General features: G+C 38.4%; 220 protein-coding genes, 2 tRNA genes and 2 pseudogenes (2 of these 224 only partly in view). 17 read left to right on the top strand and 207 right to left on the bottom strand.

Annotated elements, in window-relative coordinates; genetic code table 11:
* From F0Q01_RS04045 to F0Q01_RS03630, 84 genes are all read right to left on the bottom strand, one after another.
* Nucleotides 1–672: the 5' portion of a bifunctional riboflavin kinase/FAD synthetase gene (locus F0Q01_RS04045; RefSeq protein WP_090486507.1), read on the bottom strand. Its footprint begins 249 nt before the window's first position; 672 of the gene's 921 nt are visible here — the first part of the coding sequence; it begins with the start codon at nucleotides 670–672; the stop codon falls past the left edge of the window.
* 2 nt (nucleotides 673–674) lie between these two features.
* Nucleotides 675–1,580, bottom strand: a complete 906-nt coding sequence (gene truB, locus F0Q01_RS04040; RefSeq protein ID WP_090486504.1) for a tRNA pseudouridine(55) synthase TruB — start codon at nucleotides 1,578–1,580, stop codon at nucleotides 675–677.
* Entirely contained in the window at nucleotides 1,580–2,557 is a 978-nt protein-coding gene (locus tag F0Q01_RS04035) for a DHH family phosphoesterase (RefSeq protein ID WP_090486501.1), read from the bottom strand. Before F0Q01_RS04035 ends, truB begins: the two co-directional genes overlap by 1 nt.
* A gap of 47 nt (nucleotides 2,558–2,604) precedes the next feature.
* Nucleotides 2,605–2,976 (bottom strand): 30S ribosome-binding factor RbfA, encoded by a 372-nt coding sequence (rbfA, locus tag F0Q01_RS04030; protein WP_090150899.1) that lies wholly within the window; start codon nucleotides 2,974–2,976, stop codon nucleotides 2,605–2,607.
* Nucleotides 2,976–5,645 carry a translation initiation factor IF-2 gene (infB, locus tag F0Q01_RS04025; RefSeq protein WP_090486498.1) on the bottom strand — a complete coding sequence of 890 codons (2,670 nt, stop codon included), beginning with the start codon at nucleotides 5,643–5,645 and terminating at the stop codon, nucleotides 2,976–2,978. The genes rbfA and infB overlap by 1 nt, the downstream gene beginning before the upstream one ends.
* A gap of 20 nt (nucleotides 5,646–5,665) precedes the next feature.
* Nucleotides 5,666–5,968, bottom strand: coding sequence for a L7Ae/L30e/S12e/Gadd45 family ribosomal protein (locus tag F0Q01_RS04020; RefSeq protein WP_242869208.1), 303 nt, complete (start codon nucleotides 5,966–5,968; stop codon nucleotides 5,666–5,668).
* Nucleotides 5,958–6,224 (bottom strand): RNase P modulator RnpM, encoded by a 267-nt coding sequence (gene rnpM / locus F0Q01_RS04015; protein ID WP_090486494.1) that lies wholly within the window; start codon nucleotides 6,222–6,224, stop codon nucleotides 5,958–5,960. The genes F0Q01_RS04020 and rnpM overlap by 11 nt, the downstream gene beginning before the upstream one ends.
* Complete coding sequence (nusA, locus tag F0Q01_RS04010; protein WP_090150893.1) at nucleotides 6,224–7,423, bottom strand: transcription termination factor NusA; 1,200 nt, start codon at nucleotides 7,421–7,423, stop codon at nucleotides 6,224–6,226. Before nusA ends, rnpM begins: the two co-directional genes overlap by 1 nt.
* Nucleotides 7,424–7,449: 26 nt before the next feature.
* Nucleotides 7,450–7,920: a ribosome maturation factor RimP gene (rimP, locus tag F0Q01_RS04005; protein ID WP_090150891.1), complete on the bottom strand. Its 471-nt coding sequence runs from the start codon at nucleotides 7,918–7,920 to the stop codon at nucleotides 7,450–7,452.
* A 202-nt stretch (nucleotides 7,921–8,122) separates the two neighbouring features.
* A tRNA-Glu gene (locus F0Q01_RS04000) sits at nucleotides 8,123–8,194 on the bottom strand.
* 123 nt (nucleotides 8,195–8,317) lie between these two features.
* Nucleotides 8,318–9,334 (bottom strand): UDP-glucose 4-epimerase GalE, encoded by a 1,017-nt coding sequence (gene galE, locus F0Q01_RS03995; protein WP_090150888.1) that lies wholly within the window; start codon nucleotides 9,332–9,334, stop codon nucleotides 8,318–8,320.
* Nucleotides 9,335–9,405: 71 nt separating this feature from the next.
* Nucleotides 9,406–10,383 (bottom strand): glycosyltransferase family 2 protein, encoded by a 978-nt coding sequence (locus F0Q01_RS03990; protein WP_090486491.1) that lies wholly within the window; start codon nucleotides 10,381–10,383, stop codon nucleotides 9,406–9,408.
* An 11-nt stretch (nucleotides 10,384–10,394) separates the two neighbouring features.
* Complete coding sequence (locus F0Q01_RS03985; RefSeq protein WP_099413466.1) at nucleotides 10,395–11,408, bottom strand: glycosyltransferase family 2 protein; 1,014 nt, start codon at nucleotides 11,406–11,408, stop codon at nucleotides 10,395–10,397.
* 22 nt (nucleotides 11,409–11,430) lie between these two features.
* Nucleotides 11,431–12,735: a hypothetical protein gene (locus F0Q01_RS03980; protein ID WP_090486485.1), complete on the bottom strand. Its 1,305-nt coding sequence runs from the start codon at nucleotides 12,733–12,735 to the stop codon at nucleotides 11,431–11,433.
* Nucleotides 12,736–12,773: 38 nt separating this feature from the next.
* A complete protein-coding gene (locus tag F0Q01_RS03975; protein WP_090486482.1) occupies nucleotides 12,774–14,531 on the bottom strand; it encodes an ABC transporter ATP-binding protein in 1,758 nt (585 codons plus the stop codon).
* A gap of 2 nt (nucleotides 14,532–14,533) precedes the next feature.
* Nucleotides 14,534–16,228 (bottom strand): ABC transporter ATP-binding protein, encoded by a 1,695-nt coding sequence (locus F0Q01_RS03970; RefSeq protein ID WP_163927138.1) that lies wholly within the window; start codon nucleotides 16,226–16,228, stop codon nucleotides 14,534–14,536.
* Between the two features lie 47 nt (nucleotides 16,229–16,275).
* Complete coding sequence (locus F0Q01_RS03965; RefSeq protein WP_090486476.1) at nucleotides 16,276–17,466, bottom strand: acyltransferase family protein; 1,191 nt, start codon at nucleotides 17,464–17,466, stop codon at nucleotides 16,276–16,278.
* A 20-nt stretch (nucleotides 17,467–17,486) separates the two neighbouring features.
* The gene (locus tag F0Q01_RS03960; RefSeq protein ID WP_090486471.1) at nucleotides 17,487–19,628 is read right to left on the bottom strand and encodes a GH3 family domain-containing protein; all 2,142 of its coding nucleotides are present in this window, start codon (nucleotides 19,626–19,628) and stop codon (nucleotides 17,487–17,489) included.
* Nucleotides 19,629–19,706: 78 nt separating this feature from the next.
* A complete protein-coding gene (locus F0Q01_RS03955; RefSeq protein WP_090486468.1) occupies nucleotides 19,707–19,946 on the bottom strand; it encodes a hypothetical protein in 240 nt (79 codons plus the stop codon).
* 255 nt (nucleotides 19,947–20,201) lie between these two features.
* Nucleotides 20,202–20,561: a 50S ribosomal protein L20 gene (gene rplT / locus F0Q01_RS03950; RefSeq protein WP_090150863.1), complete on the bottom strand. Its 360-nt coding sequence runs from the start codon at nucleotides 20,559–20,561 to the stop codon at nucleotides 20,202–20,204.
* Nucleotides 20,562–20,602: 41 nt separating this feature from the next.
* A complete protein-coding gene (gene rpmI, locus F0Q01_RS03945; RefSeq protein ID WP_028236330.1) occupies nucleotides 20,603–20,800 on the bottom strand; it encodes a 50S ribosomal protein L35 in 198 nt (65 codons plus the stop codon).
* 18 nt (nucleotides 20,801–20,818) lie between these two features.
* A complete protein-coding gene (gene infC, locus F0Q01_RS03940) occupies nucleotides 20,819–21,316 on the bottom strand; it encodes a translation initiation factor IF-3 (RefSeq protein WP_028236329.1) in 498 nt (165 codons plus the stop codon).
* 212 nt (nucleotides 21,317–21,528) lie between these two features.
* Nucleotides 21,529–22,350 (bottom strand): Cof-type HAD-IIB family hydrolase, encoded by an 822-nt coding sequence (locus F0Q01_RS03935; RefSeq protein ID WP_163927136.1) that lies wholly within the window; start codon nucleotides 22,348–22,350, stop codon nucleotides 21,529–21,531.
* Nucleotides 22,343–24,508 (bottom strand): RNA degradosome polyphosphate kinase, encoded by a 2,166-nt coding sequence (locus F0Q01_RS03930; RefSeq protein ID WP_090486462.1) that lies wholly within the window; start codon nucleotides 24,506–24,508, stop codon nucleotides 22,343–22,345. The genes F0Q01_RS03935 and F0Q01_RS03930 overlap by 8 nt, the downstream gene beginning before the upstream one ends.
* Before the next feature lie 12 nt (nucleotides 24,509–24,520).
* A complete protein-coding gene (locus F0Q01_RS03925; RefSeq protein WP_090486459.1) occupies nucleotides 24,521–26,038 on the bottom strand; it encodes a hypothetical protein in 1,518 nt (505 codons plus the stop codon).
* A gap of 20 nt (nucleotides 26,039–26,058) precedes the next feature.
* Nucleotides 26,059–27,195, bottom strand: a complete 1,137-nt coding sequence (gene pheA / locus F0Q01_RS03920) for a prephenate dehydratase (RefSeq protein ID WP_090486457.1) — start codon at nucleotides 27,193–27,195, stop codon at nucleotides 26,059–26,061.
* Nucleotides 27,196–27,202: 7 nt separating this feature from the next.
* Nucleotides 27,203–28,216, bottom strand: coding sequence for a DUF5050 domain-containing protein (locus tag F0Q01_RS03915; RefSeq protein ID WP_090486454.1), 1,014 nt, complete (start codon nucleotides 28,214–28,216; stop codon nucleotides 27,203–27,205).
* Nucleotides 28,217–28,240: 24 nt separating this feature from the next.
* A complete protein-coding gene (locus F0Q01_RS03910) occupies nucleotides 28,241–32,683 on the bottom strand; it encodes a PolC-type DNA polymerase III (protein ID WP_090486451.1) in 4,443 nt (1,480 codons plus the stop codon).
* A gap of 193 nt (nucleotides 32,684–32,876) precedes the next feature.
* Nucleotides 32,877–33,926 carry a flavodoxin-dependent (E)-4-hydroxy-3-methylbut-2-enyl-diphosphate synthase gene (ispG, locus tag F0Q01_RS03905; protein ID WP_090486448.1) on the bottom strand — a complete coding sequence of 350 codons (1,050 nt, stop codon included), beginning with the start codon at nucleotides 33,924–33,926 and terminating at the stop codon, nucleotides 32,877–32,879.
* A gap of 9 nt (nucleotides 33,927–33,935) precedes the next feature.
* A complete protein-coding gene (locus F0Q01_RS03900) occupies nucleotides 33,936–34,973 on the bottom strand; it encodes a M50 family metallopeptidase (RefSeq protein ID WP_090486445.1) in 1,038 nt (345 codons plus the stop codon).
* A 2-nt stretch (nucleotides 34,974–34,975) separates the two neighbouring features.
* Nucleotides 34,976–36,124, bottom strand: a complete 1,149-nt coding sequence (locus tag F0Q01_RS03895) for a 1-deoxy-D-xylulose-5-phosphate reductoisomerase (protein ID WP_090486442.1) — start codon at nucleotides 36,122–36,124, stop codon at nucleotides 34,976–34,978.
* 67 nt (nucleotides 36,125–36,191) lie between these two features.
* A complete protein-coding gene (locus F0Q01_RS03890) occupies nucleotides 36,192–36,995 on the bottom strand; it encodes a phosphatidate cytidylyltransferase (RefSeq protein WP_090486439.1) in 804 nt (267 codons plus the stop codon).
* 5 nt (nucleotides 36,996–37,000) lie between these two features.
* On the bottom strand, nucleotides 37,001–37,699 hold the full coding sequence (locus F0Q01_RS03885) for an isoprenyl transferase (protein WP_090486436.1): 699 nt from the start codon (nucleotides 37,697–37,699) through the stop codon (nucleotides 37,001–37,003).
* A 71-nt stretch (nucleotides 37,700–37,770) separates the two neighbouring features.
* A complete protein-coding gene (gene frr / locus F0Q01_RS03880) occupies nucleotides 37,771–38,325 on the bottom strand; it encodes a ribosome recycling factor (protein ID WP_090486433.1) in 555 nt (184 codons plus the stop codon).
* Nucleotides 38,326–38,334: 9 nt separating this feature from the next.
* The gene (gene pyrH, locus F0Q01_RS03875) at nucleotides 38,335–39,030 is read right to left on the bottom strand and encodes a UMP kinase (protein ID WP_090150821.1); all 696 of its coding nucleotides are present in this window, start codon (nucleotides 39,028–39,030) and stop codon (nucleotides 38,335–38,337) included.
* A 29-nt stretch (nucleotides 39,031–39,059) separates the two neighbouring features.
* A complete protein-coding gene (locus F0Q01_RS03870) occupies nucleotides 39,060–39,827 on the bottom strand; it encodes a polymer-forming cytoskeletal protein (RefSeq protein WP_090150816.1) in 768 nt (255 codons plus the stop codon).
* A gap of 19 nt (nucleotides 39,828–39,846) precedes the next feature.
* On the bottom strand, nucleotides 39,847–40,749 hold the full coding sequence (locus tag F0Q01_RS03865; RefSeq protein WP_242941826.1) for a polysaccharide deacetylase family protein: 903 nt from the start codon (nucleotides 40,747–40,749) through the stop codon (nucleotides 39,847–39,849).
* Nucleotides 40,750–40,961: 212 nt separating this feature from the next.
* Complete coding sequence (gene tsf / locus F0Q01_RS03860; protein ID WP_090150814.1) at nucleotides 40,962–41,891, bottom strand: translation elongation factor Ts; 930 nt, start codon at nucleotides 41,889–41,891, stop codon at nucleotides 40,962–40,964.
* A 2-nt stretch (nucleotides 41,892–41,893) separates the two neighbouring features.
* Complete coding sequence (gene rpsB / locus F0Q01_RS03855) at nucleotides 41,894–42,631, bottom strand: 30S ribosomal protein S2 (RefSeq protein ID WP_090150808.1); 738 nt, start codon at nucleotides 42,629–42,631, stop codon at nucleotides 41,894–41,896.
* Nucleotides 42,632–42,776: 145 nt separating this feature from the next.
* The gene (locus F0Q01_RS03850; protein WP_090486430.1) at nucleotides 42,777–43,352 is read right to left on the bottom strand and encodes an endolytic transglycosylase MltG; all 576 of its coding nucleotides are present in this window, start codon (nucleotides 43,350–43,352) and stop codon (nucleotides 42,777–42,779) included.
* On the bottom strand, nucleotides 43,352–44,017 hold the full coding sequence (locus F0Q01_RS03845) for a DUF6115 domain-containing protein (protein ID WP_143096633.1): 666 nt from the start codon (nucleotides 44,015–44,017) through the stop codon (nucleotides 43,352–43,354). The genes F0Q01_RS03850 and F0Q01_RS03845 overlap by 1 nt, the downstream gene beginning before the upstream one ends.
* Before the next feature lie 76 nt (nucleotides 44,018–44,093).
* Complete coding sequence (locus tag F0Q01_RS03840) at nucleotides 44,094–44,429, bottom strand: hypothetical protein (protein WP_090150799.1); 336 nt, start codon at nucleotides 44,427–44,429, stop codon at nucleotides 44,094–44,096.
* 47 nt (nucleotides 44,430–44,476) lie between these two features.
* A complete protein-coding gene (locus F0Q01_RS03835) occupies nucleotides 44,477–45,241 on the bottom strand; it encodes a FliA/WhiG family RNA polymerase sigma factor (protein ID WP_090150795.1) in 765 nt (254 codons plus the stop codon).
* A gap of 37 nt (nucleotides 45,242–45,278) precedes the next feature.
* Nucleotides 45,279–45,584 (bottom strand): hypothetical protein, encoded by a 306-nt coding sequence (locus tag F0Q01_RS03830; RefSeq protein WP_090486425.1) that lies wholly within the window; start codon nucleotides 45,582–45,584, stop codon nucleotides 45,279–45,281.
* Between the two features lie 24 nt (nucleotides 45,585–45,608).
* Entirely contained in the window at nucleotides 45,609–46,097 is a 489-nt protein-coding gene (locus F0Q01_RS03825; RefSeq protein ID WP_090486422.1) for a chemotaxis protein CheD, read from the bottom strand.
* 13 nt (nucleotides 46,098–46,110) lie between these two features.
* Nucleotides 46,111–46,725: a chemotaxis protein CheC gene (locus F0Q01_RS03820; protein WP_090150784.1), complete on the bottom strand. Its 615-nt coding sequence runs from the start codon at nucleotides 46,723–46,725 to the stop codon at nucleotides 46,111–46,113.
* Nucleotides 46,726–46,737: 12 nt separating this feature from the next.
* Complete coding sequence (locus F0Q01_RS03815; RefSeq protein WP_090150781.1) at nucleotides 46,738–47,205, bottom strand: chemotaxis protein CheW; 468 nt, start codon at nucleotides 47,203–47,205, stop codon at nucleotides 46,738–46,740.
* A 14-nt stretch (nucleotides 47,206–47,219) separates the two neighbouring features.
* Nucleotides 47,220–49,331, bottom strand: coding sequence for a chemotaxis protein CheA (locus F0Q01_RS03810; protein ID WP_090486418.1), 2,112 nt, complete (start codon nucleotides 49,329–49,331; stop codon nucleotides 47,220–47,222).
* Between the two features lie 3 nt (nucleotides 49,332–49,334).
* On the bottom strand, nucleotides 49,335–50,597 hold the full coding sequence (cheB, locus tag F0Q01_RS03805) for a chemotaxis-specific protein-glutamate methyltransferase CheB (RefSeq protein ID WP_090486415.1): 1,263 nt from the start codon (nucleotides 50,595–50,597) through the stop codon (nucleotides 49,335–49,337).
* 3 nt (nucleotides 50,598–50,600) lie between these two features.
* Complete coding sequence (locus F0Q01_RS03800) at nucleotides 50,601–51,344, bottom strand: flagellar brake protein (RefSeq protein WP_163927134.1); 744 nt, start codon at nucleotides 51,342–51,344, stop codon at nucleotides 50,601–50,603.
* Between the two features lie 2 nt (nucleotides 51,345–51,346).
* Entirely contained in the window at nucleotides 51,347–52,222 is an 876-nt protein-coding gene (locus tag F0Q01_RS03795; protein WP_090150768.1) for a MinD/ParA family protein, read from the bottom strand.
* Entirely contained in the window at nucleotides 52,223–53,596 is a 1,374-nt protein-coding gene (gene flhF, locus F0Q01_RS03790; protein ID WP_090486411.1) for a flagellar biosynthesis protein FlhF, read from the bottom strand.
* Nucleotides 53,597–53,602: 6 nt separating this feature from the next.
* Nucleotides 53,603–55,654: a flagellar biosynthesis protein FlhA gene (gene flhA / locus F0Q01_RS03785; RefSeq protein WP_090486408.1), complete on the bottom strand. Its 2,052-nt coding sequence runs from the start codon at nucleotides 55,652–55,654 to the stop codon at nucleotides 53,603–53,605.
* Nucleotides 55,655–55,680: 26 nt separating this feature from the next.
* On the bottom strand, nucleotides 55,681–56,808 hold the full coding sequence (flhB, locus tag F0Q01_RS03780) for a flagellar biosynthesis protein FlhB (protein WP_090487610.1): 1,128 nt from the start codon (nucleotides 56,806–56,808) through the stop codon (nucleotides 55,681–55,683).
* A gap of 4 nt (nucleotides 56,809–56,812) precedes the next feature.
* Nucleotides 56,813–57,592 (bottom strand): flagellar biosynthetic protein FliR, encoded by a 780-nt coding sequence (locus tag F0Q01_RS03775; protein ID WP_090486405.1) that lies wholly within the window; start codon nucleotides 57,590–57,592, stop codon nucleotides 56,813–56,815.
* A 5-nt stretch (nucleotides 57,593–57,597) separates the two neighbouring features.
* Complete coding sequence (gene fliQ / locus F0Q01_RS03770; RefSeq protein WP_090486402.1) at nucleotides 57,598–57,867, bottom strand: flagellar biosynthesis protein FliQ; 270 nt, start codon at nucleotides 57,865–57,867, stop codon at nucleotides 57,598–57,600.
* A 32-nt stretch (nucleotides 57,868–57,899) separates the two neighbouring features.
* Nucleotides 57,900–58,766, bottom strand: coding sequence for a flagellar type III secretion system pore protein FliP (fliP, locus tag F0Q01_RS03765; protein ID WP_090487608.1), 867 nt, complete (start codon nucleotides 58,764–58,766; stop codon nucleotides 57,900–57,902).
* Nucleotides 58,767–58,786: 20 nt separating this feature from the next.
* On the bottom strand, nucleotides 58,787–59,152 hold the full coding sequence (locus F0Q01_RS03760; protein ID WP_090486399.1) for a flagellar biosynthetic protein FliO: 366 nt from the start codon (nucleotides 59,150–59,152) through the stop codon (nucleotides 58,787–58,789).
* Nucleotides 59,153–59,154: 2 nt separating this feature from the next.
* Nucleotides 59,155–59,517, bottom strand: a complete 363-nt coding sequence (locus tag F0Q01_RS03755) for a response regulator (protein ID WP_090150750.1) — start codon at nucleotides 59,515–59,517, stop codon at nucleotides 59,155–59,157.
* A gap of 23 nt (nucleotides 59,518–59,540) precedes the next feature.
* Nucleotides 59,541–60,725: a flagellar motor switch phosphatase FliY gene (gene fliY, locus F0Q01_RS03750; RefSeq protein WP_090486396.1), complete on the bottom strand. Its 1,185-nt coding sequence runs from the start codon at nucleotides 60,723–60,725 to the stop codon at nucleotides 59,541–59,543.
* A gap of 1 nt (nucleotide 60,726) precedes the next feature.
* Nucleotides 60,727–61,707 (bottom strand): flagellar motor switch protein FliM, encoded by a 981-nt coding sequence (fliM, locus tag F0Q01_RS03745; RefSeq protein ID WP_090150744.1) that lies wholly within the window; start codon nucleotides 61,705–61,707, stop codon nucleotides 60,727–60,729.
* A gap of 35 nt (nucleotides 61,708–61,742) precedes the next feature.
* Nucleotides 61,743–62,270 carry a flagellar basal body-associated FliL family protein gene (locus F0Q01_RS03740; RefSeq protein ID WP_090150741.1) on the bottom strand — a complete coding sequence of 176 codons (528 nt, stop codon included), beginning with the start codon at nucleotides 62,268–62,270 and terminating at the stop codon, nucleotides 61,743–61,745.
* A gap of 18 nt (nucleotides 62,271–62,288) precedes the next feature.
* Nucleotides 62,289–63,191: an OmpA/MotB family protein gene (locus F0Q01_RS03735; protein WP_090150739.1), complete on the bottom strand. Its 903-nt coding sequence runs from the start codon at nucleotides 63,189–63,191 to the stop codon at nucleotides 62,289–62,291.
* Entirely contained in the window at nucleotides 63,191–63,994 is an 804-nt protein-coding gene (locus F0Q01_RS03730) for a motility protein A (RefSeq protein ID WP_090150736.1), read from the bottom strand. The genes F0Q01_RS03735 and F0Q01_RS03730 overlap by 1 nt, the downstream gene beginning before the upstream one ends.
* Before the next feature lie 376 nt (nucleotides 63,995–64,370).
* Complete coding sequence (locus F0Q01_RS03725) at nucleotides 64,371–66,041, bottom strand: flagellar hook protein FlgE (RefSeq protein ID WP_090150732.1); 1,671 nt, start codon at nucleotides 66,039–66,041, stop codon at nucleotides 64,371–64,373.
* A gap of 86 nt (nucleotides 66,042–66,127) precedes the next feature.
* Nucleotides 66,128–66,529 (bottom strand): TIGR02530 family flagellar biosynthesis protein, encoded by a 402-nt coding sequence (locus F0Q01_RS03720; protein ID WP_090150729.1) that lies wholly within the window; start codon nucleotides 66,527–66,529, stop codon nucleotides 66,128–66,130.
* A 9-nt stretch (nucleotides 66,530–66,538) separates the two neighbouring features.
* Nucleotides 66,539–67,384 (bottom strand): flagellar hook assembly protein FlgD, encoded by an 846-nt coding sequence (locus tag F0Q01_RS03715; protein ID WP_090486393.1) that lies wholly within the window; start codon nucleotides 67,382–67,384, stop codon nucleotides 66,539–66,541.
* 19 nt (nucleotides 67,385–67,403) lie between these two features.
* Entirely contained in the window at nucleotides 67,404–68,855 is a 1,452-nt protein-coding gene (locus F0Q01_RS03710) for a flagellar hook-length control protein FliK (RefSeq protein ID WP_090486390.1), read from the bottom strand.
* Between the two features lie 53 nt (nucleotides 68,856–68,908).
* Nucleotides 68,909–69,772: a MotE family protein gene (locus F0Q01_RS03705; RefSeq protein ID WP_242941825.1), complete on the bottom strand. Its 864-nt coding sequence runs from the start codon at nucleotides 69,770–69,772 to the stop codon at nucleotides 68,909–68,911.
* Between the two features lie 2 nt (nucleotides 69,773–69,774).
* Nucleotides 69,775–70,230 carry a flagellar export protein FliJ gene (gene fliJ / locus F0Q01_RS03700; RefSeq protein WP_090150719.1) on the bottom strand — a complete coding sequence of 152 codons (456 nt, stop codon included), beginning with the start codon at nucleotides 70,228–70,230 and terminating at the stop codon, nucleotides 69,775–69,777.
* Between the two features lie 10 nt (nucleotides 70,231–70,240).
* Nucleotides 70,241–71,551, bottom strand: a complete 1,311-nt coding sequence (fliI, locus tag F0Q01_RS03695) for a flagellar protein export ATPase FliI (RefSeq protein ID WP_090150717.1) — start codon at nucleotides 71,549–71,551, stop codon at nucleotides 70,241–70,243.
* 13 nt (nucleotides 71,552–71,564) lie between these two features.
* A complete protein-coding gene (locus tag F0Q01_RS03690; protein ID WP_090486387.1) occupies nucleotides 71,565–72,470 on the bottom strand; it encodes a FliH/SctL family protein in 906 nt (301 codons plus the stop codon).
* A complete protein-coding gene (gene fliG / locus F0Q01_RS03685; protein ID WP_090486383.1) occupies nucleotides 72,454–73,461 on the bottom strand; it encodes a flagellar motor switch protein FliG in 1,008 nt (335 codons plus the stop codon). The genes F0Q01_RS03690 and fliG overlap by 17 nt, the downstream gene beginning before the upstream one ends.
* Nucleotides 73,462–73,464: 3 nt before the next feature.
* Entirely contained in the window at nucleotides 73,465–75,075 is a 1,611-nt protein-coding gene (locus F0Q01_RS03680; RefSeq protein ID WP_090486379.1) for a flagellar M-ring protein FliF C-terminal domain-containing protein, read from the bottom strand.
* 38 nt (nucleotides 75,076–75,113) lie between these two features.
* The gene (fliE, locus tag F0Q01_RS03675) at nucleotides 75,114–75,416 is read right to left on the bottom strand and encodes a flagellar hook-basal body complex protein FliE (protein WP_090150705.1); all 303 of its coding nucleotides are present in this window, start codon (nucleotides 75,414–75,416) and stop codon (nucleotides 75,114–75,116) included.
* Between the two features lie 21 nt (nucleotides 75,417–75,437).
* Complete coding sequence (gene flgC / locus F0Q01_RS03670) at nucleotides 75,438–75,893, bottom strand: flagellar basal body rod protein FlgC (protein WP_090150702.1); 456 nt, start codon at nucleotides 75,891–75,893, stop codon at nucleotides 75,438–75,440.
* Between the two features lie 27 nt (nucleotides 75,894–75,920).
* Nucleotides 75,921–76,316 carry a flagellar basal body rod protein FlgB gene (gene flgB, locus F0Q01_RS03665; protein ID WP_090150699.1) on the bottom strand — a complete coding sequence of 132 codons (396 nt, stop codon included), beginning with the start codon at nucleotides 76,314–76,316 and terminating at the stop codon, nucleotides 75,921–75,923.
* 259 nt (nucleotides 76,317–76,575) lie between these two features.
* A complete protein-coding gene (codY, locus tag F0Q01_RS03660; RefSeq protein ID WP_090150696.1) occupies nucleotides 76,576–77,352 on the bottom strand; it encodes a GTP-sensing pleiotropic transcriptional regulator CodY in 777 nt (258 codons plus the stop codon).
* Between the two features lie 174 nt (nucleotides 77,353–77,526).
* Nucleotides 77,527–79,602 (bottom strand): type I DNA topoisomerase, encoded by a 2,076-nt coding sequence (gene topA / locus F0Q01_RS03655; protein WP_090486377.1) that lies wholly within the window; start codon nucleotides 79,600–79,602, stop codon nucleotides 77,527–77,529.
* A gap of 141 nt (nucleotides 79,603–79,743) precedes the next feature.
* The gene (gene dprA, locus F0Q01_RS03650; RefSeq protein ID WP_090486374.1) at nucleotides 79,744–80,838 is read right to left on the bottom strand and encodes a DNA-processing protein DprA; all 1,095 of its coding nucleotides are present in this window, start codon (nucleotides 80,836–80,838) and stop codon (nucleotides 79,744–79,746) included.
* Nucleotides 80,835–82,367 carry a YifB family Mg chelatase-like AAA ATPase gene (locus tag F0Q01_RS03645; protein ID WP_090486370.1) on the bottom strand — a complete coding sequence of 511 codons (1,533 nt, stop codon included), beginning with the start codon at nucleotides 82,365–82,367 and terminating at the stop codon, nucleotides 80,835–80,837. The genes dprA and F0Q01_RS03645 overlap by 4 nt, the downstream gene beginning before the upstream one ends.
* An 86-nt stretch (nucleotides 82,368–82,453) precedes the next feature.
* Nucleotides 82,454–83,461 (bottom strand): tryptophan--tRNA ligase, encoded by a 1,008-nt coding sequence (gene trpS, locus F0Q01_RS03640; RefSeq protein ID WP_090486367.1) that lies wholly within the window; start codon nucleotides 83,459–83,461, stop codon nucleotides 82,454–82,456.
* Between the two features lie 20 nt (nucleotides 83,462–83,481).
* Complete coding sequence (locus F0Q01_RS03635; protein ID WP_090486364.1) at nucleotides 83,482–84,018, bottom strand: DUF5662 family protein; 537 nt, start codon at nucleotides 84,016–84,018, stop codon at nucleotides 83,482–83,484.
* Nucleotides 84,019–84,036: 18 nt separating this feature from the next.
* Nucleotides 84,037–85,890 (bottom strand): alpha-amylase family glycosyl hydrolase, encoded by a 1,854-nt coding sequence (locus tag F0Q01_RS03630; protein WP_090486361.1) that lies wholly within the window; start codon nucleotides 85,888–85,890, stop codon nucleotides 84,037–84,039.
* A gap of 131 nt (nucleotides 85,891–86,021) precedes the next feature.
* Here F0Q01_RS03630 and F0Q01_RS13840 point away from each other — a divergent pair, with 131 nt between their 5' ends.
* On the top strand, nucleotides 86,022–86,330 hold the full coding sequence (locus F0Q01_RS13840; protein WP_090486358.1) for a DUF1292 domain-containing protein: 309 nt from the start codon (nucleotides 86,022–86,024) through the stop codon (nucleotides 86,328–86,330).
* A 59-nt stretch (nucleotides 86,331–86,389) separates the two neighbouring features.
* On the opposite strand, the pseudogene F0Q01_RS03620 reads toward F0Q01_RS13840, so the two are convergent.
* The 5 genes and pseudogenes from F0Q01_RS03620 to F0Q01_RS03600 all read right to left on the bottom strand — a co-directional run.
* Nucleotides 86,390–88,132 (bottom strand): annotated as a pseudogene (locus F0Q01_RS03620) (ATP-dependent helicase); the annotation flags it as partial.
* A gap of 52 nt (nucleotides 88,133–88,184) precedes the next feature.
* Nucleotides 88,185–89,633, bottom strand: a complete 1,449-nt coding sequence (gene gltX / locus F0Q01_RS03615) for a glutamate--tRNA ligase (RefSeq protein WP_090486354.1) — start codon at nucleotides 89,631–89,633, stop codon at nucleotides 88,185–88,187.
* 107 nt (nucleotides 89,634–89,740) lie between these two features.
* A complete protein-coding gene (locus F0Q01_RS03610) occupies nucleotides 89,741–91,195 on the bottom strand; it encodes a carbohydrate-binding domain-containing protein (protein ID WP_090486351.1) in 1,455 nt (484 codons plus the stop codon).
* A 2-nt stretch (nucleotides 91,196–91,197) separates the two neighbouring features.
* Nucleotides 91,198–91,884 (bottom strand): DUF4956 domain-containing protein, encoded by a 687-nt coding sequence (locus tag F0Q01_RS03605; RefSeq protein WP_090486348.1) that lies wholly within the window; start codon nucleotides 91,882–91,884, stop codon nucleotides 91,198–91,200.
* A 22-nt stretch (nucleotides 91,885–91,906) separates the two neighbouring features.
* Nucleotides 91,907–92,602: a polyphosphate polymerase domain-containing protein gene (locus F0Q01_RS03600; protein WP_090486346.1), complete on the bottom strand. Its 696-nt coding sequence runs from the start codon at nucleotides 92,600–92,602 to the stop codon at nucleotides 91,907–91,909.
* A gap of 110 nt (nucleotides 92,603–92,712) precedes the next feature.
* Here F0Q01_RS03600 and F0Q01_RS03595 point away from each other — a divergent pair, with 110 nt between their 5' ends.
* On the top strand, nucleotides 92,713–93,855 hold the full coding sequence (locus tag F0Q01_RS03595) for a GGDEF domain-containing protein (protein WP_090486343.1): 1,143 nt from the start codon (nucleotides 92,713–92,715) through the stop codon (nucleotides 93,853–93,855).
* Here F0Q01_RS03595 and galT read toward each other — a convergent pair.
* From galT to hrcA, 7 genes are all read right to left on the bottom strand, one after another.
* Nucleotides 93,845–95,341 carry a UDP-glucose--hexose-1-phosphate uridylyltransferase gene (gene galT / locus F0Q01_RS03590; protein WP_090486340.1) on the bottom strand — a complete coding sequence of 499 codons (1,497 nt, stop codon included), beginning with the start codon at nucleotides 95,339–95,341 and terminating at the stop codon, nucleotides 93,845–93,847. The genes F0Q01_RS03595 and galT overlap by 11 nt on opposite strands.
* A 124-nt stretch (nucleotides 95,342–95,465) precedes the next feature.
* Nucleotides 95,466–97,019, bottom strand: coding sequence for a glycoside hydrolase family 43 protein (locus F0Q01_RS03585; protein WP_090486337.1), 1,554 nt, complete (start codon nucleotides 97,017–97,019; stop codon nucleotides 95,466–95,468).
* Between the two features lie 14 nt (nucleotides 97,020–97,033).
* Complete coding sequence (locus F0Q01_RS03580; protein WP_090486333.1) at nucleotides 97,034–99,181, bottom strand: glycoside hydrolase family 3 C-terminal domain-containing protein; 2,148 nt, start codon at nucleotides 99,179–99,181, stop codon at nucleotides 97,034–97,036.
* Nucleotides 99,182–99,363: 182 nt separating this feature from the next.
* Nucleotides 99,364–100,533 carry a molecular chaperone DnaJ gene (dnaJ, locus tag F0Q01_RS03575; RefSeq protein WP_090486330.1) on the bottom strand — a complete coding sequence of 390 codons (1,170 nt, stop codon included), beginning with the start codon at nucleotides 100,531–100,533 and terminating at the stop codon, nucleotides 99,364–99,366.
* Between the two features lie 150 nt (nucleotides 100,534–100,683).
* On the bottom strand, nucleotides 100,684–102,573 hold the full coding sequence (gene dnaK / locus F0Q01_RS03570; RefSeq protein ID WP_090150645.1) for a molecular chaperone DnaK: 1,890 nt from the start codon (nucleotides 102,571–102,573) through the stop codon (nucleotides 100,684–100,686).
* Nucleotides 102,574–102,657: 84 nt separating this feature from the next.
* Entirely contained in the window at nucleotides 102,658–103,245 is a 588-nt protein-coding gene (gene grpE / locus F0Q01_RS03565) for a nucleotide exchange factor GrpE (protein ID WP_090487603.1), read from the bottom strand.
* A gap of 42 nt (nucleotides 103,246–103,287) precedes the next feature.
* The gene (gene hrcA, locus F0Q01_RS03560) at nucleotides 103,288–104,334 is read right to left on the bottom strand and encodes a heat-inducible transcriptional repressor HrcA (protein ID WP_090150643.1); all 1,047 of its coding nucleotides are present in this window, start codon (nucleotides 104,332–104,334) and stop codon (nucleotides 103,288–103,290) included.
* A 276-nt stretch (nucleotides 104,335–104,610) separates the two neighbouring features.
* Here hrcA and F0Q01_RS03555 point away from each other — a divergent pair, with 276 nt between their 5' ends.
* Complete coding sequence (locus F0Q01_RS03555) at nucleotides 104,611–106,062, top strand: GGDEF domain-containing protein (RefSeq protein WP_090486327.1); 1,452 nt, start codon at nucleotides 104,611–104,613, stop codon at nucleotides 106,060–106,062.
* Nucleotides 106,063–106,122: 60 nt separating this feature from the next.
* Here F0Q01_RS03555 and F0Q01_RS03550 read toward each other — a convergent pair whose 3' ends face one another.
* The gene (locus F0Q01_RS03550) at nucleotides 106,123–106,947 is read right to left on the bottom strand and encodes a cellulose binding domain-containing protein (RefSeq protein ID WP_090486324.1); all 825 of its coding nucleotides are present in this window, start codon (nucleotides 106,945–106,947) and stop codon (nucleotides 106,123–106,125) included.
* 205 nt (nucleotides 106,948–107,152) lie between these two features.
* Between F0Q01_RS03550 and lepA the strand changes: the two genes are divergently transcribed.
* Nucleotides 107,153–108,958 (top strand): translation elongation factor 4, encoded by a 1,806-nt coding sequence (gene lepA, locus F0Q01_RS03545; protein ID WP_090150635.1) that lies wholly within the window; start codon nucleotides 107,153–107,155, stop codon nucleotides 108,956–108,958.
* 1 nt (nucleotide 108,959) lies between these two features.
* Entirely contained in the window at nucleotides 108,960–110,162 is a 1,203-nt protein-coding gene (hemW, locus tag F0Q01_RS03540) for a radical SAM family heme chaperone HemW (protein ID WP_090486321.1), read from the top strand.
* 119 nt (nucleotides 110,163–110,281) lie between these two features.
* Here hemW and F0Q01_RS03535 read toward each other — a convergent pair whose 3' ends face one another.
* Nucleotides 110,282–111,067: a helix-turn-helix domain-containing protein gene (locus F0Q01_RS03535; protein ID WP_163927132.1), complete on the bottom strand. Its 786-nt coding sequence runs from the start codon at nucleotides 111,065–111,067 to the stop codon at nucleotides 110,282–110,284.
* A 284-nt stretch (nucleotides 111,068–111,351) separates the two neighbouring features.
* On the opposite strand from F0Q01_RS03535, the gene rpsT reads away from it, so the two are divergent.
* Both rpsT and F0Q01_RS03525 read left to right on the top strand, forming a co-directional pair.
* Nucleotides 111,352–111,615 (top strand): 30S ribosomal protein S20, encoded by a 264-nt coding sequence (gene rpsT / locus F0Q01_RS03530; RefSeq protein ID WP_090486315.1) that lies wholly within the window; start codon nucleotides 111,352–111,354, stop codon nucleotides 111,613–111,615.
* A 91-nt stretch (nucleotides 111,616–111,706) separates the two neighbouring features.
* On the top strand, nucleotides 111,707–112,672 hold the full coding sequence (locus F0Q01_RS03525; protein ID WP_090486312.1) for a tRNA dihydrouridine synthase: 966 nt from the start codon (nucleotides 111,707–111,709) through the stop codon (nucleotides 112,670–112,672).
* On the opposite strand, the gene F0Q01_RS03520 is transcribed toward F0Q01_RS03525, so the two are convergent.
* From F0Q01_RS03520 to argC, 18 genes are all read right to left on the bottom strand, one after another.
* Nucleotides 112,669–113,451, bottom strand: coding sequence for a prolipoprotein diacylglyceryl transferase (locus F0Q01_RS03520; protein WP_090486309.1), 783 nt, complete (start codon nucleotides 113,449–113,451; stop codon nucleotides 112,669–112,671). The genes F0Q01_RS03525 and F0Q01_RS03520 overlap by 4 nt on opposite strands.
* 9 nt (nucleotides 113,452–113,460) lie before the next feature.
* The gene (locus F0Q01_RS03515) at nucleotides 113,461–113,712 is read right to left on the bottom strand and encodes a hypothetical protein (protein ID WP_090486307.1); all 252 of its coding nucleotides are present in this window, start codon (nucleotides 113,710–113,712) and stop codon (nucleotides 113,461–113,463) included.
* Between the two features lie 139 nt (nucleotides 113,713–113,851).
* On the bottom strand, nucleotides 113,852–114,646 hold the full coding sequence (locus tag F0Q01_RS03510; RefSeq protein ID WP_090486305.1) for a PilZ domain-containing protein: 795 nt from the start codon (nucleotides 114,644–114,646) through the stop codon (nucleotides 113,852–113,854).
* An 81-nt stretch (nucleotides 114,647–114,727) separates the two neighbouring features.
* A complete protein-coding gene (locus F0Q01_RS03505; RefSeq protein ID WP_090486302.1) occupies nucleotides 114,728–115,939 on the bottom strand; it encodes a class I SAM-dependent rRNA methyltransferase in 1,212 nt (403 codons plus the stop codon).
* Nucleotides 115,940–115,950: 11 nt separating this feature from the next.
* Nucleotides 115,951–117,717, bottom strand: a complete 1,767-nt coding sequence (gene thrS, locus F0Q01_RS03500; protein WP_090150602.1) for a threonine--tRNA ligase — start codon at nucleotides 117,715–117,717, stop codon at nucleotides 115,951–115,953.
* A 362-nt stretch (nucleotides 117,718–118,079) separates the two neighbouring features.
* Entirely contained in the window at nucleotides 118,080–119,159 is a 1,080-nt protein-coding gene (locus F0Q01_RS03495) for a lysozyme inhibitor LprI family protein (RefSeq protein ID WP_090486300.1), read from the bottom strand.
* A 21-nt stretch (nucleotides 119,160–119,180) separates the two neighbouring features.
* A complete protein-coding gene (ybaK, locus tag F0Q01_RS03490) occupies nucleotides 119,181–119,654 on the bottom strand; it encodes a Cys-tRNA(Pro) deacylase (protein ID WP_090486297.1) in 474 nt (157 codons plus the stop codon).
* A 137-nt stretch (nucleotides 119,655–119,791) separates the two neighbouring features.
* On the bottom strand, nucleotides 119,792–120,589 hold the full coding sequence (locus F0Q01_RS03485) for a hypothetical protein (protein WP_090486294.1): 798 nt from the start codon (nucleotides 120,587–120,589) through the stop codon (nucleotides 119,792–119,794).
* A gap of 443 nt (nucleotides 120,590–121,032) precedes the next feature.
* Nucleotides 121,033–123,273 (bottom strand): DNA internalization-related competence protein ComEC/Rec2, encoded by a 2,241-nt coding sequence (locus tag F0Q01_RS03480; protein ID WP_163927130.1) that lies wholly within the window; start codon nucleotides 123,271–123,273, stop codon nucleotides 121,033–121,035.
* A gap of 68 nt (nucleotides 123,274–123,341) precedes the next feature.
* The gene (locus tag F0Q01_RS03475) at nucleotides 123,342–124,403 is read right to left on the bottom strand and encodes a GerMN domain-containing protein (protein WP_090486287.1); all 1,062 of its coding nucleotides are present in this window, start codon (nucleotides 124,401–124,403) and stop codon (nucleotides 123,342–123,344) included.
* A complete protein-coding gene (locus F0Q01_RS03470; RefSeq protein WP_090486285.1) occupies nucleotides 124,403–125,842 on the bottom strand; it encodes a sensor histidine kinase in 1,440 nt (479 codons plus the stop codon). Before F0Q01_RS03470 ends, F0Q01_RS03475 begins: the two co-directional genes overlap by 1 nt.
* Nucleotides 125,843–125,868: 26 nt before the next feature.
* A complete protein-coding gene (locus F0Q01_RS03465; RefSeq protein WP_090486282.1) occupies nucleotides 125,869–126,567 on the bottom strand; it encodes a response regulator transcription factor in 699 nt (232 codons plus the stop codon).
* 20 nt (nucleotides 126,568–126,587) lie between these two features.
* Nucleotides 126,588–127,157 (bottom strand): ComEA family DNA-binding protein, encoded by a 570-nt coding sequence (locus F0Q01_RS03460; protein WP_090486279.1) that lies wholly within the window; start codon nucleotides 127,155–127,157, stop codon nucleotides 126,588–126,590.
* 105 nt (nucleotides 127,158–127,262) lie between these two features.
* Complete coding sequence (locus F0Q01_RS03455) at nucleotides 127,263–128,462, bottom strand: aspartate aminotransferase family protein (RefSeq protein ID WP_090486276.1); 1,200 nt, start codon at nucleotides 128,460–128,462, stop codon at nucleotides 127,263–127,265.
* Entirely contained in the window at nucleotides 128,455–129,351 is an 897-nt protein-coding gene (gene argB / locus F0Q01_RS03450) for an acetylglutamate kinase (RefSeq protein ID WP_090150573.1), read from the bottom strand. The genes F0Q01_RS03455 and argB overlap by 8 nt, the downstream gene beginning before the upstream one ends.
* Nucleotides 129,352–129,465: 114 nt before the next feature.
* On the bottom strand, nucleotides 129,466–130,689 hold the full coding sequence (gene argJ / locus F0Q01_RS03445; RefSeq protein ID WP_090486273.1) for a bifunctional glutamate N-acetyltransferase/amino-acid acetyltransferase ArgJ: 1,224 nt from the start codon (nucleotides 130,687–130,689) through the stop codon (nucleotides 129,466–129,468).
* Nucleotides 130,690–130,698: 9 nt separating this feature from the next.
* Entirely contained in the window at nucleotides 130,699–131,196 is a 498-nt protein-coding gene (locus F0Q01_RS03440) for a GNAT family N-acetyltransferase (protein WP_242869204.1), read from the bottom strand.
* A gap of 12 nt (nucleotides 131,197–131,208) precedes the next feature.
* Nucleotides 131,209–132,261, bottom strand: a complete 1,053-nt coding sequence (gene argC / locus F0Q01_RS03435) for an N-acetyl-gamma-glutamyl-phosphate reductase (RefSeq protein ID WP_090486271.1) — start codon at nucleotides 132,259–132,261, stop codon at nucleotides 131,209–131,211.
* Between the two features lie 261 nt (nucleotides 132,262–132,522).
* Here argC and F0Q01_RS03430 point away from each other — a divergent pair, with 261 nt between their 5' ends.
* A complete protein-coding gene (locus F0Q01_RS03430) occupies nucleotides 132,523–133,746 on the top strand; it encodes an argininosuccinate synthase (RefSeq protein WP_090486268.1) in 1,224 nt (407 codons plus the stop codon).
* A 73-nt stretch (nucleotides 133,747–133,819) separates the two neighbouring features.
* On the opposite strand, the gene F0Q01_RS03425 is transcribed toward F0Q01_RS03430, so the two are convergent.
* From F0Q01_RS03425 to F0Q01_RS03345, 17 genes are all read right to left on the bottom strand, one after another.
* The gene (locus F0Q01_RS03425; RefSeq protein WP_090486265.1) at nucleotides 133,820–134,200 is read right to left on the bottom strand and encodes a hypothetical protein; all 381 of its coding nucleotides are present in this window, start codon (nucleotides 134,198–134,200) and stop codon (nucleotides 133,820–133,822) included.
* A gap of 54 nt (nucleotides 134,201–134,254) precedes the next feature.
* Nucleotides 134,255–135,196: a hypothetical protein gene (locus F0Q01_RS03420; RefSeq protein ID WP_090486262.1), complete on the bottom strand. Its 942-nt coding sequence runs from the start codon at nucleotides 135,194–135,196 to the stop codon at nucleotides 134,255–134,257.
* The gene (locus tag F0Q01_RS03415) at nucleotides 135,189–136,568 is read right to left on the bottom strand and encodes a radical SAM protein (RefSeq protein WP_090486259.1); all 1,380 of its coding nucleotides are present in this window, start codon (nucleotides 136,566–136,568) and stop codon (nucleotides 135,189–135,191) included. The genes F0Q01_RS03420 and F0Q01_RS03415 overlap by 8 nt, the downstream gene beginning before the upstream one ends.
* Before the next feature lie 40 nt (nucleotides 136,569–136,608).
* On the bottom strand, nucleotides 136,609–137,547 hold the full coding sequence (locus F0Q01_RS03410) for a hypothetical protein (RefSeq protein ID WP_090486257.1): 939 nt from the start codon (nucleotides 137,545–137,547) through the stop codon (nucleotides 136,609–136,611).
* Entirely contained in the window at nucleotides 137,548–138,042 is a 495-nt protein-coding gene (locus F0Q01_RS03405; RefSeq protein WP_090486253.1) for a hypothetical protein, read from the bottom strand.
* Between the two features lie 27 nt (nucleotides 138,043–138,069).
* A complete protein-coding gene (locus F0Q01_RS03400) occupies nucleotides 138,070–138,621 on the bottom strand; it encodes an NAD(P)H-dependent oxidoreductase (protein WP_090486250.1) in 552 nt (183 codons plus the stop codon).
* Nucleotides 138,622–138,734: 113 nt separating this feature from the next.
* On the bottom strand, nucleotides 138,735–139,109 hold the full coding sequence (locus F0Q01_RS03395) for a C-GCAxxG-C-C family protein (protein ID WP_090486247.1): 375 nt from the start codon (nucleotides 139,107–139,109) through the stop codon (nucleotides 138,735–138,737).
* Nucleotides 139,110–139,209: 100 nt separating this feature from the next.
* Nucleotides 139,210–139,854, bottom strand: coding sequence for an L-2-amino-thiazoline-4-carboxylic acid hydrolase (locus F0Q01_RS03390; protein ID WP_242941824.1), 645 nt, complete (start codon nucleotides 139,852–139,854; stop codon nucleotides 139,210–139,212).
* Nucleotides 139,855–139,857: 3 nt separating this feature from the next.
* Nucleotides 139,858–140,502: a class I SAM-dependent methyltransferase gene (locus tag F0Q01_RS03385; protein WP_090486244.1), complete on the bottom strand. Its 645-nt coding sequence runs from the start codon at nucleotides 140,500–140,502 to the stop codon at nucleotides 139,858–139,860.
* 71 nt (nucleotides 140,503–140,573) lie between these two features.
* Nucleotides 140,574–140,720 (bottom strand): DUF6796 family protein, encoded by a 147-nt coding sequence (locus tag F0Q01_RS03380; RefSeq protein ID WP_163927128.1) that lies wholly within the window; start codon nucleotides 140,718–140,720, stop codon nucleotides 140,574–140,576.
* Nucleotides 140,721–140,873: 153 nt separating this feature from the next.
* Complete coding sequence (locus F0Q01_RS03375) at nucleotides 140,874–141,179, bottom strand: hypothetical protein (RefSeq protein ID WP_090486241.1); 306 nt, start codon at nucleotides 141,177–141,179, stop codon at nucleotides 140,874–140,876.
* Nucleotides 141,180–141,217: 38 nt separating this feature from the next.
* The gene (locus F0Q01_RS03370) at nucleotides 141,218–141,538 is read right to left on the bottom strand and encodes a hypothetical protein (protein ID WP_090486239.1); all 321 of its coding nucleotides are present in this window, start codon (nucleotides 141,536–141,538) and stop codon (nucleotides 141,218–141,220) included.
* A gap of 40 nt (nucleotides 141,539–141,578) precedes the next feature.
* Nucleotides 141,579–142,496: a J domain-containing protein gene (locus F0Q01_RS03365; protein ID WP_090486237.1), complete on the bottom strand. Its 918-nt coding sequence runs from the start codon at nucleotides 142,494–142,496 to the stop codon at nucleotides 141,579–141,581.
* A 44-nt stretch (nucleotides 142,497–142,540) separates the two neighbouring features.
* Nucleotides 142,541–143,215 (bottom strand): N-acetylmuramoyl-L-alanine amidase family protein, encoded by a 675-nt coding sequence (locus F0Q01_RS03360; RefSeq protein ID WP_090486233.1) that lies wholly within the window; start codon nucleotides 143,213–143,215, stop codon nucleotides 142,541–142,543.
* A gap of 182 nt (nucleotides 143,216–143,397) precedes the next feature.
* Nucleotides 143,398–145,089: an FAD-dependent oxidoreductase gene (locus F0Q01_RS03355; RefSeq protein ID WP_090486230.1), complete on the bottom strand. Its 1,692-nt coding sequence runs from the start codon at nucleotides 145,087–145,089 to the stop codon at nucleotides 143,398–143,400.
* Between the two features lie 10 nt (nucleotides 145,090–145,099).
* A complete protein-coding gene (locus F0Q01_RS03350) occupies nucleotides 145,100–145,687 on the bottom strand; it encodes a 4Fe-4S binding protein (RefSeq protein WP_090486225.1) in 588 nt (195 codons plus the stop codon).
* On the bottom strand, nucleotides 145,677–145,892 hold the full coding sequence (locus tag F0Q01_RS03345; protein ID WP_090486222.1) for a 4Fe-4S binding protein: 216 nt from the start codon (nucleotides 145,890–145,892) through the stop codon (nucleotides 145,677–145,679). The genes F0Q01_RS03350 and F0Q01_RS03345 overlap by 11 nt, the downstream gene beginning before the upstream one ends.
* Nucleotides 145,893–146,042: 150 nt before the next feature.
* Here F0Q01_RS03345 and F0Q01_RS03340 point away from each other — a divergent pair, with 150 nt between their 5' ends.
* Nucleotides 146,043–146,378: a winged helix-turn-helix transcriptional regulator gene (locus F0Q01_RS03340; RefSeq protein WP_090486219.1), complete on the top strand. Its 336-nt coding sequence runs from the start codon at nucleotides 146,043–146,045 to the stop codon at nucleotides 146,376–146,378.
* A 1-nt stretch (nucleotide 146,379) separates the two neighbouring features.
* On the opposite strand, the gene F0Q01_RS03335 is transcribed toward F0Q01_RS03340, so the two are convergent.
* A complete protein-coding gene (locus tag F0Q01_RS03335) occupies nucleotides 146,380–147,141 on the bottom strand; it encodes a hypothetical protein (protein WP_090486216.1) in 762 nt (253 codons plus the stop codon).
* Between the two features lie 79 nt (nucleotides 147,142–147,220).
* The gene (locus F0Q01_RS03330) at nucleotides 147,221–148,165 is read right to left on the bottom strand and encodes a GTP-binding protein (protein ID WP_163927126.1); all 945 of its coding nucleotides are present in this window, start codon (nucleotides 148,163–148,165) and stop codon (nucleotides 147,221–147,223) included.
* 232 nt (nucleotides 148,166–148,397) lie between these two features.
* On the opposite strand from F0Q01_RS03330, the gene F0Q01_RS03325 reads away from it, so the two are divergent.
* Nucleotides 148,398–148,910 (top strand): SprT-like domain-containing protein, encoded by a 513-nt coding sequence (locus F0Q01_RS03325; protein ID WP_090486210.1) that lies wholly within the window; start codon nucleotides 148,398–148,400, stop codon nucleotides 148,908–148,910.
* Here the strand turns inward: F0Q01_RS03325 and recN are convergent.
* The 23 genes from recN to F0Q01_RS03210 form a co-directional block, all read right to left on the bottom strand.
* Nucleotides 148,907–150,628, bottom strand: a complete 1,722-nt coding sequence (recN, locus tag F0Q01_RS03320; RefSeq protein ID WP_330584273.1) for a DNA repair protein RecN — start codon at nucleotides 150,626–150,628, stop codon at nucleotides 148,907–148,909. The genes F0Q01_RS03325 and recN overlap by 4 nt on opposite strands.
* Nucleotides 150,629–150,658: 30 nt before the next feature.
* Nucleotides 150,659–151,117 (bottom strand): arginine repressor, encoded by a 459-nt coding sequence (argR, locus tag F0Q01_RS03315; RefSeq protein ID WP_090150511.1) that lies wholly within the window; start codon nucleotides 151,115–151,117, stop codon nucleotides 150,659–150,661.
* Nucleotides 151,118–151,963 (bottom strand): NAD(+)/NADH kinase, encoded by an 846-nt coding sequence (locus F0Q01_RS03310; protein ID WP_090150508.1) that lies wholly within the window; start codon nucleotides 151,961–151,963, stop codon nucleotides 151,118–151,120.
* Nucleotides 151,963–152,760: a TlyA family RNA methyltransferase gene (locus F0Q01_RS03305; protein WP_090150505.1), complete on the bottom strand. Its 798-nt coding sequence runs from the start codon at nucleotides 152,758–152,760 to the stop codon at nucleotides 151,963–151,965. The genes F0Q01_RS03310 and F0Q01_RS03305 overlap by 1 nt, the downstream gene beginning before the upstream one ends.
* A gap of 18 nt (nucleotides 152,761–152,778) precedes the next feature.
* Nucleotides 152,779–154,647, bottom strand: a complete 1,869-nt coding sequence (gene dxs, locus F0Q01_RS03300) for a 1-deoxy-D-xylulose-5-phosphate synthase (RefSeq protein WP_090486205.1) — start codon at nucleotides 154,645–154,647, stop codon at nucleotides 152,779–152,781.
* 8 nt (nucleotides 154,648–154,655) lie between these two features.
* Nucleotides 154,656–155,552 carry a polyprenyl synthetase family protein gene (locus tag F0Q01_RS03295; RefSeq protein ID WP_090150958.1) on the bottom strand — a complete coding sequence of 299 codons (897 nt, stop codon included), beginning with the start codon at nucleotides 155,550–155,552 and terminating at the stop codon, nucleotides 154,656–154,658.
* Nucleotide 155,553: 1 nt separating this feature from the next.
* The gene (xseB, locus tag F0Q01_RS03290) at nucleotides 155,554–155,778 is read right to left on the bottom strand and encodes an exodeoxyribonuclease VII small subunit (protein ID WP_090150499.1); all 225 of its coding nucleotides are present in this window, start codon (nucleotides 155,776–155,778) and stop codon (nucleotides 155,554–155,556) included.
* Between the two features lie 23 nt (nucleotides 155,779–155,801).
* Entirely contained in the window at nucleotides 155,802–157,007 is a 1,206-nt protein-coding gene (gene xseA / locus F0Q01_RS03285; RefSeq protein WP_090486202.1) for an exodeoxyribonuclease VII large subunit, read from the bottom strand.
* Nucleotides 157,007–157,429 carry a transcription antitermination factor NusB gene (gene nusB / locus F0Q01_RS03280; RefSeq protein ID WP_090150493.1) on the bottom strand — a complete coding sequence of 141 codons (423 nt, stop codon included), beginning with the start codon at nucleotides 157,427–157,429 and terminating at the stop codon, nucleotides 157,007–157,009. Before nusB ends, xseA begins: the two co-directional genes overlap by 1 nt.
* A 110-nt stretch (nucleotides 157,430–157,539) precedes the next feature.
* A complete protein-coding gene (locus tag F0Q01_RS03275; RefSeq protein ID WP_090150490.1) occupies nucleotides 157,540–157,917 on the bottom strand; it encodes an Asp23/Gls24 family envelope stress response protein in 378 nt (125 codons plus the stop codon).
* 38 nt (nucleotides 157,918–157,955) lie between these two features.
* Nucleotides 157,956–158,672 carry a 5'/3'-nucleotidase SurE gene (surE, locus tag F0Q01_RS03270; RefSeq protein ID WP_090486199.1) on the bottom strand — a complete coding sequence of 239 codons (717 nt, stop codon included), beginning with the start codon at nucleotides 158,670–158,672 and terminating at the stop codon, nucleotides 157,956–157,958.
* Nucleotides 158,673–158,705: 33 nt separating this feature from the next.
* Entirely contained in the window at nucleotides 158,706–159,473 is a 768-nt protein-coding gene (locus F0Q01_RS03265; RefSeq protein ID WP_090486196.1) for an SDR family NAD(P)-dependent oxidoreductase, read from the bottom strand.
* A 148-nt stretch (nucleotides 159,474–159,621) separates the two neighbouring features.
* Nucleotides 159,622–160,086 carry an RbsD/FucU family protein gene (locus tag F0Q01_RS03260; protein WP_090150480.1) on the bottom strand — a complete coding sequence of 155 codons (465 nt, stop codon included), beginning with the start codon at nucleotides 160,084–160,086 and terminating at the stop codon, nucleotides 159,622–159,624.
* Nucleotides 160,087–160,104: 18 nt separating this feature from the next.
* On the bottom strand, nucleotides 160,105–161,232 hold the full coding sequence (locus tag F0Q01_RS03255) for a substrate-binding domain-containing protein (RefSeq protein ID WP_090486193.1): 1,128 nt from the start codon (nucleotides 161,230–161,232) through the stop codon (nucleotides 160,105–160,107).
* A 76-nt stretch (nucleotides 161,233–161,308) separates the two neighbouring features.
* On the bottom strand, nucleotides 161,309–162,298 hold the full coding sequence (locus F0Q01_RS03250; protein WP_090150475.1) for an ABC transporter permease: 990 nt from the start codon (nucleotides 162,296–162,298) through the stop codon (nucleotides 161,309–161,311).
* Between the two features lie 14 nt (nucleotides 162,299–162,312).
* Entirely contained in the window at nucleotides 162,313–163,809 is a 1,497-nt protein-coding gene (locus F0Q01_RS03245; RefSeq protein ID WP_090486190.1) for a sugar ABC transporter ATP-binding protein, read from the bottom strand.
* A gap of 16 nt (nucleotides 163,810–163,825) precedes the next feature.
* Nucleotides 163,826–164,797, bottom strand: coding sequence for an ABC transporter permease (locus F0Q01_RS03240; RefSeq protein ID WP_090150468.1), 972 nt, complete (start codon nucleotides 164,795–164,797; stop codon nucleotides 163,826–163,828).
* Between the two features lie 25 nt (nucleotides 164,798–164,822).
* Nucleotides 164,823–165,671 (bottom strand): class II fructose-1,6-bisphosphate aldolase, encoded by an 849-nt coding sequence (gene fba, locus F0Q01_RS03235; RefSeq protein ID WP_090486186.1) that lies wholly within the window; start codon nucleotides 165,669–165,671, stop codon nucleotides 164,823–164,825.
* Nucleotides 165,672–165,810: 139 nt separating this feature from the next.
* On the bottom strand, nucleotides 165,811–166,815 hold the full coding sequence (locus F0Q01_RS03230; protein WP_090486182.1) for an aldo/keto reductase: 1,005 nt from the start codon (nucleotides 166,813–166,815) through the stop codon (nucleotides 165,811–165,813).
* Between the two features lie 21 nt (nucleotides 166,816–166,836).
* The gene (locus F0Q01_RS03225; protein WP_090486179.1) at nucleotides 166,837–167,886 is read right to left on the bottom strand and encodes a galactitol-1-phosphate 5-dehydrogenase; all 1,050 of its coding nucleotides are present in this window, start codon (nucleotides 167,884–167,886) and stop codon (nucleotides 166,837–166,839) included.
* Between the two features lie 11 nt (nucleotides 167,887–167,897).
* Nucleotides 167,898–169,379 carry a xylulokinase gene (gene xylB / locus F0Q01_RS03220; RefSeq protein WP_090486175.1) on the bottom strand — a complete coding sequence of 494 codons (1,482 nt, stop codon included), beginning with the start codon at nucleotides 169,377–169,379 and terminating at the stop codon, nucleotides 167,898–167,900.
* A gap of 15 nt (nucleotides 169,380–169,394) precedes the next feature.
* The gene (locus F0Q01_RS03215; protein WP_090150452.1) at nucleotides 169,395–170,396 is read right to left on the bottom strand and encodes a LacI family DNA-binding transcriptional regulator; all 1,002 of its coding nucleotides are present in this window, start codon (nucleotides 170,394–170,396) and stop codon (nucleotides 169,395–169,397) included.
* A 107-nt stretch (nucleotides 170,397–170,503) separates the two neighbouring features.
* Nucleotides 170,504–172,312 (bottom strand): L-fucose isomerase, encoded by a 1,809-nt coding sequence (locus F0Q01_RS03210; RefSeq protein ID WP_090486172.1) that lies wholly within the window; start codon nucleotides 172,310–172,312, stop codon nucleotides 170,504–170,506.
* 145 nt (nucleotides 172,313–172,457) lie between these two features.
* Between F0Q01_RS03210 and F0Q01_RS03205 the strand changes: the two genes are divergently transcribed.
* Nucleotides 172,458–173,315, top strand: a complete 858-nt coding sequence (locus tag F0Q01_RS03205) for an AraC family transcriptional regulator (RefSeq protein ID WP_090150446.1) — start codon at nucleotides 172,458–172,460, stop codon at nucleotides 173,313–173,315.
* A gap of 120 nt (nucleotides 173,316–173,435) precedes the next feature.
* Nucleotides 173,436–173,996 (top strand): PepSY domain-containing protein, encoded by a 561-nt coding sequence (locus F0Q01_RS03200; protein WP_090486169.1) that lies wholly within the window; start codon nucleotides 173,436–173,438, stop codon nucleotides 173,994–173,996.
* 59 nt (nucleotides 173,997–174,055) lie between these two features.
* On the opposite strand, the gene metE is transcribed toward F0Q01_RS03200, so the two are convergent.
* Complete coding sequence (metE, locus tag F0Q01_RS03195) at nucleotides 174,056–176,329, bottom strand: 5-methyltetrahydropteroyltriglutamate--homocysteine S-methyltransferase (protein ID WP_090486167.1); 2,274 nt, start codon at nucleotides 176,327–176,329, stop codon at nucleotides 174,056–174,058.
* Between the two features lie 241 nt (nucleotides 176,330–176,570).
* Between metE and F0Q01_RS03190 the strand changes: the two genes are divergently transcribed.
* On the top strand, nucleotides 176,571–177,089 hold the full coding sequence (locus F0Q01_RS03190; protein WP_090486164.1) for a hypothetical protein: 519 nt from the start codon (nucleotides 176,571–176,573) through the stop codon (nucleotides 177,087–177,089).
* Between the two features lie 4 nt (nucleotides 177,090–177,093).
* On the opposite strand, the gene pfkB is transcribed toward F0Q01_RS03190, so the two are convergent.
* From pfkB to F0Q01_RS03125, 14 genes are all read right to left on the bottom strand, one after another.
* Nucleotides 177,094–178,041, bottom strand: a complete 948-nt coding sequence (gene pfkB / locus F0Q01_RS03185; RefSeq protein ID WP_090486160.1) for a 1-phosphofructokinase — start codon at nucleotides 178,039–178,041, stop codon at nucleotides 177,094–177,096.
* 154 nt (nucleotides 178,042–178,195) lie between these two features.
* Nucleotides 178,196–178,366 carry a hypothetical protein gene (locus F0Q01_RS13770; protein ID WP_176753657.1) on the bottom strand — a complete coding sequence of 57 codons (171 nt, stop codon included), beginning with the start codon at nucleotides 178,364–178,366 and terminating at the stop codon, nucleotides 178,196–178,198.
* Between the two features lie 84 nt (nucleotides 178,367–178,450).
* Nucleotides 178,451–179,206: an exodeoxyribonuclease III gene (locus tag F0Q01_RS03180; protein WP_090150430.1), complete on the bottom strand. Its 756-nt coding sequence runs from the start codon at nucleotides 179,204–179,206 to the stop codon at nucleotides 178,451–178,453.
* Nucleotides 179,207–179,214: 8 nt separating this feature from the next.
* Nucleotides 179,215–180,468, bottom strand: a complete 1,254-nt coding sequence (locus F0Q01_RS03175; protein WP_090150426.1) for an ABC transporter permease — start codon at nucleotides 180,466–180,468, stop codon at nucleotides 179,215–179,217.
* 10 nt (nucleotides 180,469–180,478) lie between these two features.
* On the bottom strand, nucleotides 180,479–182,011 hold the full coding sequence (locus F0Q01_RS03170) for an efflux RND transporter periplasmic adaptor subunit (RefSeq protein ID WP_090486157.1): 1,533 nt from the start codon (nucleotides 182,009–182,011) through the stop codon (nucleotides 180,479–180,481).
* Nucleotides 181,995–182,702 (bottom strand): ABC transporter ATP-binding protein, encoded by a 708-nt coding sequence (locus F0Q01_RS03165; RefSeq protein WP_090486154.1) that lies wholly within the window; start codon nucleotides 182,700–182,702, stop codon nucleotides 181,995–181,997. Before F0Q01_RS03165 ends, F0Q01_RS03170 begins: the two co-directional genes overlap by 17 nt.
* Complete coding sequence (locus F0Q01_RS03160; RefSeq protein ID WP_090486149.1) at nucleotides 182,699–183,901, bottom strand: efflux RND transporter periplasmic adaptor subunit; 1,203 nt, start codon at nucleotides 183,899–183,901, stop codon at nucleotides 182,699–182,701. The genes F0Q01_RS03165 and F0Q01_RS03160 overlap by 4 nt, the downstream gene beginning before the upstream one ends.
* A gap of 133 nt (nucleotides 183,902–184,034) precedes the next feature.
* On the bottom strand, nucleotides 184,035–184,493 hold the full coding sequence (locus F0Q01_RS03155) for an HD domain-containing protein (protein ID WP_090150413.1): 459 nt from the start codon (nucleotides 184,491–184,493) through the stop codon (nucleotides 184,035–184,037).
* An 89-nt stretch (nucleotides 184,494–184,582) separates the two neighbouring features.
* Nucleotides 184,583–185,524: a hypothetical protein gene (locus F0Q01_RS03150; RefSeq protein WP_090486146.1), complete on the bottom strand. Its 942-nt coding sequence runs from the start codon at nucleotides 185,522–185,524 to the stop codon at nucleotides 184,583–184,585.
* The gene (locus F0Q01_RS03145; RefSeq protein WP_090486144.1) at nucleotides 185,524–186,198 is read right to left on the bottom strand and encodes a PilZ domain-containing protein; all 675 of its coding nucleotides are present in this window, start codon (nucleotides 186,196–186,198) and stop codon (nucleotides 185,524–185,526) included. Before F0Q01_RS03145 ends, F0Q01_RS03150 begins: the two co-directional genes overlap by 1 nt.
* Before the next feature lie 77 nt (nucleotides 186,199–186,275).
* A complete protein-coding gene (locus F0Q01_RS03140; RefSeq protein WP_090486141.1) occupies nucleotides 186,276–187,124 on the bottom strand; it encodes a bifunctional 5,10-methylenetetrahydrofolate dehydrogenase/5,10-methenyltetrahydrofolate cyclohydrolase in 849 nt (282 codons plus the stop codon).
* A gap of 15 nt (nucleotides 187,125–187,139) precedes the next feature.
* On the bottom strand, nucleotides 187,140–187,754 hold the full coding sequence (locus F0Q01_RS03135) for a cyclodeaminase/cyclohydrolase family protein (protein ID WP_090486139.1): 615 nt from the start codon (nucleotides 187,752–187,754) through the stop codon (nucleotides 187,140–187,142).
* 63 nt (nucleotides 187,755–187,817) lie between these two features.
* Complete coding sequence (locus F0Q01_RS03130) at nucleotides 187,818–187,991, bottom strand: hypothetical protein (protein WP_163927124.1); 174 nt, start codon at nucleotides 187,989–187,991, stop codon at nucleotides 187,818–187,820.
* A gap of 94 nt (nucleotides 187,992–188,085) precedes the next feature.
* The gene (locus F0Q01_RS03125; RefSeq protein WP_090150399.1) at nucleotides 188,086–189,009 is read right to left on the bottom strand and encodes a carbohydrate kinase family protein; all 924 of its coding nucleotides are present in this window, start codon (nucleotides 189,007–189,009) and stop codon (nucleotides 188,086–188,088) included.
* A 137-nt stretch (nucleotides 189,010–189,146) separates the two neighbouring features.
* Between F0Q01_RS03125 and F0Q01_RS03120 the strand changes: the two genes are divergently transcribed.
* Complete coding sequence (locus F0Q01_RS03120; RefSeq protein ID WP_090486136.1) at nucleotides 189,147–190,076, top strand: GTP-binding protein; 930 nt, start codon at nucleotides 189,147–189,149, stop codon at nucleotides 190,074–190,076.
* Nucleotides 190,077–190,081: 5 nt separating this feature from the next.
* On the opposite strand, the gene F0Q01_RS03115 is transcribed toward F0Q01_RS03120, so the two are convergent.
* From F0Q01_RS03115 to F0Q01_RS03090, 7 genes and pseudogenes are all read right to left on the bottom strand, one after another.
* Nucleotides 190,082–190,154 (bottom strand) — tRNA-Pro (locus F0Q01_RS03115).
* 42 nt (nucleotides 190,155–190,196) lie between these two features.
* A complete protein-coding gene (locus F0Q01_RS03110; protein ID WP_090486133.1) occupies nucleotides 190,197–192,545 on the bottom strand; it encodes an alpha-galactosidase in 2,349 nt (782 codons plus the stop codon).
* A 27-nt stretch (nucleotides 192,546–192,572) separates the two neighbouring features.
* Nucleotides 192,573–193,907, bottom strand: a complete 1,335-nt coding sequence (locus F0Q01_RS14005; protein ID WP_090487596.1) for an MFS transporter — start codon at nucleotides 193,905–193,907, stop codon at nucleotides 192,573–192,575.
* Nucleotides 193,887–194,414: pseudogene (locus tag F0Q01_RS14000) on the bottom strand (MFS transporter); the annotation flags it as partial. The pseudogene F0Q01_RS14000 and the gene F0Q01_RS14005, both read right to left, overlap by 21 nt.
* A gap of 14 nt (nucleotides 194,415–194,428) precedes the next feature.
* Nucleotides 194,429–195,889: a DUF6937 domain-containing protein gene (locus F0Q01_RS03100; RefSeq protein ID WP_090486130.1), complete on the bottom strand. Its 1,461-nt coding sequence runs from the start codon at nucleotides 195,887–195,889 to the stop codon at nucleotides 194,429–194,431.
* 20 nt (nucleotides 195,890–195,909) lie between these two features.
* Nucleotides 195,910–198,366, bottom strand: coding sequence for a glycoside hydrolase family 2 protein (locus F0Q01_RS03095; protein WP_090486127.1), 2,457 nt, complete (start codon nucleotides 198,364–198,366; stop codon nucleotides 195,910–195,912).
* Nucleotides 198,367–198,377: 11 nt separating this feature from the next.
* On the bottom strand, nucleotides 198,378–198,929 hold the full coding sequence (locus F0Q01_RS03090; RefSeq protein WP_090150384.1) for a TetR/AcrR family transcriptional regulator: 552 nt from the start codon (nucleotides 198,927–198,929) through the stop codon (nucleotides 198,378–198,380).
* A gap of 195 nt (nucleotides 198,930–199,124) precedes the next feature.
* Here F0Q01_RS03090 and F0Q01_RS13915 point away from each other — a divergent pair, with 195 nt between their 5' ends.
* On the top strand, nucleotides 199,125–199,250 hold the full coding sequence (locus tag F0Q01_RS13915; RefSeq protein WP_278335185.1) for a hypothetical protein: 126 nt from the start codon (nucleotides 199,125–199,127) through the stop codon (nucleotides 199,248–199,250).
* 412 nt (nucleotides 199,251–199,662) lie between these two features.
* Here F0Q01_RS13915 and F0Q01_RS03085 read toward each other — a convergent pair whose 3' ends face one another.
* The 7 genes from F0Q01_RS03085 to F0Q01_RS03055 form a co-directional block, all read right to left on the bottom strand.
* Nucleotides 199,663–200,367 carry a hypothetical protein gene (locus F0Q01_RS03085; protein ID WP_090486125.1) on the bottom strand — a complete coding sequence of 235 codons (705 nt, stop codon included), beginning with the start codon at nucleotides 200,365–200,367 and terminating at the stop codon, nucleotides 199,663–199,665.
* A 577-nt stretch (nucleotides 200,368–200,944) separates the two neighbouring features.
* A complete protein-coding gene (gene gltA, locus F0Q01_RS03080; protein ID WP_090486122.1) occupies nucleotides 200,945–202,333 on the bottom strand; it encodes an NADPH-dependent glutamate synthase in 1,389 nt (462 codons plus the stop codon).
* Nucleotides 202,333–203,223: a sulfide/dihydroorotate dehydrogenase-like FAD/NAD-binding protein gene (locus tag F0Q01_RS03075; RefSeq protein ID WP_090150374.1), complete on the bottom strand. Its 891-nt coding sequence runs from the start codon at nucleotides 203,221–203,223 to the stop codon at nucleotides 202,333–202,335. Before F0Q01_RS03075 ends, gltA begins: the two co-directional genes overlap by 1 nt.
* Nucleotides 203,224–203,367: 144 nt before the next feature.
* On the bottom strand, nucleotides 203,368–204,324 hold the full coding sequence (locus F0Q01_RS03070; protein WP_090486118.1) for a GTP-binding protein: 957 nt from the start codon (nucleotides 204,322–204,324) through the stop codon (nucleotides 203,368–203,370).
* Between the two features lie 53 nt (nucleotides 204,325–204,377).
* Entirely contained in the window at nucleotides 204,378–205,532 is a 1,155-nt protein-coding gene (locus F0Q01_RS03065; RefSeq protein WP_090486115.1) for a CobW family GTP-binding protein, read from the bottom strand.
* Between the two features lie 124 nt (nucleotides 205,533–205,656).
* The gene (locus tag F0Q01_RS03060; RefSeq protein ID WP_090486112.1) at nucleotides 205,657–206,490 is read right to left on the bottom strand and encodes a PRD domain-containing protein; all 834 of its coding nucleotides are present in this window, start codon (nucleotides 206,488–206,490) and stop codon (nucleotides 205,657–205,659) included.
* 20 nt (nucleotides 206,491–206,510) lie between these two features.
* Complete coding sequence (locus F0Q01_RS03055) at nucleotides 206,511–208,634, bottom strand: PTS transporter subunit IIABC (RefSeq protein ID WP_090486109.1); 2,124 nt, start codon at nucleotides 208,632–208,634, stop codon at nucleotides 206,511–206,513.
* Nucleotides 208,635–209,035: 401 nt separating this feature from the next.
* Between F0Q01_RS03055 and F0Q01_RS03050 the strand changes: the two genes are divergently transcribed.
* On the top strand, nucleotides 209,036–209,833 hold the full coding sequence (locus F0Q01_RS03050; protein ID WP_090486104.1) for a Cof-type HAD-IIB family hydrolase: 798 nt from the start codon (nucleotides 209,036–209,038) through the stop codon (nucleotides 209,831–209,833).
* Nucleotides 209,834–209,848: 15 nt separating this feature from the next.
* On the opposite strand, the gene F0Q01_RS03045 is transcribed toward F0Q01_RS03050, so the two are convergent.
* Nucleotides 209,849–210,745 carry a DMT family transporter gene (locus tag F0Q01_RS03045; RefSeq protein ID WP_090486101.1) on the bottom strand — a complete coding sequence of 299 codons (897 nt, stop codon included), beginning with the start codon at nucleotides 210,743–210,745 and terminating at the stop codon, nucleotides 209,849–209,851.
* 105 nt (nucleotides 210,746–210,850) lie between these two features.
* On the opposite strand from F0Q01_RS03045, the gene F0Q01_RS03040 reads away from it, so the two are divergent.
* Nucleotides 210,851–212,284, top strand: a complete 1,434-nt coding sequence (locus F0Q01_RS03040) for a PLP-dependent aminotransferase family protein (protein WP_090486098.1) — start codon at nucleotides 210,851–210,853, stop codon at nucleotides 212,282–212,284.
* 40 nt (nucleotides 212,285–212,324) lie between these two features.
* Here the strand turns inward: F0Q01_RS03040 and F0Q01_RS03035 are convergent, their stop codons facing one another.
* From F0Q01_RS03035 to F0Q01_RS02945, 19 genes are all read right to left on the bottom strand, one after another.
* Nucleotides 212,325–212,747, bottom strand: coding sequence for a hypothetical protein (locus F0Q01_RS03035; RefSeq protein ID WP_090486094.1), 423 nt, complete (start codon nucleotides 212,745–212,747; stop codon nucleotides 212,325–212,327).
* A gap of 101 nt (nucleotides 212,748–212,848) precedes the next feature.
* The gene (locus tag F0Q01_RS03030; RefSeq protein ID WP_090486090.1) at nucleotides 212,849–214,093 is read right to left on the bottom strand and encodes a DNA polymerase Y family protein; all 1,245 of its coding nucleotides are present in this window, start codon (nucleotides 214,091–214,093) and stop codon (nucleotides 212,849–212,851) included.
* Nucleotides 214,083–215,126 carry a pyridoxal phosphate-dependent aminotransferase gene (locus F0Q01_RS03025; protein ID WP_090486087.1) on the bottom strand — a complete coding sequence of 348 codons (1,044 nt, stop codon included), beginning with the start codon at nucleotides 215,124–215,126 and terminating at the stop codon, nucleotides 214,083–214,085. Before F0Q01_RS03025 ends, F0Q01_RS03030 begins: the two co-directional genes overlap by 11 nt.
* A gap of 13 nt (nucleotides 215,127–215,139) precedes the next feature.
* The gene (gene cbiB, locus F0Q01_RS03020; RefSeq protein ID WP_090486084.1) at nucleotides 215,140–216,126 is read right to left on the bottom strand and encodes an adenosylcobinamide-phosphate synthase CbiB; all 987 of its coding nucleotides are present in this window, start codon (nucleotides 216,124–216,126) and stop codon (nucleotides 215,140–215,142) included.
* Nucleotides 216,068–216,646: a histidine phosphatase family protein gene (locus F0Q01_RS03015; protein ID WP_090486081.1), complete on the bottom strand. Its 579-nt coding sequence runs from the start codon at nucleotides 216,644–216,646 to the stop codon at nucleotides 216,068–216,070. The genes cbiB and F0Q01_RS03015 overlap by 59 nt, the downstream gene beginning before the upstream one ends.
* Nucleotides 216,643–216,975: a bifunctional adenosylcobinamide kinase/adenosylcobinamide-phosphate guanylyltransferase gene (locus F0Q01_RS03010; RefSeq protein WP_090150329.1), complete on the bottom strand. Its 333-nt coding sequence runs from the start codon at nucleotides 216,973–216,975 to the stop codon at nucleotides 216,643–216,645. The genes F0Q01_RS03015 and F0Q01_RS03010 overlap by 4 nt, the downstream gene beginning before the upstream one ends.
* 3 nt (nucleotides 216,976–216,978) lie before the next feature.
* Nucleotides 216,979–217,740 carry an adenosylcobinamide-GDP ribazoletransferase gene (locus tag F0Q01_RS03005; RefSeq protein WP_090486077.1) on the bottom strand — a complete coding sequence of 254 codons (762 nt, stop codon included), beginning with the start codon at nucleotides 217,738–217,740 and terminating at the stop codon, nucleotides 216,979–216,981.
* Entirely contained in the window at nucleotides 217,737–218,321 is a 585-nt protein-coding gene (locus F0Q01_RS03000; RefSeq protein ID WP_090486074.1) for a bifunctional adenosylcobinamide kinase/adenosylcobinamide-phosphate guanylyltransferase, read from the bottom strand. The genes F0Q01_RS03005 and F0Q01_RS03000 overlap by 4 nt, the downstream gene beginning before the upstream one ends.
* A 2-nt stretch (nucleotides 218,322–218,323) precedes the next feature.
* Entirely contained in the window at nucleotides 218,324–219,400 is a 1,077-nt protein-coding gene (locus F0Q01_RS02995) for a nicotinate-nucleotide--dimethylbenzimidazole phosphoribosyltransferase (protein WP_090486071.1), read from the bottom strand.
* Nucleotides 219,387–220,733 carry a cobyrinate a,c-diamide synthase gene (locus F0Q01_RS02990; protein WP_090486067.1) on the bottom strand — a complete coding sequence of 449 codons (1,347 nt, stop codon included), beginning with the start codon at nucleotides 220,731–220,733 and terminating at the stop codon, nucleotides 219,387–219,389. Before F0Q01_RS02990 ends, F0Q01_RS02995 begins: the two co-directional genes overlap by 14 nt.
* Nucleotides 220,734–222,809: a precorrin-6A reductase gene (gene cobK, locus F0Q01_RS02985; RefSeq protein WP_090486065.1), complete on the bottom strand. Its 2,076-nt coding sequence runs from the start codon at nucleotides 222,807–222,809 to the stop codon at nucleotides 220,734–220,736. It lies immediately after the preceding gene.
* Complete coding sequence (gene cobJ / locus F0Q01_RS02980) at nucleotides 222,806–223,561, bottom strand: precorrin-3B C(17)-methyltransferase (RefSeq protein ID WP_090487593.1); 756 nt, start codon at nucleotides 223,559–223,561, stop codon at nucleotides 222,806–222,808. Before cobJ ends, cobK begins: the two co-directional genes overlap by 4 nt.
* A 5-nt stretch (nucleotides 223,562–223,566) precedes the next feature.
* The gene (locus F0Q01_RS02975) at nucleotides 223,567–224,496 is read right to left on the bottom strand and encodes a cobalt-precorrin 5A hydrolase (RefSeq protein ID WP_163927123.1); all 930 of its coding nucleotides are present in this window, start codon (nucleotides 224,494–224,496) and stop codon (nucleotides 223,567–223,569) included.
* Nucleotides 224,486–225,247 (bottom strand): precorrin-4 C(11)-methyltransferase, encoded by a 762-nt coding sequence (gene cobM, locus F0Q01_RS02970; protein WP_090486060.1) that lies wholly within the window; start codon nucleotides 225,245–225,247, stop codon nucleotides 224,486–224,488. Before cobM ends, F0Q01_RS02975 begins: the two co-directional genes overlap by 11 nt.
* Nucleotides 225,244–227,079, bottom strand: a complete 1,836-nt coding sequence (locus F0Q01_RS02965) for a metallophosphoesterase family protein (RefSeq protein ID WP_090486057.1) — start codon at nucleotides 227,077–227,079, stop codon at nucleotides 225,244–225,246. Before F0Q01_RS02965 ends, cobM begins: the two co-directional genes overlap by 4 nt.
* Nucleotides 227,080–227,105: 26 nt before the next feature.
* Nucleotides 227,106–228,224 (bottom strand): cobalt-precorrin-5B (C(1))-methyltransferase CbiD, encoded by a 1,119-nt coding sequence (gene cbiD, locus F0Q01_RS02960; RefSeq protein ID WP_090486054.1) that lies wholly within the window; start codon nucleotides 228,222–228,224, stop codon nucleotides 227,106–227,108.
* A gap of 9 nt (nucleotides 228,225–228,233) precedes the next feature.
* Nucleotides 228,234–228,866, bottom strand: coding sequence for a precorrin-8X methylmutase (locus F0Q01_RS02955; RefSeq protein ID WP_090150298.1), 633 nt, complete (start codon nucleotides 228,864–228,866; stop codon nucleotides 228,234–228,236).
* 21 nt (nucleotides 228,867–228,887) lie between these two features.
* On the bottom strand, nucleotides 228,888–230,414 hold the full coding sequence (locus F0Q01_RS02950) for a cobyric acid synthase (RefSeq protein ID WP_090486051.1): 1,527 nt from the start codon (nucleotides 230,412–230,414) through the stop codon (nucleotides 228,888–228,890).
* On the bottom strand, nucleotides 230,402–230,686 hold the end of the coding sequence (locus F0Q01_RS02945) for an ABC transporter ATP-binding protein (protein ID WP_090486048.1). The gene runs 513 nt beyond the window's last position; the window shows 285 of its 798 coding nt (coding positions 514–798); its start codon lies off the right edge, out of view — the gene reads right to left on this strand; the stop codon is at nucleotides 230,402–230,404. The genes F0Q01_RS02950 and F0Q01_RS02945 overlap by 13 nt, the downstream gene beginning before the upstream one ends.

Below are 230,686 nucleotides of genomic sequence, written 5' to 3'. Positions count from 1 at the left end.
AGTAGTAACATAAACTCCAAATTTCGGAACAAGTTTTGATGCCTCAGGCATAATATTGATAGTTGGAATACCAATAGTATGACCAAGATGAGCACCATGAACCACTTCTCCCCAAACAAAATATTCATAGCCAAGCATCTCGTTAACTATATCAATATGTCCTTTAGTGAGTTCTTCTCTAATATAAGTACTGCTTATATCCCTGTCATTAAGCTTGATTTTATCTATTATCTTAAGATCAAATCCCAGTTCATCTGCTAATTCCTTAAGCAATTTAACATTGCCTGCTCCCTTATATCCAAAGGTAAAATCAGAGCCTGCAACCATGTATTTCATATTAAGATTATTAACAAGATATTCAATAAAGCTCCTAGCATCAGTCTCCATAAGCTGCTTGTCAAATGGACACTCAATCAAATAATCAAGCCCATTATTATCAAGCATAAAAACACGCTCTTTATTAGTGATAAGTGTAGGTGACTTATCATCAGTCAAAGCTATTCTGGGAGAATTAGTGAAAGTAATCATGCATGACTTTAGTCCAAGAGACTCTTTAGCAATAATATCAGAGGTCAAAAGATGGTGTCCCTTATGGATACCATCAAACTTACCTACTGTGATTGCTGTAGGTTCTTTAATTGTAGTATTAAATAAAGAATGTATATATTCCATAATTATTCTAAAAACATTTTCTCCAAAATAAATTGAGATTCTTGATATTTATACACACCAATAAATCTATTATCCGGAAGGAATATTCTGTAATTATCCCCCTCTTCAAATGAACTTATTGATTCAGCAAAAACATTTGCCTCCGGTATAGGTGCACCATTAACAGCATGCAGTATCGCCTCTTCAGTAGGGATAACAAATACTGTGCCCATACCTTCAAAAACCTGTGCAACTGGCATCATTATACCATCTATATTGCCATTTTTGACTATTCGTTCTATTTCATCAAGTGTTTTTGCATCTGAAATATCAAACTGGCTAACGCGAGTTCTAACTAATGATTTCATAGCGCAACCACATCCTAATTTCTCGCCAATATCATGGCAAAGAGACCTGATATACGTTCCCTTGCTGCAATGAATCCTGATAGAAACCTCAGGCAAATTCATTTCTAAAATATCAATGCTAAATATTGTAACTGGTCGAGGCTTCCTCTCCACCTCTTTCCCCTCTCTTGCAAGCTCATAAAGCTTTTTGCCATTAACTTTGAGGGCGGAATACATTGGAGGGACCTGCATAATATCGCCTACAAAACTGTTAATAGCATCAGTAACTTCGGAATCTGATGCCGTAACAGATTTGCGAGATAAAATATGACCACTCATATCATATGTGTCAGTCTCGGTACCAAGCAACATGACACACTCGTATACCTTGTCCTTGTCAGTAAGCATATCGCAAAGCTTAGTAGCCTTACCGACACATACAGGAAGCACACCGGTAGCATCAGGATCTAAAGTACCAGTGTGCCCAATTTTCTTTATCTTTAAAATTCCACGTAGCTTAGCTACCACATCAAATGAAGTGAAGCCAGCTTCCTTGTAGACATTAATAATGCCGCTATTCATTAATTGATTCCTAACTGTTTAAACTGTTCTTCAATCATGTCTACTATCTCAACAATAATAGACCATGGTTCTTTGGTATTTACAGAAAAACCAGCCGCCTTTTTGTGACCACCGCCGCCATATACGCCAGTGATAGCTGTAAGGTCCACATCACCAGTAGCTCTTGTGCTGCCCTTGAAATCGCCATCTTCTAATTCATAAAGGAAAACTGCAACTTCTACACCAGTAGTGTCTCTAAGCTGCTGTACAATTCCCTCTAAATGCTTGCTCTGGGCTCCATATTGAGCCATATCCTCTGCTGTAATAACTGCAGCAATAATCTTGCCATCATCATAGGTCTTACAGTTTAAAAGCGCTGTGCCAAGCATTTTATTTTGAATCATTGTCTTAGCATAATATGTGTCAGTACAAATCTTAGGATAATCGATTCCCTTACTCATCAAAAATCCTGCAGCTGCCATTGTAGCTTCTGTTGTACATGAATACTGAAAAACACCTGTATCATGGATAATACCAAGATAAAGGCACTCTGCAATATCCTTAGTAATTTTATCTTTTCCAAATTGATTGTAGATAAGTTCGCAAGTAGAGCTATCATCCGGAATAATATAGCTATATTCCGCGAATCCACCATTAGTCAAATGATGGTCAATACATACTGTGTGAGTCGCCTTTTCAAAAAATGCACATGCATCACCCAGTCTAGAACCCTCACTACAATCTAGTGCAATATATAAATCAAAGACTGTATCCTCAGCAAGTGTGTGAATGTCCTCGATTTTATCTGTGTTCTTAAGAAATTTGAATATGTTAGGGATAGGATCAAGATAGACATGAACCTCTACCTCTGGAAAATATGTAACAATGTAATTGTAAACAGCCATACAAGAGCCTACACAATCACCATCTGGGCGTATATGACCAGAAATTGCCACTGTCTTTGAATTAGAGATAAGTTCATTAAAATTGTCTATCATTGTCTTCTCCTTATTTCACCATATATTAAATAGATAAAAGCTATAAATTAGTCTTCATCCTTATGAAGTGGTGCATTGACCTCATCAATAAGCTTGCTCATCTTAGCAGCATAAGCAATTGACTGGTCGCTTACGAATGTAATCTCAGGTGTATTTCTAAGATTAATTCGTCTAGCAAGCTCTCTTCTGATGAAGCCTGCAGAACTCTTAAGTCCCTCAAGAGTCTTCTTAACAGCCTCATCATCACCGAGAACAGAAATATAAGCTTTGCAAGTCTTAAGGTCTGGGGCAACCTCCACAGATACCACCGATGTAACCGGTGATATACGTGGATCCTTTACCTCTAGACGAATAATATTGGAAAGCTCACGCATAACTTCTTCGTTTATGCGAATATTCTTAACTGAATTCTTTCTCATTATCTAGGTACCTCAACCATAATGTAAGCCTCGATAATATCCATCTCCTGAACATCGTTGAAATCTTCAATTACGAGACCACACTCGAAGTTAGACTTAACTTCCTTGACATCATCCTTGAATCTCTTAAGAGAACCAAGCTTGCCTTCGTGAATAAGCTCGCCTTCACGAGTAACACGAACCATACAATCTCTCTGGAAGTAACCATCAGTAACGTAAGAACCTGCGATGTTTCCAACACCTGAAGCCTTGAATATCTGACGAACTTCTGCATGACCAATAACCTTCTCCTCGAAGATTGGATCAAGCATACCCTTCATAGCAGACTCAACATCATTGATTGCATCGTAGATTACCTTGTAAAGACGAAGGTCAACACCCTCTCTATCTGCTGTCATCTTAGCCTGAGGATCAACACGAACGTTGAAACCGATGATGATAGCATTTGAAGCTGAAGCAAGAACTACATCAGACTCATTGATTGTACCAACACCACCGTGGATAGTCTTAACAACAACCTCTTCGTTAGAAAGCTTCTCAAGTGACTGCTTAACAGCCTCAACAGAACCCTGAACGTCAGCCTTAACGATGATATCAAGCTCTTTAAGATTTCCTGATTCAATCTCACTGAAGAGTGCATCAAGAGACATCTTAGACTTAGTCTGCTCAACAAGCTTGTTCTTGTGCTCTGCAACGAATGTATCTGCAAATGCATGTGCTTCCTTTTCGGAATCAAATGACATTAATACTTCACCAGCGTTTGGAACCTCTGAAAGACCAAGGATCTCAACTGGAACTGAAGGACCTGCACTCTTAACACGTGCACCTGTATCATCAAGCATAGCTCTAACCTTACCGTAGCAGCTACCGCAGGCAACAGGATCACCAACGTGAAGTGTACCCTTCTGAACAAGTACTGTAGCAACAGCACCACGTCCCTTATCAAGCTGTGCCTCGATAACAAGACCACGAGCCTTACGGTTAGGGTTGGCCTTAAGCTCAAGCACCTCAGCTGTAAGAAGAATCATCTCAAGAAGATTATCGATACCCTCTTTAGTGTGAGCTGATACTGGACAGAATACTGTGCTTCCGCCCCAATCCTCAGGGATGAGCTGATACTCTGAAAGCTCCTGCTTAACTCTATCAATATTAGCGTTTGGCTTATCAATCTTGTTGATTGCAACAATGATTTCAATACCAGCAGCCTTAGCATGGTTAATAGCCTCTACTGTCTGTGGCATAACACCATCATCAGCAGCTACTACAAGAATAGCTATATCTGTAGAGTTAGCACCACGCATACGCATAGCTGTAAATGCCTCATGACCAGGAGTATCAAGGAATGTAATATCCTGACCATTAATAGATACTGTATAAGCACCGATGTGCTGTGTAATACCACCAGCCTCACGGTCTGTAACCTTTGTATCACGAATAGCATCAAGGAGTGATGTCTTACCGTGATCAACGTGACCCATTACGCAGACAACAGGTGGACGTGATGGGAAGCTTGATGTATCCTCATCCTCTTCCTTAAGAAGCTCTGCGATAACATCAACTTTTTCCTCTTCTTCACAGATACAGTTGAACTCAAGAGCAATCTCAGAAGCCTCATCAAAATCAACTTCCTGGTTAACAGTAACCATCTTACCCTTTAAGAAAAGAGTCTTAACAACTGCAGAAGACTGAACCTTCATCTTGTCTGCAAGGTCCTTAATAGTGATTCTATCAGGAATTGTGATAGTGAGAACTTCATTCATATCACGCTCTGGCGCCTTAGGAGCGTTATTCTTTTTCTTCTTTCCACCATTCTTCTCAAGATTGATGAAACGCTCTTGCTTCTTGCCGCCTAAGTTGTTCTCTCTATCGTTATTATTTTTCTTTTTCTTGTCATCACGACGACCGCCTTTGCCACTTGAAGCTGGTGACATATCTGCAGCTGGTGCCTGAGATGGACGATTATTATTTCTATCGTTTCTCTTGTCTGGTCTAGAAGCACCATTTCTATCGTCTCTAGAAGGTCTCTCAGGACGCTGACCTCTATTGTCGCCTCTGTTTTCTCCTCTATTTGGACGCTCTGAACGTTCTGGGCGCTCGCTTCTCTCTGGACGCTCTGAACGCTCTGGACGCTCAGGTCTCTTAGCCTGGCGTGGAGCCTCTGCATCAACAGGCTTCTTCTTTGAAACAAACTCTGTATCATTAGACTGAGCAGATGCTCTCTGGGATGGACGAACACCGTCAGCAAATGAACGAGGTCTGATTGGTCCACGTGGCTGCTGTGGCTGAGAGCTATTATTTCTCTTATCTCTGCTGCCATCTCTATTCTCAGAACGTGAAGAATCTGAACCACGTCTTCTTCTGTCATCTCTATCACGAGTTACAACGAAGACATTTTTCTTTTTCTTGATTGGATTGCCATCCTTATCAACTGGGCGTGCCTTTTTAGCAGCATCCTTGTCAGCAGGTGCCTCTTTTTTCTCAGGTGCTGCCTCCTTAGCTGCTGGCTTCTCAGAAGCGCCTCCGAAATTAGCTCTAACCTTTGCCGCCATATCTTCTTCGACGCCGCTCTGCGCCTTTGCTTCTATACCATTTGAGCTTAAGAAAGCGATAACGTCCTTGCTCTCTTTACCAAGCTCTTTGGCTAATTCATGTACTTTAATTTTTGCCATCTAATATCCTCCTCAACTACTTAACTGCGTATCTTATTTAGAATACTTAAGGATAAATTTTCATCGCACACTACGATAGATGCCCGATATTCTTTGCCAATTGCATGACCTAAAGATTCCTTAGTGCCATATTCTACATAATCAACTCCGTAGAACTCACAGGAATTCGAAAATGATTTCTTAGTGTTAGCAGATGCATCAGTAGCTACAATACAAAGGAAACCAGTGCCTCCCTTAATTGCCTCTTCGCATGCAAACTCTCCGCTAGCTAAAGCGCCAGCCTTCATAGCTAAGCTAATCATATTAAGTGCTTTATCTATCATTTTTAAACTCCGCATATAAGCTATCAATTACCTCTTGAGAAACAGGACATCTAAGAGACCTGTTAAATGACTTTTTCTTATCAGCAAGCTGAATACATTCCATTTTGCGACAAACATAAGCCCCACGGCCCTGAGCCTTATAAGTCAAATCAAGCTGAATGCCATCTTCTGTTCTTACAACTCTGTATAGTTCATCCTTGGGAACCATCTGCCCACAAGCAACACATTTTCTAAGAGGTATTGTCTTATTTATCATTACTCTTCCTCTGAAGACTCTTCTGAATCAGCCTCAGCCTCATCATACTCGCCATCCTCATCGTAGTACTCTTCTTCATCATAGTACTCATCGTCATCATAATCCTCTTCGTAATCGAGGAAATCGCCAGCCTCTCTAGCCTGAGTCTCGCTCTTGATATCAATCTTGAAGCCTGTAAGACGTGCAGCAAGACGAGCATTTTGGCCCTCCTTACCGATTGCAAGTGAAAGCTGATAATCAGGAACTACTACACGAGCGCTCTTCTCATCTGCATCAGCAACAACTGCAACAACCTTTGCAGGAGAAAGTGCATTCTCGATAAGGTAAGCTGGGTTCTCATCCCACTCAACAATATCGATCTTCTCGCCGCGAAGCTCATTAACGATAGCGTTAACACGTGCACCATTCTGACCTACGCAAGCGCCAACTGGATCTACATCCTCATCATTTGACCATACAGCAATCTTTGTACGGCTACCTGCCTCACGTGAGATTGACTTAATCTCTACGATACCATCTCTAACTTCTGAGACCTCTTCCTCGAAAAGCTTCTTAACAAGCTCAGGATGTGTACGAGAAACAACAATACGAGGTCCCTTGCTAGACATCTTAACTTCTACGATATATACCTTGATTCTATCCTGAATCTTGTAGAACTCACCCTTAACCTGCTCAGACTCTGAAAGGAAGCCCTCAAGCTTACCAAGATTAACGTGGATATTGTTGCCTGAGAAACGAGTAACAACACCAGTAACAACCTTGTGCTGAAGCTCATAGTACTCTTTGTAAAGTACGTTTCTCTCTTCCTCACGAATCTTCTGAGTGATAGTGTTCTTAGCAGCTGTAGCTGCGATTCTACCAAACTCCTTAGACTTAACTTCGATTTTAACAACATCGCCTACCTGAAGCTTGCCATCGATGTTGTGAGCATCTGTAAGAGAAATCTCCTCTACAGAATCCTGTACATCCTCAACTACTGTCTTGATAAGATATACATGATACTCACCTGAGTTTCTATCAATCTCTACAGAAGCGTTAACTTCCTTGCCTTTACCATTAGGGTCCTTACCCTTTCCATAGTTGTTCTTGCAAGCGATGAGAAGTGAATTCTCAATTGTCTCAATTAACACATCCATGCTAATATTTTTCTCTTTTGCAAGATCTGTAAGAGCATCCCAAAAATCATTTGTATTTGCCATAATTCCTCCTTATTTACAAGAATAATTTAAAAATCTATTGATAATTTAACCTGTGCAACATCTGATCTAGAAAATACCTCTGTTCCATCTTCGAACTCGATGGTAAGTGTATCCTTATCAAATGCCTTGAGCATACCAGTAAATTCTTTTGCTCCATTAACTGGCTTATAAGTCTTGATGTCTACATCCTGACCTATAGCTTTTTCAAAATGCTTATCTTTTTTAAGTACTCTACCAAGTCCTGGTGAGCTAACTTCGAAGATGTATCCCTCGTCGCCGCCAATCTGAGGCTCTGCATCGAGAAGATCATTCATTCTTCTGCTGACTTCCACACAATCGTCAATTGTGATACCTCCATCCTTGTCAATGTAGGCTCTAAGGTAATAGTCTGCGCCTTCCTTGACGTATTCTACATCATAAAGCTCAAAGCCTAACTCATCAAGAATAGGAGTAATCAATTCTTCCGTACGTTTTTCGTAATCGGTGTGTTTTGACATTATCGTCCTCCTTATTCAGTTGTAGGAATCAAATGAAAAATCCATCTGATTCAGTTTAAAATTGAAAGAGCATAAATAAAGAGAGAGCAATTAGCTCTCTCCTCAGTCGTTCTCTTCATCAACAATAGCTATTATAACAGAAAACCTAAAAAATTCAAGTTTTTAGGCAAAATAATAGCGTCATCTGACGATGACGCTTTCGCAGTTCCTAGCGGAATCGAACCGCTGTTTTCGCCGTGAGAGGGCGACGTCTTAACCGCTTGACCAAGGAACCATATTGTCTGTCGCTAATTTCCTCAGCGACAAGACATATATTACTATGTGGATTGTCTTTCGTCAACCCCTTTTCTTAAAAATTTTATTTTCAGAATAATTCAAACATTCAGATATTTGTTCATTATTTGCTATATCCATTTGGATTATTCTTCTGCCATCTCCAAGAATCAGCACACATTTCCTTAATGCCGTACTCTGCTGTCCAGCCAAGCTCTTCCTTAGCCTTTGTAGCGTCTGAGTAACATGTAGCAATATCTCCTGCACGACGTGGCTTGATTGTGTATGGAATCTTAATGTCGTTTGCCTCCTCAAAGTTCTTAACAATATCAAGAACTGAGTAACCAACACCTGTACCAAGATTATAAATCTTAAGACCAGCCTTCTCTTCTATTTTCTTAAGAGCCTTAACATGACCCTTAGCAAGATCCACTACATGAATATAATCACGTACACCTGTACCATCTGGAGTATCGTAATCGTTGCCAAATACACCAAGCTCTGGAAGCTTACCAACAGCAACCTGAGTAATATAAGGCATCAAGTTGTTTGGAATACCGTTTGGATTCTCTCCCATTGTTCCTGATGGATGAGCACCGATAGGATTGAAATAACGAAGAAGAACTACATTCCATTCATTATCTGCCTTCTGGATATCTGTAAGAATCTGCTCAAGCATTGACTTAGTCCATCCATAAGGATTAGTACACTGACCCTTTGGACAATTCTCTGTAATAGGTATCTCAGCTGGATCTCCATATACAGTAGCTGATGAAGAGAAAATGATATTCTTGCAATTATGCTGTCTCATTACATCAACAAGTGTAAGTGTACCTGCTATATTGTTCTCGTAGTATTCCCAAGGCTTTTGAACAGACTCACCTACAGCCTTAAGACCTGCAAAATGAATACATGAATCTATATCTTCCTTTTCAAATACCTCATTCAATCTATCTCTATCTAAGATATCACCCTTGTAAAACTTAACAGCCTTACCTGTAAGAGCCTCCACTCTCTTAAGTGATTCTTCAGAAGAATTGCAAAGATTATCGTAGACAACAACGTCATAACCCGCCTGCTGAAGCTCTACACAAGTATGACTTCCAATGAAGCCTGCTCCACCTGTAACTAAAATTGCCATAATAAAGAACCTCCTAAATTTAAGCTATGAATAGATTAGCAAATATCAATGTAATAATAAAGTCAAAAAAATCATTTTTCTGGCAAAAGCGTGAACAGCTCTTCTAATTCAATGTCAGAAAACCTTTCGTCATTTCTCTTTAAATCGAACTTAACCTTGTAAGGAATCAGCTCCTTACATCCAAATTCGTACACCAAATTTTCTCCTTTTTCTCTAAAAAAATTAAGATAAGAAGAAACATCTAAGCAATCCTTTGCATACAAAATATTTTGGCAAAGAATATATCTATACATATGACGAATAGACTTTTGAGCTAACTCTAAGTATTCAGGCTTATATTTTTTTATAAATCGAAGAATATTCTGGCCTGAGGCATGAGCGCTCTCATAATCTTTTTTTAGCTTTGACATTGTACTCACCTGGCTAGTCTGTGACATACCAGATAAAGCATCGTAATGATAAAGGACCTTATTTAACGAAGTAACAACATCTGCGTTTCCGAAAAAAACAGTTGAGAAGAAGCTGTCTTCGCCCATATTGCAGTAAAATGTGCTGCATTTTTCTAAGGTAGCATTTATAACAGATGCATCATAAGCATTTTTCCAAATAGCAGGAGGAATCTCTCCTTTCATAAAACTACTTAAGAAATCATCAGTCTCAGGAGGCATCACAGTCACACCCATTGGCTCCATCACAACTCCGAAACGTATAATATCGGAGCCAGTTAAATCGAATTCTTTTTTTAAATCTTCCAAAGCAGTCTGTTCGATAAAATCATCACTGTCCAAAAAGAAAACGTAGCTTCCCGTTGCATGTTCCATTCCTGTAAAACGTGCCGCTGTCAATGATTTATTAGACTCATGATGATAAACTGAAAAATTATCATGTTTATCGCATAATTCATCTAAAAATTCCGCTGAGCCATCTGTAGAACCATCATCTACAAAAATAACCTCAAAATCCTCTAACGTTTGATTCTTTAATGAATCTATGCATTTATCCATTTTTCCCATTTGATTATAAACAGGAACAAGTACACTAAAATACATTATCTCGCCCCCTATTTCAATGAAAACTTATCATACTTAACACCTAGTTCATCTAGCATCTCATCTGTAATATTGTATTCAAATCTAAATTTGAAAGCCAAAGCCTTGTTACAACCGTAGTCGTATACTGTTTCAAGGCCAGATTTATCAAATACCTTTAGATAATCAACAATCTTTCTATAGTCCTTTTCATCTTTCATAAACATAATCAAGACAAAACAATACATAGACACAGCTTTTTCATCAACCTTATCTAGATATTTTGGATTATATTTTGTAAAAAATTCTCTCATGTGGTCTACACAAGCTTTAATATTGTTCACATGATTTTGCAGCTTTTCAACTGTTTGATTTTTTGCCTGAGTAGACATACCTGTGCCTATTATGTAATGGTACAAGCATTTATCGAGAACGCCATTACTTTTGGCGCATGTAAAGAAAACACAACTCCAGAAAACGTCTTCTCCCATGTTGCAATAAAAAGGCTCAACTCTATTTACAGCCTCTTTAATTACTTCTCTGCTATAACAATTTTTCCAAACATTTGGAACTAACTCATCAGTCATTATTGCAGAAAGTGGCTCATTTGTATGAAGTGGAGGAACCTCCTCATTTTCAAGCACAAGTCCGAATCCGCCCTCCATATTATCTGAGAACTCTTTTATATATCCAAATCTAAGAATATCTACAGGATTATTTTCTAAACTATCATGAAGCAACTGAAGGGCATTTTCTTCTAAATAATCATCGCTATCTACAAAAAGAATATATTGTCCTTGGCACTCTTTCATGCCCGTGTATCTTGCCGCAACTAAGGAACCATTTTTTTCGTGCTTTAATACTCTGAATCTATCATCCCCCTGACAAAATCCAAGACACATATTATAGGAATCATCTGTAGAACCATCATCCACGAGGATTACCTCAAAATCCTTGTATGATTGATTCTTAATAGTTTCAATACAATGATCCATTAATCCCACTTGATTAAACACTGGAATTAATATACTAAAAAAAGGGCTCATTACTTTATTCTCCTCTCTCATCTCAATCAATTAAATCAAAATCAAAAACATCTGCATAGTAATGCTCATCGCTATAAATTTCTGCATCTACTCCTCTTTCGCTAAGTTCACTAACAATGCTTTCAATTATTTTAGAACTATCATTTTGATTACCTACAATCAGATGCATATAATCTCCGAAAGAGCAGAAAATTGCATAATTAGCTCTAGCAGCATCGTAAATCAAGAAATCTTCAAACAAATCATCAACTGCATTACCCATAGTTATATCAGCCATATTTGTAATTACCATGGTCATAGGATTGAAGTTATCTGCAGATGGAATATTGGCTAGCTTATCAGCAATAGCTACCACACCACTTGGATCTGCTTCAAAGCTTTCTACAAGCTCTGCCCTATCACCTGCAAGTTTTATATGATAATCTGCTTCAAGCTGTTCTTTCATACTCTTTTTTATTTGAAGACAACGAGTCTTTTCATCTTCCTTCAACAAATCATTTGTTATAGGAAGAAAAATACTATCTGAACAATTGACAAATGTATCAGCTTTTAACATAGGTCTTTGATCAACACCAGACATTAAAATAATAGGTGCGCTACCTTTATCAAAGTGCTTATGAATCGCCATAGATACAATATCTGATTCAAATGGCAACAATGATGCATCTGTCTTTTTTCTTAATTCGTTAAATTCCTTAAGAGAGATTCTAGCCTTACATATATGAGTATACTTACAGCTATTATCGTAAGGAATTTCAGGTATTGAGAAAGCATTTAAATTGCTACTCTTAAAAACCGGATTAACTGAAGAATCTCCATATTTTTCATAAGGCATATAGAAATTATCATTATCTAACACGCTTGCTTTTGGCTTAATTGTTCTAATATTTTTTGTATAGTAATCCAAGTCTTCAACACTAATATCCATTCCGATTTTTTGCATATATAGATAAAGAACCGTCTTAATATACGAAACCGTACCAGCCCCATCAGAGACACCATGGAAGCCACTATATTTTAAAAACTTATCCTTATAGGAAAAATAAAACAAAAGTCCGTTAGTCTCATCAGATCCAAAGTGTACAATCCTCTTGGAATCATAGGGCAAAAATGCCACATCACCTGAACCTTCGTATGCTTCAAGCTTTCCATTATTAACATTTATTCTCTTATTAAACTCTGGAATGTATTCAAGTGCCTCATCAGCACATTGTTTTAATATAGGTAAATCAAACTCTTCCTTAAAATACATATCGCAAATAATATCTATTGTGGATCTGCCAGATAAAACGTAATAAAAAAATTTATCAGACGCCCCTAATTTCATTACTTCATCCTCCTTTATAAACAACTTTAAAAGTTAATCTAAATATACTGAGAATCAAACATTTTCCTATACAATCCACCCATATTCATCAGCTGTTTATGGGTACCATGTTCCTTAACATCACCATCCTGCAGATATAATATTTTATCTGCATCAAAAATAGTGGTAAGTCGATGTGCAATAATAAAAGTTGTCTTGCCTTCCATAAGCTTAGCCATTGCCTTTTGAAGTCTTCCTTCTGTCTGAGTGTCAACACAGGATGTAGCTTCATCCAAAATAAGAATTGAACGGTTGGCTATAAAAGCTCTTGCAATGGCAAGTAACTGTCTTTGGCCAGCGGATATATTGACTCCATTTTCTGCCAATACAAAATTGATACCACCTGGAAGTAAATCCACAAAATAATCCGCTCCAACTTCCTCTAAAGAGATCATTATCTCTTCATCTGTAGCCTCAGCTCTTCCAAGTCTAAGATTTTCAGCGATAGTACCCTCAAAAAACCATACATCCTGTGGAACAATTCCAATCATTTCATGTAAATCTGTCCTTTTTATATCTTTGATGGGAATATTGCCAAGAGTTATCTGGCCATCTATCACATCATAAAACCTCATCAACAGCTTAATAAGGGTTGTTTTACCTGCACCAGTAGGACCAACTATAGCAATATGTTCTCCCTCCCTTACATCAAAGGAAAAATTATTTATAATAACCTTGTCCTTTGAATATCCAAAGGAAATATCTTGAAAAGAAACACCAAGGTTTTCAGCAATTACATTTTCGCTGGCCAAATCCTCCTCTTCCTTCTCATCAATAAAATCAAATACTCTACTAGCCGCTGATATAAAACTTTGATAAACGCTTCCCAGTCTAGCAATTTGTTTCATCGGTTCCGATATGCTGTTTACAAAATTAAGAAAGGTTTGGATGTCACCAATTTGAATCCTACCAAGAAAAGTAAGAAAAGCGCCCAGCATTAGCACAATTATATGTGCTACATTTCCTACCAAAGTAACTATTGGCGTCAATAAGTAGGAATGAAACAAAGCCTTTTCACTTGCGTAGGATAGTTTCCTATTTGTATTTCTAAATAAAGCTTTATCTTCCTCTTCATGTCCGAAGAGCTTAACTACATCAAAACCAGTATAGTTTTCCTCAACAATTCCGTTGAGCTCACCAAGAATATTTTGCTGTGCATCAAAATATTGCTGCGATTTAGAAAGAACAACTTTTGAAGCCATAGCACTTACAGGAACGCTTAAAATAACAACAACTGCAAGTATTGGACTCCTATAAAACATCACAACTATCATCAACAGCAGATAAATCGGTGCATCAGCTATCTGAATTAAAAAAGTTCGAAAATTCAATGAAAGAACATTTACATCATTAGTAAGGGTCGATAAAATATCGCCGTACAGGTGACCTTCATAGTAGCTAAGAGGAAGTTTGGACATCTTTTCAGCAATCTCAAGTCTAAGACGGTATACCATTTTTTGTGTGACATCTATTAATACATAATTCTGTAAAAGTAAAAACAACCAATTCAAAACAAAAGACGCCCCACAGAGTACCAATGAAAAAATCAATTGATTATAGGGAAACTCCCCTTCATCTCTTAATACTCTTGTCATCCCATTTGCAAACACTGTAATTGATTGACCCAAAAATACAGGCCCAGCCACTTGAGTAACCGAATAAAAGACAGCAAATATAAAAGAAAGAGCGACCTTTAGCTTATCTCTGCCAAGCAAGCTTATAAGTCTAATAATAGGTTTTGTTTTATTATTTTTCATAGTTAAGCCCCCATTTGAGATTGCAATATTTCTCTAAAGGTATCGCTATGCTCTGATAATTCCTCATATGTTCCTTGTTCACAAATCTCCCCATCTTTCATTAAAACAACCTTGTCAGCATTTTTAATAATAGATAAGCGCTGAGTTATAAATATTATTGAAATATCTCCTACTATGCTCAAAAGCGCGTCTCTTAGTTTAACCCCTGTCTCTAAATCAAGAGCCGAGGCACTATCGTCTAAAATCAACACTTTGGGAGAGCCAGATAAAGCTCTGGCAATAGTTAGGCGCTGCTTTTGTCCACCTGAGAAGTTACTGCCCCCTTGTGATATCCATTCTTCAAATCGTTTTTCTTTTTCATCAATAAATGATAAGGACTGAGATAACTCTGCTGATTCTAAAATTGTTTCATCATTGTAGTCTTTATCTCTATAAGAAATATTAAATCTAACATCACCAGTATGAAGAAATACCCTCTGTGGAACATAACCAATAAATGATCTAAGATCATTTAATTTCATTTTTTTTACATCCACACCGCCTATTGTAATAGTGCCTTTTGTGGCATCATAAAGCCTAGGTATAAGTTGCATCAAAGTAGTCTTGCCACAACCAGTATTTCCGGTGATAACCGTAAGCTCACCCTGTTTAGCAGTAAATGATATATCCCTTACAACAAATCCAGCGTCGTCAGAATATCGAAAACTTACATTATCAAAGCAAACATCGTAATTAGATAAATTAGAAACATCTTCTTCCTTCCCATCTTTAATAGACAGTTCTTTTTCAAGTACTTCACTAATTCGGCTCATGCAAATAAAAGAACTTGGTAACTGAATTCCAACCATTGCGCCAACAATAATTCCAGATAACGTCATGAAGAGATAATTAATAAATGCCACAATATCTCCAATTTCAAAAAATCCCTTATCTGAAAAATAGTAACAAACCCATATAGCCAAAATATCTATTATATTTATCACAAGATACATAGTCGGTTGCATTACCGCCTGGGCGATATCTACCGATAAGGAAATATCTTTAATCTGCTGGCTAGTCTGTTGAATACGTTTACTATTCCACTTTTCTCGATTAAGCGCTCTAAGAATCTGTATTCCTGACAGACCTTCTCTTGTCACCTTGTTCAATCCATCAATAAGGCTCATAAACGAAGCATATAATGGTCCTAATTTAATAACTAGAGCTATAAAAATACTAATTACAAGTACAACACCTAAAATAAGCAAAGCAAGAAGCGCCTTTCCAAGGGAAAGCACTCCAAGGATTCCACCCACAATTAAAAATGGAACAGAAAGAGCTGTTGTCAATGTCAGATACAGTGCATTTTGAATAGATATAACATCTCCAGTACTTCTTGTTATCATAGAAGGAATTGAAATATCATTCATTTCCTTTAAAGAAAAAGTCAAAGCTTTCTCATATATGGCATTTCGAATATCTTCTGCAACTGAAACAGAAATTTTCCCAGCAAAATAACCACTTGCGATATTAGCAATAGCCATAACAAGCATAATAATAACCATGATAATGGTTGCATCAGTAAGTCCACTTAAATATACATTCTTACTGATGCTTCCATTTGTTACCCTATAGGTATCATCTGTCACTCGAGCAATATAGCTGGTATTAAGCAGTGAAAGTGCCACTACAACAATTGAACAAAATACTAGCAACAATAGTCCTTTTTTTCTCCTAAGCAGAAACTTCCCTAGTATTTTCATTATTAAGCCCCTTCAACTTGCCCCTCAATTGTTCGTACTACTTTTGCCTTTGCAGCTGCAGCCCTCTTTTTTCTGAACTTGTCATATAAAATAGCTGTGCCAATAGTAAGCACAAATTCAACAGGTACTATATAGATATTTCTAGGATCTGATTTATCAATTCCAAATACATAATCCTGGAGATAAGCCCAAAGCTGTGTATAAATATAATGGATTAAGTATGTATACATAGAAATATCACCCAGATATACAAGTGGTTTCCATGAAAATAGCTTAGACATATAGCCTCTTCCATAGATGCAGACAAGCAAAATTGGCAAGCCAATTAAACAAGGTAATCCTACTGTACAATAAGCTAATGCAATACCAATATCACCAGCAACCAGATATACGCCAGCTACAATGAATACGCTAAACACTTGCAATAATAGAAATGACATAATTTCGTAGAAGGTCCATAATCCCTTAGAATATGGTTTAGCATCAATATCTGCAGTCTTTCTTCTTTCAACATATATAAATCCAATAATACATCCTAGGATAAAATCGGTTGTTCTCATTATTGGTGAATTCATTGTAAACCAGATAAAGAACTCACTATCCAAATATCCAGTTTTTGAACCCACAAGAATTGTTACAATAAAAGAAATTGCAAACAATAAAACAGCAGCGATTACGCCATTTCTAATTGTTTTAAGTTTTTTTAGCAGCTTTACAATATATGGGAACAAAAAATATGCAAAGAGCATAACTGAAAGAAACCATGAAGGACCATTCAAAAAGAATGTATATTCCTCTAAGTTTGGAACCCATGCCTGTAATAATGCTAAATTGACACCAACTCTAAATGAAAAATATCCAAATCCCTCTGGATTTGTTTTGAAATAATCAAAAAAGAAAAATATTACAAATGCAAGTTGAATTAAAGCTGTTTCCACATGGAGAGGATATAATTTTTTAATCTTTCCAATAGAAAACTTAACGTTATCAACAGGATTTATTGATAATTCTCTTTCTGAATATGTATAAAACATTAAAAATCCTGACATCATCAAGAAAACACTCATTATAGAAATCTCAAAGAAAATTGGTACTCCTATAAGTCTATAAAACCCACTGTGTTCACCAAAAACAACTAAAAACAATAAAAATCGTAAAGTTTGTAGTGCGTCAAATCTTTTTCTAACTGCCATTTCTTTCTCCTCTTTTCTTTTTATACGCAATCCTTAAAAATAATATTCCCCTCTTCAATATCACTAATTTTAATCTTAAAACGAAGAGGTACTCTATATAGCCCTGCATCACTGGTAATCACCGGACGCACAACATCTCCCGGTTTAAGTTCATCGGATAAAATGATTTGGGAGTCATTATCCTCATAATGAATAAATTCGTAAAACTTATTGTCTCTATTTAAAACATAACAACCATCTTCTTTTGAAGCGGTACCAATAATGCCCTCCTCACTAATAACCATCGCTTTATGAATTTTAATACCAGAGCATTCTTGAACTTTTTTTGAAGTAGGCTGATCATCAATAAGAGTAATATCTTTTAATTTTTTCCATATATCTGTAAGGGCAACTTTTTCCTTAGTGGAATATAGTTCTCTCAATTCATTTGCCCTCTTAGGATTACGCTTTAGATGCAATGCCAAATATTGCTTTACTGCATCATTAAATCCATAATCCTTATGCAGTTTTCCTGTTTCAATATCCTCAATTAATTCTGGTAAAAATTTATATATATCATCCTGAAAATTCTTAAAATCTGTGGCACCAAACAATACAATTTGATCCACATCCTTATTTTTGACACTCATAAGGATGAATAAATATTTTCTTGCCATTTCAAATTCAGGATTGTCCTCTGCGTTTTCATCAATCTGATAATAAATTTCACGAGGAATAACAAATTTTCTTGTAAGCTCAGAAAGTGTATATCTATATTTTCTGTAATAGCCATCTAAAGTAATTCCAGAAATAGTACTGCCAAGCACTCCATTGTTAAAGCGGACTATAGGATTATCTGCCTCAGAAAAAACTAATATATTATTTCCCTTAAGAACATTCTGAAATGCATCAGCATAACCTATCGCTTGCTTTTCAGATACAGGCATATACATTCCATTTATTAGCTTTGTATACCAGCTTGGTTTTTTACTTGCATAGATGTTAATGTCACCTATACTCTTCTCAGCATCGACCATTGGCTGATATGTCTCAAGGCTCTCAATAGGTACTTGTGATTGATATCCTCTAATCGAAAGAATATCTTCAAAATGATAGCGACTACCAAAATGAGTATTTTCATTTTCCTTTAAAATTCCCGCTAAAACATCATATCCATTTTGAATCGAACTTTGATTTTCAAATCTCTTGGTGTTAAGCAATATTTCAAAGGGAAGGATATTCATCATTGTTCTAAATGGTTCCATAAATCTTCCTGCTGGAATAGGCGTAGTCATTTTAAGATATGGCTCAAATGTTTCCTTAACAATTTGTCTAGTCTCCATTTTTACCGATGGTTCAGATAAATATCGACTCATAACAAAGCCAAGTGCCAAAATAATATTGTTAACGTACAATCCATAATCTAGTGCATCATCAATTATTCTTGTTGAATTTCTGAGCATATGAAGTATATCTTCATCAGACTTATCACTACTTAGAATTGATTTTGAATTAATGTAATATGTGTATCCTATTAACTGAGGTAAGAAACACATTTTATCAGCCAAGTGAATGGTCTGAAGATTAAAATAGCAATCCTCTGCATTATCAATATCTTCATCAAATCTAATATGATTTTCATTTAAAAAATCTCTTTTAAAGGCTCTATTCGTCACAAAAAATGGGAAACTGTTATAGTTTCTATTATCAACAGAATCATTCATGTCAACGATGATCATTTCTCTAGTTGTATCCCAAGTAACAGTCTCAGATAGTGCCAGCATATCTGGATGTTCAAGTTCAAACTCTCTACGAAATACAAGTATCTGAGAATTGCTTTTTTTGAAATAATAAATAATCTTCTCCAAAGCATCTTCTCTAAACTTATCATCTCCATCTAGAAAAGCCACATAATCTGAAGTTGCAAGATCAAGGCCTACATTTCTTGGACTAGAAGGTGTTCTACTGTCGTTGTTTACTTCCTTTAAAATGACGTTTTCGTATTTACTTAATTTCTTTTTTGCATAATCAATATGCTCTTGATCGCAGTTATGTAAGGCAATTATCCATTCAATATTGTCAAAGCCTATTGTTTGTTTCAACATGCTGTGAATACAGCAATTAAACATTTTAAAATCTACATTATGAAATGGCGTAATAACTGAAATAATGTATTCTCTCATAAACTCTCCCTTTCAACTTTTCTAATTTAACTTCATATATTTTCTCCTAAAGTAACCGGATTTCTCCAGAATAAATAATTAGTAGCCAATACACCGAGTATATTCATAAACTGGGGGCGGAAAACGTACTTTGTTAATATGATTTTTGTGAACTATAGAAATAAATAAAAAGATAGTGCGGCAAATAGCTCCTTTAAAGATCAAGCTATAATTAACCGCACTACCATCTTTAAGAGAGGCATCAAAATAAGACACCTTCTCTACTGCATATTCAGTATTTTTAATTAAAATAACAGGAACTATAAATTCAAGTCTCATAAGTAAATGCCCCAATTCAAGTAACAGTGTATTAAGCAACGATTTGCATTATATCATACTCTTTTTTGAAAATTCTTGCAGTTCACAGTTTGTTCACAATTATTATGTTAAATATGAATTGTATATTTCGTATATATTACGCATACATTGCATTATTATGTCTTTAGCTTAAGAAAAATTTTAGTAATCTAAAATCATCCCACAAATAAAAAAAGAGTCTTGGATAACCAAGACTCCTTCAAATTCTTAAATTAATTAAGCTGCTACCTTAGACTTTGCAACATCAACAAGCTTTGCAAAACCTTCAGCATCGTTAACAGCGAGCTCAGCGAGCATCTTTCTGTTCATCTCAACACCAGCGAGCTTAAGACCATACATGAACTTAGAGTATGAAAGTCCATTGATACGAGCTGCAGCATTGATACGAGCGATCCAGAGCTGTCTGAACTGTCTCTTCTTCTGCTTTCTACCAGCGTATGATGATGTAAGGGCACGCATAACTGACTGCTTTGCAACACGATACTGCTTGCTTCTAGCGCCTCTGTAACCCTTTGCTAACTTTAATGTTCTATTGTGTCTTTTCTTAGCGTTTAATCCGCCTTTAACTCTTGCCATTTTAAATTCCTCCTAACCAAACTAATAATTAACAACCAATCTTAAAGATATGGAAGTACTTTCTTCATGTTCTTTACATTTGTTGAATCAACGATTGCAGACTGACGAAGATTTCTCTTTCTCTTTGTAGTCTTCTTGGTTAAGATATGGCTCTTGTATGCCTTATTTCTCTTAAGCTTTCCTGTTCCTGTTACCTTAAAGCGCTTTGCAGCTGCTCTTCTTGTCTTCATCTTTGGCATGATAATTTCCTCCTGAATTTAAGATTTCTTTTCTGTAAGCACCAATGACATACTACGTCCTTCAATCTTAGGTGCCTTTTCCACTACTGCAACCTCAGCAAGTGCCTCAGCAAAATCATCAAGAATGTGCTTAGAGGACTGCATATGAGCCATCTCACGGCCACGGAAACGAAGTGTTACCTTAACCTTGTCGCCCTTAGAGATGAACTTCTTAGCTGCGTTAACCTTTGTGTTCATATCATTAGCATCGATGTTTGGAGACATACGAATCTCTTTAACTTCAACAACGTGCTGCTTTTTCTTAGCTTCCTTTTCCTTGCGTGCCTGCTCATAACGGAACTTACCGTAATCAACAATTTTGCACACAGGTGGATTAGCCTTTGGTGAAATCTTGACGAGATCTAATCCCTCGTCGTCTGCAAGTTTCTGCGCCTCGCGCGCTGACATGATGCCAAGCTGTTCCCCATCTGAGCCAATAACACGAACTTCTTTGTCGCGAATCTGCTCATTAATCATTAAATCGCTAATGGTACTACCTCCAAAAAATATAAAAAAAATAGTGGATACAGAATATCCACCATAAATCATCACAAACAAGGTTTGTGTGAAATATAAGACCCAAGTCACAGTACTCATACGTGCTAAGGTGAGAGTGGATACTCTACTTTGTTTTCACAACAGTGATAATTTAACATATAAATCCGTCACCGTCAACATTTTTTACAAAATTAGTTCAATATAAATTTATTGATAACCTCTGCTATTCCGCTGTGATTGTTGTCATTTACAGTAACATAATCAGCAGCATCCTTAAGTTCTTTTCTAGCATTGGCCATAGCAACACCAACGCCTGCTATCTCAACCATGCTAATATCATTTTCCTCATCACCACAGGCGATGACATTAGAAAGAGAAATGTTAAGCTGCTTTGCCAGCTCTCTAACACCATTGCCCTTGCCAGTGCCTTTCTTAACATATTCAAGAAAAGCGTAATGGGAAAAGAAATTGTCATATCTATCATCAAATTGACTGGCATGAGCAACTCTAAACTGCTCTAGACGCTCTGGCTTATCATATTCAATAGCCATGATTTTAGTGATATTTTTCCCCTTTAGGGTATTGATATCTGTAATGTAAAACAATGATTCTCTAGAAACCTGCTTATAGCTCTCTATAAAGTAATTCTCATTGAAAGTATATATGCATCCATTGTCAAATACTAGGCATGTAAGGTCAGCCTTTAGAATCTCAGTAACAAGCTCTAGTGCTGTATCATTATCGATACAATCTTCAAACAGCACCTTATCGCTATTCATCTCAGTACCTACTACACCCTGATATCCAAGCATATATACATTATCGCGCTTGAACTCATCGTATATAGATAGAATTCTCTTCAGTGCATTATTAGGTCTACCAGTATTAAATGCAAATACATTGCCTTGATCTAGCATCTTTGTAATAGCATTAAGATTTTCTTTTGAGATGTTTTTGTCATCATCAAAAAGTGTTCCATCCATGTCCACAGCAAGTAATTTTGTATTATTCATCAAAAACCTCATTGGCAAGTCGAGGGATAAACGTCCTACTTTGGTAGAAGTTTATCTCTTGCTCATTAATCTTTTTAGCCTCTTTACAGAATGTATCCTGTGCACCCACAGGCTTCTTACCTCTTTGAGGTTTTACTTTAACATAATTTGCCTCATCTGTCATCTCGTAAGCCTTAAGTGTATCAGCCAGTTGTACATCTAAAATATGTTTTACCTTTGCCTTTAAAACCTGATCCTCAACAGGGAAAATAATCTCAACTCTTCTATCAAGATTTCGAGGCATCCAATCTGCAGAACCCATATAAATATTTTCTGCACCATTGTTATAGAAATAAAAGATACGGGCATGCTCTAGGTATGTTCCCACAATAGATGTAACCTTAATATTTTCACTTACACCAGGAATACCAGTCTTAAGACAGCAAATGCCTCTAACTATAAGTTGGATTTTAACTCCTGCATTACTTGCCTCATAAAGCTTTTCTATTATCTCTTTGTCGCATAGGGAATTCATTTTGGCAATAATAGCAGCCTCTTTTCCATCCTTAGCATGCGCAATCTCTCTGTTAATCAAAGCAACAAATGTATCTCTAAGCCAAAGTGGTGCCACTACAAGCTTGTTCCAAGCAGCAGGCTCAGAATAGCCAGAAAGCATATTGAATACAGCAGTTGCATCCTCTCCATAGGAATCCTGACAAGTGAGCATTCCACAGTCAGTATAAAGCTTGGCAGTTGAATCGTTGTAATTTCCAGTGCCAAGGTGTACATATCGCTTAATACCATCCTCTTCTCTACGAACAACAAGGGCTATCTTACAATGTGTCTTTAGACCAACCAAGCCGTAGATAACATGGCATCCAGCCTTTTCAAGCTTCTTAGCCCAGATAATATTATTTTCCTCATCAAATCTAGCCTTAAGTTCAACTAATACAGTAACCTGCTTGCCATTTTCAGCAGCGTGGGCAAGGCTTGCAATAATAGGTGAATTACCACTGACGCGATAAAGTGTCTGCTTTATTGCCAATACCTGCGGATCAAAAGCTGCTTGAGCTATAAAATCCACAACTGGATCAAAGGTCTCATAAGGATGATGTAAAAGAATATCTCCTTTTTTTATTTCATCAAATATCTTCTCTCCTGGCTTAAGCCTCGGGTTGTCCTGTGGCTTAAAACTAGGGGACCTAAGTTCACTATGACCTTCTATTCCGTATAGCTTCATAAGGAATGTCAAATCAATAGGTCCCTTTATTTTGTAGATATCAATTTCATTTACCCCTAGGTTCTTTTTCAAAATAGCAAGAAGCTTTTTGTTAATTGAGGACTCCACCTCAAGGCGAATAACCTCGCCCCATTGGCGAGATTTAATCTGCTTTTCAATCTCGCGAAGTAAATCCTCTGCCCCCTCCTCATCAATAGAAAAGTCAGCATTACGCATAATACGATAAGGAGATGCTGCCACAACATTGTAGTTTAAAAACAGCTTATCCATGTTGCGTTCAATAATCTGCTCTAAAAGAATAAAGCAATCATGCTTGCCCTCGTCAGAAGGAAGGGATATAAATCTTGGAAGAACAGAAGGCACCTGAACTGTTGCGAACTCAACATCATCATTATTAGAGCCAGCTACAAGTGCATCCTTTTTCTTTTCAATTAAGGCTGCAATATTTAATGACTTATTCCTAATAAGAGGAAATGGTCTTGATGCATCGAATGCCATAGGTGTAAGTACCGGATACACCTGACTCATAAAAAATGAATCAACATACTTAAGCTGTTCAGCATTTAAATCCTCATATTTATCGTAAATAAGAATGCCTTTTTCCTTTAATATAGGCATAAGACTGCGACTGAAGGTACTATACTGAAAATCAACAAGCTCTCTCGTTTTCTCATTAATTAAAACAAGCTGCTCCGTAGGTGTCATGCCTGCTATATCTGGCTTAGTGTAGCCTGCATGCTCCATATCCTTCAAAGAGGCAACCCTTACCATAAAAAACTCATCTAAATTCGAAGATGTAATAGAGACAAATTTTAGGCGTTCCAAAATTGGAAGCTCCTTGTTGGTGGCCTCGTTTAAAACACGCTGCTCAAATTTTAACCAGCTTAATTCTCTATTATCAAAATTCTTAAAGTCTGAAATATTAACCTTTGTCTTCATAATCCCACCTATTTACTGCTTTTCTCTAAGCACTGGTTTGATACCAAATATTTCCTGAAAATAACTAGCATTTTTAGTAAAAAGACCCTTTTCAAGAGCAAGAGAACTATTAGCCTCGATATTAATTACAAGCTCATTGTCCTTTACTTTCATAGATACATTTTTTATTTTCTGCTTATGTGATCTATCAAGGGCATTTGCAACCTTTAGGATTGCAAGGAGCTTTAAAATAGTTAAATACTCATCCTGAGTAAATCTATCTGACATATTGTCATAAGGCTCCACTGGCTTGCGATTAAACTCTACAGTACTTGCAATAAGCTCTCGTTCCTTATGAGTCAGTCCCAATATCTCTGATGCCATAATTATGGTGTATGAACAACTAGAGGCCTCCGCAAGACTAATGTACTTGCCGCAATCATGTAAGATGGCAATACATTCCATCAATACCCTATGGCGCTTTGTAAGTCCATGGTATTTTTTCATGGCATCAAATATCTCCCCAGAGAGTCGATAAAGTGCCTTGAGATGAGGCTGATAACTGCCATATCGCTTGGCAATTGACCATGCTGCAGTGATGATATCATTATCAAAATCATGCTTTGAAACTAGCCATTTCTTTTGATAGCTATGGTTGTACATCATGCCCTCAGCTACAGATACACCTGGGGCAAATACCATCGCCGGATTGAGAGTCTCAGCCAATGCCTTATAAAGCATTACTACAGGCTCAATTACATTTTCATTATCAAGATAGATATCATTGCTATCATCAAATCTCTTAATGTACTGTCTATTAATTTTATTTAAACAATCAAGATACTCTTCTGTTTTTATACTCTTAGATGAAAAACTAGATATACGCTCTGTAATACTATTTACCTGAACGCCAAAAAGAATCATGTACTTAGGCTCAATATCTCTAAGAAACATAGTCTTAAAAACATCCAGCTCTTTATACATCATCTCATAAGTCTGCTCCAATGAATTGCCTGAAGTAGAACCAAGCTTTCTTAAATTTTCGTTGATAGAAACTGTACCCAAAGAAAGATGCTGAGTAGTGATAATCTTACCCTTTGAGAAAAGGGTAATTTGCAAAGAAACTCCACCTACATCTACAAGTACGGCGGAGTCGCTGATTAATTCATCAAAATTTTCTGTGGATGCCACAGCCTGATATCCTAAAAATCTCTGCTCAGAGTTGGACAGAACTATAGGGCTAAATCCCGTGCGCATTTTAATCTGCTCAAGAACCACTAAATCATTAGACGCCTGGCGAATATTAGGACCTGCTACTACAGAAAAAGCGTCTACCTTATATCCCTCTATAGTGCGCTTCATATCATTTAAAATACGACATAGTTTGTCAACTGTCTCAGGCAGAATCATCCCCTTGCTAAGGATATCCTTGATAATATCTGACTGAATCTTCTGAACATCTATTGTCTTTGCACCCTTTTGCTTAACCACCTCAAAAACCTTTAGAGTGGTCTCATAAGTCCCAATATAAATGCTAGCAAATAATTTCATTTAAACCCCCACAATAATTATTAATAATTTCCCAAAACCCTAAGGCTAACACACTCCTCTTGAAGTCCTGTAAGGACATTTAAAACGGCCTCATCATTGAGATTGCCATCGATATCTATAAAGAATCTATATTGCCAATTAACCCCCTTAATTGGTCTAGACTCAATTCTATTCATATTTATTCCATTGAACATGAGATTTGATAATACTCTATAGAGGCTACCTGGCTCATGAGGAATCTCAAAGCAAAGGGTAATATGAGATGCTGTAGCCTTGTACTTTTTATCCTTTGAAACAATAATAAATCTAGTTTCGTTTTCTTTATTGTCTTGAATGCTCTCCTCTAAAACCTCAAGGTCATAAAGTTTGCAATTTAAAATGCTGCCGATAGCTGCCTGTGTAATATCCTGATCATCTCGAATCTTCCTAGCACTAGCCGCAGTGTTATGGAGGTTTTTAACATCCCAATCCATATGCTGAGTGCGAATATACTCATCACACTGGGCAATAGCCTTTGCGTGAGAATATACAGTTTTGATATCTTCTATTTTGGCACCCTTAAGACCAAGAAGAGCATGCTCAACTTTTAAAATCTGCTCACCTACAATTGCAACATTGTATTCAGAAAGTAAATCAAAATTCTCTTCTATAGAGCCTGCAAGACTGTTCTCAATTGGAAGTACTGCATAGTCAGCCTCACCATTGACAATGGCCTCCATTGCATCTCGCCAGGCATCTACATGAAAGCTGGATTTCATCTTACCTTTAAAAAACTCATCCATCGCTATCTGAGAATAGGCTCCCTCAACACCCTGAAAGCATACTATAGAATCAGAAAAATCAAAATCATCAACTCTCTTAAATCCAGAATCAAAGCTAAATCCATTGTCACGTAAAATAGCAAACTGCTTTTTACGGCTGATAGACATTATCTGAGTATATAACTCGCGAACTGCCTGAACATAAAAATCATCTGATACAAATGATGATAATTTATCCAGCTTTTCCTCCTCACGCTTTTTGTCGTAAACCTTTTTGCCTGTAGAAATCTTGTATTCAGCCACCTGACAAGCAAGTTCCATACGCTTTAAAAATAGTTCTAAAATTCCCTTGTCTACTGAATCGATTTCTTCTCTAATGTCCGCTAAGTCTCTCATGTTGCTCCTATTCTTTGAGTTCAATTATCGGTGGATCAAATATTCCTACCTGTGTTCCTCCATTTTTAACATGGAATGTAGTTCCTGAAAAAAAGTCTGCGAAATAAACATATTCGCTGGTAATATTAATATTATTATACTGTCCCTCTGCCAATAATACTTCAGCACCAGATGTCAAATCTACACGGTACAGTCCGTCTGGATTGCCTTTTATAGATTGATAGTATAGGTAATTGCCTGAAATATTATAACCTGATGTACCATACTGAGTAACCATAGTACCATCACCACCAGATAAAGGTGCGCTATATACTCTTTCCTTGTCATCAAGATTCATGTAATAAAGTGTATCGCCAATTATCATAGGCATCCAAAGATTCTTATCTGAAACAAATGAAGAATCCTTAGTATCAAGATTCATGGCATGAAGATTATGATCATGCTCTACTCCAGAGTAATATAGCTTTTCTCCCACCATACATCTAGGATCAATAGATGAATCTGAAAGCTGCTGCTTGTCCTTACCATCAATGCCAACTATGTAAAGAGTGGTAGCCTCCTCAGGATCATAATGATAGTAAACAATTCTGTTGCCGGCTAATGAACATGCATTGCAGTCATCAACATCAAGAAGAACTATCTTACCATTGCGCTTAGCCATGCGGCACAAGCTGTTCGCATTGACGTCAAAGCCACCATAACTAGAGTTACTTTTATTTCTACTGTAATAAACATAGTGCTCATCAGAATTTAAAAAATAAACTGAATCGCCATTTACAATATCAATATCACTCTCGTCTGGATTCATCTTATAAAGTCTACTTCCGTCGTTAGGATTAGCAAAATATACCACTCCATCATATTCGCAGAACAGACCATTGCCATAGAGATTACCAACGGTGTTACCATTGGTCCCTGGCTCATTAAACCGAGTAACGGTGTTAATGTATTTGTAATATGCTAAACCACCTGCAATACCTAAAACAACTAAAATTACAATAACCCTTCGTAGTACCTTCATTGTACAGCCCTCCCCTTGAAAAGATTAAGTAAAGTCAAAAATTGAAAGCTGGTTAGACTGAGGCAAATCTGTGATAATGCCTAGCTCAACCATTGTATCAAGTATTGTCTGTGAAACCTTTCCTCTGTCCTTAATATCATCCAGCGACAGGAACTTGCCTTGAGATGCAGCAATCTGTAACTGCTCTGCAGCCTTGTCACCCATTCCTGGAAGTGAGTTGAACGGAGGAAGTATCTTTCCATTTACTATTTTAAAGTATCTTGAGTCAGATTGGTATAGGTCCATAGGTAAAAATTCAAATCCGCGGGCATACATTTCCTGAACAAGACGAAGTGCTATAAGCACATCCTTGTCTGTTGCAGATAAATCTGACTGAGATTTTAAGTTTTTAATCTCTGCCTCACATCTGGCCTTACCCATACAACATTTCTCATAATCAAAACCACCTGCTCTAATTGAGAAGAAAGCTGCATAGTATGCCAAAGGATAATTAATCTTACAATATGCTACTCGCCAAGCCATCATAACATATGCTGCAGCATGGGCCTTAGGGAACATGTATTTAATCTTCTCGCAGGAACCAATATACCAATCAGGTACACCATGCTCTTGCATGTGCTGCTTATAAGTAGGCCATTCATCACATTTGCCCTTAGCTACAATACCCTTTCGCACTCGCTCCATAATTGTAAATGATTCAGCTGGATCAAGTCCCTTGTGAATCAAATAAACCATAATATCATCTCGAGTACATATAGCCTCTGTGATAGTGGCTACGCCGCTTAGAATAAGATCCTGAGCATTTCCAAGCCATACATCAGTACCATGGGCAAGACCTGCTATTCGAACCAAGTCAGTAAAATACTTTGGCTTGGCCTCAACAAGCATCTGCATGGCAAAATCAGTACCGAACTCTGGTATACCAAGTGTTCCAAGTGGAGTGCCCATAATATCATCAGGAGTAATACCAAGAGCCTCAGTGCTCTGGAACAATGACATAACCCCCTTATCATCAAAAGGAATTGTAGTGGCATCTATTCCTGTCAAATCTTCAAGTCGCTTAATCATTGTAGGATCCAAGTGACCTAAGATATCAAGCTTCAGAAGGTTGGCATCGATTTTATGGTAATCAAAGTGTGTGGTTACAATATCTGTATCCTTATTTGCAGGGTGCTGCACCGGTGTAAATGAGTAAATATCCTCACCATTTGGAAGAACAACTACACCACCAGGATGCTGACCAGTAGTAGATTTAACCCCTTCAATGCCCTTTGCAATACGCTCATTTTCAGCACGACGCTTTCTCATATCGCGCTTCTCAAAGTATTTCAAAACATATCCAACGGCATTTTTATCTGCAAGAGTAGATACAGTACCGGCCTTAAATGTCTGGCCCTCACCGAAAATAACCTCAGTATATTTATGAGCCTTTGACTGATATTCATTTGAGAAGTTCAAATCGATATCAGGCTCCTTATCTCCCTTGAAACCAAGGAATGTCTCAAACGGAATATCAAATCCATCCTTGGCAAGTGGCTTGCCACAGTTAGGACAAATCTTATCAGGCATATCCACTCCTGATAGACCCTGATTTACTATTTCCTTTACTTCTGGTCCGTCAAAATCCACATAGAAACAATTAGGACATCTATAGTGTGGAGGCAATGGATTAACCTCTGTAATACCGGCCATTGTGGCTGCAAATGATGATCCAACGGAACCACGGGAACCTACTAGATATCCATCCTCATTTGACTTCCAAACAAGCTTCTGAGCGATAATATACATAACGGAATATCCATTACCAATGATAGAGTTAAGCTCTCTTTCAAGTCTGGCAGAAACTATCTCAGGAAGCTCTGGGCCATATACCTCATGAGCTCTAGTCTCACAAATACGGCGCAAATCCTCTTCTGAGTGTTCGATTACAGGAGGACACTTATCAGGTCGTACTGGATGAATGTACTCGCACATATCCGCAATCTTATTTGTATTTTCAATAACTACCTCATGAGACTTTGCAAGTCCAAGGTATGCAAACTCCTCAAGCATCTCATCGGTAGAATGTAGATAAAGTGGAGCCTGCTGATCAGCATCATCAAAGCCCTTATTGGCCATAATGATACGACGATATACTTCGTCCTCTGGATCAAGGAAATGCACATCACAAGTAGCTACTACAGGCTTATTAAACTCTTCACCTAAGGCTACTATCTGCTTATTAATCTCCTGTAAGTCCTTAACAGAATTAATGTCCTCATATTTGTCTGAGCGAATCATGAATTCGTTGTTACCTACAGGCTGTATTTCAAGATAATCATAGTAATTTGCAATACGAGCAATCTCAGAATCATCTCGACCATCTATGATAGCACCATACAGCTCACCTGCCTCACAAGCAGAACCTATTATAAGTCCCTCTCTGCACTCTGTAAGGAGAGACTTAGGCACTCTAGGATATCTAGAGAAATAATTAAGATGAGACTCTGAAACCAATCTATAAAGATTAATACGTCCTAAATCATTTTTAGCAAGTACAATACAATGATGAGCACGCATCTTTTTAATCTGCTCTGGACCTGGCTTGCTGTGGTCGTTAAGCTCTGTAAGAGTATAAATCTTTTCGTTTTCAAGCTTCTCTATGAACTTCTTCCAGATTTTTGCAGTAACCTCTGCATCATCGACAGCTCTATGATGATGCTCATTAACAAGATTCTCAGCCTTGCAGACAGCATCTAGATTAAATCTTGCCATATGAGGATGCAAATATCTCGCCACCTCAACTGTATCTACATGGGTGTAATCATAGTCTAATCCAAGCTTTTTACAGTTATATTTGATGAATCCTGTATCAAATCCTGCATTGTGAGCAACAAGCACAGTACCCTTGCAGAATTCCATAAACTTTGGAAGAATCTCCTCAATAGTAGGAGCATTTTCGACCATCTCATCCTTTATTGATGTAAGCTCTGTAATACGATATGGAATTGGAACCTGAGGATTAACAAACTCAGAAAATCTATCAACTATCTCGCCATTAACAATCTTTACGGCGCCAATCTCGATAATCTTGCAGCTTCGAGGGTTAAATCCAGTTGTCTCAATATCGAATACAACATACTCATCCTGAAGGCTCTGCCCCTTGTCATTGGTAACAATGAGCTTGGTATCATCCACAAGATAAATCTCACAGCCATAAATAACCTTGAAATCTCCAAGGCCCTTCATATGATCCGCATCACAGAATGCCTGAACCACACCATGGTCTGTAATAGCAAGCGCCTTGTGTCCCCAATCCTTAGCACGTGAAATAATAGATGTAATCTCAGATACACCATCAAACTCAGACATCTTTGTATGGCAATGAAGCTCAACTCTTTTTTCAACAGCCGTATCAGTTCTAACGACTCTGAAATCTTTTATCTTTTGAACTGCATTAATACGGCCAACAGTAAGCTCCTTAGAAAACTGGTCATCATCCAGCTTACCTGAAACCTTGTAGAATCCGCCTACCTTAAATAGCGATTCAAACTCCTTCCCCTGATCCAAGTCAGCAAACCAGAACTTTACAGAAATTGAATCTGTAAAATCAGTCATGGAACCAGAACCAAAGTAGCCACCCTTTTTAGTCTCTCTAAATTCAAGAGCTGTAAGCTGACCACGAATAACAATTGGTCCAAGTAACTCTCCATTAATCTCCTCCATAGGAGTTGCATTTTCAACAATCTCATTACCCATAATAATATCTGGGTCATCAGATTTAGTAAGTGGTCTAACAAATTTCTTCTCAGGCTCTTCTGATTTAGGCTCTTCCTTAGATTTCTTGCCCTCAGGCTTAGGTTTAGCCTCTTCTTTTTCTTCTGGAGCAGATTGCTGTCCTGCACCTGCAGTACGAGCATTGATAGCAGCAATCTTGTTTTCAATTTCCATCTGAGCATTTTGAAGATATTTGCTCTTTTTAGGTGCCTTGTATTCAAAATCAATAGGCATATTTAGATGGCAACGACTATTTAAAATAGCAGAAAGCATATCGTGAAGCTCCTGCTCCTTTTCCTTGCCTATTAACGTATCCTCTATGGTAACTGTCAAATGACCATTCTCTGGGAAATCCAAATCGGCCTTTTTATATATGTTAAAAAGAAGAGCACTCTTCTCCTCAAGCTCCTCTAAAATGCTATCGTTGTATGAACTTAAAAGATTGGATGGAGTATACTGACTAGACAAGTCAAAATCTTCGAATATACGAATTGTAACTCCGTTGTTAGGGAAAAACTGTTTTTTAATAGACTTTTCCAAATGCCAGATTCGGCGCTTTGGAATCAATGTATTGAAAGTAACGTATATACGAATATCGTCTTTAGAGCGCCCTGTACTTACCTTAGTGATTGTGGCATCACTAAGAGCTGTACTTAAGTCACTCTCCGTATTCATATTAGGGAAAACTTCAAAGAATCCCATTTGGTCCATAAATCATTCTCCAAGTTGAAGTCCGGTGGTTACGTTCACAAGCCTTAGGGTTTCTACGCTCATCTAAAACGATTCACTTAAGAAACCTAAGAGCTTGTGAACTACCACCTCACTTATATTTTTTAGATATAAAAATAATTTTCAAATCAAGAATATAATTCTTTTCAGATACGGTTTTACAGGGTATACAAGGTTAGCGTGGCCATGCAAGAAGCTCATCTCTAAGGGCATTTAGTAGCTGGTCTTCTGGAAGTTTCTTAACTATCTCACCATGCTTAATGAGAAGTCCCTCGCCAATACCACCGGCCACTCCAAGGTCTGCCTCTTTTGCCTCTCCTGGGCCATTAACAACACAGCCCATAACAGCAACCTTGATATTAAGGTCTGAGAATTCTTCAACCATGTTTTCAACCTTGTTAGCAAGCCCAATAAGGTCAATCTGAGTACGTCCACATGTCGGGCATGAAACGACCTCAATACCGCCTTTGCGAAGTCCAAGAGTACGTAAAATAAGCTTGGCAGATTTAATCTCCTCAATAGGAGCACCTGTAAGTGATACTCGAATAGTATCTCCTATTCCCTGAGACAAAATCATAGCAAGACCACAGGCACTTTTGATATTGCCTGCTGTAACGGTGCCAGCCTCAGTAATACCAACATGAAGAGGATGTTCTGTCTTATCAGCAATAAGCTCATGGGCCTTCACGCACATCATAACATCTGATGATTTAATACTGATAACTAAGTTGTCATATCCTAAATCCTCGATAATTTTAACTTTATCAAGTGCAGACTCTACAAGACCCTCTGCAGTAACCCCACCATATTTTTCTACTAAGTTCTTTTCTAATGAACCAGAATTAACACCGACTCTAATAGGGATATTCTTAGCCTTAGCAGCCTCTACAACAGCCTTGATTCTATCGATGCTTCCGATATTACCAGGATTAATACGAATCTTGTCAGCTCCATTTTCGATAGCTGCAATTGCAAGTCTGTAATCAAAATGTATATCTGCTACAAGTGGAATATGAATCTGCTTTTTAATTTCAGAAAGCGCCTTTGCAGCATCCATATCAGGGACAGCAACACGGATAATATCGCAACCTGCCTTCTCAAGCTCTAAAATCTGAGCAACAGTTGCCTCTACATCCTGAGTCTTTGTATTACACATTGACTGAATGAGGATAGGATTGCCTCCTCCAATTACTCTATTTCCAATTTTAACTTCTTTTGTATTCATGATTTACCTCTAAAAGATTTTGGCAATATCGTTGTACATAACAACAATCATCAAAAGCATTAAAAGTGCAAAGCCCACAAGATTGATTCCATTTTCAATCTCTGGCTTCATTTTCTTACGACGAATAGCCTCTATAATGAAAATGAACAATCTACCACCATCTAATGCAGGGAATGGAATTAGGTTCATTACTCCAAGGTTTGCTGATAGCAAAATTGATATCGACATCAAATTTAAAACAATATATTTAATACCATCAGCAGCTGATGAATCATAGACATCAGAAATAGCTTTACCAACTCCAATAGGACCTGATACTTCTTTTACAGATATCTCATTAGTAACAAGCATTCTAAGACTCTGAACAGTCATGTATATCTGATACTTTATTTCGTATCCACCGTAAGCCAGTATGGATATAGGATTAGTAAGCTTATCACGTCCCGATAATCTATTTACACCGAGCAAATATCTACCCTCTTCCTCATTGTAAAAAGGTGTAAGTGTAGTTGAATAAGTCTTGCCATCACGCTTATAGCCAACTGTAATATCATCACCAGATGAATGAAGAAAATTGTAGATAGAGATTTCCTCATAAAAATGAATATTATATCCATTAAGAGAAACAATCTCATCTCCTGCCTCAATACCAGCAGCCTCAGCAGGCAGTCCCTCTGAAACAGAAGTAACAATAGGCTTATTAACTCCTGCTATAGCAATTAAAATAACTGCAAGAATATAAGCCAATATAAAATTAAATAATGGTCCACCAAATACAATTAAAAATCTCTGCCAAAGAGGCTTTTTACTGAAAGCTCTATCACTATCACTCTCCTGATCCTCTCCTTCCATTACGCAAGAACCGCCAAATGGAAGTGCCTTTAAACAGTATTTAGTCTCACCCTTACCCCATGATAAAAGTGTTGGTCCAAGACCAAGTGTAAATTCGTTAACCTTTACATCGAATTTCTTAGCAAAAAGAAAATGTCCTAGCTCGTGAAAGATAATAATAAAGCTAAAAATCAAAATAGCAATAACTATTTTCATAACTACCACCTACCCTCAATAAAGTCATATGTCATCTGCTCTGTCTCTAATACTTGCTCGATAGTAGGATTTGGAATAAAGTCCACATTTATCATAGCCTCAGAAACAATCTCAGGAATTTCCAAAAACTTTATTTTATTATTTAAAAATTTAGCAACTGCCTTTTCATTAGCTGCATTGAAAACTGTAGGAACATTACCACCTGCATCCATTGCATCATAAGCGAGAGAAAGTCCGTAGAATGTCTCCATATCCGGCTTCTCGAATGTAAGGGTGCCAACTTTGAATAAATCAAGAGGCTCCGCATACAAAGTCTTACGATTTGGATAAAACAATGCATATAAGATAGGCAATCTCATATCTGGAGTACCCATCTGGCCAATCACTGCCCCATCCATAAACTCAACAGCAGAATGTAAAATACTCTGAGGATGAACAACTACCTCTACCTGATTAAGATTCACTCCAAAGAGCCACTTGGCCTCCATAACCTCAAGGCCTTTATTAATCATGGTTGCAGAATCGATAGTTATTTTAGCCCCCATAGACCAATTAGGATGCTTTAATGCATCCTCAAGTGTAACATTCTCCAAATCATCAAGAGTCTTGCCTCTAAATGGCCCTCCTGATGCAGTAAGTAATATCTTAGAAATCTGATTATGTCTCTCACCGTTAAGTGACTGGAAAATCGCGCTGTGCTCGCTATCTACAGGTAAGATAGATACGCCCTTTTCCTTGGCAAGAGGCATAATAATGTGCCCTGCTGTAACAAGAGTCTCTTTATTAGCAAGTGCAATTGTCTTTTTTGCATTGATAGCTGCGATTGTAGGCTGAACGCCAATCATACCTACTACAGCTGTAACTACAGTGTCTGCATCTTCCGCAGTGGCGACTGCAATAAGACCATCCATTCCATAGCGAATATCAATATCTATATCAGAAAGTCTAGTCTTTAAATCATTCGCCAATTTCTCATTTCCAACAGAAACAAGGCTTGGTCTATACTTTCTAATCTGCTTTTCAAATAAATCAATATTAGAACCACATGACATAGCAACAACCTGCAAGTCATCAGGATTCTGTGAAACAATATCAAGAGTCTGTGTTCCTATGGAACCAGTTGACCCTAAAATAGCAATCTTTTGTGCCATTTTAAAACTCCTAAAAATCAAATTCTAAACAAGACCTTGGTCCAGATAAGACCGAGGCTCAAAATAATTATACGTAAAAATAATTAGCCAAGAAGTAAATAATTGGTGCAGTAATAATAATACTGTCAAATCTATCAAGGACACCACCATGGCCAGGAATAAGCTTGCCGTAATCCTTGATTTCGAAATTACGCTTAATTGCAGATGCAGCCAAATCTCCCACCATTGAAATAAGAGCTCCTACAGCAGAAATGCAAACAAGAGGAAGAATCGCAAAATCATCTACCTTGAATACATTTGAAACAACAGCGCAGTATATAGCTGTAAGCAAGCAGGCTCCAACCACGCCACCAACAGCACCCTCAACTGATTTCTTAGGTGATAAAATAGGTGACATCTTATGCTTTCCAAATAAAACACCAACACAATATGCACATGTATCACATCCCCATGAGCAAAGGAAAATCAGCCATACAATAAACTGGCCCTTTGGAAGCATTCTTGTCTGATACAAAAATGAAAGCATAACGCCTACATAAAATAATCCAAAGAACACTGCCATAATCTGATGGCTGTGAAATTTAGGATAGCTAAAAACAAATACAGCAAGAAGCAGAATCAAGAAAGCTAACATGATGACCATATTATCACCAGTAAACTTAAATCTAAGGTCAAGATAATATGCTACAGCTGCCACATATCCTAAAATACCAGGAAGCTTCTTCTCTACATCGAAAATTCTGTATAGCTCAAACATTCCAATAAGAGAAAGAACAAGCATTACTCCTAAGAGTAAATCTCCACCTGTAATAATAAACAGTAAAGCAAGTGCAACAAGCACAATACCGCTAATAAGTCTTGTAACAAACATTGATTTTAAATACCTCCAAAACGTCGATTTCTTTTATCGTATTCCTCAATTGCTTTTTTAAGCTCATCAGGAGTAAAATCAGGCCACGCAACTGGTGTAAAATAAAACTCCGCATAAGCAAGTTGCCACAACAAATAATTAGATAATCTCTGTTCTCCTGAAGTACGAATCATGAAATCAGGATCTGGAATATCTTTAGTATCCAAATAACTAGAGAACAGCTCCTCATCAATATCCTCAGGATGAATCTCTCCTGCCTTAACATCAGAAGCCAAATTTCTAATAGCTCTAGTCATCTCATCTCTACTACCGTAATTGATAGCGATAGTAAGTGTAAGACCTGTAAACTGTGAAGAATACTCTGTAAGTTCCTTAATATTCGCCCTTAGTTTATCATCAAGCTTAGAAAGGTCACCTATAAATCTAACTCTAAGGTTATCCTTCTTTGCAGTCTTCATACAAGTCTTAATATATTCTCCTAACAGCTTCATAAGGGCCTTCACCTCATCAGCTGGTCGTGACCAATTTTCAGTGGAAAAAGCGTACATAGTGACGTATTTAACACCCATATCATGAGCGGCTCTACAAATTGTCTCCACGTTTTTAGCACCTACAGTGTGACCATAGGTACGTGGCATCCCCTTTGCCTTAGCCCATCTGCCATTTCCGTCAAGTATAATAGCTATATGCTCTGGTACGTTCATATTGCCTCCAAATTCACAAGTATAAAAAAGGGCACTTTCGTGCCCCTTAAATTAGTGTCATTTATTATCTGTTAAACAGTCATGATTTCTTTTGTCTTTGCTTCTACAGCTTTATCGACCTCTGCGATGAACTTGTCAGTCATCTTTTGGCACTTATCTTCAAGGTCCTTAATCTCATCCTCAGAAACGCCCTCATCCTTAGAATGCTTCTTTAATGTATCAATAGCGTCTCTACGAATATTTCTGATTGCAACCTTAGCATCTTCGCCATGCTTCTTAACGTCCTTAGCAATTTCCTTACGACGCTCCTCTGTGAGCTCTGGGAAAACAAGACGAATAAGCTTGCCATCGTTTGTAGGATTAATTCCGATATCAGACATATTGATAGCCTTCTCAATTTCCTTAACCAAAGAAGCCTCCCATGGCTGAATCTGAATCAAACGTGGCTCTGGAACAGAAATATTAGCTACCTGCTGAAGTGGAGTTGGTGCTCCATAATAATCAACAGTTATCTTATCTAAGATATGTGGATTAGCTCTTCCTGCTCTGATTGTTGTAAACTCACTTTCGAGATTGTTATAACTCTTAGTCATTTTCTCTTCGAAAACTGAAAGTATATTATCCATTAGTCCTCCTTATACGGTAACAATTGTACCATTGAATTTTCCTGTGATAGCCTTAACAATTGAATCCTCTTCATTTAATGAGAAAACATACATAGGCATCTTCTGCTCCAACGCAATAATAGATGCTGTAAGATCTACTACCTGAAGCTTTTTATCGAGAACCTCCTGGATGCTAATCTCATCATAGCGCTTAGCGCTTGGATTCTTAGCTGGGTCACTATCGTATACACCATCAATAGACTTAGCAAGTAAAATAACATCAGCCTCGATTTCTACTGCACGAAGTACTGTAGCAGTATCTGTTGAGAAATAAGGATGTCCTGTACCACCTGCAAAGAAAACAACCATGCCTCTTGCAAAGTACTTGTTGGCTCTATCCTTAGAATAAAGCTTTGAGCAGTTGCCGCACTCAAATGGAGTAAGAACAGAAGTCATCATACCGACTGTTCTAAATATCTCAGAAACATAAATGCAATTCATAACAGTTGCAAGCATACCAATCTGATCTGCCTTTGTTCTGTCGATATTCTCTGATGAACGACCTCTCCAGAAATTGCCGCCGCCAATAACAACGCCAACCTGAACTCCGTCATCAACAAGCTTCTTAACCTGACGAGCAACCATTAAACATGTCTCCTCATCAAATCCAAAGCCCTTATCCCCCGAAAGTGCCTCTCCGCTAAGCTTAAGTAATACTCTCTTCATGAAATACCTCGAAAAATATATATTTCAGACTAGACTGCAAATACACTATTTACATCTACGTCTGAGTAGCTCTGTGAGCAGAAGCCTTCGATAACAGCACCGTTGTTAATCTGTACTGAACGAGACTTAATATTGCCCATAACAACAGCTGAAGTATCAACAACAACTGGACCGTTAACATCGATATCACCCTTAACAGCGCCAGCGATAACTGCTGAAGTAGCTGTGATGTTACCAATGATTACAGAACCAACGCCAACCTTAGCTGTTCCTGTTGTAACTACCTCACCCTCAATCTTTGCAGCATCAGCAAAGAACTCAGCAGATGAAGAATTACCATTTACCTTACCTGTAACAGTAAGCTTGCCATTACATGTAACGTCGCCATTAATCTCACCCTGAACCTCGATAGAACCGATAGATTCAACATTACCTGTAACCTTCATACCACCAGTGATAATAGCGTTCTCATCAGAAGCATTGCTTCTTGTTTCCCCTACATTTCCAATAACATCCATAGTCTTTGGTGCCTCCACTTTTTCTTTTTTAGAATCTGAAAAGAATGACTTCTTCTCCTCCTTTACCTCCTCAACTGGAGCCGCTGGTGCATCAGCTGGCTGATCAACTTTCTTAGATACCTGCTCAAGAAGACCATCTAACTTGTTAAGCTCTGACTCTACGTCAATATCACCATCAAGGGTATTAACCATGACTTCCTCAGAAGCAGCGCCCTCGCCTGGAACAAGCTCGTTAACCGCGTCGTTAAAATCCTCCTTGAAATCCTTAAAAAATCCCATTACAATTCCTCCATAACATTTATTTTACGTTAACGTGATGTATAACGTATGTATCATCAGTAATTGGTAAAATCATCACTCCCGCTTGCTGTAATGATTCTATAAGTCTAGGTAAGCTCTCCACTGTAACATCCTTCTCGTGAAGCAATACCACAGACGTCTTGTATTGTACCACATTATTCATCACATTATCAATAAGGTCATCCTCTGTGAAAGCTGATATAGTGGCATCTCCGGCCTGTACATTCCAATCATAATATACGGCCCCCTTATCATTTAATACACCAATTAAATCACTCATAGATGTAGTGTGGAATGTGTTGCTAGAACCACCAGGAAAACGATAAAAATGTGTATCTACACCTGTAGTGTCTAATATAAGCTGATGAATCCTATCATAGTCAGAAGAGAAACTCTCCGTGGACTGATATAGGGTACTATAATCATGAATATAACCGTGCATGCCTATAGTATGTCCCTCATCAACTATACGTCGATATGTATTTGCTGAAGCTTCATCCTCCTTGCCATTAACAAAGAAAGTAGCCTTGACATTGTAATCATCAAGGATATCAAGAATCTGCTCCGTATTCTCACTAGGTCCATCATCAAATGTAAGATAGACAAGTGGAATATCCCCTGTCTCAGCAAAGTTCTCCGAATTATCTACCACATATATACTATCCTCTATCTCCTCATCAGACATAGCAGCTTCTGTATATACATCGGTCACCCCATTAACCTTTGCAGATAATACATCAACTTGCTTTTGTAACGAGATTACCTCGATACATAAAAAAGTCAAAACGCATAAAGTGATTAACATAAATGCGATGATTGTAGTGACAATCATCTTCTTCATTCGAGCGACACGCTTGCGTTTGGCGCGCTGTCTCTCGAGCCCCATGTTTGAACCTTCCAAACTATTTCCTCCCCTACTGAAAATTCTCTTTAATTTTATCACATTACTTTCACAAGATAAAGCATAAAAAAAGAAGGACTACACAAAATGTAGTCCTTCCGCTTTACCTATAATTAACTTATTACGGGAATCGGAACCCATCCAGGATTGCCTTCGGCAATAAGGGCTCCTCTGAATCACATTTTCTTCGGCATAGCCTTGAAAATATGATTCTATGCATTCATCTGAGCTGCAACTTCAGCTGCGAAGTCTTCGTTCTTCTTCTCAAGACCTTCACCAGTCTCAAAACGAACAAATCTCTTAACTGAAAGCTCAGAACCTGTCTCCTTAGAAACCTGCTCTAAGTACTTAGCAACTGACTGCTTGCCGTCCTCAGCCTTAACATATACCTGATCAAGAAGGCAGATTTCCTTAAGCTCCTTAGATACACGACCTTCGATCATGCCATTGATAACCTTCTCAGGCTTCTGTGACTCCTTAGGATCGTTCATAATCTGAGCAAGAAGGATTTCCTTCTCATGAGCAATGTACTCAGCTGAAACTTCGCTACGGCTAACATACTTTGGATTAAGAGCTGCAATCTGCATAGCAAGATTTGTAGCTGCTTCCTTAGCTGCATCTGACTCAGCGCCAGCCATATCAACGATAACGCCGATACGTCCACCACCGTGTGTGTATGATACTACGAAACCATCAGAAGTAACCTTCTCGAATCTTCTAAGAGAAAGCTTCTCACCGATTGTAGCAACCATCTCTACGTGTACATCGTTAACTGTCTTTGATGAATCCTCAGCCCACTTCTCAGCAAGGAGCTCATCAATAGTAGTAACGTTAGAGTTGAGAATCTGCTTAGCAACCTTCTCAACATATGTCTGGAACTTCTCGTTCTTAGCAACGAAATCAGTCTCTGAGTTAACCTCAAGAACAACTGCTGTATTGCCTTCAACTACAACTTTGCAGATACCCTCTGCTGCGATACGAGATGCCTTCTTCTCAGCCTTAGCTGCACCGTTCTTACGAAGGAGCTCGAAAGCTGCATCCATATCACCATCGCACTCAGCGAGTGCCTTCTTACAATCCATCATACCTGCGCCAGACTGCTCGCGAAGGTCCTTTACCATTGCTGCTGTAATAGCTGCCATAATTATGCCTCCTCTTCTGTATCAGCTGCTGCTGACTCCTCAGCAACTTCGTTCATTTCACCCTGCTTTGCCTCGATAACAGCGTCTGCCATCTTTGCAACGATAAGCTTAACTGCACGGATAGCATCGTCATTACCTGGGATAACGTAATCAAGCTCATCTGGATCACAGTTAGTATCGCAAACACCTACAAGTGGAATACCAAGTGCGTGTGCTTCCTGAACACAGATGTGCTCCTTCTTAGGATCGATGATGAAGATAGCATCTGGAATACGATTCATATCCTTGATACCACCGAGAACCTTTGTAAGCTTCTCCTGCTCCTTCTTGAGCTGAGTAACTTCCTTCTTTGGAAGAAGATCAAATGTACCATCTGCTTCCATCTTCTCGATTTCCTTAAGACGTGCAATTCTTGTCTGAACTGTCTTAAAGTTTGTAAGCATACCACCGAGCCATCTCTCGTTTACATAGTACATACCGCAACGCTCTGCCTCAGATGCGATAGCGTCCTGAGCCTGCTTCTTTGTACCAACGAAAAGGATTGTACCGCCCTGCTGTGCGATATCGAAGATAACGTCATAAGCATCGTCTACCATACCTACAGACTTCTGAAGGTCGATAATGTGGATACCATTACGCTCTGTGTAGATGTAAGGAGCCATCTTAGGGTTCCATCTACGTGTCTGATGTCCAAAATGAACACCTGCCTCAAGTAACTGCTTCATTGAAATAACACTCATTTTAATACCTCCTGGTTTGTTTCTTCCGCATAATTCAACCTGACTAACACCCTGCCTACAGTAGGTTGGGAACCATAATCAGTCCTTATGCGTGTATAATTTTAAACAGCCCTTAAAATTTATCATAAAAATCAAATAAATGCAACTAATTTTCAGGTGGAGTTGTTGTTCTAGCCTCTTTATTAACAAGTAACGCCACTATGTCATCATAAGAGCTGCCAACCTGCACATAAAAAGTGCCCGACTGAATGCGATTATCCACTCCTAATTCACCTAAATATTTATTAAATGAGGCTGAACTGTCTACAAGCCCTTGTTTATATAAATTATTGGCAATAGTCTCTGATGACTCACCACTTTTTACAGTAAACGCCTGATAGGACACAGTATCATCTTCATTTTGTTCAGCTGCGTTAGTTTCCTCAGCCTCTTCAACAAATTCATCAATTGTCATCTCTTCTTCTGGCTTTTCTTCAGTTGCAGATGACTCATCTACAGTATCAGCGTCTTCCTCAGAAGTTTCACTGTCAGTCTTCTCAGTGTCTTCCTTAGAATCTTTTTCTTCCATAACCATTCCAAGCTTTTCAGCTCGAGCTATAATTTCCTCATCTGAAAGCTCTTTATTTTTGTAGCCTCCACCAAAGAAGAAGCTAACACTTAAAAGAATTGTAGCAAGAAGAATTCCGGCTCCCAATCCTCTTATATAATATTTAAGTCTCATTATCTTCCCTCCTGATAAAGTCCAAGGACGAATTTAACCTCACCTAAGCCTCTTCCAAGCTTTTTAGCAATTTCAACCTCAGATAACCCTTCATCATGAAGAGTGAGAATCTCCATATTACCGTTTGATTTTGTATCACTATTTGAAGTCTCTTCAGAAAATTTTTCAGCAAGTGCTTCATTAAATGGAATCTGTTTCGAGAGATTATCTTCCTTTTCAGATGCAAATGCTGCCTTTTGTTCCTCTAAAACACGTCTTTCGTCTTCAATTTCAAGTTCCTTATCTCTAAGCAAGTCCAGCTTTTTTGAGACTGCAGAATCTAAAGCCACCAGAGTATCTTCAAGCTCAGATAGCTTCTTAGTCATTTCAGTAGCATCCTTTTGCTTATCATTAAGCATTGAATACATAAAAGTGACCTCTTTATGAGACTTATCTACAGACTCTAAAACATTATCCGAATACTCAGAAATCGCAAGGATTTTGGTATTAGTCTCCTTATCAGTCCTTCTATCTAATTCATCCATGGCCTCATCTATTGTTGCAGAAAGCTTATCTTCCAATTCAACATTGGCGTCAGCCATTTTATCCTTGATAATAGACTCAATCTGATCTCTTGTTAACTTCTGTAGATTCTCTTTGTCCTTAGACGATAATCTTTCAGACACAAAAAAACTCCCAATTATTAGGCCAAGCCCAATGATTAGGAGTACAATTTCAAGTATTGTCATTACAGTCTCCCTCTTAAACTCGCATATCAAATGATGAGCTAGGCTTCTGGAAAATCTTTCCATCTGCCGTCATCTCAGTCTCTTCCTTTTTATCCTTTGGATTAGTAGGCTTGCGATTCTTGTTCCCCTGATAGCCCTTACCACTACCTTCTCTGTCATATTTTGACTCACTCTGCTCGGACTTATATAGATTATTAACCTGCTTCGCCTGTTGCTCCTGCTGCTTATCTACCTCATGGGTAAGATTTTCCTGCTGAAGCAATGGCTTTTGGTCCTCCGCCGAGTGTGTATGACTGACTTCATTGGTGTTTTGAATCATTCCATTAAAATTAAGTGGACTAATTGACATAACATTCCCTCCCGAAAGAATAGCACACAATTACTGTCACATATAACCTATTTAATTAGAATACCCATGTAATCACCTAAAACGTTACGCATCTTCGTCAACGCTTTTGTGTGAAGCTGTGAAACTCTTGATTCGGATACCTCAAGAGCTGCACTTATTTCTTTTAAAGTCATATCCTCGTAATAATATAAAAGGATGACTTGTTTTTCTTTTTCTGTAAGCTTCTCAAGAGCTTCTTTTAACTTCTCAGAAAGCTCTTGCTTTGCTATATTGTCCTCTGGCTGAATAAAATGAGAATTGTGTTCAGCCTCCATAACTGGTTCATTGCCCGCTTCAACAAACTCATTTAGTGAAACCACATTAGTCACATTAAGCTGAGACTGCCATTTTAAAAACTCATCAGAAGAAATATTTAATTCAACGGCTATCTCCTCGTCCGACGCACTATGACCAGTTCTAGCCTCAACAGTCTTGATAGCATCATCTATCATACGCTGACGTTGTCTAATGGTACGAGGAATCCAATCCATTTTTCTAATTTGGTCTAAAATAGAACCTCTGATTCTCAAGCTGGCATAAGTTTCAAACTTAACATCCTTAGCCAAATCAAACTTATCAATAGCATCAATAAGTCCAAAAATACCATAACTGCAGAGATCTTCGTACTCTACAGTATTGCCTAGGTACATGCAAAGTCGTCCCGCAACAATCTTTACAAGTGGCGCATATTCAAGAATCAATTGCTCTCTAAGCTCTGGAGTGGCATTAACCTTATATTTATCCCAAAGCTTTTCTCTGTCACCTGCCTTCATTTATGCCCCCTTAGGTTACACAGAATGGCCAGTCATTCTAGGCTTCGTCTGGCTCCTGCGATTCTTCTGATGATTCCTCTTGACCCTCTTGGCCCTCAGCCTCATCTAATGGTGTGCTAACGCTTATAACATCCTCGTCTATTGGTGTAATAGGTTCCAATGTCTTAAACGCATAATCTAATATCATCTTAATGATGGTACCCATCACAAGAAAAATAGCAACTACAATAGCTAATCTTTTGACAAACTCTGAAAACTCGACTTTTTGTGCAATAGAGATAACGCACGATATAAATGCCGCAGCCAAAGTAATAATAATCGGAACAGGTTTAGTATTTATCATCGTGTGGCCTCCATATACAATATACTAAATAATTTTAACATCTTTGCCAACTGCTTTTATGTAGTATTCTCCTGTTTCGCTATATAGCTCAACAGTACGACCGTAATTTAATCCGCAATCCTCGGCTACTAATCTGATTCCAAGTTGCTTTAACTTAGCCCTGCTGGCCTCTGCATTACGTTCCCCAACGTTGATTCCTGATGACGCTGCACCAGGCATTTCAAACATTTTGGCACCGCCTGCAATCTTTGCAACCATCTTCGCTTTGTTAGCGCCTGCTTTAATCATGTCATCATAAAGCTTTTGTATTCCAGTATCAGCAAATTTTGCAATATTAGAATTATTTCTAATAGCAGTGCTGTCTGGCAACATTATATGAGCTAAGCCGCTTATCTTAGTGGATGAATCGTAAATTGCAATTCCTATACATGACCCTAACCCAATTGTAGTCAGTGCATCAGGAGCCTTGCAAATTTTAAGATCAGCCATGCCGACTTTAATCATCTGCCCCATAATATCACTCTCCTTAAATTGGTATACCAAGTGCTGTTAGTATCTTTGCATAAGAATCTTCTTCTGGCATCAGAATGAAATGTCCCCTTATTCCTAAGTCATCAGAGAATTCAGTGTTAATCATAAGCGCATTGTCGCCAAATATACCAAACTGAACCGCTGGCACAGAAAGAATAGCCGCAGCCATATCTACAGCAACAAATGGCACTGAAGGAACAATCGTAAGATTAGTCAAACCAGATAGTGCAGACAAATATGAACCCGCAATAATGTTACCAATTTCCTTGATTGCAGATAAATCCATCTCATCAAATGGTTCACAGTAATCATCTGGTCTCATCATAAGCTTATTAACTATATGATGAGCTGATTGCATGTCCATCAAAAACATCATCGAACCATCAATATCGCCCTCAACGCCAAGCATGATACCAACAATGATCTCATCCTCGGCGCCAATAGCAGATCCTAATTCCTCAACTGGTAGGAATGCAACCTCAGGAACACTCATATCAATCCTAAGGCCAAGCATATTGGCGATGGCAGTTGTTGCATTGCCAGCGCCAATATTACCTATCTCTTTGAGGACATCAAAATATTTCTCATTAACCTCATTCAGTGTGAGCATCGTTACCTCCCTTTATGATGCATCTGTCTCGCCTATAATTGAGTTAATTTCGAAAATAGAAATCAACTCATCGCCGTTTGTTCCAACACCATTTATGAAAGAATTCTTACTCTTAAGAGTAGATGTTGGAGTCTCGATATCGTCTTCAGAAAGGGAAAGAACTTCCTTAACTTCATCAACAATAACGCCCATAAGTCCGCCTGTTTCAAGCTTTAGAATGATGATTCTCGATGCATCAGTAAATTCATCATCTTCCAAATCCATTCGACGTCTAAGGCTCATTACAGGTACAACCTCACCACGAAGATTGATAACTCCTCTGTAATACGAAGGAGCCTTAGGTACTCTGGTAATTTTACTCATTCGAACTATGTTATCAATATAGGAAATGTCGATACCATAATGTTCGCCACCTATTTTAACTACAATGTATTGCTTTTTTTCTTTTTCAACTACATCATAAACAGCTAAATCTGACATGGTCTCACCTCCTACTATATAACCGCATTAACATCAAGAATCATTGCGATTTCACCATCACCAAGGATAGTAGCACCGCTGATAAGCTTGTTGTTATCAAGTTTACCAAGAGACTTAATAACGATTTCAAGCTGTCCGATAAGGTTATCTACTATGATACCTCCCTGGGTATCGCCCTTCTTACAAATAACAACTGTCATTGTCTCATCTTCATCTTCCTTAGGCTCAAAGTCAAGGATTGAATCAAGATGAATAAGAGGAATAACCTGACCTCTAAGGTGGATAACTTCCTTAGATTCAACATACTTGATATCTGATCTTGGAATATTTTCAATGTTCATAATTGAAGCAAGTGCAATTGCATATTTTTCATCTCTAATCTCAACCATAAGAGCCTGAATAATAGCAAGTGTAAGTGGTAATCTAACTGTAAACTTAGAGCCTTCGCCCATTGTAGACTTAACAGTAACATCACCACCAAGAGCTTCGATATTACTCTTAACAACATCAAGACCTACGCCTCGACCAGAAATATCTGTAATCTGCTTTGCCATTGAGAATGAAGGCATAAACAAGAAATCAATGATTTCTTTCTGAGAAAGATTCTCTGCCTCTTCAGGAGTAACAAGACCTCTTTCAATGGCTTTTTCTTTAACCTTTTCTGTGTTGATACCGCCACCATCATCACCAACTTCGATAATGACGTTATTACCTTCCTGGAAAGCGTTAAGGAAAATTGTACCTGTTTCTGGCTTGCCAGCTGCTCTTCTGTCCTCAGTAGACTCAATACCATGGTCAGCTGAGTTTCTAAGCAAATGCTGAAGTGGATCACCTAACTGATCTACTACAGTACGGTCAAGCTCAGTATCCTCACCAGTCATAACCAAATCCATAGGCTTATCAAGCTTACGGCTTAAGTCTCTGATCATTCGTGGGAACTTAGCAACTACTGACTCAATAGGAACCATTCGAACCTTCATAACTGATTCGTGAAGGTTAGTTGTGATTCTCTCTAAGTACTCTATATTTTCATGTAATGTCTGGCTGTCAATCTCACCATTGCCATTGCTCTGAGATGCAAGTGAGTTCTTCGCAATAATAAGCTCGGAAACCTGATTCATCAAAGCATCAAGCTTTTCGATATCTACACGGATTGTACGTGAAGTAACAGGCTTGTTAGCTGGTGCATTTGTCTTGCCTGCTGGCTTAGCAGCAGGAGCTGCTGGTGCGGCTGGTGCAGCTGGTGCTGCAGGTGTAGCTTGTGCTGCAGCTGCTGGTGCTGCGGCCTCTGCTGCTGGTGCAGCTGGTGCTGGCTCTTCAGCCTTTTTCTCATACATATCAGGTGTTACTTTTTCAGCCTCAACTGACTCTATTTCAGATACGGCCTTTACAGACTCAATAATTGGATCAAGCTCAGCCTCCGTAGAAAGAATAAATGAAAAATCGAACTCGAAATTTTCATCTTCAATATCTGCAGAACTTGGGTCAAATGCCATAATCTGGCCAAACTCTTCTACTGCCTTAAAAACGAGGAAAGCTCTTGCTGCCTTAAGCAAGCACTCTTTATTAATGTGGATTGTGAATCCATAGAGTTGCTTCTCTGCTTTGAGCTTTTCAATCATCTCTGGCTCAAGATTCATCTTCTTAAATAAAGGACCATCAGCGCTGCCAGCTGCCTCTGCTGCTGGTGCTTCAGTCTCTGCAGGTGCTGCAGCCTCTGCTGCTGGCGCTTCTCCGCCTTCTGCCCCTGCCAAATAGTCATTTAAAAGCTTAATAAGAGCTTCGTTTTCTTCTTCACCTTCGTTAGAAGTAGCCTTAACTGTTTCAAGGTAACCCTCGATAGCATCAAGACATTTAAAAAGAATATCAATAAGAGCAGAATTAACCTTTACATTATCATTACGAACTTCCTGGAAAACGTTTTCCATATCGTGTGTAAGATGCTGCATTCTCTTGAATCCCATTGTACCAGCCATACCCTTAAGTGAGTGAGCTGCACGGAAAATCTCGTTAACAACATCTTTGTTTTCAGGCTCTTTCTCCAACTCCATAATATTGTCAGAAAGGCTCTGAATATGACCACTTGTCTCATCGATAAAAATATCCAAATATTGACTTACATCCATGATTTACCCTCCAAGTCTTTTCACAATTGAATTTGCTACAGATTTTAGCGGAGCAACTTCGTTAGATAAACCGCCCTGTTCCACCGCTTTAGGCATTCCATATACAACACATGTGGAAGCTTCTTGCGAAATAACGTAAGTCTTTTTGTATTGATTCAGGTATTTAATTCCTTCTGAACCATCTGCGCCCATTCCTGTAAGAACTACACAAATAATTTCATCAAAGCTAGAGTCTTTAAGAGACTTGTACATAACATCTGCACAAGGCTTAAGGCTATTCACAGGTGGACTGTCATCTAAGTGACAGTAGGCTGCTTTACTTCCGTCTTCGCAGATTTCCATGTGCTTACCGCCTGGGGTAATATAAACCCAGCCTGGCTTAAAGAATTCTCCGTCCTCAGCCTCTTTAACATGAACAGCTGAAATTTGGTCCAATCTAGCTGCAAGAGAGGCTGTAAATCCTTCTGGCATATGCTGAACAAGAACCATTGGTACTGATAAACTAGCTGGAAGCATAGGCACGAAAGTATGTAATGCCTGTGGTCCTCCAGTTGAGCAAGCAAGAGCAATAATTTTTTTGGTTCTAACGCCACTGCCTGTTGGTGCTTTCTTGCTTGGTGTAGCCGGTGTTGAAGCCGCTACTACTGGCTGGTCTTGATTTGACATAGAAGGAGACATCTGAGGCGACTGATTTGTAACGCCCATTTTCTCAATATCTGATGCGGTGCGCGCACTACCGGAACCAGATTTGATATTTTCCAGATGATTCCTAACACTTTCCAAACGATCCTGAGTTGCTTGTCTACTTTCGCTAAAAGACTTTGAATCATTTGAAGAGCTTCCAGAAGATGTAACTGGTCTAAAAGCATTAGACTTTGACACATTATGGAGCGATGTCAGAAGCTGCCTACCAAAAACATCTCTAGTGTCACTACCGGATCTAATAGGCTTTACTACAAAATCAAGAGCTCCAAACTCCATTGCCTTTACCGTCTTGTCTGCATCCTCTTTTAAGATAGAGCTGACAATCACAGCATTGAAGGTGAACTTCTCGTTGTAAAGCTTCTCCAGCAGTTCCAAACCAGTGAGCTTAGGAAGTACCATATCCAGCACGATTAAATCGTACGGATTATTCTTTATTTTGTTGTAAGCATCTTCGCCGTCTGCACTAACGTCGACTACACGAAAATCACTATCTGCGTTTATAATATCACAGATAACCCTTCTCATGAGTGCAGAGTCATCAACAACCAAAATCTTATACATTCTTTACCCCTGCTCTTTTTTACGTAACCGCCGCTCTTCGTCAAAAATGTACTTAATTATTATCTCCCTGTCGTCTGGCTCTTTAAATAAAAACTCTATTCTGTGAATATAAACATTATTCTCACTATCGTACTCTACTTTTACCTTTCTACTGATGACATTTATTATTTTATTAAGGTTCGGAGTTGATAGAACAAAGGAACAGTACATATATCTCTCCGTCTGAACCTCGTGTCTAGATTTAAATCTAGCTCCACCTCCACTAATGTCAACAATATTTCCCTCTACTGGGTCACCGTAGGTATTGCCATATTTCTCCAAGTCATCCTCTACAAGAGTCATCGAAGGAAGTAAGGCTACATCCTCAGGTATTGGTAATACTTTTATCGGAAGTAAACAGTTAAATCTGTAATAATCCCTTCTTTGAACTTTTTGAAGCTTGGAACTAGGCTCAAAAACATAAATAGGGAAATTCTCCAGCTTTCCTCGTTTAGTAATCTCTCCCGAAAGTTGAAACATACCTGCTCGAGTATTAAATACCACATCAAAATTAATATTCATAGGCACTGTAACAGTGTGCCCTCCTCGAGTAGGAATATGAAATAAAATCTCTTCATTTTTGGTAACGCCGAAGACACTTGAAATATAATTATTCTTCTCCCCATCCAAGTTTGCCTCGCCGTTGGCATTGATGCTGGCAACCGAAAACTCCATCGGTGTGCCAGGCCTTAATTCTAATATTTCCATAACTAAGCCCTGTCTTTTAATAATGTATTGAAAATGTGTAAAACACCCCATTTATAATGTGTCATTGAATCCTTCTGAAGAAGTCTATAAGCTAGGTTTTCAAAGCTCTTAGCTGCTTTTGACTGAGGGTATTCAATTGACACAACCTTTTGGTTTCTAACTGATTTTTCAAGGAAATTGTCATATGGAACATAACCTAAATAATCTAGTTTTCCGCCTAAAAACTTTTGAACTACAGAAAGCATTTTAGAATAAACTGCCTTGCCTTCAGATTCACTGGTAACCTTATTGGCAACCAAGTGTACATTTGTACCTCCCTCAATGTATCTGTCGCTCTTATACATTGCCTTCATGAGGGAATAAGAATCGGTAAGGGAACTAGGCTCAGGTGTGGAAATAAGCACTACTTCAGGAGAAGCAAGGACAAATTCCATGACCTGGTCAGAAACACCCGCACCTGTATCAATTATTAGAATATCACATAAATCGTTCAAAAGTGTTAAATTATGCACTAAAAACGTAATTTGTTCACTTTTTAAATTATTGAGGCCAACAACGCCGGAACCGCCTGAAATAAAGCCAATTCCCATAGGTCCCTCAGTAATAATATCTCTAATACTCTTTCCTTTGAAAATAACATCGGAAAGATTGTAATTAGGTAAGGTACCAAACATGACCTCTACATTGGCAAGACCAAAATCCGCATCTAAAATGATGACCTTTTTGCCCATTTTAGTAAATTGCACAGCTAAATTAACAGCCATGTTGGATTTACCTACGCCGCCTTTGCCTGAGGTAATGGTAATGACTTTTGTATTCTCAACGCTCTTGATGTTGTGAGCCTTTATTACATTGCGAAGATTTTCTGCCTGATCCATTTACTTCCCTCCCAATAACTGTTTAACCAGCTTCTGGGCATTAACAATCTCTATATCATCAGGAACATTCTGTCCAACAGTGAGGTAAGAAAGGTTTGCCTTGGTGTAAAGCTTAAGATTGAATATATTACCTAGGCAATTAGTCTCATCAAGCTTTGTAAATATAAGGTTAAAATCAGTAAACTCCATATAAGCATCAGCTATATCAATAAGATCCTTATATTTTGTAGTTGCCGAAAGTACAAGATAAACTTCACTATCATAGTAATCAGAAAGGGCGCTGATTAATTTATTTGTATCTGACTTTTGCTCTTCATTCCTATGTGAAAAACCAATGGTATCAACAAGAATCACATCTAAGTCTTCGTTTTCCCTAGTCTGCTTTTTCACTGTATCTAAGAGCTCATCTGCAGAATAAATAACATTAAGAGGAACCCCTAAAATATTTGCATAAGTCTGAAGCTGATTTGCAGCAGCCATTCTGTATGTATCAGCAGTAATAAGGCCTACCTTTTTGCCTTCTTCTACCTTGAATTTGCTGGCAATTTTAGCAATGGTTGTAGTCTTGCCAACGCCTGTAGGGCCGATAAAAAATACAACCTTAGGACGACGGGAACCCATCATAATCTTAGAAGGAGTGCCTAGTTTTAAAACCATTTTCTGGTAAACATTTGATAGTAAATTATCTAGGCTGTGGCTAGTCTGTAAGACCTTGTCCATGTCCTCTAATACCTGATTGATATATTTCTCCTGAACCTCATTTTCAAGGAGAACATTGTAAAGCATCTTAACAAAGACGTGGTTGTCATTGTCAATAGATGGCTGTGATGTCTGTGCTGAAACAGACTCCGGCTGAATGTTAGCTCTGGCAGCAGGTGCTTCAACTGTTTGAGTTACCTTTACACGAGGCTCCTCGATTGGAGCAACAACAGGTCTCATACCAACCGGCTTAGAGTATGTAGGCTCAATAAGTCTAGTGCGTGGAGCACTATCAGAAAGTGGCTCAAACTCCTGCTTTGGCATAGACTTATCCTCCTGCTTTTCAAGAACTTCATTAACTGCCGAAAAAGCATTCTTAAGCATAATGGCATCATCAGCTACTGCATCAAATCCAGAAGATTCATTTTCTCCAGAAGCTTTTTCCTGTGAATTGCTAATAGCTGAAGCGACCTCCTCAGGAACAAAAGGATTGTTCCTAACATCGTCATCTTCCACAGCTGCAGTGACCTCGTAGGTGTTACTCTTAAATAGACCACCTAGTCCCTTTGGCTTAATCACCTTAACATTCATAATAACTGCAGCATTGCCAAGTTCCTTTCGAACCTTTGACATTGCCTCTTCTTCAGTTTTTCCAGTGTATTTGTTAATTGTCATTTATTCTCACCCTGTAACCATTCCTACTGATGATAATTCAACATTTGAATCTATTTCATTGTATGAAACTACAATCAAATCCTTATAGTAATCCTGAGTCATGCTCTTAAAGTACATTCTGACGATTGGAGATGTAACAACAATAGGTGTACGTCCCATCTCCTCAAGCTTATTAATCTCCTGGCCAAGAGAATCGATTATTGCCTTAATTCGCTCTGGATCAAGAGTCAAATATGCACCTTGCTCAGTCTGCTTAATAGAAGCCATAATATCCTGCTCTACCTTAGGATCTACAGTAATAACCTGTGTGGTCTCATTAGGAGCAAAATATCTACCTGAAATAGCACGCTTCAATCCCTGTCGTACGTACTCTGTCAATACATCTGTATCGTGTGTAGTTGTTGCGTGGTCAGCCAATACCTCGAATATTGTAAGCAAATCTCGAATAGAAACACCTTCTGATAAGAGATTCTGAAGAACTTTTTGAACATCGCCAAGGCCAAGAAGCTTTGGAATAAGTTCCTCCACAATAACAGGATTGGTCTCCTTGAGATTGTCGATAAGATTCTGTACATCCTGTCTTGTAAGAAGCTCTGCAATATGACTTCTGATAATCTCGGTCAAATGAGTAGCAATAATAGATGGAGGATCAACAACAGTATATCCAAGAGACTCTGCTCGCTCTCTCTGACTCTCTGTAATCCATATAGCCGGCAAATGGAATGACGGCTCGAAAGTAGGAATACCTGTAATCTCTTCCTCAACGTATCCAGGATTCATGGCCATATAATGGTCAAATAGAATCTCACCCTCTGTCACCTGAATACCCTTTATTTTAATGATGTATTGATTAGGATTAAGCTGAATATTATCTCTAAGTCTGATAATCGGAACAACCGTACCTAGTTCAAGGGCTATCTGCCTTCGAATCATTACAACTCGGTCAAGCAAATCACCACCCTGGTTAACATCTGCAAGCGGAATAATTCCGTAACCAAACTCAAGCTCAATCGGATCAACCTGTAAAAGAGAAACAACATTTTCCGGCTTGCGGATTTCCTCAGCCTCAGTCTCCTCAGCAGCTACCTCCTGCTCTATTTCCTCCTCGCCAATGGTCTTAGAAATAGAAAGGCCTGACACAACAAAAGCACCGCCAAAAGCGATGAAAAGCACAGGGTTAAGAGGTGTAGCTATACCTAGAAAGGCCATAGTTCCACCAACTATATAAAGAACCTTTGGAATACCAAAAAGCTGCTTGATAAGTGTGCCTGAGAAATCAGCAGACTTAGAACCCTTGGTAACTAAAATACCTGTTGAAAGTGAAATCAAAAGAGATGGAATCTGAGATACAAGTCCATCACCGATTGTAAGGATACCAAACTGTTGAAGAGCGTCAGCTGCAGGAAGTCCCTGATTGAGCATGCCCATTACAGTACCACCTGCAAGGTTGATAACAGTAATGATAAGACCTGCTGTAGCATCTCCCTTAACGTACTTAGTAGCACCGTCCATAGCTCCGAAGAATGCGGATTCTTCTTGAATCTTATCTCTTCGTCTTTTGGCCTCGGCATCATCAATAGCACCTGTATTCAAATCAGCGTCAATGGCCATCTGCTTACCAGGCATAGCATCCAAGGTGAATCGAGCTGAAACCTCAGCTACACGCTCAGAACCTTTGTTGATAACCATAAACTGAATAATAATCAGAATTAAGAAAATGATAGCTCCAATAACAAGATCGTTACCACCAACGAAACTACCGAATGTCTTAACAACATTACCAGGGTCTCCTGTTGAAAGAATAAGTCTTGTAGATGAAACGTTAAGTGAAATTCTAAAAATAGTCGTAAAAAGAAGTAATGTTGGGAAGAAGGACATATCCAACACTTCTTGTACGAAAAGAACATTCATTAAAACGATTAGTGCAATGGATATATTGAAAGCAATCATTATATCCAAAAGGAAATTAGGGATAGGTATTACAAAGAATGTAACAGCTGCAAGTAAATAAAGCGCAATCCCAACATCTGTTTTTTTAACTGATGCTGTTAAATCCATACTAATCCCCCTTTCCGAAAATATTTCTAGCTTGCTCTATTGGTATATACAACCGCCAGAATCTCTGCAACTGCCTGATACAACTCAGGCGGAATAACTTGATCCACATCAACAGTGGCATACAGTGCTCTGGCCAGCGGTTTGTTTTCAACTATTGGTACACCGTTATCTTTGGCGGTGTCTTTAATTTTTTTAGCAAGGTAATCCTCGCCCTTGGCTACCACACGGGGTGCCTCATCTTTTGTGTTGTCATATAAAATAGCAACAGCAATGTGGGTAGGGTTGGTGATGACAACATCCGCCTGTGGGACGCTTTGCATCATTCGCCTCTGAGAAGCTTCCATCATCCTCTGCCTCTGCTTACCCTTGATAGCAGGATCTCCTTCGGAATTTTTGTACTCATCCTTGACTTCCTGCTTAGTCATCTTCATATCATCTCTAAATTTCCAGCGCTGATAAGCATAATCTGCAAATCCAAGAACGATATATACAAGGCTAATCTTAATGCCTGTATCAACAATAATTTTAAATATCAAGCTAAGAGCTGCCCTTAGATTAATATCATAAAGTATAAATAAATTGTTAGCCTGGTCTCTAATATTGAGATACGCTATGTAAAACACAAGTGTTACTTTCGCAAGAGCTAAAATCAAATTAACAATTGATTGCTTGGAAAAGATTCTCTGAAATCCACTAATAGGATTAAACTTGCTAAGTTTAGGCTGCAATGGCTTTAGGGTAGGCTTCCATCCTACCTGAATCAAATTCCCCACAAAATGAGTTGCAAAACCAATAGCTAAAAACGGAAGTAGAATTAAAAACATCTTCAAAAGCAAGGTCTGGAAAATCCCAGATATTGTTTGTATTGTCATGCCACTTCCATTCATTTCTACTATATCTGGTATTATAGCATAAATCCATGCAAAAATTTCCTCAAATCTAACACCTGCAAATTCTAGAAAGATTCGCAAGCTGATAAAAAAGCCCAAAAGCGAGAAACCATTAACAATTTCCTTACTTTTTGCCACCTTACCTTCTTTTCTTGCATCCTGAAGTTTTTTAGAGGTAGGCTGTTCTGTCTTCTCACCGCCCTCTCCATCTTTTGCAAAAAACTGAAGATTATATGCAATTAATAGATTATTTTCCCTTTGCATCAAATCAGTACAATCCTTGTATAAATAGTGACATCATTTTTTTCATCTCTTTAAAAATAAAACTAGCTATATCAGGAAGTAAAAATACCGTTAAGAATAAAACTATAAAACCAACTATAATTTTAAGCTGAGCACCTACAGAGAACATGTGAATCTGTGGCGCAACCTTAACCATTATTCCAAGTATTGCATTTAAAATCATGATTACAGCAAACACCGGAAGTATAATTCTAAAAGCAATGACAAAAATATCTGCAATAAAAATAATTGTGGAACTCAAAAGTGAATCCCATCTAAAAATAGTCCCTCCTATAGGAATCAACTCAAAAGCATCACATAGTGTCCTAAAAAGATATCTATGCATTCCTGATATAATAAGGAGCACCATAATAAATTGATTATAAAGCAAACCCGTAACTGAAACTTCTGAACCCATAGTAGGATCAAACTCCTGGGCCATAGAAAGACCTATATTCATATCAATCATGTGACCTGCAAGCTGAATTATGAATGTACAGCAATAAGTTGAAAATCCTATAATAAGTCCAGTTACAGCCTCTCTAACAACTAAAAAAGCATACCCAACAACTGTAGAATAATTAAGGGCGCTAAAATCTACCACAAAATACAACATCAAAGATACGATAGCTGAAAAGCCTATCTTAACTCTAACAGGCGTATTTCTAGTATTAAAAAATGGCGCCACCACTACAAACATGGATATGCGTGTAAGTATCAGAAGAAAATATTCAAAATTTTGTAAAGTAAAATCAACACTAAACATCTATCCTAGCCTAAATAAATACTGAAATTTGCCCATAGATTATTGATGTAATCTGTAAGCACAGAAAGCATCCACGGACCAAAAATCATAAGGGCTGTGAAAACGCCAACTATTTTAGGAATGAAAGTAAGGGTCTGTTCCTGAATAGATGTAACTGTTTGAAAAATACTAATTGCCAAACCAATAACAAGAGATACTAAAAGCAATGGTAACGAAACCATAAGAAGTGTATAAATAGCATCTCTAATAATATCGAGTACCTGTCCCTCTGTCATAACTTACTCTCCTAAATCCTAAATCTTCTCCATCAATAGAAAGTCTTAACAAGACCTCCTATAACCAAATCCCATCCGTCAACCAAGATAAATAAGAGAATCTTGAATGGTAGGGATATGGTAGTAGGCGGAAGCATCATCATACCCATTGACATAAGTACTGATGCAACAACCATATCAATAACAATAAATGGAATATAAATTAAAAATCCAATGATAAATGCTGTTCTAAGTTCTGAAAGTATGAAACTAGGAACCAAAACTGTGAAAGCAACATCATCATAATCCTCATAGGTAACTCCAGCTATGTCACAAAATAGATTAAGATCCTTGGTCTGAGTCTGTCCGTACATAAACTCACGGATAGGCATAACAGCAGCATCAATAGCCTCTTCCTGGGTAATCTCTCCTGCATCAAAAGGATCAATAGCCTCTGTTTTAATCTGTGTCAAAACAGGTGACATAATAAATAAAGTTAAAAACAACGCCAAGCCAATCAAAACCTGATTCGGAGGCGCTGTATTAGTACCTATAGCAGCGCGCACAAAGTGAAGCACTATTACGCATCTGGTAAAGGATGTAAGCATTATGAGAATAGATGGGGATAATGCGATAATTGTAAGGATTAATAGCATCCTAAGAGTAGATGAGAAATTACCATCATTGCCATCGAACTGCAATGTGAATCCACCATCTCCAACAGTCTCATCTGAAGCATTAGGCGCATTTTCTGTTGCGCCATAATGCCCATTGTCAGCCCCATATTCTGTATCAAATTCGGTATTACTATCATATTCAGTTGCCTTTGCAGTAATTGTACTCATGAAAAGTGTACAAAAAATACATGTAGCTGCAAACACCAAACTACAAATGACATATACCTTCTTAAATTTATTCATAACATATCCAGCCTGCAAAATTAACTTTTCTTCTTGAGTTTGTCCAGAATTGTCTTAAAGTCCACAGGAGGATTGACAGAACCCTGCTCCTCCTCAGACAAAAACTTAAGCTCAGAAGCTGTTAATTCACCAAGCAAAGTAACCTCTTCCTTACCAATAGCTATAACGAAATATTTATCCTCTCCCGCTCTAACTATCTGGACATATTTATTATTTGTGATTCTGATAGCCTCGACGATTTCCAGGTTCTTATTAAGCCCCTGTGTCTTCTGATAACCTGCTATCCACTTAGTAACATAGTAGGTAAGCGCAAGAACGCCGATAAATATAATCAGCACAAAAAACAGCTGAAAAAAGCTATCTGCCGCCGACAAAAGAATCAGCATGATTATCCAATAACCTTCTTAACTGCCTCAAGAACTCTTTCAGCCTGGAAAGGCTTAACGATAAAGTCTTTTGCTCCTGACTGAATAGCCTCGATAACCATTGCCTGCTGTCCCATTGCAGAACACATGATAACGCAAGCGTTAGGATCCTTTTCTTTGATAGCCTTCAATGCGCCGATACCATCCATCTCAGGCATTGTGATGTCGAGAAGAACAAGATCAGGAGAAAGCTCTGTATACTTATCAACAGCAATTTTGCCGTTTTCTGCTTCTCCTACAACATTGTAGCCATTCTTTGTGAGGATGTCCTTAATCATCATTCTCATAAAAGCAGCGTCGTCACAAATTAAAATGTTTTTTGCCATGTCTTCATCTCCTTAAATATATTTTATTCTTTGATGATTTCTGTAATTCGTACACCAAAAGACTCTTCGATAACTACTACTTCGCCTTTTGCCACGTACTTGCCATTAACAAGTACATCTATTGGTTCACCGGCTATTTTATTTAGCTCGATGATTGTACCTGGAGCGAAATCCAAAATGTCTTGGATTGTTTTGTTAGTACGACCTAATTCTACTGTAACTTCAAGTGGTACGTCAAGAATTAAGTCTATGTTCTCCTGTGCAAATTGTGCAGAAAAACCTGGTCCAAACGGTGTAAATTGTGCTGGTTGCACATTTACTGTAGGTTGTGGTGCATACATATATGGAGGAGCCATCATTGGCTGTCCCTGCATCATATTTGGATCCATCTGAGGCATCGGTGGTGGGGCTGCTCCTGCCGCCGCTGGTGCCGGTGCTGGTTCTGGAGCCGGTGCTGCTGCCGCAGGTGCTGGGGCTGGCGTTGGTGCCACTCCATCGTCTACAGTAGAGTTTGAATCGGTCTCCATATTATTGAGAACAGCTGCACACATTTCTTTTGCAAGAGATATAGGATACAACTGCATCATCTCACTGTTAACCAGGTCTCCAATCTCCATCTTGAATGCTATTCTAACGAAATTCTGATTCAAGAATTCATCAATCTCGCCTGGATCAATAGTCGCCAAATCTGTAAGAGTGGCGTTTGGCGGAGAAATATCAACCATCTTATTAAGCATAGATGAAAGAGATGTAGCTGAGGCACCCATCATCTGGTTCATGGCCTCTGAGATGGCTGACAAATGCAGCTCTGAAATCTCTCCGTCTATATTTGTACCATCACCGCCCATCATAAGGTCGGTAATTACCTTGACGTCGTCTTCCTTCAAAACAAGAATGTTACTTCCGTCAAGTCCCTTAGTATATCCGATACGGACTACTACACAAGATTTATCATAACCAGCTGCAAGTCCTGCCCAATCAGTCTCTGATACAACCGGTGTCGATATCTCAACTTTTTTATTTACAAGAGAAAATAATGTCGTCGCAGCACTTCCCATGCTGATGTTGGCTACCTCGCCGATAGTATCCATCTCTTGTTCTGATAGCTCTCCGCCACCTCCAGAAGATGGTTCGCCGGCTGGTGCATCGGGAACTCCGCCACTAAGTAGTGCATTTATCTCGTCTTGTGATAATACACCATCACCCATTCTATTGCTCCTCCCTAATGATTTGTGTCACTCTAACTGCGTAATCTTTGCCTGAAGCACCTGGAAGGGCTGAGAATTTCTTAATATCGCCCACAAATACATCAAGCTCTTCGTCGACCTTTGTATCAAGTCTAACTATGTCTCCAACCTGAAGCTGAGAAAAATCTGCCACTGTAATAACGCTATTTCCAAGAACCGCCTTAATAGGTATCTTAGCCCTATTTATAAGCGTCTCTACAGCATCTGAATAACTAACGCCCGTCTTTTCCTTTTGACTACTATACCAGAACTTTGTGTTTAATTTGTCCATAACTGGCTCTAAAGTAATAAAAGGTAGACAAACATTCATCAATCCTTCTACATCACCAATTTTTATGTTGACAGTAACAATCGCAATCATCTCTGATGGAGATATGATCTGCGCAAACTGTGAATTTGTCTCGATTCTCTCAAGTCGTGGATGAACATCAAGTACGTTAGCCCAAGGCTCTCTAAGGAGTTCAACACAGGATGTCATGACTCTTTCAATAATTAAAAGTTCAATCTCTGAGAAATCTCTAATTTTATCAAGAGGCTCTCCCTCGCCGCCAAGCATTCTATCTACCATGGCAAAACCAAGATTAGAAGCCATCTCAACTATTATGTTAGTCTCCAACGGAGAAAAATCTACAATACCTAGTAATACAGGATTAGAAAGGGAATTTGAAAATTCCATATAGGTAACAGCCTCAGAGTTCATTACCTCAACCTGTATATTCTTTCTAAGGAAGATAGGCAGGTTTGTTGCCAAAAGTCTTCCGTAATGCTCAAAAATTATCTCCAATGTACGCAAATGTTCCTTGGAGAACTTTGACGGTCTTGCAAAGTCGTAATTTTTTACAGGCTTTTCTTTGGTGTTCTTGATCTCGTCTGCATCCAACTCACCACTTGTCAAAGCGTTAAGCAAATTATCTATTTCATTTTGAGAAAGGACATCACCCAAACTATCTCACCACCATTCGCCCCGAAATTTGTTGCTTAATTATATGTTGCTGTAGAGAAATTAACTCTTACAATAACTGAAGACTTAAATAAAGTCTGAAGGGCTTCCAGGATCTCTTCCTTAACACCCTCTTCGTTATTTCTCATCTCATCAACTGTATGGCTTGCAACCACCGACTTAATTGTATCGCTGATAACATTATCATAAGCTGATAAATCACCAGCGCCATCACCAAACTTTGAATAATCTTCGTTTGTTGTATCAAGAGAAAGTGATATACCAAGGATACCATAATGGTCCTTACCATCTCCGCTGTTCTTCAAGTTGATAGTCATTGTCTCTCCGCTATTAACAGCGTAGTCAAATAAATCTTCTACATTTACAGCAAGTGAACCAGCTGTATCTCCTGCCTGCAAATCCAAATCAATAGCTGAACAAACCTTTGTGATAAGCTCGTTAGCTTTTTTTGTCTCAGGCACGATAGAAATTGTAAGAACCGCAGTAAGAACAAGATTTACTACAACCAGTGCCAATATAACTACTGTAATCAAATTCTTTTTCATAATCCAAGGTAATCCTTTCTATTCTTCTGCTACATCAGAGGAATACGAGTTATAAACCTTAATTTCTACCCTTCGGTTTCTAGCGCGTCCTTCTTTTGTGCTGTTATCTGCAATTGGAACATACTCTCCTCGACCAGCTGATTTAATGTATGCTGGATTGAGATTAGTGTCTTGTCTAATTCTCTCTGCAACATTAAGTGCTCGATACATAGAAAGTACGTCGTTGTTTTCGTATGTACCAGAGGACATTGGTACGTTATCCGTATGTCCCTCAATTTCTATGATATTAGAATCATATTCTTCGAGAATCTTTGCTATGTTGTCAACAATAACAACTGCCTCATCTGTAAGCTCAGCCTTACCTGAGTTAAAAAGTAAAGCTCCATTGATTCTAATCATTACATAGTTAGCATTGAAATCTACTTCTACCTGGTCTTGAAGTCCATATTCAACCAGCTTCTGTTCGATTTGTTCTGCCATGCCTTCGCTTTCTGCGGCTCCGGCCTCTTCAAGAGCTTCCATAGCTTCATCTACGGAAATCTCGCCTATATTATTGTTTTGTGTCTCTGTAGCACCATCGGTAGACAATTGTCCATCGCTCTGTGTATCAGAAGCACCCTCTTTTTCATATTGTTCATCATCGCCATCATGAACACTGTTGAAATAGTCATCAAACATTTCAAGCTGGCTGATACCTGATGAAATCATCTGGCCCTCGCCTATAGAGGTGCCACCAGATGAGAAAATACTGAAACTTGATTGGATACTTGCAATTACTTCTTGGAACTTCTCAGTATCAGTACTACTCATAGAGAAAAGCAATACGAAGAAGCAAAGTAGCAAGTTCATCAAATCGGAGAAAGTGGCCATCCAGGCAGGAGAACCAGCAGGACCTTCTTCTTGCTTTTGCTTCTTTGCCATTAGCCCTCACCTCCTCCTTCTCCGCCGCCTTCACCAATAGTGTTTCTAGCAGAAGGTGGAAGGAATGATTTGAGTTTCTCTTCTATAACACGTGGGTTCTCACCTGCTTGAATTGAAAGTAAGCCCTCAACGGTTATGCTCTTCATCATAATTTCGAGATTGTTATTAACACCAAGCTTTGTACCAACTGGACCTGTGAGCCAGTTAGCAATCAAAGAACCATAGAGAGTAGTCAGCAAAGCGACCGCCATGTTAGGTCCGATTGTAGATGCATCGGAAAGGTTCTTTAACATGTTAACAAGTCCAACCAGAGTACCAATCATACCCCAGGCAGGGCCCATTTCACCCCATTTTTGCCAAAAGCCAATAACTACCTTATGTCTATCCTCAAGACAGCTCATGTCTGTTTCAAGAATTGCTCTAACAAGCTCTGGATCAGTACCATCGACTACAAGATTGACTCCCTTTTTCAGGAACTCATCTTCTATGCCATTCGCTGCCTCTTCTAGAGCAAGTATACCTTCTTTACGGGAAATGTTAGCGAGATTGATGATATTGCCAATAGTATCTGCAGCATTTCCTACTGCTGGCTCTTTAATTGCAAGACCCAGTCCCTTAAGACCTGCAGTGAAGTCTGACATCTTATTACAAGCAATACATGAGGACAAGGAACCTCCGATTGTAATGATGACTGATGGAACGTCTATGAAGTTTGCAATCGCTGCAACGCCACCGGATGATACAATACCAAAGATGACCATTACAACACCGAGTACTAAGCCAATTAAAGACCCTAGATCCAAAGTTATCACCACCTATATTTTAGAAATTTACATAAATGCACATAGTAAAAAGACAATATAACTTTTGTGATTATTTTACTAGATTTGCATATAATTGTCTACTTTTCACAACAAAATAGTCGCATTTTATTGTGTAATTTTTATGTCCTTACCACTACATCTTGTTTCTTCACAAAATTTTTAGGAATAATTTGAAATTTCACCACAACTAAAAAAACCCGTTTTGTGCATAATCCTCACTTTAACCCCTGACAACCATCAGGTCTTAGTATTATTAAGTCCAATTGTAAGGTCTATAAAAATGTACCAAGAACCTGATAGTTTCAGGGGTTTAAGGATTATCAACTACGGGTTTGTTTTAAATATAAATCAGTAATTATCTCTTAAGATTAATCAACTCTTCAAGCATTGTATCTGAAACAGTGATTATACGAGAGTTAGCCTGGAAACCACGCTGTGTGGTAATCATATCTGTAAACTCTCCTGAAAGGTCTACATTGGACATTTCAAGCTGTCCTGTGTTCATTGAAGAACCGTCAGCTGAAACTTCGATACCAATACCATCAAACTCACCAGAGTTAAGTGTTGTCTGATAGCAGTTATCTCCCATTTCTTCAAGACCTGATGCATTAGCGAACTGAGCTACTGCAATCTGTCCCAAAAGAACTGTATTACCATTGCTGTAAGAGCCATAGATCTTACCACTGTTCTGAACAGAAAGACCTGTCATTGTACCAAGCTTTTTACCTTCACCTCTCATTGAAGAGCCATCCTGAACGCCACGGTTTGCAACGCAAGTTGATGTTCCACCGTTGTCGTAATTAAGCATCTTTGAGAAGTCAATATCAATGTTAGATAATGCAGCATCTGCCTTATTTGGTCCAAGTAATGCTGTATTTAACATAAGATTTTTATTACCTGCAACACCTGCATAATTCAAGAAACCTTCGCTTGTATCAAAGCTAAGCTCATAACCAATTGTCTGAGTTGTAATATTTAAAATATTTGTTGAAGTCTGGCCTGCAGGAATTGTAATTGAAACGCCAGTAACAGTCTTGTCGTTTGGAATACCGCAAACTGCTGATAAAGTAAGTGTATCTGCTGGGTCTGCTGTATTAACAAAAGTCTGTGTTGCATTATTGTAGTTATATGTATTACCTGTTGATGAATCAGTCATAGTGATTTCATTCAAACCACCAAGAGTAAATGAATAAGTATTTGCTACTGCTTCATAAGCACTTGTTGTCTGAACATTTTCACCGAAAATATCTTGTAAATTACCGCCATCTCTGAGGTAATTAGCGAGAATGTCATTATTCTCTGAATCATATATAGCTGAAAGTTCAACAGTAAACATACCGTTGTATTCACCAGGAATCTCATCAGGAATTCGCTTAATAGCAAATTTAGCTGTGTATGAGTATCCTAAATTATCATAGAAGGTGAAAGAACGAATATAGCCGTTACTTGAGCTAAACTGGCTATCGTTTTTATCAATAACGCCACTAAAGTTAGCATTTGTAGTAGCCTCAGGTGCAGATGTAAGATTCTCAGGTCTCATAACTCTAAGAGGAGTTACTGTATCTTTGATTACATTTGCAGGATCCTGTGGATCAACCTGCCAACCCATAACAAGATAACCTGTTGTAGTCATTGCAAGGTTACCATTTCCATCAATGTAGAAAGAACCAGCTCTTGTAAACAGGTTTTCTGAACCGTTATTAACGATAAAGAAATTTGTTGAGTTTGAATCAGTAAGTCTGATATCAAGTGCATCGCCAGTAGACTGTGCAGCACCTGCTGATGTAATGGAGATTTTTGTTGCTCCATTAGTAACACCAAGACCTATCTGCTTTGCATTTGTACCACCACGATTAGCTGTGGCGCCAGATGCCTGTGAAGTTGTCTGATACATAATATCAGAAAAAGTTGTTGAAGATGATTTGAACGCAACTGTATTAACGTTCGAGATGTTATTACCAATAACATCCATCTTTGTCTGGTGAGTCTTAAGACCAGCTACACCAGAGAAAAGTGATCTCATCATAATGAATGACCTCCGTGGATATAGCATCTTCAGTACTGTACTGCCGTATCTGTCAGTCAACGGCAATTAGCTTCCATAAGGTCCAGCTAAACTATTACAGCACCGTCAATATTTGTAAAAATGTTCTCATCTGATTCTGTTTGATCCATAGCTGTTACTACGGTCTGATTTGGTACATTAACAATAAATGCTAAAGTATCAACAAGTACAAGCGAATCAGTAATTCCTTTTGCCGAAGCCTTTTGCACACCTTCTTCAAGTCTAAGAGACTGCTCTTCTGAAAGCTTAATATTTCTGTCATCTAAACGCTGTGATGCGTGCTTAGAAAACTTAAGCTCAGAGCCAGCTTCCATCTTTTGCTTAAAGATTTCTTCAAAAGATGCACCATTTAAAGTGCCCTGTGGCTTTGACGCTGAGGTTGGGTTCAGGTAAGTACCTGCAACTTGTTCAATGGAGGTAAAGTTTGGATTAATTTTTATATTACTCATATTTTCCTCCTACCCCTCGTCTACTCCTACAACTGGAGATGTCTCAGTAGATTCAGGTTCTTCTGTAGTCTCTGAATTCACTGTAGTCTGTGATGTTGCTGCAGCACCTGTATTTTCTGCAGTTTCTGTGGAAGTATTCACTTCCTCTGTCTTTGGTGTAGTACGCTTATTTACTTCCTCTTCAGCTTCCTGTTTAGTTTTCTTCAATTCTGCAATCTTATCAACCAATGACTGTACATATTCTGTAACATCTTTTCCAAGGAAGCCTTTTGTATATGCATCCAGAGAATTAATCATTGTTGCAACCTTCACTACATCTTCTTCATCACCAAGTGTAAGAAGATCCTTGGTAGGAAGCTTTGATATATCAGCGAGAATTGTATCAGCAACAAGCACTGCGTTGTAATAAGTCTCGTCCATAATGGACTTAATCTTCTCAACAGGATATTCCTTGTTGTTAACTGAAGCTAATAATTGGCCATCATCGTCAGTTCTTACATAATCAACTCTGCCGTGAATTTCAACATTGTCATCATCTATAAGAGCTACCATCTTACCTACCATGCTGTTACCCTGGATATTTTTCATATCAGCCTGAACTGCTTGGATGGCTTCGATTTGAGTAAATGATGCAAGCTGAGCTACGTACTGACTATTATCTGTTGGCTCAAGCGGATCCTGGTACTGCATTTCTGCCACCAGAAGCTTCATAAACATCTCTTCTGTGTATCCGCCGTCTTTTGTTTCAGCGGTTTTAGAAGTGGAAATGTTAGTATTAGCTTTTGTAGCATCTTGAGAAGCTGCGGTTTTTTTATAAGCACCGTTAACTACACTTCCAATAAGTGGTTCTGCCATTAATCTCCTCCTTATAATTTTATGCTTGGAAATCTAATGTATTTCCATTATCCTTCATCATCTGAGCAATCAACATATCCTCTTCAGACATGATACCTGAAAGTTCATCTAATGAATTGAGGTTAATTCGGCTATTTCTCTTTGAAGACTGTTTGCTCATCTGTTCCTCTCGTCTGCTTTCATCTCTTGCATTCTGCTCAAGATTTCTTTCAAACTCATGGGCTCCAACTGAAACTTCGATTGAAGTAACTTTTGTTGAATTTTGGTTGAGCTCTGTTCTAAGAGTTGCCATTTGATTTTCAAGAGCTTGCTTAACTGCATCATTTTCAGTGAAAATTTTAGCTGTAATCACATCACCCTTTTGAGTGACTTCCATGAAGATTTTACCAAGTCCTTCAGGATTAAGTGTCATCTCCATTGTAGTTGATTCTGCATCTGTTAAAACTTTCGCCTGCTCTACAAGTTGATTAACAATACTCTCTGCTCTGACAGTTTCGCCAGTAGGTAGTGTAACTACTTCCTGTTCAACTGAATATTCAATAGCAGCTTCTTGCTGTCCAACTACCATGTTCTCATGTACTACAGGAGCTTCATGAGTCACCTTTGGATTATCGTTTGCAGTCTTAGCATTTTTTGAAAAATCAAATTCTTGTTTTGAAGAATTATTGTTGTCGTCTACCTGAGGTTTCATCTCAACAGGATTATTTATATCCGTCTGGATAGTCTGCTGAGGCTTAACGCTTTCACCCTCCATAGGTTTGATTTGTTCTGTCAGAACAACCTGTGGCTCCACTGGATTTAAGTTTTGATTATCATCTAAAACCTCTTCCAGCTTACTAGGATTTTCTGTAGGTAAATCGACTTTAACAAGTTCTTCGTTGATTTCAAGATTCTCTGACTTAAGTTCAGGAAGTACAATCTCCTTAACTTCTTCAAAGGATATCTTCAAATCGTCAAGTAGCTGATTCGTAAGTGTCGACACATTGTCCAAGATATTTTTAAAGCTATCGTTCATCAAAAGTGCAACTGAATCTGTTTCACCAGTAATCTCTGTCACTAGCTGAGCTAAACTTTGTGGATTGAATAAATCCAAGATTGTAAGCCCTAGTGTTTCCATAGCCTTTTCAAGTTCTTCATCTGTGATGTCTAATTCATCTTTGATGACATCCTTGATTTCTTCAGCAACTGCTTCAACTTTCTCTACAACTTGTGAAGAGTCAGCTGTCTGACCATTTTCTGGTCTATCAGCAACCGATTTAGCAATGGCTCCAGATTCAAAAGGCTTATTATCTAGTGTGTTTTTTGTAGGTTTAGCCTGTTTGATATCAACTGGATTTCCAGAACCAGCAACGTTCTTAAGAGTATCTTCGAATAAGCCTTTATCCTTTGACACTGTCATCTTGTCATTAACAGCTGACATGTCAATCTGACTTACTTGAATCAGCAAGTTAGAAACATTGCTACTTGTCATGCTTTCCTCCTTTCACCTATTCTATTTTCAAGCTTCAATATAAGACCATGGAGCTATGGTTCCATCATCTTAGTGATGATTGCTGCATTTTCCGCGTTCATTGCAGCTAGGATATCTGCTCTCGTACTAGCGTCCATTCCCTGTAAAATCTCACATACTAAGTCAAAATCATCTGTCATAGTATCAAATATGGCAGCTGCGTTCTTTGGCTTCATACTTGAGTAGGCCTTGATATAGTCCTGGATTTCCGCGTCTTTTTGCAACTGAGAAACCACCTGTTTGTATATCGCTTCGGCATTTTCAGGCTCAATAGACTCATAGTAAGTCTTATATTCATTTATATCGGGTGCATTGTCCGAAAAAACAACCTCTTCGTAAAATTTTTCTTTAGTTTCTTCAAAAGATGCTTCGTTAGCCTTGTACTCTGCTAATTCAGCAGCTGCAGCTTCCAATTCAGCAATATAATCACTGTTAGCATTTCCTGAGGCCTTGAGCTCTTCAATTTCAACTTCAAGTTCCTTGATTCTATCAACTGCTTCCTCAACAGTTGTGTACTGAGCATAAGCATCCTCTTCCTGAGGAATATATTCCTCAATACCAGGTAAAATACGATTAACATAAGGCACATCTTTGAGCACAGGAAATAGGACGGTTGAACCAAATCCGCCCACGTCCATCTTTACCAAAAAGCCAAAGATTACAAGCCAAATTAAAATAATAAGGAGCACAACAACTCCCATTATAAGACGACCACCGATGCCAAGAGACTCGTCGTCATCTTCATATTCTTCGCCATTTTTCTTGGCTTCTTTTTTAGCTTTTTTAGCAGCCTTTTTCGCTTCCTTTGCCGCCTTTTTAGCAGCTTTTGGATCTACTTCAGTTCCTTCATTTTCCTGCATCTCTGTTACGTCTGCCATAACTAATCATCCTCACTTGAATTGTTAAAGTAAGTGTAACTAACAAGCTCGTCAGTTATCTTACTTTCTTCCCTATCGATTTCATCTAAAAATTCTTCAAATGCATGCTCTCTCAGTTTTTCATGCATTTTTCGCTCCATCATAACTGCGTTCAGCTTTCTTCTAGCATTCTCCATGGCTTTTTGAGCCTTAGATACCTCAATAAGCTGACTTCTAAGAGCAACCTTCATAGCTGCAATAGCCGATTTACAAGATCTGATTTCTTTGATATCAATATCGCCAATAGAAATATCCTTTAAGTGTTTTTCATATCCCGCCTGACGAACCATAATATCTCTAAGTTTTTGCTGTTCCTCGTTGTATCGGGCTACAGCAAGGCCAAAATTGGCCTTCTCTTGCTCTTCTAGCTTTTGCTTTAAATCAAGTATATTTTGCATTCTGTAGACAAATTTTGCCATAAATCATCCCTCACTCTTGAAAGATTGCAGCCATCATCTCCAAAATCTCGTCATACTCGAATTTATCTGCTGTACTCTGTAAAAGAAAATCATTAACAGCGTCAATCTTTTGAATCGCATAATCAATAGCCTTATTAGAGCCATTCTTATATGCACCAATATTAATCAAATCCTCAGCCTCTTGATATGTTGCAAGAACATTCTTAAGCTTTCCAGCAATAGATTTATGTTCCGGAGTGGCAACAGCTGACATAACTCTGGAAATAGACTGCAATACATCTATAGCAGGATAATGATTCTTCTGGGCTAATTTTCTGTTCAAAACAATATGTCCATCTAAAATAGAACGAGCTGTATCAGTGATTGGCTCGTTGAAGTCATCACCGTCTACTAGGACTGTGTAAAGTCCTGTAATAGACCCTACAGCAGCATTACCTGCTCTCTCCAAAAGACGAGGCATTTCAGAATAAACTGATGGTGGATATCCTCTTGTAACAGGAGGCTCACCAGAAGCAAGTCCTATCTCTCGTTGAGCCATCGAAAAACGGGTAAGTGAGTCCATCATCAAAAGAACATCCTTGCCCTGATCTCTAAAATACTCGGCAATAGCTGTCGCTGTAAGAGCAGCCTTTTTTCTGATAAGAGCTGGCTTATCAGAAGTAGCGCATACAACAACAGAACGGGCCATACCTTCTGGACCCAAATCATTTTCAACGAATTCTCTAACTTCTCGTCCACGCTCTCCAATAAGAGCTATAACATTTATCTGAGCCTTGGTGTTACGGGCAAACATACCCATAAGAGTAGATTTACCTACACCTGAGCCGGCAAAAATTCCAATTCTCTGTCCCTTTCCAACTGTAATAAGACCATCAACAGCCTTAACTCCTAGAGAAAGAGGCTCCTTGATAATAACTCGAGCCATAGGATCTGGAGGATCAGCCTCCGCAGGATATTCTGGCAATTCTTCAAACTCAGTAAGGTCATCAATATCAGATGGCATACCAAGTCCATCAACCAAATGTCCAAGTAACTGGTCCCCTACAGGGATTCCCAGAGGATGTCCTGTGTTTTCTACCATGCAACCAACGCCAATACCTTCAACGTTCTCATAAGGCATCAAAAGCAGACGTTTGTCTTTAAATCCAACAACCTCTGCTTTAATACGCTGATCTGAGCCTTCAACAATAATCTCGCACAAATCACGTAGCTTGGCTTCAGGTCCAACTGATTCAATTGTAAGTCCAACAACTTTTACAACCTTGCCGAGAGATTTAAAATAGTCCTTCTCAGTAAGCTGCATTAATAAACCCTGGTCCATTCTCCTCCTAACGCTATCCTCTATATGCTAGCGCTTTTATCTCTCTAATCAGATTATCAAGTTCGGTATCAATACTGCAGTCGAAAATTCCTCCGTCTGTCTCGATAATACACTGACTGTCATTTAAAAGAGGATCCGCAATAACATCAAGTCCTACTTCGGCGCCTATTTTACCCTGAATTTCCTCTTTTTTCCCTTTAATAAACTCTGCATTCGCATCGCTAACTTTTATCTGCATCTGACCAGTGCGCTCAATTTTCATAATGCAGTGGTCTAGCAAATGATATATAACATCCTTTCTACCAGATAACTCTGCAGAAAAGACATGTTCAAAAACTGGAATACACATTTCAACTATGTCATGTTCCATTGTAAGCTGACGATCCATGAAATCATTTGAAATCTGCTGGATTTCAGCATCCATGTTGCGCTTTGCATCTTGAAGCTCAAGAGCTGCTCTTTGAGTGCCCTCGTTGTAGCCTTCCTTCTCGCCATCCTGGCGGGCAAGATTCTTCATGGCATCAGCATTGAGCTGCGCAGCATTAATAATCTCATCAGCCTGAGCATGGGCATCTGCGATAATTCTCTCTGCCTCAGCATTGGCATCTGCCAAAATCTGCTCTGTTTCAATTGAGCTTTCAGGCTCCTCCTTCTGCATAATAGAATCAGCTAGGCCAAGGAATTCATCTGGATCCATTCCTTCTGGAACCTCCTCGCCAGCCTCTCTCATAGCTGCAAGACGTCGCTCACGTTCTTCCTCTAAAAGCTTAGCCTTGTAGGCTTTTTCCTGCTTTAAGATAAGTTCTCTTGCTAAATCATTAGAATCAATTACAAGTTCATCGTTGTTTCCTTCTTCGTCCACCTCATTAGGAGCAACCAAGAAACCATAGATGACATTGTTACTAGACAATGAGCTCATCTCCGCCTCCTCTAGAAATAACAATTTCCGCAGAATCCTCAAGCTTTCTGATAATACCAACTATCTTCTGCTGAGCCTCTTCTACGTCCTTCATACGAACAGGTCCCATGAATTCCATGTCTTCCTTAATCATAGCTGCAAGTCGAGTAGAAAGATTCTTAAAGATAGCTGCCTGAACCTCTTCATTTGCTCCCTTAAGTGCAACTCCAAGATCTGAGTTATCAACATCTCTAAGCACACGCTGAATAGCACGATCGTCCAAAAGAAGGATATCCTCGAATACGAACATCTTCTTTCTGATTTCTTCTGCAAGCTCTGGCTCTTCGATTTCCAAAGATTCCATGATACGCTTCTCTGTACCACGATCAACTGTATTAAGAATATTAACTACCGCATCAACGCCGCCGGCGATAGTGTAATCCTGATTGATAAGTGAAGAAAGTTTCCTCTCAAGAACTCGCTCAACTTCCTTGATGACCTCTGGGCTAGTTCTATCCATAAGTGCAATACGCTTTGCTACATCAGCCTGCTTTTCTGGAGGCAACGCACCAATAATAAGGGATGCCTGACCAGCTGAAAGATAAGACAAAATCATAGCAATAGTCTGTGGATGCTCTTCCTGAATGAAGTTCAACACCTGAGAAGGCTCTGTCTTTCGAATAAATTCGAATGGTCGAACCTGAAGTGAAGCAGTAAGCTTTGTAATAACATCCTGTGCGCGGTCGTCGCCAAGAGCCTTTTCCAAAAGTTCCTTTGCGTAACCGATACCACCTTCTGCAATGTACTGCTGAGCTAAACATACCTGATAAAATTCTTCGATAACTTCTTCCTTAAGAGCTGGAGAAATACTTCTGGTATTAGCAATCTCAAGGGTAAGTTCCTCTATTTCCTCTTCCTTGAGATGCTTGAAAATCTGCGAAGACTTCTCTGGTCCTAAGGCTATTAGAAGTATTGCGGCTTTTTGAACGCCATTAAGTTCTTCTGCTGCCATACATTATCCCCAATCCTCGTTTAACCAATTTCGTAAAAGCTGAGCTACAGCCTCAGGCTTTTCGTCAACAAACTTTTCGATTAGAATGCGGGCTTCGGATTTCTCCGTGTAGCCAATATCCTCAAGCTCCTCCTCCTCTTCTTGAGTAGAAGCAATAAGATCATCAATTGTAAGCTCCTGCTCCACAGGCTCTTCTTCCTCTGTACGAAGACTGCGGAACACGACAAATCCAAGCATTGCAAAGATAAGCAACGCCAAAACAATCTGTAAAATATCTGTAAGTCCAAGTCCAGAACCCTCTGAATACTGGAACATCGGAATCTCGTAAGAAACAACCTTAACACTAGTAGTAGGGAAGCCAGTAGCTCTAGCTACAACTTCAACAATATCATCTGAAACTTCAAGCTGAACAGGCTCTGAATTAGCCTTTACAAACTCATCAAATGTCTGTCCAAGCTCATCCAAAGTACCATCTGCTTCCATCTTATCCTGATTGTAAATAGCAAATGTCTTACATGTAACAGAAATAGAAGAATCCTCAAGAACCTGCTTTCCTATCTCGTCCTTATGAGTGGTAATAAGCTCATCTGGAAGATAGTCTTTCTCACCTTCTTCTGTTGTAGTAGAAGTCACATTGCCATTTTCCATGACGTATGTAGTGTCATCGTCATTGGTGTCTGTGCCAGGCACACCGCCAGAGCCTCCAGTAGACTCAGAGTTAGACCATGATTCACTATCAAGATAGCCCTCTGTTCTGCCCTCATCTACGGAATAGTCGTAGTTAACCCAGCTGTTCTCGTCAAAGTTCATAGATAGGTTAACGCCAACTGTTATGTTGTCGTATAGATTGGTTCCATCAAGGACATTCTCAACTCGCTCAGCAATCTCTTTTCTTGCTCTATCTCTCACGTCCTGATTAGCAGATGCATTGCCAGCTGCCGAGTTAGCATCGCCACCAGCAAACAGCACATTACCATCTCTATCCATAATCATGATATTCTCAGTATCATCATTGCCTAGGTTGACAGACATATATTTTGCAATACCAGCCGCTGTATTTGAAGTCATAGGGTTAGAAAGTCCTACAACAACTGTAGCGTAGCCAGGCTCCGCATGAGAAATAAGAGTTCCATCCTCATCTGGAATATTAAGAGTGACATCCGCATCAGTAACCATACTGAGGCTAGTGATAGTATCCTCAAACTTACTCTCAAGATAGAGCTTGTATTTCTTTTGTTTATCAGCTTCTGTAGTAGAAAAGCTGCCATCTACTGCATCATTAATAGAATATCCTGAACTAGGAATGGAATTGGAACCTAAAAGAATATTGGCATCAGCCTCGTCTTTTTCATTAATGAAGAATGTGAATCCATCCTGACTTGTCTCATAAGGAATGTCATTCTCTGTAAGAAGTTCCTTAACAGCATTAGCCTGTACACCATCTTCACAATCTATAAGCTTGACCATTGTAGGTCTAGTGATAATCACAGCCAAAATAATAAAAGACACAATAACAACAGCAGATATAGATATAATCAAAACCTGCTGCCTTCTTGTGAACTTTCTCCACCACTCTAATATTCTATTGAGAAGAGCTTGAATTTGTTCCGGCATGTTATTCCCCCTGAAAAAATTTTAAAACAAGAATAAAATTACACCTGCATCTGCATAATCTGTTGATATGCCTCAAGTACCTTGTCGCGCACTGCCACAGTATACTGAAGAGCAATATTAGCTTTCTGCTCTGCAATCATTAAATCGTGGGTGTTATCAGTCTCGCCAAGAGCAAAGGCCACCTGTTCCCTATTAGCCGTCTTAATTGCAGAATTAGTATCATCAAGTAAAGCCATAACCGAATCTAGCATACTCTGAAAGCCCTTATCTGCATCAATTTTTGTCTCTGCTGATGTAACAGGTGTAGCACCATATAAGCCCTGTATAGAATTAACGTCCATTTATACTCCTTGAATAATAAATTAAACCTGCCCAATAGATATGCCAGTAGTTGCCATTGACTTAATAGCCTGAAAAGCTGTAGTGTTAGCCTCATATGAACGGCTGGCATCGATAAGATTTGTCATCTCAGTAACTGTATTAACATTAGGATATGAAACATAGCCATTTTCATCGGCATCCGGATGAGAAGGATCATATTCCATAATAAAATCATTCTCCATATCCTCTGAAACTTTTGTAGCCTTAACACCGTTGCCATTATAGGCAGCTGTGCTGTCCTTCAAAATATGTCTAAATGAAGGCACACCAGACTTGAGCTGCTTTTCCTCGAAAGTAACTATTTTACGTCTATAAGGACCACCATTTTCTGTTCTAGTGGTACTAACATTAGCGATATTCTCCGCTATAATATCCATTCTAAAGCGCTGTGCTGTCATACCAGACGCAGCTATATCAAAAGGTTGAAATAATCCCATATAAATACCTCCTATAAAATATAATAACTATCTCAAAACTGACTTAAATCTAGAAAATTCGTTTTGAATGCTGGTATTAATGGCATTGTAACGAATCTGCTCTGAAGCCAATTCAACATTTTCGGTATCCATATCAACATTATTGCCGTCTAATCGATAGGAAAAATTCTCATAATCAGTATATTCAATGCCGTCCACATGATTGCCATCATTATCAAGGACATCTACAGCCCTATCCAATGTACGCTCATGAGTGCCGATAAGCTCACGTCTTAATACGCTCTCAAACTCTATATCCTGACGCTTGTAGCCAGGTGTATCGTTATTAGCAATATTATTCATAATAAGTGTTTCACGCTGCCAGCTGGCATCAGCTGCACCGTCCAACAAATTAATATATCCAAAGGCATCTGAACTAATCATACAACAATCCTCCTAGACTAATTTTATTATAAATTATCTGTCAGAAAACACAAGAAGTTTTTACATCATATAGTATAATTTAAAATAAGCTCACACAAGAAATTGTGTCATAAGCAGTTATATTATGTAACAATTTATAATCTCTTTTATAATACGAAAAACATGTGAAAAAGTAATGAATTATACTGTATACAAAAAAGGACCTACAAACGTAAGTCCTTTTATAACACACAATCCTTAATATTAAGTTCTATAAAGATTATTTATTCTTCTTAATTTCCTCAAGTTCATCGAATACAACATCATTTAATACCTTGATGTAAGTACCCTTCATACCTGATGAACGAGACTCAATAACACCTGCAGACTCAAACTTGCGAAGTGCATTAACGATAACTGATCTTGTAATACCTACTCTATCAGCAATCTTTGATGCAACAAGTACGCCCTCATTGCCATCAAGCTCATCAAAGATATGAATAATAGCCTCAAGCTCTGAGTAAGAAAGTGTTGAAATAGCACTCTTTACTACCTGAAGCTTTCTGTTCTCCTCAGCAGACTCCTCATTAACTGAACGCATCATCTCAAGACCAACTACTGTTGTGCCATACTCTGTAAGAATGATGTCATCAATATCATACTGCTTATCAAATCTATAAACAAAAAGTGTACCAAGACGCTCGCCAGCAATATCGATAGGAGCAATAATTGCTGAATACATGTCAATATCGCCCTTCTCGAAACCTAATGTCTTAAGATTAACATTTTCCTTTGTAGAAAGAATTGAAAGTAATCTCTCATTGAGAAGTGGATCGATAAAACCACCTACTTCATCAACGATAAGCTCACCAATTTCTGTAGTATTTGGAAGATGAGAAAGACCTAAAACCTTTCCCTTCTTAGAAATAACAAGAACTGAAGAGTCCAAAATCTCAGTTAAAACTGAACAAATATCATTGAATACAACCTTTGAAGAATTGTTGTTATGAAGAAGCTTTCCGATCTTTCTTGTCTTATCTAATAACTGTACGCTCATGAAAATAATTTCCTCCTAAATCTAATACGAATGTATCAAACTCCTCATACACAGCGTTCCCCTGTACCACTCTTAGAGTGAATTTGTACAAATTATAGCACCGACTTGTATGAATTGCAATAAAATTCAGACTATTCTTTTTGTTGTGTACATTTCCAACATTTTTGAATTATCTTATTCTTTATTTACACTTTGAACAAATCGACATTCATCATTTGCGCAAACTAATTTATTCCCCTTTTCAACCATATATGTGCCGCACTTTGGACACTTCTCAACAGTTGGTTTAGACCAGCTGATGAAATCACATTCTGGATGATTAGCACAACCGTAAAACTTGCGTCCTTTTTGGGACTTACGAATAACAACATCGCCTCCACATTTAGGACAAGGTACACCCACCTTCTCAAGGAATGGCTTAGTGTTTCTGCACTCTGGGAATCCAGGACATGCCAAGAACTTACCATGAGGTCCAAACTTAATTACCATGTTACGTCCGCATTCTTCGCAGATAACATCAGTAACCTCATCATGAATCTCAATCTTAGCCAACTCGTCCTCAGCAACTTTGACAGCCTTCTCAAGGTCAGGATAGAAATTTCTAACAACAGATTTCCATTCAACTGTGCCCTCTTCAACTCCATCCAAAAGTAACTCAAGATTTGCTGTAAATTTATCATCAACAATTATAGGGAATGAATCCTCCATAATAGAATTGACTACTTCACCAAGTTCTGTAACAAAGAGGTTCTTTGCCTCTTTTGTAATATAGTGACGTTTGATAAGTGTTGTAATTGTAGGTGAATATGTACTTGGTCTACCGATTCCAAGCTCCTCCAAAGTCTTTACCAGTGATGCCTCAGTAAAATGAGGAAGTGGCTGAGTAAAGTGCTGTTTTTCATCAAAACTATTGAAAGAAAGCTTGCTATCCTCAGTAAGCTTTGAAAGTGGATGAGTCTTAGCATCCTCTTCATCGTCTGCTGATACATATATCATCATAAAGCCATCGAACTTTATAGCAGATTCAGCTGCTGTAAACACCTGATCCTTAGCCTGTACATTAAGAGAAATTGTATCGTATACAGCATTTGCCATCTGGCTAGCCACAAAGCGCTTCCATACAAGCTGATATAGTCTGTACTGGTCTCTTGTAAGGCTGTCCTTAATCTCGGAAGGAACAAGCTCAATATTAGCTGGTCTAATTGCCTCGTGAGCATCCTGAACCTTGCCAGAGTTCTTCTTAGAACTAGCTATAGGTGCTGAAAGGTAATTATCACCATAATTTGAAGTAATAAAGCTCTCAGCCGCTGCTCTGGCTTCATCAGAAACACGAGTAGAATCTGTACGAAGGTAAGTGATAAGACCGATTGTACCGTGGCCTTTAACTGAAACACCTTCATAAAGCTGCTGAGCAACACTCATAGTCTTTTGAATTGAGAAATTCAAAGCCTTTGATGCTTCCTGTTGCATTGTAGATGTAGTAAAAGGAAGTGGTGCCTTCTTCTCTCTTGTACCTCTCTTAATAGAAGCAATTGAGAATTCAGCCCCCTTAAGCTCCTCCATTATCTTATCAAGTGAAGCTTTGTCTGATATATCTTTTTTGCCAGTCTTGTCACCATAATACTTGGCAACAATTGGCTTTTTAGACCCTTCTGTATCAAGAAGAACATCCAGTGTGTAGTATTCCTGTGGAATAAACTGCTCGATTTCCTTTTCTCTATCACAGATAATTCTGAGGGCTACCGACTGAACACGTCCAGCGGAAAGTCCTCTTTTGACCTTTGCCCAAAGAAGTGGCGAAATCTTATATCCAACCATTCTATCAAGCATACGTCTTGCCTGCTGTGCATCAACTAAATCCATATCGATTTCTCTAGGATTCTTAAGAGAATTTTTAACAGCAGTCTTTGTAATTTCATTAAAGGTAATACGATATACCTTTTTATCTTGAAGATTGAGAGCGTGAGTAAGATGCCATGAAATAGCTTCTCCCTCACGGTCGGGATCAGTTGCAAGATAAATCTTATCTGCCTTCTTCACTTCCTTACGAAGTGCCGCAAGCAATTCTCCCTTTCCTCTGATAGTTATATATTTAGGTTCAAAATCATTTTCTGGATCGAAGCCGAGCTGGCTCTTTGGCATATCCCTGACATGTCCCTGCGAAGCCATAACTTCATAATTGCTTCCCAAAAACTTCTTGATTGTATGCACCTTTGCTGGAGACTCTACTATAACAAGATTTTTTGCCATTTATATTATGCTCCTTAAATTAATAATCATTTATCAGCGCTTGAATAGACACTGAATTTTAGAATCGGTATTCAATATACAACATAAATTTTCTATTTTCAAGGTGAATTTTATTTGATGAGGTAACAATTTATCGAAATTTTAACTGAATTTCACATAATTATTCTTAAATACTTCTTCAATAAGGCCTTGTTTTTCTAGAGAATAAACAACTGACAGTAAATTCAAATAATCAATATTTGTCTGTTCCATAATTGTAGAAAGACTCTTTGGATAATAGTCAAAAAGAGACAATATCTTCTTTTCTTCCCTTGAAATATTAGGCCTTTGATTGACAACTGTCCTCTTCTGATTTACCTTACCGTACCTTTCTAAAATCTCATTTATAAAAGCGTCTACGTTGTATATGATACCTGCTCCTTGAGATATCAGCCTATTACAGCCCTCACTAAGGCTATCCCCAATTCTTCCAGGGACAACATAGATATCCTTGCCCTGATCTAAAGCTAAATCTGCAGTTATAAGTGAGCCAGATTTTTCTCTAGCCTCAATAACAATTACAATGTCTGATAAAGCAGATACTATCCTATTTCTTCTTGGAAAGTTCTGTGCTATAGGCGATGAACCCATTTGATATTCCGACATTACTGCACCGTTTTGCACTATTTCTTCATATATTAAATGGTTCTCTGGCGGATAAATAACATCACATCCACATCCAAGCACTGCCACTGTCTTTCCAGATGCCTCTATAGCCCCTCTATGAGAATGAGTATCAATTCCTCTTGCCATACCACTTATAATTGTAAATCCCTCTTTTGCCAGCCGATTTCCCAGTTCAAAGGCCAACTTTTTACCGTAGGCACTACATCGTCTTGCCCCAACAATTGCAATACAATGGTTGAAAGAAGGCAAATTGCCATTATAAAAAAGCCCGTAGGGGTTATCATATATATTGGCAAGCTTTTGAGGATAGCTAGGGTCTTCTGTTGTTATAAATGAAAATGGGGATTGGCAAAATCTTTCATATGCTTTATCCACCTGGTACAAACTTCTATTTTTTATAAATAATTCTGCTTCAGTTTCAGTAAACAGCATGGATGAAACTAACTCATTTTTAGAGGCGGTGTAAATATTAAAGGAATTATAGAAATACTCAATCAGCTTTTGTTTCTTGCCATAGCTGATATCTTCATTTTGTAAAAACCAGTATTGGAAGGCTAATTCATTACTCAAATAGTCACCTCCCAAAACTTCTTATCAAGACCTCTATACACTAGCGATTCTCGCAGATGAGCTATTCTAATATCATCATCCCCATCCATGTCTGCAATAGTCCTGGCAACCCTAAGAACCTTGTGATAGGTTCTAGCAGTAAGAGCGTATTTCTCGTACATCTCTTCCATAAATTCTGCTTCTTCATGGCCAAGGTTACAAAATTTATTAATTAGGCTGTTTGGTATTTGACTATTAAATTTAAAGCTATAGTCCTTATATCTTTCCTGTTGAATCTGCTGACACCTCATAACTCGCTCTCTGATATCATTTGAGCTTTCATTTTTTCCTCTGCTTGTTATTTGAGAAAAATTGAGAGTAGGCGCTTCGGCACAGATATCTATTCTATCTAAAAGTGGCTGAGATATTTTAGACATATAACGCTGAATAGAAAGCCTCGAACAGTGGCACTTATTTAAATCTGGATAATAACCGCAAGAGCAAGGGTTCATGGCTGCAACAAGAACAAAATCAGCTGGATAGGTAAAGCTTCCAGCAGTTCTTGATATGGTAACCTCCTTATCCTCCATAGGCTGACGCAAAATCTCGATTGTGCTCTTTGCAAATTCCGTAAGCTCATCAAGGAATAATATCCCCTTATGTGCGAGAGAAATCTCACCTGGCTTAGGATATTGCCCTCCGCCTACGAGCCCCTGTGCAGAAATTGTATGATGAGGACTTCTAAAAGGCCTATTTTTTATCAAACCTTTTCTCTCATCAAACTTTCCGGATACAGAATAAATCTTAGATATCTCCATCTGCTCTTCTATATCCATGGCCGGCAAAATAGATGGAATACATTTTGCCATCATGGATTTCCCTGCTCCCGGTGGACCTACCATCAGAATATTGTGCATTCCAGAAATAGCCACCTCACAAGCTCGCCTTAATGCTTGTTGCCCATTAATCATTTCAAAATCATATTCCGTCTCAATAGGAAAGTCTCCATTAACCGATGGAATTTCTTCCATCTGAAATAATCCCTCGTTTAATATTTCAATTACTTCTGATAGCTTTGAAACTCCAATGGTGGTTATCCCTGAAATAAGCCTAGCCTCCAGTAGATTAGCCTTTGGAACAATGACAATTTCAAAATCATTTTTCTTTGCAGCGGTAACCATAGAGAGCACGCCGTTTACAGGCTGTATTTTGCCATCTAGGGATATTTCTCCCAGCATGCATATCTTATCCATCTTTTCGCAATTAATGATTCCTATGGCCGAAAGAATGGCTACAGCAATAGGTAAATCAAATCCTGCTCCTGTCTTTTTGATGCTGGCTGGTGATAAATTAATGGTGATTCTTTTGACTGGCAAAGTATAACCCTCATTTTTAAGAGCCGCTCTAACTCGCTCCTTTGCCTCCTTTACCTCTGAAGAAAGGTATCCTACCATCTCAAAAATAGGCATACCTTCAGATATATCTGCCTCCACAGATATAAGCTTTGAATCGATACCGAAAACGGTAGCGGTATTAACTATGCTATACAATTAATCTCCTTGGGATAAAAATTGAATGTATATAGAAAAAAGACAAGAGCATATTATCATACTCTTGTCTTTTGTGTAAATACTAATTATCTAATTCTTTCAACAAGCCCAAGTTTCTTATGAACCTTACGAAGGGTCTTGTTAGCAAAATAAGCAGCTTTTTCAGAATTCTCCTTTATGCACTCATTGATGAATGTCTTATCCTTTTCAAGCTCCGCACATCTTGCGTGGAAAGGATCTAGCATATCTGCAACAGCTTCACCAACTGCAAGCTTGAAATCACCGTAGCCCTTGCCTTCAAACTCTCTTGCAACCTGATCCATAGTCTTATCTGTTACAACGCCGTAAATTTCCATGAGATTTGAAACCCCTGGCTTATTTTCTACATCATAGCGAACCTCTGCCTCTGAATCAGTAACAGCCTTTTTAAACTTACGAATAATTGTATCTCTGTCATCAATAAGATAAATTGTAGCATTAACATTTTCATCTGATTTAGACATCTTTTTAGTAGGCTCTGCAAGTGACATAATACGAGCTCCAGCCTTAGGGAAGAATCCCTCAGGAATTGTAAATACATCACCATAAATATTGTTAACACGCTCTGCTACATCGCGGCAAATCTCAAGATGCTGCTTCTGGTCTGCACCAATTGGCACCAAATCAGCCTGATAAAGCAAAATATCAGCAGCCATAAGAGCTGGATATGTAAAAAGACCTGCGTTAATATTGTCTGCATGTTTAGCAGATTTATCCTTGAACTGAGTCATACGATTAAGCTCACCCATGTAGGTAAAGCAATCTAAAATCCAACCAAGCTCTGCATGAGCAGAAACATGGGACTGGAAATAAATGCAGTTTTTCTTAGGATCAAGTCCTGCAGCCACATACTGAGTGTAGATACGTCTAGCATTTTGCTTGAACTCTGTAGGATTCTGACGAACTGTAAGTGAATGTAAATCCATTACTCCAAAGAAGCAATCATAATCCTCATGAAGGTTAACCCAGTTTTTTAATGCTCCTATATAGTTACCAAGTGTAAGCTTGCCAGTGGCCTGCATACCTGAATATAATACTTTTCTTTCCTTTTCCATTACTATTAATCTCCTAAAACCTATCTTTTATTATGTAAAATCTCTTTGCGAATATATAAACTTGTAGCCTTCTCGCCATGCTCAGCCAAATAAGAAAGCATATCTCTAAGAAGGGCTGCTGACTCAGGATGCATAAGCTCCTTGCTCCGTCCCTTATCAAAATATTCTAGTGCTGAACTATCAGAATATGCATCCTTGTGATATATCTTGCATGCTGCAACTCTATCACAATACATTTCAACTACATATTTAACTGGCATCTTAGCTCCAGCTAATAATTTCTGTCGTGTTGGATCATAATCAACCCAATATTCTAAATGATGCTTATTTCTGCCCTTATGATGTAACCAAGCATAGGATACGCCCCTATCCTGCCTTTCGGCATCATTAGGACTCCTATCGCCCTGATAATATTTAGCTCCAACAGAAAACTCTGTCCAAGAATATTTGGACAAATCATGCAAAAGTCCCTGTCTATATAAACCGACACCAAAACATAATTTCATCACCTGATGTCTGTGACGCGTTATCGTCAAAAAATGTTGTAAAGCCTTCAAAACAACAAACTCCTATTTCTATTTCTTTTCTACCTTAAGTCCCACAAGCACACTTATTGAATTGCCAGGAACAGAAAGTGATTGCTGATTATTAATAGGCTTTGGCTTAAAATCGCTCTTGTCATCATATTCAGCTGTATTAAAACACAAACGCCATCGCTTGCCTGGCGACAACAAAGGAAGTGCCATATCCACTGAATCATAGTGGAAATTATAACAAACAAATACTTCCTCTTTTTCCTTAGCGTATGCGCCATTATATAAAACACCAAGAGCCTTTTGCTCCTCGCCGATAGTCATCATCCAAGGCTCAGAGCCATGAAATGACATATCAGGAAGACCCAGGTGCTTATAATCATTCATTAGAAATGGTGTCTCACCTCTAATACACTTATGATTCTTTCTAAACTCAATAAGCTGTGATACAAAGTTTGAAAGAGTATTTTTGTTTTTATTTTTAGCAAATACTGTATAACCCATTTTGTTATCTTGACAGTATGGATTATTGTTGCCTAAGTGTGTAGCTGCTGTCTCATCTGCAGCAACAAAAAGCGGCACACTCTGAGAAAGGAAAAGCGCTGTAAACGCATTTCTCATCTCACGATATCTGTTAGCGTTAATAGTCTTGTTAGTAGTCTTACCCTCTACTCCGTAATTAAATGAGTAGTTGGTATTAGTACCGTCACGATTTTCCTCTCCATTATCTAAGTTATGCTTTTCACCATAAGAGTAAGAGTCCCAAAGGGAAAAACCGTTAACATTGGCCATATAATTAACAAATCCATAGGCCTGATTTTGGCGTCTCATATGGTTAGCAAACTGAACCATGCTGCCATTCATATGATTCTGAATCTGACGTGTAACATTCATAAATGAATCGTTGTAAATAAATAAGTGCTTTTTGCCATGTTCCTTGCAAAGAATCTCTTCTGGAATATACTCATAAAATATCTTAGTCTCTGCAAGATAAGGCTCTGATGCAATACGCTGGATAGGCGCCGTGCATCCAACAATATGAAATCCATCCACATGGAAATATTTGACATAGTAATTGAGACAATCAATGATATAGTCATCTGACACTTCCAGGGCAAATGACATCTCCATAATCACCTCTAGTCCCTTAGAATGCATGGTAGAAATCATGTTACGAAGACCTGCCACTGCATTACTCTCTCCACCAAAATAGGAAGCCTTAGGAGCAAAATAATTAGCCATACCAAAGCCCCAGTAATTAGTCTTACCAGTATACTCTGGTGTAGGAACCATCTCGCCTCTTTTTGAAATAATAACCTTGTTTTCAATAAATAACTCTTCAAAATCATAAACAGGCATTATCTCAACACTTGTAATGCCAAGCTTTGTCAGGTAGTTAAGCTTAGATAGTAGGCCCTTGTAATTGCCAATTTTAGTATCCGACATACCGAAACCAGCAGTAAATCCTCTCATATGAAGCTTGTACAAAACCATATCAGAAGATGCAATATCAACTTCATCATCCTTCCAAGGTTTTTCTATATGGGAAATGCCAGAATAAACGGCGAATTTAGACTTTTTCCTGTTATCTACATCACCCCAAATATCACGTCCTACAACAGATGTAGCATAACTATCAACATATGTCCTCTTATCTTCCTTAAGAAGGTAACAAATCTCATCAGGATTAATACCAGAAATTTCTGCAGAATAAACTCTACCCACAGAGTATTCTCTGGATAAATCTACCTCAAAAAGCTGTTTTTTACTCTTTTTATCGAAGAGAATAATCCCAACAGTTTTGGCTGATGGCTCAACAGAAAAAGTAAAGATAACTGAGTCTTTACCGCTAACTCGTGGCCCGTATTCACCAAAATCTCCCTTGTTTACCTTCATTTCAGTCCCCACTTCCAAAAATAAGTGTATTTATATATATAAAATCTCTAAAATACTAGACATAAAACCTAATGAATTATATCATAAGGGCATGTCTTAAACAAATAATATATTAATTGAAGGAGTATAAAATGGACGAAAATCAAGTTTTTCCTGTTGATAATGAAGATGACGATGTAGTCGTTACTCTTAATTTAGATGATGGTTCTGAGGTTACTTGTGAGATTATAACTATTTTTGATATAGGTGACCAGGACTACATCGTGCTTATTCCTCTTGATGAAAAGGGTGAGCCTAATGAAGAAGGCGAAGTATATATCTACAGATATTTCGAGGACGAAACAGGTGCTCCATCTCTCGAAAACATCCTTTCAGATGAAGAATACGAGGCTGTATCCAAGAGATTTGATGAAATCTTAGAAGAGGAAGTAGATGAATAATCTATAGTCATTTCACTTAAGAATCGGGACTTTTCCCGATTCTTTTTGTTTGTATATGTAATAAAAAGTGATGTTTTTGTGCGGGTTACACCTACATAAAATAGCCGTCTCTCACCTTCTATCGCCTCATCAGTATCTGCTCTGTTATTAGGAATAACTCCTTCATTAGCGCCTAAAATAAAGACTGTATCAAACTCTAGGCCTTTGCTTGAATGCAAGGTATATAGCCCCACCTTTCCTGATTTATCCACCTGCTTATTCTTGTTCTCATAATCAACCTTATATCTAAGAACGTTTAGTTTATCTATGGCTTGTTTTATATTTTTACAATCCTTCACTATTTCCAATAGAAAAGCCAATACATCTGTATACTCATCAAATGATGTACCACACCTGATAGCCTCTTCCTTTAAAAAACTGTCATAGCCCATTACATTTCTAATATAATTAATTGCAGCATAAGGAGACATTCTAGAAATCAACAGAATATCTGAATTAAGAGCCAGTGCTCTTTGATAAGCACTGTAATTGTCCTTATAAAAATATAATATATCCTCTACTCTGCTTCCTTTTTCTACAGAAGCTCTATGCAAAAAACGATTAGGTCTATTTATGATCCTGAGAAGCCTTGACCTTGTAGAATTACCAATAGCTATCTGGAAATAAGCTTCAATATCCTCAATTATAAAATGGGAATAAAAATTAGTAGTAGCCTCTTTTAGATAAATCGGAACCCCTTCTGTCATAAGTCGATTAATGAGATATTTTGCATCACTATGGTTTCTGTAAAGAACTGCTATCTCATCAAGTGGTATCCCCTGTGCTATTCGTGATTTAATCATCCCATAAATGTAGTCAGCTTCTCCCACTTCATCTACAGTTTCTGCTATATTGACAGTCCCCTCTTTATTTGTAGGTATAATATCCTTTTTAAAGCGAATACTATTTTTATCTATCAAAGCAAGAGCAGCCTTTACCACATTAGATGGATTCCTATAATTGTAATTTAGTATAATTCTCTTACAGTTATCATAATTATTTATAAAATCAGTCATTATTTTAGGATTGGCTCCACGAAACCCATAGATAGACTGGTCATCATCTCCTACACAAAAAATATTATTGGTTTTACCAGAAAGCATTTTAATGAGATCAAATTGCAGATTGTTCATATCCTGCATTTCATCCACGAGAAAATATGAATACCTATTTTGCCATTTATCTAAAACGCTAGGTCTATTAATAAATAGCTCATATGCAATACTTAACATGTCATCAAAGTCCACAACCCTATACTTCTGTTTAAGCTTTTTAAAATTAGAATAGACTTTAAAAAAATCCTCCCGATCTATGGCCTCAGGTATAAAAGAAAAACTATTCTCACCCTTATTCCTATATGTAGTCACATCATTGGATATAGAATTAACCACTGATAAATCAGTAGCATCAAGCCCTACCATTCTGATAGCCTCAATCAATATCTGCATCCTTGCAGAGCCCATGACTATATCCTTGCTTTTATAGCCCAATTCTCTTTGTAAAATCCCCCAAAATAAAGAATGGAACGTCCCAAAGGTCACCTGATTATTTCCAGATAACCTGTTGAAACGTTCCTTCATTTCAATGGCCGCAGCCTTAGTAAACGTAATAACTAAGATTTCTCTGCCAGGGATTCCAGAATTAATCAGTTCATTAATACGATGGGTAATAACTGCAGTCTTACCACTGCCGGGTCCTGCCACAACTAAGCAGGGTCCCTCCTTATGACTAATCGCCATAATCTGCGAGTCGTTAAAGTTCATAATCCTCCTAACTCGCCTATATGTATTCTGGGTTCCCCAACCCTATATTTAATTAAGATAATTTTTCAATTGCCGCCTTGATACGCTTGATAGACTCTTCTTTGCCAAGAATCTCCATAAGCTCTGTAGCTCCGCCTGGTGTCATCTGCTTACCAGATACTGCTGTACGAACTGGCCAGAGTACGTATCCATTTTTATATTCATGCTCTGTAGCAAATCCTGAAAGAAGTGCATATAAAGCATCATTAGAGTAATCATCCTGTGCCTCAAGAACTGGTAAAAGTTCCTTTAATACTGCAAGTGATGACTCCTCGTTTGTCTTCATCTTTTTGTGAGTATACATTGAGCTGTCATACTCTGGTACTGCATCAAAGAAATCAACATGATCCTTGATATCAGGGAAAATCTCAATACGAGTCTGAACCATCTTTGCAATCTTTTTAAGATCATAGTCACCCTTAATGTACTCCTTAAGGTATGGCTCTGCCATCTGGTAGAACTTGTCAAAGTCCATAGCCTTCATGTACTCGCCATTCATCCACTTAAGCTTTGTGATATCAAATACTGCAGGTGACTTTGAAATACGGTGATAATCAAACTCTTTAATAAGCTCATCTAAAGAGAAAATCTCATTGTCATTTTCTGGAGACCAACCAAGAAGAGCAACAAAGTTAACAACAGCCTCTGTTAAAAATCCCTGCTCAATCAAATCCTCGTATGAAGAATGTCCTGAACGCTTAGAAAGCTTCTGGTGCTCCTCATTTGTAATAAGTGGGCAGTGAATGTACTTAGGTACTTCCCAGCCAAATGCCTCATAAAGTCGATTGTATTTTGGTGAAGAAGAAATATACTCATTACCACGAACAACATGAGTAATTCCCATAAGGTGATCATCTACTACGTTGGCAAAATTGTATGTAGGATATCCATCAGACTTGATTAGAATCATATCATCAAGCTCTGAATTATCAACTGTAATCTCTCCATAAAGCTCATCTACAAATGTAGTAGTGCCAGTACGTGGATTGTTCTGTCTGATAACATAAGGCTTACCAGCTGCAAGGTTAGCCTCCACCTCTTCCTTTGAAAGGTTGAGACAATGCTTATCGTAAATATGAATCTCCTTGTCGCCTATAATCTGCTTACACTCTGCGAGACGCTCATCATCACAGAAGCAATAATAAGCCTCACCTTTCTCGATAAGCTTTTTAGCATACTCAAGATAAATGCCCTGAGCCTGACGCTCCGACTGAACATAAGGGCCAACACCCTTGTCCTTGTCTGGACCCTCGTCATGAATAAGGCCAGTAGCAGCAAGTGTTCTATAGATAATCTCCACAGCACCCTCTACCTGTCTCTCCTGGTCTGTATCCTCTATTCTAAGAAGGAAATCTCCTCCCTCATGCTTTGCAACTAAAAAAGCATAAAGAGCTGTACGAAGATTACCTACATGCATACGACCTGTTGGTGATGGTGCAAAACGTGTTCTTACTTTACTCATTTATATTTCCTCTCATAAATTATATTGTATACAAGAATTAGGACTGCTATGTGCAGTCCTAAATAATTCTATACCAAAATTTATTTTTTTCAAGTATCAAGACCTAATTATTGGTTGTTGTTATCTAGCATTTGCCCCTCTTCCATTGGCCCCTGTGGTCTTGTTTCAGGGTTCATCTGCCCAGGCTTAAAATCTTCTGGCATATCTTCAAAATTTGAAGTTCCATCTGGCTTTTGTAATTGTCCTGCTGGACCTCCACCGTGTCCTCCCATACCTTGGGCCGAGCCTCCTGCTTCCACAACAGTTGTTTCAGCTGTAACAGATATTTCATTTTCACCAGAAGTAATCTTATAAGTATTTCCTCTCTCAAATACATTTGATGAAATAATCATAGTTGAACCTGATACAGCTGGCGTATATTCGAAAACCTGATTTCCATTCTCATCTGTTATTGTTATTGACTGGTCGGCATCAAAACTGCCGTACACTATGGAAACCTGCCCACTTTCTTCTGAAATAGGACTATTAACTGCTCCAATGGCAATAACTTCTCCTCCATTTATAATTACACTAGAGTTATCAGCATCAATACCACCTTCAGGTTCCTTGCCACCTTGAACATATATGTCGCCACCGTTTATTGTAATGCAACCATCTACACCACCATTACAGTCAATGGCATCGCCAGTTTGACAACTAATACTTAATTCCCCGCCATTTATTTCAATATAATTAGTAGCATTCAATCCGTCATCTGAAACAGATATATCAATTATTCCACCATTTATATAAATGCTGTCCTTAGCTTCTAAGCCCTCATCATTGCTCTTTGCTGAAATTTCACCGCCATTTATCTGTAAAACACCATCACTTTCCATAACATCACTAACTGCCTCTATGACAATAGTGCCACCATCAATACAAATCAAATCATTTGCATTAAGCCCATCTGTCCCCTCAGTAACTACATTAATATTACCTGATTCTACATATAACTTGTCATCAGATGAAATACCATGCTTATGATTTCCATTAATATTAAGTGTTCCCTCACCTATGATGATAATGTCATCCTCACAGGAAATAACGCCTTTACCAATCTCCTCACCTGTGGAAGAATCAGTGGCGTACTCATTAGAATCAGTCAAGGTATTACTTGAACCATCTGTTAATTCTATATATAGATTTTTCACCTGTGCACCATAGATTACAGGCCCATCTACACTTTGTAAGTCCACACCATTTAATATAAGTTTTACGTTTTCATCAGTATTTACAACCACTGAAGAACTACTAGATTTACCTTGCAGTGTGTAGGCACCACCTTCTGTAATATATAAAATTCCATCTTCGTTACTGCAACCACTTCCCTCAATTGTTATAGCATCTTCTGAAAAAGTAATTGATGCCATCTGGTTCCAATCTGTCTTAACTGTAAGTTCATCATCATTGGAATTCTCCGAAGCAACTATATCAGTCTTTTCCTCACTGAAAGATGCGCAGCCAACAACAGCTGTTATAACAACAAGACATATAGCACTTATCAAAAATTTATTTCTCATAATTATAATTCCTCTGCTTCATTCATATCACATCGGCCGCAAACAACCGTAAGATTTCCATTACGCATTCTGATTTCATCCAAGAAATCTTTTTCAATTTCTTCATTTATTAATCTTACCCTATAATTTATCTCATACATAGAACCCATATTTGTCGTTCTAACTGCAATCTGCTTATGGGAAAGGGTAAATCTTTCAAAAATATCATCAAAAATATCGCTATAATCAAGGTTTTCTGGGATTGTCACTCTCAGGTCCTTTTCTCCTGCTTCTTTCGCGGCATAACCTATCCCATTTAAGACAAAATGAATTCCACAAATAATTGCTGTTACAATCACAGCTAAAGACATCTGTCCCACAGCACATATTATTCCAATGGTCATTGCAAAAAATATAAAACCTATATCTCTCGAACTTCCTTGAAGTGATCTAAATCTAACCAGAGAAAATGCTCCTACTACAGCAAGACTTGTTCCGAAATTACCATTAACTGCCAGCATTACCATACATACTAGAAAAGGTAAAATAATAAGTGTTCTCGCAAAATTTTTTGAAACTGTCCCTGTTTTTATATATGTGAGCGAAATAACAAAACCTAATATAGATGCCCCCATTCCATATAGTAAAGCTTCTGTTGTTGAAATAGTCGATATACTAGTTGACATCAAAGTTGATAAAATCGATTCCATTAAAATAAACCTCCGTAACTCTTTATGCTTCTTTTAAGCTTTTTTTGTAAAAATTTCCATATTTTGAAAATGATGTAGGATAAATCTTATATTTAGACAAAAGTCTTGCAAACCAAAGGGGCATTGAATCGGATATTTTCACTTCCATAAGTCTCATTCCCGGTTCTAGCAAATACTCATTTTCCTCATCACTATACAATGTCAAATTAAAATTTCTACTTCTGATGTTAATATCAAAAGTCACTCTAAACTCCCTATCTTCCTTTCCGTACATAGCCAACCTATCATAGGCAATGTAGCGTTTAGGCTCTAGGGGATAACGGCTAAAGAAATAATCTATTTCTTTGAATATCTGATTAGGATTAGATGGCAACTTGCCCTCTATCAAATATCTTTCCGCCTCTTCCATAGGTATAGCCACCCTTCTTTTATTAACCAGTCCTTTATACTTTTTCTTAATCTCTAAAAAGCACATACTGTCATAGGTTGGGTTGCCATAGCAACGCACTCGAAACTTTTCTTTATATTTAGGTCCTTCTATTGAAGTCCTAATAAGTTGGTCGTTTAAGGTATCGTAATAAATATTTCTTATGGTATGAAGCCCATATTCGTCTTCATTCATATAGACATCAAGCTCTTTTTTAAGCAAAGCATAAGTCTTTTCATCTATGAGAAACTTCTTCTCATATCTATTAAATACTTTTGTTATTTGCCCCATGGCTTCCTCCTTTTCAATTGATGGATAAAGATTAATGGGGCTAAGTGAATGTAAAGTGAAGAAAACTAAAAGGGTTTCCGAATGTTGTGAAACGATAATGAGAATTATTTATGAAGAACACAAAAAAACCGCAAAATATTAATAAGTTTTACATTGTTGTGATGAAATTCAGAGGTTATAATATACGTACTATGATTACAAAGAAAATTGCTAAAGAAGAATTACTAGATTTTTATCAATCAAAATTTGATTATTACAAAGTAGTAAGTGCCTATTGCGCAGTTATTATTGCCTTTAGTGAGATTTCCTACTTTTTCACTGATTGCCAGCTATACGGTAGATTCTCATGGGAAACACTTATCCCGAGATTATCAGTACTTTTACCACTGGCTTTATTTTTATTGCTATATCGCAAAGTAAAATCATACAAAGCAGGCGTACTTCTCTACTATCTAATTCCCCACGCAGCTATGTGGGCCACAATCTGGTCTGTTTATCATCTTGAGAACCGTGATTTTGTCCGCGAGGGCTTTATCATTATGCACTTTGCATTCCTCACCATCGGGCTTGCAATGCCTGTAATGTATCACACAATTATTCACGGATTTATCTTTTTTAATATTCTCGTATCCAATTTATTCAACCACTATGAGCACCTAGATATGATGCTCACACTTGCTATTCCTATATATATTGGAGTAATTCTCCTTCAAATTATCTTGGAGAATACCTATGCAGACCACTATCTCATTAAGAAATCTCTAGAACTAAACTCAATCACTGACGAATTAACAGGGGTCTACAACCGATTTAAAATCAACGAAATCGTAGATCCAGAGACTCATAAGTTCTACACCGACGAAAGCATTTATATCGCCATGTTAGACATCGATTACTTCAAAAAGGTCAACGATAATTATGGCCATGAGGCTGGTGATATCATCCTCAAATACGTAGGCAGCCGTCTAGAGACACACGTACAAAATCAAGATTACGTTATCCGTTGGGGTGGCGAAGAATTCGTTCTACTCCTAGTAGACTGTGACGCCAGCAGAGTTGCAAAAGTCACTGAAGAGATCCGTCAGGATATATCTTCCGGAGAAAATTCTGTTTGCCCTCTGACAATATCAATCGGCTACAGCAAATACAAGGCAGACGAAAACTACCACTCTTGCCTGGATCGTGCCGACAAAGCTCTCTACTATGCTAAAAAGCATGGCCGCAACCAGGTAGTAGATTACACTAACATATAACCTTTATAAAGCGGTTAAATGCGTCCATGCCTTCTGGGGTGGACTTGAAGACGCCGGCGCACTCTAATACCTGGCAAAATACTTTTCCGATTTCTGCTTGTAATATCGTATTTACGTTTTGACCATCTATATGATTGTAATTTTTGGTGAATTCTTCTACCCAATCCGCATGCTTGGATATTTCTTCATTGGAGCGGATGTCTTTATTGTTAACAATGTAGTCAGCTAACAGTTCCATTTCGGTCTTTAAGCGGCTTGGAAGTACCGCAAGCCCCATCACCTCTATAAGTCCTATGTTTTCTTTTTTTATATGGTGAAGATGGGCATGTGGATGGTATAGACCTAATGGATGTTCTTTGGTAGTAATGTTGTTTCTAAGGGCAAGATCTAGTTCAAAGTAATCCCCTCTTTTTCTAGCAATAGGTGTAATCGTATTGTGAGGCTCTCCATCTGTTTCAGCAAAAATATATGCCTCTTCATCGGTGTAATTTCTCCATTTGTCTAATATATTAGTAGCTAAATCAATAAGTCTAGTCTCATCCTTGCACTGAAGCCTAATTACTGAAAGTGGCCATTTAACTATACCAGCCTTAACATCCTCATATCCTTTTACTGTAAATTCCTGAATAATTGGAGCTTTTTCCATGGCAAATGTGTAATGGCCGCCTTGGAAATGGTCATGACTTAAAATAGATCCTCCAACAATTGGTAAATCAGCATTGCTTCCTAAAAAATAGTGTGGAAATAGTTTTATAAAATCAAATAGCTTAACAAAAGTAGCACGCTCTATTTTCATAGGAGTATGCTCTCCGTTAAAGACTATGCAATGCTCATTGTAATAAACGTATGGGCTATATTGAAAGCCCCAGTTGCTGTTATTTATAGTTATAGGAATTATGCGATGATTCTCTCTTGCAGGATGATTAATGCGGCCAGCATAGCCTTCATTTTCCATACATAATTGGCACTTCGGATATGCGGATTGTTTAGCATTCTTAGCTGCAGCAATTGCCTTTGGGTCTTTTTCTGGCTTAGAGAGATTAATTGTTATATCAAGGGTGCCATACTCTGTATCACAAGTCCATTTTAGGTCCTTTTTTACCCTGTAAGTACGGATATAGTCAGAGGCTTTGCTTAATTTGTAAAAATAATCTGTTGCATCTATTGGACCATGGTTATCGTATATACGGTTAAACTCATCTATAACCTGTTTAGGACGTGGGCATAGCTGATTCATTAGCTTTGTATCAAACAAATCCCTATGTGTAACTGAATCCTCTATGATACCTCTATTAACTGCCTCATCTAAAAGTTCCTTTAATACATCTTCAAGTACAATATTGCTTAAATCACAGTCTGGATCTGTGTACTCATCTTCTTTCATACATTCAAGCAAAAGATTTGTAGTATATATTCTCTCACATTCTGGTGTGAGCCCCATATCAATACCGTACTGTACCAACTTCTTAATACTTTCCTGAAGCATAATCACCTCCATAATAAAAAAATTCCAGAGAAAATACTTTCTCTGGAAACTATTTTACATCTGTATGATTTTTACGTTCAATTAATCCCGTATATAAAACTTGCAAATTCGCTCATTGAAAATGCTATACTTCTTCTACTGTAAAGTATGAATAATCGCAATAGTTATCACTAGCCTTTCCATTTGAAGAAGCATATAGTCCGATGGTACATCCTACGAATCCGCCTGATTCTTCGGTGGTGTATGGGCTCAAATCAATACATTCTGCCACAAGAATCTTTTCGTTATTCTTTTTAATATAGATATTGGCCAGCTGATTTGCTGCCTCAAGAATTATTTCTAAATCACCTGATGAAATATCAAAAGTAGCAAGTCTGATTTTGGTTCCTTTAATAACTGGCCCTACTTTAAACTGTAACTTATCTTTTTTCTTTACAACTAAAAGCTCCAGGTGATTTTCATTATTCTGGAATAACACCATTCCTGCACATTCATTATCTTTTGCTGGTGTAAACTTAAGCCCGCAGCTTGCTCTAAATGAATGAGTCTTTTGACGAATTCCTAAGTAAGATGGATTGCCAGTATTTTCTATGGCCTCAGGACGAAGCTTTAATCTTAAGAAGCCAGGATTGTCAGTAAGGGAATAAAAGTCCTCACTTCTTCTTTCAATTCCAACAAATCTATCATCTAGGACTGTCTCTTCAAAGGTCATTTTATCCTTTGTAGTAATCTCTTTTGAGAATCTATATTCCGGAAGGTCGATCTCCACCTCATCAGTCAAACGACCTACTCCCGGATTAACCACAGGCCATCCGTCTTCCCAAATTACTTTTGCAAGAAATGTCTCTCGTCCCATGCTACACTTTCCCTTGCATGGTCTAGATGCCAGCATCACCATATACCAGTTGCCATTGATGTCATCAACTAAATCAGCATGTCCAACATTGCATACTGGATAATCCTTGCCTAAATTTCGATGGGTAAATATAGGATTTCTAGGACATCCCTCAAACCATTTGAATAGCTCCTTTGACCGAGCTACAGAAATAGCATGTTCAAAGCTTGTGCCAGCTTCTGCATGTAAAAGATAATAATATCCATCTTTCTTATAAAGGTGTGGTCCCTCTGGCCAAATAACATCCTTAAGAGCGCCCTTCCATATCGCCATCGAAGAACCTACAAGTTTCATTTGCTCTAAATCCAGCTCTTGAACCCATATCTCCCAATCACCGTTGTAACGAACTCCCTCAGGATTTGGTCTGGTACCAACGTAATAACATTTGCCGTCGTCATCAAAGAACAGAGATGGATCAATACCTGGCGCCTCATCTTCACCTAAATAATATGGCTCAGACCAAGGACCAGCTGGATCTTTTGCAGTAACAATAAAGTTGCCGCCAGAGCTTACATTAGTTGTTATCATGTAAAAGATTCCATTATGCTCTCTTATTGTTGGGGCAAATATGCCTCTAGATATATCTCCCGACAATGGAAGTTGACTTTCTCTGTCTAATATATTTCCAATTTGCTCAAAATGTGCCAAATCCTTAGTGTGAAAAACCGGTACTCCCGGAGCATACACAAAACTTGAACAAACTAGATAAAAATCATCCCCTTTTCTGCAGATAGAAGGGTCTGGATAAAAACCTTTTAGAATTGGATTGTTAGCTATAACCATGATGCACCTCTCAATTAATATTCAACTTCTGTAACAGAGCCTGTTAATTCAATTTCGAAAATATCACACTCTCTGCCCATAAGTTCTTTACTTCTATCGTCTGGCTGTTGTCCCCCAATAGAAATCTTAAACTTGCCTGGCTCTATGATACATTTTCCCTTTTCATCAATAATGGCAAAATCTCTTGCAAAAAGGGTAAATTCAACCTCTTTTGTTTCACCAGGCTCAAGCTCTAGACATTTAACCTTTCTAAGGCTTCTAATAGGCACTCTTGTGCTTGCCTCAAGGTCCGTTACATATACTTGAACAGCCTCATGCTGTGTATACTTACCGGTATTTTTAACATCTACCTTTAGCTTGAATGTATCACCAATTGCTCCCTTATCTTTATCAATAGAAGCAAATAGATAATCGATTTTAGAATAACCTAGTCCATAACCAAATGGATAAAGTGGTGTGCCCTTGAAATATCTGTATGTCCTATTTTCCATTGAATAATCAGAAAAATCAGGAAGGTCATCATCAGAGGCATAAAATGTAAGAGGCATTTTACCTCCTGGACTGGCCTTGCCAAATAAAACCTCTGCAATTGCGCGTCCACCTCTTGCACCTGGATACCAGCACTGCATTATCGCATTTACGTTATTAGATTCCTGAGCCCATGATAAATCAAGAGCAGAACCTGAAAGCACAAGAAGTACAACAGGCTTGCCGATTTTGGCAATTTCCTCAAGAAGCTCTTGCTGACAGCCTGTAAGCTTTAATCCAGGCTTGTCTCCGCTACCGAACTGATTACCCTCGTCTCCTTCTTCTCCTTCGATTGATGCGTCAAGTCCAAGACACATTACAACTAAATCTGAATGCTCTGCTACGATTTTAGCCTCGGCAAATCCATCTTTTGGCTCACTGATTACGTGAATTCTATCCTTCCAAAGATGAGTGCCCTCAGCGTGGAATAATCTAATATCATCACCGACAACCTGACGAATACCCTCTAAAACAGTAATATATTCAGAAGAAAGGCCCTCATAATTTCCAATTAAAGCTCTTCTTGAATCAGAGTTAGGTCCAATAACAGCAATAGATTTATAATCCTTTTTATTCAGTGGAAGTAAACCATCATTCTTCAAAAGGACAAAGCTATCCTTTGCAGCGTCAAGGGCAAGTTCGATATGCTCTTTGCATTCAACCACTTCATATGGAATATCATCATACTTGCTCTTTCTCTCTGGAATAGTACCTAGACGAAGTCTGATTTCCATAAGTCGAGTAACAGCCTCATCTATGGTCTCTTCCTTGACAAGACCTGCCTTATAAGCATAAATCAGCTTTTCATATGTGCATCCACAATTAAGATCGCAACCATTATTAACAGCAAGTGCTGCAGATTCCACTTCACAACCTGTTACCTTATGATTTTCATGGAAGTCTCTAATGGCCCAGCAATCAGATACAACATGACCTTCAAATCCCCACTGGCCTCTTAAAATATCCTTAAGCATACGCTTGCTGCCACATGCAGGTTCACCGTTTATTCTGTTATAAGCCCCCATAACAGCTTCAACTTTTGCATCCTTTACAAGACGCTTAAAAGCATATAAATATGTGTCATACAAATCCTGATCAGATACTTTGGCATCAAAATGATGTCTATCACCCTCAGGTCCAGAGTGAACTGCATAGTGCTTTGCGCATGCTGCAGCCTTTGGATTATCCGGGTCATCTCCTTGTAACCCCTTTACAAAAGCCATTCCAAGCTGCCCCGTCAAATAAGGGTCTTCTCCGTATGTCTCATGGCCTCGTCCCCATCTGGGATCCCTAAAGATATTAATGTTAGGTGCCCAATAGGTAAGTCCCTTATATATGTCTCTTTCTTCATGTTTTACAAATTCATTGTATTTAGCACGACCTTCAGTAGAAATAACATCTGCTATATCATGAATAAGCTCCTCATCAAAAGTAGCTCCAAGGCCTATAGCCTGTGGAAACATGGTAGAATCGCCAGTTCTTGCCACCCCATGAAGGGCTTCATTCCACCAACAATACTTAGGAATGCCAAGTCTCTCAATTGCAGGAGAATGATGAAGCATCTGGCTCATCTTTTCTTCCAATGTCATCTGAGAAACAAGCTCCTTTGCTCGATTTAATGTCTCATTATTCATAACGCCTTCTCCTATACATTATTTTCCCATAATATTATCAATTTTATCATTATGGTATTTTAAGCATGGAATTATTTGTATCTGAATAATGGCATATTTTTTACTTAATAAGCGATTTCCTAAATATTTCTTTTCAAATTAAAAAGTTTCCAAGAGAAAACTCTTGGAAACATTTTAGAGAATTATAAATCATTGATTGTATCTTTTATTTTATCTGCAAAGCCACGCTTTTTCTTTTCAGCCTTAACAGTCTTAGGACCACCTACTGTTGTGTTACCTGTAAGCTCATCAAACTTTCTAAGAGCTTCCTTAGCTTCTTTTGAAAGTCCTGTTGGAACTTGAACAACAAGTGTAACATAGTGATCTCCACGCATGTTCTTGTTTCTAAGAGAAGGAACACCCTTACCTCTCAGCCTGATTGTAGTATCAGTCTGTGTTCCTGGCTTCACCTCGTATGAAACCTTGCCATCGAGAGTATCGATAATAACCTCTCCACCAAGTGCTGCCTGAGCAAATGAAATAGGAGCTGATGAGTAGATATCATAGTCTCTACGCTGGAAAATAGGATGATTTGCAACAATAACCTCTACAAGCAAGTCACCTCTAGGGCCACCGTTTCTTCCTGGCTCACCCTTTTCACGAATGCGAACACTCTGACCATTATCAATACCAGCAGGAATAGAAACAGAAATCTTCTTCTTTCGTGCCACATAACCAGTTCCATTACAATCTGGACATGGAGTATCGATAACCTCACCTGTACCATGACAATCAGGACAAGTTGTAACATTTTGAACCATTCCAAAAAGTGACTGCTGAGTCATCATTACACGACCCTTACCACCACACTTTGAACATGTTCTCTTAGATGTGCCAGGCTTAGCGCCACTACCGTGACATGCAGCACACTCTTCTTTTAATGTAATCTCAATCTGCTTATCGCAACCAAATGCTGCCTCTTCAAATGTAATATGAACTGCAGCTCTAAGATTAGCGCCGCGCATAGGTCCATTAGAAGTAGCTCTTCCACCGCCTCCAAAGAAGCTGCCAAAAATATCGCCAAAGATATCGCCGAAATCCATACCAGAGAAATCAAATCCGCCAGCTCCACCGCCGCCATTTTCAAATGCTGCGTGACCAAACTGATCGTACTGTCTTCTCTTATCTGCATCCGAAAGAATTGCATATGCTTCTGAAGCCTCTTTGAATTTCTTCTCAGCTTCAGCATCCCCTGGATTCATATCTGGGTGATATTTCTTTGCAAGCTTTCTATATGCACTTTTTAGCTCACTGTCTGAAGCAGTCTTGGAAACTCCAAGTACTTCATAGTAATCTCTTTTCTGTTCTGCCATAATAGTATCCTTTAAATAATCTACATACGGTTAAAGAGCACACTTCGGAAATGTGCTCTTTAATCCAACTTCGTTGGACATGTTTTTCAAAATCAAGTTTCGAAAATCATGCCAAATACGAATTGTATAATTCTGATGAATTATTCAATTCTAAACTTCCTTAAAATCTGCATCTACAACATCATCTGCTGGATTTGAATCTGTTGCTGCACCAGCGCCTGCTCCTGTGAACTGGCTCATATCTGGGCCTGCACCTGCTGCTCCCTGAGCTGCCTGAGCCTGCTCATACATCTTAGCAAATACCTTCTGTGCTGACTCTGTAAGCTTCTCCTGGGCTGCCTTAAGTTCACCAATCTGTGAATCGCTCATCTCTTCTGGAGTCTGATACTGATCAAGAAGCTTCTGAGCTGCCTCGATATCAGCATCAACTGCGGACTTATCAGCTGCATCAATCTTGTCGCCTACTTCATCAAGAGCCTTCTTTGTCTGGAATACGAAGCTCTCAAGGTCGTTTCTTGTATCTACAGCCTCTTTACGCTTCTTATCCTGTGCCTCGAATTCAGCTGCTTCCTTAACAGCCTTCTCGATATCATCATCAGACATGTTAGAACCAGCTGTAATTGTGATGTGCTGCTCCTTACCTGTACCTAAATCCTTAGCAGATACGTTTACAATACCGTTAGCATCAATATCAAATGTAACCTCGATCTGTGGTACACCTCTCATTGCTGGTGGGATACCATCGAGTCTGAACTGTCCAAGTGACTTATTGTCCTTAGCGAACTGTCTCTCACCCTGTACTACATTAATATCAACTGCTGTCTGATTATCAGCTGCTGTAGAGAATACCTGACTCTTCTTTGTAGGAATTGTTGTATTTCTCTCGATAAGACGAGTTGCAATACCACCCATTGTCTCAATTGAAAGTGAAAGTGGTGTTACATCAAGAAGAAGGATATCGCCTGCACCAGCATCGCCAGCGAGCTTACCACCCTGGATAGAAGCACCGATAGCTACGCACTCATCTGGGTTAAGTGTCTTGCTTGGCTCATGACCTGTAAGAGCCTTTACCTTATCCTGAACTGCTGGGATTCTTGTAGAACCACCAACAAGAAGTACCTTTGAAAGCTCTGAAGCGTTAAGACCTGCATCCTTAAGTGCCTGGTTTACAGGACCTGCTGTAGCTTCTACTAAATCGTGTGTTAACTCATCAAACTTAGCACGTGTAAGGTTCATATCAAAGTGCTTTGGACCCTCAGCTGTAGCTGTGATGAATGGAAGGTTGATGTTTGTAGTTGTAGCAGATGAAAGCTCCTTCTTAGCCTTCTCAGCTGCTTCCTTAAGTCTCTGAAGAGCCATCTTATCTGTTGAAAGATCTACGCCTTCAGCTGCCTTAAATTCAGCAAGCATCCAATCTGTAATCTTCTGATCGAAATCATCACCACCAAGTCTGTTGTTACCAGCTGTAGCAAGAACTTCGATAACTCCATCACCAATCTCAATAATAGATACATCAAATGTACCACCACCAAGGTCATATACCATAATCTTCTGCTCCTGCTCATTATCAAGACCATAAGCAAGTGCAGCTGCTGTAGGCTCGTTGATGATACGCTTTACATCAAGACCTGCAATCTTACCAGCGTCCTTTGTAGCCTGACGCTGAGCATCGTTAAAGTAAGCAGGAACTGTAATAACAGCCTCTGTAACCTTTTCATTTAAGTAGCTCTCAGCATCGCTCTTGAGCTTCTGAAGAATCATAGCTGAAATCTGCTGTGGGCTATACTTCTTATCATCGATGATACGGCCATTATCTGTACCCATATCTCTCTTGATAGAAGAAATTGTCTTCTCAGCGTTTGTAACTGCCTGACGCTTTGCAGGCTCACCAACAAGTCTCTCACCTGTCTTTGTAAATGCAACGATAGATGGTGTTGTTCTAGCGCCCTCTGTATTTGCGATAACAGTTGGCTTACCACCTTCCATAACAGCAACGCAGCTGTTAGTTGTTCCTAAATCGATACCAATAATCTTTCCCATGATTTATATCCTCCTACTTAATAAATCTTACTAATTAAGTCTTTCTTAATTTGATTGTCGATTTGCTCGACTCATAAAAACATTTTAGTTCGCAACCTTAACCATTGAATGACGAACTACAGTGTCGTTATACATGTAACCTTTCTGGAATTCCTCCACTACGATGTTCTCGCCAACTTCCTCATCCTCAACGTGCATTACTGCATTGTGGAAGTCTGGATTGAATTCCTGACCTACAGCCTCGATTGGCTTAACACCAACCTCATCAAGTGTTGTAAGTAATTGCTTGTATATCATAAGCATTCCATCTGCAAATGGATCTGCTCCTTCCTCAACTGTAGCAAGACCTCTTTCGAAATTGTCTACTACAGGGAGAATCTTTTCTACGATGCTCTTAGCACCTGTTGCAAACATCTGAGACTTCTCAATTTCAGTTCTACGTCTGAAATTTTCAAACTCAGCCATCTGACGCATTACCTTGTCATTAAGCTGCTCAATCTGCTCGTCTCTCTTATCTTTTTTCTTTTCTTTTTTCTTTAAGCTTTTTTTTGAATCCTTATCATCCTTAGCTTCGGCTTCTTGTGCCTCTGCTTCAGGAGCGGCTTCTTCGGTCATCTCTTCAGCATTTTCCACAGCTTCTTTAACTGCTTCTTCTGTAGAGAACTCTTCCATTTTTTCTTTATTCTCTGCCACTATTATTTCTCCTTATATCTATCATGTATCTTTGCCTTCTTTTTTCAGGAGCTTATCAAGCTGCCCCTTAAGGCTCTTTATATTATCAACAACATTCTCATAATCCATTCGCTTAGGACCTACGATACCAATAGTACCCTTAACACCATCACCAAGCTCATATGTTGCTGTAACAATCGAACAGTCCTTCATAGTGGAAATTGGGCTCTCATCACCGATGTATACTTGGATGCCTGTCTCCTCATCAGATGACTTATCAGTAAGGAGCTCAATCAAAGACTGTTTTTCCTCAAATGTATCAAGAAGTTCTGATGCCTTCTTAGAATCAGATAACTCAGGGTACTTAAAAATATTGGTAGCACCGGAAGTATATACCTGTAAATCCTCATCCTGAGTAATTGTCTCAGCTACTGTATCAAGAACCTGAGAGATAATCTCATCGTGAATACCAGCCTGCTCCTTAAGCTTAGAAATAACTGCCAAATTAATCTGGTCAATCGAAAGTCCATTTAAATTAGTATTTAAAAGCATATTAAGCTTAAGTAATGTCTCATTATCAAGTGGCTTGTCCACATTAATGATTTTGTTCTTAACTATGTTGCCATCCATGACAACTACTGAAAGCAATTGATTCTCATCAACAGCTGAAAGCTGGATAAACTTTAATCTATTTGAAATAACTGATGGAGCAGAAACCAATGTAGCATACTGAGTGTTTGTAGCTAGTACCTTTGCCACATTCTTAAGGAGTGTCTCCATTTTCTCCTCTCGCTCTATCATCCATTCCTTCATATCTGAAACTTCCTTATCTTTTGAAGCAATCAGATTGTTAACATAGAATCTGTAGCCCTTATCAGAAGGAATACGACCTGCGGATGTATGAGGCTGAACTATATAACCTAAATCCTCTAAATCCGACATCTCATTTCTAATAGTAGCGGAACTGAGATTCAAATCAGTATATTTTGAAATGGTACGGGAACCAACCGGCTCACCCGTCTCCAGATAGTTTTTGATAATTGCATTTAAAATCTTAACTTTTCTCTCATCAAGCTCTGTATCAGCCATACATTCACCTCACTTCAAGAAGAAATTAGTAATCAATAATTTAAATACTTTTCTTGTTAGCACTCATCTCAATGGAGTGCTAATCATTTTCTGATGTTAATTTACACCTACATAAAAGGTTTGTCAACCGACTTTAGACTTTTTTTATAAATCCTTTATTTCTTTAATATAAAAGGATTTTTCATTACCCCATTTCACAATAATGGCACATTTTTTTATTAATATTTATTGTAGTGATTTGCCGATGCCCATTAACCAGCGCAAAAGGATTGTTTTATGGAATCAGGTGTTTACACTCAGTTAAAAACAATGGTTAATAGCTTCACTCTTCCGGGAGCTGTCTTCTCAGTGGAAAAAAACACAGATGGCTCTTGTGGTGATGTGCGTTTTTTTGCAATCAATGAAGCCTTCAAAAGGGGCTATTACGACATGTTTATAGAAACTAATGATACTAGCGTAAATATTGATTACGATAATGTACACACATTAATTGAAGGACAGCTATATACTGTGAATCTTCCAAAGGAACCTAATTTTGAGGAAATCTGCTTTAGAGCAGCATGGAAAGGCGAGCATATTCACACATATGTAGATACCAGAAAACTGTACGGTTATTGGACCGAGGATATCTTGCTTCCTGTAGAATGTCATCATCCAGATAATATTTCTTACTGTCTGTTTCTTTATACACTAAACAAAGATTTAGACGCTGGAAAATATGCTGCAGTATCACCTGACGTTTCAAGCTTTGTATTAAAAACTTGCTTAGAGCTTAGAGATGAGACCGAATTCTATTCAAGTATGAATAAAGTCACTAATGACTTAAGAGAATATACCGATTCTTTTGCCGCATGTATTTTAACTATAGATAAGGAACAGAAATCCCGGGAAATCATTAGCGAATCCATGCGTGAAAAAAGAGATTACACCATTAAAGAGCTTTTCTCTTCTACTCCTTTTAAAATGTTCCTAACATGGGAGGCCGCTCTTTCTGAAACTAACATCATTATTGTGAAGGATGACCATGATATGGCTGCCCTTGAAAAGAAAGCTCCTGATTGGGTGAAACATATGCGTGAAAACGATGTTCACACCCTTGCTCTTGTACCTTTCATACATCAGGGAGAAATTATTGGCTACCTGTATTTAACTGATTTCAACAGTGATAATGTAGTAAAAATCAAAGAAGCTATAGAACTGGTTTCTTTCTTCCTTACTGCAGAAATTGCTAATCATATATTTATGGAAAAGCTTGAATATCTTAGCAACGTAGACATTTTAACAGGAGTCTTAAACAGAAACTGCATGAACATAAATGTGGATGAACTTTCTCTAAAATTAAAGCTCAACCCACAACCATTTAGCGTGGCATTCTGTGACCTTAATGGCCTTAAGAATATTAATGATGAACAGGGCCACGGTTCAGGTGATAAATTACTAAAAGAGGCTGCTATTTTATTGAAGGAAGTGTTTGTAGGCGATCAAATATATCGCGCTGGAGGTGACGAGTTTACTATCATCTCTCTTCACAGTACCCAGGAAGAATTTGAAGCAAAAATCAATTTACTACGAGAGAAAGCCTGTGATCCAGATTGGTTATATTTTGCTATCGGTACATATTATGATGCAAAAGGAGGCAGTCTTAGAAAGGCTATGCATTATGCAGATGAGCGCATGTATAAAGATAAAAAGGAATTCTATGATAAATTTCCAGATAGGAAACGTTGAATTTCAGTCAAAAAAATAAACGCGTAGGAAACATCCTACGCGCTTTATTTTGGCTTATTACTATTCTAATGTGTAATCTATGGAATCGCCAAAGTTTCCACTGATATTAAATCCAAACTGGACTGAATCTCCTGGGCAAATAGATTTATTCCAATCACATGGCGTAAAGATATAATAGTCATCTTCCTCTACCATGTTTGCACTCCAGAAACAGTCTATTTCAAAGTCACCTTTTTTAACCTTAACTTTCCAGCCTTCTGATGTATTATTAGATTCATTAGTAATAACAACATTTGCAGAACCGCCATTGCTCCACTTATTCACATCGCATTTGATAGTGTTGCCCTTTTCTTCTGAGGCAGCCTGACTTACTGGAGTATCTTCTGTTTCCTCTACATTCTCGTCCACATTCTCTTCATCTGAAGCAATAAATCTATAGGAATCAATTTCTAAGTCAGCTCTACCACATGAAAAAGTAAGGTCATAGTAATATCTATCTCTTGGATATTTAATTTCATATGTCTTTGTTACAAATTTTCCATCAGTTGGCTCAAGGAGGATATACATGAAGCTAGGGCCTCCTTCACGATAGATGCGAGCTGTTAAAGATGTAGGAGTTTTTGCTCTATAGGTGAGCTCAAAGCTCTTATACCCTCTATCAAGGCAATAGTAATCAGAAAATGTGTCATTCGGCTTCATGGCAAGATAAGTTGTATCATCCTCTGTTTTCACCTGACAATCATATAGATAATGTGCATCCTCAGCTTCTGTAGTACTGTAAGCATCGTAATTTTCCTCAGCACGTACTGTAATTGGCGCAGCTAATGTAAAAATCATACATATTGCCAGCCCTACACACATAATGTGCGATAATCTCTTTTTCATTATTCCATAACCTCCAACAATTTATTTCGTACTTATTGCACGTCCAGAGTTGAATGTAACAATTCCGGAATATATTCGCTATTGAATTCTTGCTATCCGCTTTTCAATTCTTGTTATGCCATCTTACTTGAGAATATCATTTTAAAATTGTTATTTTTCTAATCCTTTGGTAAGATAAATTCAGTATTTTTTATAGAGGTAATTTATGGATCAGAGTAAAATAAGAAATTTTTGTATTGTAGCACATATCGATCACGGTAAATCTACTCTTGCTGATCGTATTATACAGATGACAGGAACTTTGACAGATCGTGAGATGCAGGCGCAGGTTCTTGATAATATGGATCTTGAGCGTGAGCGTGGTATCACAATCAAGTCCCAAGCTGTTCGTATTATATACAAGGCTGATGACGGTCAGGAGTACATCTTCAATCTTATCGACACTCCAGGACATGTAGATTTTAATTATGAAGTTTCTCGCTCCCTTGCAGCATGCGATGGGGCTATTCTTGTTGTTGATGCAGCACAGGGAATCGAGGCACAGACTCTTGCCAATGTTTATCTGGCTCTCGATCATGACCTTGATGTTATTCCTGTAATCAACAAAATAGATTTGCCTTCTGCTGACCCACAGCGCGTCATTGAAGAAATTGAGGATGTTATCGGACTTGAGGCTCAGGATGCACCACAGATTTCTGCTAAAACTGGTCTTAATATCCACGATGTTTTAGAGGCAATTGTCAATCAGCTTCCTGCTCCAAAGGGCGATGTAAATGCACCTCTTCAGGCACTTATCTTCGACTCCTTATATGACCCATACAAGGGCGTTATTGTTTTCTGTCGAGTAAAGGAAGGCACCCTCAAGGTAGGCGACAAGGTCCGCATGATGGCAACAGGCGCTGAGTTTGATGTAGTAGAGGTCGGTTATTTTGGCGCAGGCCAATTTATTCCTTGCGATGAACTTCCAGCAGGAATGGTTGGTTACATGACTGCTTCCATTAAAAATGTTAGAGATACACGTGTAGGTGATACTATCACTCACGTTAATAAGCCAGCTCCAGAGCCACTTCCTGGTTACAAAAAAGTAAATCCTATGGTTTACTGTGGTTTGTACCCAGCAGATGGTGCTAAATACCCTGATTTAAGAGATGCTTTAGAGAAGCTTCAGCTCAATGATGCTGCTCTTCAGTTTGAGCCAGAGACATCTGTTGCTCTTGGTTTTGGTTTTAGATGTGGATTTCTAGGACTTTTACATTTAGAGATTATTCAGGAGAGACTTGAGCGTGAGTACAATCTTGACCTTGTTACTACAGCTCCATCTGTAGTCTATCGTGTTCATAAAACTGATGGCACAATGATTGAGCTTACAAATCCTAGCAATTTGCCTGATCCATCTGAAATCGACTATATGGAAGAGCCTATTGTTGAGGCCGAAATCATGGTTACTTCTGATTTCATCGGCGCAATCATGGATTTATGCCAGGAGCGTCGTGGTCAGTACATCAGCATGGAATATATTGAAGAAACACGAGCTCTTATTAAATACACTCTTCCACTTAACGAAATCATTTACGATTTCTTTGATGCTCTTAAGAGCCGTTCCCGCGGTTACGCATCATTTGATTATGAGATGAAGGGTTACATGAAGTCAGAGCTTGTTAAGCTTGATATTCTTATCAATAAAGAAGAAGTGGATGCCCTTTCATTCATCGTATTCTCTGGCACAGCTTATGAGCGTGGTCGTAAAATGTGTGAGAAGCTCAAGGATGAAATTCCACGTCACTTGTTTGAGATTCCTATTCAGGCAGCTGTTGGTTCAAAGGTTATCGCCCGTGAAACAGTTAAGGCTATGCGTAAGGACGTTCTTGCCAAGTGCTACGGTGGTGATATTTCTCGAAAGAAAAAGCTTCTTGAAAAGCAAAAAGAAGGTAAAAAACGAATGCGTCAGGTTGGCAATGTAGAGATTCCACAGGCAGCCTTCATGAGCGTTCTTAAATTGGATGAGGACTAATATGACTCCTATCGAACTGTATATTCATATACCTTTTTGTGTGAAAAAATGTTTATATTGCGACTTCCTTTCTGGAGTCTTTGATGAAAAAATGCAGCGACGTTATGTCGCTGCTCTTTGTAATGAAATAAAATATGTTTCAGCTAAACATCCTGGTTGTATTGTTTCTACCATTTATATCGGTGGCGGCACACCGTCATGGCTTTCCGAGGATTTGATGGATGCAATCATCACTACCGTCAAGCAGTCTTTTAAAATCGATCCTCTTGCTGAGATTTCCGTTGAATGCAACCCAGGTACGCTCTCATCTGAAAAGCTTAATGTATATCGTTCTATCGGCATTAATCGACTTAGCATTGGCCTTCAGTCTGCCAACGATGATGAGCTTAAGGAACTAGGTCGTATTCACGATTACAATCGCTTTTTACACACCTTTGACTTGGTTAGAAAGGCTGGCTTTGACAATGTAAATGTGGACATTATGACAGGCCTTCCACATCAGACCATAGAAAAGCTAGAAAAGACTCTTAGCTCAGTAACTATGCTTCGTCCTGAGCATATTTCTGCATACTCTCTTATCATTGAAAAGGGCACCCCTTTCTACGATAAGTACAAATTCGACGCAGTTAAACAGCAGGCTGGCATGCCTACTGAGGAGCTTCCTACTGACGAAGAATCTTATCGCCTTTATAAATTTACAATGGAATATTTGGAGAATAAGGGCTACAAGCGCTATGAGATTTCCAATTATGCCAGAAATGGTAAGATCTGCCGCCACAACGTAGGTTATTGGGACCGTGTTCCATACTTAGGCCTTGGCCTTGGTTCTGCCTCTTTATTTGATAATGTCAGAACCGACAACATCCGTGACATTTATAAGTACTGTGAAATATCAGAAGCCATAGCCGCCGGCAAAAATGTCCCATCTGAACACACCTCTCCTTACTATGCCTCAGAAGAAGTCCTTTCTAAGAAAGATGCCATGGAGGAGTTTATGTTCCTTGGTCTTCGTAAAATTGAAGGTGTTACAAGGTCAGATTTCTACCAGATGTTTGGAATCGATATTGAGGCAATTTATGGACCAATCATCACCGCCCTTAAGAATCAGGGCTTTATGGATGCAAAAGAAGGACGCCTATTCCTCACAGATATTGGAATAGACGTCAGCAATCAGGTACTTTCTCAATTCTTGTTGGACAAGTAATTTATAAAATCGATAGAAATATTTTAATAATCGTTACTATAACTCTTGCGCCAACAAGGATTTTTAATGGTAAAAGCATTATTTTTGTCATAATCATTAAAATCATTATTTATTCTCCTCTACTTACTCTTATTATGAAGAAAGGCTCTGTAAGAAACACATCCGCCGCATACTCCAGCAAAAAGATAAATAGAAATTGAGAGCACAAATAAGAGCACTGAAATAAGGCATAATAAAACAAAGTTGCTCACTTGAAGAAGCGCTCCCATGACCACTGGCACAGCCGAGAGAATGCAAAGTATAATTCCTCCACACAAAGCAGCAATTCCACTATTTCTTAGCTGAGAAAGCTTTTCTTTTACCATTTTTTCTACGCCTTCTTCAATTACAAACTTCTCCTTAAATAGGTAATGATAATCTTCTAATTTCAATCCCTGTCGAATAAAAATCATAACCGCCAATGATACATGAATAGCTAAAAATATAATTGCGATAGCAACTGCACCTACTAATGGTAGGTCCAAAGCATTAAAATATGAACCGCCTACAACAATAAGAGGAATTATTGGGCTTGTTACACATATTGAACAAGCAAGTGCAATTTTTTTCAATACATCAGCCCTAACGCTTAAGAACTCTGTAGCTTCTTTTAATGAAACAACATATAATGGCTTTTGCTCGTACACATTATTTACGGTTTCTTTTTCAACATTACTATTTAATAAGTAATCTGTAGAAACACCAAATAACTCTGCCATCTTTACAATCTTTTCAACTTCAGGAGTACTAAGGCCGCCTTCCCATTTAGAAACAGATTGTCTTGATACATCTAGCTTTTCTGCAAGCTCTTCCTGAGACCAGCCCTGCTTTTTTCTTTCGTCGATAATCTTTTCTGCTAAAATCATATTTTCCCTTTCTATGTATAAAGATTTTTGCAAAGTATTTGTCTTTGCGAAGATTATCATATAAAATGTCTTTGCTGTCCACTAGAAACCTTACTTTTCAATTTGTCAACCAGTGGTTGCATTATTATATTTTAGGGATTTCTTCAATAAAATATGGTTTATCTATTGACAAACCCCACTTAATTATCTATTATATTCGAGTATGCGTTGAACTGTCCGTGTCCGGCTACAGCGCAATTTATTGTAAATTATTTAATTCATAAAAATTGGAGGTGTAGCAACACATGGCAAATATCAAGTCTGCAAAGAAGCGTGTATTAGTTACAGCTGTTAAGACAGAGAGAAACAAAGCTATCAAATCTGAGGTTAAGACATACGTTAAGCGTGTTGAGGCTGCTGTAGAAGCTAAGGATAAGGCACTTGCTGAGTCTGAGCTTAAGGCTGCTATCAAGGTTATCGAGATGGCTGGTTCAAAGGGTGTTTATCATGACAACACTGTAAGCCGTAAGGTATCTCGTCTTACAAAGCTTGTTAACACACTTGCTTAATAATATTTAAAATACTTACTCCAAGGTCCCGTCAACCTTGGAGTTTTTTATTGTAAGCTTTGCTTATACCACCACTTATCGGAGATATTTTATGAAACAGAAAATATACTTTGCTCCTCTTGAGGGCGTTACAGATAGCATTTTCAGAAACACCTTTGAAAACTACTACGGAGGTGTGGACAAATACTTCACTCCTTTCCTATCTCCTAACTCCACTTACAAGTTCACTACAAGAGAGTTCAATCAGATTGATCCTGAAAAAAATAATATAGAAACCACTGTCCCTCAGCTTTTAACAAATGATGCTGAGCATTTTTTGTGGGCTGCTTCAGAAATAGCAGCTCTAGGATATAGAGAAATCAATTTCAATCTTGGATGCCCATCAGGTACAGTTGTTGCCAAGAAAAAGGGCTCCGGTCTGCTCTTCTACCCTGAGATGCTTGATAACATGCTTTATAAGGTATTTGAGGGCCTTGAATCAGCTTGTAGCAAAAAAGGTTGTACCGCTCCTAATATTTCCATTAAAACCCGTTTAGGCAAGCTAGAACCAGATGAATTCTACGAGATCCTAGACATATATAACAAATATCCTATATCAGAGTTAACTATACACCCTCGTATTCAAAAGGATTTCTACAGAGAACCTTTGAAGCCTGAGTTTTTTGATTACGCAATCTCTCACTCTAATGCTCCACTTGTTTTCAATGGAGACATAGTTACTGTATCAGATATTAATAATACATTTGCCACATACCCATCTATAGATGCAATCATGATAGGCCGCGGACTTCTAGCTAATCCAGGTCTTGTTTTGGCATACAAAAAAGGCCTAGAAGAAACTCCTCTAGACCTTAAGATCTTTAAATCATTTCATGATGATTTACTCATCCAATATACTGACCTTCTTTCCGGAGAAAAGCCTGTCCTTCATCGAATGAAGGAATTTATAGCATATTGGGAGAGAAATTTTCCAAATGATACGAAGACCATAAAGAAAATCCGCAAATCAAATTCAATCCCAGAATATAAAAGTAATATAAGCTCATTATTTAATTAAACAGTCAAGCAATCCTTACTTTTAGATTTTGTTAATTGAATTCCAATACTAGCTAGCCCAATTATAATCATGAAAATGCTTATCCACTGAGATGTAGAAATACCAAAGAGCGATCCTCTAGCGGCATCATACCTATATCTTTCAGTAATCAATCTAAGCACTCCATATAATATTAAATAAAACTCTACCTGAAATCTTTTAGATAATAGTTTCTTTAAAAGAAGTAGCACTAAACATGTTATAACAAGTCCAGCCGCTTCAAATAATTGAACCGGGAAAAGCTTTACGCCATGTATAGCAAAAGAATTTTCTGGAAAAACTACAGAAAACGGACCATCGTATGGCATACCATAGCAGCAACCTGCCATAAAACATCCAACTCTACCAAAAGCATGGGCAAGTGGGACTAAGAAAATCACTTCATCAGCATAACTTCTAAAGTCGATTTTGTTTGCTTTACTAGCAATAATAGCCGCGATTATCCCGCCAATAAATCCACCATAGAAAACAAATCCCGTCTGCATTAACTGCGCCAGATAAGACAAATTTGTAATTCTATACCATTCAATATCCTTAAACGATACAAATAAATATAGTGCCTTTGCTCCTATAAATGCTCCCAATAAACCAATGGATTCAATTATAGTAAAGTCATTTATATCCATCTTTCGTTTAGAAAAAATATAAACCGCAATTAAGTTAACAATTATTCCCCCTAAAGCTATAAAAAAGCCGTAGGACGCAACTTTATGACCAAAAAACTCTAAATATACATGCATATTTACTAATTAACCAAGAGTCACAGCAGCTCCAACACAAGCTGCACATGCAATGTAAAGAAGTAAGCAAAGAATCAAACCAATGATAGAGCAAACCATACCTGCTGTTGCAATACCCTTTGACTCTGGATTCTTCTTACCAAGAGCTCCTAAAACAATACCAATAATAGCAAGAATTGCTCCTGCCCATCCTAATGCTCCGGCAAAAAAAATGCCGATAATTATTGAAATAATACCAAGAACTAATGCTGCTACGCCCATAACGTACCTCCTTAAAAATATTAAAAAATGTATGCAAATCTGGCCTTAAACATACTGTTAAAATATTATCATAGTAGCATTTTCACATCAACATTTTTTACATATTTAATAATTATTTTTTATGATTTTAATACTTAATTTATTTAGAAGCTTTGAGTCTTTCTGCTCTATCCCTCTTCCAGTTTTCACCGATGACATTATGTGTGATTCCGAAGTCTTGCTTTCTTCCACTAATCTGCTCCAACTGTTTCATAGCTATATATCTCTGGAGAAAAGCTGCATGCTTAGTAGATAAAATACATCCACTAAATATACCACCTGAATCATTTCTCTGATTTAATATTTTTCCTACTAACTTACAAACAAGCTTTTCTTCGCCGTTTTCACCTGGCTCTGTTAGATGTAATATAAATGGCACGCCTTTTTTTACCATTCCTTCACCTAATTCAAAGAATCCAACACCACAGTAAGATAAATCCTTAACTATAACATGGAAGGTCTCCCCTTCCTGCTCTAGATTCATTACCTTATCAATATTGATTCTTACACCACGTCTACGATTATACTTCTTTCCATATAACAGACTAGATGTGATCATATTTATATATCTGCCAGTAGATAGATTTATTCTGAAAACCTTCACAGCAACCCACTGAAAAACTTCTTCATTGGTAACCACAAAAAGCTCAAGAACAGACTCATGACCTTTAAAAGAAATCTCAAGAAGCTTCTTTTCCCACTGACTTACTATAGGCTCAAGAGGCAAAATCTCCTGACCATATTTCTCAGTCAATTCTTCATACTCTTCATCTGTTAGTTCTGCATACTCAAGTGGTAAATCTACCTTTTTACCTTTAAGTTTAGCAACAATAGATAAAGTGTAATCCTTTTTAATATTTGATAATAATAATCCTTTAGAAATATTTTTACTCATATGTGTATTATAACAATAAAACCGCCTGAATTTCTATAAATGCAGGCGGTTAATAATATGAATCTTATAAAATTAACAGTTCTATTTCTCGTCAACCACTTGGAAAACAAGGAATTTTAAATAATAGCTTTCATCAGCTGCCCAAAGAATTGGGTGATCTGGCGCCTGAGTTCTAAACTCAACCTGACGCAGTCTCTTATGAGCCGCCTTTGCAGCTTGACCTATAACTTTAACGAAAAGCTCCTGTGTCATAAAGTGAGAACATGAGCATGTAGCAAGGTATCCGCCATCTTTTACCAGCTTCATTCCCTTCATGTTAATCTCACGATACCCCTTCATGGCATTTTTTGTAGCCTCTCTAGACTTTGTAAATGCAGGAGGGTCAAGAATTACCACATCATATCTCTCTCCCGCTTCGTTTAGTTTTGGAAGTTCATCCAAAACATTGGCCTGTCTGAATTTAACTCTCTCATCCAGACCATTAAGTTTGGCATTGTCAGTAGCCTGCTTTACAGCAAAATCAGAGATATCAAGGCCGGTAACCTCTGCTGCTCCAGCAATACCTGCATTTAATGCAAATGTACCCATATGGGTAAAACAATCTAAAACTCGCTTATCCTTACATAGTCGCTGTATAGCTAGACGATTGTACTTCTGATCCAGGAAAAATCCTGTCTTTTGACCATTTACAACATCCACCATATAGTGAACACCGTTCTCTACTATCTCAACATTAGTATCAAACTCTTCACCAATGAATCCCTTGTAAGGTGCCAGCCCTTCTTTTTTTCTGACAGCTGCATCGCTTCGCTCATATACGCCGCGAACAGTAAATCCATCAGCCAAAAGAAGCTCTTTTAAATATTCAACAATTTGAATCTTAAACTTATCAATACCAAGAGCCAGTGACTCAACCACAAGCACATCATCATATTTATCTATGACAAGACCTGGTAAAAAATCGGCCTCACCAAAGATAACACGACAACAATTTAAATCAACTGGAAGCAATACGCTTTTTCGATATTCCCATGCGTTTTTCACTCGCATACGAATAAACTCATCATCGATTTGTTGCTCCTTGTCTCGGGTAAGCATGCGAACTCTAATCTTTGAATTGGTGTTAATAAAGCCGCGTCCCATCATATAACCATCAAAATCATGGACTATAACAATATCACCATTTTCAAAAGAACCGGTTATGGTATCAATCTCGTTGTCAAAAATCCAAGCCCCACCAGCTTTAATTGTTCTACCTTCACCCTTTTTAAGTACAACAACTGCTTCTGCCATATGTGCTCCTATTATTTACGACCCTTAGTCTTGATTTCATTAACAATAAGCTCAACGAACTCATCAAACTTAACTGTTGTAGTTCCTTGCTCACCGTGAAGTCTGTATGAAACAGTGCCATCAGCCTCCTCATTCTTACCAAGAACTGCAAGATAAGGAACCTTTTGAATCTGAGCCTCACGCATCTTGTAACCAAGCTTCTCTGAACGTGTATCAAACTCAACTCTTACATCTGCATCATTTAAAGCATCAACAAGCTTCTGTGAGTATGCATTAAGTTCGTCATCATCATTCTTTACAGGAAGTACCTTAACCTGTGTTGGTGCAAGCCAAAGAGGAAGATTTCCCTTTGTCTCCTCAAGAATGTAAGCCATAAATCTATCAAGCGAACCAAGAATAGCTCTATGGATAACAACCGGTGTCTGCTTGTTGCTATCTGCATCTGTGTATGTAAGGTCAAACTTTGCAGGTAAGCAGAAATCAAGCTGACATGTAGAAAGTGTAATCTCGTTACCAATAGCTGGCTTAACATTAACATCAAGCTTTGGTCCGTAGAATGCAGCTTCACCAATCTCCTCTGTAAACTCAATACCAATCTCAGTAAGAGTCTCACGAAGAGCCTGCTCAGCTGTGTTCCACATAGCATCATCCTGATGATACTTCTTAGTATCTGCAGGATCACGAAGTGAAAGAACACATCTATAATCTGTAATACCGAAATCCTCATATGTGCTGAAGATAAGGTCACATACACTCTTAACCTCAGACTTAATCTGATCCTGTGTACAGAAGATATGTGAATCGTTCTGGCAGAAATGACGACCTCTTTCAATACCCTTAAGTGTTCCTGAAGACTCGAATCGGAAATCGTGAGCGATTTCAGCTATACGAATAGGAAGCTCCTTGTAAGAATGTGGTCTATTTGCAAATATTCTCATGTGGTGTGGGCAGTTCATAGGACGAAGAACGAAATTCTCTCCCTCAACTTCCATAGCTGGGAACATATTCTCCTTGTAGTGATCCCAGTGACCAGATGTCTGGTAAAGCTGAACTGTACCAACACAAGGTGTCATTACATGTAAGTAACCAAGCTTGCGCTCCTTGTTACGGATGTAGTTCTCAAGCTCTGTCCAAATTGTATAACCATTAGGAAGGTACATTGGAAGTCCACGACCAATTAAGTCATCAGCCATGAATAGCTGCATATCCTTACCAATCTTACGATGGTCGCGCTCCTTAGCCTCCTCAAGAAGTGCAAGATGCTCATCAAGCTGCTCTTGTGTTGGGAAGCAAACACCGTACACACGGTTAAGAACCTGATTCTCAGCATCACCCTTCCAGTATGCACCAGAATGCTTAATAAGCTTGAAGTAACGGCAAAGCTTAACATTGTCTACGTGTGGTCCACGGCAAAGATCTGTGAAATCACCCTGGTCATAGCATGAGATAGTCTGAGTATTCTCATCCATATTATTAATTAAGTCAATTTTATACGGGTCATCCTTGAACATCTCAAGAGCCTCAGCCTTTGAAATCTCTCTACGATAAATCTTGCAGCCTGATTTAGCTACCTTCTTCATCTCTTTTTCGATTTTAGCGATATCCTCATCAGTAAGCATAACATCGCCAAGATCCATATCATAATAGAATCCCTCTTCTACTACTGGACCAACCCAGAATTTAGCATTTGGATAAAGATGCTTAACAGCCTGTGCCATCATATGAGCACATGAATGATTGAGAGTGTTAAGTGCCTCATCTTCTTTGAAATTAACCATGATTTTCTCCTTTTTCTAATGAATGAATAAAGTTATTACTCGTACTAAGGGTGCTACTAATAATAAAAAAGCACCCTAGAAAGCGCCATTACATAGGCCTTTCCTAAGGGTGCATAAATTCTAATAGCACGGTTCCACCTTAGTGTTTCACTCATTTTGTCTTTAACGGAACTACCCGGAGACGCTTCGCACGAAATATGCTTCTGCGTTCAGCTCGAGAATGGTGTTCATATATGTATCCACTAGACGCTTCCAGCCTAGGCGCCCTCTCTCTTAGCTTCCTCATATACTACTGTTTCTGTCATCGCTTTTCGTCTGTTATCCTACCATAATTTTTGAAGTTTAACAAGACTCTACTGTTACTAATCAAAATACTTTAAAAGCTCTTCGCATCTTTCAAGGGTCAACTCAGCATAAAGACCATTGCGATCCACAGGAGCAAGGGAACCTTCGTTAGGTAACTCATCTAACTGCTTGTCTCTATCAGCAAGCCACTGTCTCTGCTCATCAAGGGCTTTATTAAAGGTCTCCTTGTCTGTATTATATTTAACAAGAATCCACATCTCGTTAAGTATATCATCAACTGCATTAGCTTGAGCTGAAGATGTATCAACCATTTCTGCTGTAGTTAATGCAGACTGAAGGCTTTCATTAAAATAGTCATAGCTGCTTTTTGCATTATTGTAAAAATCCTTAGCCTCTTCCTTAGCATCTTTCCTATCAAAGGAAGTCATTCCAAGCTCTTGGCTAGCATTTACTAATGCTATGTCCTCAATCTTTTCTGGAGCTTCATCTAAGTAGACAAAGCCAAGCCAAACCTGTAACTCCTCAGAAATCTCTGATGTAGGTTTCCCTGGTAGATATATTTCAATCTCTTCCGTATCGCAAAATGCATAAGGTTCCGAAGGAATATACCTAACACCACCTTCTATATATTCAGTCTCAGAACTTGTTACTTTAAGATCCGAAACTTCCATCTTACAAGTATATTCATCTATCTTTTGTATATTTGAAAGATGTCCCTCATAATCACATATGTACATTGTTCCATTAGGATAATCATCTCCAGTATCACCCATATCCATATCGTGATAATGTCCATGGAAAAATCCATCTTTTTCTATATTAAAATCATCTGACCAAGCACCAGCTCCCGAAGAAAGTGAATAGTTATGTTTTGAAAGCTCTTCAAATGTAATTCCTGCACTTTCATCCTGCTTTTCTGTAGACTGATTATCTCCTACACCAGCATTAGTATCTAAGTCACTTTGCTGAGTACTTGAATCACTCTGTTGAGTATTATTAGCATCTGATGAAACTAAACTTGTGTCACTATCCTTTTTGCTAAGTATAATATATGCAGCAACACCAATAACCAAAAGAAGTGCCACAATAATGAGAATTATACTAAAGGTTCTTTTTTGTCTTCTTTTTCTACTCATTATTCCCTCCAAAAAAAGTTGTTAACAGCATACATCTGCTGTCTGGTATCTAATTACTTTTTCTATATCTTTTACCGCAATCTGAACCTGAAAGCCTACTTTGCCGCCAGAAAAGTAAACCTTTTCAAGCTGATTTAGACTCTCGTCAAAAGTAGTCCTAAAGAATTTTTTCATTCCTATTGGAGAACATCCCCCATGAACATATCCTGTAAGTGGAAGCAGCTCTTTCAGCGGCAACATATCGATAGACTTTTCTCCAACTGCCTTTGCCGCCTTCTTTAAGTCCAATTCTTTTTCCACAGGAACAACGAAAACATAATATGTTTTTGATTTTCCTTGTGTCACAAGAGTCTTGAAAACACATTTTGGATCCTCACCCATTTTCTCAGCTATCTGCTCACCAGTCAAAGATGCATCAGGCTCATAAGTAAGTCCAACATAATCTATTTTCTTCTGCGCAAGAGTGCGCATAACATTTGTCTTTTCTTCTGCCATTTTAATTCTCCATTATTTCCTTATTTTATAACTAGTATGTATTATAGCTTAAATCCGCTAATAATACACATTTTCAATTAATAAAGGCCTAAAAAACTAGACATATTTGCAATTCTTAAACAAGCAGATATCGCTATCTACAAAAGGATATTAGTAATCTTCTCCTGAATCAAAGAAATATCAAGTGGAATCCCTTCTGCTTCAAGAGAAATAATCAAATTGTCTCCAATTCTAAGACCAGAATTTTCATAAAGGCACAATTTATCTATGTTTTTATTTGAATATGATTCATCTGATGCTAATCCATAATGCTCCCAATAATATGTCTTTCGCTCTCTCACATTAAGCAAAACAAAATCAGGATAAACAAGCTTACCATTAATCAATCTAAAGGCCGGCTCATACTGATAAGGAATACCATTTTCATAAAATAAATCTGCCAATATCTTTTCAGATTTCGATCTGACATATTCACCTCTTTTTGTCTTAATAGACATATTTGCATTGAACGGATTTTGCATCCCCTGATGTTTTTCCATCCACTTTTCAACATACTCTTCATCTGTTAATTCAATAGGTTTCAAGAGATTTTTCCTGCCTTTGCAAGATTTTCTGTAAACATTTTCCAGAGCATCTACCTTGTAGCCTGAAATAAATCTTTCTAATAGCCTTTTCTGTTGCGTAAGTTCCTCTTTCACTCTATTATAATAATCCTTCTGAATAAGCCTTTTAGCAAAATCCCTCCTTGCCGATGGAATATAGATATATTCATTCGCATCATTTCTATAGTAGTATTGGCTACAGCCATTTCCAGATGTAACTCTTACTTTGTAATCAGGAATCTCTCTACATTGTCCTAGCATAACCTCAACCATCTCTAGATGCTTATTAATATCCTCTAACTTTTCATTTAATGTCTTTTCAATAATACTCATTTCATAACTCCTTCTATATTTTATTTACAAACTACTGCCTAGATTGAATTTATCAATACAGGCAGTATCACTTTTTAAATTAGTTACTGCTTATTATGCTTTTTTCTGTTTAAGCAGTACCATTCTCCAACCAGGCTACTGTCTAAATTCTATTTTTCTATACAGGCAGTAGCCATTTTCAAATTCATTACTGCTTATATTACCTTTTTCAATTTAGGCAGTAACTTTTCAAAAAAGGGCTACTGCTTAAAATCTATTTTCCCTTATAGGCAATAACCATCGCTCATTTCCCTACTGCCTATATGCCATTTTTCTCCATAGGCAGTAACCTATACAAAATTTCCTACTGCCTATAATAAATTTTCAAATCTAGGCAGTACTACCTCTACATCTCCCTACTACTTATATTTCATTTTCTCTTACAGGCAGTAGGCCGATAGCTCTCATGGGATAAATGACCATATTCCTTCATCTGAAATAGATATTTGTCCTGAATTCATGGTATAAAATATTTCTGCGCCCACATCTTCGATTCTCTCAACAGCCTCAAGGGATGGGTGACCGTATCTGTTTCCTTTAGAACAGCTAATTACTGAAGTTTTTGGCGATAAAGATTCTAGGAAGGTAGCATCCGAACTGAAGCGACTACCATGATGGCTTACCTTAAGCAAATCAACATCCTCTACCAATCCCATATTAGCAATTATAGTTTCCTGTTCTGCAGAAATATCTCCGCCAAAAAATCCAGAGTAATCAAATACTCCATCTTCATCCCTGTCATATTCCATCAGCAAGCATAAAGATAAAGCATTCAGATCTATTTCCTCATCACTAGAAACATGGACTGCAGCGCTATCATTAGGATATACACATGTAAATCTAAGATGCTTTGAGCCAAGAACATCTCCACTGTTCATATATAAAATTTCTGTGCCCTTTTCCTCCGCTAGCCCAATCAGCTTAACAAGAGTATCATCTTTAGGAATCTCTGAAGATAAAACTATGTTTTCAATCTTATAATCCTGCTCTAGCAGCTCAAATACTCCTGACACATGGTCTTCATCCATGTGGGATAAAAACCAATAATCTATCGAAGACACCCCTTTGTATTTCAAGAAAGGTAATATGGTATACTCACCCACTTTACTTTTTGAAGTACTACCTCCATCAATAAAATAATGGATTCCGTCACCTGAGTTCACATATATTCCGTCTCCTTGCCCTACATCTAAAAAGTCAATTTCAAATTTTCCATTTATAGGGATAAGCCACATAAGATATAAGCCAATTAAGCCTATATAGCTAAATAATCTGACCTTATATTTTATAAGAATTATCACCAAAAGATAGTACACAACTATAAACAAAAATCCATGAGAACCAACAATCATCTTCGAGTGTGGCAGTCCCAAAAAGAATTTTGATATTGTCTCCATGTATATAATAAGAAAATGGCATGGTTTCAATATAATATAAGCAACTCCAACGCCAACAGTAATGCCAAAAATCCCACCAACAAGTCCAAACAAAAGTAATAATGGCATAATTGGAAGAATAAGAATATTCAATATAAGAGAATATGTTGGCACCTCATGATAAAGCATAACCAAAAGAGGAAACATTCCCATATTTATTCCAAATGAAAAAATCAACATACCTCCAATATAATCAACAAACTTGTTAATTATTTTGAAAGCAATCTCTCCCATTCTCCCATGATTACGCTTAATTAATTTCCATCTATTTTTTTGCTCTTTTCTAAACATCATGAAACTTTGATTTAGCGGAGTCGCTATAAACCAAATACTTAGAATTGCTCCGAAAGACAAAAGAAAGCTTCCATTTCTAATATACAAAGGGTTAGTCACTAATAGTATAATTGCCATGGCTCCTGCAGCTGTTAGCATATCATAGGATTCACCAAGAACTTGGGCTAGCAAATAAAATAGAAACATCCCTATTGCCCTTATCGAAGATATACTTCCCCCAGTAAAAATGCCATATGCAAAAGCCACTGTGCCAGCAAAAATAGAACTAATCAAAAAGCCGACACCAAAGCTTCTAAGAAGCTTATATAAAAGCATACACACAATTGATATGTGTAAGCCAGAAACTGCAAGTATATGGGCAAGTCCGACTCCTTGAAAGAGATTTCGAGTATCCGGATCAAGTTCAGACTTGTTTCCAACAGAAATACTAGATAAAATGCCAGCCTCTTCTACCTCAATTGTGCATCTAAATACATTTACAAATGACTTGTTTAGTCTGTAGAACCAATCATAGTCTAATAGCTCTGGCTCATTAACATCAATTAATTCCACTTCTTTGATTTGAAAACAAACACCAATGGAATTGTAATAGTCCTTAATGTTAAATTCACCTTGATTTCTAGGTTCTTGGAATTTGGCAATTATGCCCTTTAATTTAATTTTGCTCTTAATAGGAATAGAATCAGAATTAAAATTGAAATAATAAGAAGTACTTGATAATGTGCCTTGGTCTGTCACAACCTGGGCATCCTTAACGAAATATAGCGTTTGATCATTTTTAATTTCCTTGCGATATATTTGGCCAATAGAGCAAACACTTTCTCCATCAGTCAAAAACATATCCACCGCCTGTGAATTGCCATATAGGCCCAAAAAATCATAGGGTCCATAGGCACTCAAGGCAATTACAATCATTATAAGCAAGGAAATTTTACAAAGACACCGTCCTTGCAACATATTTCCTCCTAATAAAATAAATATTACTAATTTTCCGGAGACTCCTGAGAATTGTCTGCTGGAGCCTCATTTTCAGTTTCTACATCTTCTGGTGTACCTTCATCCACATAATCACTATAATCCATATAGTCATACGTGTAATCAGTATCATCTTCTGTAGAGAACACTCCATTAATATTATAGTTTATAATATCGTCATTTCTTGAAATTGCAGCAGAAAGATCAACATCTAAATTTGAAAGATGAGGAACATCACCGTTAACAAGTATCTGAACTTGCTTAATAGAATCCATCTCAGTAAGGGAATTAACTATTGAATATACCGTAACTGTTTCTGTAACATTAGTAACAGCTGTTTCAAAAGCGGCATCAAAATTCACTATACAAACTCCATTCTCAGAAATAGAAATTGAATTAAGTTTTGTATCTGCCGGTAAGCTAGCCAATAATTCAGAAGAATCCGGTCCATTTAAAAGTTGTTCTATAATAAGTTTTTCAGGTGATAAATTACGACTGTAATATACCTGTCTAGTCTCTGGAACCAATGATAATCCATCTGCACTGGCAAAATATAAGGTAAGCTCTGTTGATAATAGGGAATCTGTTTCCTGGCCAAAATCATCAATAAATGTGTCAGATGTCATAGCCCCCAGTATTTCTCCCGAAGCATCTGTAAATGGCTTATCATTGATGAATAATGAAACCGACTCCACACTATCAATAAGGGTTAAGGTCTTTACAATAGCTGCACGAACTAGAATCTCCGTGTATATATCAAGACTTTCGTAATCTCCAGTAAGATAAAGATTCAAGCTCTGATCATCAAGTTCCCATCTATCCACATCAACACCTGCTGGAATAGCCGCCATATAATCAACTGAATCAATCCTTTTTGCAAGAGCTTTTAAGGCTTCTGAAATTCTATCTGTGTCATCAGTAGATTTATATTTGTAATCCACAGGAGTAAGTCCATTTTTATCCGTATTTACGTAGTAAATTTTGTACTGACTAACCTTATCCTTGTGACCACATGCGCCAAAGGTAAACAATATGCAAATTATAAGTATTGTCGAAACTATCCTCTTCATTATTGATTCTCCTTCTCAATATAATTTAGAGGTATACGTACATCAAAGGTAGAACCCTCTCCCAGCTTTGAACGTACTTTGACTTCTCCATTATGCATCGCTATAGCACTCTTTGTAATAGCAAGACCCAGTCCCGTTCCACCGATTTCTCTAGAATGTGACTTGTCTGCACGGTAAAATCTCTCAAAAATATGTGGTGCTGATTCCTCAGGAATACCTAGACCATTATCCTCCACCTTAATATAGAAGAATTGATGGTCAGAATTAAGAGAAATGTGGACCCATCCGCCTTGGTTATTGTATTTGATTGCATTTTCCACAAGATTTGTAATTACAAGAGTAAACTTTACTTCATCAACCTCTGCTACAACAGGTCTAAATGACTCAAAAACAACCTCAATATCTGCCTTATCCGCAATAGGCTTAAGTCTCTTTAAAATATGCTCAATCAGCTCATTAATATTAACCGCAGAAACATTAAGCTTGGCTCCACTTTTATCCATTCGAACAAGACTCAACAGGTCATTAATTATCTTTGTCTCACGATCAATCTCTTCTCCAATATCCACCATGAACTCACGATACATCTCAATAGGCACATTATCTGAACCGTTAAGAGAATCAGCAAGAACTTTCATAGATGTAAGTGGAGTCTTTAACTCGTGGGAGACATTTGAAACAAATTCTTGTCTAGACTCATCGATAGACTGAAGCTTTCCTATTACCTCATTAAATTTTCCTGAGACCTGTTCCAGCTCCGTAAATGATTTCTGTTCTGGAAGTTCGTTAGTATACTCACGAATAATTCCATCCAACGAAGTAGACATTTTCTTAATCGGTCTAGAAAATCTAATTGCGCAAAATACTGCCACAAGTATAGAAAATAAAGTGACAATTACACCTCCAATAAGCATGTATGAAACAAAAATATCAATATTCTGTTCAACGTAATCAGTAGATTTGTTCATTACAAGAGCACCTACTATCTCTCCCTGAGAATTAGTAAGTGGAACCGAAACAATGATAGTTTTAGTGTTCTCGTCGTAATAATAAAGCTGATTTCCCTGAAGAGTGTCAATAATATTTTTCCAAATGACAGTCTTACCCATATCAACGGAAAATGAATCTCTAACAATTTTAAGGTTGGAATTAATAACTAAGATACGACCGTTATTGCTGTCTGCTACTGCCTTGAGTTTTGTATCAAGGACTCTGTTCTCCTCGCCAGCAACATAGCCGCTAGTGACTATCTGATTGTTATATTGAACAGCCTCCGCCATAAGATTAGTGGCATCCGTATGAATCGCTACAGACTTGTAAGCTTTCAAAGAAATAGGCACACACACCATAAATGGTATGATGCCTACTAATAATACTATTATTGCAATTTTAAATCTTAAGCTATGAAAATGTGCAGAAAAACTAAAATGCTTCTTCATTAAAAAACTCGTTCCCTAGACAAATCTTATTGATAATAATAGCCAACTCCCCATTTTGTGCGAACGTATTTTGGCTCCTTAGGATTAGGCTCAATTTTCTCACGAAGACGACGAATATGAACATCAACTGTACGCTCATCTCCTGGATAATCTGGGCCCCAAATCTTGTTAAGAAGATCCTCTCGGGAGAATACTACTTTAGGATTAGTAACGAGTAAAACCATCATCTCAAATTCTTTTGCAGTCAAGTTGTACTCAGTACCTAAAATAGTAACATTTCTATTTCTCTTATCTAAGATGATATCACCATCTTCGATTGTGTTTTCATCAACCTTTTTCTCATCTGCAGCTGGCTGTCCAGCGGCAGCACGACGCATAATCGCCTTAATTCTAGCCTTTACCTCGAGAATGTTAAATGGCTTTGTAATATAGTCGTCAGCACCGTATTCAAGTCCAAGAATTTTGTCCATATCGTCGCCCTTTGCAGTAAGCATAACGATTGGAACGTTAGAAAATTCTCTGATATTTTGGCAAACCTCAAATCCGTCAAGCTTTGGAAGCATAACATCAAGTAAAATCATGTCATAATGATTAGCAGTGGCAAGATCAAGAGCCTCCTGTCCATCATAGGCACAATCAACTTCCATACCGTCCTGCTCTAAAGAAAATCTAATTCCCTTTACGATAAGCTTTTCATCGTCTACAACCAATACTTTTTTAGCCATAACAACCCTCTATTTTTTCTCTATATTTTTATTAGTGAATTAATTTGATTGTAAATACCATCACCGATTCCTGAGACTTTTTTAATGTCATCGATAGAAGAAAACGCACCATTAGCATCTCTGTATGCTACTATCTGAGATGCCTTAGCCTCTCCAATTCCTGGCAAATTAGTAAGCTCACCTACAGTGGCAGTATTTATATTGATAAGTCCATCATTAGCCGTCTGTGTAGGTGCTTCAATTTCAAGTGCTTCTCTTTCCTCCACAGAGTAAATGTATATCTTTTGACCATCTTCTAGGATGGCAGCCTGATTAATATCACTGTCATCTGCTGAATCTAAAAGACCACCAGCAGCATCAATAGCTGCATAAACTCTAGAATCTGCTTGAAGCTCATAAACTCCTGGAGTCGCTACCGCTCCAGCAACCTGAACATAGATAGATGAAGAACTCTCTTCAACCACCACCTCTCCCCCTTCGGCCTGCTCAGTTATAACTTCATTAGAATCTGTGGATTGAAAATAAGATACCTTGCCGCACCCTGTAAAAATAAAGATGCTACAACAAACAAGACTAAAAAATTTTTTCATAATCTCCTAAAGTGCATAGATAGGAGTATATAATATCGTCCTGTTCATTGTAGCGAAAAATCAAAAATATTACAAGAGTTTTACGTCTTTATGGCGACCTCTTTTTTATACAAATTTTTCAAAGACTCTCTCGATTTTTTCCTTAAATTCATCAATATTCTGCTCAGTTATAACAAGTGGTGGAAGTAATCGAAGTACATCGGCCCCTGCTGACAAAACAACTAAATGCTCTTCTAAGAGGGCTTTTGTAACAACTTCTTTTACTGGAATTGTAAGAACAAGTCCCTGCATCAATCCCATTCCACGTCTTGCAGTAATGAAATCATATTTCTCAACTAGTCTATCAAGAGTCTGCTCGAAATATGGAGTAATAGCATTAACATGGTCAAGCATCTTGTAATCCTCAAACATGTCAAATACCTGAGCAACAGCAGCTGTGCAAAGTGGGTTACCACCATATGTTGTTCCGTGATCTCCTGGAACTAATGAGCTAGCTGCCACCTTGTCAGTAACACAAAATGCTCCAACTGGAACACCATTGCCAAGAGCCTTTGCAGTAGTAAGTACATCTGGCTTAATATCATACTGTTGGAATGCATACATGCTACCTGTACGGCCCATTCCACACTGAACCTCATCTAAAATAAGCAAAATATCCTTTTCATCGCAAAGCTGTCTTACCTTTTGAATAAATTCCTTATCTGCTGGATAGAGACCGCCCTCTCCCTGAACAGTCTCCATAATGATAGCGCATGTTTTGTCAGTAAGCTTAGCTAGCACGCTACCAAAATCGTTGAAAGTTGCAAACTCAACGCCAGACATCAAAGGATAAAATGGCTCACGATAATGCTCTGTACCTGTGACAGAAAGTGAACCTACAGTACGGCCATGGAAACTATTTTCCATAGCGATAACCTCATAATCACCTAGGCCCTTTTTTGTGTACGCGTATTTTTTAGCAGTTTTAAGAGCGCCTTCTATTGCCTCGGCACCTGAATTTGTAAAGAATACTTTATCCATGCCAGAAGCTTTTGTTATCTTCTCTGCTGCCTCTATCATAGGAATATGATAGTAGAGATTTGAAGTATGAGTGATTCTCTTAAGCTGTGTTGTTAAAGCATTTTCAAAATCCTCATTGCCATAGCCAAATGCCATAACGCCGATACCTGAGGCGAAATCCAAATACTTTTCATCCAACTCATCGTAGAGATAAACACCCTTACCGTAATCAAAAATTACAGGAAATCGATTATATACATGTAGTAAATTTTTATCAGCCTTCTCGATATATTCTTTCTTATTCATCGTAATACCTCGTATCCTTGTTGCCAATGATTGCTGTACCAATTCCTTTGTTTGTAAAGAACTCAAGTAATAAACAATGAGCGATACGTCCATCTAAGATATGAACTCTATTAACGCCCTCCTCAATAGCATCAATACAATTAGTAAGCTTAGGAAGCATACCACCGCCTATATAGCCATCTCCAATAAGGCTCTTAGCTTCATCAACTGTGATTTCAGAAATAAGAGTGTCTGGGTCATCCTTATCCTTGTATACACCCTCAATATCTGTAAGGAATGCAAGTTTCTCAGCATGAAGTGCCTTAGCAATCGCACATGCTGCATCATCTGCATTGATATTGTATGTCTCAAAATTGTCATCCATTCCAATTGGGCAAACGATTGGTAAGAAATCCTTCTCAAGTAAATCCTCTAATATCTTTGGATTAACCTCTGTAATCTCTCCAACGAAACCGATGTCCTGACCATCAGAAAGCTTCTTTTCTACCTTTAAAAGTCCACCGTCCTTGCCAGAAACACCAACAGCATTAACTCCAAGTGCCTGCACATTTTGAACAAGTGATTTATTTACCTTGTTGAGAACCATCTCCGCAATTTCCATTGTAGCTTCGTCAGTCTTGCGAAGACCATTGATAAACTCTGGCTTGATACCATTTTTCTCAACCCACTTGCTGATTTCCTTGCCACCGCCGTGAACGATGATAGGCTTAAATCCAACAAGCTTAAGCAAAGTAACATCTTGAATAACCTGCTTTTTTAAGTCCTCGTCAACCATAGCACTTCCGCCGTACTTAACAATCATAATCTTACGATTAAATCTCTGAATATATGGCAAAGCCTCGATTAAAACCTGAGCCTTATCCAATATTGGCTGCATACTACTATCCATTTTATCCTCCTAGTCCGCAGCTACACTAACAAGCCATATGATTAGTTCCGCTTACTAAATGTAAGCTTCACTAATATATGAGCTTGTTAGTTACTGCTCTCTTAATAAATTAACTTAGCTACGATAATCTGCATTAATCTTTACGTAGTCGTAGGTCAAATCGCAGCCCCATGCTGTAGCCTCTGCATCTCCCTCATGCATATCTACAAATACTGTAACTGCATCAGCCTTCATAATCTTAAGTGCCTCATCCTCGTCGAACACAATAGGTGTGCCCTTATCAAATACCTGAAGTCTGCCATTAACACTTTCAAAGAAAAGTTCTACATCATTCTGGTCGAAATCAGCTCCAGAATATCCCATTGCACAAAGGAATCTTCCGAAATTGGCATCGCAACCAAATATTGCTGCCTTAGAAAGGTTAGAACCTACGATAGCTCTAGATAATGTCTTGGCGTCTGCTACAGACTTGGCATTAACAACCTTTGCTTCAAAAAGCTTGCTAGCGCCCTCTCCATCAGCTGCCATTCTCTTTGCCAAATCCGTACATACGAATTTTAATGCCTCTTTAAATGTATCAAAATCAGCTCCCTTTGATGAAATCTTTGGATTGCCAGCCAAACCATTTGCCATGCAAATCAAAGTATCATTTGTAGATGTATCACCGTCCACAGTAATCATATTGAATGAGTCCGCTACAACCTCACTGACAGCCTCCTGTAAAAGGCTTTTTTCAATATCTATATCTGTTCCAAGGAAAGCAAGCATTGTACACATATTAGGGTGAATCATACCTGAGCCCTTGCTCATCCCCCCAAGTGTCACTGTCTTGCCGCCAATTTCAAACTCAACTGCAATCTCTTTGTTAACAGTGTCTGTTGTCATAATAGCCTTTGATGCATCAGTACCAGCCTCTATGCTATCATCAAGCTTTGGTGCCATTGCCTCAACTCCTGCTACAAGCTTATCAACTGGAAGCTGCATTCCAATTACACCAGTTGATGCTACTGCTACTGAATCATAAGGAATAGAAAGTGCCTTCTCAACTCCCTTTGCAGTGGCCTCACAGGCATCAAATCCTTCCTTGCCAGTACATGCATTAGCAATTCCCGAATTGATAACAACTGCCTGAATAGGTTTATTCGCATTTACGATATTCATATCCCACTGAACACATGCAGCCTTAACAACATTACTTGTAAAAGTACCTGCACTTACACATGGCTCTTCAGAATAAACCATAGCCATATCAGTACGTCCCTGATATTTAATACCAGCTGCTGTGCTGGCAGCTTTGAATCCTTTTGCTGCGGTAATACCGCCTTTGATTTCCTTCATATATTTCTCCTACTTATTAAATGCTGTGATATTCTCGTCATTTAAAACGAAATCATATACATTTAAATCATCTCTTTTTTCCCACTGTTCAGCCTGCCAGAAGCTATTACCAAGCTGATTTTCTCTAAAGGCAACAAGCTGAATCTTATTGATTCCCTCGTCCTTAAGTCTAACCATCGCCTCTGCTGCCATCGCCTTACCAATGCCCTGCTTACGATAATCCTCATGGACACACACATGATAAAAGCATGCACGTCTTCCATCATGTCCTACTAAAATGGAACCAACTATTTTGCCATCTGAAACAGCTACAACAGAAAGCCCTGGATTTCTTCTAAGAACTCTAGTGACACCATCTTTAGAATCATCTAATGAACGCATAGCAAAACCATGGATTGTAGTCCAGAGCTTGTAGACGCCATCATAATCTTCTTCTTCCATTGTCCTAATTTGATAATTCATATCGGCTCCTAAATTTACCTTAAAACTAACGCTTTCTGTAATCATAATAACTCCTACTTATGGGAACATTGGTGCAAAATCAAGTCCCATTTTCTCATCTAAACCAAAAATAATATTCATATTCTGAACTGCCTGACCAGCTGCGCCCTTAACAAGATTATCAAGTGCACCCATCATAACAACTCTACCTGTACGCTCATCAATCATGCAGCTCACATCAACGAAATTGCTTCCCTCAACCCATTTAGTCTCTGGGCACTCGCCATATCCAAGTACACGAACAAAGAACTCATCATCATATGCATCATGATATGCCTTCATAACCTCTTCCTTTGTAGGAAGCTTGCCATCTTTTTTAACAAGGCTTGCATATTCAGTAACTAATATTCCTCTATTCATTGGAACAAGGTGAGGTGTGAAGTTGAGCATTAACTTCTGTCCACATGCATATCCAAGCTGCTCCTCAATCTCAGGTGTGTGACGATGTGTTGTAACACCGTATGCCTTGATACTCTCATTAACCTCGCAGTAAAGGTTAGGAAGCTTAGCTCCACGGCCAGCACCTGAAGTACCAGACTTAGCATCAATAATAAGAGTAGATGGATCAATAAGTCCTGCCTTAACAAGCGGATAAGCTGTAAGTATAGAGCATGTAGTATAGCAACCTGGATTAGCAATAAGTCTTGCTCCTACTTCCTTATCCCTGTTAATCTCGCAGAGTCCGTAAACAGCTTCTTCTATAAATTGTGGACTCTTGTGAGTGATGCCGTACCACTTCTCATAAGTATCCACATCCTTAATACGATAGTCAGCAGATAAATCAATCACCTTACAATTAGAAAGAATCTCCTCTGTAAGCACGCCAGCTAAGTAGCCCTGAGGAGTAGCTGTAAATATAACATCAACCTGCTTTGAAAGTTCTAAAATATTGTCATCAAGACACTTGTCCTCAACCAATGTGAACATGTTCTTATATATAGAAGCAAATCTCTCATCCACATAAGATCTAGATCCGTACCACACAATCTGTGCCTGTGGGTGGCTGTAAAGCAATCTAACAATTTCAGCTCCTGCATAACCAGTAGCTCCAATAATTCCAACCTTAATCATAGCAAGTCTCCTTTTCATTTAATCGAACAGCTATATTCTATTACTTCACTTTCGCAAAGTAAAGTATTACAGCAAAATTTTATGAATTATTTTTGCATAAATATACACTCATTATTCATATAAATCAAGTACATTTTTCACAATCCTCATATTTATTCTTGTAATATGCATAATTTTGCACTTGTATTTTCCACTTTAACGTGGTACAGTGTTAATAATTCAAAAACAAGCGAATAAATATAAACATAAAGGAGAAATATTATGGCACAGGAAAAAGTTGTACTTGCTTATTCAGGTGGTCTTGATACCACTGCTATCATTCCATGGCTCAAGGAGAATTATGGATATGAAGTAATTTGTTGTTGTATCGATTGCGGTCAGGGAGAAGAATTAGACGGTCTTTCAGAGAGAGCAAAAGCTTCTGGTGCTGCTAAATTATATATAGAAGATATCGTTGATGACTTCTGCGACAATTACATTGTACCTTGCGTTCAGGCAGGTGCTGTATATGAGAATAAATATTTACTTGGTACTGCAATGGCTCGACCAGGTATCGCAGCTAAGCTTGTAGAGATTGCTAGAAAAGAAGGCGCTGTTGCAATCTGCCACGGTGCTACTGGTAAGGGTAATGATCAGATTCGTTTCGAGCTTGGTATCAAGGCTCTTGCTCCAGACATCAAGGTTATCGCTCCATGGCGTAATGACAAGTGGAAGCTTCAGTCTCGTCAGGATGAGATTGATTACTGTAAGGCACACGGCATTGATCTTCCATTCTCAACAGATCAGTCATACAGCCGTGACCGTAACCTTTGGCACATCAGCCATGAGGGACTTGAGCTTGAGGATCCTTCTAAGGAACCTAATTATGAGCACCTTCTTATGCTCACTACTCCACCAGAAAAGGCACCAGAGAAGCCAGAGTATGTGACAATGACATTTGAAAAGGGTGTTCCTACATCTGTTAATGGTAAAAAGATGAAAGTTTCTGATATCATCAAAGAGTTAAACGAGATTGGTGGAAGAAACGGAATCGGTATTATTGATATCGTAGAGAACCGTGTTGTAGGTATGAAATCTCGTGGCGTTTACGAGACACCAGGCGGTACTATCCTTATGGAGGCTCATGCTCAGCTTGAGGAGCTTTGCCTTGACCGCGCTACAATGGAAATGAAAAAGGAAATGGGCGCAAAGCTTGCACAGGTTTGCTACGAAGGCAAGTGGTTCACACCACTTTGCGATGCTATTCAGGCATTTGTAAAGTCTACTCAGGAATATGTAACTGGCGAAGTTAAGTTCAAGCTCTACAAGGGCAACATCATCAAGGCTGGTACTACTTCACCATACTCTCTCTACTCAGAGAGCCTTGCATCATTTACTACAGGCGACCTTTACGATCACCACGATGCAGAGGGATTTATCACACTTTGGGGACTTCCACTCAAGGTTCGTGCAATGAAGCTTCAGGAAAATCAGAAAACTAAATAGATTGTTCTAAACTCGAGAAAAGCCACGGCATATGCCGTGGCTTAAATTTTTGTATAACAGGCAAACTTACAAGCTACTTTTCCTGCATACAATTATTTTTTACTTTCTCAACATATCTTCCAACAAGTATTCCACCATACAAAAACCAAATATAAAAATACCATAATAAAAGACCAAGTGCTGGAAAAGAACCAATTAAAAATTTGATTGCAAATGCAAAAATAATAAGCAACATAGACATCACATGAAGCATATAAATTTCATCTTTTTTATCTACTATTAAATGTATAATTGTCGCTGGCAAAAATGAGTATTCCATACATATCACCAATATTCCAACTACCTCATACCATTTAAGTGTCATCCCTTCATAAAATACTCCAGCTATAGCAAGGGTTGTAAAGAAGAAAACTATTTTATCCAAAAACCTACTGACCCTTTTCAGAATTTCCATATAATGAGTGACCTTCCTTGTAAAATAATTCTAATAATTGTTTATAACGTTATTTTATTGGAGAGCCTTATATATCTCTCTTGTGTAAAGCTTAGTTCCATAAAAATCTTTTTTAGAGCATCCTGCTCGTCCTCCACCTGCACAAGCACAGGCACAGGCGCAAGCGCAACCTCCGCCACCATAATGACCTCGCGCAGTATGTGCATAGTATCTTCCACCAAGCCCTCGTTCCTTTGAATAACTATCGTTTATAAATATTTTATCTTTAAAGATAATAAATAAAATAATTAATACTCCCAAAGGGACAAAAACCAGCAACATAGTTAATGTTTCCAGCTCTGATATTGAATATAGCGTACCAGCTATCTCCCTAGTCTCAACATTTCCTTCTAAATAGTCATATTGATTGGCACTATAACTTACATACGCTGTGGCTTGTAGATTATAACCGCCCTTATCATTAACCCACACATAATATCCGTTTTCAAAATCATCATCACCAGATGTTGATATAACATTTTCAGAATTCCAACGTATAACTATTCTATCTACAGGTGTTTCTTCAAACCATCCCGGTGTAAATCTATAAACAGCCTCATCCCCTTCTAGCTGAACAAGGTTCTTTTGATGTAAACTAAAGTCAAGATTAAGTACTTCTCCTGCTGTATACTCTCGATCCAAATCTAAACGAACGAAATCGCCACCATCTTTGTAATAGTATATATCATCAATATTATCTGATAATGCTTTAAACTCATCTGCAAATCTATTGGCTATTCCCACTTTAATCCAAGTAAGAGGTCCTTCTGATGTACTATCCAAAACCTTCCACTGAATATGATAAGAAATATCGCATGAACCATCATCACGCATATCTACAACAACCTCATAATCATAAATATGGTCAAGGGTAGCTGCATGGGCAGTCTGAGCGTTAAAAATAAAGCCAAAACAAATAATTATTGCCCCTATAAAAATTAATAATCTCTTATTCATTGCTTTTCTCCATATCATTCATAACTCTAAGTGGACATATTCCTTCTGACTTTGCAGAATTAGCTCTGATGGACTTGCATTCTTTACTATTCCAAATCTTTTTCCAAGAATCTTCTTTCATGTCTCCTAAAACATCTGACGACAGCCAACTCTGACAAGGAATTACTTTTCCATCAGGAGTAATAGCCATATTACTCAAGCAAGCCCCGCAACCTGGTACTATCATTTTAAGTTCCATGAGTTTTTGTGAATCAATCCACCCTGGAGAAGTAAAATCGATTTCCATATCATGAGCGTCTGCATATGCCTTTGCTTCCCTAATGATTTCATATATTTCATCTTTTGATAATTGTGACTGTCTTGAATCTTCTAATGTTGCATTACCAGTAACAATTAATCCAGAACATGTCACATACTCAACGCCTAATTCATGTAAGAACTCAAGCATACCAACATAGTCTTTATTCAGAGAACAAAGGGGTGTATTTACGCTTAAATTCAACCCTGCAGCAAGTGCATTTTTAATCCCTTGAATTGTGTCCTTAAAATGATTAGTGCCAACAAGAGCATTGTGGATATCTTCTTTATGTGAATATAAAGTAACCTGAACACTATCAAGCTCTGCATCAACTAATTCAGTTACCAACTCCTCTGTTAGTAATACACCATTAGTATTTAGCCTAGTTACAAACCATCTTGCATATTTAATTAGCTCTGGTAAATCCTTTCTTAATGTAGGCTCTCCACCAGTAAATGTGAGCTGAGGAATCTTAGCTTTCCTACATTTGTCGATGATATTCTTCCACTCATCTGTACTAATTTCTTCCGTCTCAGCATACTTTTGCCCCGCAGCATAACAGTGAAGGCATCGCTGATTACATGCCCAGTGTCCATCCTTTGCCATTGCCGAAATCATTAAATCCATACGGTGAGGCGCAGTCATATTAGGAGCATATTCACCCAAGCTCATGGTACCAATATCAATAGCAGGAATCTCATTTCTTGCAATAGAATCAAATGCGCTTACTATAGTGTTCAAATCTTCTCGAAGAACATCATTCTCCACCTCTGGATACACTTTTCTCACTCTATGAAAGGCATCAATTAAAATATCATTTAAATCATTTTCCTCCATCTGATTTTCGCCATATTCGTTGACGCCGTTTATAAACTCAGTCAAAAGAATTGCCCAGGATTCATTAATAGGAATAACATCCTGACCATTAATAATCACAACCGCTGGCACGAAATGGAATAATCTAAATTTAGGTGGAATCATATGTATTCTAATTACACCTGGCCCCTTAGGATTCCAAGTTGTATGTACTACCCCATTCCAATTTTTCAATTCATATATTTTTTCTCTTATCATTATATTTTCCAACCTATAAGAATTACGATAAATTAATCATTTACATCCAGATAATTAAAAACTCACTTATAAAAGTACTTAAAAAGATTACTGCAAAAGCGATGTAGCCCAAATACGGCCTAATAGCGCCCAATCCATTATCTCTAACAATTCCTGTATTATCCGGTAGAGCCTTTCTTAAAGCCATTTCATTTTTATAATTGAAATAAGCACCTTTTATAGAAAAATAGAAAACAAAAGCCTCAGTCAATCCACAGGCCACTGCCACTAAAGCAATGCCTGCAATACCACCAATTGACGAAAGAAGAAATAGCATGAATATATTTAAAAGTGCATATAGATAATGCAGTATTCGACTGGTATGATAACTAGCACGCTTATCAAGCTTATCTATATTTGCATTAGAAAAAACCGGCATAATACTATCTAGACTCTGATCTGCCTTAACTAAAAGCTTTCTAAAATACTCGTGCTGTATCTCAGACAAATGCCTTGCATTAGTGAGACCGACATTATAATAGAACACGATTTTTTTCATACCCAATCTATATTCAAAACCACGTCTACCAACTTTATAATGTCCTGCTGCTACAGACTGAGCCCATTCTTCATATTTATTTCTTCTATCTCCTAATAGCGGTGAAGAAAAAAGCACTGCATCAACTTCCAAAATAATCTTGCATTTAGATTTGTACTTATAAATAAAATTTCTGAGCCAAGCAAAATAGAATAACAATACTGTTAAAGCTACCATGAATATTGTTTCAAATACACCCATATCATTTACTAAAAGCAAAAGAATTAGAACAGTAAGTATAAATATAATTCGACATAAAATAGTGACGACTTTTTGATTATAATTTATCTCTTTTTCCGCCTGTTCCATTCTTGAGATTAGTCGCTGATTTTTAGAAATTGAAGAATTCAAATCATTATTTACTTTGCCTTTTTTTGTTTTAATCTTTGGTTTTTTTGCCATCTAAACTCTACTCCCAAAAATCTCACATACTAAATTGCAAGATCCATCCTTATCTATCATCACATATTCCCAGTGAAAACCAGTATCTGTGATGTCAGAAAAAATCCAATATGTACTTTCCTCATCAAGGACTTTTCCCACAAGCCTATCATCTTCTTTTCTAAAAGTAAGCCTCTTCATTATCCCCTCACAGGTATACACAACATCATAGCAATCATCATTTTTGTTGAAAATTCTGAGAGATGTTCCGTATTCACCATCAGGCTGGGGATTATTGTCTCTAGTCTCTCGAGACGGAAAAATGAAAATATCCTGAATGCCTATTCCTTCTAGCACTCTTCTAAAAATCCACTCTCCCTTAACATGACGTTTCTTCCCATCAAGCTCGTCATAATAATCACAGTCCCAATCACCAATCAGCTTCTTAAACCAGTCATACTCCTCAGGGATTCTTCCTGGCTTTTCACTCAAAAGAGCATCTACAAAAGTGTTCATAACTTACCTCCTCAATACACTATATAATTATTTAATTTTATTAACCGCTTCATTAAGAATAAGAGATACATCAGCCCCATATACATCCAGTCCTGTTGCGCTGATAAGCTCTACATCTTTAATACCATAGAAACTTTGGCAAAGTGTCTTAACATATCCATATCCAAAATCTTCAGGAACAAAATTTCCGCCAGCTGTCATGACATAATATAGCTTATTAGCCTTACATAATCCCCTTGGTATTCCATCATCTGTGTACTCAAACGTAATCCCTACTACATTAATAAACTCTAAGTACTGCTTCACCATAGCTGGAAATGACAAGTCCCAATATGGCGCAGCTATAACAATGGTATCCGCAGCTGCAAACTGCCGAGCCATAGCAAATAAGTCATCATCAAATTTCTTATTTGCAATAAGACTATCCCTTTTTGTTAGAAATGACTCATCAATCTTTGGAAATGTCACATCCACCAACTTAATCTCAATATAATCATCTGAAATCCGCGCAAGTTGTGCCTTTGCAAGCTGTAGCGTCCTAGACTCAGCTCGCACACATGCGTTTATAAACAAAACCATCCCATTACCCCACTTAAATATATACGCTACTCCTTACGTTCTTATATCTGTACTAAATTATAGTATATAAATAAAGCTCGCAAAATGCGAGCTTTAGACAATCATTATTTAATTTAAGAATTTCTTAATAAAACCTCTACTGCATTTCTTACGCAGTCGTCGCATTCGCATTTCACAACGCCAGTCTCAACGCCTTTTAAATCCTTGCAAATTGTAGCTCCGCATGTCTCAGCGAAATCCTTAGCCAATGTAGCAGCATCCCTAAGTATTGGCTTGCCCTCATATTTCTTCATTCCCAGAATCATCTGGACTCCAATAAGAGCTCCGCATGTAGCCTCCATGCAGCCCATTCCTACACCAAATGATGCGCCCATCTTTTTTAATTCTTCTTCCGAATATCCAAGCTCATCCTTAAATGCTAATAGTACAGCCTGACAACAGTTGCATCCATTATGCTTTAATTCAACAGCTAATTCTTTTCTTTCCATAAAAAACTCCTTTTAAAAACCTCATGCAATCTAAGACTGCATGAGGTTAATTTATCATTGATAAACGCATACATATAATAACATACTACATCAATAATTTTCATCTAGGATTCGTTATTTTATCAGGAACAATCCAGTAATCACATATTTTGCCCCCTGTTGCTAGGGTGTAGTCTCTATGAAGGACACCATGCTTAGCCTCTGTAAGGTAATAGTCCATCTCACAACACACTGGCAGTATTTCTAAATATCCATTCTTTCTTGCAAAATCCTCTATCGGACATCTTGTAAAATGATAATAGCTACCATCTTTATGCTTTGTTTCATCAAAATTAAAATCCCAGGTTTTGTCCCTATATTCCGGATGTGCATCTGCCCATTCTTGCATTTTGTGAAACTTTTCCTTGGCAAGGGCCAAAGTATTAGGATCATTAATATCTCCATTTGCTAAAAACTTGCTGACAGGAAAACTAGTCATGAAATTTTTAATTACTGCTCTATATCCCTCTAAGTCTATAGCCCCCTCTGATGCTTCCCATATTGCCAAAAATACAAAGCACATGTAAATATTGCTGGCCATAGGATTATCAAAGCCAATATCATCACACTTCTGTAGCATCTGCTTATAAATTGGCTTTGCTCCTCTAATAGCTTTTTTTGTAACCCCTTTTCCAAACTGCCTTGCAAGATGCTTACGTAGAAGTATTGGAAATAGTGTTATGTACGTTCCTGTATATTTCATCATATTTTATACCTTCTTTCTGGCAACAAGATGTAAACGCATTTTCTTTTCCCTATTAAGCTTCTCAACCTTCAAATCAACCAAATCGCAAAACTGCTGAACCTGATCTAATGAATAGGCCCCTACATCTCCATGGCCCATTAAATTAGCTAAAGGCATCTCCGTATGGTTCATAATCCAAAGGATAAATTTTGGAGCAGTGTAATCTTGTAAAATTAGCCTTCCGCCTGGTCTTAATACCCTTTTAGCGCTCTCAAAAAATTTCTCTGGATTAGGATAATGATGAAAACTATTTGAGCAAATGATTGCATCAAAACTATTTTCTTCAAAGGGAAGATTCTCACAATCTCCCACAACCCAGTTGACACCCTCTAGATTTTTATTCTTTGCCACCTCAATCATTCTCGGTGTAATATCAAGTCCTGTATATTTTTTACTGGAATCCTTCTCATATAAAAGAGATATCATTGGACCGGTGCCACAACCACAATCCAACAAATCTTCATATTCTTCTTTTTCAAGTTCAGATGCAATATAAGGATAGCCTTCCTTACATATCTCATAAATACCCGCATCACCTGACTCATAAATGTCTGCTGCTTTGGTAAATTCTTTTATTGTTAAATCCTTGTATTCCTTTGATGTCTTCATTTTTTCCTCTCTGTACAGTTAATTTTCTCTAGTATCTTTGGTTAATGATACTGCAAGTCTCCAATCTGCAATTACATTCCACTGAATTCCCCTATACGCATATCTGGTGCTGTGGATACATTAAATGTACCAAATCCAAGTAAATAATCACCGATAATGGCAAGAATCATTGATACACAACCCATTAATATCTTTTGTTTAGATGATAATTTTTTCATGTATTTCTCCTCACATAATTCTATTTGTAAAAACTAATTATATATTACTACACTCAGTTAGATATATCTAACCATTTATCCTAATTACATATCACATTTTTCTCATTAATATTTCTCCAACAAAAAAGACCAGCCTCAGCTGGTCCAATCAATCTATTCATCAATATCATCAAATATTCCTGCCTGCCTATAGTTGTTCCAGGCAGCATTGTAACTTTCAGCAGCCTTTTTATCCATAATCTGCTTTCTATCTGAAAGTATTGCTAACATCTCATCAGCTATCTCCACCTCTGGCAGATGGTCATAGTGTGCCAAATATCCAAGCATCCTACCGGCAGTAAAATCAGTATTTAGATTATCAGTTATCAATGTGGCGAACTCAATTGAATAACCATCCTCCACAAGTGTGCTATAAAGCTCCTTGCTAAGCGGAGATTTTCTAGGTCTTTCCTGTGACATCTCAACTCTCCCTTTTATTTATTCTGAAACATATTTCCTTAATCATCAGTTGACAATGGCCTGCATATAGGTAATCCTCTAACACACACACCGATTTTGTACTTCTTCCAAAATCTAAATCTCTTCCAAAATATAAATGTATAGGAAAACTCTGGTCCATCATTTATAAGCAGTTCTTCTAAATAACCCAGGCTTTTCTCTTTTGGAAAAATAGCAATTACCCCTTTGCTTTCCATCTCAAGAAGTGCCTCATAAATCAAATGATATAAGCGCATATATCTTTCCCAACTTGCATGGCTTGCATTTGGATTAATATGATTTAATTCTTCAATTTTCTCTTCAAGAGTTTTAAAATCCATATTCTCCTCTACCAATAGTTATTTCAACACAAGCCTCAAATCAGAATCCTTCTTTGCCGTATTTTTTCAATAACTCATCTATTTTTAAATTAGTGCTCTCAACTGCTGATGTCTCCGCATCAATCAGCCTAATCCATAAATCTAAATCAACATATCGCTTTCTAGTTCTAGACTTAAGGGTCTTATCAGCAACTACCATTTTCACTTGAGCTCGCTTTTGTTCTAATAAAGGGATTATAACATAATAGAGCCTATCATCCTTGAAACTAAGATATCCTACGATCTCTGACACCTTGTTTCTAAGATAAAGACGATGATTAGAAATACCAGCAGGATAAAGCGTAGTGCCATCCTTGGGAACTGCAACATCAGCTCCCAGCTCAACCATTGCAGATATCTTGTAAGCATCAATATCAAGCACTCCTAATTCCTTCAAGGTCAAAGTGCTATCAATAAACTGACCTGTTAGCAGATATGTAAGGTCTGCTAGATACTTTTGCTTTATCACATCTGGAACTTGAAAGAATAATGTAGGTCTTGCATTTTCAAGCAGTTCCTTGCTGGTCTCATATAGACTTTTTAAAAATAAAGAAAACTCCTCGTCCTTTGTCCAAACGTACTTGCCACGGGCGATTTCAATGGTCCCAATACTGTTGCCATCAAAATCCTCAACCTCATGAAAAATAGGTCTAACACAGTAGGCATTCTTGTTTTCTTTTGCATTCCAATTTTTCTTTTTAGACTTCTTGCTCTTGCTAGAAGTCGTTACTATTCCACCATCAAAGCTTTTCATTATAAGCTCATAGGCAGTATTTATTTTCGCTGCCATCTCACCATCTGATGAGCCGCTGCTATCTGGATGATGATTATGCATAAGTTTGCGATATTTCTTTTTTACTTCTCGCTCATTCTCTGAGCCATCTAACCCGAGAATCTTTCTCGCCTGAGATTTGTTCATTGATATCTATCCTTGTAAATAATTTACTATCAATGAAAATTATACTACAAATCTTCCTTAAATTTCTCCCAAGCATCTGGATGTTGTACAAAATAAAGAGGACACTCTTTTCCAGTAACATCATAATGTCTGATTACATCATCCGGTGTCATATGAAACTCATCCAAAAGCCAATCTACAAGCTTAATCAATGCATCATAGGATTCATCAGTAAATTCACCGTCTACTCTAGGATGACAAACCTCTATAGAAATAGTGTCGTGATTTCTATCGTTACTTGCAGATGAACGCTCATCAAGAGGAACGCACATAATAATAGTTCCATCCATTCCCACAACAAAATGTGAGCATACATCAGAATCATCTTGATTATAAAAATTTCTATTTTGCTCAGCGGTAGTACCTGGATTGCCTACATAGTGGACCACTATATTATTAACCCCATCTAATGGCAAGCCTGTTCTTGATGGATTGCCCTCGTCAATAATATCCACTGTAATCCAATCAGGTATCTCAGACTCCTTTGCCACCTCAAGTCTATCTATTTTTTCTTCCGGCTTAAAAAACTGTAATCCTAAATATCCAAATCCTACTAATATTAAAAACTCAATTACTAACAGTATCATTCTTCTACGACGTCTGCGCTTTCTTTTAGCTGCAATCCGGCGGCGTCTGTAGTAATCATCGTTGTAATCGTAATACCTATAACTTCTATCCATTATTCCCTCTTTATAAATAAAATCTATATAATCAGCCAACTGTACCATCTGTACTACATAGTATAATACACATAATCATAAATCTATGCAACATTATTTATAAAAAGTAAAAAAGGACTTCAATAATCGAAGTCCTTCTTCTATAAATGATTATTTAAGGATAATAATTTATACAAACAATTCTAGTATTTACAAACAAATTCATCATTAACTTCCTCAAAGTTTCTATGGGTCGAAGAATAGAATCTAACTCCAGCTGGATAAAGCTTAATATTCTCAAAACCATTTTGTGCAAGAATTCTATAGGCATTATAAGCACGCACACCTATTGCACAAAGGACGATATACTTCTTATTCTTGTCCAATTCGTTTATACGTTTTCTTAACTGACCAAGAGGAATATTAACAGCACCGTCAATAGCAAAAACATCAAGCTCAGCCTGTTCTCTAACATCTAAAACAACTGATTCCTTATCAGTATCTGCCTCATTCCATACAGCCTGTTTTACAAGCCCATTTACTACATTTTCAGCTACAAAACCTGCCATATTTATAGGGTCTTTTCCAGAAGTAAATGGTGGTGCGTAAGCAAGTTCTAAATTTGTCAAATCCTTTACTGTAGCACCAAATCTAATCGCTGTACCAAGTGTATCTATACGCTTATCCACTCCATCTTTTCCTACGATTTGTCCACCATAGATTTTCTTTCCATCTATAGAGAAAAGAAGCTTTATGATCATAGGCTTTGCCCCTGGATAATATCCTGCATGAGAATTTTGAGTTAGAATCACTGATGTATAATCCTTATCTCTTACAAGCCCTCTTCTTACAAGAGCCTTCTCATTTGCTCCTGTTGTTGCCACATTTAAATCAAAGACTTTTACAACTGATGAGCCTTGTGTTCCTGTATAAGTTGAGTCTAGTCCTGCAATATTATCAGCTACAATTCTTCCCTGCTTATTTGCAGGTCCTGCAAGTGGAACCATTGTTTTATCTTTAAAAATAAAATCTTCTACTTCAACTACGTCTCCAGCTGCATAGATTGACTCATCTTCTGTTCTCATGTGACTATCAACGATTATTCCGCCTTTTTCATTAAGAGCTAGTCCAGCATCAGCAGCTAACTTGCTGTTTGGTTTTACACCAATAGAAAGAATCACAAGCTCTGACAAAACAGTCTTTCCGCTTGAAAGCTTTACTTTGATTTCCTCTGAAGTGTCCTCAAAGCTATCAACCCCATCTTTGACAATTAATTTTACTCCATTGTCACGAATGTTCTCATTCAAAAGCAGAGCCATCTCGTAGTCAACTGGTGCCATTACCTGATTTGAAGCCTCTACTATTGTCACATCAATACCAAGCCCATAGATATTTTCTGCCATTTCAAGTCCAATAAATCCTCCACCAATAACCGTAGCTGATTTAACACTATTTTCCTTAATATATTTCTTAATCTCATCTGTGTCTGGCACAGTCCAAAGAGTCTTCACTTTAGGTGAATCAATTCCAGAAATTGCAGGTCGAACTGGTGAAGATCCTGTGGCAATTACTAAATTATCATAGGATTCATCATATTCCTGACCATCCTTTGTAACCACGTGAACACTTTTTGAATCACGATTAATAGATGTTACTTCGCTATTAATTCTTACATCAATAGCGTATCTGCTCTCCATCATTTCTTTTTTTGTAACCAAAAGATCACTACGATTTTCAATTACATTTCCCACATGGTAAGGTAAACCACAATTAGCGTATGAAATATACTCTCCTCTTTCAAAAAGTATTATTTCTTCATTTTCTTTTAATCTTCTAAGGCGAGCTGCTGCGCTTGCACCTGCAGCTACACCACCGATAATAACTGTCTTTCCCAAAACCTACCTCCTATTTTTCTCTTGCTTTTATCTGACATATTCCCTGAGTCATAGTGCCCATTGGGCAGAATGAACACCAGGTACGTTCTTTATATAGAACCATAAAAATCAAGCCAATAAGTGTGGATGTAAGCATTAAACTATAGAATCCAAATCCAAACTGAGCCACCCAGTCAGGGAAAATGCTTCCTGAATATGCCCATTGCCATGGAACTTTAAAAGTCCAGAAAAGCTTAATTGCCTTCTTTAAAGTACCAGCCCCTGTAAATACTAGGTATGTGTTAAACACCATGGTTCCAAACATAGTTAGGAAAAATGCTAAGAAGCCATATCTAAACCATTTTGAAGCCACCCACTTAGGAGCCGGCTTTTTTCTTGAACATCCTAGATTTCTACCTAACACCCAAAACAGCTGTCCACGTCCGCACATATTGTTGCAGAACCATTTGTTGCCACCTACTATTGCAAAAATCAAAGGCAAAATAAAATCAATCATTCCAAGCCATGCAAATAAGATATTGAAAAATCCTAATGCAAAATATACTATTGACCAAATCCAAAGGTAACTGTACCAGTGTTTCTTATTACTATTTGCCATTTGTCACCTCCGAATCACTTTCTACCAAACAAATCGCATTTGCTGGACATGCCTTTTCGCATAAACCACATCCAACACATTTTTCAGTATCAACAAAAGCATAGCAGCCTTTATATATTGATATTGCGCCCTTAGGACACTGTCCTACACAGACTCCACAGGCTACACATATGCTCCTGTCTGGATTAGCTTTTTTTCTAACCATTCTTAAATATCAGACACCTTTCTATTTTTATTGTTGCGTTTATCAATTGATAAGTTTATTATAGGTGGTACATAAAATATATCAAGTACGCAGAAATTATTGACCTAGTCAGAAAAAACTGACCAGATGCTTATAGAAAGGACATGGAATATGAGCAAGAAAGAACCTTTATGTGACAATATTGCCGGTGAGGACTGTGGCCTTAAGAAGGTCCTAAATATAGTTGGTGGAAAATGGAAAATAATGATTCTATGCGTCATCGATAAGGACGAAGTAGTCAGATATGGTGACCTTAGACGTGCTGTGTATGGCATCACAAATACAATGCTAGCCAACTCTCTAAAAGAACTTGAAGAATCTGGAATGGTCATCAGAAAGCAATATGATGAGATGCCTGTCAGAGTAGAATACTCTCTCACTGACAAGGCAAAAAGCATCATACCAATTCTATTAGAGCTTAAAAGATGGGGCGAGAAAAATCTGTAATCTAAAGCCCCTTGTAATTCTTAGATAAGTAAATAGCAAATAATATAAGTCCTATGGTTTCTAGACCGTGATAGATGATGGAAGTCCATACTATACTTATAATTTTGAAATTAGTCTCAAAAGTAATCATCTGAAAAATTGTAAATGCCAGCATAAACACTCCTGTCACACTGACAGTGACAATCTTTAAAAATCTATCTTTTAAGAAGACGGCAGTTACAAATATTCCAATGATAAGGGCGGCAAACATACCGATATACTTAAAACCATGTGTTGAGTTATATATATCGTAAAATGTTACCGCATTTTCGTAGCTATCTAGCGGTATAAGCTCTGAAAGTCTACGAATCAGACTTCTATATTCATAGTTGGAAACCAGGGACATTATCTGCACAAAAACAAATATCGACGCCCAAATTTCTAGTAGCTGATAAATAGCTTCTGCCTTTAAACTAGATATATCATCTGGTATATATTTTCTCTGTAATATAGCCATCTCATCAGAATCATCGTCCTTCATTAGACGCACTATATGGCGCATCTGACGGATGTAATAACTAAAAACAAAGATAATCACAAGAATAACTACCACCTGCAGAACCATGCTAACAATAAAAATAACCTGATTTAGCATATCCGGCTCAGCAACTTTTGCATCAAAAAATATTCTGGAAACCGCATTTACGATTTGAGCTAAAAGTCCTATTCCTGCAGAAATATATATTGATTTTGAAAGATAATGTTTCTTCGTATTTATGTACATAAACTCAATCCCCTTTAACAACTAGCATAACGTACCTAAAGTATATCACATAATGCCACTGTTGCTATATGGCTAGAATCTATGCATAGATATAAATATCCTCAGGCTTATCTACCTGCTTGATAGAATTTGCATTTAAAAGAATAATCTGCTTGCCCTCGCTAAGTTGACCTCTTTCAACAGTAGCTTCCATCTCAATCCAATCCTTGTCATTAGGCTTATTTTCTTTTGCCTCAGCTATGAATCCAATAAACTGGGCATCAGCCTGACAACAAATAGCTGCAAGCCTTCCCACATAAAACTGATTAGCAGCAAGTCCCTTTCCCGAGGTAACCATAGCCTTAAATGCCACACGCTTGCCGTAATATTTGTCAGGATTTTCAATACAATCTACAAACCAAGAGCAGAAAATATCCTCCTCCACATGAACAATGCCATCCTCCTGTGGCATGAGAAAATCTTCCATTCCATCATCTATGGAACCATCCATTCTTGAGAAAAACAGCTGACCATTTGGATTTAAAATCTTGATAGGTCTTCTAATCTCTCCCTTTTTAGTATTTTCTGTACATCTGTTAAATAAAATGACATCTGAAACGCTGATTGGATTCATAATGACCTGGCGCATATTTGTCAAATAAATCTCAAATGTGGTAGCATCCACAAGAGTAAATACATTCATAATAATCCACCCCTCTGGCATAGGCTTTTCTATGAATTTCTTCAAATCCCACATTCCGTTAAATTCTATATAAACTGTTGACGGAGAATATTCTTCCTGAATCTTCTCTAGATAATCAAGATCAAAAGAATCCTCATCCTCCATCATAACTACTGAGGTATTAATCTCTTTAAGCTGGTTGCTATCGTACTCTTCCTCTCCATCCTCAGTACAGATAATAACTGATTTATTTTCCTTGTTAATCACATCAGCATTTCTCGTCAAAACACCCTGTAATGCTGTAGTCTTACCACTCTCTAAAAATCCAGCAAAAATATAAACACCTGTGTTAATAATGTCCACCCTCTTTCTAATTTGCAACACTGTTGCATTTTAGTATATGTATCTTAACACAAGGTGTCAATCTATAAATAACCTTTTAATTTAGTCATTTCCACCCATTTAGACTAAATTGAATTCATTGATGACTAAGTTAAACCATAACTAATCTATTTCTCTTTTAGGTCAAAATAGATATAATAACCTGGATACGAAGGCAATAATCTAATAAGGTAAAATGTAAACCGTATATACTATGAAAGATTTTAATCGACTGATAACTGAATCAATGAAGGAGGTAACCCACGTAGGCATTAAGCCTGGCAATATCACCTCATGGACTATTAATAAAAGAGCAAAAAGTAGATGGGGACTTTGCAAGCAAAATCCTGACAAGACTTTTGAAATCCAAATAGCTGAGGCTCTTCTTAATGACGATAGAATTACAGAGAAATCCTGCAAAGAAACTATTATTCATGAGATTTTACATACCTGCAAGAATTGCATGAAGCATACTGGCCAGTGGAAATACTATGCTGAGGTTATGAATCAGGTATATGGATACAATATCAAGCGTGTAACAACAGGCATAGAAAAAGGAGTTGAAGACTACAAGTCCAACTCCTCTATGGCTATCAAATATATATTTACTTGTGGCAACTGCGGTGCAACCATCTATCGAAAGCGCGACAGTCAGTTTACTAAAAACTATCGTAAATACGGATGTGGCAGATGCGGTGCTGTTGCCTGGCAAAAGAAAATGGCTTAGGAATTCTTTTTATATTCAAGAGCCAGATTTCTCATCTCGCGGGCATTTTCCATAACTGCCTCTGTTATCTGAGCACCACCAAGCATACGGGCAAGCTCTGGTACAGCCTCATCCGAATGAAGCTTCTTAATTCCAGAAATAGTATGACCATTCTCCACATTCTTCTCAATTAAGAAATGAGTATCAGCCATGGCAGCAATCTGTGGCAAATGAGTAATACAGATAACCTGATGGGCTGATGCCACAGTAGATAACTTCTCAGAAACAGCCTGTGCTGTTCTTCCCGAAATACCAGCATCTATCTCATCGAAAATAAGTGTATCAATGCCGCCGCCTGAAGCAAGTACAGTCTTGATAGCAAGCATAATTCGGCTCATCTCACCACCTGAAGCAATATCCTTAAGTGGACGAAGTGGCTCACCTGGATTAGTGCAGATTACAAACTGACCGTCATCTACACCGTTGTCTGTAAAATGATCAAGTCGCTTTAACTCTACATCAAACTCAGTATTCAAGAAATTCAAGTCGCTCATAGCTTCCTGCATTTTCTTAGAGAGAACCTTGGCTGAAGCATGTCTGATATCTGAAAGCTTATCAGAAAGTGCAGAAAGCTCAGCAGTTGCCTCATCAACCTTTTTCTTAAGGTCAGCTAAATACTCATCGAAAGATTCGAACTTAGCCTTCTGGTCCTGACGCTTCTTAAGCTCCTCTAAGATAATCTCAATAGTAGGGCCATATTTATCCTTTAATCTATTGATTTCATTGAGACGAATCTCTACCTCATTAAATCTATTGGCATCAAAAGCTGCATCTGACATGTAGCTTGAAAGCTCACGGTTAAAATCTGAAATAATGCTATCTGCATCATTAAGCATAGCTAAGAATTCTGGTGCTCTCTCATCAATTCCCTCAATATGACGAATCTCTGAAATAGCGCTACTAAGAGCATCTGACGCTCCTCCATCACCTGCCATAGCTTCATGTGCTCTGCCAAATGATTCCATAGTCTTGCTGAAATTAGACAAGCGTCTGTACTCGTCCTCCAGCTCCTCATCCTCACCTATTTTAAGCTGAGCAGACTCAATTTCATTTATCTCATGATCTAAAAGAACTATCTCTCTCTCCTTAGATACATCGCTAGCCTTAGCCTCATCAAGCTCCTTTATAAGATCTCTATACTGTCCATAGCTCTCTGCGATTTTCTCCTTTAAATCACCTATATCATTTTTTGCAAATTCATCCAAAAGCTCCATATGCTTGTGGGTGTTGAGAAGTGACTGGTGCTCCTTTTGACCGTAAATATCAAGAAGGATATCCCCCACCTCTTTGAGCTTAGAAGCAGGAACCTGCTCTCCGTTGATTTTGCCAACGCTCCTTGACTCTGTAATCTTGCGGCTCATGATGACCTCGTCATCGTAAGGCTCAACATCAAGAGCTCTAAGAGCTTCTTTTGTCTTCTCATCATTAATAAGATAAACCGCCTCAACAAAAGCCTCAGATTCTGCATCTCTAAGAAAATCCTTTGAAGCCTTGTCACCAAGGCTGAGATGAAGTGCACCTAAAATAATAGATTTACCAGCACCTGTCTCACCTGAAAGGATATTAAGTCCCTTTGAAAATATAATCTCTTCTTCATCGATAAGCGCTAAATTTTTCACATGCAAGCTAGCAAGCATATTATTCTCCTTTTCTACGCCTATATTCAAATCTAAAATCAAAGCCCCATAGCTTTAATCTATAGTCTAAATCTATTTGCTGCGGTCAATAATTTTCTTAAGTTTGCCCATAAGATTAACTGTATCATCAAGTGTTCTTACGGCACACATAATAGTATCATCACCAGCAATTGAGCCAACTATCTCAGGAAAATCCATATGGTCAAGTGCTGCCGCCACAGCCATTGCCATACCCGAAACAGTCTTTACTACAAGTATGTTTGTAGCATTGTCCATAGAAACAAATCCATCTAGGAAAATACGAATATATTTCTCGTTCATATCATCCTGAGTGGTCTTAAATGCAACATAGCGAAGCTTGCCAGAAGCATCAGCTACCTTTGTCAGCTTCATCTCGCGGATATCACGTGACACTGTAGCCTGAGTAGCATTAAAGCCTGCTTCCTCAAGCTTTGCTGTAAGTTCCTCCTGTGTTCCTATTTCGTTTTTTACAATCAATTCTAGAATCTTGGTTTGTCTCTCAATCTTCATTTAAATCTCCTGCATTCGTGCTCTTATTCTCTCTAAGAAGTTAACATTTTCAAGCATCACCATATGGGATGTAGTCTTTGAACGGTATATCTTAAGAGTATCTTCATTAAGAAGGACCTGTCTAAGTGTACCGTCATAAATAACATTAGCCTTAGCATTATCCTCCTCGTGACGGGCTGAAATAGATACCTCCACCTCATCATTAGAAGATAGAATAATACTTCTTGAATTAAGGGTATGTGGATTGATAGGTGTAAGAATAATACAATCAGCATGTGGACTAACTATAGGTCCATTTGCGGAAAGATTATATGCTGTAGAACCTGTTGGTGTTGAAACAATAAGTCCATCGCAATTGTGGCAATACAGCTGAATTCCATTGACCTTAACAGTAAGGTTGAGAACATAGAGTCCTGCTGCCTCCGATGCAACCACTATATCATTAAGTGCTCTGAACTTATTATTGCTGTCGCTAGAACACTCCCCTTCTAACATCATTCTCTCATCAATCTTGTAATTGTCGCTAAGCAACTGATCAAGACAGTGAATAACATTGTCAACTGTCATATCGCAAAGATAACCCAGATGTCCACAATTAAGACCTACGATAGGAATCTTGCGATTGGTAACATTTTGTGCCACTCTGACAACTGTACCATCACCGCCTACAGTGATAATACACTCTATATTGTCATCAACTGTCACCTCAGCCTCAGAGCTATCTGGGCAAGTAGCCAAATCAAGGATACACATACCACCCTTGCTCTTAATATAATCAGTGATAATCCCAATATATTCTTCATGTAAATCGCTAAATGAACGTGCAACAATTAAAAAATTCTTCATTATTTGTCTAAGCTACCGTGAGCCGCAGCTACTACTGCAGACACATCAATTGCTTCCCCCTGTTTTTCCAAAGTCGAAATGTGAATCAAGTACTCTATATTCCCTTCAGGTCCCTTAATTGGAGAATACTCCAAATGAAGAACATGAAAACCGATTTCAGTAACGAAATCAATAATGGTATTAATAACTTCCTCATGGACTGCTGGGTCTCTGACAACGCCCTTTTTGCCGACCTTTTCTCTGCCTGCCTCAAACTGTGGCTTGATAAGACAAACCATCTCAGCATCCTCTTTAAGAAGAGCCTTTGCAGGTCCAAGTACCTTAGTCAAGCTGATAAATGAAACATCCACTGATGCAAAATCAAGCTGCTCTCCTATGTCATCTAAAGTGACATAGCGGATGTTAGTTTTCTCCATGCAGACAACTCTAGGGTCCTGTCTTAATTTCCAAGCAAACTGTCCATATCCTACATCAACAGAAAATACCTTTGATGCACCATTTTGAAGCATGCAATCAGTAAACCCGCCAGTAGATGCTCCAATATCCATGCACACCTTGCCATCTAATGTGATGTCAAAATGAGTCATAGCTTTCTCAAGCTTAAGTCCACCGCGGCTAACATACTTAAGCTGCTGTCCGTGAATCTCAATATCAGCATCTACGTCTATTTTAGTGCCGGCCTTGTCCTCGCGATTACCCTTAACGAAAACATTGCCCTCCATTATCATGGTCTTGGCCTTCTCTCTAGAAGGTGCAAAACCTCGGTCTACTAATACAACATCAAGTCTTTCTTTCATTTTAACTTCCTATAAAAACTAATTTGGTCTATTTTTAAGAGCATCTAATACTCGCTCAGCGATAGACTGGGCGTCCATCTTAAGCTCCTTAAATAAAAGGGTCACACTGCCGTGCTGAACAAATTCGTCTGGCACAGCAATCTTAAGTACCTGTCCCTTATATCCATTATCCACAAGGAATGTCTGTACCTGCTGACCAAATCCACCAGTTACAACATTTTCCTCCATAGTGACTATCAAATCATAGTCATTGGCAAGTCCTCTGATGTACTGCTCATCAAGTGGCTTTGCAAATCTAGCATTGCAGATACCTGCATCAATGCCATGGTCCAAAAGAAGTGCCTCCACTTCCTCTGCCCTTTTAACCATTGATCCAAGAGCAAGAAGCATAACTTTCTTACCTGCCTTAATCTGTTCAGCCTTGCCAAGAACTATCTCAGCTCGATGCTCCTTAAGACCACAGTAAGCCTCTCCTCTAGGATATCTAATAGCAATCGGTCCGTCGTATGCCACTGCAAACTTCATCATATCAGAAAGCTCCCATTTATTCTTTGGAGCCATCACTGTCATATTTGGCATTGACGATAAAAAGCTCACATCAAAAATACCCTGATGAGTGCTACCATCAGCACCAACAAGTCCTGCTCTATCTATTGCAAATATAACATGCAAATTCTGAAGACAAACATCCTCTAAAATCTGGTCGTAAGCACGCTGCAAGAATGAAGAATACACTGCAAATACTGGCACTCTGCCACCTAGTGCAAGTCCAGCAGCAAATGTAACTGCATGCTCCTCTGCTATACCTACATCAAAAAATCTATCAGGGAACATATTCCTGAATCGCTTAAGGCCAGCACCATCAGCCATAGCTGCAGTAATGGCAACTACCTCAGGATTTCTGTCTCCCATCTTTCTCATAACTGTTGAGAAAACATCTGTATATCCAGGATTGCTGCTCCTCTGTGGAAGTCCTGTCTCTATCTCGAAAATATCTGTACCATGGAAACGAGATGGATGTCTCTCAGCAGGCTCATAGCCGTTACCCTTTTTAGTAATAACATGAACTAAAACCGGTCCTTCTATGTTGCTGGCCATCTTGAAAGTATCAAGCATAGCCTTAACATTGTGGCCATCTACAGGACCTAAATACATAATGCCCAAGTCCTCAAATACCATATTGGGCACCATGAGAGACTTGATACCATTTTTAGCACTACGAATCTTTCTAATGATACGTTCTCCGTGAGGCCATGACTCCAAAGATGAAAGAACGTTGTTTTTAAGTCCTAAATACTTAGAGCTTGTCCTAAGTCTCTCTAGATTGGTAGACATACCACCAACATTTTTAGATATAGACATCTCATTGTCATTAAGTACAATGAGGAAATTTGATTTCTTAAGCTGGGAAGCATTGTTAAGAGCCTCATAAGCAAGACCACCTGTAAGGGCGCCGTCACCAATAACAGCAACCACCTTGTAGTCTTCACCCTGAAGGTCCCTAGCCATACAATACCCAAGTGCTGCAGAAAGTGATGTAGAACTGTGACCTGTGTCAAAACTGTCACAATCGCTCTCCTGACGCTTAGGGAAACCGCTCATACCTCCATACTGTCTCAGATGCTCAAACTCATCTGCTCTACCAGTGAGAATCTTGTGAGTATATGCCTGGTGTCCAACATCCCATATAAGTTTGTCCTTAGGAAAATCAAGAAGTAAATGAAGAGCCATAGTAAGCTCAATAACTCCAAGATTGGAAGCCAAATGACCGCCAGTCTTTGATAGATTTTCTATAAGGAAATTCCTAATCTCATCAGGAAGAAGCTTAAGTTCTTCCTCTGTTAAATTTTTAATATCATTAGGTTGCTTTATTTTTTCAAGAACCATAACTTTTCCTAGTTGTCTCTGTAAACGAGATAATTAAGCAGCTCTACCAAAAATTCATTTTTCTTTGGAAGGCTATTTAATTTATCAATGGCCTCGTCTGTAAGACGTCTTACCTCTTGTTTAGATTTTTCTATACCAGCGAAAGTAACGTAAGTACTCTTTTCATTGCGCTCATCTGAGCCAATTGGCTTGCCAAGCTTAGCCTCGTCACCCTCTATATCAAGAATGTCATCCTGAATCTGGAAAGCCATACCAATCATAGATGCTACAGACTCAACTGTAGTAATCTCCTCCTCGCTGGCTCCGGCAAGTGCAGCGCCAATCATCATTGAAGCCTCTATCAAGGCGCCAGTCTTAAGCTCATAAATAAAATGAAGCTTTTCCTCGTCAATATCAAGCTGATGCTTCTCAGACATAACATCCACAACCTGACCGCCAATCATTCCAAATACCCCTGCCTTTCTGGCAAGAATCCTCATGGCAGATGTGATGGCACTGACATCAGCATCCTCTGCATCATAGGCATTTAATGCTGTCTCAAAAGCATAATTTAAAAGTGCATCACCAGTAAGAATACCCATGGCCTCTCCATAGGTAGCATGTGTAGTAGGCTTGCCACGGCGAAGCATGTCATTGTCCATGGCGGGCAAATCATCATGCACTAGTGAATATGTATGAATCATCTCGATAGCTGCCATAAATGGCTCAATCACATCTGACTTGCCACCGAACATGATATATGTCTCATTCATAAGAATAGGACGAAGTCTTTTGCCACCAGCCGTAACACTGTACTCCATGGCATCGAAAATCATCCCCTGATGTCCCTCCACATCAGGCAAGAATCTGCAAACTACATCCTCAGCAGACTCAGCTCTAACCAGAAGCTCGTTTTTGATATCCATGTTATTCATCCCCTTCAAATACTTCTAGGCCACCCTCCTTGCTAATTGCAAGTACAGCCTTCTTAGTCTGTTCAATTTTTGAGTTGGCATGCTGTAACTCTTCCATGCCTGATTTGTAGAGAGCAAAAGACTCATCTAAAGAAACATCAGATGATTCCATCTTAGTGATGATCTCTTCTAGCTTCTCAAAGCTCTGCTCTATTGTATTTTCATTAGTATCTGCCATTTCTTCTCCTATCTATAGTAGATCTAAACATCTAAAAGACCAGTAATCAGGCTTTCTATTGAACCGTCCTTAACCCTGATGGAAATATTATCTCCAACTGATAGCATCTTAACTGAATCAACTCTATTGCCTGCTTTATCAGTCACATATCCAAAACCAGCGGCAAGCTTTTTAGCTGGCGACAGACCATCTAACCTACCGGAAACAGCAACCAATTTATTTTCAAGTCGGTCTATCTTAGCATTCATCAAATTGTTAAGACGAATTGATAACTGTTCTAGCTTCTCCTGATTAGCCTTTATCTTGTTCTCAGGACGAAGCAACTGAAGTCTAAGCTTAAGATTATTAAGTCTCTCTGAGTAAGACTCAAGTCTATAGTCTAAGGCTCTATTTAATCTATCCGAGCATCTATTAATTTCATTTGCAAAATCCGTATATACGAAGTTGGCATATTCGGCTGCCTGCGATGGTGTAGCCGCTCTTCTATCAGCCACAAAATCTGCAATGGTAAAATCTGTCTCATGACCAACAGCAGAAATAATCGGTGTAGTGGCATGAAAAATTGCCTTGGCAACAATCTCCTCGTTAAAGGCCCACAAGTCCTCGATGGAACCACCGCCTCGTCCCACAATAATCACATCAAGCCCCATCTCATCAAGGCACTGAATACCAGCCACAATAGATGGCGCTGCAGCCTCTCCCTGTACCTGCGCTGGATAAAGCACTATCTGCACGTAAGGATTCCTAGACTTGGATACGCGAATAATATCGTGGACAGCAGCTCCTGTAGGCGCAGTGACAACTCCTATCTTCATAGCGTGAGTAGGAAGTGGCTTTTTATACATGGCATCAAACATGCCAGTCTCTTCAAGCTCTGCTTTTAACGCCTCAAACTTTGCAAATAAATCGCCAACTCCGGCAAGCTCTATTTCATTGGCATAGACCTGATAGGTTCCGTAGGGCTTGTATACTCCCACATAACCGGTGACTACTATCTGGTCTCCATCCTTCATCTGAAACTTAAGTCCCTTGGCTCTCTTGCCAGCAAACATAACACATGAAATAGCTGCCCCATCGTCCTTAAGGGTAAAATAAATATGTCCAGTATGATTATATTTACAATTGGAAACCTCTCCACTAAGGGAAAGATTTCCAAGCATAAAATCATCTTTGAACATTCTCTCGATGTATGTATTTACTTCTGAAACACTGTATACATTTTTATTCATTATACAAGTTTAGCTAAAGCTCCATTAACAAAACCAGCGGAATTATCTGTACCGAACTCATCTGCAAGTGTAACTGCCTCATTGATAGCAACACCTACTGGGATGTTCTCAAACTTAATCTCATATAATGCAAGTCTGATAAGTGTAAGGTCAACCTTAGCCATACGTGTAGTCTTCCAACCGTCAACTGACTTGTTGATAAGCTCATCAATCTCAGAAATCTTAGAGATGATGTCCTCTGACTTAGTCTTGATGTATTCTTCGTCTTCTGGAGTCTTGTTGTTCTTAGCAAGATCCTCTGTCTCGGCAATATCGCGGCCCTTTAAAAAGGTAGCAATAATGCCATCCATCTCCTCAGTATCATGAAACTCATTCATGAAAACGGCCTTGAATACTTCTTTTCTAATCTCGTGTCTATTCATTTATAATTACTCCTAAAAAATATCTATTTATAGCTAATAATAGGGTGCTATCCAATGAATAGCACCCCATAATTATACAATATCATGAATAAAAAATAAACAATCCTACATTAGTTAGTAGAAGAAACGCTAACAGTTGCAATGCGGATGTCTACTGCTGTAACTTCAAGTCCTGTCATTGTCTCAACGGCCTGCTTAACCTTTTCCTGAACAAGCTTAGATACCTTTGGAATCTCGTAGCCATACTTCATATTAATAGCCATTCTAACAATGATCTTACCAGGGTCAGCATCTACGACCTTGATAGCCTTTGAAAGTCTACCCATGCCAGCCTTGGAAATTGTATCAAGTGTAAGATTACCAGCAAGTGAATCAACGCCATCTACCTCAGCAGCGCCAAGACCTGCGATAATACCAACTACTTCTTCAGAAATATTAACGCCCTCAGAGCCCTTAACATTTATAACAAAATTCTTATTCTCTGCCATATATGCCTCCTAAATATAGAAAAACTATCGTAATTATATCAGTAACCAACATTATTTACAACACCGACCGAGACATAGTTGTTAAGTATGGCGTGAAAGTCTGTGTCCTCTTCTGCCTCAGGGCTATACACTCCCTCAACCACATAGCGAATACCGCCATCATCAAGCTCTTCTACTACATTGTAATGGTCCTTATAGAACATTCCTCTAGATACTTTCCTATCATATAAAATGCCCTGACATTCTCCCAGGGGACAGTCTGGAAAATTCACATTGTGAATAAACCCTGGGTCAAGGGGCGTATCTATAAGCTTTTTTAATATGTCTTTTATGTATTTATCAGTAACCTCATGACCATTGCAGCCCTCAGATAAGGCAATGGCATGATACTCTTGGAAGCTGGCTTCAAATGCTGCTCCAGCTGTAGCTGAATACTGAATATCTGATGCAACATTATATCCAAAATTAATCCCAGAAAGAACAATATCCGGCTTTGCTGGCATTACACTCAAGCTTCCTACTCGCACGCAATCCCCAGGTGTGCCACTGCATGAATATGCATGAACACCCTCCACCGGAAAATCCGGATAAGGATAAATATCTATCTCATTATGAAGAGTAATGCTGTGGCTTGCTGCGCTCCGCTGACTCTCAGGTGCAACCACCCAAACCTCTCCAAATTCCCTAGCTGCATGAGCAAGGCGAATAATTCCAGATGCCTCTATCCCGTCATCGTTAGTAATAAGTATTCTCATAACATCTCCTTGTGTTGAAATAAAGTAGTGTCCTTATTGCTGATTACCAAGCTTTTTCTTTTGCTGTCTTCCAGTAATCATCACACGGGCAGAATATGGAAGTAAATGAGAAAATGTGGTAGCAAGCTTCATTTTAATAGAAGGAACTATAATTAGTTTGCCCTTTTTCATCCCTTGTATTGTTTCTTTTACACATTGCTTTGCACTGATACCCTTTAGAGCAAATACCACATCCGCTGTGTCATTAAACTCTGTATCCACAGGTCCAGGGCAGAGTGCGCTGACTTTAATGTTGCTCCTTGCTTCTTTCAGTTCTCTTGCAACAGCTCTTGTAAGACTAACCATGTAGGCTTTTGAAGCATAGTAAGTTGCCATATAAGGTCCTGCTGGAAGAAGTCCCGCTGATGAACATACATTTAATATGTTTCCCTCTCCCACCTCACTCATGTTCTGAAGGATGCCCTTGAATAAAATATGCATGGCAATATCGTTAACCTTAATCATGTTAACTTCCTTTTTGATGTCAGTCTCAATAAATGAGCCTGCAAGGCCAAAGCCAGCATTATTAATGAAGACATCTATATTTTCATCTTCAAGCTTTTTAAGAAGTTCGAAACATTCTTTTTTCTTAGATAAATCACATGGAATAATCTCAACCGGAACCAATAATTCCGATTTCATCTCCTCTAAGCGCTCTACGCGGCGGCCTACAACAATAAGTCGATAGCCTTTCTCGGCAAGCTGAATAGCAAACTCACGACCGATTCCAGATGTTGCTCCTGTAATAAGTGCAGTCTTCATAGTTTTCCCCTTTATTCTCATAAAATTAATAGATTTTATACATAATCGTAATTCCTTTAAATCACTTTAATATTAACATATTTGAAGAGGCCCGCCAAACAAATGACGAGCCTCTTCTTTTATAAACAAAAGGTAAGTTTAGGGGATGCTACTTATTAATTACGACACCCTTTCGCAGAATGATATTCGCATAAATAGCTGTTTCCGTCGACATAATGACACAGGTAGATTTATCACGGGTTTGATCGTAGAAATCCCATTTATTAATCTCCTTAAAGGCGCCTGCGCCTCTGTCATCATATTTTTTAACAATATTCTTGTACTCATCCCAAATTGGGGTTGCAACCTTTCCTACATCACCAGGCTCTAGAGCCATTAGTGTGCATGGTGGATCAATTTCGCCTTTTTTATTTGGGTAAGTATCAAGAGGAAATACCTGTAAAATCGCATCTAGTATTTCAGGTACTCCATGTCCATCAAGTCTAATGACGGGCTTGCCAAAGCTATGACCGGGGAAGTTGCCATCTGCTATGACAATCTCATCTGTATGTCCCATCTCATCCAAAACTTTAAGAAGCTCTGGGGATAAGATGGTTGGTATACCCTTTAACATATTCAAGTCTCCTTATTATTAGTCGTAAAGGTTTGGTGCAATCTCAGGATCTTCCATGTTGTCAGCATTGTACCAATATCCATCTGTAGGAACATCTGAAACTGACTTACCAGCTGCTGCATCGCAAAGAACGTCTACTGTTGTGATACCCATTACAAGTGGAGACTGTGTAACAGCACCATACATTGTTCCATTTGCTACTGCAGACTTGATTACTGAACCAGCATCAAATCCTGCTGCAAGAATCTTGTCACCTAATACACCAAGGTTCTCATTAGCTGTAAGGATACCTTCTGCTGCAATCTGGTTTGAACCAAACATACCGATTGTGTCTGACTTGTTCATGATTGCTGATGCCTCTGTAGCGCAGAGCTCAACTGTTGTCTGTGCAGGAACAGCAACTTCGATAACGATATCTGCCTCTGACTCAGAAACTGTCTCAGCCTTTGAATCATTAACATACTTCTCATTACCAACTACTGCTACTGTGTAGCCATCAGCCTTAGCAAGCTCAGCAAACTTGTCGATGAAACCAAGACCTCTGTTGATGATTGATTCAGATGTAGCTTCCTGGTTTACCTCACCTACTCTAACCTGTCCGTCACCAATCTTGTCCTTAAGTGCAGGATAGAGATTCTCTGCTGCTGTAGCACCTGCTGAGTAGTTGTCTGTAGCAACTGTAGAAACTACAGAACCAGCTGGAGCATTAGGAATACCTGAGTCGAAACATACTACAGGGATACCTGCATCAAGTGCTGCCTGAAGAGCATCAAGACATGCATCCTGATCACAAGCTGCAAGACCGATACCATTTGGAGCATTGTTGATAGCATTGTTAAGCATGTTAACCTGATCAGCAATATCAGATTCAGCGTTAGGACCTGTACAGTTAACTGTAACACCCTTTGCCTCTGCTTCCTGCTCGATACCCTTTACAGCTGCCTGCCAATATGATGACTGATAAGATTTTACGATAATCTCAAATTTGTAGTCACCGCCTGCTGCCTCTGTAGAGCCGCCCTCTGTAGCTGTAGCTGTGTCGCCACCTGCTGCTGTAGTATCAGTTCCTGCTGAGTCACCACAGCCAGCGAAAAGTGTTGCTGCCATTGCAGCTGTCATTAATGTAGCTAGAACTCTTTTTCTCATGTTTTAACCCTCCCGTGTCTTTTATGAGATTTATTTATATGAACCCTTCTCCTCTTTAGGTTACATATACAGAATGTTATTTTGCCTCTCGGCGTTTCTTAATAATGTCCACAAGTACGGCTGCAATTAATACAAGACCTGTAATAATCTGCTGCCAGTTAGCCTGCAAACCAACAAATGGTAATCCTGTTTTAAGTAAGCAGATTACAAATACACCTATCAATGTACCTTCTATACTTCCTGCACCACCTGTAGCTGATACACCACCAATGATTGCTCCACCGATTGCCTCAAGCTCAAATCCTGCACCAGTTCCTGGCTGAACTGTAGGGAATACTGCTGCATAGGCAATAGATGCAAGACCTGCAAAAAATCCAGAAATAACATAAGCCATAATGTGATAGAACTTTACATTGATTCCTGAAAGAACTGCTGCTTCCTTGTTACTACCAATAGCAATTGTATATCGACCTATCTTTGTGTGATTAAGTACAAATGCCATAATAGCTACAATAATAAGAATCCAAATGAAACCGATTGGAATTTTCGTACCGCCAATCTGCATCTTAAAAATACTTCTAAACCAGCTTCCCGGAGCACCAGCTGTAGGCCATGAAATACCAAAGCCCTTTGAACATATCGAGCCTAGGCCTCTAGTAATCATGCAGGTACACAAGGTTGCAAGAAATGGTGGCAGCCCCATTACTGCTATAAGTACACCATTTGCAAATCCAATAAGGATACCAAACAACACACTAACTAGTAATCCAAGTCCCGTTGGCCATCCTAGGTGAACTACAAGATAACCACCTGCCAGTGAATAGCAAATAAGTCCTGTACCAATAGAAAGATCTACGCCCCCTGTAATAAGTGGGAATGTTACACCTATTGCCATAAGCACGATGTAATATGAAAAATCAAAAATATTAAGTACAGTAGTATATTTTCTAAAATCCTGACTTGCTATTGAAAAAAATGTAAATAAAACAATTACCACCAGAAGAACAATAAACTTCTGACCACCCAGCTTGGCAAAGATGGATTTTTTCTTTAAATCGCCTGCCATTATTCTCCCTCCTACTAACTAATCTCTCTGGTAGCCATATTCATAATCTTTTCCTGTGAAACCTCTTCGATTCCAAGTTCACCTGTTACCTTGCCTTCACACATAACTATGATACGGTCACTCATTCTAAGTATTTCTGTCATTTCAGAGGAAATCATAATAATGGATTTGCCCTCCGCAGCTAATCGATTCATTAGCTTGTAGATTTCGTTTTTAGCACCAACGTCGATACCTCTTGTTGGCTCATCAAATATAAGTATCTCCGAATCACGTACAAGCCATTTTGCAATAACTACCTTCTGCTGATTACCACCTGAAAGATTAACTACCAGCTGGTCGATGCTAGGTGTTTTAGTTGCTAGAGAATCAACATATTTCTTAGTAACTTCATTCTCCTTCTTCTTGTTGATGAAGATACCTTTCATGTACTTTTCTAGAGTTGCTAGAGTAGAGTTTTCAGCAATAGTCTTTTGAACTACAATACCGAATCTCTTTCTATCCTCTGAAAGATATCCAATACCATTTTTAACTGCATCTTCTGGAGAATTGATTTCCACCTTTTTACCGTTGATATAAATATCTCCGCTTTCCTTTGGATCTGCTCCAAATATGGCTCTGGCTGTCTCAGTACGTCCAGCACCCATAAGACCAGAAAATCCTAAAATTTCTCCTTTTCTTAGCTCAAAGCTAACATCCTGAACCATCTTGCCAGCATTAAGATGCTCAACCTTAAGTACTACTGGTGCATCCTCTGGAACAAGACTCTTTGTCTTTGGCTCCTCATAGATAACACGACCAACCATCATGTTGATAATGTCATCTTTAGTACAATCCTTAGTGATTAACGTACCAACATAGCCGCCATCTCTCATGACTGTAACTCTGTCAGTTATCACCTTAATCTCATCCATTCTGTGTGAGATATAAACAATACCAAGCTGCTGCTCTTTTAAATCTCTAATAATCTTGAAAAGCTCAGCTATCTCTGATTCTGTAAGGGCAGCTGATGGCTCATCAAAGACAATTACCTTTGCCTCATGTGAAATAGCCTTTGCTATCTCGCACATCTGCTGCTTACCTACTGTCAAATCTGACATGGTGTCTGTAGGGTCAATATCGATATTTAATCTCTGAAAAAGCTTTCTAGCCTCCTCATTCATTTTCTTGTCATCGATTTTTAATCCCTTTTTGAACTCTCTTCCAATGAAAATGTTTTGAGCAACAGTAAGATGTCCTACCATGTTTAGCTCCTGGTGAACTATAACTACGCCAGCATCCTGAGCTTCTCTGGCATTATGGAATTCAACTTCCTTGCCCTCGAATTCTATTGTTCCAGAATCCTTTGTATAGATACCGGTAAGTACCTTCATAAGTGTTGACTTGCCAGCACCATTCTCTCCCATGAGGGCATGTACTTCGCCCCTCTTTACGTCGAAATGCACATGGTCTAGTGCGTGTACACCAGGGAAAGATTTGTCAATGTCATTCATTGTAAGTATTACTTCTCCCATTTTATCCCCCTCCTGGCTAATTCTTTCTACGTCTAGCAACAACATCCGCATATACGGCAACGATAACAATAATACCTGTAATAATCAGCTGATAATCCTTGGTAAATCCAAGAGCAAGAATACCTTCCTGCAAAAGTGCGATTATGAAAACGCCGATTACCGTACCGCTTATGGAAGCAAGGCCTCCAGCCATTGATGTACCTCCCATAACGCATCCTGCAATAGCTTCGTTGTTGTATTGATCACCGTAACCTGGCTGAACAGTTGTGTATGCTCCTACAAAGAAAATTGCAGCGATACCAACTAACACACCACATATAACATAGGCAAGCATTTCCCATTTTTTAGTGTTAACACCTGATAGTCTAACCGCTTCGCGATTGCTTCCAAGACATAGGATGTAACGACCTGGCTTTGTCTTGTTTAAAAGCAATGCACATACAACTGCAACCAAAATAAATATCACAAGTCCCACTGGGAAGTTGCCAATCTTAACTAACTGTCTAAACCATCCACCTGCCGCAAGCTGTGGCCATGACACCGACTGTGTCTTCGTAAATACGGATGCAACCCCCTTTGCTATGTTCATGCTGGCCATTGATACGATAAATGGTGGAACTGACCAATATGCAACCAAATATCCATTAAATAAACCAAAGCAAAAACCAACAAATACGCTAATGAGAAGTGCCAGTCCCATTGGTACTCCTAAGCTTGTAAGGCTATATCCAGAGATAAGAGCCGCACAAAACATTACAGGGCCAATGGAGAAATCAATACCTCCTGTAGCAATTACAAATGTTACCCCAAGTGACAGGAATCCTAAGAAATACGCATAGTTAAGTGCACTAAGAATTCTTGGTAATCCTGCAAAGTTTCCTCCTGTAGCCACACAAAACAGCGTGTACATTAAAAGGATGACAAACACCAGTACAATTCTGTTAAATCCCAGTTTCTTAACAATAGGATTTTGTTTAATCTTATCCAATTTTTATTCCCCCAATCAGAATTATCTAAGCCTTATTTTCGCTGCCACACACTCTAATCTTTTTCTTTACCAGCTCAGTAACCTTCTCCATACCGGCTGCATCATACTTCTTTGGATCAAAAGCCTGTGGATTGTCCTTAAGATATTCTTTTATTCCGTCGCTATAAGCAATTCTAAGTTCTGTAGCGAAATTAACCTTGCTTATACCCCTTTTTATACATTCCTTAACTGTTTCATCAGGTACTCCAGATGCACCGTGTAAAACAAGTGGAATATTTACAACTTTTCTAATCTCTGTAAGTCTGTCTAAATCAAGCTTTGGCTCACCCTTGTAAATACCATGTGCTGTTCCAATGGCAACAGCAAGGGATGTGATTCCAGTCTCTTCAACAAACTTAACTGCATCATCTGGGTCTGTATATCCAGGGTCATTGCACTCAAGGTCATCTTCTTTTCCGCCAACCTTGCCAAGCTCTGCCTCAACTGGAATACCATTTGGCTTGCAAGCCTCTGCCACTTTTCTTGAAACTGTAATATTATCCTCAAATGGTTCCTTTGAACCATCAATCATTATTGATGTATATCCAGCCTTTAATGCCTGCATTGCAAGTTCAAAACTGTTTCCGTGATCCAAATGAAGTGCAATTGGAACTGAAGCTTTATTTGCTGCAGCTGCTACATTTGCAACATACAAATCCAGTCCTGCATACTTAACTGTGGATGGTGTAGTCTGTAAAATTGCTGGAGAATTCAATTCCTCACACGCCTTTATTACCGCCATCACCATTTCCATGTTCTCTACGTTAAATGCCCCAATGGCATATCCATTTTTATCTGCTTTACTCATCATTTCTGTAGAAGTAACAAGTGCCATTTTTTTATAACCTCCTCCCAGGTTATGAAGACTTCCGTTCATAAGCGAAACGTTTCGTCCTCATGTATGTATTATCCCACATGCCATATCCATTTACAGGCAATATCTTGTAAAAAAATATGACTATATTCACTTTTAACTAAATTGCATCTGGACAATCTGCGATTGTTCCGTCCTCATCCCATAAATCGTGCCAATCTTTTGCTCCTGGCCACAGGAAAACCTGACCTTTTACAAGTCTATTATTCTTCTCAAGACCTGCTATTATCTCCATCTCCTCATCTGTAAGAGGCTCTGTTACAGTGCACTCAAGATTAGCTACGTAGTTGTGAATTGAAAATGGAATAGGTATCTGTCCCCTTTGAATTGCCCACTTGAGAGCTATAATTGCTGGATGAACCCCATGCGCCTCAGCAATTTTCTTCATCTCAGGAAGCTGTAAGTCAGCAATATCATCTGGCTCCATATCTCGCTCAGGTCTCATAGGTGAGCCCATTGGCATGTATCCAACTGGCTGAATATCGTGAGCAACTAAATAATCGAACAACTCCTGTTGCTGCATACATGGATGAAGCTCAATCTCACATGCAACTGGCTTGATTTCAAACTTATCAATAACCTGCTCAAGCTTTGGAACAGTCATATTAGAAATTCCGATATGTCTTATAATTCCTTTCTTTACAAGAGCCTCGCACTGTCTGTAGGTATCCATAAATTCTTCCACTGAAAATGGCTTTGAATCAGGATTTCTCGAAGTAACATCACAATGTGGAGCATGATAATTAGGGAAAGGCCAGTGAATAAAGAACAAATCAATATATTCGCATCTAAGATCTGCAATACTTTGTCTTGCACTTTCCTCACAATGTCTGTGCATATCATTCCAAACTTTTGTCATGATATACATATCTTTTCTCTCACATACCCCTTCCTTTAAGGCATCAGCTATAACCTTTCCTATTTCCTTTTCATTTCCATAGCAGGCAGCACAGTCAATCATTCTATAGCCAGCTCTTATAGCCCCTGCCACAGCGTTTGATACTTCATCAGCATCAAATCTGTCTGAACCAAAGGTTCCAAGTCCAACACATGGCACTTTATCGCCTGTGTTTAAAGTAATCTGTGGTACTTTTGTTGCGTCCATTTATTCTTCCCTTTCTACATTTTATTTTTCACTATCAATTAGTATCTTGCCCTTCACAAGGCCCGGTGTTTTAAACATTTCAAAAGCATCCGCAATCTGTGAAAGTGGCATTTTCTTAAAGATGAATGAATCATCATATTTAAGTTCACCAGTGCGAAAATAATGAGCTGTCAAATCCCACTCATCTCCTGGGAATGGTGCAGAATAGCTCATCCATGAACCAGTCAAAATAAATTCCTTTCTATTTATGGCTTCCCACTCATCCACTGTAAATGACAGCTCCTTTGTAGGAGTTCCAATGAAACAAACCCCAGCTTTATTGGCTGCAAGCTTAAAGGCCATCTTCATTGTGATTGTGTTACCTGCTGTCTCATATACATAGTCAAAGCCTCTGCCACCAGTAATTTCATTTACCTGATCCATAAAATCAGCAGCCCCTGAATTGACTCCATAGTCAGCTCCAAGTCTTTTTGCAAGCTCAAGTCTTTCATCTACAATGTCAAATACTGTTACTGACTTGGCGCCAAATATTTTTGCCCACTGAGCAGTCATCATTCCGATTGTTCCACCGCCTAAAATGGCTACTGTTTTGCCGCCCTTATAATCCACTCTTCTAAGTCCATGAAGTGCAACTGTGGCTGGCTCAAAAAGTGCTCCCTGTTCAAAAGACACCTCATCCGCAAATTTAACTGCATTCTTTTCCGGTACCTGAACATATTCTGCGAAGCTTCCAAATTCACGGGAACCAATAAAACTGTAGTGCTTACAAAGAGAATAATTTCCCTTTTGGCAGTCTGCACATTTCATACAAGGAACAAGTGGAACTCCTGCCACTCTATCTCCTTTTTTTAATGTGGTTACACCTTCTCCCACTTCATCCACAACGCCTGAAAACTCATGTCCCAAAACATTTGGATAATAGTGGCATGCATCGCCGTTTACTCTAGGTACATCTGAGCCACAAATACCTGTGTATTTAACCTTTACAATTACCTTGCCAGGCTCAATCTCTGGCTTTTTGATATCCTCATATCTGATATCATTTCTTGCGTGTACAACTCCTGCTTTCATCTCATCTTCTCCTAATATCTGCTAAATGTTTCCCTTAGATCTCCGTAGAGTTCTAAATATAATTCCATGCTCTTTTCGTAGGCTTTGTGATTTTCTGGATTCGGCTCATGAACCCTTGTAATATTGATAGTTTTTTTCACCGCCTGCTCATAAGAGCTATAGATACCTGTTCCTATTCCAGCTAAAATTACCGCGCCAAGTGTTGTTGCAGTATCTGAAGCTGGCACTACAATTCTGCAGCCTGTAACATCTGCTTTTATCTGGGTCCAAAGCTTTGAATTAGCTGAACCTCCCATAGAATTAAGCACCTCTACTTTTGCGCCTGTTTCCTTGGCAACCCTAAGATTATGTTCAAGTGAAAATGCCACCCCTTCAAGGACCGCTCTTGTCATATCTGCTCTAGTCTTGTCAAAGGAAAGTCCATAGAAAACTCCCTTTGCATCTGGGTTCCAAATTGGGGAACGTTCTCCTGACATATAAGGCAAAAATGTAACGCCATCAGAGCCTACAGGCACAAGTTCCGCTTCTTTTGTAAGCTGATCAAAGCTTTCATCCTTGCCAAATTCCTGTCTAAACCACCTTAAGGCTCCGCCGCCTCCTACTGTGCCGCCCTGTAAAAGCCACATTCCCGGCACCACATGGGGGCTCAGTATTAGGTCTTTATGAGCCATTGCCTTATTCAAGCAGATGCTCATTCCTCCTGCCTGGCCACCCTGTTCCTGAGTCTGTCCTGTCTTATAAACACCAGCTCCTAGAGCTCCACAGGCTGCATCAAGTCCTCCTGCCACAACTGGAGTCCCGGCCTTTAGTCCAGTAAGTTCCGCCGCTTCATTTGTTACCTGTCCTACCACTTCATCACACCCGTAAAGATGAGGCACCAAATCCACTGACAGTCCTAATTCCTCAGCTAAATCACTGTCATAAAACAGTTCTTTACTATCAAAAAAATGTAGTCCATAACCCTGAGATAAATCCTGACTCATTTTTCCTGTCAGCTTGTAAACTATAAAGCTGTTACTCTGTAAAAATTTAAATGTCTTTTCAAATATCTCAGGCTTATTTTCCTTGAACCAAAGCATCTTTGGTGTAGTGTAACTAGGTAAAAACTTGTTGCCAGCCACATTGAAAATCCTATCTTCTCCAAGCTTTTCCGTTACCTTTTCACAGATATCTCTAGCCCTGGTATCCATCCAAATAGGTGTGTTGTAAAGTACATTTCCTGCTCTATCCACAGGAATTGCTGACCAGCTTTGACCATCAACACCGATACCCATGATATCTTCCGGAGATACTTTTTTATCTGCAAATACGCCCTTAATTCCCTTTACTATGGCCTTCCACCATTCATTTGGGTCCTGCTCCACATATCCCGGATGTGGATAATAGACACCGTAGGATTCATTCACCTGCGAAATAACAGTTCCGTCCTCATCGAAAACAGCTATTTTACAGGCAGATGTACCTATGTCTATTCCCAGTAATTTTGCTCCCATAACATTCTTCCTTTATTAATTAAGCTTTTTTATCGAGTTTCCCTTTTCAATTTTTGTTCCTAAAATATATTCAATTGGAGGTTCGTGTTCCTTGTCACCAATCCTCTTTAACACTAAGTTTGCAGCCCTTTTGCCCATTTCTTTCATAGGCTGGATAACCATTGTCATCTTAGGTTGAACAATGTGGGTTAATATCAAATTGTCAAACCCCATTATTGAAATATCCTCAGGACATGAATACTTGGATTCGTTTACCGCCATAACAGCACCAAGTGTTACTTCATAGTTTGTTGTAAAGACCCCAGTAGGCTTGTTCTTAAGAGCTAAAAGCTGCTTCATACTCTCATATCCATGCTCTATAGAATGAAAACCAGGTTTATCAAAATCTTTTTCAACTGTAAGCCCTGCGTCTTCAATAGCCTCCACAAAACCTTTATATCTTTGAAGTCCTGTGTAATTGTGGGCCGAATAAATAACTGCATTTTTCTTATGACCATTTTTTAGAAGCTCATTGGTAGCCTTGTAGGCCGCTTCTCTGTTATTGATTCGCACGCAGTCAAAATCGCAATTACGAAGAGATCTATCCATCAAAACCACAGGAACCTTTGCTGCTACTGCCGGCTTTAGGAAATCCCCCTTATCTGATACGGGAATCACTATGATTCCATCCACTTTTTTTGATAGGAGAAACTTTATACTCTCTGCTTGATTAGCCTCATCATCTCTGGCATCACATATGATCATGCTGTATCCATTTTCCTTAAGCACATCGCCTATGTATCTAAGCAACAACCCACAGAATATACTGGCCACATTGTGAACTAGCACCCCGATGGAACGGGTCTTATTGGTAACCAGACCTCTTGCCATTTCATTAACCTGATAATTTAGTTCCTTAATGGCAATCTCAATTTTTTCCTTGTTTTCCGGTAAAACATTTCCACCATTTAGATATTTAGAAATAGTGGCAAGTGATAATCCGGTACGCTCTTTTATGTCCCTAATTGTTGATGGCAATTTTTCTTCCTCCCCTTACGCATAGGCGAAACGTTTCGCCTTTTGGTCTAAAGCCGCCGGAAGCGTCTTAGCTTCCGGCAAACTCATTAAAAAAAATCTCCCTTTAGTTAACGAACTGTTTTATAAAGTGGACCATATGCTGCACAAGCTCTAAAGTCCTGACCTTCCTTGTCTGCGCCAAATGCATTCCATGCTGCTGGTCTGTAGATGTCCTCATCTGCCACATTGTGAAGACATACTGGAATTCTGAGCATTGATGCCATTGTGATAATATCTGCGCCTATATGTCCGTATGAAATAGCACCGTGATTTGCGCCCCAGTTATTCATCAGGCTGTAAGCATTTTCAAATGGGCTTCCCTTTTTCCCATCACATCTAGGTGTAAACCATGTACATGGCCATGTGTAATCTGTTCTCTTCCAGAGAGTATCTGAAACCTTTTCTGGAAGTGCCACCGTCCAGCCTTCTGCAATCTGAAGAACAGGGCCTAGATTCTTAACAAGATTAAGTCGGATCATTGTAGCTGGCATTTCTACCTTTGTTTCAAATCTTGATGACCAACCGCCACCTCTAAAGTAACCATTGTCAGCCTCGCACCACTCTACAGCATTCATAATCTTCTTTTGATCTTCATCTGTGATTTCATACCATGGCTTAATGCAAGGATTTCCAGCTTTATCATTGCAGACACCTGATGCATCAAGGCAGCAAGCTCCTGAATTAATTAGGTGAATGATTCCGTCTGCCTCCTTAGCGTGCCCCTCTAATGTATAGTCAGTAACTCGTTTCACCGACTCTGTATTCCAGCAAGTTCTCACATCTGCAAACATCTGAGCTCTATTTGTAAGAAGCTTCATAAAAAGCATTCCCAAGCCATTTAAAGCATCATTTTCTGTTGCCAGGATAAATGGCTCTCTAGCTCCGTTCCAGTCGAATGATGTATTAAGTACTGCCTCTGGCAAATCACAATTTGGCCAGTGGTCAGTCCACTGTCTCTGTCCCTGGAATCCACCGCAGATAGCATTGTGACCAACAGCTTCTTCCTCTCTTCCCTCCGGAAGATTTGGATTGCCCTGATATAGGTCCTCGATAATGACTGCCATCTTTGCTACGAATTCCCAGTCCTTTTCTTTTTGCTCATCGCTCTTCTTTACAAAATCTGGATTCTTATCAAAGCCTTTTTTGCATTCTGTCTTAATCCAGTTGAGAGCTTTTTTATAATCATCTTCGTTGTAAATCTTCTCATCTATTCTTCTAAGAATCTCAACCTCATCAATGGACTCAACTCTCATGCCAAGGTATTCTTCCAAGAAATTCTGGTCCATTATCGAGCCGCCAATTCCCATTGTCACTGAGCCAATCTGTAGATATGACTTATCTCTCATTGATGCTGCAGCAACAGCAGCTCTGCCAAATCTAAGTAACTTTTCCTTTACATCCTCAGGAATAACTGTGTCATCAGCCTCCTGAACATCCTTGCCATATATTCCAAATGCTGGAAGTCCCTTCTGTGCATGTGTAGCAAGAACTGATGCAAGATAAACAGCTCCAGGTCTTTCTGTTGCGTTAAGTCCCCAAACGCCCTTGATTGTCAGTGGATTCATATCCATTGTCTCTGAACCGTAGCACCAACAAGGTGTAACAGAAAGTGTAATTGCTACCCCTTCTTTTCTGAACTTTGCCTCACAGGCAGCTGACTCTGCAACTCGACCTATTGTTGTATCTGCGATTACGACTTTAACCGGTTCGCCATTTGAATACTTTATATTCTCCTCAAAAAGCTTCTTTGCTGACTTAGCCATGTTCATGGTCTGTTCCTCAAGTGATTCCCTTACTTTTAGAGGTCCACGACGTCCATCAATACATGGCCTAATACCTATTACAGGATATTCCCCAATATATCTGTTTTTACTCATACTCCATTACCCTCCTTGCGATTCTCATGCCTTAAAGCGAACCGTTACGTTATAAATTGATTATAGGGAATGGATTTTTCCATAAAAAGTGATATACTGAATAAAAATATAACGATATTCACTTTTTATATTTGGGGGAATAATTATGAAGTATATCGATTATCAAGAACATCGCCAGCACGGCACTTTTAACTTTCCGATCGCTCATTATCATGAGAATCCACACACGCCAAGATACCTTATGACCTATCATTGGCACACTAACTATGAAATTGTCTATATCAGAAAGGGTTCCTTTAATCTCACACTAGACGACAAAACTGAAACCTACCACGAAGGCGACGTGGTGTTCATTTCTGATGGAATGCTACATGGGGGCACACCAACTGACTGTTGGTACGACTGTATTGTTTTCGATTTGAAGATATTGCTTAAGAATAATAATGCCTGCAGCAAAACTGTTCAGGACATTATCAATCATCGAATCAGAATCAACACTTATCTTTCCAAAAACAATCATATTATCTCTGCAATCGTGCAAGACCTATGTAACACCCTTGCTAGAAAACAGACTGGCTATGAATTCAATGTTCAGGGATATTTGTACATTTTATTCGGAGAAATTATCAGAAACGAAATCTACACCAAAAATCCTCTAGATAATGTTACTCTTGAGAGGCTAAACTCCGTCAAAGAGGTCCTATCTTACATCTCAGAAAACTATTCCAACAATATAACTTTGGACCATTTAGCCCATATAGCTGGCATGAATCCAAAATATTTTTGCCGCTATTTTAAATCTATGACTGACAGAACTCCTATAGACTATTTAAATTACTATAGAGTGGAATGTGCTTGTGAAATGCTTTCTACAAAGGATATTTCAATCAGAGAAGTTGCTATTTCCTGCGGTTTTAACGATGAAAGCTACTTTATTAAGACATTTAATAAATACAAAAACATTACGCCAAAGCAGTTTATGAAACGCTCCTTTTCAGCTTGAGGGTTATAGGGATGTTTCAATTCACATTTCTTTTACACTTCCTTAACACTTATGTGCTACTTTAAATATAGAGCGAGGCATACTTAATTACTTGCAATAAGTTTAAAGGAGGGTTGAGATATGAAAAAAAGAATATCGGCAGCAGCATTATCGCTTATACTGTTCCTTGCAATCTTTTCTTTCATTCCTTTCAATACCGTCTATGCCGCTAGTAAAATCACTTTGGCAGATGCCAGAGAAATAGCTCTAAAAGATGCCGGATTGGAAGAAAATGATGTAACAATTGCAAAAGCAAAAACTGAATACGTCTTAGGGGTAAAACAATACGAGATTGTCTTCTACTACGGAACAACTGAATACAGCTATGAAATAAGTGTAACAGGTGATATTGTTTCTTCTGAAGTGGAATTAGAATCAATTCACGCAGAAGAAAACCCTAGAGAATCACTTGATGATACAAATCCATCATCTACTACAAGCAGTATAACAGAGGATGATGCACTTGAAATTGCACTAGCTGATGCCAGCTACACAAAAGATGATTTGAGATATTCAAAAGTTACAAAAGATTATATTGATGGCAGAGGCATATATGAAGTCCTCTTCATAGTGGGAAGATATCAATATAGTTACGATATCGAAATCGAAACAGGAAATATAATCAATTACGAAGTCTCATAAACAATTAGATGCTAGCATAACCAAAAAGGTCACCTCATTTTGAGGTGACCTTTAATAATTTAACAGCAGTATTTATCTCTAAGTTCATTTGCTGCCTTTACAAGATTTATAAGACTCGCTTTAGTCTCTGTCTCTCCTCTTGTCTTAAGTCCGCAATCAGGATTTATCCATAGCTTTTTATCATCTACTCTTTTAAGCATCTTATCTACTCCAGCTACTATCTCATCTACTGAAGGAATTCTTGGACTATGAATATCGTAAACACCAGGGCCAACAGCCGTTCTAAAATGATTTTCCTTGAGAGAATCAAGAATCTGCAAATCAGAACGTGATGCTTCAAAAGTAATTACATCTGCATCCATAGCATCTATAGCAGGAATAATATCTGTAAACTCACTATAACACATATGTGTGTGTATCTGAGTTGTCTCCTTTACACCGCTTGCCACAAGTCTAAATGCTGGAATAGCAAAATCCAAATATTCCTTATACCAGTCAGATTTTCTGAGAGGTAACTTTTCTCTTAAAGCTGCCTCATCAATCTGAATAATTCCTATTCCATTGGCCTCTAAATCAAGTACCTCATCACGAATTGCAAGAGCAATCTGAAGCATGCTTTCCTTGACAGAAATATCTTCTCTAGGGAATGACCAGTTAAATATAGTTACAGGTCCTGTAAGCATTCCCTTCACTGGCTTATCAGTACAGCTTGATGCGAACTTAGCCCATTCTACTGTAATAGGACTTTTTCTTGATACATCTCCCCATATTACTGGCGGCTTAACGCATCTAGTTCCATAGGACTGTACCCATGCTTTTTTTGTAAAAAGATAGCCCTCTAAGTGTTCACCAAAATATTCCACCATATCGTTTCGCTCATACTCACCATGAACCAAAACATCAAGGCCTATTTCTTCTTGGAGTTTAATGCAATCCGCAATCTTGTTTTTATTAAACTCTACATACTCTTCCTTTGCTACTTTGCCCTTTCTAAATAGCTGTCTTGTACGTCTCACATCCTCTGTCTGAGGGAAAGAGCCAATTGTAGTTGTTGGGAAAAGTGGTAAATTCAAGCATTCACTCTGAGCAGCTGCCCTTTTGTCAAAATCAGGAACTCTTCTATAATCAGACTCCTTAATATTTGCCACTCTCTCTTTAACCGCCTCATCAACACTATTAATTCTGCCTGTAAATAATGATTTATTTCGCTCAAGGATGTCACTATTTCCCTCACCCTCAGCCAAAACTGAAAGTTCCTTAAGTTCTGAAAGCTTTTCAAGTGCAAAAGAGAAATGCTTTTTAAATTCTTCTGGTAAATCTGTTTCGCTTTCAAGTGTATATGGCACATGAAGCAAAGAACATGAAGTAGAAACAACTATTTTAGCATTTGTTTTGCTTTTAAGCTTTTCAATTATTTGAAGAGAATTCTCATAGTTATTTCTCCAAATATTTTTGCCGTTAACTACACCTGCAAATAAATATTTATTCTTTGGAAATCCAAAAGTCTCCACTAAATCAAGTGTCTTTTTTCCTTCCACAAAATCTAATCCGATTCCATCGAAATCATACTGAATTAGCTGATCATATATATCTCTTAAATCGCCAAAATATGTCTGAAGAAGAAGTCTCACGCCGCCACTTGCAGCAGTAATCTTATCGTATATACGTTTAAATAATGCCTTATCCTCAAAGGTCAAATCCATTACCAAATATGGCTCATCAATCTGTAACCAGTGAGTTAATCTATCATCTAATTTCTTGATAAGCTTTACATATTCTTCAGTAAGATCATCAACGAAATCCTCTGCTTTCTTCTCACCTGTATATCTAGCCAATTTTAAAAATGTAAATGGTCCAACAACCACAGGTTTTGTCTCAATTCCAGAGGCCTTGGCAGCATCATATTCATCAAAAAGCTTTGTTCCTATCAACTCAATTTTTGTATCATCCTCAATTTCTGGAACAATATAATGATAATTAGTATTAAACCATTTTTTCATAGCAAGAGCTTTTACATTGCCTTTATCCCCCTGATATCCTCTTGCCATTGAAAAATATGTATCAAGATTTGATAATCCTAATGCCTTATATCTCTTTGGAATAACATTAAATAAAACTGCTGTATCAAGCACATTATCATAAAAAGAGAAATCATTTGAGGCAATAAAATCTATCCCTGCCTCTTTCTGACTAGTTATATTAAAATGCTTCCATGTATTTGCCACATTATATAAGTCAGATTCCCCAATCTCACTTCTAAAATATTTTTCTGTTGCAAACTTTAACTCTCTATCCTTTCCAATTCTTGGAAACCCTACTACTGCTGTTTTCATTTCTTTACCCTTTCTTTTTTAATTTACAAAAAGTATAGACCTACTGAATCTATAGGTAAAATATAAAAATCAGTCAGCTCACAATAGATTTTTTCTATGTCAATCACAATTCATTTATCAAATTCTATTTACAAAAAAATTCTATTATTTTTAAATTTACAATACACCTTTAGCTATTAACTGTTATAATAAATAGAAAATGATAGCGTAACTATCGAAATGCTTAATGGGGGGCACTAAAATGAATGCTAAAAAAATTATCACATCAATTTCAATTCTTGCTATTACTTTTATGGGCTTTGTTGCCTGCGGAAAAGATTTAATTTCCGATCCTCCATTCACTACTTTTAACTTTGACACTACATATGATGATATGATTAAGGAATTAGGCGAGCCAGATTCCGAGAAAGAATCTTATTACGGCAACGCATACAATTATTCATCTGATTATTTAGACTTACAGGGAAATGTTCAATACGCCTTCGATGAAGACGGACATATGACCAACATGACTTGGGCATACTTTAGTGAGGATGGCGAGGAAATCACAGATATCTACAACGACTTACACAAGCAGCTTCAAAATAGTCTCGGTAAGACAAAAGAAGCCACCAACACTGTTACCAACCTAGCAGACATTTGGCGTCTAGATAGTGGCAACATTGAGTTGGCAGCTATAGTCACATCAGATTACAACGTAGTAATGTTTACATATCTCTCTCCTGAGTATTCTACATCCTCAGAAGAGCTTGAAGAATAACAATTTAGCCTATCTTTTCAATTGTTATTTGATTAATAAGTTTTTCCATATCAGACAAGTTAAACCGGCCGGTCTCCTCTGTCATCGCCGATGCAGCGGAGATTGCGCTGGCTTTTTTTAACGCTTCTGTAAAGGTAAGGCCCTGAGAAAATGAAAGCGCAAATCCTGCAATCATAGAATCCCCACAGCCCACCGTGTTTACGGCATCTATCTTAGGTACTATTCCTCTATAGACTCCATCATCACATACCATCAAAGACCCATCTGCCCCAAGAGAAACAACTACAATCTCAACACCCTTATCTTGTATTTGTTTTGCTGCAGCTATTACCTCTTCAAAAAAGCCTTCCTCATCTACTGAAATTTTTCTTCCAGTGAGCATAGCAATCTCATCAATATTAGGCTTTATCATAAATGGAATCTCTTCAACTGCTTCTATGAGAAGCTTTCCACTAGTATCCAAAATCACCTTTTTACCAAGTTTTTTTCCTATTGCTATAAGCCTTCTATAACTATTAGAATCCAAGCCCTTTGGAACACTGCCTGATATGGTAATGATATCTGAATCCTTGGCAAGTGTCTTAAACTTTTCCTCAAATCCATTCCAATCATTCTCATCAATCACAAATCCTGGTTCCAAAAACTCAGTCTGCTTTTTCTTTTTTGTATCCCATATATTTATGCAAGAACGGCTCTCCGCCTTAACTTTATAGAAGCCATCCTTTACTCCATAATCAGAAAGTCTAGAACATATATAGTCTCCTGCATATCCTCCTACAAAACCGGTAGCAACTACATCTGCCCCTGCAATAGCAAGTGGTTTTGAAACATTAAGGCCCTTTCCTCCAGGTACATATTCGCATTCTAATACCCTATTTACTTCGCCTTCTTCAAAGTTTTCTACCACATAGCGCTTATCAATAGCTGCATTTAAAGTAACTGTTAAAATCATAAATTATGCCCCCATATTCCATAAATTTGCAACTATTATGCACTAGACCATATAAAAAAACTACAAAATGTGTATATCCTTATATTTTTTTACAGAAAAATGCAATCTAAAAATAAAAAAGCTCTCCTCAAATGAGGAGAGCCCATATTGTTATTTATTTGTCCTCGCTATTAAGTGCTCCATCCATTATAGATACAAGCTCTATAGCGCTGCGGAAGTTAAGCTTTTCATCTCTGTCTGCCCATGTAACCTGTCCCTGCCAACTTCCATTTTCACATTTATTTACACGTACAACAAATGTTGCTTCTTTGCCATTATCTGCCATTTCTCCCACCTCCAACTATCTTTACTTTTTAAATAATAACATACATCTAGAAAAATATCATATTTTTCGGGCAAATAATAATTATTATTCAAAATCTAACTCAATTGGACAATGATCTGAGCCAAATACATCAGTGTGAATCTTGGCATCCTTCATTCTATCTTTAAGGTCTTCTGATACTATGAAATAATCAATACGCCATCCAGCATTTTTCTCTCTGGCCTTAAAGCGATATGACCACCAAGAATAGATATCTGCCTGATCTGGATAGAAATATCTAAAGCTATCTATGAATCCCTCTGACAAAAGCTGAGTCATCTTCTGGCGCTCTTCATCAGTAAAGCCTGCATTTCTACGATTAGTCTTAGGATTTTTAATATCAATTTCTTCGTGGGCAACATTTAAATCGCCACATAAAATAACACCTTTTTTCTCGTTAAGCTTCTTAAGATATGCTCTGAAATCATCCTCCCAAGTCATGCGATAATCAAGACGCTTTAGCTCATTTTGAGAGTTTGGAGTGTAGCAAGTAATAAAGTAGAAATCCTCAAATTCAAGGGTAATTACTCTTCCCTCATGGTCATGTTCTTCTATTCCAATACCGTAACTTACTGATATTGGCTCCTTTTTTGTAAATATTGCAGTGCCGGAATATCCTTTCTTCTCAGCATAATTCCAGTAGACATGATAGCCTTCTCTTGTCTCATCAAACTGTCCCTCTGACAGTTTAATCTCCTGCAGACCAATAATATCTGCATCTATGCTATCAAAGAAATCCCAAAAACCCTTTCCAACAACAGCTCTAAGTCCATTCACATTCCATGAAACGAATTTGCTCATATAGCCTCCTAGTTAGTCCTCAAGGCATCAATAGGATTAAGATTAGCCGCCTGATGACTTGGTAATATACCAAATACTATACCAATAACCATGGAAAAAGCAACTGCTATAAAGGCTGCAGGCCAAGAGATTGCTACTGGAGTTCCACTCATCATTGATATAATCTGGGCAAGTCCAATACCTGAAGCTACGCCTAGCACACCGCCCATAGATGTAAGCACTGCTGCCTCAGTTAAAAACTGTGCCATAATCTTGCCTTTTCTGGCACCGATAGCTTTCTTAAGACCTATTTCTGCAGTACGCTCTGTAACTGAAACAAGCATAATATTCATAACGCCAATACCACCTACTAACAGTGATATTGCAGCAATCCAAATAAGCATTGAATTGGTAGATGATGCCAGCTGCTGAAGCTGCTGAGCCTGCTCTAATAAATCCTTTGACTGATACTTAATAGCATCACTGTCTGGATGAATATTACCATTTAGAATATCTGCAGTCTTCTTTCCTGCTGCTGTCATATCATCAGTGGATTTAGCTCTAACCAAAACATTTTCTGGCTCATCATATTTGTAACTGATTGGCCAGTCAGTAATTGGAATGTAAACTGTTCCCGATTCGTCCTGAGCGTATGTCTGATAATCAGTAATCGAATTGATTACTGGCTCAAATGTAGAACGAGATGCCACAACTCCCACAATTACATAAGAGTCGCCGCCAATTTCCAAAATCTTTCCAATAGGGTCCTCATTTTGAAGAACACCTGAAATAATTCCATCATCAACAATGCAGACCTTTTTATAGTCTTTTACCTCTGCATCTGTAAACAATCTTCCTGATTTAACGGTCATATTTGCAGTCTCAAAATAGTCAGTCTCGACACCCTTTACATAACCGCCACTCATGGAATTATTAAGATAGTAAACACCATCATATATCTGTCTGCTAGTATATTTACTTGCAGATTTCACTTCATCAAGATCCTTAATCTCCTTTAGAATCTCATCTGAAATCTGTGGAACACCGAAAGGTGCCTCACTATAGCTTAAATCAATTGGCCAATCATTCTCATACAGTTGAATATCTACTGTATTAGAGCCTGAGCCAATAAGATTCTGCTTGATTTGCTGATTAGTACCCTCGATAGTAGATACAATAGCGATAATAGCAGCAATACCAATAATAATACCTAGCATTGTAAGGAATGATCTAAGCTTGTGAGTCCAGATTCCTCGGAATGCTAATCTTAAATTCTCAAACATAGGTCCTCCCTTAATAATCAAGCGATTCAACTTTCTTGCATTTGATTCCCTCTATTGCACCATTGCCATAAGGAAATGCAAGACAATCATCCATTGTAATTCCAGACTTTACTTCAAGCATCTCGCCCCAAAGTGACTTGCCAATTCTTACATATACCTTTTCAAGTCTGTTTTTTTCATTCATTCTCATAACATAATTTCCACCGGAATCTTTTCTAATAAAGAAATTTGGTATATACATACCGCCGGCTTCCACATTATCTGGTGAAATTGTAATATCTACGGCTGCGCCAATTTCAATACCACTACTTCTATCAAAGCTGGCTTTAAATACGTAGTTGCTCACATTAGTATTGCCGCCACCCATGTAGTAGTTGTTCTCTTCTGATGTGTCAGGACTGTCACTGATATCTGTAATCACTGCATCAGCTGTCATTCCATTATCCCAAGACATTACAGATACCTTATCACCTACATGGACGTTGCCAAGATAGAACTCGCCAATAGTTCCAGAGATAAAATACTCATCTGTTGCAGATACAATCATAAATGGCTGGGTGCTATTATAGTTGTCAGCACTCTGTACCTTAGAAACTGTTCCAGATACCTTGGCAATCATCTCGCCATTTTCATTGGTATTTTTCATCTCCTCAAGCTGATTAGCCTTGATTCTAAGATCAAGCTCAGCTCTGGCTAAGTCCTTTTTAGTCTGCTCAATTGCCTCTTCCAGCTGAGTTGGTGTATAGCCCTTTGGTTCAATGTACTCTTCGCGAATCTCACCATGAGGTCCTATACCCTCGTGACCGATAATATTGCCGTTTGATGTATCGTAATACCAGTTACCTACAGTTATCTCCTCTGTAACCTCGTATTCTTTTACTTCAAATACTGCTTCCAAATCTTCTATTTCATCCAATGCAGATTTTATAGATTCTATAACCTCTGCATCATCATCTTCGTTCAAAGGATGCTTTTGATCTTCATGAGAATAATAAGATCTATATACTTCCTCGCCATTATACATATATGAACATTCAAAAACTATGTCACCAGAAGAATAGCCATTCCAATCACTCTTTGCATAATATGTTTTTTCCATTACATAAGTTACATCTCTAGTATCTGCCTGAGATGCAATATGCTCAGGAATAGGCGTTGTATTCTCAAGTCTTTCCAATCTAGTGGTATTTGCATTGTAAATCTGCTGAGCTTTTTCAACCTCAAGCTCCTTACCTCTGATATTCTGAGATTCCTTCTTTACTGTAAGGAGAACATCTCCCGCCTCAACATGGTCTCCCTCAGCGAAATTAACACTGAGGACCTCTGTACCAGATGCTAAATATGTAGTCTGTGATTTCTCAGCAGTGACAGTTCCATAGCTTTCAATGGAATCACCCCAATAGCCATCCATTCCATAGGTGGTAAGGGAAACAACCTGTGCTATTTTCTTACCTCGATTATATCTAAAGTAGCCATATAAACCGCCAACCACAAGACCAGCAATGACAACTATAACAATCAGTGGCTTAATTATCTTTTTCATCATCCACCTCCTGTTCTAGTCCATCATAAAGTCGACCATCTACTATTCTATATGTCTTTTTAGCGTGGCTAGCTATATTTGCATCATGAGTAATCATGATAATTGTAGTACCCTCGTCATTTAGCTTCTGAAAAAGGTCCATAATAGCTGCACCGCTCTTTTGATCCAGGGCACCTGTTGGCTCATCCGCAAGCAGTACCTTAGGATTATTTACAATGGCTCTTGCTATGGCAACACGCTGTTTTTGTCCACCAGAGAGCTGATCCGGTCTAAATTTCACTCTATCAGCAAGCCCAACTCTTGTCAGGGCATCTATAGCTCTTTTTTCTCTTTCCTTTTTAGGAACTCCAGCATAGCTAAGGGGAAGTGCCACATTCTCAATAGCGTTTTCCTCATTCATAAGATAAAAACTTTGGAAAACAAATCCGATAGAATTAAGTCTAAGGTCAGACATCTGTCTATCCTTAAGCTTCAGCACATCCTTATCCTCAAATATATATTTTCCAGATGTAGGCTTGTCCAAACATCCGATAACGTTCATAAGTGTACTCTTGCCTGATCCAGAGGGTCCCATAATTGCAACGTATTCTCCCTTATCAACAGTGAGACTTACGTCATTTAAAGCTGGCACCGATGTCTCTGTTCCAGATTCACCATACACCTTAAAAATATTCTCCAACTTTACTATCATGGCTGCACCTCTTGTCCACTGACGGTTTTCATTCCTTCTTTGTAATCATCCATTGGATATGCAATTTTAGTATCTTTATCAATACCACTTACTGCATATACCATCTGCTCCTCATAGTAATCGCCAAGCTCTATAGTCTGTTTTGCAAGTCTATTGCCATCTTCTACCCAAAGGAAAGGTGTACCATCTTCTTCATAGGAAATGTAATAATCATAGATGTATGTTCCATCAGAGAAATCCATTTCAGGTGCATCAGTCTTTCCTAATTCGATGTAAACATGCTGTCCCATCATCAATCCTTCTGAATCATCAAGAGTGACATAGAATGGATATTTTGTAGATGAATTCTCGCTACTTCCACCGTATGAATACATTGAATCAGTATTTTCCTGCTTTGACTCTGTATCTATCTTGGTAATAGTACCAGTCCATGTCTGGGATGCATCTACACGAGATCTAAGTGTAACAGGCTCATCCACATTAATAGCCCACACATTCTGCTCATTAATCTGGCCCTTTATGCGCATCTCACTAGCACCAAGGATAGTTATAAAGGAACCATCTGTGGTGTATGGATTAGTGTCATCTGCAATTTTGGTAACTACTCCAGAAACGGAAGATTTGACAACAGAATTGTTGATTTTTCTATTATTCTCCTCAATTTTGGCATTAGTCTGATCTATACTGTTCTGGGCAATTTTGATATCCGTATTAAGGCCTGCAATCTCGTTGGCAAGGGCCTCTTTTTTGTCCTTATCCTCGTCTGTATCCCCTGTTATCTTATCAAGCTCTTTTTGCTTTTTAGCAATATCATCATTGCACTCTTGGATTGAAAGATTATAGCCTTCAATATCAAATCCGTACTGTACATTTTCTGCCTCTAGATTATCTATCTTATATGAGAATAGAGGTGTACCTTTTTCAACTGTATCTCCCTCTGATACAAAGATAGTATCCAATTCTCTTTCTGTACTCTTAGTTACACTGCTAGTCTCCTGGCCCTCTACAACGCCCATGAAAACATCTGATGAATAGCTACTGTTAGCCCCCATTATTTCATCAAGTGTCATAACATAGACCTCTGCAGAATTGTCTACAGACTTTGAACCGCCCCTAAACAGTCCTTTTTTGTACGCTACGAAACAGCCTCCACCAACTAATAGTGCTGCCACAATAAGCACAATTATTTTTTTCTTCATAACATTCTTCCTTTCTATTTTAAAATCGCATCCGCAACTGTTCTATCTCTACTAATACAGTTATAACATTAATAAAGGGGTAATGCAACACAAACATTACCCCTGTTTTAAAATATTAAATCCAATATAAATCTTATCTACAAAGCAAAGTCTCTCTAGTGGAAACCCATTTATCAGCAAGACATACTATCCAGGCCTCACGGCTCCTTGGCACCTTAGTAAAGGTAAGTGGCCACATATGCGTCTCTATTACAGACTGGGTTCTTTTGCAGATTCCAAAATGAGCAACTGCATTTCTTCTTGCTGTGCGAGAATGAGAAAAACCATGAAGGCCATTGCCCTCATCTGTCTCATGCCAATCATATAGATAATAATCATGCAGGAATGCACCAACTGTAAGAACATGCTCATCGGCATTAAGGTGCAATCTCTTATTAATCCAATATGAAAGCTTTGTTACACTCTCAGCATGCTCGTATGTAGTAATCTTACCATGCTGAATAAACTGTTTCATTTTCTGAGTCCTCTCGTCATTTCTGAAAGGCTCTAAGATTGTTTCCAATCGCTTAATTTCTTCTGGCTTTAGCTTCATAAATACCTCTTATAACACATCATTTCCCTTGAAGCTAGGCCAAATAGTATCAAAGAATTATGACTATGTTGTGAATCAATGGTTAAAAATTATCTAAATCTATAAAGGCAGTCAGTCTTTCTTCCATCGTTGAAAGAACCGGTAAGAATAATTGACCCATTTGCATTAACCTCAGCCTTGCCAATAACTGCTGAGTAATCGGAAATATTTGTTATATAGAATACATATACATCCTCTTGGAAAAAATATTCATATCTCTCTTCTGGAGAAAGCTCCTCTTCTACTTCCTCACAGCAATCTCCTATGTCTATAAGGAATCTTCCAACATATTCTCTATCCTGTCTACTGTAGGTTATGGTATATCCAGATTCCTCGGGGAATTCTTTTTGAAGCTCATTAAGAGCTTGATTTTCATCAGCTACGGCAGTGGCCTCATACTGGCTTTTTCTAACTGGCTCTTTTTTATTGTAAGTTGGTAGACTAAGCCATACACCCAAAACATATATTTGAATAAATAAAATCAGGGTTAAACAAACTATACAGCTGTATTGAAATACATGCTTTGCCCTAATACTTTTATACCAATTTGTTGTCTCTGATGATTCTACAGCATCCACCTTTTCTGGAATCTCATCAGCCTTTTTTGACTTAGATGTCATAGAGCCAGCAAAGCTTTTTACTCTACGGAATAATTTATTATCAAAAAGCTTTTTTAAATTAAATCGTCCAGTTTGTTCAATCTCGTTTTTATTTTTAGCATATTTGCTTTCTAATATAGATTTTAGGCAGGCAGCGCAAGCCACTCCATTCTCAGCCGGCTTACCGCATATAACACAAGTATCCTCATGCTTAACATCGGAAGCTATATCAAATATCCTAGTCTTGAATCTGGTGCCAAAGACAGAAGTTAGAAGCTTTCTCTCATTTTCCTGGCGGAGAATCTCCTCCACCACAGACATATCCTTAAAGTCATATTTAGTTGTAAGCTTTGCTATGTAATAAAGCTCCTGCCTTAACTTATCATCTGCCATCAGTTTTCCTCGTTATTCAAAAAATTATTTGTGCGCTCATCTATTCCTTTAAAGCACAAATAAGCAAGTAGTTTGTTATCCTTATCCTGAATCATACCAGCAAAGAAAATGCCTTCCTTTATAACCTCTGCCCTGTTAATCTTCGTAGTAACCCTAAGGCTAAAGTCAGAATCATTTGCTGTATCAGCAAAGTTTACCTCTACCAAATCTCCGATTGTAAATAAATTTTGATTGCCTATAAATGAGATGCCTGCATCACTAATATCAATAACTGAAACCGACATACGCTTCAAATCATCTTTAGTGGCAGAGCCCGGTCTATGAACATTTACCCTCTCATCTACTCTTCGCTCGCTAGAGGCTGCAATAGTACCAAAATTTTTAGAATCCACAACGTAATAATCAACATCTCTGTAATTTACAAGCTTTACCAAAACATTTTTCCATACAACCCTTCCACCGGATAATGGATCAATGCAATGTAAATTAAAACGCATACTCTTAGGCGAACCAGCAGTAAAATCAACTACCATGCCATTATATACGTACGGTTTTAACAAAACTCCTGTATTATCGTTGGTACCAACAACTTCTGTTTTAATCTCAAAAGAAGATCCACCGATTAGTACTTCAAGAGTAACCTCTTGGTCCGCAGTCAACTGATCGATTGTCATATTTCATAACCCCTTTTATTATCTATGCTCTAATTATACTTAAAAGCCCACTGCTTTCATTTATTTTCGGTTATTTTTTATAATTTTTTAGCAGCTTCAACCACATGCTTCACCAAAATACTAGTGGTGACTCCACCTACTCCGCCTGGTACTGGTGTAATAGCATCAACAATAGGCTCCGCCTCGTCAAATTTTACATCTCCACAGAGCTTGCCTTTTTTGTCATTCCAACCAATTCCTACATCAATAACCACCTGTCCTGGTCTTAAGTATTCTGCGCCTACGCTCTCCATCTGACCAGATGCAACCACTAGAATATCCGCATCTTTAGCCTCAACTGGCACATCTACTGTTCTAGTATGACATATAGTAACAGTAGCATTCTCATGCATAAGCATCATAGCTACAGGACGACCGATTACAAGGGAACGACCGATAACAGTAATCTTCTTTCCAGAAAGTGGAATATTGTAATACTTTAATATTTCAACTGCTGCCTCTGCTGTACATGGGGCAAATCCTTCGTTATTTCCAGTGAAAACACCTGCAAGAGAAATATCAGTACATCCATCTATGTCCTTACCAGGAGAAAGTAGCTTTCTAGCCTTCTCCTCATTAATATGCTTAGGAAGTGGTCTAAACATGAGAATTCCATGTATAGTTATATCTTCATTTAATTCTTGTAGCTTTGCAAAGAAGTCCTCTTCAGATACATCTGCAGGCAGTGCAAACACTCTAGCTTCCACGCCAACAAGCTCACATCTTTTAATTGCGCCCTTCTCATAAGATATATCATCTGCTCTCTCGCCCACTCTTAAAATAGCCAGTGTTGGGGTAACGCCCTTTTCTTTAAGAGCAGTTACGTCTTCAATCATTTTCTCGTTAAGAGCTTCAACAACTTCTTTTCCCTTTAGTAATGTAGCCATAAAACCTCCAGTAAACTATAGTCTATTAAATACATCAGAATAAATGTCAGCAGCCTTTTTAGTGTACTCAGCCACAAGGGAATCTACCTTTTGATTTAAATCCTCTGCATATTCCCTATCCTTCATGGATTTGGTGTTAATTCTTACATTGATAGCCGCTCCCTTAATAGCACCTTCAAGCATAGCAACTCCCGTAGCAGCATCACTAATCATAATCACTGAACCCTTGTCAGCGAATTCTCTCTGTAAGTCAACCGCCTGACATGAAAGCTCAAGGATCTTAAATGGAACTGCCGCTGCGTCCTTAAGACATTTTTCCATTATCTCATTCCTTGATGGGTCATCAGCTGGAATAGAGTAAGCCTTTGACAGTGGTTCAAATGCGATAGCATCATCCTCAATACACTTAAGAAGCTCCACTCTAAGGTCCTGTGCCTGTGCCATCAGTCCCTTGATTTCATCTTCAACATCAGCATACTTTTTCTTGCCTACAGTAAACTCTCCAACCATATCCCCAAGGGCTATAGCAACAGCCCCTACAAGAGCCGATGCCCCACCGCCTCCAGGCACGGAAGTCTTTGATGCCAGTGCTTCTGTAAACTCAGTACATGTCATTTTCTTAAAATCCATAATTATTCTCCTATAAATAAAACAAGACTCCAGAGCATTGAATAATCAATGCCGTGGAGTCACTCATTCCTTAATATAATCAAATATAGTCATCTGATTGGCATCAGCCACCAAGTTATTGTACTGTTCTTTCTCCTCTTCAGTGAGTTCCCTGTGAAAAACATAGGTCTCTTGGTGAATCGAACCATCCATATCAAAAAACAATTGTCTATATGAAATGTTTTTGTCCTCAAACATTGTCCATTGCCCAATCTATATAGTAGTAGGCCAAAAACTCAGCCAAGAACAATTTTATCATAATAGAAGAAATTTTCAATGTAGATATTAATATCTAAGGAAGTTCTATGCCAAATTCACTAGGTAAAAATCTAGGGCATACATTGTCAGATGTAACAATAACTGATGCAGCAAGTGTAGAGCCGATTTCACAAGCCTCTTCCAATGTCTTTCCATAAGTAAGACCAATTGTAACACCTGCAAAGAAGGAATCACCTGCGCCTGTTGTATCCTTTACATCTACCTTTCTAGCTGGAACAAATCCTGTCTTGCCATTGATATCCGCATATACGGCACCCTTACCGCCGAGAGTTACTATCATCTTTTGAATCTGAGCGCCCTGAATTTTCTTAGCTAAAATCTCCTGCATCTCCTCAGGTGTCTTCTGTGAATAATCATCCATGAAAAGAATGCCAGCCTCCTGCTGATTGCATACAAAACACTCAACATTCTTAAGAAAATCTCTACGCTCTACTGCAATACTCATATTAGAAACTGCAGCATAAACCTTGAGATTGTATTTTTCAGCGTATTTAAATACACGCTTGATAGTGTCCTTTTCCATATCTATCTCAAGAGCAATACTATCAGCATCACCAAAAATCTCATCACCCTGCTCATCAAGGATATCATTGATAGCAGAAAGGTCTGGTCTCTTGGAAATAGATGCAACCACATCACCATGGTTATCAAAAACAGCGAGCCACTTGCCCATGCCATCAGGAGTTCTACGAACAAATCGAGTATCTACCTTGTGATTGTTAAGCTTTTCAAGGACACCTGTGCCTATTCCACTTTCGTCAACAAGACTAACAAACTTTGGGCGAAGCTCTACATTGGCAATATCCTCAACTACATTTCTACTAACACCACCATGAACCTCTTCTACTGTACCAACATTTCTACCAGCAGGTATATAGCTAGAAGTAGAATGGCCCTTTATATCTATAAATACCGCACCTAAAACTACGATTCCCATAAATTATAAATACTCCTTTAATGAAAATTTTTCGCTAATATCATAGCATTAAAAAAGATTTATGAATAGCATAATAGCAAATATTTGTGTACAATTATTGATACTTAAGGTTAATAAACTAAGGTAAGGATTAAAAAATGATTAAAGTTGATTTGATAACAGGTTTCTTAGGAAGTGGCAAAACTACTTTCTTAAAAAAATACGCTAGACACTTTATGGATAAGGGACAAAAGGTAGGCATACTTGAAAATGACTATGGTGCTGTAAACGTAGATATGCTCCTACTCAACGAATTGAGAGGCGACAACTGCGAGCTAGAAATGGTTGCTGGTGGATGTGATGCAGATTGCCACAGACGCAGATTTAAAACAAAGCTCATATCCATGGGAATGAGCGGCTACAACCGAGTTATAATTGAGCCATCTGGTATATTTGATGTAGATGAATTTTTCGATGCTTTAAGAGAAGATCCTCTTGATAGATGGTATGAAATTGGCAACGTAATCACTATCGTAGATGGTAATCTAGATGACAATTTATCTGATGATTCCGATTTCTTTTTGGCATCCCAGATTGCCAATGCAGGAATCATTGTCCTCAGCAAGACTCAGCTTGCTACACCAGAAACAATCAGTGGTACTATCTCCCATCTAAAAGCGGCTGCCGAAAAAGCAAAGCTTTCTAAGGACATAGATGGCATTATATTTGATAAAAACTGGGATGAGCTTACAGACTCTGACTTTCAAATGATTTCTAATTGTGGGTACTCCACCCATTCATACATTAAAAAGCTAGGCACTGATGACAGCGGCTATAAAACCGTCTACTTCCTAGAACTCAAAATGAATAGGGAAACAATAAAAGACAAAATAACCACTCTAATGAGTGATGATTCCTTTGGAAAAATACTTCGCGCCAAGGGATTCTTTAAGGAAAATGAAACATGGTACCAATTTAACGCTACCAAATCTCAATTTGAGCTGACTACCATGCCTGTAGGCCAGGAAGTCTTTATAGTAATCGGCGAAGACTTAGATTCTGCTAAAATAAAAGAATTTATGGAATAAATAAATCGGAGTGACGCGATTCGAACGCGCGGCCTCTACATCCCGAATGTAGCGCTCTACCATCTGAGCCACACCCCGATATGCTGCAGGAAGCCCTGCAGCTTTTTATTTAATGGAAAATTACTCTGTAATATCTATTTTCTCAGTGAAATACAGTCTGGCACCAAAATCTGGAAAATATCTCACCCTATCGTCATAGCCTGTGCCAATAAAGCTCTGTGCCAGCTTAACTCCTGCATTATTAAGCATAGTGCCGCTAGCCTTAACATCCTCTGTTTCTCCTGGCATCTTTACAAATTTCGCTACCACATTGTGGAGAATACCATCCTGCTTGATATGGATAGGGGCCACTGTATTTACCAAATCTCCAAATCCCTTTAGATTGTATTCAAGCTTGCGACCATAAAAATGATACTTTGCATTCTCATCAAGGCCTGCCTGCTCAATTCGTAAATACGGATTGTTAGGCTGGACCTCTCTTTGCATCACCATAGTAACAGCCTGTGATTTATCCCTAGAGACAATGCTCCACTCACAAATATTACCACTTTTAAGCCTATAGAAATCACCAAATTGGAGAGTTTTTCTATATTGTTTGTAAAGCTCTATCTGCGCCTCAACAGAAGTTATATCTTCGGATTTTGCATCATTTAAATTAAGCTCATATCCTAGCACTCCAAAACTTGCAACTGCAAATCTTGATTCCATCGGTGTGATTCTAAGAGTCTGATGATTAGGACATGATGAAACATGAGCTGTATATGTGCTCTGTGGATATCCATAGGAATAACCATTTTGAATATCAAGTCTACTAACTGCATCGGTATTATCGCTGGCCCAGATCTGAGGGTAATAGCAAAGGACTCCTAAATCAAATCTATTTCCACCAGAGGCACAGCCTTCTATCAATAGCTCTGGAAAACGCTCTGTTAATGTTTTTAACAGTCTATATAGTCCCAGAACATATCTGTGAGAAACCTCTTGCTGCTTTTCTGCAGGCAAATATTTTGAATAGTAATCAGAGAAATTTCTATTCATATCCCACTTAACATAGGAAAGACCTGGTGTAGAAAAAACGCTACTCATAACATCAATGAGATAATCCACAACTTCAGGATTACATAAGTCCAAAATCCTCTGATTTCGACCTTCAGAGTGATTTTTCCCTGGTATATCTATTGCCCACTTCGGATGTTTCTTGTAAAGCTCAGAATCCACATTTATCATCTCAGGCTCAACCCAAAGACCAAACATAAGCCCTAGGTCATTAATCTTTTTAGCCATTCCTTCTAGGCCACTTGGAAGCTTCTTTTTATTTACAATATCCCAGTCTCCAAGCCCTCTTTTATCATCATTCCTCTCACCAAACCAGCCGTCGTCCATTACAAATAATTCAATACCGACTTTTTTAGCAGCCTTGGCAAGTTTTACCAATGATGACTCTGTAAAATCAAAGTATGCAGCCTCCCAACTATTAATAAGAATAGGGCGCTCCTTCTTTTTCCAATTTCCTCTTGTAATATGCTCTCGAACAAATTCATGCATATTCAGGCTCATCTGCCTGTAACCAGCTGCTGAATAAGTCATCACAGCTTCAGGTGCCTCAAATTCCTCCGAAGGTTCTAATGTCCACGAAAAGTTCATAGGATTAATTCCATAAGCAACTCTAGTTTTCTCCCAGGGAGATACCTCTACCGCCCCATAATGGTTGCCTGAATAAATCAAATTGTACCCATATACACTACCAGATGTTTCTGTAGCATCTGAATCTGATACCATAAAAAATGGATTGCTTCTGTTAGAGCTAGTACCTGTAAATGAAGAATTGACAAACTTGCCAGCCGAAAGAATAGTATCTGATTTATTCATCTCACTTGTCCATTTGCCATGGAAGGATGTAATCTTCATTCCTGCATGATCAAAATCCATAAGCATGGATAGCATACGAGTCATCTTAACTTTTTCAGAAGATGTATTAATAAATTTTGCAGAGCGGCTAATCACATCGCAATCCGCATATACGTAGTATGAAAGAATCAGAGTAAATCCATTATTGGCATCTACCATTTTTACATTAAGAGTCTCTACGTCTCCTTCCACGCCATACGAACCAGGAATAGTATTAAACTCTTTCTTTCCAGAAAATGTCTCATAACTATCATATATAAAATCAAGAGATGTGCTTCCATCAGCGCAAATCACCTCTATCATAGGCTCTCTGAAATCGCCCTTACCTACAGCTGATGTCTCAAGCCTCACATCCTCAAGAGTCATTTCTGGGTGAGCATTATCATATAAAACAGTATTTCCTGGAGCAAAGGCACGCTTTTCTGATAAATTTTCTCCATCCTCAGCATCAATGAGGCTGCCATAATATAAATGCTCCAGCTGTCCCGTCTCCATCACCTTAAAAGCATAAGTGGTATTTTTAGTATTTAAGAAAAAGTTTTTTCCATCAGCCTTTATCATTTTTCTTCTCCTATAAGATAAAGATTTCTAACGTGATTTAAGCTCTTCTCCAATCTCCTGAAGCTTTTCATCAGTCAGTATATATTTTTTGCTAAATATAAAATATGCAATCACAAGTACAGCAATAGGTCCCACCGTCATAACCGCTCTAAGCCCCATTACAGAACTGTTATCAATCACCTGAGTCTCCCCTAAGGTATACATCTTCTGCACTAGTCCCTGAGAATCAAGAGCCGATGCGCTATCTGCCTGAATATTAAATACTGCAAGGCAAATTGATGCTACAAGTGCAGCTATTCCTGATGCCAACTTAACTACAAATGTCTGCATGGAGAATATTACTGACTCATCTCTTCGATTGTTTTTAAGCTCACCATAATCAACAGTATTTGCAAGGAAAACAGTGACTACAACATTTAACAATCCAAATCCCGACATAATAAAGAATCCCGGAACAAAGAATGCAAATACATTTGTCACTCCTGATAAGACCATCACTAAAAGCACAATATATCCTATAATCTCCGCAAATACACAAATATAAAATATCTTCAGAGTTGTAAATGCCTTGCGCAAAAGAGGAAACAAAATCATCATAGCCAAAATCTGCATGCCTCCTGCGAAGGTGTTGAATAAGGTGTAGTTGCCCCTCCAGTTGCTACCTGCCAAATCATATTTAAAGAAATAAATCAAAAGATTTGATGTGATAAAAAGAGCTGTATTAACAAGAACAATTGTGGCAACTATTGTCATTGCCTGGTCATTTTGAATCAATGCCCTAAACATCTCACCTATTGATGCTGTCTGCATATCAACAGTTGATTTTTCCTTGATGCAGACACATGTTATTGTGATAAATAAAATAAATAGAACTCCAATTATAATAGTGAAATATTTAAAGCCAAGACGCTCTACTTCCATGTTGGATTTAACATCTATAACTACTTCACTATCTGCATTTTCTGTCATAGTCCAGTACTCTTCAACTGGCACATAAAGAACTACAGTCACATAATTAGAGTCAGCTGAATCTATTGCCACTTCAATAGCTGAATCTCCATCTGATTTTTCAAATGTTACATCATCTGTTTTAAATGAATAATCTGAATTATCATTTTTTAAATAAATAGCACCATCAAGTCCTGTTTCCGGCTCATCCACACCTTCAAAGAAACGCTTGCTTCCTGTAACATTTAAAGTAACCTTGCTTCCATCCATTTGCATGTAGTTGTCTGTAGGATTACCATCCTCATCCCTGCAAGCAACATAATAGTTAAGGGAATGGGTTTTACCTGAATATACTTTTACTATATTGTCATCACTTTTAGATGCTGCCAGTGTACCAAGAGCCGCCACCGCCATAACTGTCACTATTGTGATAATAGCAGAGCCAACACCTGCACAAGAACGAGCAAGAGCAGAAAGTCCCTCACGCTCCTTGCCACTTTCTGTAAATGCAGGAACCATAGACCAATATGGAATATCCATCATTGTGTAGGTCACGCCCCACATAATATATGTTACAGCTGCATAGGCAATCATACCGCCAGGTGTAGCTGAAGGTGGTGCTGCAAACATCATTATCAAAAGCACCGCATTAGTTATTGTTCCAATCATAAGCCATGGTCGAAACTTTCCCCATCTTGTTTTTGTCTTTGCAACAATAACACCCATAATAGGATCATTAAACGCATCAAACACTCTCGCCACGAGAAGTATAATACCCATTGCGATAGCGCTGACTCCCATAATATCCTGAAAATAATAAAGCACATATGATGCAGAAAGCATATATACCATATCCTTGCCAACTGCACCTATTCCATAAGCAAATTTTTCTTTACCTGATAAATTTCTTCTCTCTCCCATTTCTAACCATCCCCTTATTTATTTTTCATCTCCATAGCCAATTCAATGACCTTATATGCTCCATCGTAGAGTCCAATGGATTTATTTACTTTTATGCTTTCACACATATCATTTAAAAGCTTGCCATCCTGCATAAACAAATCTATCATCTGCAATGTATGTGGTATGTCTCTACATTCAAGTGTTCCATCTCCCATTTCTGCAGAATGGATTGCTCCCCACATCTCATGCTTTCCAACACGCTTAATAAATAGTTTTGGAACAGGATAAAATGCAAGCTCTGAAGGCTTAGTTACAAGCACATCTGCACTCCTCATTAAAAGATTAGTGCAATATACAGCCTCAAATATATTTTCATGATAAAATCCATGAATTCCAGTAACTTCCCCATCAATGGCATTCATTGCAAATTCTGATGTTTTATCAAACTCATTAAAATGTTCTGTAGAAATCTGTGCCATAGATGGAATCTCTTGAATCAGCTCATCCCACACATTTTTGTAATCGCCAACATTTACATATAAAGCTGCTCTATTCTCACTTATTGCCGGAAGCAAATAATTGATAATCGCTGCAAAAATTTCTTTTTGTGCTCCAGCACCACCTATGGTCAGAAGAAATCTCATAGGCTTGCCATTTTCCTTACGAGCCATTCTTGCCGCACAATCTGCCTCAATATTACTAACCAATTCATGGTCAATATAATGGCCAACATATGCCAAATCCTCATTTGGCATAGGATTACATACCTTTTTTCCATTCATTCCATTTAAAATCCTATATCCCATATAGGCGTTTTTGCACTGAATGGTATGTAGGGCACCTTCTGCAAAATGAAGGGCCATTGGCCAATTATCAGGAATAGCATTTACAACGTATTTCATTCCTGCATGAACAGCAGCCTGGGCCGGCCACACGTGTGTGCCAACCACCGGAATATCCTTTGGCACATTCTTATAAACATTTGCCATCAACTCAGCATTTTTCTGATCCGAAGCATTATAACTTAGCTTTCTAAACCCCTCGTAATTAAGAGGTTCCCAAACAAGTTTGTTAAATAGCTTGTTTTTTGAAAGTCGTGAGCCAAGGGAATAAAGCTGGTTTTGCTGGCTAATTACCTTTGTGCATGTAGTCTGTGGATATCCGTTTAGATCCATCCAATAGGGAATGTATCCCATAGATTTAGCAGCAGAAGCCATGGCCATGGAAATTCTATAATGACCGAATCCCATACGAATATTTCCCACGATGATGCCTTTTTCCCGGTCAAACTGCTCCAAGGATTTTCCATCCTTCAAAAGTACATCATAGACACCCAGAGAATCTCCAATTCTATCATTCTTTTCGATTACTATGTTGTAATCTTCATCAGAATCGTCTCCGAATTTCTTGATACTCTTCTCTTTTGTTTTGCATGCTTTCCTATAATCCTTGGCAGAGATTTCGTTGCCAAAAATCACCTTACTCTTATCCATATTTATACTCCTTAATATCTTTAATTAAGACATTCCACCGACATGCTAATCTTAACTGGCTCAAGTCCCTCAGAAGAAATAATTAACTGCCCATCGCCATCCTTACCTTTTGACTTGATATATACTCCAGTACAACCGCCGGCTGCAGAAACCACCTTAGGTCCAATTATCTCAAGAGGCCCCTCAACCTCAAAGCTAATTGGTTGATTAAAGTAATAGAGCTGATTATCATTCTGATCTACTAACTTTATTCTCACATGTGATACATCATAGGTGTGAAGCTCTGTCAAAAGTGTGTGACTGGCCTTAGCTTCAATCCTTGGAGATGTAACAGCTTCCTTTGTAATGGTCTTTACTACCTGATCATTTTTAATTGCTTCAAAACGATATTCTCTAGATTCTCCACCCCAATCGCCAATGAATTTGTTATAAATTGGAACCGCCTTAGAAGGGCTAATCCTATGAATGACCACGAGCCTAAATGCTAACCATGCAAGTGAAGGTGTTATCTTATACCCCTTTACAGCCACCTCATTAAGGGCTTTTTTAATAAGCTTAGCCTGCCTTTTGGTAAAGCTTCCATCATTTTCTACCGCATCTCCAACATAGTCATTAATCAAAATTGGACCATGCTTCAAATTCTTGTATTCACTGTCCTCTGGAAAATATTCCTTAATCAGCTGGTCGTTCTTGTACATCTTCACAGAATCAGCATTTGTAATAATGTATGAACGCCCTCTATTACAAGCCGGATGCTCGCCTATATCAAAGCTACTTGTAACCTCCAGTACATTTTCAGTCTCAGAAAAGGCTGAGTAAACAGCGGATGCCAGCTTTGGATTTCTAAACATATCCATGACACCGTGATAGCAAATCCTGTCACCTGCCCCAAAATCCTTGTGGGTATTGTAGTCAAACATACACCAGCCAAATGAACCAGCAATATCTATCTCACCTGCTATGGCATCTAAAACATTGGCATGTCTAATTGCGTGTTCTTGCCTATGTTCCTCATCGTCAAATGATTTCGTAGGATACATGTGACCATTGTACTCACTCACTAGATATGGCTTATCTTCATCAGAAGTTATATCTGCCTTTTTAGAGCATCCCTTATTATCTCCTGAATGAACAAAATCATTGTAGGTATATACATCTTCTAATAGAGAACTCTTAGCATGGGCTCTAACCCCTCCTGTCGGTCTTGTTGGGTCACAAATATGCGCCATCTCGTTAGTTCTCTTATAAAAATCATCATCGTCAATCGATTCGTTTATACGGACTCCCCACAAAATAATGGATGGATGATTTCTATATTGAAGAATCATTTCCTTTACAGTATCTACTGCTATGTCCTTCCATTTATCTCCACCAATATGCTGCCATCCAGGTATCTCGGTAAAAACTAAAATACCAAGCCTGTCACATTCATCGATGAAATACTGAGACTGTGGATAATGAGAAGTGCGTACCGCATTTACAGCAAGCTCTTCCTTTAAAATCCTAGCATCAAGACGCTGCATTGATTCCGGCATGGCATAGCCAACATATGGAAATGACTGATGCCTATTCAAGCCCCTTAGCTTTACCCTTCGACCATTCAAAAAGTACCCAGTCTTTTTAAACTCTGAATTTCTAAAGCCAACTGTTCCCACATGTTCATCAAGCACCCTATCCTCATATACAATCTGAGTCTTCACCTGATATAAATGAGGGCTTTCAATGTCCCACAATTTAACAGTCGTAGGCGCCGAAGTAATATTTATTAAATAGCCTTCCTCTACCTCTTCGATATTTCCAATAGGCTGAGAAAGCAAAAGTGTATCGTCCAAATACTGCCTTACAAATATCTGCTCTTTTTCTGAAAGCTTAAAAATATTCTTTGTTAAAAGACATTCTGATTTAAGAATCCCCTGCACTTTCATCATTTTAATCTGCTTAGGAGAACGTTTATTGGTTGATATTCTTTCAAGAAGAGCCGGTTGTAGAAATACGTCTTTGAAATGAACCTTCTCCATTACCTCAAAATAAACGTCGCGATAGATTCCCCCGTAGGTCATATAGTCAATCACATATCCAAAAGGTGGTTGATCAAGAGTCTCATTAGAATCCACCTTTACAGTGATAAGATTTTCATCCCCATATTTAAGAACTTTAGAAACATCACAAGAAAATGCTGTGTAGCCACACTCATGATGGCAAACATGCTGACCATTAATATATACATCAGCCAGATGTCCCACTCCTTCAAAAGTAAGTTTAATCGCCTGCTTTTCCCACTGAGGAGGAGCCACAATAATCTTCTGATAGCAAGACACCATCTGGTATGTAGACTCATCAAAATATGAAAGTGGTGTCTCCTTTACCGTATGAGGAAGGCTAACAGTCTGGCTATCCTTCATAGGCATTCTTATCATGTCTTCTGTAAAAACCTCATTGAATTTCCATTTTCGGTCTAAGTATATTCTCTGTCCCATTATTCGTCCCTTTATTTTGCAATACCATCTACCATAACATCTACAACTTCGGCTAAAGCCTGCGGATATCCCTTACCATTCTCCTGAAGAAAATCTCCCATCAAAAGCTTATCGATGCAAGCTTCATACATGAGCTTTATGATATTCTCATCAATTTGACGAATCTCGCCATTATCCATGCCTTTTTTAATTAACTCAAAAGTCTTATCCCAGCCGCTGTCCAATCTATAATTAAGCTTCTCATAAGCCATAGGATACTTTTCAGCCAATTGATGCATAGCAGTATAATCAAAACCATAGTGAGACTCTGGAAGAACCGCCAGTATCCCTCTGATTTTTTCTATAGTAGAAAGACTATCATCATAATATATTTTATCCTCTGCTTCTTTGATAAGATCAAATGCATAATCAAGCATCTCACACATCAACTCGTTCTTATCTCTAAAAACAGTATAGATAGTCTTCTTGCTCATCTTCATTTCTGTTGCCAAGTCATCCATTGTAAACTTTGGCCCTTTTGCCTTAAATACATTAAGAGCGCCTTCTAAAATTCTCTCGTTCATCTCTCTTTCTCCCAAAACTAGTTTAGCGGAATTCAGTTTCCATACTTAAATTTTAACAAATTAGGGAAACTAACTCAACGCAAATACGTTTATACATTTTTCACAATTTCTTCGCAATATTTTTGTTGACAAATCACAGTTTAGGCTTTATCATATCCTTCGGTAAAAAGAAAAGAGATTAAGGAGGAAATAAGAATGTTCGAAGAAGTATCATTCCAGATGTACACAATTTATTCAGATTATGAGAAGTATTGCCACAAGCAGAAAAAGGAAGGCAAGGAGCCAGTATCATTTTTCAAGTACGCTTTTGGACAGTACTAAAATTTATTAGATTACTATGAAATTTATAAGACCGCAGGACAACCTGCGGTCTTTTCTTTTACATTTACAGTTATCTAGCCTATCTGCCCATCCTATCTAGATAGTATTTCTTAAATATTTAGCTTGATTATCTTGGCTATTGGGGCCTTGCATAGCTATTGTGGTCTGGCCGGCTTAGCTTTTTACCCTGGCTATCGTAAAATAATCTCATATATACCACTATGGTCTCTTTTATGATAAACTCCATAGGATTTAATTATGAAATTATCACTAAAAGTCTAGCGAATACATGTAGTATGACTTTTTGCGATAAAATCATTAATTTAGATTTCATTTTTATCACAAAAGTTGATCTAAACGGTAAATGTAATTTTGCGTGCGATAACAGCTTGAAAATAATAGTTTTATATATTTATAGCCCCATCATTTTAAGCGCAGTTACAGCATCTTCATATGAAAAAGGTCTATCTTTAGTTTCAAATGTGATATATAAATTTTTTCCAGGAATCAATCCATTTTTATAGTATATACGAATCTTTTCAAGTGCAGCCCTAGCATAAACCGGATCATCCATCCTACCCAAATGTTCCCAGTATATAATTTCATTTGTATTTGGATTTAGAATCGTAAAATCAGGATAAAACTTAATATTTCCCAGCTCTAATTCACCTTCATATCTGTATGGCAAGCCCCTCTCTGATAGTACAATATCAATAAACACTTCTGACTTCGATCTAACAGTATTTCCTGATGGACATTTAAATACTAATTGCTCAGGATATTTAGGATTTCTATTGTATTTCTGCACTTTCCAAGTCTGAATTATTTCATTCTCATCATAATTATTTTCTGATGGATAAAATAATTTTCTATATCTGACATCCTCCAAGAATTCTTGTAGTTTAGTTGCCTCTATATAGTATTCTCCCTCGCGATTCTTTAGATTCTCTTTCTGCTCAAGTAATGCATTTCTCCTTAAGCAAAGAAATTTCTTTTCTACAAGCTTCTTTGCAAATATAATATCCTTCTTAGATAAGTATACTCTCTTTGAACCATTGAAATAATACCATCGATAAGAACCATTATTAGGATATACTTTAATATCCCCTGCAGGCAAAGAAGACAACTTCTCTTCAATTTTATTGATTTCATTATTTATAGCATCAATCTGCTTTTCATAGTATTGTTTTATTGTTTCAACCTCCTAATGTGAAACGATAAAAGTTGAATGTATTAACTAACGGGAATTTCTTCAAATGATTATTTATAGAATATTAATAGAAAAAAGACCTGTTTAAAATATCATATAGATTACTCCATGTCAACAATATACTCTTCCATATCTATCAACATAAAAACTTATATTGGGATAGAAGAATGAAAACTTCACATGAATGATTATCGCAAATCAAAATAATAATGGCATTAACTACCAATATTTTGATAAAAAAGCCAAGTGTATCAAATAATTTATCACAATCAATTCTCAGTCCAAGGCTCCCTATATTTTTTGCGATAAAAATTAAAATAAAGCAATATCTTTTATCACAAAAACAATCATCGATTCAATAATTAATTATATTTGTGATAAACCAAAATTAATACAATAAAAACCTATAAAACTATTCATGCAATATATAAAAAACTGCACCCAACTAGGTGCAGTTAATAGCAAATCAAAATATCACGATAAATTAGTTCTTGTTCTTGAAGTACTCGTCAATAGCTGCTGCGGCTGTCTTACCAGCGCCCATAGCAAGGATAACTGTTGCTGCACCTGTTACAGCATCACCACCTGCGTATACAGCGTCCTTTGTAGTAGCGCCCTGCTCTGTAGCAATGAGGCAACCCTTCTTGTTAGTCTCAAGACCAACAGTTGTGCTAGAGATAAGTGGGTTTGGAGATGTACCAAGTGACATGATTACTGTATCGCACTCGATTTCATATTCGCTACCTGGAATCTCTACTGGGCGACGACGACCTGAAGCATCTGGCTCACCAAGTTCCATCTTGATAACCTTGCATCCACGAACACTTCCTTCTTCATTAACAAGAATCTCAACTGGATTCTGAAGAAGATCAAAGATAACGCCCTCTTCCTTAGCGTGGTGAACTTCCTCAGCACGTGCTGGAAGCTCTGCCTCACTACGACGGTAAACTACATGTACCTCAGCTCCGAGACGAAGTGCTGTACGAGCAGCATCCATAGCAACGTTACCACCACCAACTACAACTACTTTCTTACCGCGAGCGATAGGTGTATCATAACCCTCCTTGAATGCCTTCATAAGATTGTTTCTTGTAAGGTATTCATTTGCAGAGAATACGCCGTTAGCCTGCTCACCAGGAATATGCATAAACATTGGAAGACCAGCTCCTGAACCGATAAATACAGCCTCAAAGCCTTCCTTTTCCATAAGCTCATCAATTGTAATAGAACGACCGATGATTACGTTCTTTTCGAACTTAACGCCGAGAGCCTTAACATTTTCAACCTCAGCCTTAACTACCTTCTCTTTTGGAAGTCTGAACTCTGGGATACCGTAAACAAGTACACCACCCATCTCGTGAAGTGCCTCAAATACAGTAACATCATAACCAGCCTTAGCAAGGTCACCAGCTGCTGTAAGACCTGAAGGGCCTGAACCAATAACAGCTACCTTGTGGCCATTTGGAGTAGATGTGTTCTTAGGCTTGATGCCGTTCTCTCTAGCCCAGTCAGCTACAAATCTCTCAAGCTTACCAATTGCAACTGCCTCTCCCTTGATACCGCGGATACACTTGCCCTCACACTGTGACTCCTGTGGGCAAACACGACCGCATACTGCAGGAAGTGCTGATGACTCAGAAATAATCTCATAAGCCTTCTCGAAATTTCTCTCCTTAACTTCCTGGATGAAAGCTGGAATATTAATAGAAACAGGGCAACCACCTACACACATAGGCTTCTTGCAGTTAAGGCAACGAGATGCCTCTGCAACTGCCTCTTCCTCTGTATAACCAAGACATACCTCTTCAAAGTTTGTAGCACGAACCTTTGGGTCCTGCTCTGAAATAGGTACTCTAACCATCATATCTGCCATTATTTGTCACCTCCACAATTTCCGCAGCCACCGTGATGTGTATCGCCTTCCTGCTGCTTAAGAAGTGCTCTACCCTCTTCAGTCTTGTACTGCTTTGCTCTAGCCATAGCCTGATCAAAATCAACAAGGTGACCATCAAACTCTGGACCATCTACACATGCGAACTTAACCTCATCGCCAACAACAAGACGACAAGCACCGCACATACCTGTTCCATCAACCATGATAGGGTTCATAGAAACAACTGTTGGAATGCCAAGTTCCTTTGTAAGGAGGCAAACAAATTTCATCATAATCATAGGACCGATTGCTACGCAGTGGTCGAACTTCTTGCCCTCATCAACAAGTGCCTGAAGCTGCTGGCAACCGTTACCATGGAAACCGTAGCTACCATCATCTGTAGCAAGATAAAGCTCATCTGCTACTGCACGCATCTCATCCTCATAGAAAAGGATATCCTTTGAACGAGCGCCAATGATAACTGTAGTCTTAACCCCGTGCTCCTTGAGCCACTTAACCTGTGGGTAAACTGGTGCAGTACCAACACCACCAGCGATAAATACGATATTCTTCTTTTTTGTCTCCTCCAAATCAGCCTCGATACAAAGCTCAGATGGCTGTCCAAGAGGTCCAACAAAATCAGCGAAGGCATCACCTGCATTAAGCTCTGCCATTCTCTCAGTAGAAGCGCCTACTGTCTGGAATACTATAGTAATAGTGCCCTCAGCTCTATCATAATCGCAAATTGTAAGAGGGATTCTCTCGCCCTCCTCATCAATCTTTACAATGATAAACTGACCTGGTAAACATCCGTCAGCAACACGTGGTGCCTTAACCACCATAAGGAAAATCTTATCTGAAAGCTTTTCCTTTTTAAGAATTGGATACATAAAACTAGACTCCCTTCCCTTTTTCTTCCTTTTAGTATTGTATTATAGCTTTACACTGTCGCGTTGTAAAGTGCTAAAGTAAAAGAATCATATAATAATGTAGTAAAAAAGTTACTATCCGAAAATGAATAGTAACTTTCAACATTAACTAAAATAAACTAACTCATCCTCTGGCTTCTCAGCAGGTTCAACACTGACTGGATAAAGAACCGGTCCCTTACCCTTATATTCCTTAGCAAATTCAACTTTAATCTGTGCTGTAATATCAATCCAGCTACGATGACCAAGTGTAGATGCCTTGTCCCATTTGCATTTCATGCCTAGGAACTGAATATCTTCTACACAACATGTCATAGCAAATCTACCTGGAATAAATACGTCACGTCTCAACTTGCCATCATTAGGATTGTAAACAAGACCAAGGAAATGTATTGTCTTGCCATCGTATTTCTTTGGTGTCTCCATGCAATCCATAAACCAAAGTGCATAATCAGCATCTGTTATCTCAATAACATCAGCATTAATATCAAATGGAAGCTCCTCTGGTGAATCATCGATAGAACCATCTGCCCTCTCATAAACAATCTGAGCAGGTCTATTCATTGACTTAATCTGACCTCTAAATTTAGTCTTTGGAGTGTCGTCAGTACAACGATTAATAATAACTACCTCAGCCTTAAAAATCTGCTCCATAATCATTGTGCGCATATTGTTAAGGTACATCTCAAATGTAGTAGCATCTACTGTAGCAAGTGACTGAGCTGGGACCCATCCCTCTGGAAGTGGCTCATCATAAATCTTATCAACGCCCCAAGTACCATTGTACTCAAGGAAGATAACATCTGGATTATATTCGTTAGAAATACGAGTAAGATTCTCAAGATTGAAATCCTCTTCAGAATCAATTGTAGCTACCTTAGCATTAACTGTTTTGAGCTTTTCAATATCGTATTCTACTTCGCCATCCTCACAAGATAGAATAAGAATCTTATCCTCACCGCCAGCAGCAAAATCATTTTCAAATAATGTCTCCTGAATAAGGGTAGTCTTACCACTATCCATGAATCCAGTGAAGACATAAACTGGTATATCTCTAGCCATAAAAACCTCTAACTATCTAAATAAACTATATCTTAGCTTGAAACTATTTCGAATTATAATCCAAAAAGCTCCTCTAACTTGTGCTCATCGATATCTGCACCGATTACAACAAGGCGTCCTGTGTAATCTGGCTCACCAGAACGAAGCTCATATTCGCCATCAACAAAATCAAAGTAAATCCATCCGCCCTCTACAGACTCTACCATACCCTTAGAGCGAAGAACTGTACCGTAGTCGTTTGTATTAGCAAATGCCTTCATAGCCTTCTCTATTACAGACTTTTCGAACTTGTGAGGAGTCTCAATACCCCATGTATCAAATACTTCATCTGCATGATGGTGATGATGATCGTGATCATGGCAACCGCATGTGCAGTTCTCGCCATGTTCATGATGGTGATGCTCATGCTCGTCGTGGTCGTGATCATGATGATGGTGCTCGTGCTCATCATGGTCGTGATCATGGTGATGGTGCTCGTGCTCATCATGGTCGTGGTCATGATGATGATGTTCATGCTCATCGTGGTCGTGATCATGATGATGGTGCTCGTGCTCCTCTTCCTCATGCTCATGAGCCTCTTCTGCAAGATGCTTCATCTCAGAAGCTAAATTATCCTGACCTTCCATAACTGAAAGAAGCTTCTCTCCTGTAATCTCATCCCATGGTGTAGTAATGATAGCAGCCTTTGGATTAAGCTTCTGAATCTGCTTAACACAGAACTCAAGCTGATCCTCAGTAGCTGTCTGTGAACGTGAAAGAACAACTGTAGTAGCGAACTCAATCTGATTGTTGAAGAACTCGCCAAAGGCCTTCATCTGCTTAGATGCCTTAAGAGCATTAACTACTGTAACAAGACCGCATAGCTTAACATCTGCTGTCTCTTCTAACTTAATAACTGAAGTCATAACATCTGAGAGTTTACCTACTCCAGATGGCTCAATAAGAATTCTGTCTGGGCTAAACTTCTCGAGAACCTCGTGAAGGTTCTTATCAAAATCACCTACAAGTGAGCAGCAAATACATCCAGAATTCATCTCTGAAATAGTGATGCCTGCATCCTTAAGAAATCCACCGTCGATACCAACTTCACCGAACTCATTCTCAATAAGAACTACCTTTTCACCCTTGTATGCTTCCTCAAGCATCTTCTTAATGTAAGTAGTCTTACCTGCGCCTAAAAAACCTGAAATTATATCAATCTTTGTCATTAGTAATACCTCTTTTCTCAAAGAATAATTTTGAATTCACCAACAAGATATTTTACCATATAAATGCAAAAAATAATAGCCCACTTATAAAAAGCGGGCTATCCTTATTGATTTAATTTTTCAATTAATCCATCTCATCAAGTGCAATTCTTTCGATATGCATTGCGAGATATCCTATTTCGGCACTGTCGATATCTTTGCCTAGACTCTTACTTAATTCTTTGCAAATGTTTGTTGCCATCTTGAATGAGTTTGCTGCAGTTGCATTGATATAGTCGTTCATATCAAGCTTTATGATCTCTCCCTTTAACGTACGGGCAATCATGTATCGAATATGATTCAACAGCCTATTATATGACAATGATTTGATGTCAATTTTCTTACTGGTCTCTGCCTCTACCAATGTCACACACTGTCTAACAGCCTCTGCCATCTGCATAGCTTGTGAAACAGCCTGGTCCATAATAGATGAATGTATATGTAGGGCTATATATCCAATCTCGTCATCGGTCAACTGAACACCTAGACGATTTAAAATGATATCCTTAGCTCTTTCTGCTACCTTAAACTCAGTATGAAATAATACTCTTATATCATCGGTCAAGGGGTTTCTAAGCTGCTCATGATTTCTACTTCTTTTTACAGCATATTCAATATGGTCTGCCAGAGGCAGCATCACATCCCTATCAATGGTATGGAATTCTGCCTCGGCCCCATCTAAAAGTTCATTTGCAATTTCAAGATATACGGGATCAATACTTGTCGCTAAATCCTTTTTATCTCCGCGCTCTGTGGACTCTAACAGGGAATAAATCATACAGTCATCAGCTACATCAATTGTTTCACTGACGTGTTTTCCAAAACCCACTCCCTTGCCCATAATCAGAAATTCCTGGGTAGTATTCTCCGGAATACCGATAAGAGCGTTGTGATTTAACACTTTCTCAACTCTGTACATCTTAAACTCCTAAAATAAGTTTACTCGTAAAAATCTACTGCAAGTAAATCTTCACCAGCCTTGATTTCGCCATCAGCGAGACGACGAAGCTTCTGGTTGCCCTTAAGCTCAGTGCAAAGTACAGGAGTTGCAATTGAAGGTGCGTTCTTAGAAATGTAATCTAAGTCTGCCTCCATAAGTAAGTCTCCCTTCTTAACCTTCTGTCCATTTGTTACATGAACGTTGAAGCCTTCACCCTTAAGCTTAACTGTGTCAATACCAAAGTGAAGAAGCATAGCTACATCATCATCTGTCTTGAATCCGATAGCGTGCTTTGTATCAAATACGAAAACTACTGTTCCGTCTGCTGGAGCTACTACCTTACCATCGTTAGGAGTAACAACTGCACCGTCACCCATCATCTTCTGAGCAAAAACCTCATCTGGAGTCTCAGCTAAATCAGCTGCAACACCTGAGATAGGGCTACCAAGAACAACAGTCTTTACAACCTCGCCTGTTGGCTCAGCTGAAGTCTGAGCAGCTGCCTCATCTGCAACTGTCTCATCTGCTCCATTATATTCTACATTTGGAGCTGTCTCAAGATAATCTTCAAGATTAGACTTGATAACTGTAACGTGTGGTCCGTAAATTACCTGAACACCGTTACCCTTGTGAACTACACCTGAAGCACCAGTAGACTTAAGCATAGCGTCGTTAACGAGCTCTGACTTGTGTACTGTTACACGAAGTCTTGTTGCGCAGCAGTCAACATCAGAGATGTTAGCCTTACCACCAAGACCATTACAGATCTTCTCAGAAGTCTGGTCACCCATAGACTCCTTCTTTGCATTGTAATCAGCACGTCTGTAAAGCTTAACTTCCTCGTCAGCGTCACGACCTGGTGTCTTAAGATCAAACTTCTTGATAAGGAATGTGAACAAGAAGTAGTAAACTACGAAGTAACCAACACCTACTACTGGTATCCATACCCAGCTTGTAAGCTTGTTTCCAGGAAGAACACCGAAAAGAATTAAGTCGATGATACCGCCTGAGAATGTCATACCAACACCAACGCCAAGGATGTGCATTAACATGTAAGATGCACCTGCGAAGATACAGTGGATACCATAAAGAGCTGGAGCTACGAATAAGAATGTGAACTCGATTGGCTCTGTGATACCTGTAAGCATTGATGTAAGAGCTGCAGAAAGAAGAAGACCACCAACTTCTTTTTTCTTCTCTGGAAGAGCTGTTCTGTACATAGCAAGAGCAGCACCTGGAAGACCAAGGATCATGAATGGGAACTTACCAGACATGAAACGTGTAGCTGATACTGCGAAGTGGCTAATTGTATCCTGTGCACCAAGCTGTGCGAAGAAGATGTTCTGTGCACCCTCGATGAGCTGACCATTAACCTCAAGTGTTCCACCAAGTGATGTCTGCCAGAATGGAAGATAGAATACGTGGTGAAGACCAAATGGGATAAGAAGTCTTTCCATGATACCATAGATCCATGTTCCTGCGTAACCTGACTCCATAACGATACCACCTACTGCAGCGATACCCTGCTGAACGAATGGCCATACGAAGAACATAGCAATACCAACAACTGTATATGTCAAACCTGAGATGATAGGAACGAATCTTGTACCACCGAAGAATGATAATACCTGTGGAAGCTGAATCTTATAGAAACGGTTGTGAAGTGCTGCAACACCAAGACCTACGATCATACCACCGAATACACCCATCTGTAATGAAGTGATACCGCAAACTGAAGTTGTTGCACCCTCAAGTAATGCCTCTGGACCACCATGAATTGTGATCATAGCGCCGATTGAAGCATGCATGATTAAGAAAGCGATTGCACCAGCAAGAGCTGCTACTTCTTTCTCTTTCTTTGCCATACCAATTGCAACACCGATAGCGAAGATAATTGGTAAGTTAGCAAATACAATGTTACCTGCGTCTGACATAACAGTAAGAATAGCATTACCTACTGTGCCAGGGCCTAAAACTGATGTGAGGTGATAAGTCTCAAGCATTGTTGCGTTTGTGAACGAACCACCGATTCCGAGAAGCAAACCTGCTACTGGAAGAAGAGCGATTGGGAGCATGAAGGATCTACCTACACGCTGCAAAACACCAAAAATTTTGTCTTTCATTTTTTAATCTCCTATACATGAAAAATTTTGTCGCACTTACATAGGCATTATGTCTTTTTTGCCACTAGATGGGTTTTGGGCATAAAAAAAGACACGAACCCACATAAATACAAAAAGTTATTATGTATAGTTCGTGCCTTGATTGGTTACAAGTTACACACTACGATTAAAGAATTTAGCATGTTATTCTACCGGTGTCAATAGTTTTTCGTAATTTTCGTAAACGTTTAAGTAACTTTTTTCGAAAAACCACCACTACCGCACCATTTCAACCTTTTTGCCTATCAAATATATATTATATTACTCTTCTCTTTTTCTATATAAATCACTTCACACAATTCTCTTCTCAGAGTATAATTATCAAGTATATTTTATTAATTAAGAAAGAATTGAGATTATTTATGATTAAATTAGTTGCAACAGATGTAGACGGTACACTTGTAAAGGACTCTTCTCCTGAAGTGTACTCAGAAATGATAGAAATGATTAAGAAGCTCCGTGCGCAGGATATAATTGTCTGTATAGCAAGCGGACGCCAATATGGCAGCATCTCAAAAATGTTTAAAGAAGTGGCCAACGATTTGATTTTCATTGCCAACAACGGTGCCCACATTAAGTGTCGCGGTGTAGATATGCACATTTCGAAAATTGACCGCCATTATGTTGAGGAGCTTACAAAGGAACTTCGACAGATTACAGATTGTGAAAAGGCATACGAAGGTGCTGGAGTTACCTACCTTGAGACTGACAACGAAGATTTCATTCATGTACTTAGAGATCAATATAGAAATGACGTGGCATTTGTTGATGATGTTTTAGCAGAAAATGTTGACCTTGTTAAAATCTCCATCTTCAACCGCCCTTCTATTAGAAAGCTAGGTGAAGAAAAGCTTATCCCTGAGTGGAGCGACCACCTAAAGGCTGTTATGGCTGGTGAGGACTGGGTAGATTTTATGGATAAGTCAGTAGATAAGGGAAATGCCCTAAAGACTATTCAGGATTTCTTCCATATTAATCCAGACGAGACCATGGTCTTTGGTGATAACAATAATGACATCGGTATGCTTGATGTAGCAACAGAAAGTTACGCTGTTGAAACTGCACCAGATGTAGTTAAGGAACATGCCAAGCACATCTGCCCTTCTTGGAAGGATAAAGGAGTCTATAAAGTCTTAGCAGAAAAATTCGGCGAAGTATAAACAAAGGAGCTGTCACTAAATAGTGACAGCTCCTTCTTTTTCATCATCTTCTTTTGATTTAGACTGTGTTTTAGCGAGGTATACTCCCACAAGTGTAATTCCAATAGCTATTACAGCCTGAGTTGACAGTTCCTCACCAAAGATTAGCCATGCATAGATTGCTGCAACTACTGGCTGAGATAATGTAAGTAAAGATGAAAGGCTTGCATTTACTTTGCCCAAACAATGTGCCAATAATCCCTGACCTAAAATCTGTGAAACAAGAGCAAGTGCAAGAAGTGGCCAAATAGCTCTAAAGGATGTTGGAGCCTGAAAACCTTCTGTAAAGAAAATAACAAATGCCAAAACAATCAAACTACCAAAAGCACTAATAAACATAATTACATTACTTTTTACATAATCTCTAAGCTTATATACGGTAAGCATAAACATTGCATAGAATACTGAAGTTGCAAGACATAATAAATCTCCAATCATTCGCTCTCTTGAAAGTGTCACTTTGTTTGACATCAAAACAAACACACCAAGCAATGTAATAAATCCACCTAGTAAAAATCGCTTTGTCATCTTCTCTTTAAAAAGAAAATAACTACATGGAATTACCGTGAAGGGAGTTAAATTTGCAAGCAAATTAGCATTAGCAACACTTGTATAGGAAAAAGAAATATTCCAAAGAGCCAAATCTCCTGCCAAGAAAGCTCCTGCCAGCACAATTGTAATCACCTGCTTTTTAGTAAGCTTCAAATCTTCCTTCTTCAAAAAAGGCATAAGCATAGGTATCGAAAACAGAACCCTATAAAATCCTGTGTTGATTGGTGGAAGCTCACTTAACTTAACAAATATTCCTCCAGTAGCCAGAAAACATATAGCCACAAAAATCAAAATAAAATACTTAGTCTCATTCTTTCTCATATTATTGCCACCTCGCCTCGTTTTTTATAAAATGTATAGTAATTCTCAGGTGCTGCATAGTACCAGTTGATATTTATTTTTGAGTGCCAGTTAAAGAGGATTAAAATGATTACATTAAGAAGTGATATTAAATCTCCATTTTATGAGCAAATCTATGAGCAAATAAAAAGTGATATACTCCATGGCTATCTGAAGCCAGGAGAAAAAATCATGGGAACCCGCTCTCTTGCAAACCTGCTTAAAATAAGTAGAAATACTGTGGACAGAGCCTATCAGCAGCTATCGGTAGAGGGTTACATAATCAGCAAACAGTCAGCTGGATTTTTTATTGCCGATTTACCCTTTGATTTTTTTGAATCTGCAAATAAAGATGAACGGGACCATACAAATAAAATCAAATCTATCGCCCCACCAAAGAAATATCCAAAAATAAAATATGACCTTACAAACAATAGCTATACTAACAATCTTTTTCCAACAAAAATCTGGAAAAAGCATTATTTAAATGCCCTTGATACTATAGCTTTAAAAGAAGAAATCACATCCTTGCAATCCTTTCAGGGGGATTACTCTCTTAGAAATGAAATCAGCAGATATGTGGAACGCATACGAGGTGTAAAATGCTCTCCAGAACAGATATTTATTACAAGTGGACTCCAACAATCCATTGATCTTTTGTGCATTTATAAAGACAATAACAAGGCTAATGTATTAATGGAAAATCCTACATATCCTAAGGCCAAAGAAATCTTTCAAAAGAACAACTGTGATATTTCATATGGCGAAGTAGACAATGATGGGCTATTGATTAATGAAAGCCACCACAAAAAACACTTCGATTTCATCTACACTACCCCATCCCATCAGTTTCCACTAGGGATGTGCATGTCCTTAGAACGCAGATATGAATTACTTAAATATGCTAAGGAAAATAATACCTTTATCATTGAGGATGATTATGACAGTGAACTGCGATATTACCAAAAGCCAATACCTGCACTGAAGGCTATAGACTACTATGAAAAAGTAATCTACCTAGGAACTTTTTCAAAAATTCTTGCCCCATCATTTAGAATGGGCTACATTGTTCTACCACAGAATATTACAGAGGATTTCTTGGGAAAATTTGAGAACTACAACAGTACAGTAAATTTAATTAATCAAATAGCCCTTGCAGATTTGCTTTCTTCTGGGGATTACGATCGCTTAGTCCGCAAAATGAATTATGTTTTCAAAAAAAGATTTGAAGCATTTAAAGATGGATTCAGTTCATTTTCACTGCCACTTTCTATCACACCAAATGTCAGCGGACAATACTTTTTAATTGAATTTCCAGAAGAAATAGATAAAGACACTCTTATTGAAAAGGCACTTGAACAAGGAGTTAGAGTGTACGACTCAATGCTGTTTTGGCACGAAAAGTACTCATGTCCTAGCAATAGTATATTCCTGGGGTTTAGCAAAATACCAATCGAAGATATCAGCGATTGCATAAGCCGACTAAAAGAAGCTTGGAAAAATATATTTATCCATAAATAAAAAATGCCAGCGTAAATGCTGGCATTAAATTTTAATAACATTATGCAAGTAAATTACCTAACTGCTCATCCCCATCTGGTGAGCAAAGTGAACAGGTACGAGTAATTATCTGCTCCAGTTCATTCTTCTCATCTGGATTTTCAAAATAAACTGTCCCATTGTATGTAAGACCTACTGCTGTAGTTATATTTTTATATTTAGTTGTTATCTTTGAAACCTTGTCGTATGTGCCAAAAACCTGAATGGAAGCAAGTATCTTTCTGATGCCCTCCACATCATTTTCCTTAACTAGATTCTCAACAGTTGAATATAGCTTTGATGCTTCATAATCATCTGAATCTGAATATCTATCAACAAAGGCCAAAAAATTCTGTCCTAATGAAAGGATAAACTCTTCTTCGTGCCTTCCCGCTAATTGTTCTTGGGTCATAAACGACTTTCTTCTAGTCCTTACGGTAATCATATATATCTCCCAAATCTCGTTACGAGTATCCTGTGTATTAAAAAGTCCTCGTAATAATATAACATTATTAAGATACCGTCAATGTAACTTATGCCTAAATATCACTTTTTAATTCTATCATTTTCCTGCTCAGCTTTAAAGCGCTTATTTATGCGGTCAGAGGTATTTAAAGTGCTAGCTCTTTGAACAGCACTATTACCAAATCTTCCTCTAATAGAATCTAGGGAAGCATCAAGTGCCTTTCTCTTTTCCTTGTCAGGATCCTCAAAAAGCGAAATCTGCTCAAAGCCATCTCTATCTATATCTGAAAGAGAAAGGCCCACTAATCGAAGTGCCTCACCATGCCAGCTTTCCTTAATAAGCTCCTTGGCTGTCCTAAAAATAACATCTGTTACATCCGTAGATTCCTTAAGCTTAATCTGATGGGATTTATTGACAAAATCGAGATTCCTAAAGGTAACTCCAATACATCTGCATTTACCTCCATCAGCTCGCATCCTAGCTGCCACTATATCAGCCTGGGCAAGTATTACCTGAAGGATTGAATCTAAATCAACCAAGTCCTCCTCCACAGTAGTTTCTGCAGAGTAACCCTTTGCATCCTCTCTTTCATCAAGAACAGGAGAATCATCTATTCCATTAGCATAATTATGAAAATGAAGTGCGCCTCTCTCAGAAAAAATCATCTGAAGTTGCTCCATAGGAGTCTTTGCCAGCTGACCTATAGTATCGATATTAAGGCTCTTTAGTTTTAAAGCAGATGACTTTCCACATGTAAAAAGCTCTCCCACCGGCAACGGCCACATCTTTTCAGGAATTTCCTCCATAAACAAAGTATGAACCTTATTGGGCTTTTCAAAATCACTGGCCATCTTTGCCAAAAGTTTGTTAGGCGCCACTCCTACATTTACAGTAAAACCAAGCTCTCTATAAATTCTATCCTTGATTTCATAGGCTGTAGCTATTGGGTCTGGATAAATTTTACCCATACCAGTCATATCTAAAAACACTTCATCAATAGAAAAGGACTGCATTGTAGGGGTATACTCCTGACATATGGCCTTAAATGCTCTGGAGCATTTTACATACCAGTCAAAATTGGACCTAGCTATTACTAAATTAGGGCACTTTCTAACGGCGGCACTAACAGGCTCTCCAGTAACTATTCCGTATTTTTTAGCTGGTATAGATTTGGCTGCCACAATTCCTGTGCGTGTGTTAGGATCACCACCAACAATAGATGGAACTTCACGCAAATCAGGCCCGCCTAGAGCAAGCTGCTCTACTGCGGACCATGATACAAATGCACTATTTACATCGATGTGAAAAACCAGTCTATTTTCCAACTATATCTCCCAAAGCTAAAATCAATCCCTCATTTTCATTGTGTTGCTTGACGGCTATTCGGTAAAAGCCCTTGTCGAGACCTACGTAATCACTACAGTCTCTAATCATTATTTTATACTCCAAAAGCTCCTTTGCCAAATCATAGTTTTTAGATTTAAACAAAATAAAATTGGCATCTGATGAAAAGGACTTAAGAGATAACTTTTTAAGCTCATCCTGCAAAAAGTCTCGTTCCCATCTGATAAGTTTTACTGCCTCATCAATATAATCAAAATGCTTTAGGCACTCTGCTCCAGCCATCTGGGCAAAAATCGAAAGATTCCACTCTGGAAGTTGCTTTTTCAGTAAATCAGCCTGAGCTTTTTTGGAACAGATTGCATATCCTACTCTCACACCAGGAATTGCAAATGTCTTAGTAAATGCCCTAAGAATAATTACATTGCTATATTTATCAAGCTTGTATATAAGGGACATTTCCTTTTCATGCCCTGTAAGAGGCAAGAAACACTCATCCACAATAACCGTGGTATTAACCGTACTGGCAGCCTCAATTATGTCATCCAGTAGTTCCTTGTCTATTAACGCCCCATTTGGATTGTTAGGATTAGTAAGAAATAGAACCTGAGGCTTTTCAACTAATATCTGCTCAACAATATTGTGATGAAGCTGAAAATCATTATCTTCTTGCAGATAATGATACACAATCTGGCACTTTGGACAAGCTCCCATTAGACAATTGCTATATCCCAAAAATCCTGGAGCCACAAGCATTGCTTTCTTAGGCTGTAATCCATGACAAATGGCCATAATTATCTCTGATGCCCCATTGCCATAAACAATCTGGTCCTCTGCCACTGAATAAATATCAGCAGTATCCATAATCAGTCTCTCATGGATAATATCAGGATATTTATTTGCATGAAGAGCAGCCTCTGTCAAAACCCACTGAACTTCCTGAGGAACCCCCATTGGATTAATGTTTACAGAGAAATCGAATTGTATGTTGTTTCTATAAATGTCTCCACCGTGCATGTCAACACACCTTTCATAAAACAATAAGTAACATAATCGCAACACATATAAGTTCACAAAGTGCCGCTGTGGCAACCATCAAAATATTAGCTCGTTTTATATCTGCAAGCTCGATATTTCTAACGCTGTCACCTATATACTTTTTATCTACTATTTTGCCAAAATAACTGGCTGGTCCTGCAAGCCTAAGACCAAGTGCTCCAGCGCATGCGCTCTCTGTCTGTGCGGAATTTGGGCTTGCATGATTGTATCTATCTCTTCTGAAAATTTTAAATGCATCTATGGCACTGTAATTATGTCCAAGAAACAGGCAACTAACAATCATAAGTATTGCGCTTAATCTAGATGGAATGTAATTAACTACATCATCCAGTTTAGCAGCTGCCTTGCCAAAGTCCATATACTTGTCATTTTTATATCCCACCATGGAATCCATGGTGTTGATTGCCTTGTATACAAGTCCAAGTACAGGGCCTCCAATTGCTAGATAAATCATAGGTGCTATAACACCATCTGATGTATTTTCTGCAACAGTCTCAACAGCAGCCTTAATAACACCCTTTTCAGTAAGCTCAGCCGTATCACGACCTACAATCATAGATACTGCGCTGCGGCCTGCCTGCAATCCCTCTTTTTCAAGAGCGGTAGATACTTTCATACTCTCCACCCAAAGAGACTTAGCTGCAAGACAATAGTATGTCATTACAGATTCTATTATAACTCCTAAAAATGAATATACCGTGTATGCGAAGTGAAGTATTAAAAAAGATGTAGCTGCAGTCACTGTAATTACAATAACCACCAGCCACACTCCCATAATTCTTTTTCGCCTTGGAATAGCTTCTATATCAAGACTTCTATCTGCTCTTTTTAAAAATGAATCCGAAAGAGAGCCTATCATAGACCCAATCCATCTTATTGGATGAGGCCAGCCAATTGGATCACCTAAGAAAAGATCTAGGATGAAGCCCGCTATAAACGCCGTCAGATGATAAATCAAATGTAAATCCCTCACTATTTTCTATATGATATGAATAATAATCTCCGCCAAAAAGCTGGCTTAAAATGGCCATAATAGTTCCGCCATGACAAATAACAGAAATATTAGTATAGTCAGCGGCCTGCTGAATAAGGCTGTAAAAACCTCTAAGTGAACGCTTACTAGCATCCTCTCTGCTTTCCCCACCTGGAAAAGCATCTACGCCTCCCCCATCAATCCATGCCTGATAGTCTGGATTGCCGGAAAGATCCTTGTAATTTTTTCCTTCGAATAATCCAAAATCAGTTTCTCTCAAATCATCTATCAAGATAATATCCTTACCTGGATAAATAATTTTAGCTGTGCGGACACATCGTACAAGAGGACTAGAAAAAACTATATCTGCCTCTGGATACTTTCTGATATGGATTTCCCTCTCTCCCTCCATGGTCATCTGCTCGTCGGTTATTCCTACATACCGTTTCTCATAATTACCGCTTGTTTTCCCATGGCGAATCAAAGTGATTGTTTTGTCTATCATTTTATCCTCTGTCCTATACCACAAACTACCCTGTGCACCTCTGTAGCTTCCTTCGCTAAAGCAGTAAGAATACTTCCAGTAATTTCACGCCATCTTCTGTCATCTGGCTCTAGTGGTACTACACCGTTACCAATCTCATCTGAGATTATTGCCCATTCTCCTTCTTTTATGATATCTAATATCTCTGCCATTATTGCATCTGGCTTTTTACCTTCATCAAGTCTCTTTTTTACAAAAAGATGAAGTTGATTGAGATACCTGTATTCAGGAAAATTAGCTCTTGCGTATGCAGTTTTACCTTGATAACTTCCACCTATAATAAGAATCATAATTTACCCCAGTTTTGAAAATATAGCTATAGCCACTGCCATCAGAGTTTCAGCAATGCATACAAACCATCCGGCCAGATCCCCTGTGATTCCGCCGAATTTCGTATATGCGGTAAAAACATAATAAACAACTGAAATAATAAGAGCCACAAGTGCTGCCGTCCAATAAAACTGAAAAAAGGCTCCTGCCATCAATGCCCACAGAATAAATTGTAGCGCCAAGAAAAATACTACCTTCTTTTCATCTGCAGTCTGAGCACTTGTATTTAATATGCCCTCATTCTTGCCCTTTTTGTATTTAATAACACAAATTCCACTTATTGCTCTGGAAATAAAAAAGGTAAATGTCCAGGCTGTAAATCCAAGCTCATCCATGGAATATATGGCAGAAAATAGGATTATTCCAAGAGAAATTAACCTAATAACGGCAAATGCACCAACATGAGAATCCTTAAGTATCTCAAGTCGCTTTTCTTTGTCACCCCAGGAAGCCAGCGCATCGCTTGTATCCATATATCCATCTACATGAAATCCACCGGTTACGATAACAGGAATAACTAATGCTATTAACGTAAATACGATATAAGAAATATTAAACTCATATGAAAGCTTTTGCCATCCATACTCTAGGGCTCCTATGACAGCGCCTACCCAAGGGAAAAATATCAAATGATATTTCATATCCTTGCTATTCCAGTTAAAACGTGGCATTGGAATTCTAGAATACATGGAAAAGGCCACAATAATTGACTTTATAATACTCATAACACTCTACCTTTTTCTTTTATGGGAATAGCTATTCCTACAACTACTTCATATACCTCATCAGCAAGGGCTGAGATATTTTGGTTAATCTTCCCCAATGCCCTCAGATAGTCCTTTGTCCCCTCATCATATTCTGCGCTATCTTCAAAAACATTGTTGGTGACAATAACTATATTTTTTACCTTTTGATGAAGCTCTTTAACATCCTCCATTATCTTTTTGATGCAATAATCTGAATGAAAAACCTGCCCATCTCTAAACATCTCATTAGCTACCAGATTAGACATACACTCAAGAAGAATAATATCCTCCTGCGACAACCGATTATCAGTAGAAAAGTCTCCCGAATCCACGGTTAATACCTCTGGTATAGCATCTGTAATATCAACAGAATGCTCTAAGGTGACAAAATCCTTTCCCGCCCTAAGGTCTCTATGACGCTTCACCCTCTCTTTTGATTCTTCGTCATAGGGAACCATCGTAGCAAGATAATATCTATTTTTGTAATTTGATTTGCATACGTAATCCTCTGCATAAGAAGATTTGCCGCTGCTACTACCACCGTAAATTAATGTAATCATAGTTATTCAAATTTCTCATATTGCTCTACACCGGACTCACCGAATTTAAGCGCATCATGAAATACTGTATCTGTAAGTCTAAGAATCTGAGCCATCATAACGGCTCCAGCCCCTTCTCCCACTGCCATATTGGCCTCTAGAACAGTTGGAAGATTTAGCTTGCTTGCAAGCTTTATAGCAACTGGCTCCTTGCTGATGTGAGAAGGAATTAAATAGTCCTTAACATTTTCAAGTAAGCGTTCCGCAACAAGGGCTGACACCTGAGTCAGCATGCCATCGATTATAATCGGCACCTTATAAAGGCCTCCACCAATGACAACTCCTGTCATTGCAGCAAGCTCTAGACCGCCAAAATTAGCACATATCTCAACAGGAGAAAGTCCAGAATATTTTGAAAGGGCCATAGAAACAACAGCACGCTTTCTGCTAAATCCCTCGTCATCAAGACCTGCACCTCTTCCTGTAACCTGCTCAGCATTTAAATCCAGCAAATATCCAGAAACAACCGCAGCTGATGTGGTATTGCCAATGCCCATCTCGCCAAGTAAAAGTGCTGTATATCCCTGCTCCTTACTCTCCTTAACAAGGTCCATCCCCACCTGTACTGCACGAGAGAATTCCTCTACAGACATAGCAGGCTGCTTAAGAAAATTGCAAGTACCATACTTCACTCTTCTATTTAAAGTATATGGGACTTCCTTTTCATAATTGATACCCACATCTACTGCCATTATATCAATACCTAGATGTCTAGCCATAGTACCTGCTGTAGTGAGCCCCTTGCCTATATTGGTGGCGCAGATTCTAGTAACCTCCTGACTAGTTTGGGTAACACCCTCCTCAACTATGCCGTGGTCACCGCAGCAAACAATAAGTCTCATGTGGGATAAATCAGGAGCTTCAACACCTTGAATAGCGGCGATTTTAGAATGCAAATCCTCTAAAGCACCAAAGCTATTAATTGGCTTTGATACTCTATCCCATTCTGATTTAACTTTTTCATAGACCTCATTATCTAGAGGCGCCACAGAAAGCTTATTCTCTAAAATATCATCAAATAAATATCTAGTTTCCGCCATAGTTTTTCATAGCCTCCACAAATTTATCTACAAATACTGGTGCTGATGGATAATACAAATGAGGGAATCCAATATAGGATGGTCCAACTTTGTGAATACATTGCCAGCTTCTGTTTCCAGTAGGCTTTTTCGCTGTAAATGATGAACCATTATTGTCTGTGTCATAATAGTGGAACTCATGACCCTTAATTTCAAAGCCCTCAGCTTCTATAGTCACATAACCAAATCTCACAAGCTTTCCAGTCCAATAAGCACTACCATTTATGGCACCTATCATATTGTAAGTCTTGTCCTGTTCATTTTTAATATTATCTAGAAGATACATAAAGCCACCGCACTCTGCTAACATTGGAATGCCTCTATCCATGGCTTTTTTAATCTCTGCTTTTATCTGAGTATTTCCCTGTAGAGCAGACAAATAGTTTTCTGGATATCCACCCCCAAGAAGAATTCCTGATATATTTTCTGGTAAATGATGGTCTCTCAAAGGTGAAAACTCTACAAGTTCCACGCCTCTTGCCTGAAGCATTGCAAGATTTTCTCTGTAATAAAAACAAAATGCCTCATCTCTAGCTACTCCAAGACGAAGTTTATTATCGCTATCCTTAGATGGTTGTACAAAAATCTTTGAAGCAGCCTTAATCTCTGTCACAGTCTTTGATAGTTCAATTATTCCATCAATATCCACCCCATCTAAAACGAGATTCTTCTGCTTCTCAAGTTTTTTATTTATATCATCAATCTCCTGAGGAAGATATAGTCCCAAATGTCGAGAAGATAACTCCACATTTTTTTCTTCAGCAACAGTTCCAAAGCACTTAATATGTAATTCCTCTTCTATGAGATCAGCAAGCTTTGCTCCAAATGCCTTGCTAGTTTTATTTAGGATAACGCCCTTTATAAGATGCTCACTGTCATAATCAAGAAAACCTCTAATCTCTGCCAAGACAGAGCGGCCTGCTCCCTTGGCATCTAAAACAAGAATAATAGGTGTCTTTAAAACTCTAGCCAAATCATAGGATGAACCAGTAAGCTCCACTCCGCCTATGCCATCAAAAAGGCCCATAACGCCTTCTATAACAGCTATATCACCAGAGAATTCATTTTTAAATAATTCTCTGGTAACATCATCCTCTGTAAAAAACGTATCGAGATTGCCTGATGGAATACCAAGCACATTTCTATGAAACATTGGATCAATATAATCTGGTCCGCATTTAAAGCTGCAAGGATTAAGTCCCCTCTCCTTAAGTGCCCCAAGCAATCCACATGTAATAGTAGTTTTTCCACTGCCGCTTTTATTGGCAGCAAGCATTATTCTATAGCAATTCATCTAATTAACCCCAAAAGAAACGATGTATACTGGATTTTGTCCCTGCATAAGAGAGTATTCTCCAGCCTTCTTTGACTTGCTAACTGTCACTTGGACAATATCCGCATCGTCGATTTCAAATTTCTTTAATACATTATTTATTTCACTGATTGTCTCTAATGTCACAGCATTAATTACAATTCGTATATGCGTATTTCTACTTATAAGTTCAGATAAAATATCCTCAAGTCTTCCACCACTGCCACCAATAAATACATGAGTAGGCGCTGGCAAATCTCTTATAACATCAGGAGCAGCTCCCTCAACAAGCTCTATATTGGAAGCACTAAATTTCTCAATATTTTTCTTGATAAGACTGCATGCTTCTGGCTTTATCTCAACTGCAAATACCTTTACTGATGGATTCAAAAGTGCCAATTCCACAGCCACAGAGCCACTTCCACTTCCAATATCATAAATCACAGCATTCTTTGTTGGCTGCAATTTACATACAGAAAGCGCTCTGATTTCCTCTTTGGACATTGGAACTTTGTCTCTAATAAACTGGCTATCCAAAAGGGATGGAGCCAGAATTTTTGGAATCACATTATCATTTTTTATCAAAATGGTAACAAGTCCATCTCTATTAAAGCTTGCACATTTATCTGCTGTAAGCCACTCTACCCTTTCATCCGTGTAGAGATTGGTGCCTACAAATATTTTGAATCTAATGCCATACTCTTTTTCAGCAGATACAAGCATCTCACCTATGATGCGTACATCCCTGGCACCAGAGGTAATCACAAAAGTCTTTTTGTTGTGAAGAGCCCCATTTAAAACCTGCAGCTTCCAAGTAGATTCCTTAATTCCATGTGTGCTAAGAATCTCTCCATCCTGCCAATTTTCCTTGGCTCTAGCAGCAATTGCACTAATTGATGAAATGCCCGGAAGAATCCTGGTCTTGCAGAAATTAAGCTCATCAAGTGCCTTTCCAAGTTTTGCTGCACCGCTGTAAAAACCAGTGTCTCCCGAAAGAAGTATTACCACATTTTTGGTGCCATATTTTAAATCAATAGTAATCTGTTGAAGAATTGGAACAATATCCTCTGCCAAATAATGTGGGTACTTTTTAGCCTTAGAATCAAATCCAACAAGCATTCTAGGAGCGCCAAAAATATAGTCAGCCTCCTCTATTGCCTCAAGTACCTCTCTAGTCTGGCTGGCAGGTCCCATTCCAAAACCTGCAAGAATCACGTTGATTTTATTGTCGAAGCCCTGCTCTGGCATGGCAGATGTCACTTCATCCGTCTCTTCTATATCATCAGAATAATCTATCCTAAATAGATTAAACAGCTTGTCTCTTACCTGATCAAAGGTAAGACCTTCCACCTTTTCCTGTGGCCTTCTAATAACAAAGCATTTTATTCCAAGGGCACCTGCTGCCTCTATACGCTCGGCCTCCCCAGAAGCCTGACCGCCCTCTTTTAAAACAAGAATGCTAGCGCCTGATTCTTTTAAAAAAGCCACATTCATAGCCTTTGAAAAAGGCCCCTGCATAGCTATAATCTGGCTTCCTTTTAGCCCCTGCTCCTTGCAGATTTCAAGACTCTCTATATTAGGGATAACACGAGCTATTATTCGCTCTCTTAGAGACTCACTCTGACAGAAAATTGGAAGCTCCTTACTTCCTGTAGTAAGAAATACCTTGCCAGTGGTGTTTTCAAGGGCTCTAGCCACATCAAGGGCCGAGTCAAAAAAAGTGCACCCACTAACATCCACATTATCTTCTGCTCGCAAGAGGCGATAAAATGGAACAGTTATGTATCTAAATAAGGCGTCTTCAATCTCAGTCTTCACAGCTGTCGCGAAAGGGTGGGTGGCATCAATGATTCCATCTGGCTGCTCACACTCAAACATCTCAACCATAGCAGTAGAGTCCAATCGTCCTGTTCGCACCTCAATATACTCAGACTCTTCTATAGGGTCCTTGCCATAATCTGTAGCAACACAGTATACGCAAAAAACCTCCTTTTTAGCCAAGGTCTGAGCCAAGCGCCTTCCTTCTGTAGTTCCACCAAATATAATTACTTTATTCATATTTTATAACCTCTAGGTGTTACAAGCTTATCTGATATTATTCTTGTATTTGAGTTTCCAACAAAAACAGTTGTAAACATATTAACCTGAGTACTTTTTAACTCTAAAAGGGTACAAACATGAGAGTTCTGCCCCACTCTTCCAATATTTTCCACATATCCACAGGCCCTATCTTTACTTGCACCTGCCTCCATTAAAATATCGCAGGCTTTCTCAAGATAATCATGCCTTTTTTTGCTGGAAGGATTGTATAAAACAATAGAAAAATCTCCCATAACCGCTGCCTTTAATCTCTTTTCAATCACTTCCCAAGGTGTAAGTAAATCGCTAAGGCTTATAAGGCAAAAATCATGATTAATAGGAGCACCTAAAACTGCTGCCCCAGAAATTGCCGATGTGACGCCAGGAATCACTATGAGATTGTCCTCTGTAAAATCAGTGGAATTATTCATATATTCAGGTAAAAGCTCATACATAGGCGCTGCCATACCATATATGCCTGCATCGCCGCTGCAAATAAATGCAACCGTCTTCCCCTCAAGGGCAAAATCAAAACATGCTCTGCATCTCTCAATTTCTTTTTTCATAGGAGTGGTAAAGAATTCCTTGTTAGGAAAATGTTCCTTAACCAAATCTATATATACTGTATATCCAACGATAACATCAGCTTTCTCCATTGCATTAAATGCATCCTCTGTCATCATTGATTTAAATCCTGGCCCCATGCCAACTATGTATATCTTTCCTGCCATCTTTTTTACCAATCTATAACTATTTTTTCTCGTCTTGCTGCTGCAAGCGTCATTCCATCAAATGCTTTTTTCTCTTTAATGATTGTGGATTCTTCGCCTGCTGCAAGCAGTGCAGACCTCTCACAAACATTTCCTACACCTACATTTTCTTTTACAAAATCAGATTCATTAAAATCTCCCTCTACCGCCAAAAGCTCATCGGCAGAAAAAGTAATAAAAGGAACTCCAAAGTACTGGGCCAGCTTAATAAGCCCAATCTCTGATACCTTTACATCAATTGATGAAATGGCATACAGATTATCATATAGATATTCCTCATCATATACACTTGTGACAAACTCAAAAAGTTCTTTAAAGGTCTTGCCCTTTTTACATCCAATTCCAAGTGTCAGCCTCTTTGGCACCAGCCACAATCCATCAATATCAAGATATTCCTGTGTCTCTATGGCATTAAGCTTTTCTCCCTTAAGTGCCTTAGTAGAGACCACTTTAATCATTTCTTTATTTTTTATTTTAAATCCATTTTCTCTGGCGAAAACATCTACCGCAAATACGTTATTAATATCTGTAGCAGTGGTGATTACTGGATTGGAATCTATCTTTTCAGCGATAGCCCTAGCCCAGTCATTAGCTCCTCCAAAATGACCTGACAAAATAGGAATAACATTTAGCCCAAGCTCATCTGTAACTACTACAGCAGAATCTTTAAGCTTGTTATTTACAAATGGTGCTATAGCTCTAACAGCTATTCCAACAGCTCCTATAAATAAAATAGGCAAATGGTTTTCAAAGGAATCCTGCACCCAATCATTAAGTAAAAGCTGCTCATTTCTATATTCTGGAATAGCCTTATCCCAATCATCAAATAGTTTTAATGCCAGCTCTTTTCCTGTATCTGTAAAATATGCAACCCTAATAATTTTTTTACTTTTCATAACTCTTTCTATATCCCGTTTCAAAATACGGATCATACAACTTTGATAAAGAATAACCCGCTTTTCCTATTACATCCCCCACTAAAATAACTGCAAATCTATCGATACCATTTTCAGCACCTGTCTTTGCTAACGTACCTACCGTACATATATACTTTTTCTCCTGTGGCCAAGTGGCTCTATAGACAATAGCCGCCTTGGTGCTAGCAGAATACCCACCTGCAAGAAGCCTCTCTTGAAGCTCTTCTAGCATGCCTGAGCTCAAATAAATAGCCATTGTAGCTCCATGCTTTGCAAAGCTCTCTATAGATTCTTTTTCTGGTACTGCTGTCCGACCTGCCATTCTGGTAATAATAAGTGACTGACTGATATCCGGAAGCGTAAACTCTAAATTCAGACTAGCTGCTGCTCCAAAGCAAGCACTGACCCCTGGACAAGTCTCATACTTTATCCCACGCTCATCTAATATATGCATCTGTTCCTGAATAGCTCCATATAAGCTAGGGTCGCCGGTGTGAAGTCTAACCACCTCTTCTTTCTTTTCCGCTCCCTCTATCATAACTTCCATAACCTCATCAAGGGTCATGCGGGAACTGTCATAACAAAAGCAAGAGTCTTTGGCATATCCTAAAAGTTCGTCGTTAACTAAAGAACCAGTGTAAATAATAGTATCTGCCCTAGTTAATATTCTCATACCCCTAATTGTAATCAAATCCGCTGCGCCGCAGCCTGCTCCTACGAAATAAATCATTCTTTCTGTCCCATCCTTTTAAAGTCATCAAAAAAAGTAAAACTATTATTTCCAAAAGGCACTTGCTCAATATCACATTCACCATCATCATGGATTGTTACAAGAGTAGCACCTCTTTGTTCCGTATCTCTTGCTATTCCTGACATAGCCAAATAATCAATACTCATACCATAAGTAAGCCTAATTCCCTGATACTCAAGGGACATATTGTTATAGTGGTCATGGCCACAGAAAATTGCTTCAGTGCTTTTAAGTTTCTTTGCTGTATCAAATAATTTACTAGGATACTTAGAGCATGACACCTTACCAACTTTAGATTCTTTATTGCTTCCAAAATAATAAGTCACATCATCGCTTCCAGCATTATATAAGTCTGCTGCAGTTGCATATTCCTGAAGAGGAATGTGGATAAATATCATAGATGGCACTATGTCTCCTTCTTCATCTTCTAATGCTAGCACTTGATTTTTGTACCACTCCACTTGATCATCATGAATATAGTCATACTCACTGCTGATACCCTCACCTGTATAGGCGTTAGAATCTATTAGAAACAGCGCCTGTGCCAACGAACCATCCTGATTCTTTAGTTCAATAAGCTGGTTGTTTCTTCCTGTAATATCAGGCTGCACATATGGATACAAAAGATTCTTGCTTGTATACCAAGACAGGGATTTATACAACTCGTTCAAATCTTTCTTAGATGATGCCGCGTAGCTTTCTGTATCGTGATTGCCATAGGTAAATGCCCATGGTATTCCAGTATTTCTCATAAAGGCTGCAAACTGCTGAACTGGTGCAGTATTGTTAAATGAAAATGAAGCGTATCCTATAGGGAAGACCAAATCACCTGTTACTATTACAAGATCTGGCCTAGTCTCCTCCAGAAGCTGGAATATAGTGTCCAAAGCCTTTAGGTCTTTGTCATAGGAAAGAAAGCTTCCTCCCAAATGTATGTCTGTAAGCTGAAGTATTTTAAAGTCTCCACTTTCCTTAGTAATGGTATAAATACCTGTGCGCTCATCATAAGTTATCTCACTGTGTCCATCGTAAATATTTGGAACATGATTAATATATGGCTGAGTAAGCCAAATATCTCTAGACAGGAAACTGTAACCACCTACAACTATTGCAACAATTAAAATCATTGCAACAACCAACCTGTTATATTTTTTCTTTGAATGGGTATACTGGTTTAACTTAAAGAGGTTAAAGACGAGTGCTATAAAAATGTATAGACCGCTAAAAAACGGTGCACTGTCTATAACAAAGACTTCTTCAAAGTAATAGTATATGCCGCTAGCAACCAGCCAATAAATCAAAGAGAGAATAATAGCTCTCTTGTGAAGCTTTCTAAGAGCCCCTGCATTTTCAAAATTGTGGTTCTTAGAAAACCATCCTACTAATGTGTAATTCTTGATAATGAAAAAAGCTATTACTTCAAAGACTATCAGATTAATATTTATCTTTTCCAGAAATTCAAAAGGCTTTGAGTTGATGCCAATTGAAATAAGTGAAAAGCCAAATGAAAACACCCACCCAAAAGCTACTAAGCTCCAGTTAATAAGTCTTCTATTATATCTGTCAAAAAGTCGTATAAAAGGTATAAGTTGCTCGTCTACATTTTCAAGTAATCCTAATGCATTCTTTCTTCTATTGGTTTCAGAAATAATAAGTGCAATAAGAGATACTACAAAAAGCACACCAAAAAGCCATAGAAAACTACGCCTATAGATAAAGGCGTTTAAAAGGAAAATAAAACATCCTATTCCAAGTATTATATTTAGATACAGATGTAGCTTAAACCTTCTGAATCTAGACTTAAAACTCATAACCCCCACCCCTATTTTATACTCAATCACTCATGTAAACATTTTAACATATTTAATGCCCCATGAGACTGTGCTAATATACCAAATTCATTGGAATATAAAATACATTCGATTTTGATATTACTTCCAGCTCTAAAATTCAAATAGAACAAAATCTTTTCTAGTACAATATCCATTGTCTGCTTCAGTAAATTAGCTTCTTTTATGAGATTAAGCGCCTCTTCGGTATTAAGGCAATCAAGTACTTTTCTAGCTAAGTCTGCATCTCCTCCTGCTCTAACCAGCTGGGATGCCAAAATCTCCATTCTGGCATCTGCCTCATGGGAATGAGTATTCATAATACCTCCGGCAACCTTTATCAACTTTCCTATATGGCCGGTTATTATCATTCCTTCAAAGCCAAGGTCAATAACTCTATCAACTGTCTCTCCAATAAAATTGGAGCACTTAACGCTAGCTTCCAAATCATAGTCGAAGGTGTCCTTCATAAACTTAAGTCCATAGTTGCCAGGAGTAACCGCAGCGTATTTAAATCCTAAGGCCTTCTTTTGAGAAAGCTCTACATTAATGGTGTCTATAATGGCCTTGTTACTCATAGGCTCAACTATTCCTGTGGTACCAAGAATTGATATTCCATCTGTTATACCAAGACGAGGGTTAAATGTCTTGCTGGCAAGTTCCACTCCCTCTGGAACAGAAATCACCACATTTAGCTTGCCATTAAAGTCTAGAAGCTTACATACCTCCATAACTTCCTTTTCAATCATCTCTCGTGGGACGCTGTTAATAGCTGCATTTCCAACTGGTTGATCAAGTCCTGGCAAAGTAACTCTACCAACTCCCACCCCTCCATCTATAAAAACAGAAGGCTCATTAAAAGATTGTTCAAGGGTGTCTTCTGCTATAGAAACAGTGGCAGTCACATGTGCACCTGTTGTAACATCCGGATCGTCTCCTCCATCCTTTATAACAGCGCAAGTAACCTGTCTTTCCTCTCTAATGATGTCAACTATTTTCGCAGCAAACATCACTCCAGCAGGAGTTTCAATTTCTATATTAAGTTTTTCCTGACCGGTCAGAAGCATATAGGCTGCCGCTTTTGCTGCTGCCGCTGAACAGCTTCCAGTTGTAAACCCCTTTCTCATGAAAAGCTCCTATTTATCTATATTATAAAGTATCGCATTTACGATAGCTGCCGCTATATTGCTACCACCTTTTCTGCCTTTATTAATAATAAAAGGCACATTGGAATTTAAAAATAGTTCCTTTGCTGCCACCACATTTACAAATCCAACAGGAACTCCTATGACAAACTCCGGTGTGAATTTTCCTGATTCCATCATCTCATGAAGCTGGATTAGAGCTGTTGGAGCATTGCCAATTGCAAATATAACTGGTACATCAAGAGCTGCCGCTCTTTCCATAGAAACGGTGGCCCTAGTAACCTGTCTTTCCTTAGCTTCTTTTGCCACATCCTCATCAGCCATAAAGCAGTGGACCTGACCGCCATACTCAGCCAACTTTTTCTTATTAATTCCTGAAAGAGCCATATTGGTATCCGTCACAATATGCGCCCCATTTTTAATAAGCTCCTTAGCTCTTGCTATAGCCCCATCAGAATATGTCATAGTTGATGCATAATCAAAATCTGCACTGGTATGAATGACTCTTTTTGTAATTGGCTCCTGTTCTTCAGGAATAGAAATTCCCATTTTACTAAGCTCTTCCGAAATAATCTCAAAGCTTCGCTTTTCTATTTCAGAAGGTAGAATAAAATCTATTTTCATATTATCCTCATCTGATCAAAATTATTTGATAGGCAAATCAAGAAGATTTCTAATAAGTGACATATCTAGATTCTCTCTAACAATATCTGCCAGCTTATCATACTCTCCATCCTTAAATGCCTGATAATCAAAAGCGGTATCACCTATACTTACGCCCTTATTTTTTGCCAACTGACTAACAAGCTTAAAGGCGATGTCCTCATTATCAAAAATTCCATGTACATAAGTGCCAAAGAGATTGTCCTTTTGCAGGAGAATAATCTGGCCTTCATCATCTCGTTCTACTAGAAGTCCATCATAATCTCTGTCATCAGATACAAAAAGTTCACTGCTTCCATTATGAATCTCATATCCAACAAACTCTTCATTAGATAAACTCTGAAAAACTCCTGTCATATCATCAAAGCAATCCTCAGTCTGACTGCGATGCTTCATAGACTGAAGTTTAGTTTTGATAGGGAACAAATCAAGCCCAAGAATATTGTCTATATTCTCATTTTCAATCCCCTCTGGATCTGAAATCTCCTGTCCCATCATCTGGAATCCACCACAGATTCCTATCACAGGTTTTTCCATAGCAAATCTTTTTATTGCCGGTTCAAAACCTGATGTCCTAAGCCAGTTCATATCACCGATAGTGTTTTTACTGCCAGGGATAATTACCATATCCGCCCCTTCAAGGTCCCTTGGATTTGAAACAAAAGAAACACTCACACCAGGGATACTCTCGAAAGGTGCTACGTCTGTAAAATTAGAAATACGAGGTAAACGCACCACGGCAATCTCAACCCTATTTACATCCTGCCCATAATCAAATTCATTTCCAAGTCTTTCACTAAGGCTATCCTCATCATCTATCATCAGATGAGCGTATGGAATAGTTCCAACAACAGGCACATGACCTCTCTCCTCAAGCATATCTATTCCTGAATCAAGAAGACTCTTGTCTCCTCTAAACTTATTTATTATCAAGCCCTTTACTCTAGCCCTCTCATCAGGCTCCAAAAGCTCTAATGTACCTAAAAGCTGAGCAAACACTCCACCTCTATCAATATCTCCAACAAGGAGAACCGGAGCATCTACAAGCTTTGCCATTCCCATATTAACTATATCATCCGACTTCAGATTAATCTCAGCTGGAGAGCCAGCTCCTTCGATTACAATTACATCCGCCCATTCTTCTAATTTATGATAGGCCTGAAGAATGTCCGGAATCAGCTTTTTCTTGTAGGCAAAGTAATCCCTTGCGGACATATTTCCAATGGCCTCTCCATTTACAATCACCTGGCTGCCAATATCATTGGTAGGTTTCAGCAAAATCGGATTCATGTAGACACTAGGCTCCACACCGGCGCACTCCGCCTGCATAGCCTGAGCCCTACCAAGTTCCAATCCATCCTTGGTGACAAATGAATTAAGAGCCATATTTTGTGATTTAAAGGGAGCCACCTTTAAACCATCCTGTTTTAAAACTCTACAAAGGCCACCAACCAGCAGGCTTTTGCCTACATTTGACATGGTGCCTTGAATCATAATTACTTTTGACATAATACTCTCTTTAATGAATTAGAATAATCACTCAAACCTGTTGCAAGCATATTACTTTCATCAAGTGACATATGATAAAGTGCAGCAATATTTTCTCCTGTTAAAATCTCATCTGGTGCACCGATTTTAAATACTTTTCCATCTGACACTGCAACTACTTTATCTGCAACAGCAGGAACAAATTCCAGCTCATGAATAGACATTAATACTGCAATATTTTTCTCCTTTGCAAGATTTTTTATTACAGACAAAATATCTATCTTGAACTGTAT

This window comes from Pseudobutyrivibrio xylanivorans, from assembly GCF_010906925.1.
Taxonomy (GTDB): domain Bacteria; phylum Bacillota; class Clostridia; order Lachnospirales; family Lachnospiraceae; genus Pseudobutyrivibrio.
This window is presented reverse-complemented; position numbering and strand designations above follow the sequence as displayed.

Excerpts from the sequence above, each read along its gene's own strand:
- F0Q01_RS03505 (WP_090486302.1), bottom strand. The coding sequence starts at position 115,939 with ATGGCAGAAGCAGTTGTTGTACTTAAAAAGGGTGAAGGTAGAACAATT.
- fliJ (WP_090150719.1), bottom strand. The coding sequence starts at position 70,230 with ATGGCAAAATTTGTCTACAGAATGCAAAATATACTTGATTTAAAGCAA.
- F0Q01_RS03705 (WP_242941825.1), bottom strand. The coding sequence starts at position 69,772 with ATGGCAGACGTAACAGAGATGCAGGAAAATGAAGGAACTGAAGTAGAT.
- F0Q01_RS03740 (WP_090150741.1), bottom strand. The coding sequence starts at position 62,270 with ATGAAAAAGAATTTGATTACAGTAGTTATATTGGCACTGGTTGTAGTA.
- truB (WP_090486504.1), bottom strand. The coding sequence starts at position 1,580 with ATGAATAGCGGCATTATTAATGTCTACAAGGAAGCTGGCTTCACTTCA.
- F0Q01_RS03190 (WP_090486164.1), top strand. The coding sequence starts at position 176,571 with ATGAATGCTAAAAAAATTATCACATCAATTTCAATTCTTGCTATTACT.
- F0Q01_RS03370 (WP_090486239.1), bottom strand. The coding sequence starts at position 141,538 with ATGGATTTTAAAACTCTTGAAGAGAAAATTGAAGAATTAAATCATATT.
- F0Q01_RS03965 (WP_090486476.1), bottom strand. The coding sequence starts at position 17,466 with ATGGCAGTTAGAAAAAGATTTGACGCACTACAAACTTTACGATTTTTA.
- lepA (WP_090150635.1), top strand. The coding sequence starts at position 107,153 with ATGGATCAGAGTAAAATAAGAAATTTTTGTATTGTAGCACATATCGAT.
- F0Q01_RS03200 (WP_090486169.1), top strand. The coding sequence starts at position 173,436 with ATGAAAAAAAGAATATCGGCAGCAGCATTATCGCTTATACTGTTCCTT.
- dnaK (WP_090150645.1), bottom strand. The coding sequence starts at position 102,573 with ATGGGAAAGATTATTGGTATCGATTTAGGAACAACTAACAGCTGCGTT.
- F0Q01_RS03265 (WP_090486196.1), bottom strand. The coding sequence starts at position 159,473 with ATGAAGACTGCACTTATTACAGGAGCAACATCTGGAATCGGTCGTGAG.
- F0Q01_RS03585 (WP_090486337.1), bottom strand. The coding sequence starts at position 97,019 with ATGGTTATAGCTAACAATCCAATTCTAAAAGGTTTTTATCCAGACCCT.
- F0Q01_RS02995 (WP_090486071.1), bottom strand. The coding sequence starts at position 219,400 with ATGGCGGAAACTAGATATTTATTTGATGATATTTTAGAGAATAAGCTT.
- F0Q01_RS14005 (WP_090487596.1), bottom strand. The coding sequence starts at position 193,907 with ATGGCGGTGGCGGCTCTTGGTACACTGGCAGCATCTAAAAGTGATGAC.
- F0Q01_RS03010 (WP_090150329.1), bottom strand. The coding sequence starts at position 216,975 with ATGATTCTTATTATAGGTGGAAGTTATCAAGGTAAAACTGCATACGCA.
- F0Q01_RS03870 (WP_090150816.1), bottom strand. The coding sequence starts at position 39,827 with ATGGGATTTTTTAAGGATTTCAAGGAGGATTTTAACGACGCGGTTAAC.
- F0Q01_RS03230 (WP_090486182.1), bottom strand. The coding sequence starts at position 166,815 with ATGGACGCAACAAAAGTACCACAGATTACTTTAAACACAGGCGATAAA.
- F0Q01_RS03155 (WP_090150413.1), bottom strand. The coding sequence starts at position 184,493 with ATGAAGCTAAAGCCAGAAGAAATTAAGCGATTGGAAACAATCTTAGAG.
- F0Q01_RS03100 (WP_090486130.1), bottom strand. The coding sequence starts at position 195,889 with ATGGATAAGAGTAAGGTGATTTTTGGCAACGAAATCTCTGCCAAGGAT.
- F0Q01_RS03210 (WP_090486172.1), bottom strand. The coding sequence starts at position 172,312 with ATGAGTAAAAACAGATATATTGGGGAATATCCTGTAATAGGTATTAGG.
- F0Q01_RS03885 (WP_090486436.1), bottom strand. The coding sequence starts at position 37,699 with ATGAACGTACCAGAGCATATAGCTATTATACTTGACGGAAATGGCAGA.
- F0Q01_RS02990 (WP_090486067.1), bottom strand. The coding sequence starts at position 220,733 with ATGAATTGCTATAGAATAATGCTTGCTGCCAATAAAAGCGGCAGTGGA.
- F0Q01_RS13840 (WP_090486358.1), top strand. The coding sequence starts at position 86,022 with ATGGACGAAAATCAAGTTTTTCCTGTTGATAATGAAGATGACGATGTA.
- hrcA (WP_090150643.1), bottom strand. The coding sequence starts at position 104,334 with ATGGCTGATACAGAGCTTGATGAGAGAAAAGTTAAGATTTTAAATGCA.
- F0Q01_RS02965 (WP_090486057.1), bottom strand. The coding sequence starts at position 227,079 with ATGAGTTTTAAGTCTAGATTCAGAAGGTTTAAGCTACATCTGTATCTA.
- F0Q01_RS03910 (WP_090486451.1), bottom strand. The coding sequence starts at position 32,683 with ATGGACCAAATGGGATTCTTTGAAGTTTTCCCTAATATGAATACGGAG.
- thrS (WP_090150602.1), bottom strand. The coding sequence starts at position 117,717 with ATGGTTAATTTCAAAGAAGATGAGGCACTTAACACTCTCAATCATTCA.
- F0Q01_RS03710 (WP_090486390.1), bottom strand. The coding sequence starts at position 68,855 with ATGACAAGTAGCAATGTTTCTAACTTGCTGATTCAAGTAAGTCAGATT.
- F0Q01_RS03470 (WP_090486285.1), bottom strand. The coding sequence starts at position 125,842 with ATGAAGAAGCATTTTAGTTTTTCTGCACATTTTCATAGCTTAAGATTT.
- rimP (WP_090150891.1), bottom strand. The coding sequence starts at position 7,920 with ATGTCAAAACACACCGATTACGAAAAACGTACGGAAGAATTGATTACT.
- xseA (WP_090486202.1), bottom strand. The coding sequence starts at position 157,007 with ATGAATAAAAATGTATACAGTGTTTCAGAAGTAAATACATACATCGAG.
- F0Q01_RS03025 (WP_090486087.1), bottom strand. The coding sequence starts at position 215,126 with ATGCACGGTGGAGACATTTATAGAAACAACATACAATTCGATTTCTCT.
- xseB (WP_090150499.1), bottom strand. The coding sequence starts at position 155,778 with ATGGCAGATACTAATGAAAATACAATAGAGCAGAGCTTTGAGAAGCTA.
- F0Q01_RS03840 (WP_090150799.1), bottom strand. The coding sequence starts at position 44,429 with ATGTCAATTAGTCCACTTAATTTTAATGGAATGATTCAAAACACCAAT.
- F0Q01_RS03110 (WP_090486133.1), bottom strand. The coding sequence starts at position 192,545 with ATGATAAAGGCTGATGGAAAAAACTTTTTCTTAAATACTAAAAATACC.
- F0Q01_RS03915 (WP_090486454.1), bottom strand. The coding sequence starts at position 28,216 with ATGAAGGTACTACGAAGGGTTATTGTAATTTTAGTTGTTTTAGGTATT.
- gltX (WP_090486354.1), bottom strand. The coding sequence starts at position 89,633 with ATGAGTAAAGTAAGAACACGTTTTGCACCATCACCAACAGGTCGTATG.
- frr (WP_090486433.1), bottom strand. The coding sequence starts at position 38,325 with ATGGATAATATACTTTCAGTTTTCGAAGAGAAAATGACTAAGAGTTAT.
- F0Q01_RS03365 (WP_090486237.1), bottom strand. The coding sequence starts at position 142,496 with ATGAACAAATCTCAGGCGAGAAAGATTCTCGGGTTAGATGGCTCAGAG.
- F0Q01_RS03415 (WP_090486259.1), bottom strand. The coding sequence starts at position 136,568 with ATGATAAGAGAAAAAATATATGAATTGAAAAATTGGAATGGGGTAGTA.
- F0Q01_RS03225 (WP_090486179.1), bottom strand. The coding sequence starts at position 167,886 with ATGAAAGCAGGAGTTGTACACGCAAGAAATGATATCAGATATGAGGAT.
- F0Q01_RS03955 (WP_090486468.1), bottom strand. The coding sequence starts at position 19,946 with ATGAGACTTGAATTTATAGTTCCTGTTATTTTAATTAAAAATACTGAA.
- F0Q01_RS03130 (WP_163927124.1), bottom strand. The coding sequence starts at position 187,991 with ATGTTTGAGGACAAAAACATTTCATATAGACAATTGTTTTTTGATATG.
- F0Q01_RS03170 (WP_090486157.1), bottom strand. The coding sequence starts at position 182,011 with ATGAAAAAGATAATTAAGCCACTGATTGTTATAGTTGTCATTGCTGGT.
- F0Q01_RS03485 (WP_090486294.1), bottom strand. The coding sequence starts at position 120,589 with ATGAGTATTATTGAAAAGACATTAAATGAAAAGTTAGAGGATATTAAT.
- F0Q01_RS03245 (WP_090486190.1), bottom strand. The coding sequence starts at position 163,809 with ATGGGAGAAGTAATACTTACAATGAATGACATTGACAAATCTTTCCCT.
- surE (WP_090486199.1), bottom strand. The coding sequence starts at position 158,672 with ATGAGAATACTTATTACTAACGATGACGGGATAGAGGCATCTGGAATT.
- F0Q01_RS02975 (WP_163927123.1), bottom strand. The coding sequence starts at position 224,496 with ATGAAAAGTAAAAAAATTATTAGGGTTGCATATTTTACAGATACAGGA.
- rnpM (WP_090486494.1), bottom strand. The coding sequence starts at position 6,224 with ATGATAAATAAGACAATACCTCTTAGAAAATGTGTTGCTTGTGGGCAG.
- fliY (WP_090486396.1), bottom strand. The coding sequence starts at position 60,725 with ATGGGTGATGGTGTATTATCACAAGACGAGATAAATGCACTACTTAGT.
- F0Q01_RS03035 (WP_090486094.1), bottom strand. The coding sequence starts at position 212,747 with ATGATTACCGTAAGGACTAGAAGAAAGTCGTTTATGACCCAAGAACAA.
- F0Q01_RS03015 (WP_090486081.1), bottom strand. The coding sequence starts at position 216,646 with ATGATAGACAAAACAATCACTTTGATTCGCCATGGGAAAACAAGCGGT.
- ybaK (WP_090486297.1), bottom strand. The coding sequence starts at position 119,654 with ATGGCAGAAGAAAAGACAAATGTTATGCGCACTCTTGCGCAGAAGAAA.
- F0Q01_RS03390 (WP_242941824.1), bottom strand. The coding sequence starts at position 139,854 with ATGATGAAATATACAGGAACGTACATAACACTATTTCCAATACTTCTA.
- F0Q01_RS03070 (WP_090486118.1), bottom strand. The coding sequence starts at position 204,324 with ATGGCTAGAGATATACCAGTTTATGTCTTCACTGGATTCATGGATAGT.
- F0Q01_RS03150 (WP_090486146.1), bottom strand. The coding sequence starts at position 185,524 with ATGGCAGATGATAAGTTAAGGCAGGAGCTTTATTACATAGCAAAGCTT.
- F0Q01_RS03120 (WP_090486136.1), top strand. The coding sequence starts at position 189,147 with ATGATTAAAGTTGATTTGATAACAGGTTTCTTAGGAAGTGGCAAAACT.
- F0Q01_RS03095 (WP_090486127.1), bottom strand. The coding sequence starts at position 198,366 with ATGGGACAGAGAATATACTTAGACCGAAAATGGAAATTCAATGAGGTT.
- dxs (WP_090486205.1), bottom strand. The coding sequence starts at position 154,647 with ATGGTTCTTGAAAAAATAAAGCAACCTAATGATATTAAAAATTTAACA.
- F0Q01_RS03795 (WP_090150768.1), bottom strand. The coding sequence starts at position 52,222 with ATGGATCAGGCAGAAAATCTTCGCAATGTAATAAAGGCTCACAACATC.
- pfkB (WP_090486160.1), bottom strand. The coding sequence starts at position 178,041 with ATGATTTTAACAGTTACTTTAAATGCAGCTATTGATAAGCGCTATGTG.
- fba (WP_090486186.1), bottom strand. The coding sequence starts at position 165,671 with ATGGCACTTGTTACTTCTACAGAAATGATGAGTAAAGCAGATAAAAAT.
- grpE (WP_090487603.1), bottom strand. The coding sequence starts at position 103,245 with ATGGAAGAGTTCTCTACAGAAGAAGCAGTTAAAGAAGCTGTGGAAAAT.
- F0Q01_RS13770 (WP_176753657.1), bottom strand. The coding sequence starts at position 178,366 with ATGGCAGATAATGGCAAAGAAGCAACATTTGTTGTACGTGTAAATAAA.
- F0Q01_RS03890 (WP_090486439.1), bottom strand. The coding sequence starts at position 36,995 with ATGTTTGTTACAAGACTTATTAGCGGTATTGTGCTTGTTGCACTTGCT.
- infC (WP_028236329.1), bottom strand. The coding sequence starts at position 21,316 with ATGATTAATGAGCAGATTCGCGACAAAGAAGTTCGTGTTATTGGCTCA.
- F0Q01_RS03800 (WP_163927134.1), bottom strand. The coding sequence starts at position 51,344 with ATGGAAATATTAGAATTAAGGCCTGGCACACCGATGGAGTTTTCGGTT.
- F0Q01_RS03135 (WP_090486139.1), bottom strand. The coding sequence starts at position 187,754 with ATGGATTTTAAGAAAATGACATGTACTGAGTTTACAGAAGCACTGGCA.
- F0Q01_RS03310 (WP_090150508.1), bottom strand. The coding sequence starts at position 151,963 with ATGAAGAATTTTTTAATTGTTGCACGTTCATTTAGCGATTTACATGAA.
- rplT (WP_090150863.1), bottom strand. The coding sequence starts at position 20,561 with ATGGCAAGAGTTAAAGGCGGATTAAACGCTAAGAAAAGACACAATAGA.
- F0Q01_RS03005 (WP_090486077.1), bottom strand. The coding sequence starts at position 217,740 with ATGAGTATTATAAAGTCAATTATTGTGGCCTTTTCCATGTATTCTAGA.
- F0Q01_RS03045 (WP_090486101.1), bottom strand. The coding sequence starts at position 210,745 with ATGAGAAAGAATGAGACTAAGTATTTTATTTTGATTTTTGTGGCTATA.
- F0Q01_RS03725 (WP_090150732.1), bottom strand. The coding sequence starts at position 66,041 with ATGATGAGATCACTTTTCTCTGGTGTAGCTGGTCTTAAGACTCACCAG.
- F0Q01_RS03925 (WP_090486459.1), bottom strand. The coding sequence starts at position 26,038 with ATGAAATTATTTGCTAGCATTTATATTGGGACTTATGAGACCACTCTA.
- F0Q01_RS03510 (WP_090486305.1), bottom strand. The coding sequence starts at position 114,646 with ATGAGTAAAAATATTTCTAAAGGATTATTATTATCAAATATTAAAAAG.
- F0Q01_RS03835 (WP_090150795.1), bottom strand. The coding sequence starts at position 45,241 with ATGAAGGCAGGTGACAGAGAAAAGCTTTGGGATAAATATAAGGTTAAT.
- cheB (WP_090486415.1), bottom strand. The coding sequence starts at position 50,597 with ATGTATAAGATTTTGGTTGTTGATGACTCTGCACTCATGAGAAGGGTT.
- F0Q01_RS13915 (WP_278335185.1), top strand. The coding sequence starts at position 199,125 with ATGTTCGAAGAAGTATCATTCCAGATGTACACAATTTATTCAGATTAT.
- F0Q01_RS03980 (WP_090486485.1), bottom strand. The coding sequence starts at position 12,735 with ATGAAATTAGGGGCGTCTGATAAATTTTTTTATTACGTTTTATCTGGC.
- hemW (WP_090486321.1), top strand. The coding sequence starts at position 108,960 with ATGACTCCTATCGAACTGTATATTCATATACCTTTTTGTGTGAAAAAA.
- F0Q01_RS03715 (WP_090486393.1), bottom strand. The coding sequence starts at position 67,384 with ATGGCAGAACCACTTATTGGAAGTGTAGTTAACGGTGCTTATAAAAAA.
- rpmI (WP_028236330.1), bottom strand. The coding sequence starts at position 20,800 with ATGCCAAAGATGAAGACAAGAAGAGCAGCTGCAAAGCGCTTTAAGGTA.
- F0Q01_RS03475 (WP_090486287.1), bottom strand. The coding sequence starts at position 124,403 with ATGAAGAGGATAGTTTCGACAATACTTATAATTTGCATATTGTTTACC.
- F0Q01_RS03075 (WP_090150374.1), bottom strand. The coding sequence starts at position 203,223 with ATGTATCCAATTCTTAAAAAGGAAAAGCTTTCAGATAAGATTTTCCTT.
- argJ (WP_090486273.1), bottom strand. The coding sequence starts at position 130,689 with ATGAAGGAAATCAAAGGCGGTATTACCGCAGCAAAAGGATTCAAAGCT.
- galE (WP_090150888.1), bottom strand. The coding sequence starts at position 9,334 with ATGGCAATTTTAGTTACAGGTGGAGCAGGCTTCATTGGAAGTCATACT.
- F0Q01_RS03690 (WP_090486387.1), bottom strand. The coding sequence starts at position 72,470 with ATGAGCTCATTGTCTAGTAACAATGTCATCTATGGTTTCTTGGTTGCT.
- F0Q01_RS03735 (WP_090150739.1), bottom strand. The coding sequence starts at position 63,191 with ATGGCAAAGAAGCAAAAGCAAGAAGAAGGTCCTGCTGGTTCTCCTGCC.
- F0Q01_RS03400 (WP_090486250.1), bottom strand. The coding sequence starts at position 138,621 with ATGGTTTTGTTTATAAACGCATGTGTGCGAGCTGAGTCTAGGACGCTA.
- argC (WP_090486271.1), bottom strand. The coding sequence starts at position 132,261 with ATGATTAAGGTTGGAATTATTGGAGCTACTGGTTATGCAGGAGCTGAA.
- F0Q01_RS03850 (WP_090486430.1), bottom strand. The coding sequence starts at position 43,352 with ATGAGACTTAAATATTATATAAGAGGATTGGGAGCCGGAATTCTTCTT.
- F0Q01_RS03985 (WP_099413466.1), bottom strand. The coding sequence starts at position 11,408 with ATGAGCCCTTTTTTTAGTATATTAATTCCAGTGTTTAATCAAGTGGGA.
- F0Q01_RS03555 (WP_090486327.1), top strand. The coding sequence starts at position 104,611 with ATGGAATCAGGTGTTTACACTCAGTTAAAAACAATGGTTAATAGCTTC.
- F0Q01_RS03295 (WP_090150958.1), bottom strand. The coding sequence starts at position 155,552 with ATGGATATCAAAAACGAGCTTCTGGTTAGAGCTGAGTCTGCTGAGGAT.
- F0Q01_RS03975 (WP_090486482.1), bottom strand. The coding sequence starts at position 14,531 with ATGAAAAATAATAAAACAAAACCTATTATTAGACTTATAAGCTTGCTT.
- F0Q01_RS03525 (WP_090486312.1), top strand. The coding sequence starts at position 111,707 with ATGAAACAGAAAATATACTTTGCTCCTCTTGAGGGCGTTACAGATAGC.
- argR (WP_090150511.1), bottom strand. The coding sequence starts at position 151,117 with ATGAAGATTGAGAGACAAACCAAGATTCTAGAATTGATTGTAAAAAAC.
- F0Q01_RS03165 (WP_090486154.1), bottom strand. The coding sequence starts at position 182,702 with ATGATAGTAAAGTTGGAGAATATTTTTAAGGTGTATGGTGAATCTGGA.
- F0Q01_RS03180 (WP_090150430.1), bottom strand. The coding sequence starts at position 179,206 with ATGAGCAAATTCGTTTCATGGAATGTGAATGGACTTAGAGCTGTTGTT.
- tsf (WP_090150814.1), bottom strand. The coding sequence starts at position 41,891 with ATGGCAGCTATTACAGCAGCAATGGTAAAGGACCTTCGCGAGCAGTCT.
- F0Q01_RS03900 (WP_090486445.1), bottom strand. The coding sequence starts at position 34,973 with ATGAAAATAGTTATTGCTATTTTGATTTTTAGCTTTATTATTATCTTT.
- F0Q01_RS03960 (WP_090486471.1), bottom strand. The coding sequence starts at position 19,628 with ATGAGAGAATACATTATTTCAGTTATTACGCCATTTCATAATGTAGAT.
- F0Q01_RS03055 (WP_090486109.1), bottom strand. The coding sequence starts at position 208,634 with ATGAAAGACAAAATTTTTGGTGTTTTGCAGCGTGTAGGTAGATCCTTC.
- F0Q01_RS03205 (WP_090150446.1), top strand. The coding sequence starts at position 172,458 with ATGAAGTATATCGATTATCAAGAACATCGCCAGCACGGCACTTTTAAC.
- F0Q01_RS03465 (WP_090486282.1), bottom strand. The coding sequence starts at position 126,567 with ATGGCTAAAAAAGTATTGGTTGTAGACGATGAAAAGCTTATCGTAAAG.
- F0Q01_RS03405 (WP_090486253.1), bottom strand. The coding sequence starts at position 138,042 with ATGAACACTTTTGTAGATGCTCTTTTGAGTGAAAAGCCAGGAAGAATC.
- F0Q01_RS03455 (WP_090486276.1), bottom strand. The coding sequence starts at position 128,462 with ATGAATAAGAAAGAATATATCGAGAAGGCTGATAAAAATTTACTACAT.
- infB (WP_090486498.1), bottom strand. The coding sequence starts at position 5,645 with ATGGCAAAAATTAAAGTACATGAATTAGCCAAAGAGCTTGGTAAAGAG.
- F0Q01_RS03160 (WP_090486149.1), bottom strand. The coding sequence starts at position 183,901 with ATGAAGAAAAAAATAATTGTGCTTATTGTGGCAGCACTATTAGTTGGT.
- pheA (WP_090486457.1), bottom strand. The coding sequence starts at position 27,195 with ATGAGAGACTTAGCGGACATTAGAGAAGAAATCGATTCAGTAGACAAG.
- F0Q01_RS03380 (WP_163927128.1), bottom strand. The coding sequence starts at position 140,720 with ATGAAAAAATTATCATCTAAACAAAAGATATTAATGGGTTGTGTATCA.
- F0Q01_RS02955 (WP_090150298.1), bottom strand. The coding sequence starts at position 228,866 with ATGAAAATAGATTTTATTCTACCTTCTGAAATAGAAAAGCGAAGCTTT.
- gltA (WP_090486122.1), bottom strand. The coding sequence starts at position 202,333 with ATGGCAGATATGATGGTTAGAGTACCTATTTCAGAGCAGGACCCAAAG.
- F0Q01_RS03175 (WP_090150426.1), bottom strand. The coding sequence starts at position 180,468 with ATGTTTGAGAATTTAAGATTAGCATTCCGAGGAATCTGGACTCACAAG.
- nusA (WP_090150893.1), bottom strand. The coding sequence starts at position 7,423 with ATGGCAAATACAAATGATTTTTGGGATGCTCTTACAGATCTTGCAAAA.
- codY (WP_090150696.1), bottom strand. The coding sequence starts at position 77,352 with ATGAGCGTACAGTTATTAGATAAGACAAGAAAGATCGGAAAGCTTCTT.
- fliQ (WP_090486402.1), bottom strand. The coding sequence starts at position 57,867 with ATGACAGAGGGACAGGTACTCGATATTATTAGAGATGCTATTTATACA.
- F0Q01_RS03600 (WP_090486346.1), bottom strand. The coding sequence starts at position 92,602 with ATGGGGCAAATAACAAAAGTATTTAATAGATATGAGAAGAAGTTTCTC.
- rpsB (WP_090150808.1), bottom strand. The coding sequence starts at position 42,631 with ATGAGTGTTATTTCAATGAAGCAGTTACTTGAGGCAGGTGTTCATTTT.
- F0Q01_RS03720 (WP_090150729.1), bottom strand. The coding sequence starts at position 66,529 with ATGAGTAATATAAAAATTAATCCAAACTTTACCTCCATTGAACAAGTT.
- F0Q01_RS03895 (WP_090486442.1), bottom strand. The coding sequence starts at position 36,124 with ATGGCACAAAAGATTGCTATTTTAGGGTCAACTGGTTCCATAGGAACA.
- F0Q01_RS03595 (WP_090486343.1), top strand. The coding sequence starts at position 92,713 with ATGAAGAACACAAAAAAACCGCAAAATATTAATAAGTTTTACATTGTT.
- F0Q01_RS03410 (WP_090486257.1), bottom strand. The coding sequence starts at position 137,547 with ATGGCAAAAAAACCAAAGATTAAAACAAAAAAAGGCAAAGTAAATAAT.
- F0Q01_RS03630 (WP_090486361.1), bottom strand. The coding sequence starts at position 85,890 with ATGAAGGTAAACAAGGGAGATTTTGGTGAATACGGGCCACGAGTTAGC.
- cbiD (WP_090486054.1), bottom strand. The coding sequence starts at position 228,224 with ATGAGAAAGGGGTTTACAACTGGAAGCTGTTCAGCGGCAGCAGCAAAA.
- F0Q01_RS02950 (WP_090486051.1), bottom strand. The coding sequence starts at position 230,414 with ATGTCAAAAGTAATTATGATTCAAGGCACCATGTCAAATGTAGGCAAA.
- F0Q01_RS03760 (WP_090486399.1), bottom strand. The coding sequence starts at position 59,152 with ATGCTGATTCTTTTGTCGGCGGCAGATAGCTTTTTTCAGCTGTTTTTT.
- F0Q01_RS03125 (WP_090150399.1), bottom strand. The coding sequence starts at position 189,009 with ATGGGAATCGTAGTTTTAGGTGCGGTATTTATAGATATAAAGGGCCAT.
- pyrH (WP_090150821.1), bottom strand. The coding sequence starts at position 39,030 with ATGAAGAGAGTATTACTTAAGCTTAGCGGAGAGGCACTTTCGGGGGAT.
- F0Q01_RS03250 (WP_090150475.1), bottom strand. The coding sequence starts at position 162,298 with ATGGCAGGCGATTTAAAGAAAAAATCCATCTTTGCCAAGCTGGGTGGT.
- cobJ (WP_090487593.1), bottom strand. The coding sequence starts at position 223,561 with ATGGCAGGAAAGATATACATAGTTGGCATGGGGCCAGGATTTAAATCA.
- F0Q01_RS03550 (WP_090486324.1), bottom strand. The coding sequence starts at position 106,947 with ATGAAAAAGAGATTATCGCACATTATGTGTGTAGGGCTGGCAATATGT.
- trpS (WP_090486367.1), bottom strand. The coding sequence starts at position 83,461 with ATGGAAAAGGAAAGAAAAGTATTATATTCAGGTATGCAGGCCACTGGC.
- F0Q01_RS03395 (WP_090486247.1), bottom strand. The coding sequence starts at position 139,109 with ATGGAAAGAAAAGAATTAGCTGTTGAATTAAAGCATAATGGATGCAAC.
- flhF (WP_090486411.1), bottom strand. The coding sequence starts at position 53,596 with ATGACAATTAACAAATACACTGGAAAAACTGAAGAAGAGGCAATGTCA.
- F0Q01_RS03360 (WP_090486233.1), bottom strand. The coding sequence starts at position 143,215 with ATGGATAGAAGTTATAGGTATTACGATTACAACGATGATTACTACAGA.
- F0Q01_RS03385 (WP_090486244.1), bottom strand. The coding sequence starts at position 140,502 with ATGAAGACATCAAAGGAATACAAGGATTTAACAATAAAAGAATTTACC.
- F0Q01_RS03375 (WP_090486241.1), bottom strand. The coding sequence starts at position 141,179 with ATGTCACAGGAAAGACCTAGAAAATCTCCGCTTAGCAAGGAGCTTTAT.
- F0Q01_RS03830 (WP_090486425.1), bottom strand. The coding sequence starts at position 45,584 with ATGATAAATACTAAACCTGTTCCGATTATTATTACTTTGGCTGCGGCA.
- F0Q01_RS03050 (WP_090486104.1), top strand. The coding sequence starts at position 209,036 with ATGATTAAATTAGTTGCAACAGATGTAGACGGTACACTTGTAAAGGAC.
- flgC (WP_090150702.1), bottom strand. The coding sequence starts at position 75,893 with ATGGGATTATTTCAACCTTTTGATATAGCTGCGTCTGGTATGACAGCA.
- F0Q01_RS03340 (WP_090486219.1), top strand. The coding sequence starts at position 146,043 with ATGAGCAAGAAAGAACCTTTATGTGACAATATTGCCGGTGAGGACTGT.
- F0Q01_RS03325 (WP_090486210.1), top strand. The coding sequence starts at position 148,398 with ATGAAAGATTTTAATCGACTGATAACTGAATCAATGAAGGAGGTAACC.
- F0Q01_RS03935 (WP_163927136.1), bottom strand. The coding sequence starts at position 22,350 with ATGAATAATACAAAATTACTTGCTGTGGACATGGATGGAACACTTTTT.
- nusB (WP_090150493.1), bottom strand. The coding sequence starts at position 157,429 with ATGAATAGACACGAGATTAGAAAAGAAGTATTCAAGGCCGTTTTCATG.
- F0Q01_RS03305 (WP_090150505.1), bottom strand. The coding sequence starts at position 152,760 with ATGAAAGAAAGACTTGATGTTGTATTAGTAGACCGAGGTTTTGCACCT.
- F0Q01_RS03090 (WP_090150384.1), bottom strand. The coding sequence starts at position 198,929 with ATGAACGAGAGAATTTTAGAAGGCGCTCTTAATGTATTTAAGGCAAAA.
- F0Q01_RS03775 (WP_090486405.1), bottom strand. The coding sequence starts at position 57,592 with ATGTTTAGTGTTGATTTTACTTTACAAAATTTTGAATATTTTCTTCTG.
- F0Q01_RS03495 (WP_090486300.1), bottom strand. The coding sequence starts at position 119,159 with ATGAGTAGAAAAAGAAGACAAAAAAGAACCTTTAGTATAATTCTCATT.
- F0Q01_RS03425 (WP_090486265.1), bottom strand. The coding sequence starts at position 134,200 with ATGGAAATTCTGAAAAGGGTCAGTAGGTTTTTGGATAAAATAGTTTTC.
- fliP (WP_090487608.1), bottom strand. The coding sequence starts at position 58,766 with ATGAATAAATTTAAGAAGGTATATGTCATTTGTAGTTTGGTGTTTGCA.
- F0Q01_RS03755 (WP_090150750.1), bottom strand. The coding sequence starts at position 59,517 with ATGGCAAAAAACATTTTAATTTGTGACGACGCTGCTTTTATGAGAATG.
- F0Q01_RS03580 (WP_090486333.1), bottom strand. The coding sequence starts at position 99,181 with ATGAATAATGAGACATTAAATCGAGCAAAGGAGCTTGTTTCTCAGATG.
- F0Q01_RS03260 (WP_090150480.1), bottom strand. The coding sequence starts at position 160,086 with ATGTTAAAGGGTATACCAACCATCTTATCCCCAGAGCTTCTTAAAGTT.
- ispG (WP_090486448.1), bottom strand. The coding sequence starts at position 33,926 with ATGAATACAAAAGAAGTTAAAATTGGAAATAGAGTAATTGGAGGAGGC.
- F0Q01_RS03060 (WP_090486112.1), bottom strand. The coding sequence starts at position 206,490 with ATGTACAGAGTTGAGAAAGTGTTAAATCACAACGCTCTTATCGGTATT.
- F0Q01_RS03000 (WP_090486074.1), bottom strand. The coding sequence starts at position 218,321 with ATGATTACATTAATTTACGGTGGTAGTAGCAGCGGCAAATCTTCTTAT.
- F0Q01_RS03605 (WP_090486348.1), bottom strand. The coding sequence starts at position 91,884 with ATGGAATCGATTTTATCAACTTTGATGTCAACTAGTATATCGACTATT.
- galT (WP_090486340.1), bottom strand. The coding sequence starts at position 95,341 with ATGCTTCAGGAAAGTATTAAGAAGTTGGTACAGTACGGTATTGATATG.
- F0Q01_RS03275 (WP_090150490.1), bottom strand. The coding sequence starts at position 157,917 with ATGGCAGAGAATAAGAATTTTGTTATAAATGTTAAGGGCTCTGAGGGC.
- rpsT (WP_090486315.1), top strand. The coding sequence starts at position 111,352 with ATGGCAAATATCAAGTCTGCAAAGAAGCGTGTATTAGTTACAGCTGTT.
- F0Q01_RS03065 (WP_090486115.1), bottom strand. The coding sequence starts at position 205,532 with ATGACAAAGATTGATATAATTTCAGGTTTTTTAGGCGCAGGTAAGACT.
- F0Q01_RS03810 (WP_090486418.1), bottom strand. The coding sequence starts at position 49,331 with ATGGATGTAAGTCAATATTTGGATATTTTTATCGATGAGACAAGTGGT.
- flgB (WP_090150699.1), bottom strand. The coding sequence starts at position 76,316 with ATGATTAGTTCAGATGCCTTTGGATATATTAATTTGTTGGACGGTGCA.
- F0Q01_RS03430 (WP_090486268.1), top strand. The coding sequence starts at position 132,523 with ATGGCACAGGAAAAAGTTGTACTTGCTTATTCAGGTGGTCTTGATACC.
- fliI (WP_090150717.1), bottom strand. The coding sequence starts at position 71,551 with ATGGACCAGGGTTTATTAATGCAGCTTACTGAGAAGGACTATTTTAAA.
- F0Q01_RS03820 (WP_090150784.1), bottom strand. The coding sequence starts at position 46,725 with ATGCTCACACTGAATGAGGTTAATGAGAAATATTTTGATGTCCTCAAA.
- F0Q01_RS03345 (WP_090486222.1), bottom strand. The coding sequence starts at position 145,892 with ATGGTTAGAAAAAAAGCTAATCCAGACAGGAGCATATGTGTAGCCTGT.
- F0Q01_RS03480 (WP_163927130.1), bottom strand. The coding sequence starts at position 123,273 with ATGATTGTAATTGCCTTGAGTGCCTATGGACCCTATGATTTTTTGGGC.
- F0Q01_RS03145 (WP_090486144.1), bottom strand. The coding sequence starts at position 186,198 with ATGACAATCGATCAGTTGACTGCGGACCAAGAGGTTACTCTTGAAGTA.
- F0Q01_RS03460 (WP_090486279.1), bottom strand. The coding sequence starts at position 127,157 with ATGAAAAAATTTTTTAGTCTTGTTTGTTGTAGCATCTTTATTTTTACA.
- fliG (WP_090486383.1), bottom strand. The coding sequence starts at position 73,461 with ATGGCAGCAGAAGAACTTAATGGCGTTCAAAAAGCCGCAATACTTCTA.
- F0Q01_RS03420 (WP_090486262.1), bottom strand. The coding sequence starts at position 135,196 with ATGAATAAGAGATTATTAATTTTTATAGGGGCAATAATTATTTGTTTT.
- F0Q01_RS03680 (WP_090486379.1), bottom strand. The coding sequence starts at position 75,075 with ATGCCGGAACAAATTCAAGCTCTTCTCAATAGAATATTAGAGTGGTGG.
- F0Q01_RS03535 (WP_163927132.1), bottom strand. The coding sequence starts at position 111,067 with ATGATTTTAGCAGAAAAGATTATCGACGAAAGAAAAAAGCAGGGCTGG.
- F0Q01_RS03040 (WP_090486098.1), top strand. The coding sequence starts at position 210,851 with ATGATTACATTAAGAAGTGATATTAAATCTCCATTTTATGAGCAAATC.
- F0Q01_RS03140 (WP_090486141.1), bottom strand. The coding sequence starts at position 187,124 with ATGGCTACATTACTAAAGGGAAAAGAAGTTGTTGAAGCTCTTAACGAG.
- F0Q01_RS03350 (WP_090486225.1), bottom strand. The coding sequence starts at position 145,687 with ATGGCAAATAGTAATAAGAAACACTGGTACAGTTACCTTTGGATTTGG.
- F0Q01_RS03930 (WP_090486462.1), bottom strand. The coding sequence starts at position 24,508 with ATGAAGACAAAGGTTAATATTTCAGACTTTAAGAATTTTGATAATAGA.
- dnaJ (WP_090486330.1), bottom strand. The coding sequence starts at position 100,533 with ATGGCAGAACAGAAAAGAGATTACTATGAAGTACTTGGAGTTTCCAAG.
- F0Q01_RS03815 (WP_090150781.1), bottom strand. The coding sequence starts at position 47,205 with ATGTCAGATTTAGCTGTTTATGATGTAGTTGAAAAAGAAAAAAAGCAA.
- F0Q01_RS03440 (WP_242869204.1), bottom strand. The coding sequence starts at position 131,196 with ATGATTACAGAAAGCGTTAGTTTTAAGGTAAATTTAGGAGCCGATATG.
- flhB (WP_090487610.1), bottom strand. The coding sequence starts at position 56,808 with ATGCAAAGGGAAAATAATCTATTAATTGCATATAATCTTCAGTTTTTT.
- F0Q01_RS03335 (WP_090486216.1), bottom strand. The coding sequence starts at position 147,141 with ATGTACATAAATACGAAGAAACATTATCTTTCAAAATCAATATATATT.
- fliE (WP_090150705.1), bottom strand. The coding sequence starts at position 75,416 with ATGGACGTTAATTCTATACAGGGCTTATATGGTGCTACACCTGTTACA.
- cobM (WP_090486060.1), bottom strand. The coding sequence starts at position 225,247 with ATGATTTATTTCGTAGGAGCAGGCTGCGGCGCAGCGGATTTGATTACA.
- xylB (WP_090486175.1), bottom strand. The coding sequence starts at position 169,379 with ATGGGAGCAAAATTACTGGGAATAGACATAGGTACATCTGCCTGTAAA.
- topA (WP_090486377.1), bottom strand. The coding sequence starts at position 79,602 with ATGGCAAAAAATCTTGTTATAGTAGAGTCTCCAGCAAAGGTGCATACA.
- rbfA (WP_090150899.1), bottom strand. The coding sequence starts at position 2,976 with ATGAGAAAGAATTCAGTTAAGAATATTCGCATAAACGAAGAAGTTATG.
- F0Q01_RS03825 (WP_090486422.1), bottom strand. The coding sequence starts at position 46,097 with ATGGGGCAGATGATTAAAGTCGGCATGGCTGATCTTAAAATTTGCAAG.
- F0Q01_RS03255 (WP_090486193.1), bottom strand. The coding sequence starts at position 161,232 with ATGAGAAAAAGAGTTCTAGCTACATTAATGACAGCTGCAATGGCAGCA.
- F0Q01_RS04035 (WP_090486501.1), bottom strand. The coding sequence starts at position 2,557 with ATGATAGACAATTTTAATGAACTTATCTCTAATTCAAAGACAGTGGCA.
- F0Q01_RS03515 (WP_090486307.1), bottom strand. The coding sequence starts at position 113,712 with ATGGGCGTAGCAGCATTAGTTCTTGGTATTATTTCAATAATTATCGGC.
- cobK (WP_090486065.1), bottom strand. The coding sequence starts at position 222,809 with ATGAATAAAGTAATTATATTTGGTGGAACTACAGAAGGAAGGCGCTTG.
- F0Q01_RS04020 (WP_242869208.1), bottom strand. The coding sequence starts at position 5,968 with ATGATAGATAAAGCACTTAATATGATTAGCTTAGCTATGAAGGCTGGC.
- argB (WP_090150573.1), bottom strand. The coding sequence starts at position 129,351 with ATGGATAGTAGTATGCAGCCAATATTGGATAAGGCTCAGGTTTTAATC.
- F0Q01_RS03520 (WP_090486309.1), bottom strand. The coding sequence starts at position 113,451 with ATGCATGTATATTTAGAGTTTTTTGGTCATAAAGTTGCGTCCTACGGC.
- flhA (WP_090486408.1), bottom strand. The coding sequence starts at position 55,654 with ATGGATTTAACAGCATCAGTTAAAAAAACAGATGTTGGGATTGCGCTT.
- F0Q01_RS03610 (WP_090486351.1), bottom strand. The coding sequence starts at position 91,195 with ATGAGAAATAAATTTTTGATAAGTGCTATATGTCTTGTTGTTATAACA.
- metE (WP_090486167.1), bottom strand. The coding sequence starts at position 176,329 with ATGAAAACAGCAGTAGTAGGGTTTCCAAGAATTGGAAAGGATAGAGAG.
- F0Q01_RS03990 (WP_090486491.1), bottom strand. The coding sequence starts at position 10,383 with ATGTATTTTAGTGTACTTGTTCCTGTTTATAATCAAATGGGAAAAATG.